Source organism: Flavobacterium litorale (assembly GCF_019613795.1).
Taxonomy (GTDB): domain Bacteria; phylum Bacteroidota; class Bacteroidia; order Flavobacteriales; family Flavobacteriaceae; genus Flavobacterium; species Flavobacterium litorale.
This window is the reverse complement of the sequence record NZ_CP080429.1, coordinates 1,777,844-2,008,529: the sequence shown is the minus strand read 5'-3', so window position 1 is coordinate 2,008,529 and position 230,686 is coordinate 1,777,844. Positions and strand designations below refer to the sequence as shown.

The following is a 230,686-nucleotide window of genomic DNA, read 5'->3' as shown; positions in this document are numbered from 1 at the left end:
ATAGCCCCAGCAAACCCCACCGCCGAGACACCTGGCATACTAATACTCCCAGCCTGGAGAGGCATTAATGCCCACTCCAAAAGAGTAGCAAAACAATTAAGCCAATTAGGGTACTATGCTTTTATTGCCGACATATATGGCGAAGGCAACTACCCTACTAATACTAAAGAAGCAGGCGAAAGAGCAGGTTACTACAAAAGCAACCCCAAACTGTACCAAAAACGTATTATGCTGGCTATGAACGAGCTTATTAAACAAGGTGCAAGCCCCGAAAATATTGTAGTAATAGGGTACTGTTTTGGTGGCACAGGAGCACTAGAAGTAGTAAGAGCAAAAATGGCTGTTAAAGGCGTGGTATCATTTCATGGTGGCTTGGGTAAAGATGCTAATAGAGAAAACAAAAAGATAAAATCGAAAGTATTAGTACTGCATGGTGCTGACGACCCATATGTATCGAGACAAGAAATAGAAGCCTTTGAGCAAGAAATGCGCGATGGTAATGCCGATTGGCAAATGATATACTATGGCAATGCAGTACATGCTTTTACCGAAGCGGAATTGGGAACAGACAACTCAAAAGGTGCTGCATATAACGATATTGCTAACAAAAGAAGTTGGGAACACTTAATGTTATTTTTAAACGAAACCCTTAACGAATAGGATTATATTTTTTTAACAATTATTTTTTGTTAATTATATTATTTATCATTTATATTTGTTTTGCTATAATTATCCGACAAGCAGAAACAGGGATATAAAATACTGAAAGTAAGCGCCATCCAATTAATTAATTCATCATGAAAAAAATTTCTTTGCTCATCTTTGGGCTACTTTTCTTTGTATCATGTTCTAATGATAACGAAGATGTAACAACTACTAACGGAAACAACAACACCACTGTTACTAACAATTACCAAGCAAAATCAGGCAACAACCTAAAACCCCTGTACCAAGCCATGACGGCATCAAAAAGGTATACTGATTATGATGCTGCTATTAAATTGTTTACCGCTAAAATGCGTTTTACAGGCAATACCGCTCAAATTAATACCGAAGCAAAACTACTGGGCTGGATAAATACCAATATAGCGCTTACAAGTTTTAACAACTATACAGAAGCCGAAACAGAGTGGAATAGTATTAAAAAATCGGGAGAACAGTTGATTACAGACAATCAATTATTTTTCCAGACTTTAGCAGGCTCTCAAACACAAGATTTTGTTGTTTTATTACCCGAACCAGACGTAGTACCCGCTTCAAACCCCTGCATGGAGGCTTGTGGAGATGTTCTCGACTTAACAGTTGAAAATGCACAAACAACCTTGACGAATTCAATGATAAACGGAGCTACCGAATACGTTGCCACAGGCAACGGTGCCGCTTTTTCGGCTACAATAGCTACGGCAACTACGTTATTTAAAATACAAACTGGAATAGCTGTGGAAACATACGCTGATTGCATTCTTGCGTGCCTGTAACTTCAAAAATTAACGTGCATGTACAAAAAAAATCTATTAATATATATTGCTTTGCTTTTTTGTGGTTGTGGTAACGGTTTCTCACAATCGTTAACAACTGAAAGTACAACTACAAAAACCGATAGCATTTATAACGCAAAGTATAAGGAGTTTTATGAGAAGTTTTTAAATTATTATTGTTCAGAGCCTAATTTAAAAATGCGAAGGCTGTCTTATGAGTTCAAAAAAAAAATGAACTATAATGGTAATGACTTTGATATAATGTTACGTGGTTTGACTTGGGTAAAAGAGAATATTGACCGAACAGAATTTTCGAGCATAGAGGAAGCAGAAAGTGAATGGCAAGCCTATATAGACGCAAAAATGATAGATTGGAAAGAAAATTATGAATATCATAAATATTACGGAGAGTTTATAATGAAACATATTGATGTGTTTAAAGATGTGGTAAAAGATGTAAGAGCAAACCACCAAAGAACCACCAATCCTTGGCTCTTTGAGTAATAAAAAGCCAGAGTTAATACTCTGGCTTTTCTATCTAAAAAATTAAAATATATCCAATGCTAAAAAAATCACATTTTATCTGCTTCTTTTTATTTTTAATATGTAGCAGCGTTGCTTTTTCTCAAGAAATTTCGCCTTATTACCATATTTTGAAAAAGCAAGACTCAACTTTGGAAAATATTGGTTCGTACGATGAAGTTTACAAAGAATTAAAATCGCTTTATCTGAATCAACTTGATACCGAATCGTATAAAAGAAAAGCAAGGTTAAGGAATAAATTTTTTAGGAAAATGAATTACAAAGGTGACATTTCTGAAATAGCATTAGACCCTATACCATGGATTGAAAAAAATTATTTTGTGACAACTTTTACCAATATTGAGGAGGCAAAATCAGAATGGGAGATATATCTAACTGCACAGAAGGAAGACCGTTTAGAAAATGAGAAATACTACAAACTTCAGGTTGCTGCACTTATGAAATTCGGACCTAAAATAATAGTCAGTCTTATGGAAGATATTGTACTTTATCATCCTGATAAACTAAAACCATAATCATCAAAAGATATAAAAATAAAATAAAAAGCTGGAGTTTATACTCTGGCTTTTTATTTTTTGCACAATTAAGATTAAGTAATATATTTACTAAAATAAATTTTCTATGAAAAAAATATTGTTGCTGCCACTATCACTATTTGTACTATCGTGTAGTACCACACAGCTTGCACAGCATAAAGATTATGCAAAAGCAGATGTTGCAAAATACATGAATACTATTACGCCTGCTGATTTAGAAAAGCATTTGTACATAGTAGCTTCTGATGAAATGGAAGGGCGCGACACGGGGCAACAAGGGCAAAAAAACGCTGGAAAATACCTAATAAGCCAATACGAGGCAAACGGCATCTCTTACCCTACAATTGCAGATGGTTTTTACCAAAAAGTACCTTCGGAATTTATGGTGCGTAATTTTAGCCCTCGTTTAAACGACTCCGAAAATATATGGGCTTTTATACAAGGTACCGAAAAACCAGATGAAATATTGGTAATATCGGCACATTACGACCATGTTGGTATGAAAAATGGCGAGGTATACAATGGTGCCGACGATGATGGCTCGGGTACAGTATCGTTACTAGAAATTGCTCAGGCATTTATGGAAGCCAAAAAAGAAGGCTACGGACCAAAACGCTCTATATTATTTTTGCATGTTACTGGAGAGGAGTATGGTTTGCACGGTTCGCGCTACTATAGCGAAAATCCACTATTCCCGCTAAAAAACACCATAGCTAACCTAAATATTGATATGATTGGTCGTAGGGATGTTGAGCATAAAAACAATGGGAACTATGTATATGTTATTGGTTCGGACAGATTGAGTACGGATTTGCACAATATTAATGAGGCTGCTAATGCTAAATATACCCATTTAGAACTGGATTATACGTTTAACGACAGAAACGACCCCAATCAGTTTTATTACCGCTCAGACCATTACAATTTCGCAAAAAAAGGTATTCCAATTATATTTTACTTTAATGGTGTACATGCCGACTACCACCAACCTACAGATACGCCCGATAAAATTGAATACGACTTATTAGCAAAACGTGCACAACTTGCTTTTGTAACTGCTTGGGAACTGGCTAATCGTGACGAACGCCCCGTAGTAGATAAAGATGGAAAATAATAGTGTTACTTGTAATTGGTTATAAAAAAAGTACCTTAAAATAAAAAGACTCCGTTATTGGAGTCTTTTTGTTTTTTTAGAGAAATTATTTGAAACAAACAACATGAGTTTGTTCTTTTTATTTTTTATTAAAATATCCCAGTTAATAATTATGCCTGTTATACATATTGTCATTAATATGCCTAATAACGATACATAAATAAAATCGTTCAGACTATAAATTTCTGATACTTTATCCGAGAAAAAATACAAGGATATAAAAAACACAATAATAGAGAGTACTAGCGAGAATAGTTTCATAACCTTTTACTTTTAAATGAACAAAGCCTTTTTTTGATTGACAAATAAGAAACTATAAACTGAAAAACGTGTATTTTATTATTAATTAGTCAGTTAAAGTATAAATATTACCAATACCTTACACTACAAATGTAAGTATTTTTTAATAACAAACTACAAAAAAGCACTTTTTTTATTAACTAATGTTTAAAGTTTTTAACAATTTGTTGCACAAAACTACTATTTATGCAATAAAAAAGCAGGGTAATATAACCCTGCTACAGTTTATAAATTTAACTAAGAAAATGGTTTTATTTTTGTAAAAGAGTATCTATTGTAACTTTCATAGCTGCAATAGTTTCCTTTTGCGCCTCTATAGTTTTTAGCAGAGCCTCTTTTTCTGCTTCGTAAACAGGAGTTTCAGGTTCCGCAACTTCTGCTGTTGTATTTCCGCTAGTATACCCTTTATATTTTAGGTATAAATCCTGCGTAATAAATTCGTCGAGTGTAAGCTTAAATTCTTCACAGATTCTTTGCATCACTTCTATCTTAGGGTACGAAATACCTCTAATGTAAGTTCCTACAACGCTTTTCTTCAATCCAAACTTAGCACCAAACTCATCTTGCGACAAAAAATTATTTTCGCACAAATATTTGATATTTAATCCAATAAAGTTTTTCATTTTTAATATTAATAATATATTTGTAGATAATTAATCGTTTAAACAATTTAATTTCTAATCCTTATCTTTATAAATATAAAGAAATTTATTGCAAAAATATAATTTATGACAGTAAGTGACTTGTTAAAAGAAAGAAACAGAATGATTTTAGAACGTTATCACCAACTAAAACAGCTAAAAATGAAAAGTAATGACGCTAAAAAAATTATCAGTACTGAGTTTAATAACCTATCTCTATCTACAATTGATCAGGTTATATATAACAAGAACTATTCTAATAGTCCATATTCTAAAAAATAGGTACTTATAAAAGCAAAACTATAAAATACTACTGCTAATCTATTTATTTTATTATAGTTAACTGGTTATTAAACAACAATACACCTTTACAATTTATGAGTTTAAAATACTTTTAAAAGATCTTTTAGCTTTCTCATATTGTAGTATACTAAAGTCATTATTGAAAGGTGCTGTAATCAAAATTTAACATTTGGTACGTAAACGTTTAGAGTATTAATTAAGAAAAGGTTAAATTATACCGACGTATATAAACTTTAAGATAACCTTAGTACTCAGAGCCTATAGTAATGCCTAATTTAGTGGTGTAACAAAGGAAAAACAATATAAGTTGTTACCTTGTTATAGTACTAAAATATTTTAATAACTTAAAAAGATAAATGATGAGCAATACGAAAGTAGTAGCGGGCGTTGCCGCAGGAATTGCAGCATTAGCAGTAGTAGGAATAGTATTAAAGAAAAAAGGACATCTTGACGGACTATCTGCGAAAGCAGATGAACTAGGTAGTGATATTAAAGAGCGCTTTGCTAGCGTAAAAGACTATGCCCGTAAAAGGTTTGATGAAATAACACAAAAGGGAAGAGAAACTACTGAGGTAGCCCCAAAAGTAATAGAAACAAATGTATAAACAAGTATTATAAACTTGTTAAAATACTAAGTAAGATGGTTTTTCTGTAACAGGGAAGCCATCTTTTTTTTTAAATTTATACAAAATAAATTCTATGAAAAAGTGCATTGGTATAGTTGTAATGGGCATACTGCTATTTTTTAGCTGTAAACCACAAAAAAGTATTCAGAATCAATCATCTATTGCAAAGAAGGAAAATCCTACACAACTGGGCGACACGGTACGCATAGCCAATGACGAACTGGAATATGAAGTTATAATTATAGATCCTGGATTTAACGGATGGTTGGCATCCAGAGCGCAACGCAGAGGCTACTATGAGCAACCTTACTTAGAAATAAAAAACCAACGTTGGGTTACCGAGTGGAATATACGTGCCCGCACGCCACAACGCTATGGAAATTTATATTTAATGGAGATAGATTACAGACCTCAAATAGACTATGGTTACGAGGTAAATTATCTGCTTTATAATTACTTGGTATACTTTCAGCAAACCAACAAACAAAGGCTTGGCGGGGTTGTACCTGAGTTTTAAAACTGGTATCTTTGCTAGGAGGTATTTATTATGGAAAAACTAAAAAAACGTTGGGGCATAACAAGTAATTTTCAGCTTGTAGTTATTTTTATAGTGTTTGCTATTACAGGTTCAACATCAGCATACTTATCAAAACCTGTATTAGGGTACATGAATATAACTAAAGATACCCTACCATTATATATTTACATTCCGTTGTACCTAATACTCATTTTTCCGATATACCAAGTACTGCTTGTATTTTTCGGATTTATATCAGGACAGTTCAAATTTTTCTGGAATTTTGAAAAACGAATGCTTAAAAGCATAGGACTAGGATTTCTATTTAAAAAATAAAAAAGCCCCACTTGTAAGTGGGGCTTTTAGTTTATTGCTTTTTAAGCTTCGACTTATAATTCTTTTTAAGTTTTTCCAACTTTGGAGTTATCACCGCTTGGCAATAAGGTTGGTTTTGGTTTTGTGCATAATAATCCTGGTGATAATCTTCGGCAGCATAAAACGTACTAGCTTCAGATACTTTAGTAACTATTATTTTACCAAATATGTTCTGTTCTGTAAGTAGTTTAATAAAATTCTCAGCAGCTACCTTTTGCTCTGGAGTAGTGTAAAATATTTCGCTTCGGTACTGGGTTCCTACATCTGCCCCTTGTCTGTTCAACGTAGTGGGGTCGTGTGTAGCAAAAAACACTTCAAGTAAATCCTCATAAGCTACCTCATCCGGATTAAATATTATTTTAATCGCTTCGGCATGCCCTGTAGAACCACTACACACTTCTTTATAGGTCGGATTCTCTACTGTTCCTCCTATGTAGCCCGAAACTACTTCGGTAACTCCTTTTAAATCGGTAAAAAAAGCTTCGGTACACCAAAAGCATCCGCCAGCAAAAATGGCGGTTTCAGTTTTTGTATTCTCCATTATATTTGTGTTTTCTTTTTGGTCATTTAGTATATCGTCTTCCGCTATCGAATTTTTAGTATTCGATTGGCATGAAAATGATATCATTGTTAGTAATATTACTGTTGCTCTATTCATAATTAAGTTCAAAATTAATGATTCGTATTTGTAATTAAAGTTTGGTTAACGAAACTTTACAACAATTACACACGAAATATTGTGCCAAAAAAGCTGTATTGTTTTTTAAATTGTTTGTTTCTTTGTGAAAACTGTATGCATGATACAAGCAAAAAATATACATAAACATTACGGCAACCTGCATGTTTTAAAAGGGGTAAGCCTACACATAAAAAAAGGTGAAATTGTAGCTATAGTGGGCGCATCGGGTGCTGGAAAAACAACACTATTACAATTGCTGGGTACGCTGGACAGACCTAGTAAAGAAGAAGATACATTGTTACTAATTAATAACGAGAATGTATTGGATATGAAGGATAAGGTGCTATCTCGTTTTCGGAACCTGCAACTGGGGTTTATATTTCAGTTTCATCAATTACTCCCTGAATTTTCTGCGCTCGAAAATGTTTGCATACCTGGTTACATTGCCAATAAATCTAAAAGTGAAATAGAAACCGAAGCAAAACGATTATTGGAATACCTGGGGCTCTCGCACCGTATTAACCACAAGCCTGGCGAATTATCGGGTGGAGAACAGCAACGTGTGGCTGTAGCTAGAGCGTTAATTAATAATCCTGCTGTAATTTTTGCCGATGAGCCTTCGGGTAATCTTGATACGGCATCGGCTGAAAACCTTCATAAACTATTTTTTAAACTTCGTGATGAAATGGGACAAACTTTTGTAATTGTTACCCACAACGAAGAATTAGCTAATATGGCAGACCGAAAACTGGTAATGAGTGATGGTAAAATAATACAACAGTAACCAAGTATTTATCAAGCAATACAACTAGCGTAAAATAATTATTTAAAAGCTTTAGCTTATTTCATGACAACAAAAATAGTAGCAAACGAGCTAAAAGAATTTTTAGACGAAAAGGTAATATTGTATAATAAACCTGATTTTATTGAATCGGATCCGATACAAATACCCCATTTATTTACCGAAAAAGAAGATATTGAAATAGCGGGATTTTTGGCTGCTACCATTGCATGGGGTAATCGTAAGATGATTATTAACAATGCGCATAAAATGATGAACCTGATGGGTAACAGTCCATATGATTTTATAATGAATCATAAAGAGCATCATTTAGAGTCGTTAGCCACTTTTGTACACCGTACATTTAACGGAACCGACTTTACTACATTTGTAAAAGCATTAAAAAACATTTATACTAAACATAACGGGCTCGAAGCAGTATTCGAGAAAAGCCTAACCAGTAATAGCCTACAAAAAAGCATACACGAGTTTAAAAAAGTATTTTTTGAAATTGAACATGCACAGCGTACTCAAAAACATGTATCAGATCCCTTAAAAGGCTCAGCAGCCAAGCGTATTAATATGTTTTTACGTTGGATGGTACGTAACGATACTACAGGGGTAGATTTGGGTATTTGGAAAAGCATACCGCCTGCAGCCCTCTCCTGCCCGCTGGATGTGCATAGTGGTAACGTAGCCCGAAAACTAGGCATACTTACCCGTAAACAAAACGATGCCAAAGCGTTAGCTGAATTAGATGTACAATTGCGCTTAATGGATGCTAATGATCCTGTTAAATACGATTTTGCACTATTTGGTTTGGGTGTATTTGAGAAGTTTTAAAAACTAAATTTCATTTTTGCTATTAAATGTGCCTATTAAATTAGCATTAGTATAATTTTATTAAATTGCATTCTTTAATACCTGCATATTTTACATGGACAATACTCCTACTAGCACTCCCGAAGCCAAAAAGCTAATTAGCCTATGGCAAGCACTTATTCCTATTATACTCCTTATTATAATATTAGCCTATAACGTTTATGTTTATGGCGATGATGCCCTTAGCGGCTCTAACCAATTTGTTTTGCTTATTGGTGGGGCAATTGCAGCTATTGTAGGGTTTGCCAACAAGATACCCTATACAAAAATGCTCGAAAAGGTATCTAAAAACATAAAATCAACCGCAGGAGCCATATTAATACTACTACTGGTAGGCGCGCTTTCGGGTACATGGTTACTTAGTGGTATTATCCCCGCCATGATATACTATGGCTTGCAAATACTCAATCCCGATGTTTTTTTACCTGCCTGCGTAGTAATATGCTCCATAATATCCATTGCAACAGGCAGCTCATGGACAACCTCGGCAACCGTAGGTATAGCCTTAATTGGTATTGGTAATGCTATGGGTATTAACTCGGGTATGGTAGCTGGTGCAGTAATATCAGGCGCTTACTTTGGCGACAAAATGTCGCCCCTATCCGATACTACCAACCTTGCCCCTGCTATGGCAGGCACCGATTTGTTTACGCACATCCGTTATATGGCATTTACCACCGTACCTACGTACATTATAACACTAATTATTTTTGTAGTTCTGGGCATTACACAAACTACATCGGGCACCGCCGATGCTCCAGAAACGCTAGCAGCAATAAAAGAAAGTTTTACCATAAGCGGATGGTTATTTATTGTTCCACTTATTGTTATACTACTCATCGTAAAAAAAACTGAACCCCTTATAGCCCTTATGTTGGGCACATTATTGGGTGGGTTATTTGCGCTTATATTCCAACCCGAACTCGTAGCCAAAATAGGAGGCTCAAACATACTAAACTTTACATCGGGGTATAAAGGTGTAATGAATGCTATTACGGTAGAAACCACTGTACCTACTGATAACGAAATGCTGCAAGGACTGTTTACATCGGGTGGTATGAAGAAGATGATGGGAACCATTTGGCTCATACTATGTGCTATGGTTTTTGGTGGTGTTATGGAAGCTATTGGTGCGTTACGTACCATTAGTAATGCATTACTAAAAGTAGCAAAAGGTATATTTGGGTTATTTGCGAGTACCGTTGCTAGTTGCGCCGTGCTAAATGTAACAGCATCCGACCAATATCTTGCTATTGTAGTACCTGGTAAAATGTTTGCTGATGCCTATAAGGAAAAAGGACTTGCTCCAGAAAACTTGAGCCGAACCATCGAAGATTCGGGTACCGTAACATCGGTACTAGTACCTTGGAATACCTGCGGTGCTTACCAATCGGGTGTATTGGGTGTTGGTACACTCGAATACGTACCGTATGCTTTCTTTAATATTATTAGCCCAATAATGACACTTATTTTTGCCGCTTTTGGTATTAAAATAAGAAAACTAATTAAAAAATAACACCACTATCGCAACAAAGTTGCAATTATTTAAATTCTATGCTTGCGTTACGATAATTATTAATAAATTTGCACCCACAAATTATTGCTAATGCAAAAAGAGAACTGTAACTGGTTTGCATCGTGGTTCGATACACCTTACTATCATATATTATATAAAGACAGAGACTGCACTGAGGCTCGTGTTTTTATGGACAATCTTACTAACTATCTTAACTTACCAGAAAACGCTAAAATACTAGATTTAGCATGTGGTAAAGGTAGGCACTCTATTTACTTAAACGAATTAGGATACGACGTTACGGGAGCCGATTTATCTGAAAATAGCATCGCAGCAGCCTCAAAATTCAGCAATGATACGTTGCACTTTAAGGTGCACGATATGCGTGAGCCTTTTGAGGAAAAATTTGATGCTATATTTAATCTGTTTACGAGCTTTGGCTATTTTAAGCACGACGAAGATAACCTTACCACACTAAAAGCAATGCGCAATAGCCTTACCGAATATGGTTTTGCGGTAATTGATTTTATGAATGTTGATTACGTATTAAACAACCTTGTACCCGAAGAAGTTAAAACAGTTGAAGGTATCGATTTTCATATAAAACGTTACTACGAAGACAATCATATTATTAAAGAAATAAATTTTTTGGATAAAGGTAAAGAACACCATTATACCGAGTGCGTTAGGGCACTAACCCGCAACGATTTTGAAACCATGATGGAAAAAGCAGGTATTTACCTGCTGGATGTTTTTGGTGACTATAAGCTACGCAAATTCCACAAAAATGAGTCGGGACGTTTAATTATGATTTTTAAGTAATGATGATATACATCCTTCCACTACTATCGGTAGTTTTGGGTTACGCAGTTGCTTTAATATTAAAGCCAAGCAACAAAAAGAGTATTAAACTACTATTGGCGTTTAGTGGTGCATTTTTACTTTCGCTTACCGTAATGCACCTGTTGCCCGAAGTGTATGAAAGCGTATTACGAGGGCATGAAGGGCACAATCATGGGCATAACCACAACCACAATAACCCAGTAGGGTTATTTATAATGATTGGGATAATATTCCAAATTATACTGGAGTATTTCTCTAAAGGTGCAGAGCATGGGCATGTACATGGGCAAGGGCATGAACACAGTAGCAGTATGCCATGGTTGTTATTTATTAGTTTGTGTATCCATGCATTGCTGGAGGGAATGCCAGTAAGCCATCATCACGATTTAGCTTGGGGTATTGCCATACACCACTTCCCTATTGCCATTATACTTACTGCTTTTTTTGTTAATTCGGGACTTAATAAAACAGCCATTTTATTGTTTATGGTGGCATTTGCTGTAATGACTCCTCTAGGTACTTTAATCTCAGATCAGTTATCGTTTATAAGCCGTTATTATACCGAAATATCTGCTATTGTAATTGGTATACTCTTTCATATATCATCTACAATAATATTTGAAAGTAGCGAAGGGCATAAATTTAATTTGGCGAAACTTTTAGTTATTATATTAGGCGTTATTATGGCATATTTTCTATAATTTTACGCTAAATGTAATTTAAGCATGTCTTTTACACGAACTACAGAGGAAAGCTCTAAATATGAACATCTAGAAAAAATGTCGGTAGCAAACCTGCTACACAACATTAACAACGAAGATAAAACCGTTCCGCTTGCTGTAGAAAAAGCATTACCACAAATAGAAAGCTTAGTAACCAAAATAATAACACAACTAAAAAAGGGTGGCAGGCTATTTTATATTGGTGCAGGTACTAGCGGACGTTTGGGTATTGTAGATGCCTCAGAGTGCCCTCCTACCTTTGGTGTTCCTTTTGATGTTGTTATTGGTATTATTGCTGGAGGCGATACCGCAATACGAAAAGCAGTAGAATTTGCCGAAGACGATAAAACCCAAGCTTGGCAAGATTTAAACGAGTACAGTATTACCAGTAATGATATTGTTGTAGGCATAGCAGCATCGGGTACTACCCCTTATGTAATTGGCGGATTGGAACAATGCAATGCTAATGGCATTGCTACAGGTTGCATTACCTGTAATGCAGGCAGCCCACTAGCAGCCGTAGCACAATACCCTATTGAGGTAGTAACAGGTGCTGAGTTTGTTACGGGAAGTTCCCGAATGAAAGCGGGTACAGCGCAAAAATTGGTACTCAACATGATATCTACAGCAGCAATGATTCAGTTAGGGCGCGTTAAAGGAAACAAAATGGTAGATATGCAACTTAGTAACCATAAGTTAGTTAATCGTGGTATACGTATGATAATGGACGAGCTAAACATTTCTGAAACCGAAGCCACTACCCTACTTAACAAACATAAAAATGTACGAACCGCAATAGAACATTATGCCAACAGATAGAAAAATATTGATGAAAGGACTTTCATTTATGGCGTGGGCAATACCCCTATTTTTTGTAGGTCCTACCATAATACACAGTTCCTTTAAAAATCAAGGGCACCCGCTTTACATACCCGTGCTAGGCTTGGGCATTATTTTTTGCCTGTTAGGCATGCTTATGTTTGCCAGAGGGATAAAAACCATAATGAAAAGTATGTTTGGATAAGGTAAACCGAAACTTTGCCGATGAAGCCTCAAAAAAATTAAATAATTCGAAATAATGAACCGATTATTATTATGTTTACCACTATTATTACTGTTGGCATCTTGTTACAACCAAGAAAGGGATTGTACCACGTTTAAAACAGGTAAATTTAAATTTGAATATGATATTGATGGCGAAAAAAAAGTAACTTACTTTGAGCGTAATGATAGTATAGAAATTGAAACGTTTGAAGGGAAAGTAGATACCTCATCAGTACGCTGGATAAATGATTGTGAGTATGTATTAAAAAAAATACACCCTAAAAATATGCAGGAGGAAAAAGCAGTACACATGAAAATTTTAACTACACAAGACGATTCGTACACGTTTGAATTTTCTATTGTGGGCGATACTAACAAACAAAAAGGAACTGTTACTAAAATAAATTAATATATAAACTATGGATTTTTTAGCCAATCCTGATACTTGGATATCACTACTAACACTAACATTTCTGGAAATTATACTCGGTATCGATAACATTATTTTTATATCTATTGTAACAGGAAAATTACCCGAAGAGAAAAGAAAACGCGCTACACGCATCGGTTTATTCCTCGCCATGTTTATGCGTATTGCCATGCTATTTGGTATTACCCTACTTATAGCCATGAAGGCATCGTTATTTGATATTAACTGGGGCTTTTTCAGCGCAAGTTTTACGGGGCAAGCACTCATACTGTTTTTAGGTGGACTATTCTTAATATACAAGAGTACCAAAGAAATTCGTGAAAAGGTAGACTATAAGGGTGAAGAAGAAAAATCGCTTGGCGAACAAGCCAAAAAGTCGTTCTCGAATGTAATTGTGCAAATATTACTTATCGACCTTATTTTCTCGGTAGATTCTATACTTACCGCTGTAGGTATGACTAACGGACTGGAAGGTGCGCTTTATATTATGATTACCGCAGTAGTAATATCGGTAGGTGTTATGATGTTATTTGCCGTACCTGTAGGCAAGTTTGTAAATGCCAACCCATCCATACAAATACTAGGGCTTGCCTTTTTAATTCTTATTGGGTTTATGCTAATTACAGAAAGTATGCACCTATCTAACGCTGAACTTGCAGGGCAACATGTTGGTGCGGTACCAAAAGGTTACTTATATTTTGCCATCGCTTTTTCGCTAGCAGTAGAATTTTTAAACATGAAAATGAGGAAGAAAAAACAATAAATAGTAAACTACAAATAGTAATAACCCCAGAAGCTGCCTAATATTAGGCGGCTTCTTTTTTTATCAATTTTACTATAAAATAACACTATTAACAATAAAACAATAATTAAAATCCTACATATCAGAATTATACTTAATTTTTAACATTTTAAAGCAAAAGTTAATTATTTCTTATAATTAGACTTCTAATGCATTTAAAACAGTTTTGTTTATCTAATTTTGATTAATGTTAAACAAAAAAATATAACTCATGAAAAATTTTACAAACGTATTTATGGTGTTACTTTCGCTTTTTAGTGTGGCGGCAGTAGCCCAAACAGCAAGGGTTCAAGTAATCCACAATTCTGCAGATCTTGCTGCAGAGGTGGTAGATGTATACTTAGATGATAACATCCTTATTGATAATTTCGAATTCCGTACTGCCTCAGGTTTTGTTGATATTGATGCTGGTGTGGAAATCTCGATTGATGTAGCACCTGCTAACAGTACATCATCTGCAGAAAGCCTTTACAACCTAACCACTACACTTATGGATGGCGAAACGTATATACTTGTTGCAAACGGTATTGTTAGCGATACAGGATATATGCCTGATCAACTATTTGAATTATCAGTATTTGCTGGAGCTAGAGAAACAGCAATGGGTGCTAATCAGGTAGATATGCTGATACACCATGGCTCAACAGATGCTCCTACGGTAGATGTTGTTGAAACAAGTGTACCTGTAGGTACTATACTTAATAATATATCGTACCCATCGTTTGATGACGCTTATTTAGAGTTAATAGAAGATGATTATATTATTGACATAACAGACGAATCTGGAGCTAATGTAGTAGCTTCGTACCAAGTACCATTAGCAGAGCTAGAGCTTGCTGGAAGTGCTATAACAGCTCTGGCAAGTGGTTTCCTAGACCCTTCTATGAATAGTAATGGTCCAGCATTTGGTATATGGGTAGCAACTGCTGCTGGTGGACCACTACTTGAACTACCATTAGCAACAGCTAAAGTACAGGTAATACATAACGCAGCAGACCTTGGTGCAACACCTGTTGATGTATATCTTGATGATGAGATGCTTATTGACAATTTTATGTTCCGTACGGCGAGTGCTTTTGTAAATGTACCTGCAGATACCCCAATATCAATAGATGTAGCGGGTGGCGGTAGTGCATCATCAGCAGACAGTATATACAACCTTACTACAACACTGGAGCCAGGAGGAACATATATAATTGTTGCTAACGGTATTGTAAGTGACTCTGGTTATAGCCCAGATAGTGCTTTTGAGTTATATGTTTATGATATGGGTAGAGAAATGGCAATGAACGGTGCAAATACTGATGTACTGGTATTCCATGGGGCTACAGACGCTCCTATAGTTGATGTAACAGCTAACGGAGTGGGAGTATTAGTAGATAATATTCAGTACGGCGAATTCGAAGAAAACTACCTTGAGTTGCCTACTGCAAACTATACGTTAAATGTTACCACACCAGACGATAACATAGTAATAGCAGCATACGAAGCTAATTTAGCCGACCTAAGTTTAGATGGAGCAGCAATTACAGTATTAGCCAGCGGTTTCCTTAACCCTGATGTTAATAGTAACGGTCCAGCTTTTGGGTTATGGGCTGCTACAGCTAATGGTGGAGCACTTGTTGAATTACCACAAATAACTACAGCAAGAGTACAAGTAATACACAATGCAGCAGATTTAGGTGCAGCAGTAGTAGATGTATACTTAGATGATAATATGCTGATTAATAATTTTGAATTCCGTACGGCAAGTGCATTTATTGATGCACCAGCTGGAGAGGCAATATCTATAGATGTAGCAGGTGCCGATAGTGCCTCTTCTGCAGAAAGTATTTATAACCTTACCACAACATTAACGCCAGGACAAACCTATGTACTTGTAGCTAATGGTATTGTAAGTGAAAATGGATACTCTCCTAGTACACCTTTTGAAATTTATGTATATGGCATGGGTAGAGAAACAGCTACAGATGGTGCAAATACAGATGTACTAGTATTCCATGGTGCTACTGATGCACCAATGGTAGATGTAACAGCAAACGGTGCAGGTATACTTGTGGATGATATAGAATATGGTGAATTTGAAGACATGTATCTTGAATTGCCTACAGCTAATTACGTACTTAACGTAACAACTGCAGATGGTGGTAGCACAGTAGCATCATACGAAGCAAATTTAGCTGACTTAAGTTTAAATGGAGCAGCAATTACAGTATTGGCAAGTGGTTTTCTTAGTCCTGGTGATAATAGTAATGGTCCTGGATTCGGATTATGGGCTGCTACAGCTACAGGCGGAGGTCTTGTAGAGTTAACAGCATTACCACTTAGTGTAACAGATTTTGAGAGTGATAATTTTGTAATATACCCTAACCCAGCATCGTCAACATTAACAATAAATGCACCATTTGCAGATACTGTTGATTATATTATTTACGATATGTCGGGTAGAAGTGTTATGAGTGCCAACACATCGGGCACTATAGATGTAAACGGATTGCAGAATGGTATGTATATGTTACAGCTAAATGCAAACGGTGTAACATCGCAACAAAAAATTGTAATTAGAAAGTAATAGTTTTTTTATATATGAGTGTTAAGAAGCTACCCTGTTAGCAATTGGTAGGGTAGTTTCTTTTAAAGAAGTTCCACTAAAAAAGGCGATAACTATAATGGTTATCGCCTTTTTATTATTGCAAACTATAATTTATTTAATCCAAACTCATGGTAATCTGTCCATCATCTTCCTCTTTCCCATCAGGGGTAGTATCGGCAGATAGTGTATCTTCATCTTTAACCTCCATCTCTTCAGGTATTTCTTCCTCTGGAGCTTCAAAAGGTAACGGTTCCAACAAGTTTATTTGCCGTACTTTATCCGTCGTAATTTGGTTACCCAGTGCCTTAATACCTTTTACAGCAATAAAATCTTCCAAACTAGTAACCAAAGCCTCTTTTTGTACCCCTCTAACTTTGGAGAATATAATCTCAGCAACAGGACGGTAATCCGTAGATACAATTTCGAGTTGCGAGTTAGGATGTTCGGTAATAAATACTTCCTCTTTGTTTTCGTTTTCTATTAAAAAGCGTTTTACGTAATAGCGCTCCTTCTCACCATCGTAATATATAGCAGAAATTGGTTTTTTGGGCACCCACTTTTCCAATACTATCATACCATCGTCAAAATGTGTAGTAAGTTCTGGTATAATTGTTTTTACTTTACCCGACTGATTTACAATTAACAACCTATCGTTAGCACGGAACTCTCCAAGTAGTTCTCCTCTACCCTCTACGTTAAGGCGTTGTACCGTATCGTCAAACCAAATACGTCGTGGTTTTAAGGTAGAAATCCCTTTTTCTTTCAGTTCTATCTTACGTATAGGGTATTTGGTAACCGTATTACCACGCGAAGCACGTCCTTTAATACCAATATCGGCAAAATCAATTTCAAATTTCAGTTTTTTAATGCTGCCTACCTGACGCAATAATACAGTTACTACTTCGGCCTCCCCATTAGGATTGCCTGAAAAATATAGTACCTGTGAGCCTTTTGTACCTGTAGTTAAATCGTACAGTTTATCACGGGTTATTGCAGTAACATTAAACCGTTTTACATAGGATGGTCCTGGTTTACCGTCACGATAAATCATATTATAGGTAGTACGCTTGTCGCTCTTATCAAAAATAGATATGTATATAATATCTTTCCCTACAAAGGTTTTTACGTCTACTTTGGTAACCATCATGCTACCATCGCGTAAAAAAACAATAACATCATCAATATCACTACAATCAGCTACGTATTCGTCTTTTTTTAAACCTGTACCTATAAAACCTTCGGCGCGGTTTACATACAGTTTTGTATTGCGCAGTACTACTTTAGTAGCCTCTATAGTATCAAAACTCCTTAATTCTGTTTTGCGCTCCCTACCCTTACCATATTTGGTTTTAAGGTTCTGGAAATAGGCGATAGCAAAATCGGTAAGGTTTTCCAAATCGTGTTTTACCTGTGCTATACTAGCTTCTAAAGCCTCTATTTTCTCTTGGGCTTTATCAATATCGAATTTAGAGATCCGCTTTATGCGTATTTCGGTAAGCCTAACAATATCTTCTTCGGTTACAGCGCGCTTTAAGTGTTTTGTAAATGGTTTTAAACCTTCATCAATCGCTTTAATAACACCCTCCCAAGTTTCTTCTTCCTCTATAAGGCGGTAAATTCTGTTTTCGATAAAAATACGCTCTAACGACTGGAAATGCCATTGCTCTTCGAGTTCGTCAAGCTGAATTTCTAATTCTCGTTTTAAAAGGTCAACCGTACGTTGGGTAGATATTTTAAGCATATCTCTTACCCCAATAAACAGTGGTTTATGGTTCTCGATAACGCAACCTAATGGTGCTACCGATGTTTCGCAGGCTGTAAAGGCATACAATGCATCTATCGTTTTATCGGGCGATACTCCTGTTGGCAAATGGATTACAATTTCCACTTCGGCAGCAGTATTATCCTCGATTTTCTTTATTTTGATTTTACCTTTATCATTCGCTTTTAAAATACTATCTATAAGCGAAGTAGTATTGGTACTAAAAGGTATTTGGGTAATAACAAGTGTACTTTTATCCAGTTGCGATATGCGTGCGCGCACCCGTACCCTACCACCACGCATACCATCGTTATAGCCAGAAACATCGACAATACCTGCCGTTGGAAAATCGGGGTATAGGGTAAACGGTTTATTTTTTAAGATTTTTATTGAGGCATCTATAAGCTCGTTAAAATTGTGTGGTAATACTTTGGTAGATAAACCTACAGCAATACCCTCTGCACCTTGTGCTAGTAGTAATGGGAATTTTACAGGTAGGTTTATCGGTTCGTTACGCCTACCATCATAGGATAGTTGCCATGGTGTAATTTTAGGGCTATATAAAACATCAAGCCCAAATTTAGAAAGGCGTGCCTCTATATAACGCGAGGCCGCAGCACCATCGCCTGTAAGGATGTTACCCCAGTTCCCTTGTGTATCTATCAATAAATCTTTCTGCCCTATTTGTACCATGGCATCGCCAATACTCGCATCGCCGTGTGGGTGATACTGCATGGTATGCCCTACTACATTGGCTACCTTATTATAACGCCCGTCGTCCAGCTCTTTAAGTGAGTGCATTATACGACGTTGTACGGGTTTAAAGCCATCCTCTATGGCAGGTACGGCACGCTCTAGTATAACATAGGAGGCATAATCCAGAAACCAGTCTTTATACATACCAGTTACTTTAGTAATGGTATCCTGCTGCTCGGGATGCTCCTGTTTATCGTAAAAGTGTTCTCCTTCTAAAGGTTCTAAATTATCTTCGCTCATTAATAAATCTATCTTAAATACCTAAAATTATTCTAGTTCCTTAAATCAAACGTAGTTATTGCGAATTTTTATCGCCACTATCTAAACCTTCAATTGATATACTAATGTTCAATCTTTTTCGATAGGTGGATTTATATAAGGATTTTTCAAAATTATCTCATCAAATTCTCCAATTACGATATCTAATTCTTGATCTTCCTTAATTTCTTCGATATTAACAACAATAGTTTTACGTAGGGTAATTGGGACAATATCTTCAATGAGATAATAATGTTTATTATGATCTGAACCACTAGGCAAATAATCATAAATCCAATAATCAGCTTTGAATACATAAAAATATATAGAAGCAATACCATCAATAGAAATTGGAACGTAAAATTTATCATCAATAAATTCTATCTCATCTTTCTCAATTTTCAATTTTGAGTCATCAATTGCAACTACAGTGACTTCGCCACCATCAGACGGAAAGTCGGTTTCATAAAGTTCAAGATAATTAACTCTACTAATATATTCATAAACTGCATCTTCAAAATTGTCTTCATAATCTAACATTAATTCTTTAGCATCTTCAATTTTCTTAAGTTCCAACAATTTATTATATTTCTGTTTCAATAATAGAAATTCGCTATTCTTTAAAAATGTTTCTATGCTTTCGTGAGTAATAATATTTGGTAAATTGCTATTACATATACATCTTAATTTTTTATCTCCTGAAATTAAATGTACAGGTCTGGTAGAAGCTATTTTTTTTATAGTTTGAAAAATAAAAGCATCAGGAATATCACCCCTGCTTTTTACTGATTTGAAAGGTATATCTCCATTAAAATATGCATTAAATACAATGATACTTTCTTTTTCATCAAACTGATACAATTTTGCTTTAGAAGTTTTGATAAATTCTAGCCAGAGATTTTTATTTGAATCTTCAGCTTTGTCAAAAAGTTTTTCAATTTCGTCAGCTAATTTCTTTGCTGTTTCGTAATCATAAGGAGATATACCTTTTCTATTAAAAGCTTCTAGTGAATTTTTGATTTTATTCAATTCGGTTTTTAATTCTTTGACGCTTGTAGTAGTAGATTCTTTATATACAAACCAAGGTATATGAAGATTTAATAAATTAAAATGCCCCATATCTTTTAGAAGAGCTAATTCGCTTTTATTTAATCCCCTATCTTTCCTAAATTCTGTACTATCAATAATTATATTCATATAGAGTCAGCTTACACGATTATTCTTCCAAAACATCCAATTCCACTTTCAAATTATTAATAATAAACTCCTGTCGGTCGGGTGTATTCTTACCCATATAAAACTCCAATAATTTTTGTATGGATGTAGCACTATCTAGCATTATAGGGTCTAAACGTATATCCTCACCTATAAAAAATTTAAATTCATCAGGCGATATTTCTCCTAGTCCTTTAAATCGTGTTATTTCTGGTTTTCCAGTTAATTTATTAATGGCTGCCCTACGCTCTTCTTCGCTGTAGCAATATATTGTTTCTTTTTTATTTCGTACTCTAAATAAAGGGGTTTGCAAAATGTACAGATGCCCCTCTTTAATTAACTCTGGAAAAAACTGTAAAAAGAAGGTAATTAACAACAGGCGTATGTGCATACCATCTACATCGGCATCGGTAGCAATAACAATGTTATTGTACCGCAGGTTTTCCATGTCCTCCTCTATGTTGAGTGCTGCTTGTAACAAATTGAACTCTTCATTTTCGTACACAATCTTTTTACTCATTCCATACGAGTTTAGCGGCTTACCACGCAAACTAAATACGGCTTGTGTATTTACATCTCTGGATTTTGTTATGGAGCCCGAAGCCGAATCTCCCTCGGTTATAAACAGGGTACTCTCTAAACTACGGGAATTTTTAGTATCGGTAAGGTGTACACGGCAATCGCGCAGTTTTTTGTTGTGTAAACTCGCTTTTTTGGCTCTTTCGCGGGCTATTTTACGAATGCCCGAAAGTTCTTTACGCTCGCGCTCTGCCTGTAATATTTTTTTAAGTAATGCTTCGGCTACCTCTGGGTTACGGTGCAAAAAGTTATCGAATCTTGTCTTAACAAAATCGTTTATAAAAGTACGTACCGTAGGCAAATTAGGTCCCATATCGGTAGAGCCCAATTTGGTTTTAGTCTGCGATTCAAATACGGGTTCTTCCACCTTTACACTAATAGCACTTACTATGGATTTACGAATGTCGGCAGCCTCAAAACTTTTACCGTAAAACTCTTTAACCGTTTTTACAATGGCTTCTCTAAAGGCACTAAGGTGTGTACCTCCTTGGGTAGTATTCTGTCCATTTACAAACGAATAATACTCCTCACTATACTGCGTTTTGCTGTGCGTTATAGCTAGTTCAATATCTTCGTCTTTTAAATGAATTATAGGGTATATTCTGTCCTCTTCATTTATATTTTCGCCCAGTAGGTCTTTTAAACCGTTGTCCGAGTGGTATTTTTCTCCGTTATAGATTATTGTAAGCCCCGTGTTGAGGTAACAATAATTTTTGAGCATTTTTATAATATACTCATTACGGTATTTGTAGTTTTTAAATATGGTTTCGTCAGCAATAAAACTAACTTTAGTTCCTTTGCGCTTAGTGGTATCAATAACATCTTCATCAAGGGTTATTTTACCTCCCGAAAATTCGGCTGCTTTTTGCTGGTTATCCCGAACGGATTCTACACGAAAATAGGTAGATAATGCATTTACTGCTTTTGTACCTACCCCGTTTAATCCAACAGACTTTTTGAATGCTTTAGAGTCGTACTTACCTCCTGTATTCATTTTAGATACTACATCGACAACTTTACCTAAAGGAATACCTCTACCGTAGTCGCGCACAGTAACGGTTTTATCTTTAACGGTAACCTCTATGGTTTTACCACTGCCCATTACAAATTCGTCAATGGAGTTATCTAATACTTCTTTTAGGAGTATATAAATACCATCGTCGGGCGATGAACCGTCGCCCAATTTACCGATATACATACCAGGACGCATACGGATATGTTCCTTCCAGTCGAGTGAACGGATATTATCTTCAGTGTACTGATTCTGCTCCAGCATAAAATTTAATGGATTTTATGCTAATGTAGTATATATGGGCAAAAAATGAAAGTATGTAGTAAGAAACTTATTAAGAGAACGCAGTTAATAACATTGGTTTGGTACTACGATTTATTGATTTTATACGATAGTACTGATTTTTCGTTAATGTAAATGGTTAAAATACCTAACGAAGTAGCTGTTAACGGTACCTCAAACTCAGCAATACCGTTATTAAAAGTAGGTTCAACTAATTTAAATTGTTTATTTTCTACAAATACGTAAGCTATTTCATCAGTAGGTTTTACGTTTTTAATTTTCACTTTTAATGTACCTTGTTTTGGGGTAAATATTCCTGTGGTTGGGGTAAGTAACTCGTAACCGCCCATGTGGTAATTACCGTAATATAACGGAAGTTGTGCAAACTGTTTTTTGGTGGTGTTGGCAAACAACCACGTATCGTTATCGGGGTAATGGTTTAAAACAAAAACTTCTGGGTCAGTAAGGAAATATTTATCGTTAAACCTAAACTCAAATTTTTGTGTATTACCTATTACTGCGCCTGCGCCCCAAGTGACATCTACTAATTTCCACTCGTTGTTTATTTTAACGGCATTCCAAGCATGGTCGGTAATATCTGGAAATCTGCCAATGTGGCTTGGGTGCGATTTGGCTGTGCCCGATATTAAAACAGCTTCTAACCCTACCTTTTCGGCAAGTATCATAAAAAGGGTAGAATATCCTTGACAAACGCCTTTTTTAGAGTGTAAGGTTGTATTGGCTAGGTCGTCTTTCATTTTTTGCTGCTTGGCAATACGCTCTTCTTCTGACGAATAGGAAAACCCTACACGTTTTTGCGCCTTGCCTACCGATGCTAAATCGTAACGTATGTTAAGTGCTATCCAAGTAAATATAGCACGTGCCTTTTCATCTTCGCGAGTAAAATCGTTATTAATGCGTTCGGCAAGCCTATTGGCATTGGTAAATGAACGTGGGTATTTTTTTACCGTTGCATCAACTTTTTGGTAGTCTTGTGCAAAAGTGTTTGATATAAATAATAACAGCAGAAGTGTAAATAGTAATTTTTTCATGATTTTTTACTACCAATAATCCTGCCAAGTAAACAAAAATGCTATTCCTTATAATGATAAAAAATTCCTTTATCGTTAAGCGTCCATAAAGCAGCTTTTTGATTTGCTGCTTTAAGCAGTTTCCTTACCATAATCGAAGTTACGAATAACATCTTTTAACGCAGCATCAAGCACATTATTGGATATTTTGCCTGCTTCGATGTCAAAATTCTCATGAAACGACGGTAACGAAAACGTAGCTCGGATATTAGCGTTATAACGTGGTAATACTGTTTTTGCCATTTCCAGTATGCTACTACCTCCTCTTTTACCTGGCGAAGTAGCCAATAGTAGCATCGGTTTATCATTAAAAACAGCTTTACGTTGGCGCGATGCCCAATCATATATATTCTTAAAAGCTGCCGAAAAACTGCCGTTATGTTCTGCTAAGGAGAGTACTATAAGGTCGGAAGCCGATATTTTATCTAAAAAAGTTGTGGCAAGGGCAGGCTTACCCAAAACAGCCTCTTTATCTACGCTAAAAAGAGGGAGTTCATAATCGTTAAGGTCCAGTACCTCCACTTCCCCGCCCTCAAATAAGCTAGCGGCATAGGTTGCTAAGTGTTTATTTATGGATTGTGTACTACTACTCCCTGCAAATGCTAGTATTTTCATTTTTGGTGTATTTAAAATATTGTTTGATAAAGCTAAAGAAAACAAAATTGAGAAATGTTAAAGGATTTAAAATTGGTTATATTTGATAATAAATAGATACAATATAAACATGTAATGGATAGAATTTTAAATAAGTGGTATTTTGGTTTAATAATAATGCCAATACTTGTAAATCTATTAACTAATTCAATTGGACTACCAGAGTTATTTAATAATTGGATATATACAACTATTGCTATTTTAATAATATCTACATCTATATTAATGATAGAATTATATCAATTAAATCAGAAATATAAAGTATTAAAGTTTACTCCAAAAGAAAGCGATAAAAAAATTGTTGTAGAATTACTTGAAACACTCGATGTAGATTTATTCCATGAAAAAATAGAGGAGCAAGATAGTTGGTATGGATATAACCAAGAAGCCATCGAAAAAGCTATTGATTTTGCCAAAAAGGCGGGGCTTATTAGTTATAGAACAAGTGATGCAAAAGCTAATAAACTTACACAATTATATACTTTAATGTACCAAAGCACTAGTATACAATGCTTTATAAACTTAACCTAAATTTAATATAGCTTAAAACATGAACTATAGCCAGTAAAAGGCTATAGTTCAGTTCTTTAACTAGAAAATGACCATTTAAAACCTTCGAGTGAAAATGTATTACTGGACTTAACAATAAAATAGTTCAGTTATGAAACTACAAAAAACACCTAGGCAGAAATTTATTAAAACAGTTAAGTACCTCAGTAAAGAATTAGTAAAATTGTTAATTAAAACAATAGTGTCAAAATTGCTTTGGGAACTTATTTGTCATTTTCTCAACTTATAAACATAAGAAGGATTCCTATGGCACAGGAATCCTTTTGGTTTATTTGTTATTAAATAATACAAATCTTAGAAACTAATAAGAGTGACAATCGCCACTCTTTGTGTTACATATCAATTGCTGCCTTCGAGAACTTTGTTTGTAAATCAATATATCGTTTCAATTGTGCCTTAGACATTTGACCCTCATTAGATTCAAGCTGTTTGCTAAACTCGTCAGCCTTATCCATTAGCTCAGTATATTCCGTTAAAATTGACATATCATCAGGTTCTGCTTTCTTCATTTTCTTCATAACAATTATGAATTTGTCAATATATGCTTCATAAGCATCTAACATATCATCATAATTAGTAACATCTTCTGAGGGAATTGGTTCTGATACTATTTTATTTGAACTAGTGTCAATTTCTTGTTCTGAAACTTCATAATTAGTATCAGTAGTATCTACCTTATCAGTAGATTTGTCATTTTTACAGCTTATTGTTAATAAGCTAAACATTAGTACAGGAATGAAAATTCGTTTCATTTTAAAAATTAATTAGCCTTCCCAGACCCAAAGAAGAGTTATAGAATGAAGAAAGCGTGGGTACTGCTAACAAACTTCATCCCGCGGGCTCTGGTAAGCCTTGAACTAAAATAAGTAACAGCCCACGCTAAAATATAGCGTAGGCATGCTAACCTATTCTCGTTCTTATAAATTTACCAGATTTGCGGAAGAGAAAAGTTAAACACCTTCTGTATGTCTTAATTTGACAAATTAATGTCGCATACAAAATTAACCAACTACTCTTTAATATCCTACTGCAATCAAGTAATTTACATTCCTATTATTTGCCTATATGTTATTTTGTTATTAGACTCTGACACAAACTTAGTAAATCGTTCACCATCAGACATTTCTCTTGTATTATATCGATACGTAAATTCTTCGCAATATTTATGTAAATGCTTACGACTTACAAGATGATATACACCTATAATACCACGTTTCAAATGACTCCAAAAGCCTTCTATAGAATTAGTATGATAGCCATCTTCTACATAAATTCCTTGATTATGCCTTATAACTTTATGATTGTAAGATTTATGCAACCCTTGATAACCTTTCCATCCATCTGTTACTATTGTTGAACCGAATTTAACTAAATGATAAATTACTGTTTTAAGTGTCCAAGCACTAGCATTCGGGATAACTATAGTCTTAACTTTACCATTTGACAACAAGCCCATAACAGGTGTTTTTATTAAGCTACGACCTTGTGCTCTTTTTCCACGAGCTTTACCGCCTACATAAGTTTCATCAATTTGTGTTTCAGTATCAAAGTTTACTTCTATTTTATCTTCGCAATTACATCTAATCCTATGTAACATAAACCACGCTGTTTTCTGAGTAACACCTATATCTTTATGCAATTGGATACTGCTAATACCTTTCTTATGACTTAAGAATAGGTATATCGCTAAAAACCATTTACGTAATGGTATATGAGAACCTTCGAACATTGTACCTGTTCTTATATTGAACCTTATTTTACAAGAACGACATTTGTATGTTCCTGTAAATGTTCCACCAAATTTTAATTTGTAATGTCTGTCATCGATAAGCCCACAATGTGGACAAATTGGAGAATCACCCCATATTGCATTCTCTAAGAATGTTCTACAATCTTCATCTGTACGTAAAGTATCGATGAGTTGTAACAAAGATTTAAAGAACTTCATGTTTAAACTATTTGAAATTCCCTCATCTATCAATAAGATTTAGAGTTTGAATTTCAAGGGGTACTATTACATTTGTCTATGGTTTATTTTGTTTTTATAATTAAATATAATACTAAAGAAATTATCTATAAAACTGAATATTAATTAGTTAACAATAATTTCAAAAATTAAACATGATAATCTAGATTTTCAAAGCAAGGTTGTTATGCGTGGATACATCTTCGCATGTCTAAACATAAAAAGAGGGCCCAAACTTCTAGGAAGTCTAAGCCCAACAATGCAAAAATAAAATTACCTAAGCAGGTGAAAGCTGCTAAGGTCAATTGGAAACAAATAATCTCAGTAATAGCAATTATCATAGAGATTATTAAACTGCTAATTTGCAGTTAACAAAAGAACAGCATCATTGGTACTGATGCTGTTCTTTATTTTGGTACATTAAAGTATATAATTGTGTAAACTTATTAATGACTTAAAAAAAGCTATTGATGATTTCAATAGATATTCTGGAACTCATCTATACCCTATTGGGAGAAGTTATTCTCCAGCAAAGGACACAGAACACAATATTAAAAGAGCAGAGCAAGCAAGACCTATAATGAATGAAAAAGCTAGTATCGCTTTTTCTAAATTATCTAAACTATTAGAGTACCTAAAAGATAAAAACTATTTTGACTAAAAAATCCCGCCAATTAGCGGGATTTATCTTTATACTTAGTTCTAAAATCTCAATACTTATTTACACATTAAACCTAAAGTGCATTACATCGCCGTCTTTAACAATGTATTCTTTACCTTCTACACGTAATTTACCAGCTTCTTTTACTTTTGCTTCGGAGCCGTACGATTCGTAATCGTCGTAGGCTATTACCTCAGCACGAATAAAGCCTTTTTCGAAATCGGTATGGATAACGCCTGCGGCTTGCGGTGCGGTATCACCTACTTTAATAGTCCATGCACGTACCTCTTTTACACCTGCGGTGAAATAGGTTTGTAAATCGAGTAGTTTGTATGCCGAACGTATTAATACTGATGCTCCAGGCTCTTTAAGTCCTAAATCCTCTAAAAACATTTGGCGTTCTTCGTAGGTTTCCAGTTCCGTAATATCCGCCTCAGTACCTACTGCTAGTACAATAACCTGTGCATTTTCATCTTTTACCAGCTCGCGTACTTTATCTACGTAGGCATTGCCTGTTGCAGCAGCACCTTCATCTACGTTACAAACATACAGTACTGGTTTGGTAGTAATTAACTGGAAAGCCTCCATTAATTCCTCCTCATCTTGGTTTTGGGGTTGTACTACCCTAGCCGATTTACCTTCTAATAAAACAGCTCGTAACCTGTTAAGTAACGCTTCTTCGGCTTGTGCTTCTTTATTACCCGTTTTAGCAGCTCTTTTTACCTTTTCAAGGCGTTTTTCAACAGTTTCAAGGTCTTTAAGCTGTAGTTCTATATCAATGGTTTCTTTATCACGTATAGGGTCTACGCTACCATCTACGTGTACAATATTATCGTTATCAAAACAACGTAATACGTGTATAATAGCATTACACTCCCTAATGTTACCTAAAAACTGGTTACCTAGTCCTTCGCCCTTACTTGCACCTTTTACCAAACCTGCAATGTCTACAATTTCTACCGTAGCAGGAATTACACGTTCTGGCGTTACTAATTCTTCTAATTTTTCCAATCGTGGGTCGGGTACATTTACCACACCCACATTAGGCTCTATGGTACAAAACGGAAAGTTAGCGCTTTGCGCCTTGGCGTTAGACAAACAATTAAAAAGGGTTGATTTACCTACATTTGGCAATCCTACTATTCCTGCTTTCATTAGTAACGGTTTTTAAGGCTGCAAATATAAGTTTTTGTAATGAAATAAACTCATCTTAACTTATGTGATGCTATTAGCGATTTTATAAATACTTTATCATTTTGTTATTAAGCATTTTAACACCTGAAATGTAGCTTTGTACTGTAACTAATTTAAAAGAACTTATAATTATGAAGAAAATAGCTGCAATTGCTTTTTTAGCATTAGGAATTAGCCTGAATGCTCAGGTAAATAAAAATGTAACAAAGGAAACGAAAACAACTACTATTACAGTAGATAATGGTAAGGAAGAACAACAATTTGTAAAAACCGAAAAAGTAAAGACAGAGCAGGATATTAAGTTTAAAGATGCTGAATCGGACAAATTAAATAAGAAGATAGCCGAAACGCCTGTAAAAGTTAATAAATCTACTACCTACTCGGGTGACAAGCTGGTTACTACCAACGTAAATACAACGTATTATATGCTTAACGGTAAACGTTATACGTTAAAAGGTAATAATGGGAATGGTTATACGATGGCTTCGCCCGAAAATTCAAACTATGGTGTATTAAAAACTAATGGCGACAACCGCTATTCGTGTAAGATTGATGGAAAGACTTCTGTTGGGTACTTTGACCAAAAGGGTAACTTAGTGATAGAAACCCGCAATAACGATGGTAGAGGCAAAATGGTAGAAACCTATACTTTGCTAAAAAAGTAAGAACAACATAATTTCATATTAAAAAGCCCGAAGCAATGCTTCGGGCTTTTTAATTGTTTACAGCAAATAGTTTACTCATTATGTAAAAAAGACTGTCTGTTTAGCAATGTTTCTTCGCTCTCCACATGGTTATCATCAGGAACACAACAATCTACAGGGCATACTGCCGCACATTGTGGTTCTTCATGAAAACCTTTACACTCGGTACACTTACTCGGTACTATATAATACAAATCGTCTGATATTGGTGTTTGGGCAGCATCAGCATCTACTTCCTCACCCGATGGTAATACTACCTTACCCTGTAAACTTGTTCCGTCTTTATATCTCCAATCATCCGCACCTTCGTATATCGCTGTGTTAGGGCATTCTGGTTCGCATGCCCCACAATTTATACATTCGTCTGTTATAATAATAGCCATAGCTTATTTTATTTTAATAACGTAAATTTGTGCAAAATTACGTCCAAATCCATTCATAAACAAACATAATGACGTTAACAGAATCAAAAAAAGCGTTTATAACACTAGGTAAATTTTTAAGTCAATTCTCCGATGAGGGTGCTGCGCATAACGATACTATACCGCACAACGATGTATTTTTTAACGACTTTAAATCGTTGATAGATGTATCGCAATCTCATAACCGTTGGTTTACGCCAGATAATGTGCGTTTTGCAATACAATCGTGGGCAAAAGCACTTACAGCAACTAATTTAGATAGATGGTTAACTAATTACACCATGAACTATACTAGCCCTAAAACGGTTGGGCTGGTTTTAGCGGGTAACATACCCTTGGTTGGATTTCACGATTTTTTATCGGTACTTATAACAGGTAATAAAGTGTTGGTAAAAACATCGTCTAACGACAAACATTTGCTGCCTTTTTTAGCCCAATACCTTATAGTTATTCAACCAAAACTGCAAAACTACATTACTTTTACCGAAAATAAACTAGAAAATTTTGATGCTGTTATTGCCACAGGCAGTAATAATACAGCACGTTACTTTGAATATTATTTTGAAGATAAACCTGCTATTATTCGTAAAAACAGAAATTCGGTAGCCATACTAACGGGTAACGAAACCAAAGCAGATTTGGAAGCTTTAGGCGAAGATATATTCCGATATTTTGGCTTGGGTTGCCGAAATGTATCCAAGCTATTTGTACCGACAGACTACAATTTTAAAACTTTTTTTGAAGCTGTATATAAATATGGCGATATTATTCATTACGATAAATATGCTAATAATTACGACTATAATAAAGCCGTATTTTTAATGAGCGAGTTTAAAATATTGGATAATGAATTCCTGACGTTGAAAGAGGACGAAAGTTATACCTCGCCTATCGCATCATTATTTTACGAATATTATGATGATATTGAGCAATTAAAAACAAAACTAGATACAGAAGCCCACCAATTACAATGTATTGTAAGCAATAAAGTAACAGTTAACAGTATTCCGTTTGGGCAAACACAACAGCCTGAACTATGGGACTATGCTGATAATGTAGATACCATTGCATTTTTAACGCGCTTAAAATAAAAATCTAAATTGTAACCATCATGAAAAAACATAATTTTAGCGCAGGTCCTTCTATTTTACCTCAAGAAGTATTTGAAGAAGCATCAAAAGCGGTGCTCAACTTTAATAATTCAGGACTTTCTATACTCGAAATATCACACCGTAGTAAGGATTTTGTAGCAGTTATGGAGGAGGCACGTTCCTTAGCACTATCATTATTAGGGTTGGAAGAGAAAGGTTACAAAGCATTGTTTCTGTCAGGCGGTGCAAGTATGGAGTTTGTACGGGTTGCCTACAATTTACTACATCAAAATGGCAAAGCAGCCTATTTGGATACAGGTACCTGGGCAGCAGGAGCCATAAAAGCAGCAAATAATTTTGGCGAAACTATCGTTGTAGCATCCTCTAAACAAGATAATTATACTTTTATTCCTAAAGAATACACCATTCCTACCAATGCCAATTACTTTCATTGTACCAGTAACAATACCATATTTGGTACACAAATGCACCACTTTCCTGACACTAACATACCCATGGTGTGCGATATGAGTTCGGATATTTTTTCGAGACAATTAGACTTTAGTAAGTTTGGGCTTATTTATGCAGGTGCACAAAAAAATATAGGTCCTGCGGGTACAACGCTAGTAATTGTTAAAGAGGATATACTAAACCAAACAGGAAGGGTAATACCAGGAATATTAGATTATTCGGCACATATTGCTAAAGAGAGTATGTACAATACGCCATCGGTATTTGCTATATACTGCACCATGCTAACCTTGCGCTGGCTTAAAGCAAATGGCGGAATTGCAGCTATGGAAAAACGAAATAATGAAAAAGCAACAGTACTATACAACGAAATAGACAGGAACACGTTATTTACTGGAATAGCAAAAAAAGAAGATCGGTCTACAATGAATGTTACATTCAGGCTGAATGACGAAAACCATAAGGAGCAGTTCAATGCAATGTGGGAAGCTGCTAATATTAACGGGCTTAACGGTCATAGGTCGGTAGGCGGTTACAGAGCCTCTATTTACAATGCCATGCCGTTAAAAAGTGTACAGGTATTAGTTAATACCATGCAAGAATTTGAAAAAAGCATTAAATAAAAATAGTTAAAGAATGAAAATATTAGCTAACGACGGTATTTCGGCAGGTGGTAAAAAAACCCTTGAAGATAATGGGTTTGAAGTGATAACTACAAAAGTAGCCCAAGAGCAAGTAGCCAATTATATTAATAATAACAGCATTACAGCTTTATTGGTTAGGAGTGCCACTAAAGTACGTAAGGATATTATAGACAACTGCCCTAACCTTAAAATAATTGGTCGTGGTGGCGTAGGCATGGACAATATAGATGTAGAATATGCCCGTAAAAAAGGCATTGAGGTAATTAATACCCCCGCAGCATCGTCCGATTCGGTTGCTGAGCTTGTATTTGCGCACCTGTTTAGCGGTGTTCGTTTTTTATACGATGCCAACCGCCTTATGCCATTAGAGGGGGATACCAACTTTGCAGAACTTAAAAAAGCGTATGCCAGCGGTAGCGAGCTACGTGGTAAAACATTAGGTATTATTGGTTTTGGGCGTATTGGTCGTGCCGTAGCCCGTATGGCACTTGGTTTGGGTATGCACGTTATTGTTTCGGGAGAGGAAAGCGGTACAGAAGATGTTAGAATTGACTTTTATAACGGTCAGTTTATAAATATAAAATTTCCCTCCGCTTCCAACGAAACCATCCTAAAAACATCCGATTTTATCTCCGTTCATGTTCCTGCGCAAAAAGGATATTTAATTAGTACCAACGAATTTAAATTAATGAAAGACGGTTTAGGTATTATTAATACAGCACGTGGTGGCGTTATAGAGGAAGTAGCCCTTATAGAAGCACTGGATTCTGGAAAAGTAGCTTTTGCGGGATTGGATGTTTTTGAAGAAGAACCTAAACCAGCCATACAGGTATTAATGCACCCTAAAATATCGCTTACGCCGCATATTGGTGCAGCCACACTGGAGGCACAGGACCGTATTGGTACAGAGCTTGCCGAACAAATAATAAAGCATCTGAAAAAAAGCTAATAAATAGTATGTAATATAAATAGTATAAGGATAACCAATATTAAAAACAATGTAGGTACGCTTGTTTTTAATATTAGTGCCTTTGTTTATTTTGTTATTTTCAGAATATTTGTATAAAAAGTATAGTGCTCCTAAAAAAATGGCATTTTAAAAAATATTGGGGTCACCCTTGCCCTCTCTTACTACAACAGGCTCATCACCCGATAAATCTATAATAGTAGAAGCTATATTATCACCATACCCCCCATCAATTACAGCATCAACCACACCCTGCCATTTTTCAAATATCAATTCAGGGTCGGTAGAGTATTCCAAAACCGCATCATCATCATGTATGGACGACGAAACTATGGGGTTACCCAATTGCCTAACAATTTCGAGTGCAATATTATTTTCGGGTACCCTAATACCAACCGTTTTTTTCTTTTTAAACTCCTTTGGTAAATTATTATTCCCTGGTAATATAAACGTGTAGGGGCCAGGTAACGAACGCTTTAGTATTTTAAAAGTACTTGTATCTATTTGCTTTACGTAATCGGATATATTACTTAGGTCGTGGCAAACAAACGAGAAGTTAGCCTTATCCAGTTTTATCCCCTTAATTCGTGCTATACGCTCTAGTGCTTTTGTATTGGTAATATCACAACCAAAACCATAAACCGTATCGGTAGGGTAAATTATTAAGCCACCATTACGTAATATCTTTATTACTTTGGCTATTTCCTTTTCATTAGGATTTTCAGGATATATTTTTATAAATTGTGCCATAGTAAGATACAGTTTTATTAAGAAACAAAGTTAAATTTTTGAAAACATAATGCCAAAACATTAATAGTGTTTTATTTTTTACTATTTAAAATTAAAAATTAGATAAAAAATAAAATAATTACGATTTATAATTCTTTTTTTTTATAGCTTTGATTATCGGTATTTCGTTTAAAGATTAACATTGCCTGATAATCCGATTAATCCAACAAAAAATTATTTCTTCACCCCAACTATTTTACAATAGTTTCTAAAGTTTTAATCATTGAAATATGACGGAATGGTTAGTAATAACACTATCTGAAAATTATGTACTGAGGTCGGAAAAGTTGAAACAGCGACCTAAAAGCTCTGAAAGTAAACGTTTATTGTTTAATTTAAATACAAATGAAAAAATTATTTTTAATGCTTACGCTAACAGTATTTTCCCTAATTTCGTTAACAAGTTGTGAGCAAGATAGTGTAACTGTACAAGATGAATCGGCAAACGAAATGATGCTGAAATCTGAACCCGAACCCGATGTAACTTTCTATTTATTTTTTACTACTTGGGATGGAAGATGGGGAAGAGAAATACACGATTGTGATAGAGGGTGGGGATTTTGTGAAGCTGAATCGTGTTTTTTCTGTTGCGTTAATAGCAACGAAGAAATAGTTGACTGCGATACTGGAGAAGTTGTAGCTGATGGATACATACCAGTGATTATTAATCCCGTTACTGGTAATGGGTATCTAAATGTAGAGTTAAATCCTTCTAAGCAAGAAGAAGCCGATGCTATAAATAACAAAACAGTGTTTCATATAGATAACGATATAAATGCAAGTAATTTATTGATTTTGCACAAAGGTCAATATCAATTTGATACTTCAATAGGAAGCCATGGTGGTTATAAAATTTTAGCATCAAAAATTTAATTCAACTAAAGGGCGTAATATTAATTACGCCTTTTGTTGTCACTTTAGAAAAACAACCTACTATACTGATTATTATGATGAAATTTACAATTTCGGGTTTATTGCTACTTTTATTTAGTTCATGCCAACTCATAAAAATAAAACCTCCAAGCGAACCGTTAAAAGGTTTTTATAGCTATTATGATAAAACGAAAAAAGATTACCCTAATTTGTTGATAAATACAGATAGTATTTCGAATATTTGCGTGCTAGAATATAGTGTTGAACCCAAAGTGTATATTATAAACGCACTACAATTAAAAGAATGCCTAAATAGTTGTAACGATGCAATAGTTTATATTTGGGATCCTCATTGTCCTTCTGACCAATGTGTGCCGCCAAACTTATTACAAGCTTTTTGCAATGAAAATAAAGCTGATTTATTTGTAGTAGCAGAATATTACGATGGTAAAGAGCTAGTACAATATTACGATATTGAAAAACCTATATTCGGCATAGATACCAAATATTATAAAAGTGACCTTATAAAAAAATATACAACACTATTTGAAAATGATTTAGGTGTCTATGATAATGAAAGTGGTAGGATACTACTTTTTGAAAATGGAAACTATCTAGGGAGAATACGAATATGATTGAATGCTAATTACCCTACAACATCCAATTTGGCAAAGCGCAATAGTAATTTTTTAATACCACCTACTTCAAATTTAATTTCAGCTTTTTTATCGCCTCCTACCCCTTCTAGGTTAAGTACTTGTCCTTTACCAAAACGCTCGTGCATTACTACATTACCCACAGCCAATTTTGTATCGGTTGCATTGTTGCCTTGCGGTGCAGGTCGTGACATGGGTTTTAATTTACGAATATTCGAATCGGGTTTTGGCTCGTTACCTGTAACCCATTTGGGTGGTGTACCATTAGTAGGTTTATTCTGCCTTAGTTTGGATTTATCTATATCGCCAAAAATATCGGTATTAATTCTTGGTTTGTATTTGTAACCCGTTTCAATAGGGGTAATATACTCTAGGTATTTATCTGTAATCTCCTCAATAAAACGCGATGGTTCGCTATCTACCAGTTTGCCCCAACGGTAACGCGATTGCGCATAGGTAAGGTATGCCTGATGTTCGGCACGGGTAAGTGCTACATAAAACAAGCGGCGCTCCTCCTCCAGTTCGCTACGCGTATTCATACTCATGGCGCTCGGAAATAAATCTTCCTCCATACCTACTATAAAAACATAGGGAAATTCAAGTCCTTTAGCAAGATGAATAGTCATAAGGGCTACCCTATCATCATCGCCCGTATCTTTATCAAGGTCGGTAGCTAAGGCTACATCCTCCAAAAATTCAGCTAACGAGCCACGTGCGCCATCTACCTCTTTTTGCCCTTCAATAAAATCACGAATACCATTTAATAACTCCTCAATGTTTTCAATACGCGCAATACCCTCTGGCGTAGCATCTTTTTTAAGTTCCTGTATTAATCCTGTTTTCTTGGTAATGTGTTCGGCTAAAAAAAACGCATCTTGCGACTGATCGATTACCTGAAAACTTTTTATCATCGTTACAAAGTCTTGCAACTTGTTTTTTGTACCCGAATTTAATTTTAAATCAATTCGGTCTAAATTTTCCATCACATCAAATACAGTACGCCCGTAATGGTTAGCAGCTACCGTAAGTTTTTCTAGCGTTGTGTTGCCTATACCCCTTGCAGGGTAGTTTATAACACGCATTAGTGCCTCCTCATCTTTAGGGTTAATTACCAAACGGAGGTAGGCTAATACATCTTTAATTTCTTTACGTTGGTAAAACGAAAGCCCTCCGTAAATACGATAGGGTATATCGCGCTTACGCAGTGCATCCTCCATGGCGCGGGACTGTGCATTGGTACGATACAATATGGCAAAGCTTCCATTTTTAAGTTGCTCACGCATTTTAAGCTCAAATATGCTACTGGCAACAAAACGTCCCTCTTCGCCATCGGTAAGGCTACGGTGTACTTTTATTCGTGGTCCTTCATCATTCGCCGTCCAAACTATTTTATCCAGTTTGGTTTGGTTTTTATCTATTATGGAGTTCGCAGCTTCTACTATGTTTTTGGTAGAACGGTAATTCTGTTCCAGCCTGTACATTTGTACATTATCGTAATCTTTCTGGAAATTTAAAATGTTATTAATATTTGCCCCCCTAAAGGCATAAATACTCTGTGCATCATCGCCCACCACACAAATATTCTGGAAACGGTCGCTTAAGGCACGTACTATTAAATATTGTGAATGGTTGGTATCTTGGTACTCATCTACCAGTATGTATTTAAAACGATTTTGGTATTTCATGAGCACCTCTGGAAAACGATTTAAAAGCTCGTTGGTACGCAGTAATAAATCATCAAAATCCATAGCGCCTGCTTTAAAACAACGCTCTACATACTGCTCATAAATTTCGCCAAGGCGTGGTTTTTTCGCCATCGCGTCGGCTTCTTGCAGTTCAGGGTCATTATAATACGCTTTAACCGTAATAAGGCTATTTTTATACGATGAGATACGATTTAATACCTGCTTAGGCTTATATACATCTTTATCCAGTTGCATTTCCTTAATAATAGCACTAATAAGGCGCACACTATCTTGGGTATCGTATATGGTAAAATTAGACGGAAATCCTAATTTATCGGCTTCAAAACGCAATATCTTTGCAAATACAGAGTGGAATGTTCCCATCCATAAATTTTTAGCTTCGGATGAACCTACAATATCAGCAATACGGTTTTTCATTTCGCGCGCTGCTTTATTGGTAAACGTAAGTGCCAGTATATTAAACGCATCTACGCCTTGGCTCATTAGGTAGGCAATGCGCATGGTTAGTACACGCGTTTTGCCCGAACCCGCCCCTGCTATCACGATCATAGGACCATCTTTTTGGAGCGTAGGTGCTTGCTGTGCTTCGTTTAACTGGCTTATATATTTTTGGATTTCCATAGGTATTGCAAAAACACAAAAATAGCTATTTTAACCGAGAAACGTTGTGCGATTTTGGATTGGAAATAAATAAGTAATCAACACCTACTGCAACTACAATTCCTAAAAAGTACGCTAGTAAATCGCTATATAAAAAACCCGAACCTAACACTAAGCGCCCTGGCAATGTTTTACGTATTGTATTAATCCAATCGGCTTGGTACAACTGGCTGCATTCAATAGCGTAACAAATTATTAAAGCTATAATTGCTTTGTACAATATGGGTTTCCTTACTATAAAGGCTACAATATAATACATCATTACAGCATAAAGTGCATCGCCTGCGTACAGGTTAACAACATCGGGTAATATTGTTTTTATACTGCGTATTAATAAGCCCAAAACAATGGTAATTGGTATGGCTATTAAATAAGTAATTTTTGTATTGCTCATACTTTTTTAGGCGTATAACAAATGTAATTCTTAATTATATTACAACTATAACTATAGCGTATTAAAGTTTATTACTATTTTAGCTCCTTACAATTTTAAACAGCGTAAAAAACGTTGTACAATAAAACAAATACCTAAACATTACTTGAATGGATACTGACAAAATTTTAGAACTCTTATTTTATACTTTACCTGCTATTATAACAGGATTAATTGCGTACTATTTTTTTAAGATGCATACAAGCAACGAGGAAGGGCGGCGTCGTTACCTCATCCATAAAGAGGCGCAAAAAACTGCCATGCCATTACGATTACAAGCGTACGAAAGACTGGTATTGCTTTTAGAGCGTATTAGTCCCTCTAAACTACTTATAAGGATAGCACCGCAATCGTCTAACAAAAAAGATTACGAAGAATACCTTATATCGCAAATAGAGCAGGAATACGAGCACAATTTAACGCAACAAATTTATGTTTCGGCCGAAAGTTGGGATATTATTACCACTGCAAAAAATGCTACCATACAGCTAATCAGAAAATCGAACATGAGTGATGCCGTAGATACTTCTGATAAACTACGCGAAGTAATGCTTAGTGATTTATTTGATAAACAAAGCCCCAGTAGTGTTGCAGTAGCTTACCTAAAAAATGAAGTAGCCGAAATGTGGCAAGAATAACAGCATTATTTTAATATACTTATAAAAAAGGCATCTGTAATAGATGTCTTTTTTTGTTTATGTTTGTAAAACAATCGGGGGAAAATGATGAAAAAAATTATTATTGCATTAGTGTTATTAGGTACTATAACTACGTTTGGGCAAAGGCGTTTTGAGAATAAAACGTTTGGTTTTTCGATGGAAGAGCCTATGGGCTGGATATGGGGAAATAACGACGATTTGGCGCGTAATTTGGAGCAACTGGATATTGATGAAGAAAAGTTGCTTAAAATTATTAAGGAGCATGAAGGCTCGGTACTTATACTATCGTTATACAAATACGACCCGTTAACATACAGAGGTTTAGTCCCTGCCATACAGATAAACGTGCGTGAGAGAAACAACGAAGACTTTAATACGTTTAAATCGGATATTATTAAAAGTGCACGAAGTTTTAATGGACTATACGATGATTTTGAATTTATAGAGGAACCTAAAAACGTTAAAATATCGCATATTAAAAGCATCTTTTTCGCAACAAAATTTACAATGCGTACCGATAACGGCTTAACCCACCGCGTACGCAGCAGAATATACGTTATCCCTTGGAAACACTATTATTTCCAGATTAACATGACGGATGATTTAATGGGCGAAGATTGTAGCAGGGAGTTTTTAAAACTCATAAAAACCATAAAAATAAAGCGTAAATAACCGTTATTCCGCTAAAAGGCTTTGTAATTTATTTTGCTCGGCTTCGGGTAACCCTGACATTATACCCTCAAAAAAGGCACGATACCCCTCACGCTTTAATAAACCCCGAATGCTTTCGCGCCCAAACTTGGCAAATTGCCATTTATGGTGCAATGTGGCATTTACTAAATTTGCCCATACTACAGGATCGGGCTTATTAATATATAGTAAATTGGCTAGTGCATTTTGCCTTACACTACTTTGGTAACGTGGCGAAGCATACTGCTGTAACTCGGCATAAATATCAGATTTTTGTGCTTCCCTATAGTCAGGTGTTGCGTAAGCTAAAGTTAACCAAAGTATACGCAAACTTTTATCGTTAAAACCAACCCATTTATCCGAAGCATCTAATAACTCAGCACGCTTATCAGGAAAATTAGTATATAGCACATTTAGTGCTATTTCGCGGTTAATGTACGACTCGTCTTGTAGTAAGGTTTTGTATTCTTCATAAAAATCATCAGGAAAAGTAGTAACCGTTCGTGCTACTGCCTGCCTCACTTTTATGTTATTAGTTGCCATAGCAAGCCGAATTAATTCGGCTTTATCAGTAAAGGGTAATTCAGCCATTTGCAATAAAACTTCTTCCTTTGCAGGGTAAAACATATCCGATTGTACTATTTGTTTAAATATGGGCTTCTTCTCCTCAAAGCGTTTATCCTGCAACTCCCCTAGTTTGAAATACAACTGTATAAACTGGTTTTTACTTAACAAGGTTATCGCCTCCTGTACCTCAAAACCTCCTTTTTGCAGCCAACGTTTTTTAAATGAAGCTGTATCATAATCTGATACTTTATTTATTTCTGATAAAAAATCATCCGTAACTACATTTTTAAAAGCATATTTTTCAAGATAATTTTCTACCGCTGTTTGGAAAGCCTCGTACCCTACTCCTTCGCGCAATACATGCAATGCCCATGCTCCTTTTTGGTAAAAGGTTAACGAACTGGCTTTTTCGTTTAGTATAGGTATCGTGTCGGTTTTAGCAACACGCTGCAAACGTTCTGCCATTTGGTATAACTCATAATTAAAATAGTCGTCGCCAAAAATTTCCTTTTCGGCTAATAAAGCATAGTAGGTTGCAAACCCCTCTTGTAACCAATGGTGCTTGCCCGACTGCGCCGTAACCAAATCGCCAAACCATTGGTGTGCCAATTCGTGGGCATTTACATTTATGTACGTTCTGTCGTTAAAGCCAATGTTATCAACCACAAAATCTTGCGAAAAAATAGTCGATGTTGTGTTTTCCATACCTGCATACAAAAAATCAAAAACAGGTATTTGCCTGTACACCCCCCACGGATACGATACTCCTATTTCTTCTTCAAAAAAATCGAACATTTGCTTGCTGTATCGGTAGGTAGCGGCTACCTTAGCACTATCTTCTGGACGGTAATAAAATTCCATAGGCGTACCCGAAGCTGTTACAGCAGTTTGCTTTTTAAATTTACCTATGGCAAGCATTACCAAATAACTACTCATGGGTTTATCCATTGAGTAGCTCACCGTTTTAGAGCCGTTTTTGTGTAATTCAACCGTATGTTGGTGTTCTCCATTGGCGAGTATTGTGTACTCGTTATCAAAATTTACTGACAGATTAAAAATTACCTTTTCGTTCATATCATCAAAACTTGGTAACCAATGGCTGGTATATTTCCCTTGCCCCTGCGTCCAAATTTGCAGTTCTTTATTGCTCGTATCTTCATTATTTTCTGCAGCTGTAGAGAAACTATTCGCTGTACCCAATTCTATAAAATAAAGTGCTTTTCTGGGCTGAGCCGTATATTTAAAAGTAACGGTATTAGTCCCTTTTTTGTAGCCTTTATAAAGTTTTAATGCTGAAGCAGAGTTTGTCCAGCCTGCCTTTTTACCATTAATTTTTACTTCGGTAAATTGCATATTGCGAGCATCTATGTAAATGGTATCCGTTTTTCTGTCGAGCACATCAAAACTATACGTTACCTCACCCATTACTTTTTTCTGCGGAACATCAAAACGTATAGTAGCATTACACGTTTTAAAATCAACCTTTTGGGTTTGCTGCGCAAAAGAAAAAATGGTTGCAAAGAGAGAGAAGAGAAATATATAGAGTTTCATTACAGTTTCGCTTTTACAAATATACTTAAGTAATTTATTAAATAAAAGAGGGGTATAATTATACCCCTCTTTTATTTAATAAATTTAAAAATATTTTACTTTACTCAACATCACTAAGTTTAAGAGTTTTATCTAACATAGAAACTGCGGTAACAGTCTTAGTGCAATCATTAAGAGTACACCCCGTACAAGATTTTTTATCGGCTTTAGGTATGCAGCCATTTGTGGTAGAGCAAGTTTGACTGGTACAGCTAATACCATCAGCAATAAAAGAACCACCAGAGGATAATGACATAGATATGGTTGATTTATAGTTTGATGTACCAGAGGCTTGAATAAAAACCGTCCCATTATCTTTATATACATCAAGTTTAGTATACGAAGAATTTATTCTATGTATCAAATCTAGATTATAGTTCAAATTATTAATTAAATTCGTTTGATTAGTAATAAATATAAAATCATCATTATCATCAAAATAACCTATGAGTAATTTGCCATCAACATCATGTGTTGATTTTGATGGAATACTGTTGATCATAACAGATTCTTCACTAGATTCAGTAGTCGATGAATCAGTTTCACAAGCTACAAACACTGTTGATAAGATTGCTAATAGAGTTATAAAAACTCCTAAAATTCTTTTTTCCATAATTAAATTTTTAATTGGATTAATAATTCCATAAACCTACAATAAAATTCGTATAATAGTAGACTAAATTGTATTTTTTTATGTGAAAACTTGAAATATAACGTTGGTTAAAAATAATTAAACTAAATTTACTCAACTAAAAAATTTCGTATGAAGAATATACTTGTTAATATATTATTTGCATCAATATGCATAAGCTGTCATTCACAGAAGAGTGGTTCAACCGATGATAGTTGGAGCTTACAAGATGAGGTTAAAATAGCTGATATAATTAAAAATGATATACATTGTATAGTTGATTTAAAAAATATTTTAGATAGAATAAATTTAACATTATCAGAAGATACTCCGCTTTTTGACACAATTAAGTTGAGAAAAGGGACATCTGTCGGTTCAAAAAAAATTCCATTTTATTATTTACATTTAAGCAGTAATGATGTGAATAAACAGATGGTAAGATATGTCGTAAAAAAGGATAATGCATTATATCTGAAAAATGCTAAAGATGATGACAACATATACATGCAATTTTATGTTACTTGTGAAGGTGTCGAGAACTGTTTTCCAAGATTATATTATGAATCAGAAAACCCTGCCTGGATATGTAGGGAAAACCCTACTTGTATTGTAAATACAGATGAAACTAATATTTGCTCTACTTCTGTTACACTTTTCTAATTTATAATTATCTTCGTGTTTCAAACTGACTCGCATGGAAACTCCTATAGAATACCTTAAGGGTGTAGGACCTGCACGTGGCGATTTGTTACGCAAGGAGTTGGGTATTCATAAATACGCCGATTTACTCCATTTATTTCCGAATAGGTACATCGACCGTACGCGCTACTATAAAATTAACGAACTGCAACAAAGCAGTGCCGAGGTACAAATTGTAGGTAAGGTAATTAACATTAAAACGGTTGAGCAAAAGCGTGGCAAGCGTATGGTTGCTAAGTTTGTAGACGATACAGGCGAAATGGAGTTGGTATGGTTTCAGGGGCAAAAATGGATACGGGAAAACCTAAAAATAAACATACCGTATGTGGTATTTGGCAAATGCAATGCATTTAATGGTATGTTTAGTATGGTGCACCCCGAAATGGAACTGCTAACCGAACACGAAAGTAGCCTACGTAGTGCCATGCAACCCCTATACCCCAGTACCGAAAAGCTAACGCAACGTGGTATTACCAATAAGGTAATGAATAAAATGGTACAGCAGCTATTTGTAGAAACGCAGGCAAGGTTTGGCGAAACATTACCACCAAACCTACTAGATGAGCTACAGCTTATACCCAAAAATGCAGCACTATTTAATATTCATTTCCCTAAGAGCAACGATGTATTGGCAAAAGCGCAGTTTAGGCTAAAGTTTGAGGAACTGTTTTTTATACAGCTGCAACTTATCTCTAAAAACCTCATCCGTAAGCATAAAATAAAGGGGCATCCGTTTACCAGTGTAGGCAACTATTTTAACGATTTTTACGAGAATCATTTACCGTTTGCACTTACTAATGCCCAAAAAAGAGTAATTAAAGAGATAAGGAATGATATGGGCAACCCTGCCCAAATGAATCGTTTGCTACAAGGCGATGTAGGCTCGGGTAAAACAATAGTTGGCTTTATGAGCATGCTTTTAGCGTTAGATAATGGTTTCCAGGCCTGCTTAATGGCACCTACCGAAATACTGGCAAACCAACACTACACAGGGCTACAAGAGCTTGCCGAACCCATGGGTATTACCATACAACTATTAACAGGTTCAACTAAAACTTCTGAGCGGAATGTAATACACGAAGCCCTGCTAGATGGCAGCCTTAACATAATTATTGGCACACACGCATTACTAGAAGACAAAGTGCAGTTTAACAACTTAGGGCTTGCTATTATAGACGAGCAACATCGTTTTGGTGTAGAACAACGCAGTAAACTATGGCGTAAAAACGAAATACCTCCACACGTATTGGTAATGACGGCAACACCAATACCCCGTACATTGGCTATGAGCTTGTATGGCGACTTGGATATTTCGATTATTGATGAATTACCTCCAGGACGTAAACCCATAAAAACCGTACATCGTTATGATAGTAATAGGCTAAAAGTTTGGGCTTTTTTACGTGAAGAAATTGCAAAAGGCAGGCAGGTATATATTGTGTACCCACTAATTGAGGAAAGCGATAAAATGGACTATAAAGATTTGATGGATGGGTACGAAAGCATTTCGCGCGACTTTCCGTTGCCACAGTATAGCGTAAGCATTGTACACGGACGAATGAAACCTGCAGAAAAGGATAGTGAGATGGAACGTTTTGCCAAAGGTAAAACCAATATTATGGTAGCTACTACGGTAATAGAGGTAGGTGTTAACGTACCCAATGCCAGCGTTATGGTTGTAGAAAGTGCCGAGCGTTTCGGGTTGAGCCAACTACACCAACTACGTGGGCGTGTGGGGCGTGGTGCTGAACAAAGCTATTGTATATTAATGACAAGCCACAAACTGAGTAACGACAGTAAAACCCGTATGGAAACAATGGTACGCACTAACGATGGTTTTGAAATTGCCGAAGTAGATTTAAAACTACGTGGCCCTGGCGATATTATGGGCAAGCAACAAAGCGGGGTACTTAACCTACAAATAGCCGATTTAGTTAAGGATAAGGAAATTCTTGGGTTGGCACGCCACCATGCTATCAAATTATTGAAAGAAGATGCCGCCCTAGCCAAACTAGAGCATGCTGCCACACGACGCACTTTTATAGCGATTAGTAAGAAAAAAAGCATCTGGAATTATATATCCTAGCATAAAAGTACACCTATAGAACAAGGTTAAAACTATTATAATGTTGTAGCGATTTTCCGTAACATTTTCTAGCTTAGCCGTAAAATAGAGCAAATTTAATTTTTTTTACATGGAATTTAACGTTACTGATATTTCAGAACTCATTACCGAGAAACTAAGCAACTGGGCAGAAACACTAATTGGTATTCTACCCAATTTGGTTTTAGCAGTAATAATAGTAGTTATTGGCTTTTTTGTAGCAAAATGGATTAAAAAATGGTCGTTACGCTTCATCAGAAAAGTGTCCCATAACATTACGCTAAACAACCTATTTGCTTCTATAATTTATTTCATTTTTATAGGTATAGTTATATTTACAGCACTTACCATACTCAACCTCGATAAAGCAGTTTCTACTGCACTTGCAGGAGCTGGTATACTTGGTTTGGCATTAGCGTTTGCCTTTCAGGATATTGCAGCCAACTTTATGTCGGGTATTTTTATATCATTCAGAAAACCTGTAAAAGTAGGCGATGTTGTAGAAGTAAAAGATTATATGGGTAAAGTAATAGAAGTTAACCTACGCGATACTGTTATACGTACGTTTGAGGGACAGACTGTTATAATACCCAACAAAGATGTATTCCAAAACCCTATAGAGAATTATTCGCATTTGGGTAAACGTCGTTTCGATTTAAGCGTAGGCGTATCATACGGAGATGATTTAGAAAAAGTGAAAGAAGTTACACTTAACGCAGTAAAAAACATTAAAGAGTTATCCAAAAGTAAAGGGGACGAAACAACAATGTTTTTTGAGGAGTTTGGCGATAGTTCTATCAACTTTACCATACGAATGTGGATAAGCGATCCTGAGCAAATTACCTATAAAAAAGTAGGTAGTCAGGCGATTATGAACATTAAGAAAGCCTACGACGATAATGATATTATGATACCTTTCCCAATACGTACATTGGACTTTGGCATTAAAGGTGGCGAGAAACTAAGCGAAATGCAAGTAAATATTGCTGACGGTAAAAATTTAGATAGTTAGATTAAAATTTTATGATTTAAGTAAAAAAGCAACAAATAGTTATTTTTTTTACTTTTATTTACAAAATAAATCAATACATCTAAATACTTATGAAAAAAATAGTATGCGTAATTGCAATTATCTTAATTAGTATAACAGCTACTGCTCAAAAGAAAAAAGTGGCCGTTGTTACGTTTTATGCCGATAAACAGATAGACATGAAAGATGTTGGCATGGACGGTGCTGCCTTAATAGCAGAACTATTGGACGACCCAACATTTAACTTACAACCATTGGTTGATAAATTTCATGACAAGTTTTTTAACGATTATGCCAAGAAATTTCCGTTTGAACTGGTATCAGAAGCAACTGTAACTGGAAATACTGAGTACCAAAGTTTTAAACCTGAGCATGCTCCAGGACATGAAGCAGGGAGCTATGTAGTAGCAGAAGGATATACCGCTATTAATCACAATTATGGCAAAAATAACGAAACAGAGCTACTTAAGATATTTAATGATGTAGATGGAATAATGTTTGTATTCATAACCTTCGAAATGAATAAAGGTTTTGGTATAGGTGGCACCGCAACTACCAAAATGAGAGCATACACCAATATAGTACTCTACAACAAAGCGGGTAAAAAAGTATTCACCATTAACGAAAATGCAAACTCCAAAAAAACAGGTGTAATGGTTGGAGGTGTACCCGTAATGAAACCCGAAAAACTACTGCCGATGTGCGAAAGTGCACTGGATAAGCTAATGAAAGACCTTGATAAAAGGATAGCAAAAATTACTAAAAAGAGTGACAAAAAACTATAAATAAAAAAGGCTGTGTAATACAGCCTTTTTTATTGCATTTAATTATTTTAACTTTATATGGGATATTGAGATTAATACTTTGATGCCATACCCAAAATAATTGCTTCCAATTTATACTACCTTAATTTTTACCCAAGCGTACTATATAAGTTCCTATCAGTATCCACATAAATACATTATAGTATATAACTTATAAATATTGGCTTTATTTTTGCAAGATAAGAAACTAGTAACATAACCTAATAAATTTAGTAAACCATAAAACACCTAAATGTATAGCAAAAAGTAATACATTTTTTGTTATTTTGCTTATTATTCAGCGCATTATGAAAAAAGTTTTTCTTTTTATATTCTTGGTTTTTGCAACCATTAACGTTGAAGCCCAGTTTGATAGCAACACGGGTAGCATATCTGTACCCAAAGGCGAAACTACTACCCCAAATACACCGTCTGTAACTACAGCGAGCCCTTTTAAGGATAACGAACCCAACCTACCATCGTATATAAAACCTTATGTGGTGGGTGCAAACAATAACGATGATAATTTTAGTATGTACCAGAAAGACGAGTTTGTAAACCGTAGTAGTGAGTACATGGATAGAGTGAAAATAAAACGCAGAGGAGAATCGAACGAGGCATATAAAGGCAACCAGTTTTTTGGTGAACACAGGAGTAATGCCGTATTTGTGCGGGTAATGGCGCGGGATTTTGAATATGAGGATGGCGATAGGATTAAAGTTATGGTAAACGACCGCGTTGTAGTACCCGAAATTGTATTAACTAATAATTTTAGGGGCGTACAGATAACATTAGAGCCTGGTTTTAATAAAATAGATTTTGTGGCACTTAACCAAGGAACATCGGGTCCTAATACTGCCGAGTTTAGGGTACACGATGATAAAGATCAATTGGTATCATCAAACCAATGGAATCTTGCTACGGGTTTTAAAGCAACCGTAATTATAGTAAAAGAATAATATAAATATTACTTCCAAAAAAAGCCCACTCTACAGAGTGGGCTTTTTTTATATACAATTAGTCGTTTTAATTAACCATCATTCATAGATAGTAAAAACTCCTCGTTGTTTCTTGTTTTCTTAAAGCGCTCGTTAATAAAGTCCATAGCCTCAACAGGATTCATATCGGCAAGGTACTTACGCATTATCCACATGCGTTGTATTGTTTTATCATCAAGCAGTATATCATCTCTACGGGTACTCGACGATGTAAGGTCGATAGCAGGGAAAATACGTCGGTTGGATATTTTTCTATCCAACTGTAACTCCATATTACCTGTACCTTTAAACTCTTCAAAAATAACCTCATCCATTTTAGAGCCTGTATCAGTAAGTGCGGTAGCAATAATACTTAACGAACCGCCCCCCTCTATATTACGGGCTGCACCAAAAAAGCGTTTTGGTTTTTGTAAGGCATTTGCATCTACACCACCACTTAGTACTTTGCCCGATGCAGGTTGTACCGTATTATAAGCTCTGGCAAGGCGCGTAATAGAATCTAACAAAATTACTACATCATGCCCGCACTCTACAAGGCGTTTTGCTTTTTCCAGAACAATGTTAGCCACCTTTACATGGCGGTCGGCAGGTTCATCAAAAGTAGAGGCAATAACCTCTCCCCTAACACTACGCTGCATATCGGTAACCTCCTCTGGGCGTTCATCAATCAGTAAAACAATAAGGTATACTTCTGGATGGTTTGCCGCTATAGAGTTAGCTATATCCTTAAGTAACATGGTTTTACCTGTTTTAGGTTGTGCTACTATCATACCACGCTGCCCTTTACCTATAGGCGAAAACAAATCGATAATGCGTGTAGATATGGTACTTTGCCTTTCGGCAAGATTAAATTTTTCTTCTGGGAAAAGTGGCGTAAGGTGCTCAAACGAAACCCTATCACGCACTACTTGTGGGTCGTGTCCATTTATTTTTAGTACACGTACAAGTGGAAAGTATTTCTCGCCCTCTTTTGGCGGACGTACTACTCCTTTAACGGTATCGCCAGTTTTAAGACCAAAAAGGCGTATTTGCGAATTGGATAAATAAATATCATCGGGAGATGCTAAATAATTATAATCTGACGAACGTAAAAAACCATACCCATCAGGCATCATTTCCAATACACCTTCACTCTCTATAATACCATCAAACTCATAATCAGGTTCACGAAAATTCTGTTTCTTATTTTGCACACCTTGATTGTTCTGGTTGTTTTGGTTATTCTGGTTGTTTTGGTTGTTTTGGTTTTTCTTGTAACTCGGATGGTTAGGATTGTTTGCATTAGCACGTTCTATTTGTGCTTGGCGCTCCTCCTCCGTAAGTCTTGGTTTTTTATTAGTATCAGAAGCATCAGGCTTATTATCCTTTACAGGCGTTGTTTTGCGTCTGCTATCCTTTTTATCTGCATTATCAACATCCTTAACAGGTACAGTTTCATTTTTTGCAGGTGTTGCTTGCTTAGCTGTAACCTCTTCTTTATTATCCGTAGTAGCTTCGGCTGCTTTACTGTCTGCTTTTGCTACTCTAGGTCTGCGAGCAGGTGTTGCTTTTTCTTCGGTAGCTGGTTTTACCTCTTCGGTAACTGCATCTTCTTTTACAACCACAGGCTTTTTATCAGCAGTTTTCTCTGTCTGTTTCTTTGCAACAGGAGTAGCTTTAACCGTTTTAGTTGTTCGTGTTCTTTTTGGTTTTACAGGCTCAGCATCAGTAGCTGGTTTGGTTTCAGCATCCGTTTCATCAAAAAGTGGTTTTATCACTTCTGGGTCGGCAGCCTGTTGGTCTAAAATCTGGTAAATTAAATCATCTTTTTTTAAACCTCTGTACTTGCTTATTTTTGCTTTTTTAGCAATTTCCTGAAGCTCAGGAAGCTTCATTTCTTTTAGTTCAGAAATATCAAACATTTATATTTTTGGTTAAATTTAGTGTAGTGTGTTCAAAATGTGGTAGGGTTCTTTTTTTGAAGGTATAACTATTCTTAGAATGAAGTAGTTGCGAATAGCTTTTGCAATAATACAAAATTTATTTATAGTTGCAATAGTATTTTTTAAAAAGAAAGCATATTTTTGTGGAGCAAATTTGCAAGAATGTTACAGAGAATACAAACCGTATATTTACTAATCGCTTTTATTGCATCAGGGGTACTTCCCTTTCTATTTCCGCTATGGATAGATGAAACTGGTGCAGATTATTATTTTTTGAATAATGTTGCTTTTATAGCCTTGTTTGGAGGTAGCACAACATTAAGCGCAGTAAGTATACTGATGTACAAAAATAGAAAAAATCAGTTTGTGATGGGCAGGCTGAACATAATATTAAATTTAATTTTATTAGGATTATTCGTTTACAAGTCGCTAAGCTTATCCGGAGAAACAGCATCTGAAAGTGGTGTTTCTGAGAAGGGTATTGGGTTGATTCTCCCTATTGTTTCTATCGTTTTTATAAGCCTTGCCAATAGGGCTATCAAGAAGGACGAAGAACTCGTAAAATCAGTAGACCGATTACGATAAACCTTTTAACTTAGTTTATTAGTGCGAAAAAAACCAGACTTTATAAGTCTGGTTTTTTATTTTACTACAATTGGTAAATTTATTTCTGTGTACTAAATCCGTCTTGAATGTACATAACAGCCACTTTCTCCGTTTTTGGTATAATAGCTACACAATACGGTGATGTTAGTGCCATGGTAACCGCTTGGTCTTTTTTAGGCTCAGTTGCTTTGGCTAATACTATTACTTTACTAGTATCGTCGCCATCAAATACTACTTTTTTAATAGTTACGCTATAACCACCATTACGCTTTTGTCCTAAAAATACTGCTATTACATTATTCTTAGTAAAATCAACTTCTGGCACATCGGCTACGTTAAGTTGTTTATAAAGCTGTTCCAGTTCTTGTTGGTTTCTTGCGGTTTGGTTGGCTGGTATTTCTCTACCGCCATGGGCTTCTTCTTTCAGAATTGTAAAGGGTAAACTGCCATTAGCATCTTTCTTGCTTTTGCAGCTTACTAACATACCTATTAATACCGTTAAAATTAATGCTTTTTTCATATTAGTTGTTTTAGTGCTTTTCTGTATAATCGTTCGTACAATGGCATCACGTTTTTAATATCAAATTCTTCTGCCACTTTTATAGCATTCGATTTAAATTTGTACAATACGTCATCATCAGAGAGTATTTCTATCGCTTTTTTCGCCATATATTCCGTATCGCCTACGTTGCCCAAATAACCTGAGTAACCTTCTCGGTTTACCTCGGGTAACCCTCCGCTATTGGTAGATATTACAGGAACGCCGCATGCCATAGCCTCGAGTGCTGCAAGACCAAAACTCTCGGTTTCCGAAGGTAGTAAGAACAAATCAGTATAACATAATATTTTATCTACCTCATCGCTATTTCCAAAAAAGATAACTTTATCGGTAATACCAAGCTCATCGCATAATGCCTCAGCAGGTTCTTTTTCGGGACCATCGCCTACCATCATGAGTTTTACAGACATGGTTTTCTGTATTTCGTAAAATATCTTAATAACATCTGGAATACGTTTAACTTTCCTGAAGTTACTAATGTGGGTTACTATTTTTTGTGCCTCGGTAGCCATAATGTGGCGGTGGCACTCTGTAGTAGTATCTACCCGCTTTCTATCTATTTCTATAAAATTAGGTATTACGGTAATATCACGTTTTATATCAAAAAGACGGTAGGTCTCATCTTTTAAATCTTGCGATACGGACGTTACCACATCCGAATGGTTAATACTAAAACTTACGGCTGGCTTATAGGTGGGGTGATTACCTACCAACGTAATATCGGTACCGTGCAGCGTGGTTACCATAGGGATATGTATGCCTTGCTCTTTTAGCATTTTTTTAGCCATATAACCTGCATAGGCATGCGGAATGGCATAGTGTACGTGCAACAGCTCTATACCATATAGTTTAACCATATCTACCAATTTACTGGATAGTGCTAGCTCATACGGTTGGTAATGGAATAATGGATATTCGGGCACGTGTACTTCGTGGAAAAATATATTAGGGTTTAATAACGCTAAGCGTACGGGTTGCCTATAGGTTATAAAGTGTATTTCGTGTCCTCGGCGTGCTAACTCCAAACCAAGTTCGGTAGCTACTACGCCACTACCACCAAAGGTAGGATAACATACTATTGCAATTTTCATAAATGGTATAATGAGGTAACGAATTTAATTAAAAAAAACAGGCTAACATTGTTTTTAGCTTTAATTAACGGATATAAAGCTATAGCAGTTTACGATTTTATATTAGCCTCGTAAGTAGCAATCCATTGTTGTGGTGTTACTTTGCGTATCAATTCGGCTATCAGCTCAAAAGGTATAGCCTCTGGTTTTTTAAATCGGATGCAACTCTTACCCATATCCAACTTGTACTTACTATGTTTAGGAAATTCTGCCACAAACCAATCCAACAACTCTTTATTGGCATAAATACCCATATGGTATAATGCAATAAAGTTTTTTTGTGAGGCTATATTTAAAAATGGTAATGGCATTTCGGGCTTGCAATGATATCCTGCGGGGTATAACGAATGCGGTACTACATAACCCAACATACCATAATTCATTTCCTCTTTAAAACCTTTAGGCAAATTTTCAAGAATGGTGGCACGCAATTTTTCCATAGCAGGTTTTCTGTCTTCTGGCAGTGCTTCCATATAAGCATCGGGTGTGGTAGCTGTAGATTGCATATTGTGTATGTTTTGGGTTTATTGCAGTATGCAAATTAATCTATAATCGACTCTTGTATTACTTTTTGTATGTCTTCTCTAATATCATTTTTAGAAAGCTTATTTACACCTGATTCTGGATAGGTTCTGTTGGACAGAAAAACATATATTATTTCTGTTTCAGGGTCTGCCCATGTCATCGTACCTGTAAAGCCTGTATGCCCAAAACTATCGAGCGATACACAACCGCAGGTGGGTCCTACATCATCAATTTGAGGCTTATCTAACCCCAGCCCCCTCCTATTACCTTCCTTACAGGCATAGCATACATTAAAGGCATTAAAAGTTTTCTCAGAAAAATAACGCTTACCGCCATAAGTACCTTTGTTGAGGTAGAGCTGCATTATTTTGGCAACATCCATAGTATTTGAGAATATGCCTGCATGACCGCCAACTCCATCTTGCATGGCTGCTGCCATATCGTGTACATACCCTTGTATGGTTTGATGGCGAAAATAAGTATCTATCTCCGTAGGCGGAATAATACACATATCGAACTTTCGTAACGGATTGTAAGTAGTGTACGACGCGCCTATTGGTTTGTAAAAATTGGTTTCGCTTAATTTGTCTAGCCTTTTACCTGTAACCTGCTCCAAATATTTTTTTAAGATGATAAACGTAAAATCGCTGTACTTGTACTTCTTTTTAGGAAGTAACTTGCTGTTGGCAATACGCGCAATAATGGTATCGGGGTAGTCCTTACGGATGTATAGATTTTCGGCTACTTGGTACGGAAAGTCGTGACTGTATGTTTTTCTGTAATACAATTCGTCTGGACGATTTAAACTATCCAGTGTTTTTTTGTAAAACGGTAACCAAGGCTTAAAACGCGCTTGGTGCAGTAGCATATCTTCTAACGTGATGTTCTTTTTATTGGTATTCGAAAATACTTTTAACATTTTGCCCAACTTGGTATTTAAGGTTAGGTTTCCTTTATCGTAAACCTGCATAAGACTGGGCAATGTAGCCAGTATTTTAGTGAGCGAGGCTACATCGTAAATATCGGAGTTTTTTACAGGCATGTCATTATCATAGGTATGGTAACCGAATGATTTTTGATAGAATACTTTTCCTTTACGTGCAACCAATACCTGAATTCCAGGCGTCATTTTTTCGTTAATAGCTCTGCTAGCAATTAAATCAATATTGGTTAGCATTGCAGCATCTACCCCTACATTATTTGGGGTAGTAAAACCCAAGCGTCCTAAACTTTTAGTAGCCAATCCGTCGTTAACCGTAAAGGCATCTCCTACAGATACAGGTATTTTACCTTTAGCACCTAATGCGCCAAAAACAATTTGCGCAGCCACCGTTTGGGCAATGGTGTTGTTTTGGTATGCTAGTACTAAACCATCTATAGCACTAAAATCTTTAATATCAAGTAAGCTATATGGTTTTGCAAATACGGTAAGTATAACCCGCTTTTGTTGGGCTATTGTATTTAGCCACATTAATTCTTCTTGAGTAAAATCGTGATTTTTCCATGCGCCATCAGGTTTATGATAGCCTATAATTACGGTGCTATAGGGCTGTAAATGTTCCATAAGGTGTTGGATATTCTCCTCATTTACCTCAGTAACTTCGGTATATTTTTGCAATGTAGTTAAATAATCCGAACCATCATCGTCACCCATTTTTACATAGGCTATCTTTTCGTTCTCTAAATGCTGAATGGGAATAAGTTGCTGCTGGTTTTTTAGTACTGTAACAGCTTCTTCATACAAGTTGTAACTTAAATCATCGAAATGATGTGCATTTAAATCATTATATAAATTATCGAGTATAATGGGTTTATAATTAGTAAGCCCTGCCCTGTATTTATAGGCTAATATTTTTTTTACCGAATAAGCCAACCGAGCTTCGGTTAAAATACCATTATCATAATAGGCTTCACGAAGACGCTCTATCGCTACAGGCACATTTTCCGAAAAAAGTAACACATCGTTACCTGCCAAAAAGGCTTCAAGGTCTATGTCGCCTGGCTCCATATAACTGCTAGCCCCTTTCATGTTTAAGGCATCTGTAAAAATAAGCCCTTCAAAACCAAGTTCTTTTTGTACAATATTGGTAACTACGTTGTATGATAACGATGTTGGGTAGTTGGGTTTTGGCTCTATACTAGGTACATTTAAATGTGCTACCATAATACTAGCTAGCCCTTCTTTAAAAAGCTCTCTGTACGGATAAAACTCTATACTTTGTAACCGTTCTTTAGTAAAAGGCAAATGGGGTAACGAGTGGTGAGAGTCGGTAGCGGTATCGCCATGCCCCGGGAAGTGTTTTCCTGTTGCGTATACACCTTGGCTTTGCAAGCCACGCATCATAGCCAGTGCACGCTTGGTAACATTAAATTTATCTTCGCCAAACGAGCGGTTACCAATAATTGGGTTTAGTGGGTTGGTATTAACATCTAACACAGGTGCAAAATTAAAATGAATGCCCATTCGGTTGGACTGTATGCCCATTTGCTGCCCCATAGTTTCTATTAAATCGAGATTTTGCACTGCACCCAACGTCATATTCCAAGGGTAACGGTACGTAGAGTCCAAACGCATGCTTAACCCCCACTCGGCATCAATACCTATAAATAGTGGTGTTTCTGATTGAGATTGGTAACGATTGGTTAGTTTTGCTTGGCGTATGGGTCCGCCCTGAAAAAAGATGAGTCCGCCTACTTTATATTTAGTTATTAGCGTATCTATACTATTTATGTGTGCCGAATCTTTATTGGAGTAGGCTGCAACCATAAACAACTGTCCTACTCGTTCCTCAAACGAAAAAGAATTGTATAAACTGTCTACCCATTGTTTTTCTGCTGGTGTTTTGTAATTGTTAAAAACCTTATCCTGCTGTGCAAAAATGAGCTGAATACTTAAGAGAAAAAATAATAGGATTAACCGCATATATAGTTGTTTTTATAAATAACAAAACACCACTACGGTAAAGCCATAATGATGATTTTAAATTGTGAGAGGTACTAAATGTACTACTTTTAAAAGAAACGGCTGTGCCAACTTTCACCAGCAGGAACTTCCCAAAAATCTTGCCATTCGCCTACTGTATTTACAAGATTATTAAATACAATTGTATCTGCGGTAACAGCTTTGTTTTTAGCCATCTTTTTAAAATCGAGAAGTGACTTGTGGGCAATGTGCTCACCCGATTTAAAGGTTACATTCATTTTATCCAGCAACGATATATCGTATTGCTTTTCTAGCTCTTGTATAAAATGTACCGATGCATCTATGGAGCAACCTGTAGCTTGCTGACCGTCCTGATTTACGGCAAGTATAATAAAACGGTTGTGTTTTGTAATAAAAGAGGCTTCTAGCCCTGTGCCGTGTGCAGCCCAATTATCTACAAAGGTTTTTAATGCCTCTTCAATAGCTGTTACTTCTGTATCCGAGAGCTTGCGATTGGATTGGTATATCCAAATTCGTGCATGCTCGGGTAATGTTTCAAATGGAACGTACATACGTTATTTTTTATAAATCTTGTGCATTGGCAATTAACTCAGCAACATCCATAACAGCAACATCTGCTTCGCGGTTTTTAGCCTTAACGCCATCGGTTAGCATGGTATTGCAAAACGGGCATCCCGCAGCAATTATTTCTGGCTGGGTTTCTAGTGCTTCCTCTGTTCGTTCTACGTTTACGTCTTTACTTCCTGGCTCTGGCTCTTTAAACATTTGTGCGCCTCCTGCACCACAACAAAGTCCGTTTCGGCGTGAGCGTTTCATCTCTACCAATTCGGCGTCTAATTTTTGTATCAAATCGCGTGGAGCTTCGTATATATCGTTGGCACGCCCTAGGTAACAAGGGTCGTGAAATGTAATTTTCTTTCCTTTAAATTGCCCGCCTTGTATGCTTAGTCTACCATCGTCTAATAACGATTTTAAAAATTCAGTATGGTGCACTACTTCGTATTTTCCGCCTAAGCCTGGATATTCGTTTTTTATGGTATTAAAACAGTGTGGGCAAGCCGTTACTATTTTTTTTACTTCGTATCCGTCCAGTACTTGTATGTTCATCATTGCCTGCATCTGGAATAAAAATTCGTTTCCAGCTCGTTTTGCAGGGTCGCCTGTACAGCCTTCTTCAGTACCTAATACGGCAAAGGGTACATTAGCACGATTTAATAGGCGTACAAATGCTTTTGTTATTCTTTTGGCTCTATCATCAAAGCTACCCGAGCAACCTACCCAAAATAATACTTCTGGGGTTTGTCCTTGTGCTAGCATTTCTGCCATTGTAGGAACTTTCAATTCTTCTTGACTCATATCCTTAAATCATTCATACCACAATTATTATTACTAATAATTATGCCGTTTTATTATTGTTCGTCTTTCCAGTTTAACCTATCCATTTGGTTGTACTGCCATGGTGCACCGTTGTTTTCTATATTCGTCATCATACCGTTTAGCTCGGCAGGTGCTGCACTTTGCTCCATTACTAGGTATTTACGCATATCCATGATAATAGAAAGCGGGTCGATATTAACGGGGCAAGCCTCTACACAACCGTTGCACGATGTGCATGCCCATAGCTCTTCTGGTGTTATATAGTCGTTTAGTAACGATTTACCATCGTCTACAAACGTACCTTTATTTTTATCGATATTCTTACCTACCTCCTCTAGCCTATCGCGCGTATCCATCATAATTTTACGTGGCGATAGTTTTTTACCTGTAGTATTTGCAGGACATTCCGATGTACAACGTCCGCACTCTGTACAGGTATAGGCATTCATAAGTTGTACCCAATTCAAATCCTGTACATCGCTTGCTCCAAACTTTTCAGGTACTGCTCCTTCTTCAGCAGGTGGGGCAGCAGCAAAGGGGTCAGCATTCGGATCCATCATCAATTTAACCTCTTTAGTAACGGCTGCTGAATTTTCAAACTGTCCTTTAGGTTTTAGGTTAGCGTAATATGTATTTGGGAACGCTAATAGTATGTGTAAGTGTTTTGAATAGTATAGGTAATTCATGAAAATTAAAATACCTATAATATGCAACCACCAAGTAATACGCTCCACCATAACTACGGTTTCTACCGACATTCCTTCAAATAGTGGTGCTATAAAGCTCGAAATCGGGAAAGCTCCTGCTTGTATGTAATGGTTGGCTCCTGCCATTTGTAAATGATAATCGGCAGCATTCATCGTTAGGAATAGTACCATCAATACAACCTCAAAATAAAGGATGTAGTTACCGTCGTTTTTAGGCCATCCTTTAAGGTCGTTATGTGCAAAACGCCATAGTTTTATTGCGTTTCGGCGTAACCAGAAAATTATTACAGATACTAGTACGGCAAAAGCCAATATCTCGAAAAAACCTATTAAAAAGCTGTAGCCTCCGCCTAAAAAGGCGAATACTCTGTGTGTACCAAACACACCATCAATTATAATTTCTAGTAATTCGATGTTTATGATAACAAAACCAACGTATACTATTATGTGCAGGAAGCCCGATACGGGTCGGCGTACCATTTTAGATTGCCCTAAGGCAATCATAGCCATGTTTTTCCAACGTTCGCTTGGGTTATCAGTTCGGTTTACATCCTTACCTAACTTTATATTACGCATTAACTTTTTTACATTCAATGCAAAATAGCCAAAACCTGCTGCGAGGATTAAAACAAATAAAATATTATCAATATAACTCATATTTACTATAAAGGTGACTGAATAATGCTAAATACAAATTTATTATTCCTTTTCAACATACGGTCTGTTTTTTCTGCCAAAAACGGAGAAATGCACATATCTTTTCGGATTATTCTTCATATCTGCCAATAATTCCTTCAATTCTTTCGATGCTCCATTTAAATTATCGTACATCTCTTCATCCTTAAGTAATTTACCCATAGTGCCTTTACCCGATTGTAAATCGGCAAGTAAATTATCTACGTTACCCATGGTATTTTCTAACTGGCGTACTGCTCTGGATAAATCTTCTGCATTGATAGAATCGGTTATTTGTGCAATATTGGTTGCCGCTTTATTCATGCTTTCAAACGTACCATCTATATTCTTTTCGTTTTTAGCTAACATTTTGTTTACAGAACGTGTGGTAGCACTAATATCGCGCATTGTATTACTTAGATTTTTAATAGCATCACGCAGGCTTGCTTTAGAATCAGAATCAAGCACTTCGTTTACATTTCTTAAAAGGCTATCTGCCGATACTACTGTAGCTTCTACTTTATTTTGTAATGGCACTAGCTTATCGCTCATTATCGAAAGCATGCCTGGCTCTACACCACTAGTAAAATAGTCGCCATCCTCAGCAGGTGTCGGGTTTTTAAAATCAGGATGTATTGCAATTTGCTTTCCACCTACCAAACTTGGGTCGTATAAAACAGCACTACTTGTTTTAGAGATAGAAAAATCGTTATTTTCTATTTGCATCGTTACTAACAAATGCCCTTTTTTCTCTGGAGCTATAGCAGTTACTTTGCCTATTACCAATCCATTTAATGTTACTGGTGCAGATGGCGAAAGCCCCTCTACGTTATCGTATACTACATAATACGTTTTATAGGAGTTAAATAAGTCTTTCCCTTTAAGAAAACTATACCCCCAAATAAATACTAGTACTGCGCCTATTACTAATATTGCCGTTTTTACTTCTCTAGATACTTTCAAAATATGATTATTTTTTTAACAAATGTAGGACAATAAAATTATTAATATGTGAATATTATTTTAAAGCTTCATTTATAGATATCTTTTTTCCGTCGCGAAAAGCCACTACAAATGCAGAAGGGAAACCCTTTAGTATGGCTTCTTCTTTTAGTTTTTTAGCTTTTTCGTAATTCATGGTTTCACCATAAAAGTATTTTATGAGGCTACCGCTAGGTATTTTAGATACCGATTCGAGCCCTTTAAAGTTAGATGGTTTGGTTTCTAAATCCCTACTACTTGCAGCAATTTGCACCCTAAAAGTTGTAGTAGTACTCGGTATAGCCATTTCAGGTGCTGGTATCTCATCAATTATTTCTGTCTTGTTTTCTTGTGGCTTTGCAACAATTGGTTTTGCTTCTGGTTTTGGTTCTTTTACAGGTATAGGGTCTATGGTTTGCTGAATTATAGGTATATGGTATTCCTTTTTATACTCCTTTATGGCTTTAGCAATAGCATCTGATAATTTATTTTGTCCTGTTTCTGATTTTAAGTATTTTCCTTCTGGCATATGCGATAAAAACCCAAGCTCTATTAATATTCTAGGCATGTATACATTTCTAAGCACTAGGAAACCTGCTTGTTTTACCCCTCTGTTTTTTCTTTTGAGTGTATTGGTAAAACCGTCTTGTACTTTACTGGCAAGGTGTATACTTTGGTCTAGGTATTGCCCTTGCATTATCTCTAACCCAATAAGCGATTCTGGCTTATTAGGGTCGTAATCTTTATATTTTATTTGATAATCTTCCTCCAGCGTAATAACAGCATTCTCTTTTTTAGCTACCTCAAGGTTAGAGGCATTACGAGTAAGTCCCATTACAAAAGTTTCTGTTCCGTAGGCTGATTGGTTTACAGCACCATTACAGTGAATGGATACAAATATGGTTGCATTAGCATCATTAGCAATAGTAGCCCTATCGTTAAGCGGAATAAACACATCGGTTTTTCGGGTATATACAAGTTCTATCTCAGGGTCTTGTGCAAGCAATTTCCCTACTTTTAATACTACTGCAAGGGCAACATCTTTCTCTTTTACACCGTGGTACATTGCCCCAGAGTCTTTACCACCGTGCCCAGCATCGAGCACCACAATAAATTTGCTGCTGCTCTGACCGAAAGCCAGACCGCAAAACATAATAAAAACTAAGAACACAAGTTTTAATTTCTGGTGCATCATCATTGTACTATCTATTATTATTTCGTGTAAGTGTTAAATTGCAATATGTGATTTATTTTGCTAAAAATATTGTAAGTTTGACACTCCAAAAATTAAGCCATATTTTTACAAAAATAGTATTAAAACCGTTGCGTACAAACTTATTTCATATCGTTTTATCAGCAATTTTCCTGACAATGGCAGCTTCGGAAATAACGGCTCAAGAAATACCTGGAAAATCGATAGCAGTACCTGCTGAAAAAGAAGATGATACACCTGAGGAAGCTATCCCTGAAATTGTTACGGAATTGGAGGCGTTACCTACCGAAACAGCAGAGCAAGAGAATGATACGAATAAAAAAGCAAAATCGGGACTTGATGCTATAGTAAAACGAGCTGCAAAGGATTATGAGGAGCTTGACCAAGAAACAAAAGAACTTACATTATACAACGAAGCGGAGCTATATTATAAAGATATAGAGCTAAAGGCGGGTATAATTAGAATGAATTACGAAACGAATGAGGTTTTTGCGGGACGTATAAAAGACTCGTTAGGGAATTACACCCAACTCCCCTATTTTAAACAAGGGCAAAATGTTGTAGAGGCAGACTCGATACATTTTAATACAAAAACTAAGAAAGCACGTATTTGGAATTCGCGCTCCGACCAAGGGGAATTTAGGGTTAAAGGGGAAATTACAAAAAAAGTTAACGACTCCGTATACTATATTAAAGGAGCTCGTTTTACAACCTCTAAAAATATAGACGACCCCGAATATTACTTTTTAGCACGCAAAATAAAACTTGTACCAGGTAAAAAGGTTGTTATTGGATTTACCAATATGTACGTTGCCGATGTACCTACCCCATTAGCACTACCCTTTGCTTTTTTCCCGATGACGGACGAGGCAGAATCGGGTTTTATAGTACCTACTTTTGGCGAAAACAACAACCAAGGATACTTTTTACAAAACGGAGGGTATTATTTTGCTTTAAGCGATTATTACGACCTTGCTGTATTGGGCGATTATTTTACCAATGGTAGTTATGGGCTACGCTTTCAGTCCTCCTACGCCAAACGGTATAAGTTTACAGGTAATCTAAACATACGTTACGAAAATAATGTACAGAGTGAAAGGGGTTTCCCCGATTATGTACGCTCTACGCAATACAACATACAATGGTCGCACAACCAAGATGCTAAGGCAAACCCAAATTCACGGTTCTCGGCAAGTGTTAACTTAGGTTCCAGCCAATACTTTAGGCAATCGCAAAACCTAAGCAACGTGGGTGCAAGCCTTAATAATACACTACAATCGTCAGTATCATATTCCAAAACGTTCCAAACAGTACCACAGGTCAACTTTTCGTTAAGTGCTACACACAGCCAAAATACAAACACTGAGGTTATTAACATGACACTACCAACACTACAGGCTAGTGTAGACAGGATATTTCCTTTTGCAGCAGACGATGCTCCTAAAAAAGGATTAATAAAAAACGTTAACTTACAATATAACTTACGTGGTGAGAACAGGATTACTACTACTGACTCGTTATTTTTTAAACCGCAAATGTTTCGCGATGCACGCTCAGGGTTCCAACATAGCATCCCGATAAATACCAACTTTAAAATTTTTAAACACTTTAGTGTTTCGGCAGGTACAAACTTTCAGGAAACATGGGTATTTAATACTATAGATCGTTTTTATAACCCCAATACCAACGAGGTACAAACAGACGATTTAAATGGTTTTGATGCTTATCGTACCTATAACTTCTCGTCTAGCATTGGTACAACGGTATATGGTACATTTAATTTTGGAGAGGATAAAAAGCTGCAAGCCATTCGGCACGTAATACGTCCTTCACTATCGTACACCTATACACCCAGTTTTGAGCGTTATTACGATACCTACCAAATAGATGCTACAGGTACTGCCTATGAGGATTATACCCGTTTTGAAGGCGGTTTGTTTGGTGCTCCTGGTAAAAACTTTTCCAACAACATTGGTATTGCTGTAAATAATACTTTTGAGGCAAAAGTGAGAAATGATGATGAAACAGATGAAGAACCTAAAAAAATAATGCTATTAAACAACCTGAATCTTACTACGAGTTACAATATAGCTGCCGACTCTTTAGCATGGTCGCCATTACGGGTAACAGCAGGTACGGCACTGTTTAAGCAGAAAATGAATATTAACTTTGGTACAACGTTAGACCCTTATGCTATTGATAATGCTGGGCAACGAATAGATACCTACAATATTAATAATGGGGGTAGCCTGTTTAGAATGACGAGTGCTAACATTAATATTAACTATTCTTTCTCTAATAAAAATAACAAAGGTTCGGGGAAAGATAAAGATATAGACCAAACAGCAAGAAATGGTGGTCGTGAAGACGACCTTTTTGGTACTGCTACCGACCTTAGTGACAGGCGTACGAGTATGTTTGATGACGAAGAGGACGATGATGAAAAAGGCGATAAAACAGGTGGCACTTTTTACAATGCCAAAATACCTTGGGATTTACGGGTTGCCTACGCCATAACGTATTCCAACAACAATAGGCAGCGTAAAATAGTAGGTAACTCCATAATGCTATCGGGTAATATAGATTTAACCCCGCGTTGGAAAATGGGCTTCTCGTCAGGGTACGATTTTGTACAAAACGGAGTAACCTTTACGCAACTTCGTTTTGAGCGCGATTTATTAAGTTGGCGTATGGACTTTAACTGGGTACCCTTTGGCGATAACACGTATTGGGGCTTTTTTATAGGAATAAAATCGTCTGTACTTAGTGATATTAAATACGATAAGCGCCAAGTACCCGACCGCGTTTTAGGCAATTAATTTATTACAACACAATATGAAAAAAATTATTTTTACCGATAAAGCTCCTGCTCCTATCGGACCTTATAGCCAAGCTGTACTTACAGGTAACACCCTATATACATCGGGACAAATAGCACTACACCCTGAAACTGGGGTACTTATAATGAGTGATATTGAAACTGAAACTAAGCAGGTTATGGAAAACATGAAAGCAGTATTGGATGCTGCTGGAATGGATTTTAACAATGTTATAAAGGCTACTATTTTTATTAGCGACATGAACGATTTTGCACGAATAAATAGTGTGTACAGTACTTACTTTAACGAAGAAACCGCTCCTGCTAGAGAAACGGTTCAGGTGGCTTGCTTGCCTAAAAATGTAAACGTAGAAATTTCTATGATTGCTGTGCTATAGCCTGCAATAACAACTCGGCAGTAGCTGGATTGGTTGCTAGCGGAATATTATGTACATCGCACACCCGTATTAACATAGTAATATCAGCCTCGTGTGGGTGGCTTGCTAACGGATCTTTAAAAAAGAAAACCATTTGCGTTTTACCTTCGGCAACGCGGGCTGCAATTTGGGCATCGCCCCCTATGGGTCCCGATAGCATTTTTTTTACCTTGAAACCTGCTTTTTCAGCTTTACCGCCCGTAGTACCTGTAGCAATAAGGTTAATATTCTCTTTAACCAGAATTTCTTTGTTCTTGTTTAAAAATTGCACCATTTCGGCTTTCATACCGTCGTGGGCTATAATAGCAACTTCCATAGGTTTATTAATTGAGTTCATGATACTCTATAAGCCCATCAATAGGTCGGCGTAAAACATTCCCTAATGTAAGGTTATTTTTAGCCAACACTTCTGTTAATTCAGCCTTTAAATAAAACGCTATAGAGCCTACAAAGTGTACTGGTACTTCGTGCGCATTTTCGTACTGTGTAATATAATTATCTACAAATACCTGCATTGCGGTTGTTATAATGCCTTGTATAAAAGCATCATCTTTATGTTGTATTAAAAACTTGGCAAAAGTAGCTAAGTAAGCATTAGGGTTAGGCTCTTTATATAAGTTGTTTTTAATAACGTCTGGCTCCAAATTGTATTCTTGCTCAAACTTGGTAGCAAGGTGCTGGGGCATTTTATTAAAGTAATAAGCGCGTATTAAATCCCTGCCAAAGCGGTTACCGCTACAGTCGTCCATAGCGATATAGCCTAACGATTGTACTTTTTGATGCAGCAACTCGCCATCAAAATAACTACAGTTAGAGCCTGTACCTAGTATGCAAATAATAGCTTTACCATTGGTTGGGTTGGTGGCATAGGCTGCTGCATACGTATCTTCGTTTACTGAAACGGATGCATTGGGAAAAAATTCCTGAAAAATACCCGTCATAAATTTTTTCATCCTATCGGTACCGCAACCTGCGCCATAAAAAAACAGGCTCGAAACATCGTTACGGTTATTATAAATATCAAAACGGTCTTTAAGGCGTTCAATAGCTTCCTCTTTATTAATTACTTCGGGGCTAAGCCCAAGTGTTTGCGTGGTAAAAAGCCTATCGCCATTTTCATCTAGTGCAATCCAATCGGCTTTAGTAGCACCACTATCAACTAATAATTTCATAATTAAGTAAGGTTAGTTTTTAGTTATGTTTTATGAGGTATTTTAAGGGTTAAACAGGTTAACATTAACCTTGCATTAAGCAACGTATAGTAGGGAAAAATAAAATCCCGTAGTTCTCAATGAGAAAAGACGGGACTTAAGTGCAGTGTTTTATAACGATGCAACGTGTAACGAAAGGTCTACTAATTTGCTTGAGTAACCATACTCGTTATCATACCACGATACTATTTTAAAGAAGGTTGAGTTTAAACCGATACCTGCTTTAGCATCTATAATACTCGTGCGTTTATCCGAAACGAAATCTTGAGATACTACATCTTCTGTAGTAAAACCAAGAATACCTTTCATGTTTGTTTCTGACTCTTTTTTAAGTACAGCCATAATTTCATCGTAAGTAGTTTCTTTGCTTACTTTAACAGTAAGGTCTACTACCGATACATTAATGGTTGGTACACGCATTGCCATACCTGTAAGTTTTCCGTTTAATTCTGGTATTACTTTACCTACTGCTTTGGCAGCACCTGTACTGGCTGGTATTATGTTTACCGATGCGGCTCTGCCCGCTCTGTAATCTTTTTTAGAGGGTCCGTCAACTGTTAACTGTGTTGCCGTTGTAGCGTGTATAGTAGTCATTAATGCTTCGGCTATACCAAAGTTATCGTTAATTACTTTTGCCAATGGTGCAAGGCAGTTGGTGGTACATGATGCGTTCGATACTATAGTATCTGTAGCTTTTACACTATTGTGGTTAACGCCCATAACAAACATAGGAGCATCAGCAGATGGTGCCGATATTACTACTTTTTTAGCACCGCCATCTATATGCAATTGTGCTTTTTCTAGTGTTGTAAATATTCCTGTACAATCGGCAACTATTTCCGCGCCTGCTTCGTCCCATTTTAAACCAGATGGGTCTTTTTCGGCAGTTACTCTTATGCGTCTGCCATTTACGTATAAGTCGCCCTCTTTTACTTCAACATCACCATCAAAACGTCCGTGAACAGAATCGTATTTTAATAAGTAGGCTAAATGTTCTACATCAAGTAAATCGTTAATTGCTACTACTTCTACATTATCTCTTTTTATAGTTTCGCGGAATACAATACGACCAATTCTTCCAAAGCCGTTTATTCCTAATTTTAATTTTCCCATTTTCTAATTTTTGGTTTTTTATTGTTGTTATTTAAATGGATACAATATCCGAAACGCGTATAAGTTTTTTATCTATTTGCGATTTTCCTTTTACGGCGTGTTCTAGTGGAGTTAGTAGTATTTCATCTTTAAGTAAACCTACCATGTAGTTTGATTTTCCTTCGAGCAAGGTTTCTACTGCTTTTACACCGAGTCTGCTAGCAAGCACCCTATCAAAACACGATGGTGTTCCGCCACGCTGCATGTGCCCAAGGATAGATACGCGTACATCGTACTCTGGCATGTTTTCGTCTACGTAATCTTTAAGTTCAAATACGTTTTTACCTATTTTATCGCCTTCGGCAATTACCACAATACTGGATGATTTTCCTGATGCTTTACTTTTTCGTAATGAATCCAGTAATCTATCCAGTCCCATATCTTCCTCTGGGATTAATATTTCTTCTGCTCCTGCGCCTATACCTGCGTTTAGGGCTATGTGCCCTGCATCGCGCCCCATTACTTCTACAAAAAATAATCGGTTGTGGGAGCTGGCTGTATCGCGTATTTTATCTATAACTTCTACTACGGTATTAAGCGCAGTATCGTAACCTAATGTAAAGCTGGTGCCGTAAATATCGTTATCTATGGTGCCTGGTATACCTATTACGGGAAAGTTGTACTCTTGATTAAAAACGAGCCCACCAGTAAAACTACCGTTACCGCCTATTACCACAAGGGCATCTATGTTGCTATTGCGTAAATTATTATAGGCCTGCTCGCGTCCTTCTTTCGTCATGAAATCTTTAGAACGAGCCGATTTTAGTATTGTACCTCCTTTATTTATAATGTTGTTTACACTTCGGGCACCCATCTCTTTAAAGTCGCCTTCTATCATTCCCTGATAGCCTCTATAAATCCCGATGCAACTTACGTTATGAAAAGCACATGTACGCACTACTGCCCTAATAGCGGCGTTCATTCCTGGCGAATCGCCTCCAGAAGTTAGCACCCCTATCCTCTTAATATTCATAGCCATTTTTTACTATTTTATTGTAAAGCTAATAATTAAATGCCATTAATTTATTTATAAACCCCATGTATTAATAATACACTAACATTTCAAACGTTTTCGTTAATAAGTTTTTTCTGAGTTTAGTATTTTTAAGTAAAAAAGCAAGCTGTTTTTGGTAAAAACAACCTGCTTTTTTTGAGAGATATTTAATTTATATATTCTTAGTCTGTTTCGGGTATGCGTTCTGTTTCAGGAATGTTATCGTTAGTAGTGGTACTTCTTTTATTTCTGGTATGGGCAAATTGAATAAATTCTGGCGAAAGTTCCGAATCTGGTATTTGGTCGCCATTATTGTTATCACCATCTTTCTCCTTCTCGTTTTTACCAAACATTTTTTGCATAAACTCACGTAATGTATTAAAGTTAACCTCGTAGGTAAGACCAATACCTTGTGTATAACCAATACCCTCGCCTAAAAAGTTTACGTTATTTTCTCGGTTAAACACACGCCCTTTAAATGTATTCTGTTCATTTAATCGGATTTGTGCTTCGATGTTTCCTACTACTGTAGACTGATTTACACCGCCCACAGGTACACCTACCTGCCCGTTTATACTTATCCTATCGTTAATTTCGGTAGATAGTGTTACTCCCAATTGCGAGTTGGTTTCTACATAGGGGTTTTGCTCGCCCTGCACATAGTTTACTCCAATATCTAGTTTACTATCATCATCAGTAAACAAATCGTTAACTAGCCCACCCGCAGTTTCCAATAAAGGTGCCAACGCCATATTGTTGGTACTGTTAGGGCTTAAAAACCTACGTTGGTATAATAATGATAGTGCCTGACGCTGACGGGTATCGTCGTCGCTAAGGCGGTATTCTAAATCTGATTTTAATACTGAATTTGTTCTTGGGAAATTTATCTGGAAATCATTTTGGGGCTGCATTAGGTTACCGTTAATCTTTATAACCACCTCTACAGGTATATTACGGTTAAATGCAGGATTCTCCAAAAGCACCGATGGGTTTGCTTGTAGAGTATACACAGCATCTACGTTTAAGATGGCACGCGTAGGGTCGCCATTCCAACTTATGTATCCACCAGGGCGTGTGGTAAGCTGTTTATCAAAAAGTCCCGCATATTTAAAGTTATACACTCCTTTTTGTATGGTATAATCGCCCCACATGTTAAACTTACCCAGTGTATTAATGTTGAGCACTAAATTACCCTCGCCAGTTGCCGATATACCATGCCCCGTGTTTTTATCGATAATTATTTCGAGTTTGGCATCTGGGGTTACCTGTAGGTTAAACTCCATTTCGAGCCCCTTGTAATCTCGATTGTTCATATACGATGCATTAGTACCTTTGTTTAATTTTTCTTTAGGACTTAAAAAATGGATATACGGGTTTGCACCTGCGGCACCTGTATTGTTAATGGGTATTTTTATATCTGTCCCTTCTTCAGATTTTGCATTTACCTGTATTAATAATGCAGTGGTGGGGCCACTTATGTAAGCACTACCGTTTATAAAGGCATTGCCGTAAAAAAGGGCATCGTCCGAGTCTTCCGTATGTAGTGCTAATAACTTATCCGACTCTAATTTAAGGTCAAGCGCCCAATCTTTAAACATATTGTGGGTTACTTTACCTTTTAAATAGCCCGATGTACCAAACTCCGTATCGGTAAGTTTCGGGTTCCTAAATACTATAGTATTTTCAGTAAGGTCAAGTATGGCATCTTGTTCAAAATTATAATCGGTATTAAGATAACCTACTTTTAATCCTGCATCCTTAAGATAGAAGATAGCATCTATTTCTGGTTTTTTTACATTGCCCACAATTGCAGCACGCCCTGTAGCGGTACCTCTTATTTCTGGGAATATGGTACCCAAAAATATTTCGAGAAAACTAATGTCGAACGATGTAAAATCGGCATCTAATGAGAGTTGGGTTTGCTTGTCTACAATATCTATAGTACCCGCAGCATACAATCGTTCCTCATCATCTTTAAATATGGTGGAGCTTAAGTTAAAGCGTTGCAATTTTTTATCGCCGTATATCTGTAAATCCAAATCGCCCAGTTCATGGTCGTTCATCCTAAGGCTACTTATGGTTAGCATGGATTGTGGCTCGTATACGTCGTGGTCTTGCTTTAAGGTAATATCACCGTTTATGTTACCGCCAAACTCCAAACTATCTAACGATGGGGTAATTTTCTCTAGGGCTACATCGTTAAACGATAGTTTAATATCTTTATACGTAGAATCGCGTATAACGCCTGCAAGTTCAACTTTTTGGTCTTTGTGCGACATTACTATGTTATCAATAGTAAAATCAGTTAGTTTTTTATTGAATACTACCTTGTTATCTTTGGCTTGGTCTTCGTTAATGTACCATAAATAATCTTTAACGTTTACTTCCGATTTTTTAAACCCTACTACCGATTTATTGGTTTCGTCTATAGTATGGTAAAGGTTAATATTAAAATAATCTTCTGCTTTACTACCGCCTTTAAATTCCGAGCGTAGGTATAACGTATCGTTTTCAGTGACATTTACAAGACTAAAATCGGATATTTTGTATTTGTTGGTACGAAGGCTATCCATACTAACATAGGCATTATATAACGGGTTTTTGTTATTGATGTCTACTGATATGTTGTTGAAATAATTATCCTGGACAAATATGTTAGGAGAATCAAAGTTCAATATAAAATCACCTTTATCTGGATTAATTTTACCGCGTACTTTGGTATTGGCACCTACTATAACATCGGGTAACACAATACCTACAATTTTGTTGTATATGGTAAAGTCGAAATTAATAAACTGTCCCTCCTTTACTTTGTAAGGCGAGTAGTTGGTGTAGAGGCTACCTAAAGCATTTTCGACTACTTTTGGTACTTGGTTAACATCAAACTTACCTACTACTTTACCTTCTATAATATCGGTAGAGTTAAGGGTAATGGTACGTACATTATCTTTATCGAAAGTAGATTCTATAAAGAAGTTTTCAAAATAATAGCTATCACGATCGTTTTGGTACGATAAGCGCGACATTTGTAATGTACCTGCTACATTGTTAAGTGTACTACCTTTAGCGCGTAATCGTAAATCGCCTTTAAAAATAGATAGGCTATCGTTTTTAATAACATTTAATGCTACTAGGTTGGCATAGTCTACCTGAGCGTGGAAATCGAACCTATTGACTTTCTTACTCATATCCACCAAACCATCAAACGACATCATTAAATTGGGGTCGTTACTATCAATATCGCCTTCAAAATAAGGCCATTTCATAGTACCATCTACACTAACATTAGTATAGTTATAATTATTAAATACTAAACTTTGTACTTTACCTTTTAAGCTTGTATTTAACGATTCTTTATTAAAACCAACGCCATCTACAGCAAGGTGCAGCGTAGTGTTACTAACGGATTTGCTACCTACCATAGCACCTACATTAAAGCCTTTTAAATCTACAACACCCTTATAAGTAGCAATATCGGCTTGATTGAAGTTTTTTATGGATAAATCTGTCTTGGCTTCGCCAAGTTCAGAGATTATATATAAATCAGTATCTAAATCTTGTTTGGTAAGCGTTACATCGCCAATAAGGCTTACCTGCCCTAACCTGCCTAAGGGCTCAGGCAAAACTTTACCCAATACTCTTGGCATTATATGGGTTAGGTTGGTGTAGTTGGCTGTTACACGATCGAAATTACCATGCATATAAAAACCTGGTCCGTTTTTCTCGAAAAGGTGTCTAAAATTAACTTTACCAATAATTTCGCTGTCTTCAGTATTTAATAATTTTAAATCGTTTAGCACAAAATTATTTAAAGGTCCTGTAAATCGGGTAGCGAGGTAAAATTTCTGGTTTTCGCCAAACTCGTTGTAAAAATAATTAAGTTCGTTAGCAGCAACCGTAGCTTTATCGATATTAAAATCAAAATCGACTTTGTTTACAAAGTCTTTCATATCTTCGATAGTATAGCTTAACTTAAGATTACCTTTTAATGCCGACTGGGCAGTTTTTAGGTTCAAGTTATCCAGAATGATGTTTGATTTGGTATAGGTAAAGTCCCCTTGCAAATTTTCAATTACCAACCCCCTGTGGTCATTCATTGCCAAACGCTCTATCTCTGCCGTAATTTCAGATCCTTTGATATAAAAATCGTTTAGCGCACCATTTAATTTTGTAAAATCGAGTACAGTAGGGTTCTCGGAATTTTCATTAGTAAGTCTGTAGCGTCCGTTACTAACGTATAACGCATCACTCACCAAACGAAAAGTGCCATCGCTGGGTTTTCCAGTATCAAACGATTTTACAAAAATATCGAGGTTACTTTTATCTTCCCCTTTGTACGTTTTCATATGGAAATTAAGTGCTTCCGCACGAATAGTTCCAAACTGAAAGTTGTTTTTGGTAAGCTGCCTAAAGCTAATTACATTGGTTTGAATACGCTTGGCAGATATAAGTGTATCCTTATGGTGGTCGAGTACGAGTATGCCTTTTAATTTTACAGTACCAAAAAGTGATATTGCCACTTTATCAACCTCAATGTGTGTACCTAACTCCTCGTTGATACTATTGGTAGCTAAACGAGCAAGCTTGGTTTGCACAAAAGGTAACGACAGTGCAATGGCAAGCAATAACAATAACAGTAGTAGTATTACTACTGTACGTATAAATATTTTTTTAAATTTTTTGATACTGCTATTTGTTTTAAATTTGTACGATGGCAGTTGCTACAATTTTTAAGCAAATGTAGGCAATTTTACTGTTTATGAGGGTTGCCAAGCCTTTTTTTAGATTTCAAATACCATGCCTAATGATGACAGAAAAACCTTTATATATTTTAGCCATCGAAAGTTCGTGCGATGATACTGCTGCTGCTGTACTACAAAACGCTAAAGTACTTAGTAATGTTGTAGCACGGCAAGCCATACACGAAGAGTATGGCGGTGTAGTACCCGAATTAGCATCGCGAGCGCACCAGCAAAACATTGTACCTGTTGTAAATGTTGCGCTGAAAAAAGCAGGCATAACCCGATCGGAACTTAGTGCTATAGCCTTTACACAAGGACCTGGATTAATGGGGTCGTTATTAGTAGGGAGTTCATTTGCCAAATCGTTAGCATTGGCGTTAAACGTTCCACTTATAGCTGTAAACCACATGCAGGCGCACATATTAGCCCATTATATTGATGAAGATGGGTATAAAAAACCTACATTTCCGTTTTTAGGAATGACCATTAGTGGAGGACATACACAAATTGTAAGAGTAAACGATTATTTTGATATGGAAGTAATTGGCGAAACTACCGATGATGCTGTAGGCGAAGCCTTTGATAAAAGTGCAAAAATACTAGGTTTACCCTACCCTGGCGGACCATTAATTGATAAATACGCCAAAGAGGGCAACCCAAAAGCATTCCTGTTTACCAAACCAAAAGTAGCAGGGTTAAACTTTAGCTTTAGCGGATTAAAAACACAAATACTTTATTTTGTACAAAAAAATGTAGCTGAAAATCCTGACTTCATTGCTGAGAATCGTAACGATATTTGTGCCTCCATACAACATACCATTATTAACATCCTGATGGATAAGTTGAAATTAGCTGTAAAAGAAACAGGCATTACACAAATTGCCATTGGCGGAGGCGTATCGGCAAACAGTGGCATTCGTAACACGCTTACAGAAGCACAAACCAAATACGGTTGGACGTGTTACATTCCGAAATTTGAATATACTACTGATAATGCTGCCATGATTGGTATAGTGGGCTACCACAAATACCGTGAGCAACTTTTTAACGATTCGGCTGTAGTATCTAAAGCCCGAATAGCATTTTAATAGTATGCAGTTATTTTACAACCCCGATATTAGCAATGCCGATGCTTTTTTTACGTTTGACAGAGAGGAAAGCCGACACATTATAAAAGTACTCCGTAAAAAAGAGGGCGATACCATATACCTTACCAACGGAAGGGGAAGCCTGTTTGCTGCCGAGATAACTTTTGCAGCCGATAAAAAATGTACAGTTGCCATTACTACCGAGCAAACATCGGAGCCACTACCCTATTACCTGCACTTGGCCGTAGCTCCTACCAAAATGAACGACCGTTACGAATGGTTTTTAGAAAAAGCTACCGAAATAGGTATTAGCGAGATTACCCCTATTATTTGCGACCATAGCGAACGTACCGTTTTTAAAGCCGACCGTTTCGAGAAAATAATACAAAGTGCCATGAAGCAATCGTTACAGTATTATTTACCCAAACTAAATGCACCTATTGCCTTTAAAGATTTTATAGATAAAGAGCAGAATGGCTTGCAATTTATAGCCCATTGTGAGGAAACCAGTAAAAAACTCCTTAAAAAGGAGTTGCAACCTCAGCAAAAAACCACAATACTGATAGGACCTGAAGGCGATTTTTCTGCTAAGGAAATAGAAATAGCATTAAAACGTAACTATATACCCGTATCGTTAGGGAATACACGCCTACGCACCGAAACTGCCGCCATTGTAGCAGCACATAGTGTAGCGTTTGTTAATGAAGATTAATAGTTTGTTGTAACAGATTGCTACGTCGTTCCTCCTCGCAATAGCAATAATCTTATAGTATAGTCATCGCGAGGCACGAAGCGATCCAAATACCAATACAGCAATTATAAATAGCTTTCCTTATATTTACAATCATAATTTAACTCAGTAAATGAAAAAACTAGTATACATACTATTGCTAAGCCCTGCCCTACTCATGGCGCAAGAAATAGCGGTGCTAAAATACTCGGGCGGTGGCGACTGGTATGGTAACCCAACCTCGTTACCTAATTTAGCTAAATTTTGTAACCAGAATATCAATACCAAACTCAATTCAAAAACGGCAACGGTTGAAGTAGGTAGCCCCGACCTTTTTTCGTACCCCTTTGTACACATGACGGGGCACGGAAATGTTGTATTTAGCGATAACGATGTTACTAACCTGCGTAATTACCTTACATCGGGTGGTTTTTTACATATTGATGATAATTACGGTATGGATAAATACGTACGTAAGGAAATACAAAAAGTTTTTCCTGATAACAAATTAGTACAAATACCTACCAACCACGAGATATTTAAAGCGCCTTATGCTTTTCCGAAAGGAATGCCTAAAATACACGAGCACGACAATAAACCAGCAGAAGCTTGGGGTATTTTTATTGAGGGCAGACTGGTGCTTTTATACACTATAGAGAGCGACCTTGGCGATGGCTGGGAAGACCAAGAGGTACACAACGACCCTATTGAGGTGCGCGAAAAAGCACTAAAAATGGGTGCAAACATTATTAACTACGCTTTTACATATTAATGGGGCAGCAACTTAGCCACAACCAAACACCTTTTAGTAAACATACGTTTCCAATAACGTTAGTTTGCGATGGTATTACTTACCAACCCAATATAGGTTCGTTATTCCGTATTTGTGACGCTTTTGGTATACAGAAAATTATTTTTATAGGTAAAGATTTGGCACTTACCCCTCGTAAAATAAACCGAACATCGCGAAGCACACATTTACACATTCCGCATACGGTAGTGCAAACTACAGATGAAGCAGTAGCATACCTACAAGAAAACCATTACGAGTGTATTGGTTTGGAGATTACTAATAATAGTAAGCCATTGCACCAAGTAACTGTAAACCCTAAAAAGCCCATAGCCCTTATTGCAGGTAGCGAGGTTAACGGCATTAGCAATACTATTTTACAAACCGTACAGCAAACCGTACACATAACAATGTATGGCGAAAATAGTAGTATGAATGTGGTAAATGCTGTAGCTTTGGCACTTTACGAAATTACACGTAAAATGCAACAATAATAAATCACGTTAATTCAATTAGCGATATTTTTCATACATTCGATACTGAAACAAACACACCATGATTACATCTAAAACTATAGCAAACGGAATATTACGGGCACTTGCAATTGTTGTTGCATTATACCTATTACTCATGTTTGTATATAAAATACAATCGGTAATAACCTACATTTTCATAGCTATTTTACTTAGCATGATGTCTAACCCTATTATAGCATTTTTAAAAAATAAACTAAAGTTTCCGCATATAGCTGCGGTAATTACCGCCTTAGTACTGTTTGTATGTATAATGGCTGGCTTTATAATGCTTTTTGTACCTTTAATAATAACACAAAGTGAAAACCTATCGCTTTTAGATACTGTGAAATTAGAACAGGATGTTACTAACCTAATTAATCAGGTAAACACCTACTTTTCTAACCACGATATTGATACAGAGCAACTTGTTAAAGAAGCAGATCTTACCTCTAAATTAAATTTCAATTTTATTCCCGAATTTATAGATTCATTGGTTGGAATTCTTAGCGGATTTGGTATTGGCTTTGCATCGGTCTTATTCATTACATTCTTCTTTCTGAAAGATCAAAAACAAATGGATACAGCATTTAGAAAACTACTTCCTGATGCACATGAGGAGAAAATACTAATCTCCATTCGTAAAATAGACAATCTGTTAAGTAGGTACTTTATAGGGTTATTTCTGCAAATAACAGTGCTATTCATATTGTATCTCATTGTATTACTCATATTTGGTGTACAAAATGCCCTAATTATAGCCTTTATAACCGCTTTACTCAATATAATCCCCTACATAGGTCCGTTAATTGCAACCGTGTTAGTAATAGTACTTACTATGCTTGGGCTTATGGGGCCTGAAACACAAGGCGAAATGCTATCTACAACGCTATACGTTGTTATTGGGTACAGCATTGCACAGGTAATCGATAATAACGTGAGTGCGCCTATCATTTTCTCCAATAGCGTAAAATCGCACCCACTAGAAATTTTCTTGGTAATACTTATTAGCGGATTGGTATTTGGAATATTAGGTATGATTGTAGCCGTGCCTATTTACACCGCCATAAAAGTAGTAGCAAAAGAGTTTTTACCTAAAAATGCTTTTGTAAAAATGCTGACAAAAGATTTATAGTTTGAATCCTGATTTATTAGCACCCGAAATACAGCAGTATATTATTGAGCATACGGGCGAACCTATACAGCAACTCGCACTAAAAAAAAATCCATTTACTACGGTAGCATGGCGCGAAATAGTTAGCCAAATAGCATCTCGGCAAAAAGCAAAAGATAAACTCCCAACATGGTACAATACCAATGGCATTATATACCCCGAAAAAATATCGGTAGAGCAAACTTCATCCGAAATAGCAGCACAATATAAAGCAGAATTGATTTCGGGCGAAAGCCTCATCGACCTAACGGGTGGTTTTGGTATAGACGATTACTACTTTGCAAAACGCATAAAAAAGGTTACGCATTGCGAAATGAACACAGCGCTATCTGCTATAGTAGCTCACAATTTTAAAGTATTACCTGTTACCAATATTAAATGCATAGCAGGCGATAGTACAGCAACCTTAAAAGATTTAGGACAGCAACACGATTGGATTTACGTAGACCCATCGCGCAGGAGTGATAGTAAAGGGAAAGTATTTTTATTAGAAGACTGCCTACCCAATGTACCCCAATTACTCAATTTTTATTTTGAGTATACCAATAAAATAATGATAAAAACGGCACCCTTGCTGGATATTTCGGCAGGGTTATCAGAATTATCAGCAGTAAAAGCCATACATATTGTAGCAATACATAACGAGGTTAAAGAGCTGCTCTGGATTTTAGAAAAAGGTTTTAAAGGCACAACAACTATAAATGCAGTAGCAATAACAAAAGAAGAAACCAAAACGTTTAAAACAACCATTAATAACAATGCAGTAGCTACCTATGCCCTACCCAAACACTATTTATACGAACCCAATAGTGCCGTAATGAAATCGGGGGCGTTTACTGCTGTAAGTGCACAATTTGGTATTGATAAGTTACACCAGCATTCGCAACTATATACATCTGATAAATTAGTAGCATTTGCAGGACGACGCTTTATCATTCAAAATACCATACCCTACCAAAAAGCAGCAATGAAAGAGTACGTTTGGGGTAAGAAAATGAATGTAACTGTAAGAAACTTTCCGCTAACGGTTACCGATATAAAAAAGAAGTGGAAAATTAAAGATGGTGGCACAGTATACGCCTTTTTTACTACCAATATGCAGAACGATAAAATTGTATTACTTTGCGCCAAAATTTAAACAAATGAAACAGCTTTTTATATTATTCCTCATAGCTTTTAGTATAACTGCTACTGCACAAATGGATTGCGATTATAGTATCGAGAATACAGAAGAAGGCTCGGAACTTAAAACAACTACTGATTATTTGATGTACGAGAAGGTGTTTGGTGGTACTTCGCAATTTATCTTCTTTTCGCTTAGCAACAGTAATGGTACACCTGTTCTCAACTTTCAGTTATTGGCAAAAAGCAAAGGATTTCCGCAACTGTATTGCCTCGATAAAGCATCCCGAATATACCTACAGCTTACTAACGGTAAAGTATTAACACTTATAAATGCGTTTGACAAAAAATGTGGTGATTTGATGTATGATGAAACTGAGAAAAATAACATTAGAGTATTATCCAGTAGTTTTTTATTTACAAAGGGCTCGTTAGAGGAACTCGAAAAATCGACAATAACATTTATTAGAGTGAAATATACTACCGAGATGGTGGACTACCCCATACGTGCAAAATTGGATAGCGAAACCATGCAAAAGCAATATTTCCCCGAAAAATATTTTATGTATTACTTAAAATGCATCAAACAACAATAATTGTAGCATATTGAGTATTAAATACTTTAAATAAAGGTTATAAAAAAAATCAAAAAACCTTTAAAAATAGTTGCAGTTATTAGAATAAATAAGTTACATTTGCAACCGCAAAAAGGGTAAGCCTTTGCGCAAAAAGGAGAGGTGCCGGAGTGGTAACGGAGCAGATTGCTAATCTGTCGACGGGCAACCGTCGCCAGGGTTCGAATCCCTGTCTCTCCGCTTCTTTTCGGGGTGTAGCGTAGCCCGGTCATCGCGCCTGCTTTGGGAGCAGGAGGTCGCAGGTTCGAATCCTGCCACCCCGACTAAAAAGAACTATTTAAATCTTAACGATTTAGGGTCGCATAGCTCAGCTGGATAGAGCACCTGCCTTCTAAGCAGGCGGTCGCAGGTTCGAATCCTGCTGCGATCACGATTTAAAAGCCTTGAAAAATCAAGGCTTTTTTATTTTCAATACTTCCCTAAAATTTATTTCAATACATTTACTTTAATAAAATGGATTCTCCTATAGTTAAAATCTCAATGTAAACAGACTTCAATTGCTGTAAATGATGAAAACAAATAAAATTATCTATTGGATTGCTACTAGCCTAATGTGCTTACTTTTTTTGTATAGTGCATCCATGTATCTTTTAAAGTACGAAATGGTAAGTGGCTTTTTCGTAAATCTTGGCTTCCCAACGTGGCTAATATACCCATTAGCGCTATTAAAAATTGCTGGAGTAATTACCGTATTAACCAAATGGTCGCACTTTTTAAAAGAGCTAGCTTATGCAGGCTTTCTGTTCGATGCTATTTTAGCATTAGCTGCACACCTAATGGTTAAGGATGGCGCACACATAACAGCAGCCATAGGCATTATACTTATAGCTGTTTCGTGGTATTTTGATAGGAAAGTATATCCAAAACAATAAATAGCACCAAACATTTCAAAACATAAAAAATACAATACATGAAAAAAATTTACTTTACACTTTTAATTGGACTAACTGTATTTTCGGGTATTGCCCAAAACACAAGCAATAAAAACGAAAAACACCTAAAGGAGTTATTAACCATAATGCAAGGTAATTATACATCAGAGAAACAATCTGTTGCCGATACTACCTATTATAATATCTCATTACGTATGGTTCCTATCTGGGAGAATCGAGAAGGGAATTACATTTATGTAGAACAAGCATTATATACAAAACAAGATAAGCCTTATAGGGTTCGTATTTACAAAGTATCGCATTATGGTAATGATGCCTTTATTAGCGATATATATACCATTAAAAACGAAAAAGAATGGATTGGTAAATGGGGTACTCCCGAAGCTTTTGATGCACTACCATTAACCAACATTACTTTAAAAGAAGGTTGTGGCGTAGTATTAAAACGCGTTGCAAAAAATAAATTTGTAGGTGCTACAGGAGAAAAAACTTGTAAAAGCGAGTTATATGGTGCTAGCTATGCAACATCGGAGGTAACGGTACTACCCAACCAGATTATATCATGGGACAGAGGTTTTGATGATGACGACGAACATGTATGGGGTGCAGAAAAGGCAGGTTATATTTTCGATAAATTATAATCGTTCTCTCCCTCACAGCAAAACACACCTAGTTTCAAAATTAGGTGTGTTTTGTGTTTTAATACTGTTGACATCCGTTTTCTAAAGAGCACAAAATATTCGTCATTCTCAAAAAGTTGCGGTGTTTAATCATTATTTTTGAATACTTTATTTCAATACGAAATAAAAATCATTAATTTCGCAATATCAACAAACAAAAGCAGATAAAAATGAGTAATAAAAAAGTAGTAATCGTTTCGGCTGTACGTACGCCAATAGGTAGTTTTATGGGTGCATTATCAACAGTACCTGCTCCAATACTAGGTGCAGCAGCCATAAAAGGTGCATTAGAAAAAATAAACCTTGATGGTGCTATGGTAAACGAAGTTTTGATGGGTAATGTAGTACAGGCTGGCGTGGGTCAGGCTCCTGCAAGACAAGCGGCAAAACATGCTGGGCTTCCAGACCATGTGAGTGCCACTACCGTAAATAAAGTATGTGCATCGGGTATGAAAACCGTTATGCAAGCAGCCCAAAGCATTATGTGCGGCGATGCTGATATTATTGTAGCAGGTGGTATGGAAAACATGAGTCTTATCCCGCATTACACACACATGAGAAACGGTAGCAAATTTGGTCCTGTTTCGATGATAGATGGTATGCAGAAGGATGGACTTAGCGATGCTTACGATAATAACGCTATGGGTGTTTGTGCAGACCTTTGTGCTACAGAATATAATGTTACAAGAGAAGAGCAAGATGCCTTTGCAGTACAATCGTACGAGCGTTCTGCTAAAGCTTGGGATGCTGGTAAGTTTGATAACGAGGTTGTTCCTGTAGCAGTACCACAACGTCGTGGCGAACCTGTTATGGTTACTAAAGATGAAGAATATACTAATGTAAAATTAGAGAAAATACCTGCACTACGCCCTGCGTTTACAAAAGAGGGTACAGTAACGGCAGCCAACGCATCTACTATAAACGATGGTGCAGCCGCATTGGTATTGATGAGCGAAGAAAAAGCAAACGAACTTGGCATGAAGCCATTAGCCTACATAAAATCGTATGCTGATGCAGAACAAGAGCCAAAATGGTTTACCACATCGCCCGCCAAAGCATTACCAAAAGCATTAGATAAAGCAGGTATTACTAAAGATGATGTTGACTTTTTTGAATTTAACGAGGCATTCTCTGTAGTAGGTATTGCAAACACCAAAATATTAGGTTTAGATGCCGATAAAGTAAACGTAAATGGTGGAGCGGTATCGTTAGGGCACCCATTAGGATGTTCTGGTGCCAGAATTATCGTTACATTACTTAATGTATTAGAACAAAACAATGCCAAAATTGGTGCAGCAGCTATCTGTAATGGTGGTGGTGGTGCATCGGCAATTGTTATTGAAAGAGCATAAACTTGTTATTAACTTAGGTTAAAACAGCAATAGTATTTGGCGTTGCTTCAGAATTAACTACTATATTTGTGGTTTTACGATGAGGCAACGCCAATTTTTTTGTTGCGCACCAATACAAAAACAAAAAATAAACAGTTAATTATAATGATGTTTGGTATTTGTAACCTTGCTATTGTACCCCTTCGGTTGGAGCATTCTGACCAAAGTGAAATGACATCGCAAGTATTATTTGGAGAACATTTTAAAGTTTTAAAGCAAAACAAAAAATGGTCGTATATTCAGCTAGCATTTGATAGCTATACTGGATGGATAGATAACAAACAATACAAAGCAATATCCGAAGCAGATTATAATCAACTGGAAAAAGTTCCTGCCGTATTAAATGCTGATTTAATAGAGTATATAACAGCACCTAACAATCAGTTGCTTGCTGTACCCATAGGCACATCATTATCATTTTTAGATAACTCCAATATAAATACCGAAAATTATAGTTTTGAAGGCTTAAAAACTACAGGGGTAACCAGTAAACAACATTTGTTGCGTACCGCCTTTATGTACCTTAACGCACCCTACCTTTGGGGTGGTAAAACCCCTTTCGGGATAGATTGTTCGGGCTTTACACAAATGGTATATAAACTAAACGGTTATAAACTGCTACGCGATGCATCGGAACAGGCAACACAGGGTGAGGCATTAAGTTTTATTGAGGAAAGTGAACCTGGCGATTTAGCTTTTTTTGATAACGAGGACGGTGCAATTATACATGTAGGCATTATAATGGAAGATAACTACATTATACATGCGCATGGTAAAGTTCGTATTGACAGGCTAGACCATTTGGGCATTTACAATGTTGATACACAAAGGCATACGCATAAACTGCGCGTTATTAAAAAAGTAATCTGATTGATGTAAGGCAACTTATTTTTAAGATGTACAACTTATACCTAAAATGGCTATAGCATAATCAAGGTAAGATAATTGTGGGAATTTAATTCAATAGTTTAAATTATTTTTTGCTGATGAATAACGCAATTGAATCTCCATCCTTGCTATTATTCAGCTTATCAGCCTTCATCTTATAATCTGATATATCATTTTTAGAGAAAATCGATTTTTTGGGGTTTATAGCATACGATTTATCATCCATCAATGGAATATCTCTACTATATTGCTCACTTCCCCAAAACTGAAAATCCGATGAGTCATAGATTATATTATCAACTTTTAAATTTGCATTTTCAGTAAGTATATCGATACTTTTTAAAGAGTGCAGAAAAAAATGTCTAGGAGCATCTAATTGTACCCAATTTTCACGATAATGTTGCCAAGCATACGAAGAAGAAGTAGGAATCCGTATAAGGCAAACCCCTTTTTCTGTAAGCAAATTAGCTATAGATTTTAAGGTATCTAAAGGGTCAGACATATGCTCAAAAGAATGGTGAAGCATAATTAAATCCCATTTACCCTCTGTTTCGTGAATTGTCTGCTTAACAACCCGAACACCATTAGGATACTCTATACTATTTTTTATAAAAGGATCTACACCTAAAACTTTTTCAATGCCAATATCTTTTAAATCACATAAAAAACGTCCGTCTCCACATCCCAAATCTATTATTGATGTTTTTTTTGTGATTGGTAAGTGTGAAAGAATACGAAAAACGTTATTAGGAAAATAATTGTATACTATTTTACCTAGATAGCTATTATTAAAAACAGCAAATTTATTTCGTTCTTTCTTAATTAGGTTTTTAATGAAACCTCCAGAGTCTTGATTAGATGAAAAACTATAGTAATCTGTTGGATAATGTGGCGACATATCATTTGGAATTGTTGCTATCTGCAAACATTCGCATTGATTGCATTGAAAGTATTTGAACTTCTCCCTTGATCCAAACATCATCTCTCTTGCCTCGTATGTTTTATTATTATCCGTATTTTCACAAACCCTACAGGTCATACATAAAATGTTTTATTGTTATAATTTAATTTTCAGAATATTTTATATACCTAACTTTAAGTTTACAAACATAGCCATATAATTCTGAAAAGTGGGTATAGTTGATTTCAATATTAAGTATTATATTTAATTAAATGATGTACTCCTATACAGTATTTAATACTTATATATTGAACTCATTTTTTTTGTGAGTTTATTAATTAGAAAAAAGCATATCTTCAATATTTAACTATATTTGGTTTATGCCAATACAAATAACAATACCCAAACCTTGCCACGAAAACTGGGAAAAAATGACACCTAAAAAGGGGCGTTTTTGTGCTTCCTGTCAGAAACAGGTACATGATCTTACTAATTCATCTGATAGGGAAATTGCCAGAATACTGAATAAAGAAAAATTAGTATGTGGACACATTAAACTTGAACAATTAAATCGTGACCTAATTATACCCAAAGAAAAAAAGAGTTTATGGTTAGCGGCAGGCGCAACAATAGTATCTTTTATCGGGATTGGTACAAATGATGTTTGGTCACAAGAAACGATACAAACAGAAGTACACGAAACTAATGGCAAAACAAAAATAAAAAATGTAGAAATTGTTCCTGAAAAAGACAATATTATTACTGGTATAGTTTCAGATCAAGTAGGAATGATTCCAGGAGCTACAGTAATAAATAGAACAACTCATCAAGAAACTCAAACAAATATCGATGGTAAATTTACAATTAAAGCGGTAAAAGGAGATATGATTGAAATAAGCTATGTTTCATTTTCAACAGAGCAAATAGTTATAACCGAAAAGACAAATTATAACATATCTCTTGGAGTTATTTTGATAGGAGAAGTAATTATAGAAAGAACATTTTTTGGACGTATTTTCTACTGGATGGGTAACATATTTAGATAGAGGTTAAAATAGGTAAAAACAAAAAACGCTCCGCAAATTGCGGAGCGTTTTTCTATTATCTATAATCTCTTATCTAAAAATCTAGAAGATTATTTTACTTCTTCAAAGTCAACATCTTGTACTTCATCGTCAGCAGCACCTTGCTCTCCTTGAGGCTGTGCTTGTTCTGCACCACCTTGAGCACCACTTTCTGCTTGTGCTTTATACATTTCTTCCGATGCGTTTTTCCAAGCTTCGTTTATCTTGTCAAGTGCAGGCTGTATGGTAGCTACATCTTTAGTTTCGTAAGCCTTTTTAAGCGCTTCCAATGCTTCTTGTATGGGTTGCTTATTAGCATCTGATAATTTATCACCAAACTCAGCAAGTTGCTTTTCGGTTTGGAAAATCATACCATCAGCCTCGTTTAGCTTATCAACTTTCTCTTTTGCTTCTTTATCTGCTTCAGCATTAGCCTCCGCTTCGCTACGCATTCTGTCAATTTCTTCCTGCGTTAATCCTGAAGAAGCCTCGATACGGATATCATGCGATTTACCTGTTCCTTTATCGGTAGCTGATACCTTAATGATACCGTTGGCATCAATATCAAACGTTACCTCAATTTGTGGTACACCTCTTTGTGCTGGCGGAATACCATCTAGGTGGAAACGCCCGATAGTTTTGTTATCTGTAGCCATTGGTCGTTCACCCTGTAGTACATGTATCTCTACTGATGGCTGATTGTCTGCTGCTGTAGAGAATACCTGCGATTTTTTGGTAGGTATGGTTGTATTGGCTTCTATAAGTTTCGTCATTACACCCCCCATAGTTTCAATACCTAATGATAGTGGCGTAACATCTAAAAGTAATACATCTTTTACATCGCCAGTAAGTACACCACCTTGTATTGCTGCTCCAATAGCAACAACCTCGTCTGGGTTAACTCCTTTTGATGGTTTTTTACCAAAGAATTTTTCTACTTCATCCTGTATTCTTGGCATACGTGTAGAACCTCCTACTAATATTACCTCATCAATATCTGATTTTGATATTCCTGCATCTTTAAGTGCTTTCTCGCATGGTAACATTGATCGTTTTACAAGCTCGTCTGCTAGTTGCTCAAATTTAGCTCTTGTTAATGTTTTTACTAAGTGCTTAGGTCCAGATGCTGTAGCAGTAACGTATGGCAGGTTAATTTCGGTTTGTGTAGAAGACGAAAGCTCAATTTTTGCTTTCTCAGCAGCTTCTTTCAAACGTTGTAAAGCCATAGGGTCTTTACGTAAGTCAATACCCTCTTCACTGTTAAATTCGTTAGCAAGCCAGTCAATAATTACTTGGTCAAAATCATCACCACCAAGGTGCGTATCACCATTTGTAGATAGTACTTCAAACACACCATCGCCTAACTCTAGTATAGAGATATCAAATGTACCACCACCAAGGTCATATACAGCAATTTTTTGGTCTTTACCAGCCTTATCAAGCCCGTATGCTAGTGCAGCAGCAGTAGGCTCGTTAATAATTCTTCTTACTTTAAGTCCTGCAATTTCTCCAGCCTCTTTAGTAGCCTGGCGCTGTGCATCGTTAAAGTAAGCTGGTACAGTAATTACTGCTTCTGTTACAGTTTGCCCAAGATAATCTTCGGCAGTTTTTTTCATTTTCTGGAGGGTCATTGCACTTAACTCCTGTGGTGTGTATAAACGACCATCGATATCTACACGAGGCGTATCATTATCTCCTTTTATAACTTTATAAGGTACGTTGCTTACTTCTTTACTGCTTTCTGAGAATTTATTTCCCATAAAACGTTTTATAGAAGATATTGTTTTTGTAGGATTGGTCACCGCCTGTCTTTTTGCAGGATCACCAACCTTGATTTCTCCGCCTTCAACAAAAGCAATTACTGACGGGGTAGTTCTTTTTCCTTCAGCATTAGAAATTACCACTGGCTCTCCACCTTCCATAACGGATACACACGAGTTGGTTGTTCCTAAGTCAATTCCGATTATTTTACTCATTTGTCTAAAAGTTTTATTTCTGAATTTGTTATGTTTCTATTTAAACTCGCTTACTAATAGTCAATCACTATGCCAACCAACTAAAACATTATGAAATGACAGTTTTATATGACAAGCTGTCATTTTTACATAAAAGGACACCTTAAATTTTAATAAATCGTTAAATTATTACTATATTTATGTGCGGTTTAACTTATATAATACCATATTATTTGAAAATTAATACAGAAATGATTATTTTATTAAAATATTGATTTTTAACGATGTTTTTTAATTATATTTTAAATACAACATGGTGCTTTTATAAATTTTAAGCTGTTGGGCTTTTGTAGCTTATTTTCGAATTCGGGGAATTCTCTATTTATTATTGTTTAATGTAATACATATTCTAATTAGGTATATCAAACCTTAGCAATAGGAATGATACGCGTACGTACAACCGATAGTAATTTGTTGTAGCATGAAAAAGCAAATTAGTTACATAATGTTAGTTGATGATAACAAAATTGATAACTTTTTTCATGAAAGAGTTATTAATAAATACTATACGAGCATAAAAGTTATTGTTAAAGAGTGTGGTGCAGAGGCATTACAGTACCTCTCGGATACTACTAATAGAAAACCTGACTTTATATTTTTAGATATTAATATGCCCGAAATGAATGGTTGGGAATTTTTACAACATTATCAAAAACTAAACATACCAACGTCTAACAGTTTAATTGTTATTATGACCAATCCCTATAGCCAGTACTATCAAAAATCGAGAATGTTACCTAAAGGAATAAAATTTCAGTTTGGAGAAAAACCTATAACCAAAGAGTTACTGGATGTGTTTTTTGATGATACGTAAAGCAAAGATTGAAGCCCTATTTTTTTCCATTCATCGATAAATATAAACAACTTAACTATACTAAAGCTCGCTTCAGCGACTTTTAATTATTTACTCCACTATATAATAGTACATTAAAGCTATTTTATATTGTTATACAACACCTCCCTTACACCAACTAATTTATTTATGAAAAAACTATTATCAGGCGAAAGAATAAAACTCTCCAACTTTCTTTCTTTAATTGTACTACTAGTTACCAGCTTAGTAATTTTAGGATGGTTTTTACATGTTCCTTTATTAAAAAGCGTAAAGCCCGATTACATTTCGATGAAATTTAATACGGCATTATGTTTTATACTAACAACCATATCAATACTAATATCACTTAATAAACCTCGATACTTTAAAGATTTTGCAGTACTACTACATATTATTGTTTTTACAATTGCAGCAGTATCCTACTCGCAAGAATTGTTTTCGTTTAACGCTGGCTTAGACGAATTTTTTATATTGGATAGAGAAGCTACCGCCGCCAGAGAAAAATATCCTGGTAGAATGTCGCCCATTACAGCCATACTGTTTTGTATAATGGCTGTAGCATTAAGTATAGAGCGGTATGCTAAAAAATATAAACTAATAGCCCAATACCTTTTCCACTTTGTAACACTAGTTGCCTTTATAGGTGTTATAGGCTACATATTTAATGCACCTCAATTTTATACTTTTTCGTTTGTTACCTCTATGGCAATACATACTGCAAGTAGCTTTCTCATTATTTCGCTCGCAGCATCATTAATCAATCCAAACTTAGGTATTAATGGTATTTTTCATGGTAAAAGTACCAGCAAAAAAGTAGCAAAACGCCTTTTTGTACAAATCTCGGCATCTATTATATTTTTTACCTACATACGCTATTTACTATCTTATAAATATAAATATATTGATAACGAGTTTAGTATTGTGGCACTAGTTATCTGTTTTGTATTAATTAGCTTGTTTATTATTAGGCAGGCAACCACTATTATTGAAAATGAAGACAAGGAACGAAGAATTGCTGAGGAGTACTTTAAACTGGTAGTAGAGTCGGCACCTAATGCACTTTTAATGTATGATAATACAGGCACAATAAAACTAGTAAACGTGCAAGCAGAAAAAATGTTTGGTTATAACAGAGAAATTTTTGAGGACAAAAAAATACAATTATTTTTACCAGAATTACTAACCAATGCCGAGATGTTAATAATTTTAAAAGATAAAGGTTCCTTAAAAAATATTAATATTCGAAGTGACAGTTTTGGTATAAAAAAAGATGGTACAAAATTCCCTGTAGAATTTGCACTAAACCCGATAAGACAAGGAGATGGTGTAATGATGATTTTAGCATCGGTTATGGATATTACCGAGCGCAAAAAACAAGAAACCATTATTAGCCAACAAGTTATAGAGCTACAACTTAAAAATCAGGAAATGGAGCAATTTAATTATATTGCTTCTCACGATTTACAAGAACCCCTACGAACAGTAGCTAATTATATAATGCTATTGGAAGAGGACTATAATGATGAACTTAGCGATGATGTTAAAGTACACCTAAAAACAATGAATTCTGCTATAACACGAATGAATCTTTTAGTACGTTCGTTACTTGACTTTGCCCGATTGGGGAGAGATAAAAAATTGATTCTTGTTAATACTGGCACCATTGTTAACGAAGTTATTACCGACTTGGGGAATCTAATAAAAAATGCAAACGCCACTATAACTATGGATAATGAACTGCCTATGTTTTCGGGTTACGAAACGGAGCTAAGGCAACTATTTCAGAATCTTATAAATAATGCCATAAAGTTCAGAAAAAAAGATTGCCCTGTAAAAATTAATATAGGGCACAATCAATACGGCGAATTACATGAATTTTATGTAAAGGATAACGGAATAGGTATAGAAAGTAGATATAATAAAAGAATTTTTGATATTTTTAAAACATTAAATAAAAATACTGATTTCGAGGGGCACGGCATAGGACTTGCAAATTGCAGAAAAATAGTAGAAATGCATGGCGGAAAAATATGGGTAGAATCTATAGTGGGCGAAGGAAGTACTTTTAAGTTTACAATAAGAAATAATTTTTACAATAGCAAAATCAAACAAAAATGAGACAAGTAAAATGCATCATGTTAGTTGATGACAATAAAAGTGATAATTTTTTTCATGAAAGAGTAATTCTAAAGTGCGGAGCTGCAGAAACTGTAATAGCAAAGGAGTGTGCCGAAGAAGCATTGAGTTACCTAAAAAATAAGGCTAATAATGATGCTGATCATCCTGATATTATACTATTAGATATTAATATGCCGGGTATGAATGGGTGGGAGTTTATTGAAGAATATGAAAAATTGGATAAAGATTTACAGTCTAAAATGATTGTTGTAATGCTAACTACATCAGAAAATCCTGATGATTATGCTATGGCTAAAAAACACGATATTCTTGCAGATTTTAAAACCAAACCGTTAACAACTGAAATGCTTGAAGATATTATGAAAAAATACTACGAGGCGATAAGCTAAAGCATTTTAGGTAATACTTGCCCATAAATATTATTTTTGCATGGGGATTAGGGATGATTAAAAGCCTAATCTACCAAAAATAATGCGTTACTAAATAGTAGATTTCCGTTTTCCCAAAATCCGCGGAATAACGGATTATCTACCATGTAAATTACCTGCCCGCTACCCTTTTGCTCTACGGCAAAGGTTACGGTTTGTGCTAACTTCTTTTTAAGCTTGTGTCCTATAAAACCATAACTTTTATAGTTTGTAGGAACATAAATTACATTTTGTATCCCTTTTACTAATTGGTAGTGTGAGGCACTTGTTTTTAGGCTGTAGTAACTAGTACCCAACCCGTAGGATAATGGATGGCTTGCATCGATAACATTTTCTACAATGGCACCAGATACAGCGTTAGAAATAGCCCTACGTTCAGAATTTCGATAATCTAAAAATCGTTCATTTAGCATTTCAGATTCTATTTCGGTTGTTACTTGGGTTTTATCATCGCCATCAGCAAATTTTGTTAGGCTATACCCTTCGGCATCCTCAAACAAACGGAGCGCACCACCTATGGCAATAACCTTTCCGCCATCGGCAATAAAAGTGGCAATAGTTGCTTGCTGAGGTTGCGTTAAATTATACCTGCCGTCTGGTAGTATAAGGGTATTATATGATTTGAAATCGATACGATTAAAATTTTGTATAGTAACAATACTCAGCGGATAATTAATAAGTTGCTCCATATAAAACCATGCTTGTCCAAAATCGGTGGGGCTAATGCCATTACCTGCAAGTAGCATTACCTTAGGGGCTTGCAATAATGTATAATATTCGCCACCCAAATCAGCTCCTTCAACAGAAAAACCACTTTCAACAACTTCAAAATCAGGTTTATCTGCTAAAAATACGTCCATTACACTTTCAAAGCTAGCAACATGCTTATTATCACTCTTAAGTACAATTAAATCGCCAGCAGCAACACGAATACCACTAAAAAGTGATGCCTTGCGAGCAGAGCGAACTTTAATTTTATTTTTATGCAATAAGGCTAGCACTTTTACCGATGCTCTGCCATTCCAAGGCACATAATAGGCATATACATTGTCATATTCCAATTTACCTTTATAGGTTACTTCTTGCTTTGTTTTTATATTAATAGTATTCTTTAAAGCATAGCTCTCTATACCATAGGCGTGTGGTAATGTCCAAGCCGTAATATCATACGATAAACTATCAGAAAGTCGCTGGTAAGGCTCAAAGAACACTTGTGCAAGTACCGATTTTGGCTGATTGGCTTTTATAATTAAATCGTTAGGTAGTATGGTAAAATCTTTATTACTATCGGACTGGTAATGGTAGCCTGACGCTTTTTTGGTAGCATCGGCGTAGGCATACTCTATTTTATTTACATCTAATAAATTGGTAAGCGCTGTTGTTTTTCCACTATGTTTTACCACATAACTTTTATACGCTCCTTTCGGATTTTTGGTACTTTCTTTAAAATAATTTCTAAAATTATTAATTAGTTTTTCTTCCTGCAAAAAAGCTGTTTCTACAGCAGTAAGTACTGCTTTTGTGTGGTGGTCAATTCTGTCTTGCAACGTTAATACATCACCATTACGCATCTCCACGGCACGACCAGCATTAATACCACCTTGCTCATACGTCATCCCTACTGCACCGTTAAAACAGGGGTACGTATCGCCGTAACTCGGGTAAAACAAATCAAAACGTTCACGAGTATAATAACTCCAGCCCTCGTTATCAAATTTTTTAGCCGTATTCTCTCCTATACTATTATGGAATTCCTTTTGGTATTGCGCAACAAAATCGTGTATTGGCTCAGCAGCAGGCGGAAAAAAGTACGGTTCGTTATAACCCATTTCGTGCACATCTACATGTACCATAGGCATCCATTGGTTATACAACGTTATACGTTGTTGCGTTTCGGGTTGTGTTTGCCAAGCCCAATCACGATTCAAATCGTAATTGTAATGGTTTTGCCTACCCCCTGGCCATGGCTCCATATGTTCTCTATCGCTTAAACCTGTATGCACGTCTGTACCTGCAACAGTACGTAACCAATTGCCATAACGTGCATAGCCATCGGGATTTAAACAAGGGTCTAAAATTACTATAGTATTTTTAAGCCATTGTTTCGTGGTTGTATTTTCTGGGTTAATCAACTCATAAGCCACCTGCATTGCACTTTCGGCAGCAGCCATTTCGTTACCGTGCACATTAAAGCTGAGCCACACAATAGCTTTATCGGTACTAATTTTAGGGGCATTTGCTAGCATTCCTATTTTATAAAGATGATTTTGCTGTATGGCTTCCAGTTGTTTTAAATTTTCTGGAGCAGAAATAAAGTAGGCATTCAAACTGCGCCCCTCTGGTGTTTCGCCGTAAGGTTTATGTATTATATGGTCTGATTGCGATGTTAGGTTTTCAAAATAGTCTTCTAATTGGTGGTAATAGGTTACATGTTCGCCGTAATTGGGTAAAAACGATGCTGGACTGGTTACTTGGCTGTAGGCAATACAAGTAAAAAGTACTATACTTGCTAGAAAAAGTTTTTTCATGAAAAGGTATTAAGGTTCCAAATGTAAGAATTTTGAAACTGCAATAAAAAACAAACTACAGTACACTATATTAGGTGTTTGGTTAAAGTAATTAACCAAAGCATAAAAGCGTATTGTAACAGGTGTGTTAATGTGGGGTGTATTTCATCTAAATAGTGCCGAATAGCACACTATTTTATCGGTAATTATTATCTTTGCTTGCTCTAAAAAAACAATATTACGAAATGCGTATATCTTACAACTGGTTAAAACAATTTATTAAATTAGACTGGACACCTGATGAAACTGCTGACTTACTGACTGACCTTGGACTTGAGGTTGAGGGAGTAGATACTTTTGAATCGTTAAAAGGTGGACTTAAAGGTATTGTTGTGGGGCACGTGCTTACGTGCGAACAGCACCCAAATGCCGACAGATTACGCATTACTACCGTAGATATTGGTACCGATGCTCCTGTGCAAATTGTATGTGGTGCGCCAAACGTTGCAGCAGGACAAAAAGTTCCTGTAGCTACTATAGGCACTACACTTTACGATAAGGAAGGAAAAGCATTCCAAATTAAAAAAGGTAAAATTCGTGGCGAAGAAAGCTTTGGGATGATTTGTGCCGAAGATGAGCTTGGACTTGGCGAAAGCCATGATGGTATTATGGTACTATCGGAAGATTTAAAAGTTGGAGCATTAGCATCGGAGTTGTTTGATATTGAAACGGATAATATTTTTGAAATTGGGCTTACACCCAACCGTGCCGATGCCATGAGCCATTGGGGTGTAGCGCGCGACTTGCGTGCTGGGTTAAATCAAAAAAATGTAAATACCGAACTTATAACACCATCGGTAAGTAATTTTAGGGTAGATAAACGTACTTTAAAAATGGATATTGATGTGGTAGATAGCAAACTTGTACCAAGATATTGTGGTGTTACCATATCGGGGATTACTGTTAAACCATCGCCAAAATGGTTACAAAACAGACTTAAGGCTATTGGGATAACCCCTAAAAACAATGTAGTAGATGTTACCAATTACGTTTTGCACGAATTAGGACAGCCGCTACATGCTTTTGATGCTGGAAAAATTAGAGGCAATAAAGTAAGTGTAAAAACACTAAAAGCAGGGACTAAGTTTGTAACCCTAGATGAGGTAGAACGCACGTTACATGAGGAGGATCTTATGATATGCGACGAGAATGGACCTATGTGTATAGCAGGCGTACTTGGAGGTAAAAACTCTGGTGTAAACGAAGATACAGCATCTATATTTTTAGAGAGTGCTTATTTTAACCCTGTATCCATACGAAAAACGGCTAAAAGACACGGTTTAAATACTGATGCATCATTCCGATTTGAAAGAGGTATTGACCAAACCATAACACCGTACGCCCTTAAAAGAGCCGCTTTATTGATACAGGAAACAGCAGGTGGCGAAATAACATCGGATATTATTGATTTTTACCCTAAAAAGGTAGAAGATCATACCGTATTCTTAAATTTTGAAAACGTAAAGAAAATAATAGGACAAGAAATTCCTGTTGATACCATAAAGAAAATACTCGTATCGTTGGACATTAAAATTAACTCAATGTCCGAAATTGGTATTGGGCTAGTAATTCCGTCCTACCGTGTAGATGTAGTTAGAGAAATTGATGTTATTGAGGAGATATTACGCGTTTATGGTTACAATAATATAAGCTTTACCAAGAAGTTAAATGCCTCAATGTCTAACGCTAAACGAACCGAAGATTATAAGCTGCAAAACATTATAGCCAACCAGTTAGTAGCTTTAGGCTTTAATGAAATGATGGCAAACTCGCTTACTACACCTGATTATAGTAAACTGTCGGATAATTTAAAAGAAGAGTTTAATGTTACGATGCTAAACCCGTTAAGTAACGATCTTTCGGCAATGCGCCAATCGTTACTATTTAGTGCACTAGAGGCAGTATCGTTTAATATTAACAGAAGGCGAGCTGATCTTAAGTTATTCGAATTTGGTAAAAGCTACCATAAGCTACCATCGGGGTACGATGAAAATAAGCACCTAACGCTAACGGTAACGGGTAACCGATTATCGGAAACATGGACACAGCCTCAAAAGGCTTCAGACTTTTTTATGTTTAAAGGTGTAACCGCTACAATATTGGAAAGGCTTGGTATTACCAAAATGAAAACGCAACCATTGGCTAATGATGTATTTGCAGAAGGGTTTGCTTACACCATTGGTAAGGAAACTATTGCTGAAATAGGCACAATTAAAAAATCAATATTAAAGGAGTTTGATATTAAGCAGGAGGTTTTCTTTGCCGATTTTAATTGGGGAGCAATTACTAAGCTTGTTTCCACCAAAATAAAATATGCCGAAATATCTAAATTCCCAGAGGTACGCCGTGATTTGGCTTTGTTGGTAGATACTGCTACTTCATTTGAGGATATTTATGCTATAGCAAGACAAACAGAAAAGTCGTTATTAAAAGATATTAATTTGTTTGATGTATACGAGGGTAAAAATTTACCCGAAGGTAAAAAATCGTATGCTATAAGTTTTGTGTTGCGCGATAATAACAAAACACTTACAGATAAGCAGGTTGATACAGTAATGAACAAAATAAAAACCAATCTAGAGAAAAATGTAAGTGCACAATTACGATAATTGTTTGCCACTTATAACAAACAAAAAAGCCTCGTAAATTACGAGGCTTTTTTGTTTAGAATATGTTTTTATTCTGCTTTTATTGCTTTGTATTTATCCATCATTTCCAAACCTTGATATAATGTAGCTAATATACTTCTAATATCCTTATTATCAGGCTTAATTTCATGTGCTTTTTCAAGATAAACTACTGCTTCTTTATACATGTTATCTCTTTCTTTTTTAAGCTCATCATAACGCTTCATTTCTTTAGATGAATTACCAAGGCTGTTCATCTCCTTAACCAGAGCATCCTCACCATCAAGCTGTAGTATACCCAAGTTTTGGTAGGCTTGCCAAAAATCAGGCTTAAGCTCAATTGCTTTCTTATAATACAGCATAGCATCTTTAGCCTGACCTGATTTTGAGGTAGTAACCCCTAAGTTAAAATATAGGTTAGGATCTTTAGAGCCTAAGTTTAATACTGCTGTAACTGCTTTTTTGTAATTCTCGTAATCTCCAGCTTCAAGGTAAATTTGCGATTCTGCTAAAAGCAAAGCCGTATCGTTAGGGTTTTCCTTTTTAGCTTCGGCAAGAGCAGCCATTGCTTTTTCTTTCTCGCCTTGGTTAATATATATTAAGGCTATATTCTTAACAATGTCACCTTTTTTAGATTCCTCACGATATACACCAGGTTGATCGTGTGTTTTATTCGCTACATAAAGGTCTCTTACTTTCTTGTCACCAAAATATTGCACTTCATCCTTTTCAATATCTCTGGCAGTATAGTTTATTGAAATTCCTGTAAAACCAAGTTCCTGCAATTCTTCATAGTACTTTAGGGCATCAGCATATTGCTGACTGTTTACTGCATAGGCAGCCGCGTTGTACAACTGTACCGTATCTTTAGGGCTTAGTCTGTATATCTGCTCATACAAAGGATAGGCCTCTTTATATTTTTGCTGTTGCCCGAGCAATTTAGCTTGATTTGCTACTATTGATTTAAGCATCGGAAACATTTCATTTTGTATTTCGTCAGTATACTTTTCATTATTCGAAGCTTTTTCAATTTCTATTACTTTATTGAGGCTCTCGATTGATTTACCAATATTCATGGTCAATATTTCGAATCCACCTTTGTAATAGTAGTATTCTGCTTCTTGTTTTTCCGTAGCATTGGGTAATGTAGCTTCGGCTGCTGCTAATAATTGTTTTGCCTCTTGGTAAATCTCTGGACTTGGGTTTTGCCTTTTATCCATCATATTTTCTACCTTTTTTGATAACTTTTTCAAGGCTTTCAATTCATCCTTTTGCGCAAAGGTGCTTATTGAAAGTAATAAAGAGGCTGCTATTGCAAATTTCTTCATTATAACGGGGTTTTAATAGTTTATTTCTGTTTTGTTAGTTCTCGCTAGTAGTATTTTCTTCAGTATCTGTAGAAGTAGTATTCGTTGTTCCTTCTGCTGGGGTTGCCTCATCAGTAACATCCTCTACCACATCTTCTTCACGCATCACTTTAGTTACTGCAGCAATAGAGTCGTTACCCTTAATATTAATAAGTCGTACTCCTTGTGTGGCACGCCCCATAACCCTAAGGTCGGCTACCTCCATGCGTATGGTAAGCCCCGATTTATTTATAATCATCAAATCATCGGCATCAGTTACATTTTTTACAGCAACCAGTGCTCCTGTTTTATCAGTAATATTAAGTGTTTTTACCCCCTTACCACCACGGTTGGTTATTCTGTAATCTTCAAGGCTAGAGCGTTTACCGTAACCATTTTCTGAAACCACGAGTATTTCACTACTCATGTCGTCTACAGAAACCATACCAATAACCTCATCATTATCGTCCTGTAACGTAATACCACGAACACCCGATGCATTACGCCCCATAGGTCGTGTTTTACCTTCTTCAAACCGAACCAATTTACCCGATTTTACGGCTAATACCACTTGGCTCTCGCCTGTAGTTAGCTTTGCTTCTAGCAACTCATCATCTTCACGAATGGTTATAGCATTAATACCGTTTAGCCTTGGGCGTGAATACTGCTCCAACAATGTTTTTTTAACTACTCCTTTTTTGGTAGCCATAATAACATAGTGGTTGTTAATATATTCTTCGTCTTTAAGGTCCTGAGTACAAATAAATGCTTTTACCTTATCGTCACTTTCAATATTAATCAGGTTTTGTATCGCGCGTCCTTTACTTGTTTTAGTACCCTCGGGTATTTCGTAAACACGCATCCAGAAACATTTTCCTTTTTGGGTAAAAAATAACATGTACTGGTGGTTGGTTGCTACAAATAAATGCTCCAAGAAATCTTGATCGCGTGTAGTCACACCTTTTTGCCCTACGCCTCCCCTATTCTGGGTTTTGTATTCTGATAATGGAGTACGCTTAACATATCCTGCGTGCGAAATTGTAATCACTACGCTTTCATCTGCAATAAGGTCTTCAATACTAACATCACCGCCTGCATATTCTATTTCCGAACGACGCTCATCGCCATACTTATTACGTATTTCAACAAGCTCTTCCTTAATAAGGTTCATTCGTAATTCCTTATTCTCCAACAAGGCTTTCAACTCAGCAATCAATTTCATAATATCCTCATACTCCGCTCTTAGCTTATCTTGTTCCAGTCCAGTAAGCTGTCGTAATCGCATTTCTACAATAGCACGTGCCTGAATTTCAGATAATTTAAAACGCTCAATTAAGTTAGCACGCGCTTCTTCGCCATCTTTAGAGCCTCGTATTATACGGATAACCTCATCAATATTATCAGATGCTATAATTAACCCTTCTAATATGTGTGCTCTCTCTTCTGCCTTGCGGAGGTCGTACTTCGTTCTGCGTACTACTACATCGTGTCTGTGTTCTACAAAGTAGTGTATTAAATCTTTAAGGTTAAGTAGTTGCGGTCTGCCATCTACCAATGCAATGTTGTTTACACTAAAGGACGATTGTAATTGCGTGTATTTGTACAATGTGTTAAGTACTACATTGGGTACAGCATCACGTTTTAGTATGTACACAATACGCATTCCTTTTCTGTCCGATTCATCACGAATATTGGCAATGCCATCTATTTTTTTATCGTTAACCATATCGGCAGTTTTCTTAATCATTTCTGCCTTGTTAACCTGGTAAGGTATCTCGGTAACTATTATAGCCTCCCTACCTTCTACTTCTTCAAAATTCACTTTGGCACGCATTACTACACGCCCACGTCCTGTTTTAAAAGCCTCACGAACACCATCGTAACCGTATATTACACCCCCTGTAGGAAAATCGGGTGCTTTTACATGGTTCATTAATTCATCTATATTAATGGTATCATCATCTATATAAGCAAGCGTACCATCTATAACCTCAGTAAGGTTATGCGGTGGCATGTTGGTAGCCATACCTACTGCAATACCCGATGCTCCGTTAATAAGCAAGTTGGGCACGCGTGTTGGCATTACGGTAGGTTCGTGTAACGTATCGTCAAAGTTCAGTTGAAAATCTACTGTTTCCTTATCAATGTCAGCCATAATATCTTCCGACATCTTTTGCATACGCGCCTCAGTATAACGCATTGCAGCAGGGCTATCGCCATCTATCGAGCCAAAGTTACCCTGCCCATCTATCAACATATAACGTAAGCTCCACTCTTGTGCCATACGCACCATTGCATCATAAACAGAGGTATCGCCATGCGGGTGGTATTTACCTAATACCTCTCCCACTATCCTGGCAGATTTTTTATGGGCACGATTCGCAAATACACCCAGTTCATTCATTCCGTAAAGTACTCTTCTGTGTACGGGTTTCAAGCCATCTCTAACATCGGGAAGCGCTCTTGAAACAATTACCGACATTGAATAATCAATGTAGGCTGACTTCATTTCGTCTTCAATGTTAATTGGGATTAACTTTTCTCCTTCAGCCATAAGTATTTATATTAAGTTTTTATAGTATTACAAAACGTGCCAATATACACAATTTTATTAGCATTTATAAGGCTTAGTTTAATATTTTTTTGCGTTTTATTAACATTATAAACACACCAAACAGTTAATAAAGTAATCCTAAAAACCTTTTATTTTTAGTGTTTTTTTTGTCACTTAGCATGACAGTACCATTACACGGGTACAGTTTTTGTAAAATCTTATAGTAAATACTTATATTTACATTACACAAGTGCATATTATGGATGACAATTTTTCGCCAAGAGTTAAAGATGTGATTACCTATAGTAAGGAGGAGGCCTTACGACTGGGGCACGACTTTATTGGTACAGAACACTTAATGCTGGGTATCCTTAGAGATGGCAACGGAAAAGCTATCTCCATATTAAATAGTATTACAATTGATTTGGATCATTTACGTAGAAAAGTAGAGATATTAAGCCCTGCAAACCCTAATGCAGAGCGCAACGAAAAGAAAAACCTACATTTAACAAGGCAGGCAGAGCGCGCCCTGCGTACAACGTTTTTAGAGGCTAAGGTTTTCCAGAGCACCTCTATAAGTACCGCACACCTTTTGCTTTGTATATTACGTAATGAAAACGACCCAACAACAAAATTATTGAACAAGCTAAAAATTGATTACGAAACTGTTAAAGAAGAATTTATCAATATGACATCAAACGAAGAAGATTATCTCGAAAATCTGCCCAAAGCAGAATCGTTTAACGACGATGCAGGACAGGATGACAGTATGCGCGAAAGTTCGTTTAACAACCCTTCTTCTGGCGCAAAAACAAATAAAAAGTCTAAAACGCCAGTACTCGATAATTTTGGTCGTGATTTGACTGAACTTGCTGAGGAAGGAAAACTTGACCCTGTAGTAGGTCGTGAAAAAGAAATTGAGCGCGTATCGCAAATACTTAGTAGAAGAAAGAAAAACAACCCCCTACTTATAGGTGAGCCTGGCGTAGGTAAGTCGGCAATTGCCGAAGGGCTTGCATTGCGCATTGTTCAGAAAAAAGTATCACGAATACTATTCAACAAACGTGTGGTAACGTTAGATCTTGCTAGCCTTGTAGCAGGCACCAAATATCGTGGTCAGTTCGAGGAGCGTATGAAAGCCGTGATGAATGAGTTGGAAAAGAATGACGATATTATACTGTTTATAGATGAGATACATACTATTGTAGGCGCAGGGGGTGCTACAGGCTCATTAGATGCCAGTAATATGTTTAAACCCGCACTAGCACGGGGCGAAATACAATGTATTGGTGCTACAACACTAGATGAGTACCGACAGTATATTGAGAAAGATGGCGCGTTAGAAAGACGTTTCCAAAAAGTTATTGTAGAGCCTACATCGGTAGAGGAAACGATAGCAATACTAAATAACATAAAGAGTAAGTACGAAGACCACCATAGTGTAATTTATACAGACGAGGCTATTGATGCTTGTGTAAAATTAACGAACAGATATATGTCTGACCGTTTTTTACCAGACAAAGCTATTGATGCATTGGATGAGGCAGGCTCGCGCGTACATATTACCAATATTAATGTACCCAAGCAAATACTTGATTTGGAAAGACAACTTGAGGAGGTTCGCGAAAGCAAAAACTCAGTCGTTAAAAAACAAAAGTATGAGGAGGCGGCACGATTACGCGATGACGAGAAACGTATTGAGAAAGACCTTGCCATAGCCCAAGAGCAATGGGAAGAAGACTCTAAAAACAACCGTGTAACGGTTACCGACGAAAATGTTGCCGATGTGGTTAGTATGATGACGGGAATACCTGTAAACCGTATTGCACAAACCGAGAGTAATAAACTAGCCAAATTGCCCGAGCTTATAAAAGGAAAAGTTATTGGTCAGGACGATGCGGTAAGCAAAATTGCCAAATCTATACAGCGTAACCGCGCAGGGCTTAAAGACCCTAATAAACCTATTGGTTCGTTCATCTTTTTGGGGCAAACAGGCGTAGGTAAAACACAATTGGCTAAAGTATTGGCTAAAGAACTTTTTGACTCTGAAGATGCACTTATACGTATTGATATGAGTGAATATATGGAGAAATTTGCTATATCCCGATTAGTGGGTGCACCTCCAGGATATGTTGGATACGAAGAAGGCGGACAGCTTACCGAAAAGGTACGCAGAAAACCTTATAGTGTAGTACTGTTAGATGAGATAGAAAAAGCACACCCCGATGTATTTAACATGCTATTGCAGGTGCTAGATGACGGTTACCTTACAGATAGTTTGGGTAGAAAAATAGACTTTAGAAATTCTATTATTGTAATGACCTCCAACGTTGGGGCGCGCCAATTAAAAGATTTCGGACAAGGTGTAGGTTTTGGTACATCTGCCAAAAAAGCACAAGCTAGTGATTATGCTAAAGGTGTTATTGAGGCAGCACTTAAAAAAACATTTGCACCTGAGTTTATTAACAGGATAGATGACATAATTGTATTTAATCCGTTAGAAAAAGAGGATATTAATGCCATTATTGAAATTGAACTCGAAAAACTATACGAAAGGATAAGAGGATTAGGTTACACCATAACACTATCGGAAAAAGCAACCAGCTTTATTGCCGATAAAGGTTTTGATAAACAATATGGTGCAAGACCACTTAAAAGAGCCATCCAAAAATATGTAGAAGATGCCTTAGCAGAAGAGATTATTACCTCTAAAATTGCAACTGGCGACGAGATATTTATGGATCTTGACGAAGATGAAAAAGAATTGGTTGTAACAATTAAGAAAGCAGAAAATTCTGCCGAATAAGTTAGTAACCATATAAATATAAAAAATCCCTATAGTTAAATTAGCTATAGGGATTTTTTGTTTGTGTTACCCAATCAACACTTTTTACAGAATTAAAAATAAGATTACGCTTTACAATAGAAAAAAGTAGTACTTTAGTTTTTGTAATATATATATAATGTTAGACAAAGTAATTGTAGGAAGTGAAGAGTGGTGTGCTTTTCCAGAACTTGGAATACCAACTATTAAAGCACGAGTAGATTCGGGTGCAAAAACATCTGCACTACACGCTATTAATATCGTACCGTTTGAAAAAGAGGGTAAAAACTGGGTAAAGTTCGATGTAAACCCAATACAGAATAACACCCGAACCATTATACATTGCGAAGCAATTTTAGTAGATAAACGTACCGTAAAAAGTTCTAGCGGATATCGGGAACAACGCTACGTAATACAATCGGAAATGCAAGTTGGCGACTCTCGTTGGCAAATTGAGCTTACCCTTACCAACCGCGATTCTATGGGATTTAGGATGCTATTGGGGCGTGAGGCAATGAGTGGCAGAGTAATAGTAGATCCCGAAGAACGTTTTTTGCTAGGCGAACCTACCACCGAAAAATTAAAAGAATATTATCAAAAAAATCAGGAGGAGAAAAAAGGGCTCCGAATAGGACTTCTTGCGAGTAACCCCGAACTGTATAGCAATAAGCGTATCATGGAAGCAGGTGAGATATTAGGGCACGAAATGCACTTTTTGAACCTGAAATACTGCTACATGAAATTGGATGCCGACACCCCGCAAATACATTATAGAGGTGGTAGGATATTAGACGATTTTGATGCTATTATACCCCGTATACGCCCTAGCATGACGTTTTATGGTTGTGCCATTACGCGGCACTTTGAGGCTCTAAAGGTATATTCGCTTAACTCATCGGCAGCCATAACACAATCACGAGATAAGCTGTACTCGTTACAATTGCTGCTTAACCATGGTATTGATATTCCTACAACAGGCTTTGCCAACTCACCACTAGATACTAACGACCTTATAAAAATGGTTGGCGGTTCGCCACTCATCATAAAACTACTCGAAGGAACACAGGGTAAAGGTGTGGTATTGGCAGAAACCAAAAAGGCAGCAGAAAGTGTTATTAATGCATTTAAAAGCCTTAATGCCAACATACTGGTACAAGAATTTATAAAAGAAGCCAATGGTAAAGACATACGTTGCTTTGTGATAGACGGTAAAGTAGTGGCTGCCATACAACGAGAAGCACTGCCTGGTGAGTTTAGAGCTAACATTCATTTAGGTGGTACAGCCACTATTATAAAAGCTACCCCCGATGAGAAAAAGATTGCCATTAAAGCGGCAAAAGCCATGAATTTAAAAGTAGCAGGAGTAGATATTATACGCTCGTCCAAAGGACCATTACTGCTGGAGGTAAACTCATCTCCAGGTTTAGAGGGTATTGAGGGTGCTACAGGAAAAGATATTGCAGGCGATATGATACGTGCCATAGAAAAGAATTTAAAAATTAGTAAGTAATACTGCTTATAAACAGCCAAAACAATACACTTTTAAACAAGTAATATATGACCTTTAAAAAGTTGTACCTCCTTTTTTTATTAATAAGTTCTTGCTATGGGTATGCCCAAACAGATTGCGCTGCCTTTAAAAACGGAACTTTTACGTTTACCGATAAAAACAACCGTAACTATACTATAATACGCGATGGTGATAAACAAACTGAAAAAATAGAGGACGAACAGGAAGTGTACGAGTTTACCATAAAATGGACAGATAGTTGTACCTATACCGTTACCCCAACAGCTACTACTATTAAAAAAAATAAAGCAATTTTAAAACTCGGCACGATGACGGTGAAAATAACACCGAAAACTGATACATCGTACGTGCAATTGGTACGTGTTGCCAATAGCCCCAAGTTTAAACGTAGGGATGAAGTTTTTGTAGTAAAAGAGGATAAGTAATAGTAAACGTTACAAAAATGACTTTTACTACATTACATACTTCACGACTTACACTTCGTGTTATTACACCCGAAGCCTATAACCACATTTATACAACGTATAGCGATGAGGCTATAATGTACACCTTAGGCATACCAAATGCAGCTGCATTAAAACAAGAAAAAGAGAAGTTTTACAAAGGGGTTACTACATACAACAGGGCTTTTGTACATTTTTATTTGGTAGATGCCACTACTGATAAGGTAATTGGTTGGTGCGGTTACCATACGTGGTACACCGACCATAACAGAGCGGAAATAGGATACTCGTTATTTGATGAAGATTATAAATGTAAAGGACACATGAGCGAAGTGTTACCTATGGCATTACAGTATGGTTTTGAGGTTATGAACCTTTACCGCATTGAAGCATTGGTAAGTCCTGAAAATGTGCCATCGTTAAAATTATTAAATGCAACGGGGTTTGTAAAAGAAGGACATTTGCGAGAACATTATAACCATAATGGTGTTATGGAAGATTCTTTAATTTACGCGTTACTACAACATGAATATAAACCATAAAAAAAGGGACTTAACAGTCCCTTTTTTTTATCTATTCAAAAACGCTATTGTCAATTTGTAAATTACTCAAAAACGCTATTGTATTTTCTATATCATAGTGTAATATTCTGTCCTCGCCTACTAACGGCACTTCTTCACGATACGATTTCAAGAACATCTCTATAAACTCACTTGATTTAAGTGGTCGTCTAAATTCTATCGCCTGCGAAGCATTCATAAGTTCTATGGCGAGAATGCGCTCTACATTTTCTATTATTCTAAGTGCTTTTGTTGCAGCATTAGCTCCCATACTCACATGGTCTTCTTGCCCGTTGGACGATACTATACTATCTACACTAGCAGGTGTCGCCAATTGCTTGTTCTGGCTCACAATACTAGCAGCAGTATATTGTGGTATCATAAAACCAGAGTTTAATCCAGGGTTAGAAACTAAAAATGGTGGCAAATCGCGCAAGCCTGATATGAGTTGGTACGTACGTCGTTCGGATATACTGCCCAACTCCGATAATGCTATTCCTAGAAAATCTAACGTTAACGCCAAAGGTTGTCCGTGGAAGTTGCCTCCCGATATAATTTCATCACTATCAATAAATATATTCGGATTATCGGTAACGGAATTAATCTCGGTACGGAATACTTTCTTTACATAGTCGATTGTATCCTTTGTGGCACCGTGTACCTGTGGTATGCATCTAAACGAATAAGGGTCTTGTACGTGTTTTTTAGGCTGCGCAATAATCTCACTATTTTCAAGGAGTTCTTTCATACGCTTAGCGGTAACTACCTGTCCTTTATGTGGGCGCACCATATGTATTAACGCATTAAAAGGCTCAATTCTGCCATCAAACCCTTCTAACGATATGGCACCAATAACATCCGCCAAATAGCAGTATTTAATCGATTTTAATAGTATATATACACCATACGCTGCCATAAATTGCGTACCGTTAAGCAAGGCTAACCCTTCTTTCGATTGTAATGTTATGGGCTTCCACCCCATTTTGTCCATTACTTTATGAGTGGGTTGGCGAAATCCGTTGGCGTATACCTCACCTTCACCCAATAATGGTAACGATAAGTGTGCTAGCGGAGCAAGGTCGCCCGATGCCCCTAACGAGCCTAATGTATATACCACGGGTAGTATATCGTTATTATAAAACTCAATCAATCGTTCTACGGTTTGTAACTGTACACCCGAATGCCCATAGCTTAACGATTGTATTTTAAGCAACAGCATTATTTTTATAATAGCCTCAGGCACCTCATCACCTGTACCACAAGCGTGCGATTTTACTAGGTTTTCTTGTAGTTTAGATAAATCTGAGTTTGATATTTTTACATTACATAACGACCCAAACCCAGTATTAATACCATAAATGGGTTCGTCGTGTTCTTTCATTTTATTATCGAGGTAAGTACGGCACTTTTCAATATTTATGATTGCCTCTTCTGATAGGGCTAATTTTTTATCGTGCACCAGTATATCTTGTACAATTTCAATCGATAACGTATCAGAACTTATATAGTGTATGGTATCCATTTCTTTAAGAATTGTTTAAAAGCCCAAAATTCACGATTCCACAATTAAAAAACAACATTTTTATGAATTTTTCATTCATTTAGCCCTGTACAGTAAGATTTTTATATGCTTTACCAAGATATTCAATAATATCGGATGCCGTAAATGATTGAGCACTAATCTCCTGAACAGCAATATCGGCTGTTAATCCGTGCAAGTATACACCAAAAATAGAGGCATGGTTAGAGGTGTAGCCTTGTGCTAAAAGTGAGGTAATAACCCCTACGAGCACATCGCCACTACCACCTGTTGCCAAAGCAGCATTTCCTGTACTGTTTATGTGTATGTTGTTTCCTTGTACCACAAGGGTACGGGCATCTTTAGCTACTATAACAATGTTGTGTTTTTTGGATAGCGTTTGGAGTTTTTGGAGCTTGTCAAAATCATCATCCCAACTCCCCATAAGTCTTTCCAACTCTTTAGGGTGTGGTGTAATTACAGATTGTTCGGGTAATAAAGTAAGCCATTCTTTATTGGCAGCTAGTATGTTTAATGCATCGGCATCAATAACAACAGGTTGTGTTTGTGCTTTTAAAAAGTTAAACAAAGCTTGTTGTGTTTCTTCCTCCTGCCCTATTCCCATACCTATACCAACAGCATTTGTTTTTATTGTATGCTCTATAGTTGTTATGTATTTGTTTCCATTTGTAATAACCATAGCTTCGGGAATGTATGTTTGTACAATTTCGTACCCACATTTGGGTATGTAAGCGGTAACCAACCCGCAACCTGTTTTTAATGCTGCTTTTACCGATAGGCAGGCAGCTCCTATTTTACCGTAACTACCACCTATTAGTAATGCATGCCCTTGCGTGCCTTTGTGTGCATAAGGCAGCAACGGTTTAAACCGTTTTAGAGCCTCTTTCCTATCTGTTAAGTGGTAGTTAGATGGTGTTTCTTTTAAAAACTGTTTATTCAAACCAATATCTAGGATTTCAATATGGTTACAATATTTATAGTTATCTGGTAAATAAAAGGCTAGTTTCGGAAACTGAAAGGTTAACAAATAATCAGCTTGTACTGCTATTGTGGTTTTCCTGTCCAAAAACATCCCCGAAGGAACATCTATCGCTACTCTAATCGCTGCACTATTATTAATATATCTTATAATAGCTGCAACGGCTTCGTCTGGCTCACGGGTAAGCCCAATACCAAAAATAGCATCGATAATAACTCTTTTTGAGTTGGTATTGGGATGATATTCCGTATTGACAATTGAAACGCCTAGTTGTTTTACCCTTTCGAGGTTTATCAAAAAATCCGTAGTGGGTTTGCCTGCCCCCTCTACTATGGTAATTACTACATCAAACCCGTCTTTAAATAACAATCGGGCAACTACAAGTCCGTCACCTCCGTTATTACCCTGTCCACAAAAAACATAAAAGGCTGTATCTTTATCTAAAAAGTGCTGCTTTACCCACAAATATACTTGGGTAGCCGCACGCTCCATTAAATCGGTAGCGGTTATTTGTTGTTTTTGTATTGTTACTGCATCTGCTTTACGCACTATAGCTGCATCAAAAATTTTCATCTTAGTTAGGATTATTTACTCTTATAAAATTATTACATAAATACAGGATAACAAGATTTTAAAAGCTAATTTATACCTCGATTGCTAAATACAGAATGTTAAAAAGTGTTAAAAAAATAATTCTCGATATTAAAAAAATTAGATTTAGTCAGTTATAAACCAATTAACTTTTTACTAATGAAAATGATTTTATTAATCAAATCAGTTACAATTCTAACATTGGGATTCTTAAGTCAAGAATCGTCAAAAGAGCAATTGAAAGATCTATCGCCTCAGATTGATAACAGTATTCTACTACAGGAACCAGTTTACACTACAGAGGTTTTATTATTTGAAGAAGTCAAACCTGGCTGTTACACTATGCAAGTAAGCATCTATGCTACTTATCCAAATGGTCAACGCCTATTAAAGCATTCTGCCGTGGTACAATCAGGGTTTGGATGTGACGGTGACGATGCTGTTTTAAACAGTCAAACCTATAGCAAGAAAAGTGGTCCTGAATACGTTATTCAGGATGACAATCTGAATGGTCCAATACAAAATTTTGTGAAAGACCACGATGATGTGTATCAAGGCTTGGTATTACAGAAAGAAAGGGTAATGGGTATTAACCAATAATTCAACTAAGAAAATATTAAAATGAAGAAAATATTAAAATACGCTACAGTTATGTCATTTGCCGTATTAGCTCTATCTTGCTCAAATGATGACAGTATTACCGATAGTAATGCTAATAATGCTGATGAATTAGTGTTTAAAACAAAAAGTACAGAGCCTACAATTAGTTATACTGTTAGGGCAGATCTTATTAGTATGGATAATGATTGCTATGTATATAGAATTAATCATTTATTTATTGATGAAAACGGCACCACCCTTGCTTTCTCCGTAATTATGCACTCTGGAAGCGGTTGTGACGATGAAGGTGTAGGGGATGCTAACAAATCAATCGACGGAACAGGTCTCTACAAGGGAGATATAATAGAGAAAGATTTTTTAATTAATGGGAAAACCACAGTATCTCTTTGGGAGTCTGATCCTAAAGCATATTTGGATTATATTATAGCGAGAGATGAGATGATTTCCAATAATTAATATTAGGTAAGTATATACCAGATTACACCTATAAATAACCAAGGAGGGTTAAGACCATCTTAACTTACTGGGAGTTGGGAGTATCATTCTTAACTTTAACTCCCAACCCTATTTATGCTACATAAATGCAGCAACCAGAAGGCTCACTATTTTACAAGTGGCTGCACAAACAACTATCAATCTAATAGTGTTTGTAATATGTTTTAACGTGTCATCTTCACGGGTGGATACCTCCAACTTAAATTTCATGTTAATTAGAAGTGAGTTAAAAATACCTCCTTGGTATTTAGTACAATAAGTTGTATCAAATGTAGCTTATTCTTTGTAAAGCATCAAAGAAAAGACCTCCGACTTAGTCAAATAGTCTTTAACTTCATACAAGTTCTGAGCATTGATATGGTACGTGTAGGTGTAGTACTTATGGTCATCTGATTTATAGATTACATTGAAAACATAAGTGTTAAACTCGCATAAGTCATTGCTTTTAATAATACTGGGCATAGCTCCTTTTACAATCGAATAAATTGTGTTTTTAGCGTTGTCCTTCATGGAAGCCACAGTTCTACTGTTAACAAGCTCAGAGCTACAGTTGGTATTGAAGTCAATCTCCATAAAAAGATTATCTTTTTTGAGATATGCTTTGAAGTCATGGTCGTACATGAAATTGAGAGATTCAATACTCATGCTTCGACAGTTGTCTCTGTGCTTAGTTTCATAACTTTCCTGAGAATACAGGAATAATGGGAACAGGAATAATAAAAGGACGGTTTTCATATTAGTGGTAATTTACAGTTACATGATAAAATAAAAGGCGTGACGTATATCACGCAACTGAAGGTTTACCACAACCTGTAGAGCAATGATATAGCCACGCCAGTATTGGCGCACTACATACACTGATTTTGCTCTACTTGAAAAGTGGTAATTTACAGTTGCAAAGGTGTATAGTACGTTATGTCCTAATATGTAAGAGGCAATAGTGCCTTAACACAAAGGTAAAACATTTTACCTCACTTGATTGAAGTAATTTTCGTATATTAGAATTGATTATTAATCCGTTCTATTTCATTATGTTAACTACTATCAAGTCAATGTTACACTTGATGCAAACGTTTCCAACAGAGGAGTCGTGCATCAAGTACATGGAGTTGATGTTGTGGGGAGGTGAAACACCTGTTTCTCCTTTTGACAGCTCTTCAGTAGTCTACAAATGCAACGGTATCAACTATAAGTGTAAAAACACTGGTAAGTACTTTAATGTAAAGACGGGAACCATGTACGAAAATACAAAACTGCCCCTCCAGAAATGGTTCATGGCAGTATGGTTAGTCACGTGTCACAAGAAAGGGATTGCTTCGACTCAACTCGCAAGAGATATAGAAGTAACCCAAAAGACAGCGTGGTTTATGCTACAACGAATCCGAGCTTGCTTCGGAGTGGAGAATTATAACGAATTGGGAGACATTGTCGAAGCCGATGAGTCTTTCTATGGAGGTAAGAACCGTAACAGACACCGCAACAAAAGAGTTAAGAACTCACAAGGGAGGTCATGTAAAGATAAGACCCCTGTTTTAGGGTTGGTTCAGAGAGGTGGTAAGCTTACAGCCATAGTTACTAAAGACACATCCCCAGAATCCTTAAAACCTGAAATAAAGAAGTATGTTAAACCAGAAACAATATTCATTTCAGACGATTGGAGAGGATACAGGGGACTTGATGACAGTTATCTCCACTTCACTGTAAAGCACTCGGATAAGGGGTATAAGAATGATTATGACAGTGCTGTGCATACGAATAATATTGAGGGAGCTTGGAAAATCATGAAGAACTCTGTCAGGGATATGTATAACAGTGTTTCAAGGAAGCATCTTCAATTTTATGTAGACGAATTTGTTTACAGGTATAATATGAGGAAGGTTCCTGATTCGGAGAAGTTTAATCACTTACTTCGAAATTCAAATGTGAGAACAACATATCAAGCTTTAGTAGCTTGATAATATATAAGGCTAAGTCTTACGCAAAGAATATTCTAAACATCATCAAAGTCTTATGTAGCACTGCTTACATAAGCGTACAAATCCCGATGCAGTCCCGTAAGACCATCTCATCATACAGATGCAAAGAACAGCTTTGTTTATCAACTTAGCCTTACATTATCAAATATAAAGAAATTATTAACAACTTGTACCAGTGTAGACTGGTATATAATTACCTAATATTAAATAAAATTTAATCAAAGGGTAGCTTATTCAGCTACCCTTTTTTAATTTAATATCCTATTTCCTCCCTATCACGTGATTTTGTTGTATGTAATTAAATATTATCAGCCATTCATTATTTTTAAAGTAAGTTTTTCAATATTTTAGCATCATTAAACACTATTACAACATTAATTACATGAAAAATACTGCGCTTACGCACATTCACGAAGCATTAGGGGCTAAAATGGTTCCGTTTGCTGGCTATAATATGCCTGTACAATACGAGGGAGTAACTACAGAACACGAAACTGTGAGAAACGGTGTTGGTGTTTTTGATGTATCGCATATGGGCGAATTTTTAATTGAAGGTCCTAAAGCACTGGATTTAATACAGAAGGTTTGCAGTAACGATGCATCTGTACTTACCGTAGGTCGTGCGCAATATTCGTGCATGCCCAACGATACGGGTGGAATTGTGGACGATCTTATTATTTATCGTATTAAAGAGGAGCAATATTTACTGGTAGTAAATGCATCGAACATAGAAAAAGACTGGACGTGGATTTCGAGTAAAAATGATATGGGTGCTACAATGCGTGATATCTCAGACGATTACTCGCTATTGGCAATACAAGGTCCTATGGCTATGGAGGCAATGCAGTCGCTTACCTCGATAGATTTAGCAGCAATTAAATACTACCATTTTGAGGTTGCCGATTTTGCAGGTGCAGAAAACGTTATTATTTCGGCTACGGGCTATACAGGTAGCGGTGGTTTTGAAATTTACGCTAAAAATAGTGAGATTGAAAAAATATGGAATACTGTTTTTGAAGCAGGTAAACCATACAACATAAAACCTATAGGGCTTGCTGCACGCGATACCTTACGCCTGGAAATGGGCTTTTGCCTTTATGGTAATGATATTGACGATACTACATCGCCTTTAGAGGCTGGTTTGGGTTGGATTACTAAATTTACGAAAGATTTTAATAATAGCGATTTTTTAAAACAACAAAAAGAAGCTGGCGTTATACGAAAATTAGTAGGTTTTGAGCTCACTGAGCGTGGCATACCAAGACATGGTTATGATATTACCGATGGAAACGATGTAATTATAGGTAACGTAACATCAGGTACTATGTCGCCCTCACTAAGTAAAGGTATTGGCTTGGGTTATGTACCTGTAGATTATAGTAAGGAAGGTAGCGAAATATATATTAAAATCCGTAAAAACGAAGTTCCTTCCAAAGTAGTTAAACTACCGTTTTACAAAAAATAACGCCTATGAAAAAATGTATCGCACTTGTAGTATTGTTTTCGGTTTTTGCGAGAGCACAAGATACTGAAAGAGCGTGCGATGTTTTTTCTAAAATAAATAACGTGTTGCAATCGCAACACTTTAAGCCTAAACCGATAGACGACAGCCTATCGGTTTATGTTTTTAATACAATAATAGAAGAGCTAGACGATAACCATACCTTGTTTTTGCAACACGAATACGATACGCTTGCAAAACACAAGTACAGGTTGGACGACCATTTAAAAAACAGGGATTGCTCTTTTTTTGAAGATTTTATAACTGTATACAAAACAGCACTCAATCGTAATAAAAGCATCGTTGAGGCATTAACCGACACCAACCTACCGCACACTATTACCGATACCATGCGGTACGCCAAAAAAGCATTCCCGTACAATAAAAAGACTGAAACAAATAAAAAATTCATTCGTAAAAAAATGATTTTTGATATTCTGGAAGATGTTGCCAAGCAGAGTAAAAATAAAGATTCATTAAAGGCACTATTACCAAAGTTATTTGCAGCATCTAAAACAAAAATTACAAACAATTATTTGTGCCGTATTACTACGCTACTAAATCCTGCCGAAGGTTTTGAGCATCGTATGTACAACAAATTTTACTCTACGTTTTGTAATTATTTCGATCCACACTCAACCTATTTCAACTATAGCGAACACAATAGCTTTGTAGCTACTATCGCATCAGAAAAATACTCTTTAGGATTGTATGTGAGCCAAAACGAAGACGAAGAAATTATTGTAGAGGAGGTAGTACCTGGTGGTCCCGCTTATAAAAGCTATAAAATAGATAAAGGCGACCAGATTTTAAAACTCGCTGCTAACGATACTGAATATACAGTATCGTGCGCATCTATGGACGCCATAACCGATATTGTTTTTTCTGACGCCTATCGTAACGTAGTACTCACACTACGTAAAAAAGATGGTACCATTTATTCGGTAGTACTCGAAAAAACAATAATGAAATCAGACGACCATAGCGTATATAGTTATATATTAGGTAATGAGCACCCTGTAGGATATATTAAAATACCTAGTTTTTATACCGCCTTTGATTATAAAAGCCTAAAAGGTTGCGCAGATGATGTTGCTAAAGAAGTAATTAAATTAAAAAAACAAGGCATTGAGGGGCTTATTATCGACCTACAATACAACGGCGGTGGTGCTATGGACGAGGTTATAAATATGGCAGGAATGTTTATAAACTTTGGTCCGTTAAGTATTATAACCAACAAAAAAAGGCAAAATAACGTTATAAAAGATTATAACCGAGGTATGCTGTACGATGGTCCTATGGTAGTTGTAGTAAACAGTTTTTCGGCATCGGCAAGCGAATTTTTTGCAGGCGTAATGCAAGATTATAACCGTGCCGTAATAGTAGGCAATACCACCTTAGGTAAAGCCAGTATGCAAAGCATATTACCTTTAAATGACGGAGAAGATAATGAAGATTTTATAAAAGTTACCATTGATAAGTTTTACAGGGTTACAGGGCAAAGCAGCCAATACACAGGTATAATACCCGATGTGGCCTTACCTGAGTTTTTCGAGGAATTATTACCCCGAGAAAGCAGTATGCCTACAGCCATGAAAAATGATACCCTTAAAAAACGACTACGATTTAAAAAAATGCCCGATGTAGCACTAAAAAAGGCAATTGCACTAAGTAACCAACGTATAGCTACCGATAGTTTGTTTACCACTATTAAAACAATTAACAAGCGTATTAATAAACTATACAATGAAGACAAACCACCACTACCCATAACCTTTGATGCTGTTTTTAACGACGTACACAGCATTGATACACTGTGGGGCGATATTAATAAAATACGAGAGCACGAAAACAAGTTAATAGTACATAGCATACCACATGCCATAAATACAACTGTAACAGACGATGATTTTTACAACAGCATTAACGAGTACAAACAAAAACTACTTAAAAGTGACTTATTTGTGTACGAAGGATTACATGTTATAAACAACATTATAGCAATAAAAATGCAGTAAGCATACTAGAAATGAGCTTTATTTGTTTTTGAAAAAACGATGAATAAGCCTATTTTTGTGCTGCAAACAAATAAATTATGGGAAGAGCGTTCGAATTTAGAAAAGCGAGAAAAATGAAACGTTGGTCGGCTATGGCTAAAACGTTTACACGAATAGGAAAAGATATTGTAATTGCCGTTAAAGAAGGTGGACCAAACCCCGAAAGTAATGCAAAACTAAGAGCCGTAATACAAAATGCTAAGGCAGCTAATATGCCTAAGGATAATGTAGAGCGTGCTATAAAAAAAGCATCTGATAAAGATACAGCCAATTATAAAGAAGTATTATTTGAAGGCTATGCACCCCACGGCATAGCCATACTTATAGAAACAGCTACCGATAATAATAACCGTACCGTAGCCAACATTAGGAGTTATTTTAATAAATGTAACGGCACATTGGGCACACAAGGCTCGGTAGAATTTATGTTCGACCATACGTGTAACTTCCGTATCCCTGCCGAGGGGCAAGATATTGAGGAGCTAGAGTTGGAAATGATAGACTTTGGTGTAGAAGAAATTTTTGCTGATGAAGATGGCATTATAATGTACGCGCCTTTTGAAAGTTTTGGAGCAATACAAAAGGAACTCGAAAACAGAGAACTCGAAATACTATCGTCAGGGTTTGAAAGAATACCACAAGTTACCAAAGAACTTAACGAAGAACAGGTAGCCGATGTAGAAAAACTACTAGAAAAAATAGAAGAAGATGACGATGTTATGAATGTGTACCACACCATGAAAGAATAACATTTATAATAAAAAACAATATTAAAAAAGCTGCTCCTAACCGAACAGCTTTTTTTATTGCATAACACAGTATATTTAGCAGATAGATAAAAGCTAAAAATTTTATTATTTATTTTTTACGTAAAACTGTAACAATTTAAAAACCGAACTGTCATTATAATAAATCCAAAGTTTTAAAGTTGACGACCACAACCAGTAACATAAACGAATTAATTATTCTTTGTAAAAAAGGAAACCAAAAGGCGCAATACGACGTGTATAATTTATACTACAAGGCGATGTATAATATCTCGTTACGTATTGTTAAAGATAGCCATTGGGCAGAGGATATTATGCAAGAAGCATTTTTAAAAGCGTTTACAAAACTGGACAGTTTTAAAGGCGAAGTAACCTTTGGGGCATGGTTAAAACGTATTGTAATTAACCACAGTTTAGATAACTATAAAAAGCTAAATAAAGAAGATGTTTCCCCTTTGGATCAGGTACTGTATAAAGTGGAAGAAGATACAGAGACCGAAAGTAATAGCATCGATTTCTCTTTAATGCAAATAGGGCAAGTAAAAGAAGCTATTAATAATTTAAAGGAGAATTACAGAATAATACTTACCCTACTTTATATAGAAGGATATGACCAAGAAGAAATATGTGACATATTGAATATAAACCCTGGAAACTGCAGAACAACAATAAGCAGAGCTAAAAGCAGCTTGCTAAAAAAACTAAGTGCATAATGGAAAAAGAGAAAGATGAATTAGATACATTCTTCAATCAATTGCAAAACGATTGGAATACTGAAGAGCCTGCACAGAACCATGAAAGACGTTTTATGGATAAACTGAAAAATCAGGAGCATAAAAATACTAAACCTACACCAAAACGAATTTGGCTCAGGATAGCTATGCCCGTTGCAGCATCTGTTGCCATATTGTTAGGCATATTTATTACTAACAACAGTAATAACAACGATACCATTGAGGCAAATACAACAGAAAGTGTTGCTACTACTTTATCGCCAGAAGCAGAAGAAACACAACTTTACTTTGCCTCTATAATTAAAAAGGAATTGGCTAAAATAGAACGCGAAAGTACTCCCGAAACTAAAAAAATAGTAGAAGATGCTATGGTGCAAATGGAAGTATTGGAAAAGGACTATGAAAAGCTAACCGAAGAGCTTAAAGAAAACGGCGAAAACAAAAAAATTATCCATGCCATGATTACCAACCTGCAAACAAGAATATCTTTTTTGGAAAAAGTAATGATGCAAATAGAAAACACCAAAACCACAAACAAAAAATATTATGAAAGCAATCAATCTTAAAATTGTACTACTACTACTTGTGGCGCCTCTTGCCCTAATGGCAGGAGAACATAAAGGAAAATATAAAAAGGAAAAGAAAATAAACAAGTCGTTTAATGTAGCATCAGATGCAGCACTAAATGTGCAAAATAAGTATGGTAACATTTATGTTACTACTTGGGACAAAAACCAAACTACTATTGATGTAACCATAAAAGTAAGTGGTAACAACGAAAAAAAAGTAGAAAAAACGATAAACGGTATTGATGTTGATTTTTACAATAGCCCAGAAAGTGTAACCGCACGAACTAAAATTGATAAGCTAATGAATGGTACAATTAGCATTGATATTAATTATACCATTAAAATACCTAAAAACGGTAGTATAGACCTCGACAATATGTATGGAGGGATACAACTTAGCAAAATTAATGGTAAATCGAGAATTCGATGTAAATATGGTGACTTGGATATAGAGGAATTAAGGCATACAACGAATAACATTGATATACAATACTGTGATAACTCTACTATCGGATTTATAAAATCAGGTACTGTAAACGTACAATACTCCGAATTAAAAATTGGTAAAATGGAGAATGCCGAAGTTAATTCTCAATATACCGACGTAAGTATTGGAATGGCTGAAGACTTGAGATATCGTTCTGATTACGGCGATGTTAAAATTGGCTCTACATCCAGTATTAACGGAACATCAACCTACTCTTCTTTAAAAGTAGAACGTGTTAAAAAAGCATTTGATGTTGAGGTACAGTACGGCGATATAAAAGCTGGTTTAGAAAAAACCATTAAAAGTGTAGCCGTAAACTCTATGTATTCAGATGTTGTACTCAACCATGCCCGAGGCACTAATTTCGATTTTGAATTTGCAACACAATACGGAGATGTGTCGGGTATTAAAGGGTTTACAATTTTAAGCAAAGAAGAGAAAGACTTTAGAAACAGGTATAAAGGATATCACGGTAGTAGTGGTAATGCAAGAATATACATAAAAAACTCCTATGGTGATATAAAATTAATTGAAAAATAAAACCTTCAATACAACCAAATTCAAATTAATATCGTCTTTTAAATATAGCCATCAATTGTTTAAATAGTATACTACAACAATAAAAAATACAATCATTAAGCTGTTTCATCAACAGTAATCAATCATCAATCAAAAAACAATCATCATGAAAAAAGCAGTTTTTTTAATTGCCCTAGGCTTCTATGCCTTAATGGCAACAGCGCAACAGGAAACCCAAACCATAACGGGTAACGATAAAAAACTAGAAAAAACCCATACCGTAACCAGCTTTAATGAAATAGCCGTGCACGGACCTTTTAACGTAATATTAAAAGAGAGTAATACTGTAGGGAGTATAACCCTAAAGGGAGCTGAGAACATTGTAAACCTTATAACCGTTACTACAAATAATGGAGTGCTTAGCATTAAATTACCTAAACACATAACACTAAAAGGGCATAAAAATAATGCTGTTAAGATTATTGTGCCCTACACTACACTAAACAAAATTAGCCTTGATGGTAGCGGGAAAATTACTTCCCGAAATACTTTTACCAACGATGTGATAACCTATATAAATGGTGCAGGTATTATAGACATTAGAGTTTGGGCAAATACTACAAATGCTATAGTACTAGGCTCAGGTAGTATTATGCTAAATGGTAAGGTTAGCAACCTTACTTGTAAGGTAGTTGGCGCAGGTAGTGTAAATGCCGAAATGCTACAGGCAAACACCGTAGAGGCTATTGTATGTGGTACAGGAAATATTGTTACAGATAGCCACACCTCAATAATAGGACGAATAAGTGGTACGGGTACACTTGCTTTTAGCGGTAATCCTAGAGTACAAGATTTTAAAAAAATAGGATCGGGCGAGTTTAAAACGTTTTGATTTTATGTTTCACTTCGCTAAGAGTCACTTTTTAAGTGGCTCTTTTTTTATGCCATAAATTTGATATTATTCTAACAAAAAACCACTCTGTATAAAGAGTGGTTTTCGTGATATTTAAAAGTCTATGTATTATTTTATAAATTCAATTTTTTGTGCTTCTTCAATGTTTACACTATCAAAAAAGCCTTGTTCGCTCATCCAATCATCGCTAAACACTTTACTCATGTAGCGCGATCCATGATCTGGAAATATTAGTATTACATTACTGTTTTCGTCAAACTCACCTTCTTCAGCATATTGTCTTACCGCCTGTAAAACAGCACCACTTGTATAACCAACAAATAAGCCTTCAGTTTTTACAATGTAACGTGCAGCGTGTGCACTATCCTCGTCAGATACTTTTATAAACTTATCAATAACATCAAAATCTGTAGCCGTAGGTATCAGGTTCTTCCCTAAACCTTCTATCCTATAAGGGTAAATTTCTTTGTTGTCAAACTCTTTCGTTTCATGGTATTTTTTAAGTACCGAGCCATAAGCATCAACACCTAATATTTTAATATCGGGGTTTTTCTCTTTTAAATAACGTGCTGTACCCGATATTGTACCTCCTGTACCACTACAGGCAACAAGGTGCGTTATTTTACCGTTAGTTTGCTCCCATATTTCTGGGCCAGTAGTGTTATAATGAGCATCGATGTTTAAATCGTTAAAATACTGATTTATGTATACAGAGCCCTTAGTTTCTTCGTGAATTCTTTTGGCAACATTATAATACGAGCGAGGGTCATCTGCCGATACGTGTGCTGGGCAGACATACACTTTTGCCCCCATAGCCCGTAGCATATCTATCTTATCTTTCGATGATTTAGAGCTTACTGCCAATACGCAGTCATATCCTTTTATAATGCTAACCATTGCTACACTAAAACCAGTATTACCCGAAGTAGTTTCTATAATGGTATCTCCTGGTTTGATAATGCCTCTTCTTTCGGCTTCTTCAATAATGTATAATGCAATTCTATCTTTAGTGGAATGACCCGGATTAAAAGCTTCTACTTTAGCAAAAAAACGGCCTTCTAATCCTTCTGTAATCTTATCGACTTTAATCAGTGGGGTGTTACCAATTAATTCCAACACATTATTATAGGCTTTTATTTCTTCTTTCATAAAAAATAAGTTAATCAAGGTAAACTATGCACAAAGTTTATTAACCTCAAAACCATGCAAAGCTAACAAAAAAAATTTAATTACTTTTTAATTCCTTCCAAATCTAACAAAAAACTGTACTCTTTAGCTACTTCCTTTAAAGCCTCAAATCTGCCCGATGCACCACCGTGTCCAGCTTCCATATTTGTATCAAGATATAAAACATTATTATCTGTTTTATGCGTTCGTAATTTTGCTACCCATTTTGCTGGTTCCCAATACTGTACTTGCGAGTCGTGCAGCCCCGTAGTAACAAGCATGTTGGGATAATCTTGCTCAGTTACATTATCATAAGGCGAATACGATTTCATGTACTCGTAATATTCTTTCTCATTTGGGTTACCCCACTCGTCGTACTCACCCGTAGTAAGGGGTATACTATCGTCTAGCATGGTAGTAACGACATCTACAAAAGGTACCGATGCTATAACACCATTATACAATTGCGGCGCCATGTTTACTACTGCTCCCATAAGCAATCCACCCGCAGAGCCTCCTTCGGCATACAAATGGTCTTTAGAGGTATAGCCTTCGGCAATTACAAATTCAGAACAATCAATAAAATCAGTAAAGGTGTTTTTCTTTTTTAGTAGCTTCCCGTCTTCGTACCATTCACGCCCTAAATCTTCGCCTCCACGTATATGAGCTATAGCGTAAATAAATCCTCTGTCGAGCAAACTTAATCGTACCGAAGAGAAATACGGATCCATTGATGCACCGTACGAACCATAAGCGTATAGTAGTAGCGGGTTATTACCATCTTTTTCAATTCCTTTACGGTATACCATAGATATTGGCACTTTAGTACCATCATTGGCAGTAGCCCAAACACGTTCTTCTACATAATTGTCTTTATCAAACTTACCACCCAATACCTCCTGTTCTTTTCTAACTATTTTCTCTTGGGTTTCCATATTAAAATCGATAACTGAAGAGGGTGTAGCTAACGATTGGTACCCATAACGTAATATATTGGTATCGAAATCAGGGTTTCGGGAAACGTTTGCCGTATAGGTTTCGCTATCAAACGGCAAATAATACTCCTCGCCTTCCCATGGGCGAATACGTATTTTATTTAAACCATTGGAGCGTTCTGAGATTACTAAATAATCTTTAAAAATTTCAATATCCTCAAGCAATACGTCTTTACGGTGTGGTATAACTTCCTTCCAATTGTCCATGCCTGTTTTGTTTTCGGGCGTTTCCATTAGTTTAAAGTTGGTAGCTCCATCTTTATTGGTAACTATATAAAACGTATTACCGTAGTGCGATATGCTATATTCCAAACCACGTGTGCGGGGCTGAAATACTTTAAACTTATCATTAGGTTTTTTAGCATCAACAGTTCTGTACTCCGTTGTTAATGTACTTGATGAACCTATTACAATGTATTTTTTGGATTTTTCTTTGTATACGAATGTCGAGAAGGTTTCGTCATCCTCATTATATACTACCGTATCATTATCGGCAGATGTACCTAATTCGTGCTTGTAAATTGTTGCCGAGCGTAGTGTTACAGGATCTTTACGGGTATAGAATAACGTTTTATTATCTCCAGCCCATGTAGACCCTCCTGTGGCATTTTCTATCTTAACAGGTTGTATTTCGTTGGTTTCTAGGTTTTTTACCTGTATGGTATATTGCCTACGCGAAACGGTATCTACACCAAAAGCTACCCATTTATTATCTTCGCTAACATTAATACCACCCAACTGGAAGTACGAATGCCCTTCTGCCATTTGGTTGCAATCGAACATTATTTCCTCTTTAGCGTCAATGCTACCTTTTTTACGAGAGTAAATTGGGTAATTTTTTCCTTTCTCAAATCGGGTAATATAATAATAACCGTTGTAGTAGTACGGTACCGATGAATCGTCCTCTTTAATACGGCTCTTCATTTCCTCAAAAAGATCTTCTCTAAACGCCTTGGTGTGTTCAGTCATCTTTTCGTAATACTCATTCTCTTGGTTTAAGTAATCTATTACTTCTGGATTTTCCCTTTCATTAAGCCAATAGTAATTATCAATACGCACGTCGCCGTGTTTTTCAAGTTCTTTAGCTTTAATGGTAGCCGTAGGAGGCGTTAGGTTTTCGGTCATTTGGGTTTGTTTATTTTCCTGATTGCAGGCAAAAATAAGACAAACAGAACTCAAAAGTAATAGTTTTTTCATTGTTTTATTGGATTAGCATATAACCATGCAATTTAATATTTTTGTGCTATAAATAATTAATAAAACTTATAAAATGTTTGGAGATGTAATGGGTATGATGGGTAAAATAAAAGAAACTCAACAAAAAATAGAAGAAACGAAACAACGACTTGATACTGTATTGATTGACGAACAAAGTAATGATGGCTTACTAAAGGTAACGTTAACAGCTAACAGAACCATTAAAAACGTTAGTGTTGATGATAGTTTACTGGAAGATAAAGAGCAACTGGAAGATTACCTTGTACTTGTACTGAACAAGGCTATAGAAAAAGCAACAGCGGTAAGCGAAGCAGAACTTAGTGCTGTAGCTAAAGATGGTATGCCTAATATACCTGGGCTTGATATGTTTTCTTAGGCAGGAATTATAAACCATTAGCCGTTAGTAATTTGTAGTGGTGTTGCCAAGCTAGTACTAGCGGCTATTTTATTTTGTTTACAAACTAAGTTTACTCAACGTTTCTAAAACATATTGATGCATTACCTCTTTATAATCCAAATGGGTTACAATACGTAACTTACCTTTCCCTAACGAGCTAATGTGTATATTCTTCTGCTTTAATTTATCAATAAGCTGCATTTCGTTATACTCAGGCTTTATTGAAAATATTAAAATATTTGTTTCTACAGGTGCTACGCTCTCAACCCAACTACAGTTTTGCAACACAGCTCCTATTTCTTTAGCCCTTTTGTGGTCGTTTTCTAACCTACCTACATTATGTTGTAGGGCGTACAACCCTGCTGCTGCCAAATAGCCCACTTGGCGCATACCGCCACCCAATATTTTACGGATGCGTAACGCCCTATCTATTGTTTTTTTGTCACCTATAAGTACCGAGCCTACAGGTGCCCCCAAACCTTTAGAGAGGCAAACCGATATCGTATCGAATAATTGTCCAAACTGTTTTGGGTGTTGTTTTTTGGCTACCAAAGCATTCCATAAACGTGCACCATCCAAATGGTAAGCCAAATTATGTTTTACACATACCTCTTTTATAGCGGCAAGTGTAGCTATATCATAACAAGCACCGCCACCCTTATTAGTGGTATTCTCTACGCAAACTAAACTGGTTAGCGGACTGTGGTAAAAATCGGGAGGATTTATGGCAGCTTCTACTTGTTTGGCAGTAACCATACCCCTATCGCCATCCAAAAGGCAGCACGATACACCACTGTTAAACGATGCACCTCCGCCCTCGTACAAATAAACATGTGCCCACTTGTCGCATATCAATTGGTCGCCTGGGTTAGTATGTAGTTTTATAGCGGCTTGGTTTGCCATAGTACCCGACGGAAAAAATAAAGCAGCCTCCATACCAAACAAATCGGCAACAGCCTCTTCAAGCTCATTCACAGTAGGGTCTTGTTTATAAACATCATCCCCTACCTTAGCACGAAACATGTGTTGCAACATTTCGTGGCTTGGTTTTGTTACAGTATCACTTACCAAATTTATTTCCATAGTATCGAAAGTATAGCTTACTTTTGTAGCACAAAACTACATTATTTATGACAAATACCGAACAAATTAAAGGTATTATGGAGCGCCTCGGAGCGCTGAGGAGGTATCTTTGACATCGACAGGAAGTTAATAGAAATTACCAATGAAGAAGAAAAAACTTTTGCTCCCGATTTTTGGAATAATACTAAGGAGGCAGAGCGTATAGTGCGCGAACTCCGTAGTAAGAAAAAATGGGTAGAGGATTACGAAAAGGCAAACGCACTCGGCGAAGAACTACAGGTAATGTATGAGTTTTTTAAAGAGGGCGACGCTACCGAAACGGAATTGGATAGCCAATATGAGGAAACAATTTCGCATTTAGAAAATCTGGAGTTTAAAAACATGCTATCCGATGAGGGTGATAGCCTGAGTGCCGTACTACAAATAACGGCTGGTGCTGGTGGCACGGAAAGTTGTGATTGGGCTGCAATGCTTATGCGAATGTACATGATGTGGGGTGAAAAAGAAGGCTATAAAATAAAAGAACTCAACTACCAAGAAGGTGAAGTTGCGGGTATAAAAACCGTAACGTTAGAGTTTGAGGGCGAATACTCTTTTGGTTACCTAAAAGGTGAAAACGGTGTACACCGCTTGGTACGTATTTCTCCTTTTGATAGTAATGCCAAACGCCACACCTCATTTGCATCAGTATATGTATATCCGCTAGCGGACGATAGTATTGAGATAGAAGTTAGTCCTGCTGATATTACTTGGGAAACCATGCGATCCAGCGGTGCAGGTGGGCAAAACGTAAATAAGGTAGAAACTGCTGTTAGGCTGCGCCACCACCCTACTGGGATTATTATTGAAAACTCCGAAACACGTTCGCAATTGGATAATAAAACCAAAGCCATGCAGCTTTTAAAATCGCAACTTTACGAAATTGAGTTGAAGAAGCGGCAAGCAATGCGTGACGAAATTGAAGCGGGCAAGATGAAAATTGAATGGGGATCGCAAATTCGTAACTACGTAATGCATCCTTATAAATTGGTTAAAGATGTACGCACACAACACGAAACAGGTGATGTGGATAGCGTTATGAATGGAAACATAGATAAATTTTTGAAAGCCTATTTAATGATGATGGGGCAAAAACAAGAGGATTAATAGTATAATTTTCGTATTCTAAAAAAATAGGCAGTATGGTTACACATACTGTCCATTTTAATATGTAATTATTTGGTTATCAAAACACAATATTGGTTATCTACCATTTAACAGTTAATAGTAAGTAATGTATTACAGTTATAAAAAGTTGGTATACAAACTATTTTTTGTTATAAAACTACAACATTGGTGTTTTGTGTTGAAATTTATCGTATTTTCGATACGAGGATTTGAGCATACTAACGTAAAAACATCCTCCTAGAAGTGTGATGATTTCAGGTACAATAAATCTAATCCCAGACACTGAAAAGCAACGCCTTGAAAAGTTGCGAGATTATCAAATATTGGATACACATTCTGAAGATACTTTTGATAACATCGCCCTAATGGCATCGCAAGTATTCGGAACATCTAATGCTTTTATAACATTTGTAGATGAAGATCGGGTATTTTTGAAATCAAACCTTAGTAGCATTCCCGTTAACGAAGTGCATCGTAAAGAAAGCCTTTGTAGTTTTGCTATACTCCATGATAAAGTTACCGTATTTAATGACACCTTAGATCATCATAGCCTATCGCACTTACCTTATGTAAGTGAAGAGGACGGCATACGTTTTTATGCTGGTGCGCCACTAAAATCTCCAGAAGGGCATAATATGGGTACTATATGTGTAGTAGATTCTGTACCTAAAGAAACTAACGACGAGCAGTTAGGAATGCTAAAAACATTATCGCGCATTATTATAGATAAGCTAGAGAATAGGTTACGTTACAACAAAGCAATAAAATCGCAGATTGATTTAATGAATATTGCACTTCACGAAATTAAAAATCCGCTTGCTTCTATAAATCTTGCTAACGATATACTTCGTAAAGATAGCAGCAAGAGCGGAAAGATGACTACGATGATAAAATCATCAGTTAATATGATACAGAGTAAGCTAAATGATCTTTTAAAACAATCCGAGCAAGAAGATAAAAAACTCGTCCTTGCTATAGAGGAAGTAAACTTGGTAGACGTATTTAAAAAGATACTTGCAAATTTTGAATTGCTCGCTAGTCGAAAAGCACAGGTGATATTATTGGAATGTGATGAGAATTTGCCAAGCATTTATGCAGATAAAGCCAAAATATCTGATGTACTACACAATCTTGTTAGCAATGCATTAAAATACTCGTATCATGGTGCTACCGTTAGTATAATAGCCCGAAGTACCAATAACGTAATACGAATAGAGGTTCATGATGAAGGGCAGGGTCTTGACGAAGATGATATGAAAAAACTATTTAGAAAGTTTGCCAAACTAAGCTCTAAACCTACAGGTAAAGAAACCTCTAGCGGTTTAGGTTTAGCAATATCAAAATCGTTTATAGAACTCCATAAAGGTACTATAGAAGCTATTAGCGAAGGTAAAAACAAAGGTACTTGCTTTGTAATATCATTACCTATAAATTATAAAGAAGAAGCTATTCCCGAACTTCAAGAATATTAATAGCTCCCTTACAAATCAACTTACTATATCTATGCCTATTAAATAGCTATATCTATATTGGTTATTTACAAAATCTTGTTAGGTATCTTTTACGCTATAGGTAGTGTTAGCGTTTACAGTATAAACTATTAACTAGCAATTAATTTTACTAATGGTAAAGTAGTGTCTATCTTAAAAAACACTGATTATATAGTAAAGTAATGCTGCTATAAGTGCCGATATGGGTATAGTTAATACCCAAGCCCAAAGTAAACTAATAGTTACGCCCCACCGTACCGCCGATATTCTTTTGGATATACCTACCCCAATTATAGAGCCTGTAATGGTATGTGTAGTAGATACTGGAATACCAAAATGCTCGGCAGTATACAACGTAATAGCTCCTGCAGTTTCGGCAGCAACCCCTTCTAACGATGTTACTTTGGTAATTTTAGTACCCATAGTCTTTACAATTTTCCAACCACCACTCATAGTACCCAAAGCAATCATAACAAAACTGGCAAGGGGTACCCAACTCCAATGGTCTACAAAATACTTAAACGGATTGGCAGCCGTTTGGTAGGCTTCCATAGGTTCAATTTGCGTATGGTAATATATTACAGCAGCACCAATAATACCCATTACCTTTTGTGCATCGTTTGCACCATGCCCAAGGCTAAATAATGCCGACGATACTAATTGAAATCTTTTAAACCATTTATCGGCTTTAGATGGGTTTGCCTTTCGGCAAACATTAAGTATTATTACCGTTATAAAATAGGCTACCAGCATACCAATAATAGGTGCCATAAATATAAATAGTATAATAGGTAGTACCTTAGCGTAATTTACTACGGTACTAATATCTGCTCCGTCAACAGTAAAAGAATGTGCTAATGCAGCCCCCATAAAGCCTCCTATAAGGGTATGCGATGATGATGATGGAATACCCAGCTTCCAAGTAAATAAGTTCCAAGTAATAGCAGCAATTATCCCCGCTAAAATAACCTCGAGTGTTATAAAATCTTCACTAACTGTTTTAGCAATAGTATTACCAATTTTAAACTCCCCTATCCAGTACCGTGAAATAAAGTAAGCTAAAAAATTAAAAAAAGCTGCCCATAATACTGCCTGAAAGGGTGTAAGCACCTTTGTAGCCACTATAGTAGCAATAGAGTTAGCCGCATCATGAAAACCATTAATGTAATCGAAAATGAGGGCTAAAACTATAATTATAATAAGTAACGTCATAAATGAGCGGATTGAAAGGTAAGGTTTATGAATGTTTTACGGCTATAGACTCTAAAACATTGGCTACACCTTTACATTTATCTGTTGCCGTTTCTAACGCCGAGAGTACTTCTTTGTACTTAATAACGTTAAGCGGGTCTTTCTCTTTCTCAAAAATATCAGCAACAGCCCTTTCAAAAACATTATCCGATTTACTTTCCAGCTTATAAATACGTTGGCTACAGTCTGTAATACCCTTTAAGTTTTTCATATCCTTTAAATCGGCAACCGCAACTTGTATTAACTGGCACGCCTCCAAATTTATCTCGGTTAACTTTCGTATCGATTTGGTAATGTTCTCTACTTGGTACAGGCGCATTCTGTTACCAGCACCGTACATATAATCGGCAACATTATCTATAGCCGACATTAGGGCATAAATATCTTCCCTATCAAAAGGGGTAATAAAGTTACGACTTAACTCAAGGTTGGTTTGGTGCGCAATGCCTTCTATAACGCTTTCAATACGCTCTATTTCCATCAAAAACTCATCCCTATCTTCTTTAGGTGTATTTACAGCCTCATGCATTTTTTCTGCCAAAAGCACTAAATTTTGGGTAGCCTGTTCAAATAATGGAAAGAACTTCTTGTCTTTCGGTACAAGAAATTGAAAGATGTTATTTATAGACATTAAAATAGATTTAAATTCGGCAAATGTAGGAATATAATGTTGCTAAAATGTTAACTAATAGCAAACTAAAAGTTATTCCAACACTACTGTTTTTAACAAAGTAGCATATAGCAATAACCAACTTACAAAACATAATACAATATTATATAATAACTTACGATTTATTTTGAAAAAATGCAGGATTAACAAGATTTTTCGACGGCTTAACAATTACTTAAAGTATAATTTTAAATAATAGTAGGCATTGTAGCATATTTTTGCGGTGGTACAAACCCCTATTAACCAAATATGAAACATAAAAGAAAATCATCCAAATCTGAACAAATACTTGGTAGGATTTCTAACGAAAAATATTTCTTTCTTTTAATACTCGCTGTTTTTACACTTAGTGCCCTATTTTACAATCAACCGCAAATAGCCATGTGGATTGGTTTTTTTACAGCAGCCTATGCAACAGTATCTAACGATAGTATACAATCCTTAGGTACTTTTATCGAAAGTAATCAGGACAAAAAATGGTACATCCTCTGGCTCTATGTTGGTACATTATTTTTAGCTACCGTTACGGTAAGCTGGATTGTTTTTGATGGCGATGTTACTTATCAACGTTTATTAAAACCCGATGGTACAAGTAACTACCCCCACCCCGAAGAGTTTTCGTTTTTTATACTAATGGCGCCTTTGGTACTGCTAATACTAACACGATTACGTATGCCAGTATCAACCACCTTTTTAATGCTGAGTGTATTTAGCTCATCATCTAAAGGGATTACTACAATGGTATCTAAAAGTGTATCGGGTTATTTTATAGCCTTTGTAGTATCGGCATTAATATGGTATTTTGGGTATAACTACATTAGGAAAAAGTTTAAGAGCAGAAAAGTACACCCCATGTGGATGGTAGTACAATGGCTGGTTAGTGGTATATTATGGTCGGTTTGGGTAATGCAGGATGGTGCTAATATTGCCGTATTCCTACCCCGAAAATTAGATACCTTCCAATTCATAATTTTCTGTTCGACTATATTTATAGGCTTAGGATTGCTATTCTTCTTAAGAGGGGATAAAATACAAAAAGTAGTCAGTGAAAAAGTACGTATATCGGACATTAGGGCAGCAACGCTTATTGATTTTACCTATGCACTTATCCTAATCTACAAGCTGTTTATTAGCACCGTACCTATGAGTACCACCTGGATTTTCTTGGGGCTTATTGGCGGTAGAGAAATAGCCATAAATCTTGCACGACTCAAAAAAGGTAAAAAGCATAAAAAGAAAGCATTACGCATTATAGGAAAAGACTTTTTATACGCCTCTATAGGTTTAATAATATCGTTAAGTTTGGCCGCAACCGTAAATGAAGCCATTAGGCAAGACCTGATGATATTTTTAGGATTGGACTAAAATTAGCACATTATTATACAACCCAAAAGGAGCAACCTAGCGTTGTTCCTTTTTTGTTAAGCCACAGTTGTAAAATATATTTTTGTAACAACTAAATGGTAACACTATCAAATTTCAAACGATTTCGTATTTTAGCCTTCGAAAATTACAACATCAATAAAACTTAGCATAATACCATGGATATTAACTTCAACAAAAACGAAGACCATAATAAACTTTTACTCTCTGAGATGAAACGCAAACTAGCACAGGTAAAACTGGGCGGTGGCGAAAAGAGAATTGCAAAATTGCATTCGCAAGGTAAAATGACTGCTCGTGAGCGTATTGAATTTTTACTAGATAAAGGCAGTAAAAGTGTAGAGATAGGTGCTTTTGTTGGCGAGGGTATGTACAAGGAACATGGCGGATGCCCATCGGGCGGTGTAGTGGTAAAAATAGGCTACGTTAGCGGCAAGCAATGCATTGTTGTAGCTAACGACGCTACTGTAAAAGCAGGAGCATGGTTCCCGATAACAGGTAAAAAGAATTTACGGGCACAGGAAATTGCTATAGAAAACAGATTACCTATAATTTACTTAGTGGATAGTGCTGGAGTGTATTTACCGATGCAGGATGAAATATTCCCCGATAAAGAACACTTTGGTCGCATATTTCGTAACAATGCTGTAATGAGCAGTATGGGCATTACACAAATAGCAGCCGTAATGGGTAGCTGTGTTGCTGGTGGTGCTTACTTACCTATTATGAGCGATGAAGCGCTTATTGTAGATAAAACAGGGAGCATCTTCTTGGCGGGTAGTTATCTGGTAAAAGCAGCTATTGGCGAAAGTATAGACAACGAAACATTAGGCGGTGCAACTACACATTGCGAAATATCGGGCGTTACCGATTACAAAGCAAAAGATGATAAAGATGCTCTAACCACTATTAAAAACATAGTAGATAAAATTGGCGATTACGATAAAGCAGGCTACAGCCGTATTAAACCCGTAAAACCTGAATTAGAGGAAAAAGACATTTACGGTATACTACCAAAAGCCCGTAACGAGCAGTACGATATGATGGAAATCATCAATCGCTTGGTAGACGGTAGTGAGTTTGAAGAATATAAAGCAGGCTACGGGCAAACCATTATTACAGGCTATGCACGTATAGATGGCTGGGCTGTAGGTATAGTAGCCAACCAACGTAAAGTAGTAAAAACCAAAAAGGGAGAAATGCAATTTGGGGGCGTTATCTATTCGGATAGTGCCGATAAAGCCACACGCTTTATAGCCAACTGCAATCAAAAGAAAATTCCGTTGGTGTTTTTACAGGATGTTACAGGCTTTATGGTAGGCTCAAAATCAGAACATGGTGGTATTATTAAAGACGGTGCCAAAATGGTAAATGCCGTAAGTAACTCGGTAGTACCTAAATTTACTATTGTAATAGGCAACTCTTACGGTGCAGGTAACTACGCAATGTGCGGTAAGGCGTACGACCCTCGTTTTATGCTGGCATGGCCAAGTGCCGAGCTTGCCGTAATGGGAGGTACACAAGCTGCCAAAGTATTAATGCAGATAGAGGCATCATCGTTAAAAGCAAAAGGCGAAAAAGTGGATGAAAAGAAAGAGCAAGAACTTTTTGATAAAATAAAAGCACGTTACGATGCGCAAGTATCGCCATATTATGCAGCATCGCGTTTGTGGACAGATGCTATTATCGACCCGTTGGATACCCGAAAGTGGATTTCGATGGGTATAGAGGCTGCCGACCACGCTCCTATCGAAAAACCTTTTAACTTGGGTGTAATACAAGTATAAACACATTATCATTTTTATAGTATCTTAGCTTCGTACACTATTATGTACGAAGCTAATTTTTTTAAAAACAGGTTATGAAAAAAGCATTCCTAGTAACTTTATTTGCTTTTATAACAATAACAACTATTGCACAACCTACCACACGTCGTGATACGTTGCAAGGCGGGTTACGCCCCGAACGTACTTGTTTTGATGTGCTAAAATACAACCTCAACATTACCATTAATCCTAACAAAAAACACATTAGTGGGTATAATGCTATTGAATTTAAAATAGTTGAGAATACCGATACCATACAATTGGATTTATTCGAGAATATGACTGTAGATAGTATCGTATTAAACAAGCAACATCTTAACTATAAAAGAGAGTACGATGCTATTTTTATACGCTTTCCCACAATCTTAAAAAAAGATAGTAAGCAGAAATTACGCTTTTATTATAGTGGCAACCCTGTGGTGGCACGCAACGCCCCCTGGGATGGCGGTTTTGTTTTCCGTAAAGACAATCAAGGTAAGCCTTGGGTAGGTGTTGCCGTACAGGGCACAGGGGCTAGTTTGTGGTATCCTGTAAAGGACCATCAAACCGATGAGCCCGATAATGGTGCTACTATAAAAGTAGCTGTGCCTAACGGATTGATGAATGTGAGTAACGGACGTTTTACAGGTAGTACAGATGTAGGAAATGGTTATACCCGTTGGGACTGGGAGGTTACCAACCCCATTAACAACTACAACATAACCGTAAATATTGCCGATTACGCACACATACACGATACCGTAAACGGACTGGATTTGGATTATTATGTTTTAAAAGACAACGAAGAAAAAGCCCGTAAACACTTTGAAGAAGTAAAACCTATGATTGCATGTTTTGAGGAAAAATTTGGTAAATATCCTTTTTACGAAGATGGTTATAAGCTTGTAGAAACACCGTATTTGGGTATGGAACACCAAAGTGCCGTAGCTTACGGGAATGGTTTTAAAAAAGGCTACAGAGGGTACGATTTATCATTTTCGGGTGTAGGGATGTTGTTTGATTATATTACGATACACGAAAGCGGGCATGAATGGTTTGGTAACAGTATTACCTCAAAAGATGTTGCCGATATGTGGATACACGAAGGATTTACAACCTACTCGGAAACTGTTTATGTAGAGTGCCGTTACGGTTACGAAAAAGCCATGAAATACGTTAACGGGCAACGTTTAAACGTACAAAATGATAAACCTATTATCGGAATTTTTGGGGTTAACCGAGAAGGCTCTGGCGATATGTATTTTAAAGGTGCTTTGTTTTTAAATACGCTGCGCCATGTTATTAATAATGATGATAAATGGTGGGCAATGCTTTTAAAATATGCTAAAACCTACCGTAAGCAAGTTATTGATACCGAAACAGTAATCAACTTCTTTAATACGGAAAGTGGTATAAATCTTACGCCTATTTTTAATCAGTACTTAAACTATACCAATATACCAGTATTGCAATTACAGCGCAAAAACGGTTCAGTGCAATATCGGTGGGAAACAAATGTACAGCATTTTGAGATGCCTATTGACATTGTTATAGAGGGTAAAGAGATACGGGTAACAGGGACTACTGCTTGGCAAATATTGCCCAATGCAGCCAAACGCCTTAAAAGCGTTGTACCACAGCAGGATAAATTTTATATAAAAGTGCAAAAACTTTAAGCCGTTGCCATACTAGCAGTACGCATTGCTTTGCCCGAAGCTGTTTCGGCAAATTTCTCTATAAACAATACTGCTTTTGGCTTCTCGAATTTATCAAGGTCGGAGAATATTTTCTTATCAATATCGTAAGGTTCGCCCTCTACAACCAAAACAAGTTTTTCGCCCAGTTGCTCATCAGGTACACCTTTTACAAAATAACGTCTGTCTAAATTTCCCGATAGCTTTTCTTCTATCTGTTCTGGAAATAGTTTTACCCCTCCGCTATTAATAACATTATCGTACCTGCCCAACCATATAAACTGGTTGTCGCCAATTATATCTACAATATCGTTAGTTACAACAGGTTCAGTACACAATTTGTACGGGTTAATAACAAGGCATTGTCTGTCATCTTGGCTTATGGCTACGTTGGGTAATACTGTAAATGCCGACTCCCCTATTTCTTTAGCAGCAATATGCGTAATCGTTTCAGTCATGCCATACGTTTCATATATTTTGCTAGGAATCGTAACTAACTGCTCTGCTAGTGCTTGGTTTACCTTAGCGCCGCCGAGTATAAGTTTTTTAATTCGGTACAATTTATCGATTGATGCTTCCGCCTGCATAGGCACCATAGCAGCAAAATCGTATTTTTCGTTACCGCGTGGTAAAGGTGTTGTGGTAGGTGCTACAAGTTCTAATTCCCAACCGAGTATAAAAGCCCTAACAAGCATCATTTTTCCTGCTACATAAGCAGTAGGTAAACAATGTAATGCTTTTATACCTGCCGATAAATCAAAAAAATCGCCTGTAGCTATGGCAGAGTTAACCATAGCCTGCTTGTCTACTTCTATCGTTTTGGGTAGCCCTGTTGTACCCGATGTTTGCATGGCTATATAAGGTTTGCTATCAAACCAATCGAGTATAAAATCGCCTACTGCACTTTCAAAAGGTTGCCCTTCTTTAATAAAGCTATACGCTATTCGGCATAAATCATTTTTAGTAAGGTGAAAACCATTTAGTTTAAAACTGTTGTGCACAAAATTATAGTCAAGTTCACGCATATATCAAAGTACTTTTTAGTTATTCTTGGGTCAGTTTAATACGCCCCGTCAGTCTGCTTTTCCAGCCCGACCAGCCATATTTTCTACTAAAGATAAACAAAAGAATTGGATATAGGATGAGTAGGGGTACAAAAATATCGAACCCTACCGATGGTTCGGAAACATCTTTTAGCACCGAATCGGTTTGAAAAGCAGTCCAATCGGATGTTACTAAAAGTGCCGAAATGAGGTTATTGGCTGCATGAAAACCAAGCGCTAACTCAATGCCATCGTCCATTAATGTTATAATACCCAAAAACAAACCTGTACCAATGTAATAGAACAACAATATGTAGCCAATTTTCTCAATTTCGGGGTTAGCAATGTGCATTACACCAAATAGTAATGATGTAGTAATTAGCGGAATTAACCTGCTTTTGGTAACAATACCAATACCTTGCATAAGATACCCTCGAAACAAATACTCTTCAAAACTGGTTTGCATTGGTACCATTATCATGGCAATAATAGCAAGCGTAGCAAAGGGTACCAAGTTAAAATTAAGCACAAAATTATCGGGGTTTGTAACATAGGCTAAACCTATAAAACCTGCTGTAATACCGCCCCAAACCGCAAACGAAAACCAAACTCTGCTCCAGTCTACTTTATCACGAGCAGTAGTAAGGCTCGTTATACTTTGCTTATTTACATACTTTACCCATACCAATAATGCTATAAGCAAAATTATCATGGGCATTAACGTTTCTATAAAAACCTGATTTGTTCCTTTTTTAGCAATTTCCTGCCGCAATACATCCTCTACATCTATATTCATTACAACAATAACAACGTAGTTTAACGCCATTAACCCTAGTAGCACCAATGGTATGGGTAGGTACTTTATAAAGTCAAAATTCTTAGTGTAAGCCTTTTCTATAAACATTAGTTAATTTAATCTTAGATTAGGGCAATATACTTCTATTTTGGGGTAATATTCATTTAATTTGCAAAAAAAAGAAACGATGATAACCATATACCACAACCCCAGATGCAGCAAATCGCGCGAGGGAATTCAACTATTAGAATCGAAAGGAAAATCATTTAAAGTTGTAAAATATTTAAAAGAACTTTTGGATAAAGAAGAGCTTAAAAACCTAATTGAAAAGTTAGGTATTGCCCCAATAGAATTGGTGCGAAAAAACGAAGCCATTTGGAAAAAGGATTATAAAAATACCAATTTAACAGATGATGCGCTTATTGAAATAATGGTACAATACCCGAATTTAATAGAACGCACTATAGTTGTAAATGGAGATAAGGCAATAGTTGGTCGTCCTGCGGATGCAATCGAGAAGATACTTTAACAAAATTTTAGTACCATCATCTTAAACTTACCATGATTTTTGCAGTCTTACACGCAAAAAAATTAGATTCATCTTTACCATACTTCATGAAAAAATTACAAACTTCACTCGTTTTACTCCTACTACTTTGCACCTCAATCATGTTTTCGCAAAGTAAGGCAAAGGTAAGCGGACAAGTGATAGAGCAAGATACCAAACAACCCCTAGAATTTGCAACAGTAACCATACAAACTACCGATAACCAAACAGTAAGCGGAGGACTTACTGATATTAACGGTAAGTATAGCATTGATGTTCCTCCGGGAACATACAATATAAAATTCGACTTTATATCGTTTAAATCTACAGCTATAAAAAGTAAGGCAATAACGGGTAATACTAATTTGGGCGTTACTTTAATGGCACCCGATGCTACACTATTAAATGAAATAGAAATTGTTGCCGACCGCTCTACCGTAGATATAAAACTGGATAAAAGAGTGTACAACGTAGGTAAAGATATGATTGTACGAGGCGGTAGTGTAAGCGATGTGCTGGATAATGTACCCTCCATATCTGTAGATCCTGATGGTAACGTAAGCCTTAGAGGCAATGATGGTGTTACCATATTGATTGACGGGCGCCCCTCTAACCTTGCGGGTAGTAACGTTGCCGAAGTATTGCGTTTGTTACCAGCTGAGTCGGTAGAGAAAGTAGAAGTAATAACCAACCCATCGGCACGGTACGACGCCGAAGGTGGTGGCGGTATTGTAAACATTATACTCCGTAAAGGTAAAGCAAATGGTTTCAATGGGTCTGTTGTAGCCTCTACAGGATACCCCGATAATCATGGGCTAAATGCCAACCTCAACTACAGGAGCGATAACTATAATCTTTTCTCCAATTTAGGGTATAGTTATAGGAGTAGCCCTGGAAATTTTTCAACGGACTCGGAATATTTTGATGAAGAGGGCAATACAACAAACTTTGTAAATGAAAGACGTGATTACGAAAGAGAACGTCAAGGCTATAATGCCAGTTTTGGAGCCGACATATTTTTAAATAAAACTACCACCTGGACCAATAGTATTAACGTACGTGATAATGATGGCGAAAACCCCACCGAAACGTACTACGATTATTTTTTTGCCGATGGCTCGTTTGACGAAACACGTTACCGTTATAACCTTGAGGAAGAAGAAAGCGATAACATTCAATTTTCGAGTAGCTTACTTAAAAAGTTTAATGATGAAGGGCATAAACTAGATGTAAACCTGTCGTTAGCCAAAAGCAACGATTACGAAAAAGCACAAATTGACGATATTGTAATTGGTACTACCACACCTGAAGTTGATAATATTTTCCAGCGAACACTTAGTGATGAAGAGGAAGATAGAGCACTCGCTCAGGTAGATTATGTACTACCCTTTGGAGAAGGAAGCCAGTTTGAAGCAGGGTATCGTGGAAGTTTTTTAGAACTTACTACCGATGCACAAACTGAAACGTTGGAAAATGATATTTGGATTATAGACCCTAACTTTTCGAGTTTACTAGAGTACAAAGAGAATGTAAATGCCTTTTATGCGCAATACGGCTCTAAAATAGGTAAATTCTCCTATTTACTAGGATTGCGTTGGGAAGACTCCGATATTGAAGTAAACTTACTTGATAGAGAAGATTTCAATACTAAAAAATACAACAACTTTTTCCCGAGTGCATTTTTATCGTATGAGTTTTCTGAGGGCACTAATGCAAGCATAAGCTATAGCCGCCGTATAAACCGACCCAGAGGATGGTTTATTAACCCCTTTTCTAGCCTAGTAAGTAACATTAATATATTTACGGGTAACCCAGACCTAGACCCGTCCATGACTGATGCTATGGAGGTAGGTTTTCTTAAAAAGTGGAATAAAGTTACACTAAGCAGTACCGCATACGTAAACATTACTAAAGACGTATATCAGTTTGTACGTAGGGAATCGGGAGAATTTTTTACCCAAGTAGTAGGTGGCGAAGACATTGTTAACGACAATAACGAGGTAATAGAGGTAATTGATGGCGAGGATGTACGAACTCCCATTATACTAACATCTCCCGTTAACTTAGCCAAACAATACCGTTATGGTTTTGAGTTTGATGTAAATTACAACCCTTACCGCTGGTGGAGAATAAACGGTAACTTTAACTTCTTTAAAAATCAAATAGATGGCGATTATACCTATACTAACTTTTTAGGCGAAACTATAGTACAGAACTTCGATAATTCTAATTATAGTTGGTTTACACGCGTAAATTCTAGAGTGAGCCTACCCCTAGATATTAACTGGCAACTTAACGCACGTTACACTGGACCCCGAGAAAACGCACAAAGCCGATATAAAGGCATATTCTCGGCAGATACGGCAATAAGTAAAGATATATTAAACGAGCGTGCTACAATAAGTTTAAACGTAAGAGATATTTTAAACTCTAGGAAAAGAAAACTCACTAACACACTACCACAAGTAGAGTCGTACACCGAGATGCAATGGAGGGAACGACAAATAACACTATCGTTTACGTACCGCTTTAACCCAAGTAAAGCCGATAAAAACCAAGAACAGCGCGGCAACCAGCAAGGTGATGGTGGCGATTTTATGGGTAAATAAAAAAAGAGGCAAATGCCTCTTTTTTTGTACTATATTATTTTCTAGAAAAAGCCCATACCAAAAACCTCTCCGCTAGGGCATCCGCCAATGGTAGCACCTGGTTGTGGCATATTTATGTGTAAAGGTCGGTGTTCATCGCCAAAATGAAACGTATCATACCCTACATACACATCACGCTCCTTATAATTTAAAATATCTGACGTTAGATTGTAGCGTCCAAAAGCCTTATTAAAATTTTTAGTATAATACGAAAAATCAAGTTCTGAAGATAGCTGATAGTTATTGGTATTTTTAACAGCTAACGAAAGTGTTTTAGGCAATTCCTGTGCGTAAGTTAACGTACAAGCAAATAACAATAAAGGTAAAAGTAGCTTTTTCATAGTCTAAAATATTAAAGTGATGCCTTATAAATATAGCAAAAAAATATGAGTAAAACACGCTCCTATCAATCGTAACATACAAATTAACAGCAATTTAAGATCTGTAAGTATTATTACTCTAAATTTTAAGTTAAAAACAAATTTAGCATTAGCAATTAATACGCTGCCTGCACGGATTTTAATATATTTGTAGTACTACAATTAATTATAGAGCAATGAAATTAGAACAAATTTATACAGGCTGTATAGCACAAGCAGCCTACTACTTAGAGAGTAATGGCGAGGTTGCCATATTTGACCCACTTAGAGAAGTACAGCCTTACATTGACCGAGCTGAAAAGGACGGTGCTACCATAAAATATATATTCGAAACCCATTTTCATGCCGATTTTGTATCGGGTCATATTGATTTGGCACAAAAAACAGGAGCAAAAATTGTTTATGGTCCTACAGCAAAGCCAAATTTTGAAGCTACAATAGCTACCGATGGTCAGGAATTTAAAGTAGGAGCATATACTGTACAAGCCATACATACACCAGGGCACACGTTAGAAAGTACTTGCTATTTGTTAATGGACGAGAATAAGGAGCTACATGGTATTATAACAGGTGATACTTTGTTTATAGGCGATGTTGGACGCCCCGATTTGGCGCAAGCACTTACCAAAGAATTAACACAAGAAGTTTTGGCATCGCACCTGTACGATTCGCTTCGTAACAAAATTATGCCATTACCCGATAGTACTATAGTATACCCTAGCCATGGCGCAGGTAGTGCATGTGGTAAAAACATGAGTAAAGAAACTACTGATACGTTGGGCAACCAAAAGAAAACCAACTACGCACTACGTGCAGATATGACTAAAGAGGAATTTATAGAAGAACTTTTGGATGGGCTTACTACCCCCCCAGCCTATTTTCCGCAAAATGTAATGCTAAACATACAAGGTTATGATAGTTTGGATACTATAATGACAAAAGGACTTACAGCACTAAATCCTGAAGAATTTAAAGGCATGGCAGAAACAACAGGTGCTATTATACTGGATGTACGAACCGAAGCCGATTTTATAACACAACACATACCTGGCTCCATATTTATTGGTTTAAACGGTGGTTTTGCCCCTTGGGTTGGCGCGCTAATACGCGATGTAAAACAACCATTGCTACTAGTTATACCTGAAGGAAAAGAACAAGAGGCTATAACACGTTTGGCACGTGTAGGCTTTGATAATACCTTGGGCTACTTAAAAGGTGGTTTACAAGCTTGGAAAGCAGCAGGGAACGAAACGGATAGTATACGCTCAGTAAGTCCAGATGCATTTGAAGAAAGCTACAACAAAAACAAACAGCCAATAGTAGATTCGCGAAAGCCAAGCGAGTACAATAACGGTCATGTATTAGATGCTATTAATATACCTTTAGATTTTGTTAATGAAGAATTAGCATCGGTACCCAAAGAAGGCGATTTCTTTTTGCACTGTGCAGGCGGATACCGTTCTGTAATTATGGCATCAATACTAAAATCCAGAGGGTATCATAACATGATTAATATCGAAAAAGGGTTTGGTGGCATAAAAAACACAACCGTAAAAACAACACTAAATACAGCAGAGCCTGCATAACCGAATAAGGCTAAAAATAAATTTTAGGACGAAGCTGCAACGACCTAAATACAATTACTTTTGCAGCACTAAAACAACATCATAATTATGAAAAAAATTCTTTTATTTCTTGCTGTTTCAGCAGCTTTTGTATCCTGTGAAAAAAAACTAGCAGATAATGAATACGAAATTACTGGTAAAATTGCAGACGAGGCAATGAACGGTAAAAATGTAATACTAGAAAAACAGGGGGGCTATACGGGTTATGTACCTGTGGATACAGCAACTGTAGAAAAAGGAAAATTTATATTTAAAGGTACTGTTACAGAGCCTTCGTTGCATTTTATTTCTTTTCAAGATAATACAGGCGAAAAAGCAAATTTTATATTAGAAAGTGGAAGAATTACATTGGATGTAGATAAAGATACCATTTACAACTCTGTACAAGGTGGTACGTTTAACAACGAAAAACTTAGCGAGTACACCAAGGCTATGAAAGCCAATAATGATAAAATGACGAAATTCCAGAAAGACAATACACCTGTAATGATGGAAGCACGTGAAAAGCAAGATACTGCAACAATGGAGCGACTTAATGATGAGTACGAAATCATTGCAAAAGAATCGGAGGCAGCAAACGTAGCTTTTATAAAGGAAAACCCTAAGGCTTACATCAATGTATTTATACTACAACAGCTAATGGGATCTAGAACATTAGAGAGTACAGAGCTGAAAGAATTATACAATACTATTGATCCTGAGGTAAAGGAAACAGAAGAAGGTAAAAAACTTAGCGAAACGTTTACCGCAATGGAAGAGAAAGAAAAAAACAGAGCATCTGTAAGTAATGGTAACATGGCACCCGATTTTGCTGCACCAAACCCTGAGGGTAAAACAATATCACTTAAAGAGGCTATGGGTAAAGTAACCATTATAGATTTTTGGGCATCGTGGTGTAAACCATGCCGTATGGAAAACCCAAATGTTGTAGCCATGTATGAGGAACTGCATAAAGATGGACTTAACATTATTGGTGTATCGTTAGATAGAGATGAAGATGCTTGGAAAAAAGCTATTGCAGATGATAACTTAACATGGAGCCAAATATCCAACCTAAAATTTTGGGAAGAGCCTATTGCCAAAAAATATGGCGTAGAGTCAATTCCTGCAACGTTTATACTAGATGCTGATGGTAAAATAGCAGCACAAAACCTAAGAGGTGAAGAATTAAAAGCCAAAGTAAAAGAGCTTTTAGCACAATAATATTGCAAACTATTTCGGTCAAATAAAAAATCTCCCAATTGGGAGATTTTTTATTTATTTAACCTACAACAGGTTATAAAATACTTACCAAAATAGCCCTGTTTATGTTTGTTTAGTAAAAAAACAATCCTATATTTGCAACCGCAATTAGCAAAAGCTATAACACATTGCTAGCCGTAAAACGGGGAGATACTCAAGCGGCCAACGAGGGCAGACTGTAAATCTGCTGACTATGTCTTCGCAGGTTCGAATCCTGCTCTCCCCACAAAAAAGGAAATTATTATTATGGTAATTTCCTTTTCTATTACACCTTAATGTACAGTATTTATTTTACGTTACTATAGGTTCAGGTGCTTTCCTGATAGTAACCCCTTTTTCTTACGATATTGGTGCAACACTATTAGTATAAAAATACCAACACGTTTTATAACTTCAAATAATTATAAACAAATGCTATATGCATTTTAGTTAGCATAGAAAATTATGATTTTGAGAGAAAATAATATAGCTTGCGCCAATTATACTATCACCTAGATAGCTCAAATAATCAATCTTTTTGTTAGCTGTAGTGCTATTAAAAATGAATAAACTACTATTTTTCTACATCGCATTAATCTTAGTAACTACCCCTAGTTCACTAACTGCACAAAATCAGAATAAATTTATTGTTCCCGACCGCTCTAATAAAAACATGTGGCAAAACTTTACTTACGATATAGGTAATGTTTTTTTAGGAGCAGGATATGCTTACAGCAGACCATTATACTGGCAAGGCAACGATTTTTTAAAGCTAGGTAGTGTGGCCGTTAGCACCTATGGGTTATACCTTATTGATGATAATATTCGTAACGAGTTTTTAAGCCATAAGGATGATGTACCACAAGTGTTGTTAGATTACGGTTGGTATGCCGGTAGTCCGCAAAACAATTACGGTTTTACAGGAGCTGTATATTTAACAGGTTTATTTACTAAAAACCCAAAGCTAAGGCGTACGGGAGTACTTTTAATATCATCGGCAACGGCAACAGGTTTTTTACAACAGGTAACAAAGTCGGCAACAGGCAGGGCTCGCCCAGGAAGTGGGTATGGCAAAAACCATTTTCGCCCATTTGGTGCCGATAAAGCCTATCGCTCGTTTCCTTCGGGACATGCTGTACTAACATTTACCAATGCTCACGTTATAGCAAAACAATTTAAAAATATTTGGGTAAAGGCAGGTATTTATGCCGTAGGTATAATACCAGGAGCTTCCAGAATTTACGCTGATGCACACTGGGCTAGCGACGTGTTTTTAAGTTGGGCAATGAGCTATTTTATTGTAGAAGCTATAGATGTATATTTGGACAAAAAATATAACGAGAAATATAACGACAAACCAAGATCGGTAGGTACGTTTTCATTAAGTTTTGGAGGTAACCTATTAGGTGTTAGGTATACTTTTTAAAGCATAACAAAGGTTATACAAATAAAAAATCGGGACTAAATAGTCCCGATTTTTCTTTATAATTATTTAATCTTCTTTCTTTCTCATTTTATCAATTCTACTCTTTTCATCAGTAATATTCATTTCATAAGTTACCGCTACATTACATTTTATGGTTATTTCGCCTATTGCTAATGTTTCTCGTGAACCTGCATCAGACATTGATTCCATTTCTATTTTTGCATACATAGGGCTTGGGTAGTAATTATTACTTGTATTATCGTTAACAAGTAACGGATAGCCTATATACATACCTAACGCATCAGCATAATCCTTAGCCTTTTTCTGAGCATCTTGTATCGCCTTTACACGCGCTTTGCTCTCATATTGCTCTTGTTTTGATGTTTTAAACTGAATGCCTTGTATGTTGTTAATACCTGCATCAGTAAGCCCAATAATTAAATCGTCGTATTTGGATAAATCTTTTAAATAAATGGTTATTGTTTGCGATGCTGTGTAAGTATATTTCTTTTTATCATATTGATAGGAACGATTAAGATATACATTCTTTGTTTGGTAATCCTCTTCTGGTAATTTAGCACGCTTTAGGTACTTCATTACTCTATCAACAATAACATCGTTTTCGTTTTTAACCTCTTTGGCATCTGCACCCATATTGGTTACACCAATAGTAATAATAGCTTCATCAGGGGTTACTTTTATTTCTCCTTCACCCGATACACTTATTTGCCTTGGTGCATTTTGGATTATCGTTTGTGCTCCTACCATAGTGCTGGTTAAAACCAATATGGCTAATACAAGTTTTTTCATAATGTGTATTTTTAAGTTAGTCTGTTTTTATAATTCCAAAAGGTATGCCAGTTTTACCTTACAATTTACCCGAACGGTTTAAAATAAATAGTAATACTATAGGTATTGCTAGTAAAATAACCATTAATGTATTATCATAAATCATCTCTGGTTTACCAGCTAGTGTAATTAAGTACCCCGCTATAGCGCCACCAAAGTGAGCGGTATGCCCAATATTATCAGATTTTGCCCTCATACCATATATAGAGTAGAGTAAATAACCAATACCAAATATATAAGCAGGAATAGGCAGCGCAAAAAACAAGTAAAGTGTCATATCGGGCTCAAGTAATATAGCAGCATATAAAACTCCTATAACAGCCCCCGATGCACCAATGGCTCGATAGGAGTAATCGTTTTTATGAAAATATAGTGTTAGTAGGCTCCCTGCTATAAGGCTCCCAAAATAAATAAGTAAAAATGAGAGTATACCCAAATAAGCAACCACCACAGGTCCAAAAAAATAAAGGGTTAGCATGTTAAATACCAAATGCGTCATATCGCCATGCAAAAAAGCACTACTAATCATGCGGTACTGCTCCCCTGCCCTTATACTCCCTATATGGAATTCGTATTTCCTGAAAAAGAGTATATCGTTAAAACCTTTGTAACTAATAAGCGCGTTGGCAATAATTATTAGTATAGGCAAGTAGGTATTGGTATCCATGTATTGATTTTTGTGTAAAATTAATCAATGTTATGATATTACAACAACGAAAAATCATAACAAAAGATTAATTAATAATAAAAACTATATTTGTAAAAAATTGCAATGCAGCTACTCGCCTATATACTTTTATACCCAATATTCTACGTTGTATCCATACTTCCTTTTAGGATACTATATGCTTTATCCGATTTTCTTTATTTACTTGTTTATCGCATAGTGGGGTATCGTAAAAGTGTAGTACGAAAAAATCTTGAGCTTACATTACCACACCTTAGCGTTGCCGAACGCAGAAAAATAGAAAAGAAATTTTACAGTCATTTTTGCGATACACTTGTAGAAATGGTAAAAACCATGACGATTTCTGAAAAGGAAATGAAGAAACGTTTTGTATTTGAGAATATAGAATTGGTTGAAGAATTTGAGAAAAAGGGTAAAAGCATTGCCTTAATTTGTGGGCATTATGCTAGTTATGAGTGGTTATTGGTAATGAATAAATCGTTAACAACGCACAAGGGCTTTGGCATTTATAAAACCATCCGTAATAAGTATTTTGATAAATTGGTACGAAAAATACGTGGTAGGTTTGATGGTGTACTTATAGATACAAAAAGTACTATACCTACTATGTTAAGAAACAAACGGGATGGTGTACTTGGCTATTACGGCTTTTTGAGCGACCAATCGCCAAAGTTACAAAGTACAGTCCATTGGACTAACTTTTTTGGTATGGAAGTACCTGTGCATGTGGGTGCAGAGTTGCTATCTAAAAAATTAGATATGAACATTATGTTTGTAAAGGGTAGCAAAATAAAAAGGGGCTATTATAAGGCTAAATTTATACCTTATAATAAAACCCCCAAAGATGTACCGAATTACGAAATAACGGATACGTTTATTGATTTGCTTGAAAAACAAATATTGGAAGCTCCTGAATATTACTTATGGACGCACAAACGTTTTAAACATCGTAAAAACGATCCTGCTCCTATAACGTAAACCACTGCTTTACTGTATTATTTACAGCTTTTGAGGATTCACTTTTATGTACAAACTCGTTAGTGCTTCTGTTATATACATAATCTTCGCCCCACTGTTCGTGGTTTGCTGCTAGCTCTTTTATACTATTGCAAACGTAAATAATTTCGTCTGTTGTTGTTGTTGGATGTATGGACATACGGATCCAACCTGGTTTTTGTATTAAGTCGCCCTCTGTAATTTTATTGGTAAGGTAGTTCGATTTTTCTTCATCTACATGCAGTAAGTAATGCCCATACGTACCTGCACAACTGCAACCACCACGTGTTTGTATACCAAACTTATCATTCAGTAATTTTACGCCAAGGTTAAAGTGTAAACTATCTATAAAAAATGATATTACGCCTAACCTATTTTGGTGTTGTGGTGCTAGTATATTAATGTTATCAACATTGCCTAGCTCATCAAAAATATAATCGGTAAGTTCTTTTTCACGCTTTAAAATGTTATCTATACCCATCTGTTCTTTTAGTTTAACAGCAAGTGCTGTTTTTATAACTTGTAAAAAACCTGGTGTACCGCCATCTTCGCGTTCCTCAATATCATCAAAATATTTGTGTTGTCCCCAAGGGTTTGTCCAACTCACTGTTCCGCCCCCTGGATGGTCTGGAACCATATTTTTATATAGTTTTTTGTTAAAAACCATTACTCCTGATGTACCCGGACCTCCTAAAAATTTATGTGGCGAAAAAAAGATAGCATCTAATACCTCTTCTTCATCCTCTGGGTGCATATCTATAGCAACATAAGGTGCAGAACAAGCAAAATCTACAAAACAAATACCATTGTTCTGGTGCATTATTTTAGCTATTTCGTGGTACGGTGTTTTAATCCCTGTTACGTTGGAGCACGATGTAACTGAGGCTATTTTTAACGGGTGGTTTTTATGTTCCTCCAAAAGAGCCTTAAAGCTATCCAAACATATAAGCCCCTCAGGGCAAGCAGGTATTACTACTACTTTTGCAATAGTTTCCAACCACGAGGTTTGGTTGGAGTGGTGCTCCATATGGCTTATAAAAACAATAGGTTTTTTATCTTCGGGCACATTAGTATGTGCTCTTAAGTTTTCGGGTACTTTTAGCCCTAGTATACGCTGAAATTTATTAATAACGCCCGTCATGCCCGTACCATCTGTAATTAGTACATCATCTTCGTTGGCGTTAACGTGTTGTTTTATAATATGGCGTGCTTCGTAGTAGGCATTCGTCATTGCCGTACCCGATACCGTTGTTTCGGTATGTGTATTGGCTACAAACGGACCAAATTCGTTTGTTATTTTCTCTTCAATAGGGCGGTATAATCGTCCACTAGCAGTCCAGTCAGTATATACCATTTTCTGATTTCCGTACGGCGAATCAAATTCCTGATTTATTCCAATTATATGCTTTCTAAACTTACTAAAATACTGCTCTAATGCTGTTGTTGTTGTTTCCGCTATCATAAGTGTATTAGTGTTAAAACATTACAAATTTAAGAAATTTATAACGATATGTTGTGGGTTTATATCCCTATTTCTATCTGAAAGCGGATATACCAGTTTTGTTTTGTAGCATTATCAATGTACGTCAAGTCGTCCAATGTAAATTCTGCCTGTGCTTTAAACGCATGTTCCCAAATATAACGGGTAACACCAATACTGTATTGGTTGGTATTGGGTGTATATTGGTATATTTCGTCGATTACTTTTTGGGTTGAAAATCTGCCTACTATTTCGTAACCCGACAGGAATAAATAACTCAATTGATAATCAAAACCATGCCCTGCATATATAAATTCAATATTCTCGGCATCAGTAGGGTCTACCGTTATGGCATCATCAGCAAAACGCTGCATATAAGCTGCTTGGAACGAAAAGCCTTGGTACTTTAACATGGCATCTAATAATAACGATTGCATATCGCGCTTCTGGAAAAGGTCGTTACCCAATTGCCCTTGCGTTCGCCTTGCCCTGTTATTAAAACTGTATGCGCCTGCTAATAATAGTTTTGGTTTGGGTTCGCGCATCAAATCGCCTTCAAAATAAGCCCCTTCGCGTGTAAACGCTCCTAGTGGGAAAAGCTCAATATTACCTGTATACGCGAGCCCATTATCAGGCGCATCAGTAGCATTCCTACCCTCGCCCATACTTATAGCCGTTTTAAAATTATACGAAAACTTGTCTTTATACTCGTTAAGGTGGTGTAGCTGAACCCCAAAATCCCTATCAATATTAAAACGGGCATTATTAATGGTTCTGTCCGTAAGCTGTAGCGCACCAGAAGAATTTATACGTTGGCGGTTACCTGGCAATTTAGTCTGTCCAAAAACAACATTCCAATGGGTATCGGGGCGGTAATAAAAAACCGCATCTCTAATTACGTTAATATTTTCGCCTTCGCGGAGTTCGCCAACATCGCCTGGTGCAAACGATAGTTGTATGGCATACAAAAAGCGAGGGTCGCCAACATAACCGTCAAAACGAAGCCTAAGCCTGCGTATTTGCCCATCCACAGCACTCTCTTCATCTTCATTTTGCAAGTAGGTAACCCTATTTTGCATCCTAAAACGAATATTAAACTGAAAAAGGCTGTCTGGTGAGGTTAACCCTACCCCTTTACCGTAACTATAATAAGGTAAAGCCGATAGTTTAAGATCGTTATTGTTTTTATTGCGTTCTATTATTACCTGTGCTGTAGTACCAAAGTAACAGATTAGAAGGAACGCAACGAACAGTTTCTTCATGCTGTATTTACTTTTGTCACAAACTTAATACTAATTTTGTAACGATAGAGTACCTTTGCAAAAATTAAGAACTATGGCTACCACCTATATAGCATACCATTTTACTGTAAATCCTACCGAAGCTGGCACTGAGATACTGATTGCACAACTTGGCGAAACTGCTTTTGAAAGTTTTATAGAAACCGATGGCGGTTTCTCGGCTTACGTACAAAAAGAATTATGGAGTGAGAATATTTTAGAGGATATACAGTTGCTACAATCGGACATGTTTGCTATTACCTATACGATTGAAGAAATTGAGCAGGTAAACTGGAATGCTGAGTGGGAAAAGAATTTTGAACCTATTGTGGTAAATGATAGTTGCTACGTACGTGCGCCTTTTCACGAAAAGAAAGAAGTACAGTATGATATTATAATTGAGCCTAAGATGAGTTTTGGCACAGGGCACCACGAAACTACGCACATGATGATACAACACATATTGGATACCGATATGAAAGGTAAAAAAGTGCTTGATATGGGTTGTGGTACAGCTATACTTGCCATACTTGCCGAAATGAAAGGTGCGCAGCCTATAGATGCTATCGATATTGATAATTGGTGCTATTTAAACTCTGTTGAAAATGCAGCACGCAATAACTGCAAACATATAAGCGTTTACGAGGGTGATGTTGCTTTGCTGAGCGGAAAGCAGTACGATATTATTATTGCCAATATAAACCGCAACATTCTACTAAATGATATGGAGCAGTACGTAAAAGCCCTTAACCCCAACGGAATGTTATTTTTGAGTGGTTTTTATGAAGAGGATATTCCCGTTATAGATGCATCGTGTACTGATAAGGGCTTATCGTTAATAAAAAAATATAAACGCAACAATTGGGTTGCGCTAAAATATGTAAATTAGCAACTACAGATAGAATTAGTTATGAGTACAAAAGAAAAGATTTTAGAGGAAGTAATGCTCGAAGAAAGTACCTCTTTAAACAATGAAATTGTGTTGTATAATGATGAGGTTAATACATTTGACCATGTAATCGATACACTTGTACGTGTGTGCGACCATACTGCCGAACAAGCAGAACAATGTTCGCTTATTGTTCATTATAAAGGAAAATGCACCGTTAAAACAGGACTGTATGACGATTTGAAACCGCAATGCACCCAATTGCTGGAAGCAGGGCTTAGCGCAGAAATTGTTTAAAATATAAAGGTACTTTCCCTCAGGAGTTTATAATTGACTACATGAGGGTTTACGAAAATTAATTTTTTTTAAGTTAGTTAAATTTAAAGGATACCAAATTCGGTATCCTTTTTTAATACCAAATGTATTAATGTGGTAACTTACTTTTAAAAACTCCATATAAGTACGTACCTACCAAAGCTCCTAGCAGTACTATACCTATCCCCCAAAAACCAGCACCTACCAAAATATACATAGGTCCTGGGCACGTACCAACAAGCCCCCAGCCTAAGCCAAATAGTATTCCACCAATAATATAGTTGGTAAAACCTTTTTCTTTATCGGCAATAGTAATTGGATTACCCGAAATATCTTTTGCCTTGCTTCTTTTAATAATTTGGATGCCTACTACACCAACCACAACTGCCGTTATGATAATACCAAACATGTGGAAGGATTGAAAGTGGAACATCTCGTATATACGGTACCACGATACGGCCTCCGATTTTGTGAGTACAATACCAAACACTACGCCTACCAGTAAAAATTTTATAAACTTCATAATCTTGTTTTCTTAATTAAAAATAATAGGTAATAATAACCACGACATAATGAGCCCTCCAATAAAAAAGCCTATTACCGCTATTAACGAGGGTAGCTGTAAGTTGCTCAACCCTGTAATAGCGTGCCCCGATGTGCATCCGCCTGCGTAACGCGTGCCAAAGCCAACCAATAAACCACCAAGTAATAATATACCTAGCATTTTAGGCGATTGTAATGCCTCTGTGCCAACTAATGCATCGGGTAACAACTTGCCTTCGGGAGCATCAATACCCATAGCTTGCAATTCGGTTACCGTTTGTGGATTTATATTTACACCGCTACCGTCGGTTAAATACGTAGTGGCAATAAATCCGCCCAGCATAGCACCAAGTACCACAACTAAGTTCCAGCGTTGTTTTTTCCAATCGAACCTAAAAAACGCTACATTTTTACCCGCTCCGAAAGCAGAGCATACAGTACGTAGGTTGGACGACATACCAAACGATTTACCGAAATAAATAAGCAAAAGCATTATTCCGCCTATTAATAGTCCCGAAGCGTACCAAGACCAAGTGCCATAAAAACTATACATAATTGTGAATTTGTACAAAAATAGAAAATATACATTGCGAACAATATCAATTTTCCAGATATTCATAAACGGATTGCTATATAACCCGTATTAATTTTTTATAACTTTGGTATCTATTTACACAACTATGAAAAAGTATTTGTTTCTGAGCTTTGTTTGTTTCGCATTAATAATATCGTGCGTTAGCACAAGGCTTACCATTAAAAATATTGATGATAAAGCCAGGATGCCTGCATTATCTGAAGAAAAAACATTTGTACTTACCAAAATTAGTAGCAACAATAAATATGGGTACGACCCCGATTATCCTGTTAATTTGGGTTTTTTACCCGTGCAAAATGGCGGTGTTAACATCAAACGTTATTTTGGGGCACTATCAGGACCTCAAGGGCAAAAAATATCGTACGAACATGTAGATAGTTGCTGCCCTTTCCCATCTGAAAAAAATAATATGGGTGCTGGCATATTGGAGATTTATGAAGTGACTTGGGAAGGACTTGCTACACCAAAACGAATCCACATTAACTTATACGAACGGGGCGAGATAATTGCACCAGCAGGGTTTGGCATTAAACAAGTAAATTAATAGCGTTACTGCTCCATTTTATTTATACTTATCTTTGCACTTATTTTATAAAACACAACAATGGATATTACTACTATACCACAAATAAAACATACCCATAGCGGTAACTTTTTTTTACTTTCTGGTCCTTGTGCCATAGAAGGTGAGGATATGGCAATGCGTATTGCCGAAAAGCTAGTTACTGTTACCGATAAATTACAAATACCTTACGTTTTTAAAGGTTCGTTTAAAAAGGCCAATCGTTCGCGTATTGATAGCTTTACAGGCATTGGTGATGAAAAAGCACTTAAAATATTGGAGAAGGTAGCTAAAAATTTTGGTGTGCCTACAGTAACCGATATTCATACGAATGAAGATGCTGCTATGGCTGCTGAGTATGTAGACGTACTGCAAATACCCGCATTTTTGGTACGCCAAACCGACCTTGTTGTGGCTGCTGCCAAAACAGGTAAAACTGTAAACTTAAAAAAAGGACAATTTATGAGTCCTGAGAGTATGCAACACGCTGTACAAAAAGTATTGGACTGTGAGAACGAAAATGTAATGGTAACGGATAGAGGTACTATGTTTGGCTACCAAGACATGATTGTAGATTACAGAGGCATCCCTACCATGCAACAATTTGCTACTACAGTATTGGATGTTACCCACTCCTTACAACAGCCCAACCAAACCATTGGAGTTACTGGCGGACGACCTGATATGATAGAAACAGTTGCCAAAGCAGGTATTGCCGTAGGTGTAGATGGTATATTTATAGAAACACACTTTGACCCTGCTAATGCAAAAAGTGATGGTGCCAATATGTTGCACCTTGACTATTTTGAACCCCTTATGGAAAAGTTAGTAGCCATACGTAAAACTGTAAATAACTTTTAATACCATTTTTTAGTATCAATTTCAATAACAAAGGATAGCTATACGCTGTCCTTTCGTTATTATATATCCTACTCTCTACAAAAACAAGCTTAAAAAAATTCGAATTAGTGCATTGTTAATTCGAAAATTATATTTTACTTTGTATTTCAAAGTACTTTACTATGGATAAAGATTATTTACAAGACATACAGGATATTAAGCAGATGATGAACAAATCATCGCAATTCCTATCGTTAAGCGGGCTCTCGGGTATTATGGCAGGTATATATGCCCTTGCAGGTGCACTAGCCACAAAATACATCTACAATATTAACTACGGTAGGTACATTACATTAGAGAGTACCTCCTTTAAAGCTATTATTGGCATTGCGGTAATTGTACTTTTACTATCTGTAGTAACGGCATACATCCTTACCAGTATAAAAAGTAAAAAACGAGGAGAAACAATTTGGAACGCTACCTCCAAACGATTGATGGTAAACTTTCTAATCCCTTTGGTAACAGGTGGTATATTTTCTGTATTATTGCTACAAAACAAGTACTATGGGCTAATTGCTCCTATTACACTTATATTTTACGGACTTGCATGCGTAAATGCCAGTAAATATACCCTTAGGGATGTACGCTACTTAGGCATTACCATGATAATTATAGGTTTAGTAGCAAGCTATTTTATGGGTTACGGCTTGGAGTTTTGGGCTTTAGGCTTTGGTATATGCCACATACTGTACGGCAGTATAATGTACTTTAAATATGACCGAAAAGAGGTATAGTGAAAAACATACTACAACATATTAATAAGGCTTTCGACCATAGAATACGATTAGGTATTATGAGCATACTAGTGGTGAACGAGTATGCCGATTTTACCACATTAAAAGAGCTACTTGGCGTTACCGATGGTAATTTAGCTAGCCATGCCAAAGCACTAGAAGCAGAAGAATACATTACGATAGAAAAGCAGTTTGTTGGTAAAAAACCAAATACCCGTTATATTGCCACGAAAGTTGGTAAACAAGCGTTTAAAGACCACATTGATGCACTAGAAAAATTAATTAAAAAAGGATAATCCTTTTTTTTGAATTTAAACTTTGAATTTCAAAGTACTTTTAAAAACACAAATACATGAAAACACTTCAGGTCACATTCGTTAACACGTTTAAGCAGCATTACGCTCTACTCTACTTAGCATTATTCTCGGTAGCGCTACTATTGGTGCGAATACAAGTAACACAATTAATGTTTTACAGTTTTTTAGTCTGGAATCTCTTTCTAGCCTACTTACCCTTGGCGTTATCTGCTATTATGATGAATAGCATTAAACTTATAGAGCAAAAAATATACTTTTATCCACTACTACTTGTCTGGCTACTACTACTGCCTAACGCCCCCTATATAATTACCGACTTTGTCCATTTAAAAAAAGGGATAGGTGCAATACCCATCTGGTACGATGTACTATTGCTTGCATCGTTTGCCATTGGGGGTGTATTGGCAGGTTTAGTATCTATGAAACAAGTTTTTAATATCCTAAGTATTAAAACCAATCCGCTAATTGCATGGTTCAGTATTGCAGCAGCATGCTTTTTATCAGGGTTTGGCGTTTATCTAGGTCGATTTTTGCGCTATAATAGTTGGGATGTACTTAGTAAGCCTATAACACTACTTACCGATTTACTACACAATGTAGCAAATAGTACCGCTTTTGGTATGACGCTTGGTTTTGGGTGCTTCCTACTCCTACTCTTTCACTTGTATTATACATCCGAAAAATAAAAAAATTTACACCTACACTTTGAAATTCAAAGTATATAAACTTTAACCCATTATCGTTATGAATAAACTATTCCAACAAAAATCAGTAACTGTAGACATTACGGAACTTATAAGCTATCCCAGTAATAGCCTAGGGTTTCACTTAGGGCAATACCTGTTCAGAAAAGAATTTGAGCCTCAAACAACATTCAAAAAAGAAGATGTCTACAATCTCTTAATCACAAAGAATACTTCTGTAGAGGAGCAATTTGGTATGTACTTCTACCTGTTTGGCAACGGTAATAAAAGCTTTGCCACATTTTACCAAATGATGGTAGGGCTCCTAGACTATCCTTTCCATATAAAGCATTTTTATCAGCGCTATAAAGATGGAAGAAACGCACTCCGATTTTATGATTTAGACCATTATAAAATGTTGCATTTACCAATAGAGAAAATTAAAGACACTTTTTTAATACAATAATTTATGGAAATAAAAGAACAAAAATTACCACATCATATAACGTGGATTAAACAAATACCAACATGGTTGTTCGGAGCATCATTTGTAGGAGGTACAATAGTTTTCACACTCTATTTACTAAATCTAAAATCAGAAAACTATATAGAGATTGGCTTTACATATATATTAATAGCCGCTACAATAAACAGTGTTGTTTTTATAGGGCTTGCAATTGCCTCTTTTATACACAAACAATATCAAACAATCATTTTGGCAAGGGCTACGCTAATGCTACTTAATATACCAATAAGTATACTTTATATACTCATTGTAATTTATTCAAAACAACTAATTTTTTAATAATAACTATTATGGAGAATCAAGAACAACCAAAAAACTTTTTTCAATCGGCTACCGCAAAAATTATTATGGTAGGTTTGCTGACGTTAGTTTTACTAATACCGTTAGAGTACGTAAAGAGTCTTATAACAGAACGTGCCGAACGGCAAAAGGACGTAGTACGAGAAATTAATCAAAAATGGGGTAGTAACGTATACCTTTACGGACCTGTACTAAAAATTCCTTATACCATTAACGAGGAAACTAGTACTATTGATAAAGCCACCAGAAAAGTAACCATTACTACAACATCGCACACGAAATATGCTTACTTTTTTCCTGATGTATTAAATGGAAAAATTAATGTTGAAACTGAGAAGAAACATCGTAATAACTACGAATCAGTTTTGTTTACGTCTAAAATGAATTTTGACGGAAACTATAGCATTCCGAATTTTAGTGATAAAAATATTAAAGATGAGAATATTCAATGGGATAAAGCTACTGTAATAGTGGCTACCAATAATATTAAAGGCATTAAAGGAGAGGTTACCATGACTATAAACGGGGAGCGTTATGTTTTTGAACCCACAAATTTAGGCTTCGAATCTAATGAAATAGCTCCTCGATTTAAGTCGAAACAAACAGACAACGCTGCATTAACCACTAAAAATTTTAATGCTAAGAAAGTATTTAGTGGAAAGGCAATGGATTTTAATTTTGATATAAGCTATAAAGGAAGCCAACAAGTTAGCATTGTACCTATTGGTAAAAAAACAACTGCTACCATGACATCCAATTGGTATTCGCCAGGTTTTCAAGGTAATTTTATCCCCGAAAATAAAACCATTACTAAAGATAGCTTTACGGCGAAGTGGAAAATATCTGCATTGAACCGTCCGTTTGTGCAACACTATTTTGAAACGCTACCCAATTTAAACGAATATAGTTTTGATGTTGATTTTGTTATTCCCGTTAGTGAATATCAGCAAAGTGAGCGTGCTACTAAATATGGCTTTTTGGTTATTGGGTTAACCTTTTTGGTATTCTTTTTAATACAAAGTATAAGTAAAATAAACATTCATATTTTTCAGTATAGCATGATAGGCTTAGCACTCATTATGTTCTACACGCTACTAATTTCAATAACCGAACACAGTAGTTTTAAACTTGGCTATGGTAGCGCAGGAGCAGCCGTTGTGGTTATGATAGGGCTCTATTCTATATCTATACTAAAAAATAAAAAGTTCCCTATATTTATTACAATAGCATTAAGCGCATTATACACATTTATATATGTAATAATACAGTTGGAAAACTATGCCTTATTAGTAGGCAGTATAGGCTTGTTCTTGATATTAGGAGCAGTAATGTATGTTTCCCGAAAAATTGACTGGAGTACCACAAACGGTTAGTAAGCACTATAAAAATACTATGCCCCTGTATATACAGGGGCATACTTATAACATTTAATTTCGTAGGGTATTAATGTGCGCTACCAACCTCTATCTCGTTGGCAATACCTTGTTTTTTAAGTATTTTAACTACGTACCAACCGTAAAAAGCAATGTATGCAAAACAAAGCACGGGGATGAAGTATGAACGGTGTATGCCAATCATATCGGCAATTTTGCCTTGTAATGGCGGGATAATACCACCTCCTAATATCATCATTATTAAAAATGCTGAACCTTGAGAGGTATATTTACCGATACCTGCTATACCCAACGAGAATATGGAGGGCCACATAATGCTACAGAACAGCCCACCACTCATAAAGGCATAAATGGCTGTATTACCAGTAGTAAATAACCCTACAAGCATGGCTATCATACCCAGTAACCCAAAAATCATTAGTGTTTTGGCAGGATGATCTTGTCCCATAAAGAAACCTCCAATTTGTATTAGCACAATGGCAGCATAAGCATACAAAGGTGTAATATCTTGCCCCGATATATAATTGGCTAATAACACAACACCAAAAGCTATGTAGGGTACTACAATTAATAATATCTTTTTCATGGAGTTGGTTGGGTTAAATACCGTAATGGCTCCTGCCCAACGCCCTATCATTAAACTACCCCAATACATTGATATAAAAGGCGCAATAGCCGAACCTGTTCGGCTACCAAACTCTGGTGTGCCTAAAAGCTCGCCCAAGTTACTTTGTATGGTTACCTCTACCCCTACATAGGTAAATATACCCAGCATACCTAAAACCAGTTGCGGGTAACGCATAGCGCCCCAACCTTCGGGTTTGCGTTGCGCTGCATTATTGGCATACAATAAACCCAACACAATTACTAATAAGGTAGCTACAGTAAGCCATAACCCTAAATAGTCGTCCTCCCTATTTTCTATAAAACGTGTTATAAACTCAGGGTCTTCATATCTCGAGAAAATATAACCAAATATTGCTATTAACAGTACTGTAATAACAATAAGGGTTATCATTGCTTTATTGGCAGGCTCGAATACGGATTCCATTTTACCTGATGGTAATTTTTTAGAGAAGAAAAATAATCCAGCAGCAATTAAAAATAATGCTCCTACAAACATATAAAGTATCTCCATCATATCGAGCGACTCGGATCGTTGCGCAAATTCCTCAATATTGATACCTGATGCTACACCAAATAATGCCAATGAAACCACAATGGGACCAATAGTAGTACCAAATGAGTTTACACCCCCTGCAAGGTTTAACCTGTTACTAGCAGTATGCGGCTCGCCTAATGATGTAGTAAAGGGTTGTGCTGATGTTTGCTGTAATGAGAATCCGAGTGCTACTATAAATAAAGCCCCTAAAATAAGATAATAGTCGCCAGATTGTACTGCAAAAATCATGAGTACTGCACCTACAGTACTAATTAACAGTCCATTGATAATTCCTTTTTTAAAACCCCAAGCATTTAAAATATCTTTTTTTATGGCAGTACTAAATATAAATAATAGTAGTGCGCCCATATAATATGCGCCGTAAAAAGCAAAATCAATAAGTTGGCTCTGAAATTGATCTAAGCCAAATTTGGTTTTGCAAAAAGGAATAAAAACACCGTTTGATGCTGCTATAAAGCCCCAAAAGAAAAATACCGTGATTAGGGTATATAATGCAGGATAATTGGTTTTTGTTTCGTTTGTGCTCATAAGTGCAATTGAAAATTAATGTAATACTAGATTTTTAGAATAGAATTATGATGCTGTAATTTAAAAGATATGGAAGGGAATACGTTAGTTGTAAAAAAGTAAAAATTGTTAGCAAATAACCTCTCTAATACTTTTGAAAGTACTTACTGAATGATGGGCAAGGTATTAATTAGGTAACAAAATTTTACAATAACGAACAACTAATAGCAATTGTACTTTTGTGATGAGAGTGTATATAATAGATTTATTGGTATTAATTTTTGTTAGTATGTTTTTTAAGCTATTTAATTTGTACCAAAATTTCGTACAATTAAAAAATATCATAAATATACATATATCTACTATTACAATAATGTAGTAATTCAATAAAAAAAGAGTAATTCTAACTCCTATCAACCCATAAAATATAATTTTGAAGAGGTTATTTTAAACATATCGAAAAAACAATACTTCAAATAGGATATTGAACTATATAGTATATAAAAAAGCCTCTTAACAATTAAGAGGCTTTTATGTATTGTATGGATATCTTTAAAATTAAGATATTAAGTTTACATTTTATCGTTCTTCAACAAAATCACTTAGGTACTTAAAACGCTCGGTAAGTTTACCGTTTTCGGTAATTTTTGCACGCTCTAGTATGCCATCTTTATCACCATTAAAAAATGCTGGTATAACATTATCATAAAACATTTCTGCAAAGCCCATACTGGCATCGCGGGGTAATTCGCAAGGCAAATTATCTACTGCCATTACTACCACAGCCGAAGGATGATATATATCTACTTCCTCATGCGTTGCAGGGTTGTACCCATAAATAGGCTCTGCAATGGTAGAGGGGCGTAGTGTACATGCTATAGGGCCCGCAATATCGCAAGATACATCGCCTACAACTTTTATTTTATTGTTGTGCGATTTTAGCATATCCTGAGTTAGTATGTCTGGTGCATTATTACCAAAAAAATGACCTGTTATTAAAATATCCGATGTATTGGCAAACCGTTCAAAATTAGATTCGTATGCTAGCGGATTGTTGTAAAAATCTTGCTTTTCTATAGGTGTACCATCTTTGCGTTTGTTATAATCCAGTACATCTATTTGGGTATATACAGGTCTGTCGTAACTCTTAGTTAGGTAATCGTTTACCGCCACCTCTTTCATTTTCATACCATCCAGCATCTCCTTAGCACCCATAGCAACTTTACCTCTTCCTGTAAGTACAATTTTTACAGGCGGTAATACAATGCTTTTTAACTTATCAATTAAAGTGGTTCTATCGGGTAGTGTTTCTGCTTTTGGTAGCTTAAAAATTTCGTACTTTATTCCAAAAGCCCTTATGGTATTATAAGCGCCTACATTACCTGCATACCTGCCAAAACCAATAAGCCGTTTGTTATTAGCATCAACAATCGTTTCGTGGTCGTACAATTCTATATTATTATCTAGTATAGTTTGTAACAACTTCTGGTTGTAGTGCTGTTTTTTAATAGTGTGCGAAAAAAAGAAGTATTTTTTGTTAGGTATTAAAGCCTCGGCAGGCACCTCTTTAACTCCAATAAGCACATCGCAGTCCGTCATGTCAGTACCTACCTCTATGCCTGCTGCTACGTACTCTTCATCTTTAAATATTCGTATGTCAGATGCTTCCGCTTTTACCGTTATATCAGGGTAATTTTCTGCAATGGCTGCCAATTTTTCAGGGGTAAAAACTACTCTTCTGTCTGGCGGGGTTTTGCGCTCTTTAATAATACCTAATTTCATTGGCAATAGAGTTATTGTTTTTTGATTTTACAGGTTTTATAAAAGATGTTGTTTCCTTTTGATAATACTGTAATTCGGTTTTGATAACGACGGCAAATATAAGAAAAATCGACTGAAAATTAAAATCATTTTTATTACCTTTGCATTTTAGTAAAGTATGCATTTGTACTTAAATTTTAAATGCATTATTATTTCTGTTTTACTAGGGGTCGACTGGTTTTGACAGCAGGTCGAATTGGACGGTAAGCACGCCAGGAACGGAAACATATCCTGTAAATAATGTTTCACAATTTTAAACGGCGAAAATAACTACGCTCTAGCTGCATAATCCGAATTTATAGTACGATTAGCCTCGTTCCTACAAGGTAGGAAAGCGAGATTCTCCTAAAAAGCCTTGGTTTATGGCGTTTTGTTAAGGGGAACCGTAAAAGTAAACCTAGGGGCTTCTTTGCTTTGCAGAGGTCCTGAAACTAAAGAAGCTAAGTAGTATGTGGTTGTTTCTGACCTTGCACACTATCGAAAATTTAAGCGGAAACTAAGCGTGTAGAAAGCTCTTTAATTGCTTGTTTGGACCCGGGTTCGATTCCCGGCGACTCCACAAAAAAACCTTAACTATTATAAAGTAGTTAAGGTTTTTTTATATATGTAATTTAATTCAATTGTTTTGTAAATTTGTTTCCCTACTAAAAACTTCAATCATGGTAAGCGAGAACCTACTGCTTGACTTTGGTGCTTTTAAAGTTGAACTAAAAAAAGGAGAAACTATCTTTAAAGTTGGCGAAACACCTAAATACTTTTATCAAGTAGATTCGGGGAAAATAAAAATGTGCAATTTTAATGATGAAGGAAAAGAATTTATACAAGGTATGTTTTCGGGTGGAGAAAGTTTTGGAGAACCGCCGCTACTCATAAACGAGCAGTACCCTGCCAATGCCATGGCACTGTTGGATAGCGCAATATACTTGTTACCAAAAGAAGACTTCTTTAAGCTACTGTATGCCAACCCCGAAATTAACTTGCAATTTACCATCCGACTTGCTCACAGATTATTTTATAAATCACTTATGGCTTCCGAAATATCCTCTCAGGATGCAGCGCATCGTATTATAAAACTTCTGGATTACTTTAAAGATACGGTATATAAAGTGCCTACTGACCAAAAGTACAGAGTGGATCTTACCCGACAGGAAATAGCCGATTTAACAGGGCTACGGGTAGAAACTGTAATACGCACTATTAAGGAACTTGAAAAACAAGGAGAGCTTACTATAAAAAGCAGAAAAGTATACCGTTAAAAATTTTCCGATCATTTTTTTGATGACATACATCATAAACTAATGGTGCTTTCATGAAATACTTTTGGAGTATTATTTTAAAACAATACTTCAAAATGAAAATATACCAAAAATATCTAAAAATTTATTCTGAAGGTCTTATAGGGTATGCAACATTAAGTATACTTTTTCAAAGCTGTCTGGGCTCTGCCGCTGCAATGTACATTCTTATAAATGGGGTAAATCCCATGCAAATGGTACAGCTTTTTATTGTAGTAATCCTATGCATGATCTTCAACGGTGCCGTGCTTTCACAACAATCTGCCAAAACCATTTTTAATCTTCTGCTACTAAGTGTGTTTGCCAGTACCCTATTAATTATTATTAACGCTTTATTCTTATAAATATCATTTTTAAACTTATGAATACTCAACAAAAAGAACTAATTACAGCTACCGTACCCTTATTAAGAACTAGTGGCGAAGTACTTACAAATTATCTTTACAAAAGAATGTTTGAACACCATCCAGAGCTTAAGGAAATCTTTAATATGGGAAATCAGGCAAACGGGCGGCAAAAATCAGCCTTAGCTAGTACAGTACTTTCTTATGCTGAAAATATAGAAAACCCGAGCGTACTACTGAATATTTTAAAAGGTATAGGCAATAAGCATGTAAGCCTTAATGTATTACCCGAGCAGTACTCTATTGTAGGAACTCATCTATTGGCCTCTATTGATGAAGTTCTGGGCGATGCAGCTACACCCGAAATACTGGAGGCATGGAAAATTGCTTACTTTGAGTTAGCTGATATTATGACAGGACTGGAGACGGATATGTACAACGAAAATAAAAACAAAACTGGCGGTTGGATTGGCTGGAGAAAATTTAAAATAGGCAAAATTACAGAAGAATCGGCAGAAGTAAAATCATTTTACTTATATCCTGAAGACGGGAAAGCAATAGCTGATTTTGCACCAGGACAGTTTTTAAGCGTGCAGGTATTTGTAAATGATCTTGGGATTGTACAACCCAGACAATATAGCCTGTCGGATTCCTTTAATGGGGAGTATTACAGGATATCTGTTAAGCGGGAAGCAAATACTGAAACAAATCCTGAAGGAATGGTATCAAATCAGCTACACATGGCTAAGGCAGGCGACGTTATAAATGTATCTCCTCCAATGGGCTTATTTAAATTAAAAGAAAATACAGAGCATCCAGTAGTATTAATAAGCGGAGGAATAGGACTTACACCAATGCTATCTATGCTACACACGGTTAAAAATAATAATCGAAAAAATAAAACAGTTTGGGTGCATGGCTGCAGAAATGAAGCGGTACACGCATTTAAAGATGAAGTTGCCCAACTAAACAGTGATGCACATTGGCTTGAGAGCCTTGTTTTTTATGACCAAGATCATACCGTAGCAAAAAATGCTATTTCTGGACGGGTAGACCTTCATGCTCATAAAGACACTATATTACTGGAAAATGCCAGCTACTACATTTGTGGTCCTGAATTGTTTATTAAAGCACAATACCAATCGCTTATAGCGCTGAATGTAAATAAAGAGAATATTTTTTATGAGGAATTTGGTCCGCAACTAATTGGCTTAAACTAAATACTTCTGCCCCCCTATACCTTGCTAAAGGTAACTTTATTTCCTAAAACAGAAAACGCCTGGTTACCAGCCAGGCGTTCTCCAATCCAACTAAAAAAACTAATCATGAAAATATTATCTATAATGAAGGGCTATTTGCCCTATTTGTCCAACAATTTTTAATGAGTCTCTAAACGATAGTTTAGAGCCATCGGCATGTATCCAACGGTTTAATGGTTTTTCGCACAACATGTCTTGTGCTTCTTTTAAACCGTACAGGTTACGCATGCGCATAAATATCTCTACATCAAAAAGCCATTTGGTTAAAAACTTTCTTTGAAATGTGTGGTTTACCACCCTTCTTGTCATAATTTTTGCGCCACACTGTGTATCTCTAAAAGGCATACCCAATGTTTTTCTGATAATAAGGTTTATGGTTTGGCTTATTATTTTTCGGGCAGACTCTTTTGTTATATTTGCACCCACTCGGGCAATACGCGAACCACTAACTATTTGATAATCTGAGTTTGAAATTGTTTTTACTAATTCATGAAAATCAGCAAAATCAGTAGACAAGTCCGCATCTAAAAAACCAATGTAATCAAACTGGCTTTGTTCTGAAAGATGTAGCATTCCCAAACGTACCGCCTCAGCTTTTCCACCATTCTGCTCACAATCGTATATACTTATGTGGTCTTCGTTGCCTTTACGTAATTCTTTTAATACCTGGAGGGTGTTATCGGTACTACCATCGTTTACAAAACATAAATGGTAGCCTAAGTTTTTGTTTACAAAACGTTTAAAATCATCACTCAATAAACGTTCTTCCTCGTTATAGCACGGTATTACTACCCCAACACAAGTATCTTGTATAAATTTTTCTTTTGTTTCTGTATTTTTAGCTGTGCTACCACCGCCTATTAATCGTTTAACACGAATAACTATTTCGTTTAAACTTAAAGGCTTCTTCATATAGTCGTTAGCACCCAACTCAAAACCTCGTTCTATAATTTCCTCATCCAAATTACCCGATAATATCATCATCGGCGTATTGTCATTTCGTACGTTTCTCAAGTAGTGAATTAAATCCAGTCCTGGTGCTTTTTCATCAAAAGTAACATCGTCATACACGCATCTCCCTTCAGCTACAGCAGGCATATTAATATCTGCTATTATTAAGTCTGGAAGAAAAAAGTCAACTACTTCTATCGCACTAATCACATTTTTAGCACTTTGTACTTCATATCCTTGGTCGGTAAGTGCCTTTTCTAAAGACAAGAGTACTAACTCTTGGTCGTCTACAATTAATATTCTCATGATGTTGGTATTTTTTAGTTATGATTTCTGATACAAATATAGACTGGGTAACAGTAGTTTATGAGCATATTTAGATTACAACCTGTTTTGTATCGACGAATGGCAATATTCTTTAGACGTGACATTTCAGCTCCACATACTATATTTAGTATCTTTACTTTATCAGATTATTATAATGTGAAAGAAAAAACCAACAAATACTTACTAAGCGCAATTGTTATCGGGTTAGTATTTCATGGGGTATTAATACTCTTTACCTTAGAGAACACCTACGATGCCTTAATACACATGTTTTTTGGCAACCACTATGCCACAAGCTGGTGGGAACCTTGGAACTATAGTTGGTACACAGGCTTTACTGTTATGGGCTATCCGCCATTGGTACATCAGGCTATTGGGCTGTTCTCATACATAGGAGGCTTAAAATTCGGAATGTTTGCGGTAGCCATAATTGGTGTACTGTTATTTATAACAGGTGTTTTTAGGTTTACGGTTACTATAACAGGTAACAGAACTGTGGCGGGCTATGCTGCGTTGTTTGCAGTATTCTCCTCTTCCTTTATGGAAACCCTGCATTTGTTTGGGCAATTGCCCAGTATTATAGGCATATCGGTACTTATGCACGCCATACCCGAAATTTACCTTTGGTTACGCTCAGGCAAAAAAAAGTATTTGTTTACATCGCTTTCACTAATAGCGGTAACCGTAACCTCGCACCATGTTACGCCTATATTCGGGATGGTGTTTTTTATATTTCCGTTAATTGGTATGGCGGTGTTGGATACTGCCCGCGACAAGGTAAGTAGCTACAAAGAAGTTAAGCTAAAGCTGTTTATACAAACCCTACTTAGTTTATTAAAACGTATTATACTGTTTGGCGGAAGTTCATTATTTTTAATCATCTTTTGTATATTTCCGTACTGGGTAAACTCCAAACAAAACCCGATTACGCAAGTACCTATACCACACGGTAGCCGTGATAACTTTTTAGAGGTAACCTCATCGGGGCTCGTGTTTTTTATTATACCTTGGGGTATTATCTTATTTTTACTACCTTATATTTTTTATAGGTATTATAGTAAACGGTATTTATTTTTCGGATTATCGTTAACCCTGCTTACCATACTAGGCACTGGGGGTACTACGCCCATACCACGAGCCATATTGGGCGATACTGCTTTTAATATACTAACGTTAGACCGTTTTACCCTATGGGGATCTATAATGTGTTTGCCCATTATAGGCGAATTGGTTTATCGGCTTTTTGAGGGTGACCTTAAAGCAACACTACAACAACGTTACGGAACGTTATACAACCGTATTGTAGGGGCATTATTTATAGGAATGTTTTTGTTTATGGCATTTTTTACGGTAACCTTAGGCTATTTCCGTCCGTTGCAGCCTCAAAAAATTAATATGCTACCTGTTGTTAACTTTTTAAACCAAGACCAACACGATAAATGGCGATTTTTGCCACTTGGCTTTGGCGACCAGATGGCACTACTATCGGCACAAACCCGTGCCATGACGGTAGATGGTAATTACCACTCGGCACGCAGGTTACCCGAATTAACATCGCGTGCTGTAGAGCGGTTGGAAAATTCCAAGTTTAGAGGGTTAGAAGGTATTGGCTCGTTACAACAATTTTTAACCGTACCCGAAAAATACAATTTAAAGTATGTTTTCTCTAACGATAAATTTTACGACCCCATACTTTATTTCTGCGGTTGGCACAGGCTAAACCAACTGGAAAACGGGCTTATGGTTTGGGAAAAGTTAAACGTGCAACCCTTGCCCAAAACCCTACCTAAAGACGAAGTACCATTATACCTAAAATTAATGTGGGGTAGTATACCCATATTAACAGTAGTAATAGCCTTTATACTCAATATACAGTCTATTTGGTTGCAAGCATTAAAAACAAAGGCACTCCCCCAGCCTGCTTTTTTTAAGTATAACGTTGTATATCGCAATTTCAGAAAATCCATGCTATGGGTAAATAAAATCTGGGTTATTGCAATGGTTATCGTTACAGGTGTAAGTCTGTATTTTATTTATATGCACAACGCATCGCAGGTAAGTGCTAATAATGTAGTTAAAGCCTATTATGATGCGCTGGATTTTAAACAATTCAGCAAAGCACATTCGTATATTAAAACAGATGAAAATTATCCCGTATCGCAATTTTTGCTGGAAATGTCGGTTTCCGATGGTATTTTAAATTCGTATGGAAAAATAGACGGTATTGTGCTAGAAACACTTGAAAGCAGTAGTACCAAAGCCAAAATAAGAGCTACAATAAAATGGATAACCCCTTTAGAGATAATTGCTACCGAGCACTTACACCGTGTAGAAAAAATAAAAGGAAAGTGGTATTTGCTACGCGAAAATAAAGACCCTGATATTCCGCCCGATCAGTTTTTGAGCAACAACCGAACTTCGTATTACAAACAGGGACGCCGTAGGGTAACTACCCAACAAACGCACCATGAAGATGTAATGAAACAGCCTGAGCTCGAAATACTTTCGGCAAAACTGATACAGCACAATGATGAATATATGATTGTTGGCGAAGTGCAAAATATTGATAATGTACCTGCCGATGTAGTAGTAACCGCTACGTTATACGATAAGTACAATAACACCTTGGCTACATTTAACGCAAAGCACGTAATAAAACACAAACTACGCCCTAAAGAGGTTACAGGGTTTAAAGTAAACTTTGAGGCTATTGCATGGCTAGATAAACAATCGGCACGCCCCGAAACATTCAACCCCAACGAGTACACGCCTGCCACTATTACAAATATTCCCGAAACGTTTAGCATACAAAGCGCAGGAAATGTAGCCACTAAAGATTTATATACGGATGTAAGCATCTCCGATTTAAAAGTAAATAGTACCGAAATCACAGGCACACTGTACAATTTTGGTTTACAAGAGGTAACTGTACCCGAATTATTGGTATCGTATTATGACGAAAATAAAGAATTGATATATATAGACCATTATTACGTAAAGGAAGGCGTACGCATACAACGCAAGCAACGCTTTACCTATCCGTTATTGAATTTAACTGATAATCGTTTACTAAACTTGTCGTTAGATAAATGCTTTGTAAACGGTTTGGAGAATGAGGAGCTTGCCCGCCCAATTTTACAAACACGTATAAAGGCGCATCAAAAAACAGGGCTGCAACAAGTAAACGGCAAAGGCTTCTCGTATGTAAAAATGGAATTGAATAACTTTATTGGTAACCCACAGTAATGAAGAAAAAGCAACGTATAGTATTCGTTTTAGTAAGCTGCTCCGTGCTGCTCTTCTCTTTTATTGCGGTTAATAGAGAGAAGCAAAACACTGATTTCTCATTGCTTACAACACAAAATGTATTCGAAGCAGGTAGCGCTATACAACTATCATTTTTAGCTAAAAATAACACTACTGCATCATTATGGGTACAATCTTCTTACGGAAGTATAGTACTGGATGCAAACGTTAAGAATGATACTATAACTTTTGCCCTACCTCATTTTTATGCTAAAAAAGCAGGTAAAATATCTTGGGTATTAACTAATGATGCAACAACAATACAAAAGGGTACTTTTGAGATTATACCCAAAGACGATATTCGGCTGGAAAATTATTTGGGTCCGCGCAGTATGCCTGCAGGCGATGGGCATTATACCATGATGGTAACCATACCGACCGACCTTTACGATAACCCAAAACCCGATGGTACACCTGCCACTATTAAATGGCAATTTTTAGATGATATACGTACTGAAACCCTACCTACCAAAGATTTTATAAGCTGGAAACGTATTTACTCTCCCGAAAAAGCGGGTAAGGTACTAACATCGGTAGCCTGCTTAGGTATGGAAACCAAGGAAACCGAAACAGATGTATATCCTACCATACCTGTAAATTTTAAAATTGACTATAGTCGTAATCATGCCTTTGCTGATGGTAATCAAACTACTACGCTAACCTCATCCATTATAAAAGATAAATTCGGGAATACAGTAGGCGATGGTACTGCGGTTACGTACGTGGTTACAACATCTAAAAACACCATACTAAAAACCTTTGGATCAACAGTAGGTGGTATTGCTATGGCAGAAATTTTGAGTCCCGAACTAGCAGAAACATATACTGTAAAAGCCTACATAAACGGTATGGCAGAAAGCAATACCATAAACATTAGTTACAAAGCAATACAACCTGTAATTGAATACGAATTCTCAGAAGATAAACGAACCATTACCGTAGGTACTATAAAGAGTTTTATGAACCAAATTGCACCCGATGGTACTACGGTAACATTGCAAGTATATCATGATGATAAATTGGTAGATACTTTAAGCGAGTACACCCGCAAGGGAGTAGCAACCTTTAAACTGTCGGAAGAAGAATACAAAGCAGCAGCCTACTATTTTACGATAACGGCTTACGAAAGCACCATTACAACGGAAAAAATACATTATGCAAGTAAACAATAAAAATATATATAAAGTACTTTTAATTAGTTCGTTTGTTGGACTTAATATTGCGTTGCTTTTTGGGTTAAGTACTATTTTGGGCTACCTAAATACGGGTGCAGAACGAACATCGATGCTACACTTGGAGCGTGAAACACTCAACACCTACCTGCCAAAAGTAATATGGGGCAATTTAGAGAATCCCGGGCGGGTTATGGAGGAACAGACTTTAGCCGAAATACAAAACGATTATTTGTTTTCGTGGCACATTAAAAACAATGCTTTAAAAACAAACACCAAAGAGGGTATAGCCGATTTTTATACGGATAGCTCCAGAGTAGCATTATATAATATTATTGACTATAACAAAAAGCAAAAAACAAGTGTTGAGGGTACTACCCTTACACACCACCCCGAATTAGAGTTTTATAGTGCCGATGGGCAATTAGTAGTATTTACTGATAAAAATGTAGTGGAATACCAAAAGGTATTCAAAAACAAAAAACTAATTACTACCGTAAAAGATACTGCCACCTATAAAGTACTAATGCTACTGGAAGATGGTTTTTGGCGCATCCGCCACATAAAACGTATGGATAAAGCCGTGATGCACGATAGTATTGCGCAGCCTAAAAAAGTATACACCACACATGGCAAGCAATTACTAAAAAATGGCAACCCTTTTACCATAAAAGGTGTTAACTATTACCCTAAAAATTCGCCTTGGGATATGTATGGCGATAAATTTAATACCGATACCATTGCCAACGATTTTGATATTATTAGGAATGCGGGATTAAATACCATCAGGATATTTGTGCCTTACGAAGATTTTGGTAAAGCTGATGTTATTCCTGAAAAGGTAGAAAAACTAAAAAAAGTATTGGATTTAGCCGAAACAAAACAACTTGCTGTAGTAGTTACCTTGTTCGATTTTTACGGCGATTATTCTATTAACAACTGGACGCTTACGCACCGCCATGCCGAAAAAATTATAACTGCTTTTAAAGATTATCCTGCTATACTGGCTTGGGATATAAAAAACGAACCTGATTTGGATTTTGAAAGCCGAGGACAGGAACGTGTTACCGCATGGCTCGAAAATATAATTCCTTTAGTAAAACAATGGGATGCTAATCATTTGGTAACCATAGGATGGTCGAACACCGATGATGCAACGGAACTTAGCAATTTAGTCGATTTTGTTTCGTACCATTATTATCAGGATATTAAGCATTTTGCGGCTAAGCAAAATACATTGCAAAAAGCAACTAAAAAGCCCGTAGTATTGCAAGAGTTTGGAGTGTCATCCTATAATGGTTTTTGGAATTGGTTTGGCAATGATGAGGACGACCAAGCAGAATACCATAAGAAAATGCAAGCCATTTTTAAAGAAAAACAACTTGCATTCATATCCTGGACTTTATATGATTTTGCTACTGTACCCAGTAACGTAGTAGGAAAAAAACCATGGGTACGAAACAAACAAAAAGCCTTCGGATTTATAGATGTTGGGGGAAACAAAAAACCATCTTATTTACACATTACTTACTAATGTATCGTGTGTTTTACCGTTTTGTAAGGCTGTAAATTGTTGCAGGTACATACCTGCTATACTATCCATAGAGAGTGCTTGTGCAGCATTGTAGTTTGCCATAGCAATTTCCTGTCTGTAATCGTCGTCTTTAAGTAGGTTACCAATAGCCAAAGCTAACGATGCTGTACTATCAGGGCTAAAAAATTCACCTTTATAGCCTTCATCTCTAACCAAATGGGCAAGGTCACCAAGGTCGGGCATAACTACTGCTTTACCATAACTACCCGCTTGGTGTAACACACCCGAGCTTCCTGTGGTTGCCGTATAAGGGAATACTACTACAGTGCTTTCGGTAAAAATACGCGCTACATCATTTTCTTCTACATAACCTGTAAACGTAAGCCCTTCTACATCGCTGTATTTTTCTTTTACGCTGTCCAGATACCCTGGGGTGTTGGGGCTATCTGTACCAGCTATAACAATTTCAATGTTATTCATGCCTTGTGCGCGGAGTATTTTGGCAGCTTCAATCATTATCTCCACTTTTTTGTAAGTCCCAAATTTTCCGAATGCCATAATTTTTTTAGATCCTTCCAGCGTATCAAAATTAGGCTCGTTAACAGTTTCAAAAGAGCCGTGCGGAATTAGTACTACATTATCTGCTTTATACTTTTCGTTTAATATGGTTACGTATTTATTTATGGTAACCGCTACCGTATTGGCTTTAAGTATGCAACGTGTTAGTGACGAACCAATAAATGTATATATTTTTTGCATTACTCCACCTTTAGAGAAGCCTGCTTCCTGTAAATCTACCGTTTCCATTATGTTGTGTAATAATACTACGGTTTTAAAACCTGCAAGACGCAAAAGCATGGGTAATAAAAGCCCTAAAGATGCAGGTACTTTTTTATCGCCAAATTTCATAAACTGTAAATTGAATAGTACTGTGTCTGGCTTTTCGGATAATACTGCTCTGAAAATAGAGAATAGTATTTTATAACTGTTGAACGACCAGCATTCTCTTACTTTTACTTTATCGCTATTCTCAAAATCAAGTTGTTTTGGTGCTTTTGTTTTATCCGTCAACAATACAACCTCTTCAATATCCTCTTTATTTACAAAATTCTTTACTAAGTGGTAACCATATTCGTTTAACGTTACCTTACTTGGCGGGAATGCTGTTACTACTGCTACTTTCATAATTTTAGAATTTTTAGTTTGTTGAGTCAAATTTAGGGCGGTAACCCAATGATTTTAATGTATTTTCGATGAGTGGGGGTTTAGTTAAGACGAGCGTTCTTTTTGCCATGGTAAAAGAAGAAACACAACTGAACGAATAGTAATACAAGCATGGCAACAATTTGAGCTTGTACTACTTGTGCCAGACTATTATGAAAAAACACAATTAGTACAATTTGTGTGAGCCCTAATATACCTGATAGTATTACAGGAAAATACTGCCCAATAGAAAGAAAATAGTAGGCAAAAATATTGGCTATAGCAAATACTGACGTTGCTAGTGCATACTGCCATAATAATGGTGCTATAGCAATATAATCGTTCCCGAACATAAGCTGTACTACCAGTTTTGGGAATATAAAAGCACCTAGTACTATACATGCTGATAATACAGTTATGTAGCCTACATATTTTAGTAAAATGGGTTTGGTATCAAACCCCTCTTTTTTAAGTTTAATTACTTTGGGTAACAGTAGCATTACAAACATCCATGCTACAAAATATACTACCCTACCTATAAGTGCTAAAGAGGCATACAGTCCTGCTTGTTCACTCTCAAAATAATGCTTTACCAATAATATATCGCTATTGTTAATTATAATCTGCGTAAGCTCATAAAAAGCCGTTAAAGCAAAAAAAGTAACAATAGGTTTGGTATCTAATTGCTGCGGTTTCGCTGTAGCAATGGCACGAACTGATTTTAGTTTGATTGGGATTAATCCGAAAAATAATGAGATAAATATACCTATGGCAACCAATACGGAGGTATTTACAAAACGTAGAGCCAATAAAAGTCCTAACGTAATAAACAATCGGCTCATCATTTCGGACTGATAGGTAACCGAGAGTTGCTTTAAATTATTTTTACCCTGGTATCCTCCCCTATTAATACTCATAACAAAGTATATAGGCAATGCTGCACCAAATAGTACAAACATTAAACTGCTCTTAGTATTAAAAAGCTGCTGTAAGTAATTTGACGATAACGCGATAGCGCCACCCAATAAAACCCCAATGGCAATAGCTCTTTTTGATATCCACTGTAAAAAAGCAAAAAGCGTACGATTGGAGAAGAGCACGGCATACTTGGCGGTTACAATCTGGAACGTCATACCCGCAAACGATACTATTAGTAAAAAGGTAATTAGTACCGCTGCATCGGCAAACGCTGCCGGACCTAATAAACGCCCCAATAGTAAATTATACAGATAGTTACCCGCGTTTACAACAAGTATAGTAAGCATAAATGCCTGCTCTTTTGTAAGCTTGTTTAACATGGGTAAAAAAGTCTTGATTGCTTTCATGGTTAAGTGAATTTTAGTTTGGATGGTATAGTGCAAATATCCAATTAGTGTAGTATGTACCGTAAATTCTTCGTTAAAAGCCTCTTAACTGTAGATGAGTTGTTTTGTTCTGTAAGACGAAACGGAAAGTGTATAATTGTTACGTTTCTATTCAAAAGAAATCGAATTTCTTATTCATTACCCTCATAATACGAAGATTTTGAAAGCCAATTTCCGTCAGGCACTACTTACAATAGCCGAATGGTAGTTTGCTATAGATGAAATATTGTGTGTTTGTACCTAAATTGCAATAGTTAAAAACAACGAAGACATCCAACCAATTATGAAATACCTAAAACACACATGCCTATTAATAATCCTGTTTACATGTTGTATTGCAAACGCACAAAACATGCAAGAAGGTTTTGCCTATTTGGAGAATGGCGAATTTGCACAAGCAAAAGTGTTTTTTAGTGCTATACTAAAAGAGTATCCCAATAATAAAACGGCAAACCTGTGTTATGCACGCGCTTTAGGTTTGCATGATAACCCTGAAAAAGCAAATGAGCTTTTTAGTGTTATGCTGGAAGATTACCCAAACGATTTTGAGATTGAACTTAACTATGCAGAATCGTTACTTTGGAATAAAAGATATAAAGATGCTAAAGAATATTATACTACGTTAGTAACGGAACACCCAGAAAGTTTTCCTGCATTACTGGGGTACGCCAACACACTATCCAACCTAAAAGAATACCCTGAAGCCTTAAATTATGTAAACCGTGCGCTTACTGCTTCCCCCAATAATCCAAACGCATTGGTTTCCAGAAAATACATTCGGTTGGGTTATGCTTCACAATTAATGCAGGGGCGTAATTATAACGGTGCGCTTAGTATATTAGATGACAATCTTATTGACTTTCCTAAAGATAAAGATACCCTGCTTAACAAAGCGAATATTTATTTGATGCTAAAGAAGGGGGAAATGGCAAAAGCAGCCTACCGTGAAATGGCAATAACTACTGCCGACAGTATAGTAGCCTACAATGGTTTTGCGCTTGCCGAACATACCAATGGTAAGGATAAAAAAGCACTAAAGTACGCTATAGAGGCGGTAGCACTTGCAAAAGAACACAAAGATACAACACTTATTAAAAAAGCAAACGAGCGTTATATACAAGCCTTAATTTGGAATAGAGAATACAAAATGGCAGACGAAGCTATTGCTACAGAAACTCAAAAGTATCCGAATGACAATAGCGTATTGGCACTATCGGCAACGTTGGGTATGTACCGAAGTGATTTTAAAAAAAGTATTACCGACTATGAATACATACTTGTAAACGATTCACTTTCGTTTGATGGTAATTTGGGTATTGCCAATGCTTACTTTGCCGATGGTAAACCCAACAAAGCCTACAAAGCAGTAGATAAAACACTAAACATTTTCGAAAATCAAAAAGATGCTATAAACTTTTTAGGTAAACTCAATACCATATACTCCCCTAATGTAGAAGAGCAGTTGGGTTATTCTTACGATAATGGTGATAACAAAGCCTATTTTAGTACCACCACGCTCAACATTCCGTTAAGCACAAAATGGTCGGTAGGTGCTTATTATCGCTACAGAAAAACAGAAAACACAGTGACCGACCGAGAGGCAGAAGCCAACGACTTTAAAGCAATGGCAAGCTATCAGTTTCATCCAAAAGTTAGTTTTAATGCAGCACTGGGTGCTACAGCCGTAACCTCGTTTAAAAATGATTACAACCAACTGTTAGCCGAAGCCTTTTTTAAAGCAAAACCCTTTAAATTGCAAGATTTAGAAGTTGGATATAAAAGAGATGTACAAAACTTTAATGCCGACTTAACGGATAGCGAAATTACAGCCGATAACTTTTACATAAATTACAACATTAGTAGTAATTTTAAACTGGGTTGGTTTACGCAATACTTTTTTACAACACAGTCCGACGGTAACCAACGTAACCTATTGTTCACATCCCTATACTATAGCTTTTTATCAAAACCTGTTTTAAAAGGAGGTATTAATTACCAATACATTTCGTTTACCGATAGGAGACCCGAAGTATATTTTAGCCCGCAACGCTTTAATTTAGGAGAGGTATTTGTAGATTTTATTAAAAGTGAAGAAGCTATAGAAAATAAGGGCATGTACTACGGTTTAAATGCCGCAGCAGGGTATCAGTTTATAGAACAGGACAAAAAACAGGGTACGTACCGCTTGCAAGGTAAGCTGGGTTATAAATTCTCAAGCAGATTGGTTGCCAACATATACGGCTTGCACAGTAACATAGCATCGGCAACCGCAGCAGGTTTTACCTATACTGAGCTTGGTTTTAGGTTAAAATGGACTATTACCAAACGCCCCTTATTTAGAACAAAAAAGAATAAATAAAAATTAAATAATTATTCAAAAAACTATTCAACGTAAGTAAACAACCATTCGTCTATAGCAAAAGTGCTATCATCGATAAGTGGTCTTAATAGCAGTAGTTGTGTTGTACTTTTGAAAATGATTAAATCCATCATTATATGCCGTTGTCATTAAATATATTGTTAATTGAAGATGATGCTATTGAAGTAATGAAGTTCAATAGAGTCTTAAAAAACCTAGAGATAAAGCACAAAGTAATAGAAGCCAATAACGGCGAGGAAGCATTGGTTCTACTAAAAGAGAAAGCCATTGTACCTGATATTATTGTGTTGGACCTAAACATGCCTAAAATTAATGGTATTGAATTTTTAGAAATACTTAAAGATGATGAGAAGTTAAGATACATCCCTGCAATTATACTATCAACATCCGATAATCATAAAGATTTATTAGAGTGTTATAAAATAGGTATTGCAGGATACATAATAAAGCCACTAAAGTATGAGGATTACGTTAGTAGTATTACAAAACTAGTGGACTATTGGAGTAATAACGAGTTAATTTCACAATAACACCTAATAACAACCAGTATGTACGGAATTATATATAAGGCTATAGAGCAATATGTTGTTAACAGTTTTGGTAACACAAGGTGGGAAACTATTAAAAGCGATAGCAATATACCTATAGATACGTCTATTATGGAACAACCCTATAATGACGATGCTAACTATAAAATTGCAGTAACTACCGCCAAACATACAAACAAACCTTTAGACGAGGTACTTTTCGATTTCGGAGAGCATATTATTAAAACGACCAGCGAAAATTATAGTATATTTATGGAGTCGAGAGGAAATACTATGAGAGATTACTTAATAAATTTACCTAACTTTCATAACAGGATGATGCTTATATATCCTGAACTTACCCCTCCCGAATTTAGAGTTAGTAACGTAGAGGGTAATGCACTCGTACTGCATTACATATCTACTACCAAAGGTATGTTATCCTTCGTTAAAGGATACTTAAACGGTTTAATGAAGATATTTAAAGAAATGCCAGAGGTAAAAGTTATTAATTCAGAAAATGAGATAAATAAAGAGTATACGTTCAAAATAAGTTGGTAGTATGCAATCGTACAATTTTACCTTTAACGAAGAAAATTTTAATAAGATATTTCCATTCTACATATTATTAGACAGTAACCTAACAATATGCGCACACGGAAAAAGTCTTTTAAACCCCTACCCGTATTTAAAAAAAGGTAAAAATTTATCCGATTACTTCCGTTCAAAACGCCCTTTTTCAGAAAGTATAACTATAAACACTATTGCCGATAACTTAAATCAATTGGTAATACTAGAGTGTACATCTAACCCTGATTCATTATTGCGAGGTCAGTTTGAAGGTATGGGCAATAATATGTATGTTTTTGTAGGCTCGCCGTGGTTAACCTCTATAGAAGACGTTAAAAAACGAAACCTTACTATATTCGATTTTGCCAGTTACGACCCACAACTGGATTTACTACAAATATTAAAAAAGCAAGAAATAACTACCCAAGAGCTAGAAAAGCTTTTGGTTGTGAATACACAGCAAAAAGAAGCATTAAAAAAAGATCGTGAGGAGTTAAACAGACTATCACTTGTAGCCAGTGCCAATAAAAACGCCATTGTATTTACCAACCCCGATGCCGCCATATTTTGGTGCAACGATGCCTACTTAGCCGTAACAGGGTTTACCCGAGAAGAAGTAGTTGGTAAAACCCCAATAGAAGTTGGTAAAACAGAAGCCATAGATAAAGATGCCCTACGCGAAATGGCTGATTTATTTTATAAAGGCGAAGCGTTTGATGTAGAAATTGCACACGGGCGCAAAGATGGTTCTTATTTTTGGTCGCGCACCAAAGGGCAACCTGTATATGACGAAAATGGAAAATTACTGCAATATTTTGCAGTAATTGAGGATATGACGCAGGAAAAAGAGCGTGAAGAACAACTTGTACTCCTGTCGCTCATTGCCGAAAAAAATATTAATGCCGTTGTAATATGCGATAAAAATGGTAGAGTAGAATGGGTTAATACCAGCTTTACCGAAATATCGGGCTACAGCAAGGACGAACTTATAGGCAAAAAGCCAGGCTATTTACTGCAAGGAGAGGATACTGACCCTGAAACAATAAAATACTTGGCAACGCAAATAAAAAATGGAGAGCCGTTTAACTGCGAAATTGTTAATTACACCAAAAACAGGAAAAAATACTGGGTTAAAATACAAGGGCAAGCACTTTATAATAAGTTCGGGGAAGTGTCTTGCTATTTTGCTATAGAGGAAGACATTACTGAGAAAAAAATAATGGAAACCCAGAAAGAAGAGCTTATGGCTCGACTTGAAAAAAGTAATAATGAGTTAGAAGATTATGCTCAAATCGTGTCGCACGACCTTAAATCTCCATTGCGTAGTATTAACTCACTAATAGCATGGATAAAAGAGGATAGCGATAACCTTTCGGAAGAAACAGAGCAATACTTAAGCCTGATAGAAGGTAAAATCGAAAAGATGGATCACCTTATACAAGGTATACTTACCTACTCAAAAATTGATAAAGGTAAAATCCAATCTGATGCTGTAAATACGCACGAAATTGTAAGCAACATCATAAATATTATAGATATACCTAGTAACATAAAAATAGAAATACAAAACAAGCTCCCTGTAATAAAAGCTGATAGGTTTAGAATACAACAACTTTTCCAGAACCTTATTGGTAATGCAGTAAGCTATATTGATAAACCTAAAGGACTTGTAGAAATTGGTGTAGAAGAAGCTAAAGATTGTAATACCTTTTTTGTAAAAGATAACGGACCGGGTATAGCAAAGGAAAATCAGCAGAAAATATTTCAGATATTCCAATCGCTAACCAATAACGAAAGGTCTACAGGATTAGGGCTATCTATCGTAAAAAAAATTACCGAGAATTATAATGGTACTATCTGGCTGGAAAGCGAAGTAGGTACGGGTACCATTTTTTATATTAAACTCCCAAAATAATATCACTATGAAAATTGTACAAGCATACAAACTGAAAGATAACAATTGGAATTATTATGGCGAAAAACAAACCCTAAACAATCCGCTTGTTTTAGCATTTGGTAACCGTTATTTACTGGAAAACAAAGATGTACTTGCTGATATACGAAACGAATTTCCGTACGAGCATATTGTATTTGGCTCATCGGCTGGAGAGATTATTAATATTGATGTTGTAGAAGAATCAATCACAGTACTTGCCATAGAATTTGAAAAAAGTAGTTTTGTTATTAAAAGAGATAACATACTGGACCATAATAAAGATACACTATCGTTAGGTACTGCATTAAGTGCTAAAATGCCTAAAGAAAACCTCAAGCATTTGTTTATCGTTTCGGAAGGAAGTTTTATGAGCGGTACATCGCTAATAAAAGGCTTTGAACATGGTTTTGATAAAGATATACCAATGACGGGTGGATTATGTGGGGATGATACTAGGTTTGAAAGAACACTAGCATCGTATAAAGAAGATCCAAAAGAAGGCGAAATAATATTAATTGGTTTTTATGGCGACTCACTAGAAATTAGTTTTGCCAGCCATGGCGGATGGCTAGGTTTTGGTCCTGAAAGAATTATAACAAAATCGGACGGTAACGTATTATATGAAATTGACGACCAACCTGCTTTGGAACTATATAAAAAATACTTGGGCGATAAAGTTGAAAAACTTGCCGAGTCTACCCTATTTTACCCATTAAACGTTATAGCACCAGGCAGAAAAGATGCGGTAGTACGTACCATACTCTCTATAGATACCGAAAAACAAGCCATGATATTTGCGGATAATGTACCCGAAAACTCGCGTGTACAACTCATGATGGCCTCTGCCGATGGCATCTCGCAAGGGGCCTACAATGCTGCCAAGCTAGCCATGCAAAACCGCGAAAAAAAGCCACAACTAGCTATACCCGTAAGTTGCATTGGTCGTAAACTAGTACTAAGCCAGCGCATGGAGGAGGAAGCAGAATTAATAAAGCAACTTGTTGGCGAGAATACAGCTATTGCAGGGTTTTACTCGTACGGCGAAATTGCCCCGTTTTATGGCAACACATCATGCGAATTTCACAACCAAACAATGACACTAACACTAATTAGTGAGTAAATGAATTCTTTACTAAAAAGACAGATTAGAAAGTATCTTGATAAAGAAGAGCACCACTTTAACGATGTTTTTTTAGCAGCCGTAAACGATTCGTATGCAAATTACGAAGAGCAGATAAGCATGTTGCAACGAGCCATGAAAATTAGCTCGGATGAACTTTTTGAGGCAAATAAAAAACTGCGCGAAGAAGCCAAAACACTTAAAGACATAAATAAAAACTTAGAGTTTATACTAAACTCTATGAGCCCAGAGAGTAATGATAAAAATAATAAAGGATTTAATGCTGCCGAGTATATAAAGAAACAATCGGCAGAAATTATAGAAATAAACAACCAACGGGAAGCATTACTTAAAAGTTTAGAAAAGCAAAATCAGGAACTTAACGAGTATGCACACGTAGTATCGCACGATTTAAAATCGCCGTTACGCAACATAAATACGCTTATAAACTGGATGCTCGAGGATGACGACTCTACGCTTACCGATGAAAGTAAAAAATCGTTAGGCTTAGTATTGTTCAATATCGAAAAGATGGATTTAATCATTAAAGGAATACTCGATTATTCGTCCATAGATAAGTTAGAGTCCGAAAATCGTATTGTAGACCTTAATGCAATAATACCCGAAATATTACGTGCCATTACATTACCTGAACATTTTAATTTGCATATTGATAACGATTTGCCCAGACTACATGGTAACTACTACCGTTTTAAACAACTGTTTCAAAATCTTATAGAAAATGCTATTAAGTATAACGACAAAGAAAAAGGCGTAATTAGGATTGGATGCAAACAGCGTAAAAACGAAATAGAGTTTTATGTAAAAGATAACGGAATGGGTATGAAAGAGGCATACTTTGAGAAAATATTCAATGTATTTACCAAACTAAGTAGCGATAACCAGTCCTCTGGGATGGGGCTATCAATAGCCAAAAAAATAGTTACATTTTATGGGGGTACAATATGGGTAGAAAGTGAGCCTAAAAAAGGAACAACGATTTACTTTACACTACAAAAAAATGGAACAACCTAACCTAAGTTACATTAACGATTTGGCTGGCGATGATGCTGCTTTTAAAGCAAAGCTATGCAGTACCATAAAAGATGAGTTACCGCGCGAAATAGACGAATACAAAAAGAGCATACAAAACAATAATTATACAGAGGCTGCAAACCACGTACACAAACTGAAACACAAAATAAGTGTTATGGGAATGGAAAAAAGTTACTATCTTGCTGAAGAGTTTGAGCGTAACCTTAAAAACCAATCGGTAACACTACAATCGGAATTTGAAAATATACTTCTGAAAATGCAACAGTTTGCCGATGGTTTGTAAACAGTATACTGTATATGAACTGCATAATTATTGATGACGAAGGTATGGCAAGGGCAATAATTGCCCAAATGATAGCCAAAGATCCGTCGCTTACCTTAATAGAAGAATTTTCTAGTGCTATAGATGCCATTAAATACCTTAATGGCAATAGCGAAAACATCGACCTCATATTTTTAGATATTCATATGCCCGGATTTACAGGGTTTGATTTTATACAAACCATAAAAAATCCGCCTGCCGTAATACTAATAACATCCGATAAAAACTTTGCTATAGAAGCGTTTGAATACGATTGTATTGTGGATTATTTGGTAAAACCACTTACTGAGGAGCGTTTTTTAAAAGCAGTGCGAAAAGCACATAATAAAAAACAAGAAGCAGCTACTGCAACCTCTACAACTGCAGCTACAACTGTGCAAAATGAGCCACCCTCTGATACTGCTAACGAATTTTATGTAAATATTGACCGCAGACTTATTAAAATAGATATACCCTCTATAAACCTTGTACAGGCAAAAGGCGATTATATACAAATTAAAACAGAAACAAAAAACTATACAGTACACTCTACATTAAAAAAAATAGAAGATAAACTCCCTACGTCACTATTTTTAAAAGTACACCGTACTTATATCATCAATATTAAAAAAATTATTGATATTGAGGACAATAGCGTTTTAATTGATAAAGATGTTATACCTGTTAGCAGAGCAAATCGACCTGAATTAATGAAAAGATTAAACATGCTTTAAATCGATAAACGGTTTAACGATACATAACTGCATTTCGTAAGTACTTAAAATGAGATAATCGAAAACAAGCAATTATAGGCGTAATTGATAGATATATTTGAATCATAATTCTAAACGGAATGATTATGAAAAAATTACTATTACTTACAGCCTTACTAACTAATACACTAATTGTTGCACAAGAATACCAGTATTTAGGAACTTACAACAACCAAGGAGTACCTGATTATTTAGAAGCAGAGGGAGATGTAGTTACACAAGCTACGTTGGACCTTGTTAGCAACTCCCTGCCAGAAGGGTACCCCGTACCACAATACAACCCACAATACATCTCGGCAGGATATGATACTGATGTTATACTTAATGACGATGCAGCCGTATGGGTAACCTTTGTAAAAGAAGGAGCAGGTTATAAAAACATACTTGGTTTTTATACCTACGATGTAAACAACCCACCTACAAGTGCACCAACAACAGAAGATATTACTATTGTATTCCCAAATGTATCTGCATTATATTCAGGTGGTGGGCTATTAGCTGGCGACAAGGTTAAAATTGGCGATTTTGAAGCTGGAACAGGTATTGGATGGGTACTATTAGCCAACGGATGGAACGGTAGTGTTACCGACGGATTATGGAGAGTATTCTCTAACCCAAACTACAACCCAGAAGCTGACCCTGAGTTAAGACACCACAATGTATTACTTGCTGACCCTGATAATGAAAGATTAATACTTGGTTTTGAAGATATTAGAAGAGATTATGGCTCTTGCGATAACGATTTTAACGATGCCGTATTCTACGTTACTGCAAACCCTTACGAGGCAATACAAGTAGCTAACTATGCTGATGTAAGTACTGCTGCCGATGTATCTTCAGGTAACGATGGTGGACTTGAGAGTAATGGCAACCTTGCAGGGCTTATAGCAAAACGTAACTTTGAGCGTACAAAAACAAACTCTTTTTTAAATAAAAAAGCATTACAAATACCCTTTGCAATGAGCAACGTACAAATGAAGAGTAGTGTTGCAACTATGGAAAGCTTATTTCCAGATACAGGAATGTTTGGTAACGAAACCGCCTACATCTCCAGTCCAGAAGATTTAATAGGAATTACCAATGCAGATGAAATCTTTGCTATAGATTATTACGTAAATACTGAAAGAGTTGCAGCAGCATTAGCTACAAAAACAACAGGTAATGTTTATGACCACTCTAAAGTAATATGCGACAGGCTTAACGGATCATCTTTAGAGGATGTTAGAACCATAAAACTGCAAGGACACGAAATAATAATGGTAAAACTAAAAAGAGCCAACGGTGTTATAGAGTATGCACTTAGCTTCTCCATAGAGGAAACAGCTACCGAGAATGTTTTACACAGCTACTGGAACATTGCACAATACCCTACCGCCAACTATACTAACTTCCAGTTTTGGGGCGCCAACATGGGGCAGGTATGTAGCGTAGCAAACCATGTATTAAACGAGCTAGAAGCAGATAAAACAGTAACCGATACTGCAATGGAAAACAGAATACCATCGGTATTTGTAAAAAACGGAACCTACAAAAATGGTGTACTTAACCTAGCGATTGTAAACAAATCAATGGCATCATCATTAAGTTTTGAAGGAAACAAAAAAGTTACAGAACTGGATGATGAAGAAAACTTTACACAAGAAATTGCACTTAATGGTAATTTAAACCAAACGGTACAAGTAGTAACAGGCGGTATATTCGATATCGGTTTCTCCATTAACGCAAACACTTCGGTAAGAGCAGACGGATTGTACATGGCGGATGGTCCTTGGGGTGTAGATTACAATGAAGCCGAAGCATCGTTAACTACATTTAACATTACAGGGTACAACATGGAAACAGAAGTTGAAGCTGGCACGTATACCATAGAGCGCGATGCTACAGTAGCAGGAACACTATACGGTACCGTAAACCTTTTTAGAAACATTTTGGCAGGTGAGCTTACACTAGATGCTACAGAGTACGAAGCAATTAACTTTAACTACCAAAGTACACACGCTATAGAGGTAGTAATGGTAACCGAAGGATTAAGCGACTGGAACAACCGTTTACGATTCCAAATCCCTGCAACCGAAAATATAATGGAGTACAGCATTGCATTAAGCGACTTTACAAATGGTACAGAAAGCTACGAAGGCGGAAACATTAAAGAGTTTGTATTCTCGGTAATCGGAAACTACACCTCGTTTGACCCCTTCCAAATAAGTGTATCAGCACTTCGATTAGGAGCACAGGCAGCATTAAGTACAGATACATTCGAGGCATTATCAGCAACTAAAATGTACAACTACCCTAACCCATTCTCAGGACATACAACAGTAGTATTACCAGAGCAAACAAGCAAAGCTGATGTACAGTTAGTAGATATGATGGGAAGAGTTGTAATGAGCAACAGCTACAATGTAACAAACAACGAGATAGCAGTAACAGCAGACGGTTTACCAAAAGGAATTTACATTATGATGGTAACAACAACAGAAAATAAAACCTACCAATTACGATGTATGGTACAATAATATAAGGCTTAGTAGTAATTACAACTTAGGGAAAACACAACTACTAAATCGGAACTGGGAAAGAGTAACTTCTTTCTCAGTTTTTTATTTACATAAAAGTGTAAAAGCCCAGTTTTCTTTTTATGATAATAACAAACACTGTATTTACAAATATGTTGGTTATTAAGCTGGCAGTAGCCGCCCCCTCTATGCCATAGGCAGGAATTAAAAATAAGTTAAGTATAACATTTACTATAAAACCACAAAGCATAATAACACTAACACTCTTTTGGTTATTCGTCATGTTTAGTATTTGGTCTACATTACCCGTCATGGCGTTATACAATCCCCCTAAGGTAACCAAAATTAAAGTAACACCACCTAGTGCCGTAGTATCGTTAAATAAATCCAGTAATAGCTCTCTAAAAAATATTAGTCCAAAAACCAGTGGTAACGTTAACACTATTACCAATTGTGTGGCGCGATTTACCACCTTTTTCATTTCTGAAATATTTTTCTGATGATACAGCTCCGATACTCTGGGCTGTACCACAGCATTCATCGATAAAATAAAAAATAACGACAAATACCCCACTTTAAAAGCAGTGTTATAAATACCAATCTGTTCGGCTGTTTCAAAACGTCCCAACATTAGCATATCCGTCCAGTTAAGTAGTACCAAAAAAATACCACTCATCATCATCGGGAACGATTTTTTAAAAATATCACGCTTAGCAATATCAGGGTAAATAATTTTCTGATTTTTCCCAAAAATATAAACCAGCATAATAATAACAGTAAGCAAATAAGCCACTACATAGCCCCAAAAGGTATAATAATCGCCTAAATTGTTATTGTATAAAAGTAGTAAGGCAGTAATTAAAAAAACATTCGGTAAAATAAATATCGACAGTCCGTAAACTACAAACCGCTTCATGGCAACAAAATAGTAGCAGATAATTTCGTGCAGTATCATACAAGGCGTGCCCAAAGCAACAATAAGCAGATAACCGTATAAATTTTCTTTTTCAAAAATGTAAGTTGCTATTAATCCCGCTCCTGCCGAAAACAATAGCACAGGTACTATTGATGAGAGCAATGCTATTTTTGCCGATTTTATTAATAATCCTTTGGATAACGCTTTATTAGTAAAACCACCCGAAAAACTTACAAAGGCACTAGGCAGCCCCAAAGCAAAAAACATAGCTGTTATTTGCATAACGGTAAGTGCCAGCGAATACAAACCCCATACGGATTTACCGTAGTAATTCGTCATAATCCACATAATAGCAAAGCTAAGCAGCATTGCTATCATACGAAATAAAAAAGATATGCCTCCAGTAGAAAGTATATACTTTACTGCCTCTTTATCTGCAAAAAGTTTTTTTATCATTGGTAAGTAAAACCCAAAATAGGATGAGTGTGTAAAATTACGCTTAAAAAAATCAATCTAAAAATTATAGTACTCCCAAGCCTTAAAAGCAACATTAAAAATCTTATATTTATAATCGTCATCCTCAAATCAAAATATACATGTCGAATATTAATTTGATTATAAAAGAACGCCCAAGCGATATTGGTAACTTTTTAGTGGGAAGATTACTCCCTTTTAGAGAAAAACGAATGGTAGGACCTTTTTCGTTTATCGACCATATGGGACCCGCAGCACTAAACGATCACGAAAATTTAGATGTCGGACCGCACCCGCACATCGGGCTATCTACCCTAACCTATTTGTTTGAGGGTAGTATTATGCACCGCGATAGTTTGGGCACGGTTATCGAAATTAAACCAGGGCAGGTAAACTGGATGACGGCGGGTAAAGGCATTGTACACTCGGAAAGAACACCCGATTACCTGAGGAATTCTGAAAAAAAACTGCATGGGTTGCAAATATGGGTAGCATTGCCCAAACACTTGGAAACCATGGAACCTACCTTTGCACACATAACCGAAGATGAAATGCCTGTTTGGGATAATAACGGTGTGCAAATAAAACTTATTGCAGGGGAAGCTTTTGGTAAAAAATCGGCAGTACCTGTGTATAGTCCACTGTATTTTATCGAGCTAAAAAGTAAAGAAAAAACAACGCTAAACATTGGTAACGATTTGTATGGCGAAAGTGCTATGTACATACTAAAAGGGAGTGTAACTATAGAAGGAAACACTTATAACCCTAAGCAGTTATTGGTAGCTAAAGAAGCATCGCTTTGCGAATTTACAATAAACGAAAATACCACAATATACATTTTTGGTGGCGAACCTTTTGATGAACCTCGCCATATTTACTGGAACTTTGTAGCCTCTACCCGTGAAGCAATAGAAGATGCCAAACAAAGGTGGGAAGCTAAAGAATTCCCGAGTATTCCTAACGAAACGGGCTATGTACCCCTACCCAAGCAAAGCAATAATTTTAAACCAAAAAAATAAACTGAATGGAGATTTTACATACTGACGATGGTAAAAAAGGTGAATTTAGAGCTGTAGAAGGTAAAACCGAAGCAGGACTAATGACTTACGTATGGGCAGGCGAAGATAAATTTATTATAGACCATACCATTGGCAACCCCGCATTTAAAGGAATAGGTACACAATTATTGGAAAAAGCGGTAGGCTTTGCGCGCAAAAAAGGTGTAAAAATACTGCCGTTATGCCCTTTTGCTAAAAAAATGATGGAACGAAACGAAAGTATGCACGATGTAATGGCGTAAGTTATAACTACTGCTCAATAGGTTTTTTAGCATCCAACCAAGCATCCATACCGCCATCAAGCTCTACAATATTAGTAAAGCCATTGGCTTTCATTATTTCTACTGCCGATGCGCTCCTACCCCCTACTTTACAGTACACATACACACGTTCGTCCTTGTCCAATTGTGTTAAACGGTCTTTAAAGTCTTTATCATATAAATGAATGTTCATAGCATTTTTAATATGCCCCTCTTTATACTCTTCAGGTGTACGCACATCAACAATTTGCCCTTTGTGCTCAATCATTTTCTCATGAAAAAGCGTTGGCTTAACAAGCACTATATTCTCTTTCTTCTCTTCTGTTTTACAAGAGGCTATTAGTATAAGCACTGCAAAAAGTTGTACTATTTTTTTCATAATTATAATTTGTGAGGAATAAAGATAAAAACATTCCATAAACGGTGGCATGACAATTATCATTTTTTTGCGATATATATACTATTATTTTTGAACATTGAAAATAGTGTCGCTATGAAAAATTCGATAATACAAAAATACAACGTGCCAGGACCCCGATATACTAGTTATCCTACCGTTCCGTACTGGAATGAGGAAGCGTTTACGGGCTTACATTGGAAAGATACACTACTCCATGCTTTTGATGAAAGTAATAGTAGAGAGGGCATTAGCCTGTATATACACTTACCTTTTTGCGAGAGTATGTGCACTTTTTGTGGTTGTAATAAACGTATTACAAAACGACATGATGTAGAGGAAGTATACATTAAAGCCGTATTAAAGGAATGGATGTTATACTGCGAATTATTGCCACAAAAACCGCGAATTAAAGAATTGCATCTTGGTGGTGGTACACCTACTTTTTTTAGTCCTAAAAATTTAGAGATACTAATAACGGGTATTTTAAAAGATGCTGATAAAGCTCCAGAGTATGAATTTAGTTTTGAAGGGCATCCGAATAATACCACCAGAAGTCATTTACAAACTTTATACAATTTAGGTTTCCGTAGGGTTAGTTTTGGTGTACAGGACTACGACCCAACGGTACAAAAAGCTATAAACAGGCAACAATCTTTCCATAACGTAGCTAAGGTTACCTTATGGGCTAAAGAAATAGGATATACCTCTATAAGCCACGATTTGGTTTTTGGATTGCCTTTTCAGACGATTGAGAATATTACGGATACAATTGAGAAAACAAAATCGTTAGATCCTGATAGAATTTCGTTTTACAGCTATGCACACGTGCCCTGGATAAAAGGCAACGGACAACGTGGCTTTGATGAGAGCAACTTGCCCAAAGATAACGAAAAGCGTATGCTGTACGAAAAAGGCAAACAACTTTTATCTGAAAAAGGATTCCATGAAATTGGTATGGATCACTTTGCCTTAAAATCAGATAGTATGTACACTGCTTTTACATCGGGTAAACTACACCGCAATTTTATGGGTTATAGTGCCAGTAAAACGCAACTAATGGTTGGTTTGGGTGTATCGTCTATTAGCGATAGCTGGTACAGTTTTGCGCAAAACGAAAAAACGTTAGAAGATTATTATAAACGATTAGATAGTAATGAACTGCCTGTATTTAGAGGGCATTTGCTCACTGATGAGGATTTGCTTATTAGAAAACATATACTCAACCTTATGTGCCAATTTAAAACATCGTGGGAGGAGGAAACTGATTATTTTGACGAATTGCCTGATGTATTACTAAATCTTACCGAAATGGAAAGGGACGAATTATTAGTACTAGGAAAAAATAATATTATTGTTACCGAAAAAGGAAAACCGTTTGTGCGCAATATATGCATGGCTTTCGATTTGAGATTGAAACGTAAAGCGCCACAAACAAAATTATTTTCGATGACTGTTTAGATTAACTAACCCTAACGCAAGAAAAAGCCGCTAAATTTTAGGTTTAGCGGCTTTTTTATTATGGATTTATTACAACACAATCGGGATTATTCTGAACGAAAAGGCTAGCATCAGAAGGTGATATGTAGGGTATGCCCAAACCTAGCCCACGCATTATAAAAAGCATTCCTATAAAAACAGCTACATAAGGTACATAACTTGCTAATTTGTTACGCCAATGCCCCGACATAAAGCCCGATACGTATACCACGGCACTCATCATGGGTATGGTACCTACACCATACAATACCATATAACCAAAGCCTAGCGTTGTATTTTGCATGGCTATAGCACCAAATAGGGCTGCATATACCATACCGCATGGCAAATAACCGTTTAAAAGCCCTGTTATAAATAAGGCTTTATAACTTCGTTTTTTAAACTGATTTCCTAAGCCTGTTTTTACTTTAGCTATTAGTTTATATACTGGTTTTGAGAAATTGTAGCGTGCAAATATCTTTTCGGGAGTCATAGCAACAACAATCATTAAAACACCTGCTATAATAGCCATTTGTTGCTGCATTCCTGCCAAATAAAGCCCTTTGCCTAATGTGCCAAAAATAAGCCCTAAACTACCGTAGGCAGTAAGCCTGCCTGTATGGTATAGCATTATCTGGATTGCTTTTTTGGCGGGATTATGCCTATCTACAGGCAGCATCATGGCTATAGGTCCGCACATGCCTATGCAATGCAGGCTAGAGAGTAAACCTAATATGAGTGCTGAGTAGAGCATGGTTAATGCTATTGGGTTATTGTTTTAATTATAGTGTTAGCATTCTATTATTAAGATATGCTGTATCATCGTACTCCCAATCTACAGTAATGCCCCAACGACCGCCTGCCAAATCACTTTTAGGTATGAGCAGATAAGGAACCGAAATTGAAATCGGAATTTCAAAATCGAGTCTTTGGTTAGACGGTCGGTATAAGGACACTTTTCCTTTTATTTTAGTAGCATCAAAACCACTTGGAAAAACTATTTTAATGGCTTCACTTTCATTTAGTATAGCCACTTTATCTTTTAAACTGGCTGCATTTTGCTGCTTATCTATTTTTGCCTGCAATACACGCTCTTTTTTATAATAATCGTCTACTACAAGCTCGTTATCGTATTTAGCATCGGATTGTACCTTGATTACAAAAAAGAGTATAAAGGCTATAAAAAATGCAAATGCAATAACAATTCCAGTACCCCAATTCAATTTAATATTCATAATACTATTTGTATTTAGTTAAAAGTACGCGGTGCTAAAAAGGTTGTTGTTTCTGTTTCAATCACTTTATCGCCATCGTATACTTGTAGGGTTATTTTGGTTTTATCGCCATCCAAATAGGCTGGGTTAATTTCTATAAACAATGTTCCTTCGGCTAAACCTTCTCGTTCAATGGTAAAGGTATCGTTACCTACCATTTTTACTACACCTTGCGGTTTTACCAATTTAAAATAAACGTTGTTAAAAGGTTTGGCCGTTTTGTTTACAATTTTATAGGTAAATACATTGCTTATGTTTTCGCCTTTGTGTTCGTACAACTGCCCAGGTAAGCGTAAAACAGTAGCTTCAACATCATTTCGTAAAAACAGCATTCCTGTAAATATGCCTAGTAATATTAGCAGTACGGCACTGTACCCCTTCATCCTAGCTGTAAACTTAAATTTTTCTTTTTTAGTTATTTCGTCTTCACTGGTATAGCGTATTAAGCCTTTAGGTAAGCCTACTTTTTCCATTACGGTGTTACACTCGTCAATACAGGCAGTACAGTTGGTACATTCTAGCTGTGTACCATTCCTAATATCAATACCTGTTGGGCAAACATGTACACACAACTTACAGTCAATACAATCGCCTTTACCCGATGCAACTCTATCTTCGCCTTTAACAATTCTTCCGCGTCCTGCTTCTGCTTCTCCCCTAACATGGTCGTACGCTACAATTACTGATTTGTTATCGAGTAGTACGCCTTGTAACCTACCGTAAGGGCATGCTATAATACAAACTTGCTCTCTGAACCACGCAAATATAAAGTAGAATACCCCCGTAAATATTAGCAATGCTATAAGGTTACCCCAATGCTCCAACGGACCATCTTGCACCATGGCAATAAGTTTATCGCTACCTACAAGGTAAGCTAAAAACACATTGGCTATGGCAAACGAAATGATAAAGAATATAGTCCACTTGAGTGCTTTTTTTCTAATCTTTTCGGCATTCCACTCCATTCTATCCAGCTTCATTTGTGCGTTCCTGTCGCCTTCTATAGCATACTCGATACGCCTAAATACCATTTCGAGAAAGATGGTTTGCGGACACATCCAACCACAAAATATACGACCGAATGCTACTGTAAATAAGGCTACAAATACTACTCCTATTATCATGGAGATAACAAAGAGGTGGAAATCTTGCGGCCAAAACGGAAATCCGAAAATATTGAACCTGCGTTCTAGCACATTAAACATCAGGAATTGATTACCATTTATTTTAATAAAAGGCGATAAAAACAGTGCGGCTAGTAAAAAATAACTAACTAATTTTCTGTATTTGTAAAACTTTCCTGATGGCTTTTTAGGATAAAGCCACGACCGTTTCCCTTCTTCATCTATCGTGCCTATTGTATCACGAAATCCATCATCCATTTGTGCTGCCATTGTGCTTGTTGTTTTAGTTTTGAGCTACTTGTAACTCTTCTTCAGTGTCGGCTGCTGTTTCTTCTGTAGCATCTTTATCATCTGCATTTTCTGCTCCTTCTTCCGTTGTTGGTGCTTCTGTTTCGTCTTGCCATATTTCGCCTTCTGCTGCTTTAGCATCAGGAGGGTTAGTACCTTGCATTGAAAGAACGTAGCTTGATACTTGTTGTATTTCGGATGGTTTTAATGTACCGTTCCATGCCACCATACCTTTACCATCTCTACCACCTTCCATAATGGTTGTAAATACATTTTTAATACCACCACCAAGTATCCAGTACGCATCGGTTAAGTTGGGTCCAATACCGCCCCCACCATCAGCTCTGTGGCAGGCAGCACAATTGGTATTAAATATTTCTTTACCACTTGCCAAGTCGCCTGATTCGGTTAATAATGTAACCGTTTCGGCACTAACCAAATCTTTAGCTGTTTTTTTGTATTCTTCTACAGCAATTTTAGCCTCAGCCATTTCTTTCTGGAACTCTTCTTCTTGGGTGTAACCACCGTAAATATGAAAACGAACCAAATAAATAACCGAGAAAATAATAGTTATGTAAAAGAGGTATACCCACCATGGTGGCAATACATTATCAAGCTCTTTAATACCATCGTAATCATGGTCTAGTATTATCGTATCTTCTTCTTCAATAGGTTTGCTTTTGGTAAAGAATCCTTTTAGTTTTTTGTACCATGCCGTTTCTGTTATACCCATTGCTTCTGTTTCGGCAAGTTGTTTTTTCTGCTCTTCAGTAAGTATAGCATAGGTAATTTTATCCATAGCACTAATAACTATTTCTATAGCTATTTGTGTGAATAGGAATACAAACAGAAACACCGATACCATAGGGTACTCTATAAATGCGGGTTTCTCACCAGAGTCTATAAAGTACTCCATAGCCATAAATACTAGGGCGAATAAAACGGGTACGCGTACATATACAGGAATTATTTTTCTCATGATTCCAGTTTTTTATTGGTTAAAATTTTCGTTATGCTCTTCATCGTCAGAAAAAGGTAAATTGCTCAATTCGTCAATCTTTTCTGTTTTGTAGGTAAACACCCAAGTGTATAGCCCTACAAAAAAGATAAAGAATATAAGTAGTGATATTATCGGATACACCTCTATCCCAGCGATGGTATCCATATTATGTTTTATAAACTTTAGCATAGCTCTGGTTATTTAGAATTATCGTCAGTTGTATTTTTTATCTTGATGTCTGTACCTAAGCGTTGCAGGTAAGCAATAAGCGCTACAATCTCTCTTTCTTTCATGGGTACAAATTCTTCTCCTCGTGTAGCAGCCGCTTTTCGGCTATCCTCATAACTCTTCACAAAATCAGGATCGTTGTGTAAGTTGGCTTCTATTTCAGCAGATTGTTCTTCGATAGATTTATAGGCGTTAGCAATATCCTCCTCAGTATAGGGTACTCCTAATTGTACCATTACTTCCATTTTCTTTTGGATATAGGAGTAATCCATTTTTTCGTTATCGAATAGCCATTTGTAACCTGGCATAATAGAGCCGTCTGATGTACTTTGCGGATCCCACATGTGATTAAAGTGCCAGTTATCGCTATACTTACCTCCTATTCGCATTAAGTCGGGCCCTGTTCGTTTAGAGCCCCACAGGAATGGGTGGTCGTACACGTACTCTCCCGATTTAGAGTATTCACCGTAACGCTCTACCTCACTTCTAAACGGTCGTATCATTTGCGAGTGGCAACCTACACAACCTTCTCGTATGTATAAATCACGTCCTTCTAATTCTAGCGGTGTATATGGTTTAACGGTTGATATGGTTGGTATGTTGGATTTTACCATTATGGTAGGTACAATTTGTATAATACCTCCTATAAGTATGGCTATAGTAGCTAATATGGTAAGCTGAATTGGTCTTCTTTCCAACCATGGGTGGAATTTCTCTCCTTTAAGTCTTCGCTTACTTATTTTCTTTAATGCTGGTGCTTCGGCAAGTTCGTCCTCTATAGCCTGACCTTGTCTAACCGTCATTATAATGTTGTATACTAATACCAGTAATCCTATTACGAATAATGTTCCTCCTATAGCACGCATCCAATACATTGGCATAATAGCATGTACGGTTTCTAGGAAGTTACCATATACTAACGAACCATCGGGGTTAAACTGTTTCCACATACTGGCTTGTGCAAATCCTGCTACGTACATGGGTAGTGCATATAGTATAATACCTAGTGTACCTATCCAGAAATGGAAATTTGCCATTTTAATAGAGTATAACTTGGTTTTTGTCATACGGGGTATTAACCAGTAAATCATACCAAAGGTTAAGAAACCATTCCAAGCTAAGGCACCTACGTGTACGTGTGCTACAATCCAATCGGTAAAGTGTGCAATAGAGTTTACGTTTTTAAGTGAAAGCATTGGTCCTTCAAACGTTGCCATACCGTAACCTGTAACGGCTACTACAAAGAATTTTAAAACTGGGTCGGTTCGTACTTTATCCCATGCTCCTCTAAGGGTAAGCAGTCCGTTTATCATACCACCCCATGATGGCGCAATAAGCATTACAGAGAATACTACCCCTAAGTTTTGTGCCCAGTCTGGTAAGGCTGAGTATAACAAGTGGTGTGGTCCTGCCCAGATGTATATGAATATTAACGACCAGAAGTGAATAATAGATAGTTTATACGAGTAAACGGGTCTGTTAGCTGCTTTTGGCAGGTAATAATACATTAACCCTAAAAATGGTGTTGTTAAGAAGAATGCTACGGCATTGTGCCCGTACCACCATTGTACTAACGCATCTTGCACCCCCGCATATACGGAGTAACTTTTTAAACCGTTAACTGGTAACTCTAAACTATTAAAGATGTGAAGTACTGCAACGGTTATAAACGTAGCAAGGTAAAACCAAATGGCTACATACAAGTGGCGCTCTCTTCTTTTTAGTATTGTACCAATCATGTTTACACCAAAAGCAACCCAAACAAGCGCAATAGCTATATCTATAGGCCACTCTAATTCGGCATATTCTTTTGATGTGGTATAGCCTAACGGAAGCGATATGGCGGCGGCTACAATAATGAGCTGCCAACCCCAAAAGTTTACATTACTTAAAAAGTTACTGTACATACGTGCTTTTAGCAAACGTTGTAAGGAGTAATATACTCCTGCAAAAATAGCATTACCTACAAAGGCAAAAATTACTGCATTGGTATGCAATGGTCGTAGTCTGCCATAACTTAACCACGATATCCCATCGGTAAGGTTTGGGAACATGTACATTGAAGCTATTAACAGCCCTACAAGCATCCCTACTACACCAAACACAATGCAGGCATAGAGGAACTTTTTAACTATTTTATTATCGTAATAAAATTGTTGCACTTCCATAATTATTTGTTGTTATTGGGTTTCGAATTTTTTTTAGCTTTTTTCAACTCATCGTCAAAAAGCATCCTGACCGATGGTGTATAATCGTCGTCATACTGTCCGCTTTTTACCGCTTTTACAAAAGCAACAAAAAAGCCAACAGCCACTACGATACTGATGGAGATTAATAAATAGATTACGCTCATACCTTCCTAAATTTATGTTAACAAAACTACTTCAGGACAACTACTTAAAATATGATATTTGTCATACTTCAAATTTTTATACTGATTTTTTTATTGTTTTTGCATAGTAATTGCTGGTTATGGTTACAAAGCTTACAATGGTAATGGTACTAAGGGGCATTAATATAGCTGCTGCTAGTGGCGATAGCTTACCCGCTACAGCAAACGATAGCCCTATAACATTGTAAAGTAGTGATAAGCCAAAGCTCATTTTAATGGTTTTGGTTGCTTTTTTAGCATAGCTTAAAAAGTAATTGAGGTTGCTAAATTGGCTTGCATCCAATATTCCATCACAGGCAGGCGAAAAAACATTTACATTTTCGGATATGGCTATACCTACATTACTTTGTGCCAGCGCACCAGCATCGTTAAGCCCATCGCCTATCATCATCACATTACTGCCTTGTTTTTGTAATTGTTCTATAAAAGCAAGTTTTTGTTCGGGCTTTTGGTTAAAGCTAAGGGTAGTACCTTTGGGTAATAATTCTTGTAATGCCTCGCGTTCTCCCTCGTTATCACCAGATAGTATCTTAAGCTTATAGTTTTTGCTTAACGTTTTAAATAGTGATGCCAAGCCATTGCGGTACTGGTTGTTAAAAATATACTTCCCTTTATACTGCCCATTTATAGCAATGTGTACATTGGTTTGAAAAGATGGCGGCAAATCTTGTTCTACAAAGTAGGCAGAGCCAATTTTTACGGTATACTCCCCTATTTTACCCATTATGCCTTGCCCCGTTACCTCCTTAAAATCGGTAGTATTTACCACGTTACAAGCTGGCAAAAACTCGTACAAGCGTCGGCTTAGTGGGTGGTTAGAGCCTCTTAGCAAATTTTTTAGTACCCCTATTTCTTCTTCAGTAAGTACTACACCTTCATACGTTATATCCGATTTTTTATTGGTTGTTATTGTACCTGTTTTATCAAAAACTAACGTATCTATTTTAGCCATTTGCTCTATTACAGTAGCATTTTTAAGGTAAAATTTGCGTTTGCCCATTATGCGCAGTACGTTACCCAATGTAAATGGTGCACTTAATGCTAATGCACAGGGGCACGCTACTATAAGTATTGCGGTAAATACGGTAAAGGCAGTATTAACATCTATAAAAAGCCAGTACACAAAAGTGGCTATTGCCAGTGTTAGTATGGCGGGTGTAAAGTACTTGCTAATAGTATCGGTAAGTGTTTTGTAGTTTTCGGTATCCTTTTTGGTAAATACATCGTTACTCCATAATTGTGTGAGGTAACTTTGTGATACCGATGTTAACACCTCCATCTCTATTACCTTGCCTGTTTGCCTGCCACCAGCATATATTTTATCGCCCGATTTTTTACTAATGGGTATTGCCTCGCCCGTTACAAAACTATAATCAATGGCTGTTTCGGCACTTATTAGTATACCATCTACGGGTATTAATTCTTGGTTTCTAATTAATAACCTGTCCCCTGCCTTAACATCGTATACAGGGCACGATACTTCTTGTTTACTAGGCGTTATTTTGGTTACTGCTATTGGAAAATAGGATTTGAAATCCCTTTCGAATGATAGGAAATTATAGGTTTTTTGTTGGAACAATCGTCCTAATAACATAAAGAATACTAGCCCTGTTAAAGTATCGAAAAAACCTTGCCCAAAGCCAAAAACAATATCAACAGTACTCCGAATAAACATTACAATTAACCCAAGTGCAATGGGTACATCGATATTAAGCATACCCGAACGAATGCTTTTGTATGCCGAAACATAATACCCACTTGCTGCATACAAAAATGACGGTAACGACAAGGCAAATATTAACCATCTAAAAAAGCCTTTATATTTGTCCAACCAAAATTCATCAACATCAAAATACTCAGGGAACGATAACAGCATTACATTACCAAAGCAAAAAAAAGCAACACCCAGTTTATAGGTTAGCTCTCGGCTAATGCCTTTCTTCTTTACTTCGTAATTTTCAAGACTTATATAAGGCTCATATCCTATTGAACTTAGTAGGTGTACTAGGGTTTTTAGTGTAATTTGCTCGGGATTATATACAATACGTACGTTTTTTTTGGAGAAATTAACTTGTGAGCTACTTACACCTTCTTGAAGTTGATTTAAATTTTCGAGTATCCAAATGCAGGAGCTGCAATGAATGTGCGGAATGTATAACGTTACAATTTGCGTAGTGTCTTCTTCAAAATCAAGAAGCTTAGTTACAATTGTTTCATTATCTAAAAAATCATATTTACCTTTTATATCCTGTGGGGTTGCACCAGGTGCATTTTCAAAATCATAGTAGCACGAAAGTCCGTTTGCATTAAATATTTCGTAAACAGTTTTACAACCGTTACAGCAAAATGATTTTTCGTCGAAAATAATTTCTTCATTAACCTTTACGGTTAATCCACAATGGAAACAATTTTTAGTATCCATAGTATCTGCTCTTTTACCTAGTACAAAGGTGCGATAGTATGAAATAATAAAATATGACAATTGTCATGTTGACAATTATTGAATACCTTTGCAACAGAGTAACACTAGAATTGATTATTTATGAGCAAGTGTGAACAATGTATAGTTAGGCAATTTAGCTCTCTGAAAGCGTTAAAGAAAGATGAATTACTTAGTCTTTCCAACTGTAAAACGTTTTATACGGTTAAAAAAGGAGAACCTGTTTTTACAGAAGGTGAAAACCTGAAAGGTATTTTTTGTGTTAAGGATGGTATTTGTAAAATGACTAAGCTTAGTGCCAACGGCAATGAACAAATTGTAAAACTAATATCCAAGGGCGAGCTGTTAGGGCAACGATCGTTAATTAGCGAAGAGCCTGTTAATTTAAGTGCTGTTGCCATTGATGATATGGAGGTTTGTTTTATTCCGAAAGCAGAAATTATGGGTTTCTTTAATACGAATAACGAGTTTTCGATGAATGTGATGCGTAGTATTTGTGGTGACCTTAAGGATGCTGATGACCATGTGGTAACTATGGCACAAAAATCGGTAAAACAACGCCTTGCCGAAGTACTTTTGTATTTATACGATAATTTTGGTACCGATGAAGCTGATAATAGCCTCACCATAAAATTATCGCGCGAAGAATTGGCAGGGATGATTGGTACTGCTACTGAAAGTTGTATACGATTGTTATCTGACTTTAAAAAAAATGGACTTATAATTTTATCGGGCAAAAAAATTATTCTTACAGATATTGATGCGCTACGAAAAATGTAACAGAACATAAAAGCTATATAATATAAAAAGCAGCCCTAGGGCTGCTTTTTTATTTGCTATGCAACAAAGTTTATTTTGGTAATACAACAGGACCGTTCCATTGTGATATGCCTCCTAAAAGGTTATAGGCTGTACTAAACCCAAGCTGATTCATTACACTACAGGCTTGTGCGCTACGCCCTCCGGCAGCACAATACACATAGTAGTTTTTTGTTTTATCAAGCGTTTCAAGTTCATCTATAAATCCCTGCCCCTTATAAATATCAATATTTATAGCATTAGGAATTATACCATTATTCACTTCGTCTTCGGTGCGCACATCAAGTAGTACCGCATTGGTATCTGCTTGTGCCTTTTGCCACCATTCTTGTTCCGATAAATTCATTATTATAATTTTATTTCCTGCAAAGGTATTATGCTTTTATAGAACAACCAATAGCTTTGGTTTCTTCTACAGCAATTTCTTCGCCTCTTAGCAATGCATCAACTACGTTTTGTACATACGGTACTTTTACTGCAGCAGCATCTTCATAATTATCATCAATTGCTCCTATATAGCGTACTATATTCCCCTTATCTGTTTTTTCTAACACATAAACATGAGGTGTTTTTGTAGCACCATACTGCGGGTAAATTTTTTGTCCGTCATCAAATAAATACGGAAAAGTAAAGTCTTTAGCTTCGGCACGCTCCTGCATTTTCTCAAAGCTATCGTCTGGTGTTTTGTCAGGGTTGTTTGGGTTTATTGCTACTACAGGATACCCCTTAGCTTTATATTTTTTATTTAATGCTATAATTCTGTCTTCGTATTTTACAGCATATGGGCAGTGGTTACATGTAAATATTACAATATACCCTTTGGCATCTGCCATATCTTTTAAGGCTACATTGTTACCGTCAACATTTTTAAGGCTAAAATCAGTTGCCACATCACCTATACTGTACCCCGATTTCATGGCAGGTTTGTTTTCTGTATTGTCTGCTACTTCATTCGCTTCAGTAGTTTCTGCTGTTTCCTCAGCTTTGTCGTTTTCAGACTTGCACGATACGTTTAATACAAGTAATCCTGCTGTTATAAAAAGGGTTAAAAATTTAGTTATTTTCATCTTATTTATTATTTAAAAATTAAACTGTTTTGTACTTTTATTTTACAGCCATTAATTCGGCATTTAGCTCATCATACGTAAACGAACGCTCGTAAAACTTACGTTTGTTTTTGTTGTAAATAATAGTAGCTGGTATAGCACCACTCCACGTACTATCTATTTTCGGAATCCACGAATTAGAGTCAGGATCCGTCATTACAATAACCTCGCTTTCTAATTTTTTCTCTTCTAAAAAAGGAATTAGTTTACTATCTATCATCTTGCGCATATCAAGGCTAACCAAAAGTACTTTTACTTTCTCATCTTTATAATTAGTGTTTAGCTGCTCAAAATAAGGCAACTCCTTTACACAGGGTACACACCAAGTAGCCCAAAAATTAACTACATAAGTAGTATCGTTGTCTTTTCTGTTCAGGAAATATTCCAACCCATCATACTTGTATGCTTTAACACTAATGTCGTCTTTAGTATATACTTTTATAGGGTTGGGTGCAGGGGTAATTTCAGTTGCTTCTTGTGGTTTAACCTCTCCCTTACAAGCAACCAATACAAGTAGTAGTAAAACTACTGCTATTTTAGTTTTAATTAATTTCATTATTGCGTACGTATTCAAAAAGATTAAAAGTAATTGAAAAAATAAGACCTCGTACGTTTTAACACATTTTTAACCTAATATTTGTATATACAATAGTAAAAAGAATATACATTTGTACATACAAATTTTGTAGATACAATTATGAAGATAGAAGATGTGATAAAAGCAACAAACGAAATAGCGTTAGAGAAGAAAACGATATTAAATATAATGTACACGCAAAATGTATTGGCAGATAATTTTAATGATATTTTAAAACCTTACGAGCTTTCTCCTGAACAATTTAATGTGTTACGAATATTGAGAGGGCAAAAGGGTAAACCTGCCAATATGCATTTAATTCAGGAACGAATGATATCGCGTACTAGCAACACCACCCGACTGGTTGACAAGTTACTAGCCAAAGGCTTGGTTATGCGGAAGGTTTGTAGCGAAAACAGACGAAAAATGGATATTACCATTACCGAAAAAGGACTGGATTTACTGAATGAATTGGACCCAAAGGTTGAAGGACAAGAAACAGAATATTCTAAAAACCTGAGTGGTAACGAGCTAGAGCAATTAAACAGTTTGCTAGAAAAATACAGAGGATAAGTAACGTAATTACAAATACAATAGCATGAATAATTATATAGAGAGCCTTTACTGGCGCTATGCAACCAAAAAATACGACCCAAATAAAAAAATAACACCTACAGACCTTACAACATTAAAAGAAGCCGTAAGGCTAAGCGTATCATCATTAGGATTACAACCGTACAAAGTAATAATAGTTGAAGATGCCGAGATACGCAAACAGTTAAAACCTGTAGCGTTTAACCAAAATGGTATTACAGATGCATCGCACGTTTTTGTGTTTGCAAGCGAAATTAATGTAGGTAAAAAACATATAGATGCTTATGTTAACAACATTATAACTACCCGAGAAATTACCCGAGAAACAGTAACGCCCTTTATTAAAGCTATGGAAGGCTTTATTGGAGCGCAAGACGAAACTAGTAAAAGTTTTTGGGCAGCAAAACAAGCCTACTTGGCAATGAGTTCGCTTATTACAACCGCAGCCATTTTAAAAATAGATGCTACCCCTATGGAAGGCTTTAATAAAGTTGAATTTGACAAAATACTAGGGTTAGAGGCTATGGGCTTAACGGCATCGGTAGTGGCTACGGTAGGCTACAGGCATGAGGAGGACGAATTCCAGCACATGAAGAAAGTACGAAAATCGGAAGAAGAATTATTTATAACTATTTAATATATAACGCAATTTTTAATAAAAGAAAACAATGAAAAATCTAAAAACAATCGCATTTGCTTTAGTAATGGCATTAGGAACTACTATTGGTGCTACAGCACAAGACAAGAAAATAAACACCTCTAAAAGTAAAATAGAGTGGGTTGGTAAAAAAGTAACAGGACAACATAGTGGTAAAATTAGCTTTAAAGACGGTGTGCTTAAATTTAGCAATGGTAAGCTTGTAGGGGGTAACTTTACAGTAGACATGCGATCGATTACAGTAACTGACCTTAAAGCTGGAGAAGGAAAAGAAAAACTAGAAGGTCACCTTAAAGCAGACGACTTTTTTGGTGTACAAGAGTACGCTACCTCTACACTTGTTTTTACATCGGTAAAAGCAAAAGGGCGCGATACATATGCTGTTAAAGCCAACCTAACTATTAAGGGCATAACAGAGCCTGTAAGCTTTAATCTTACAGTACTTAAAAATAGTGCAACAACTATGTTTGAAATAGACAGAACGAAATACGGCATTGAGTACAGTTCGGGTAGCTTTTTTGATGGATTGGGCGACAAAATGATATACGACGATTTTGAGCTTACTGTAAAACTACAGTACTAATAATTATTAAGGTTTGGATTTTGTGTTAAGTGTAAACCCCTGTCAGTTACTGGCAGGGGTTTACTATTGTTTTACAATAAAAACTCCATGCCATTAAATGTTATTACATTTGCACTTATTTCCGTACAATGAAAAAAATTCTTGTTATAGATAACTACGATAGTTTTACCTACAACCTAGTACATTATTTAGAGGCTTTTGACTGCGATGTAACCATAATTCGGAATGACGAATTGGATATTGATGAAGTAGCTAATTATGATAAAATAGTACTATCGCCAGGTCCAGGTGTACCCAACGATGCGGGGCTGCTAAAAGCGGTGATACAAACCTATGCCAAAAGCAAAAGCATACTAGGCGTATGCTTGGGGCAACAAGCCATTGCCGAAGTTTTTGGAGGCAGTATTATAAACCTGCAAAAAGTATATCATGGCGTGGCTACTAATGTAAATATAGTAGTAGAAAACGAACCTTTATTCGATGGTTTAAAGAGTACGATACAAGTAGGGCGTTACCATTCGTGGAGTGTAAACCAAAAAAATTTACCTGCTATTTTAGAGGTAACAGCTACAGACGATGCAGGCAATATAATGGCGCTACGTCATACACATTTGGATGTTAAAGGAGTGCAGTTTCATCCCGAATCGGTGCTTACACCACATGGAAAGCAACTTATAAAAAACTGGATTTACAGCTAAACCTATACTTCATCAACCAAATTACAATTAATTGATTACTATAGTTTTAAAAAATCAGTATAGATTTTACTTATACCATTTTTCCGATGCGTTTTTAGCGTGTAAACACTAATTTATTTCCTTTAGATAGTTTTGCATCAAAACTATATCCATCATAATCAAACCCTTTCAAACCGTTTAACGATCGTATGTTTTTATCAATAATATAACGTACCATCATCCCCCTAGCCTTTTTGGCATAAAAACTTATCATGCGTAATTTGCCATCTTTATAATCTTTAAACTCTGGAGTAATAACAGGCACTTTTAATGCCTTAGTATCTACCGCATCAAAATACTCCTTACTCGCTAAATTCAAAAATAACTCATCATCCTTTAACTCATGGTTTAGAGTATTTGTAATTGTTTCTTTCCAAAAAGCATACAAATCCTTATGCTCCCCTACTGGCAATTTAGTACCCATTTCTAGGCGGTAAGGCTGCATTAAATCCAAGGGTTTTAGCAACCCATATAAACCCGAAAGTATACGCAAGGTGTCTTGTAATTTAGTAAGCTTGTTTGTGGGTATGGTGTAAGCATCTAAGCCCGTATAAACATCGCCATTAAAAGCATAAATAGCAGGGCGCGCATTTTTGGTTGTAAAAGGCGTTTCCCATTCTTGATTACGATTCCAATTCAAATCCGCCAACTTATCCGATATACTCATTAGCTCCATCAAATCGGCAGGCGATTTTTCTTTTAACGTTTCCTGTATCGTTGCTGCCTGTTTTAAAAAATCAGGCTCGCTACGTTTACGGGTAGGTAGTTTCGTTTCAAAATCCAACGATTTAGCAGGCGATATAACAATCTTCATGAGTATATAGTTTAATACTTTCAAAAATACAGTACCAAAACTACATCTACAACAGAATTTTTATCTTTGCTCAAAACAAGTTACTTATGCGTTTGGTAGTAATTAAATATAAATGGCTTATAGTATACGGTTGTGTACTGGCATTGCTATTATTTTTATTGCGCTGGCTAGAGCTTCGTTTTTTAATACTAAGCCATGCGCAAGAGATATACAGCGGAGCCATTGCAGTTGTATTTACTGCATTGGGCATTTGGTTAGCATTAAAACTTACCAAACCTAAAAAGGAAACAATAGTTGTTGAGAAAAAGGTATACTTAAAACCCGAAACAGCATTTGTGCGTAACGAAGCCGCACTAAAAGATTCCAACCTTAGCCCGCGCGAAATTGATGTACTGGAACTTATGGCAAAAGGCATGAGCAATGCCGAAATAGCCGAGCAATTATTTGTATCGCTTAATACCGTAAAAACACATAGCTCTAAACTTTATGAAAAGCTAGAGGTTAAACGGCGTACCCAAGCGGTAGAGAAAGCACGCCAACTACAACTCATTGCATAGTACCAAAGTAGTAAAACCGCTGCTTTTTAGTAGAATCACCCAAAAGTATGACTAATAAAACATGAGGTTTAGTCATTTTTGCCTCATAAACATAAAACAAAAACACCATGAAAAAACTTGTACTAACATTCGGACTCATTGCTGGTTTTATTAGCATTATTGGTTTTACATTAATGATGCTAAACCCAGATACTATTGATTTTGAGAATGGCATGATTTACGGCTACGCGTCCATGCTGTTGGCATTCTCGCTAATTTTTGTAGCCGTTAAAAGTTATAGGGACAAGCATAATGGCGGTGCAGTATCTTTTGGTAAAGCCTTTAAAATAGGCTTATACATTAGCCTAATCGCATCTACAGTATATGTAGTGGTATGGCTTGTTGATTATTACTTTTTTCTTGATGATTTTTGGGGTAGGTATACCGAAATATGTACTGATGGGTTGATTGCAAAAGGGGCATCGGAAAATGTTATAGCGGAAAAAGTAGCAGAGATAGAAGGGTGGAAAGAATTGTACAAAAACCCACTATTGGCAGGGCTAATAACGTATACCGAAATATTACCTGTAGGTTTACTAATCTCGTTAATAGCAGCAGCCATCTTAAAACGAAAACCACAAACGCCACAAGCTGCTCAATAATTCCTGTAAATAAGGTACAATTACTATAAAAGTATAACACATATAGCCTTTATAGTAACTGTACCTTTTAGTACATTTGCTATAAAGCCTCGTAGCAAATGGATATGTATTCGCAAATTAATAAGAGTATAAGTCGGTATGTTTCTTTTACCAAAGAAGAACTAGATATATTAAACTCATTACTAGAATACAAACAAGTACCTAAAAAAACCATTATGCTACGCGAAGGCGAACGCTGTAACTTTGAAGCCTTTGTTATAAAAGGATGCGTCCGTAAATACTATGTTGATGGTAATGGTGTGGAAGTTATACTACAATTTGCCATTGAAGATGCTTGGATTAGCGATATATCGTTTAGTATTGACGATTGCGAGCCGAGCAAAATTTTTATAGAAACGTTGGAAGACTGCGAGTTTCTGATCTTTACACCCGAAACCAAAGAAGAACTCCTTGCCAAAGCACCCCGCTTTGAGCGCGCTTTTCGTATATTATTACAGCGCCATTTGGTAGTTACACAAAATAGGCTGTTCGATACCATATCGAAATCGGCTACCGAAAAGTATTTACAGTTTTTAAAGGACTACCCTACCATACCCCAACGCGTGGCGCAGCATTACATAGCATCGTATTTGGGTATTTCTGCCGAATTTTTGAGTAAAATTCGTACCAAGCTAGCCAAAGGCTAAAAAATAGCGAACAGGCGATCGCCTACTAATTAATACTACTGTAATACTACTAAAAGTTCAAATAGTAAGTTTCTGTTTACTACTTACCCCCTACTTACTACTATATTTTCTTGTCCTAGTTCAATGCACAGGGCTTTTCTGTATGCTACATTTGTACTGTAATCTTAAAGCAACCAATACAATGGACAGAAAAGATTTTATACGAAAAGGGCTCATGGGTACGGGTATGTTTATAACTACTGCTGCCATAGGTAATCCGCTAAAAAACAATATTGACGAGATACAGCCACTCGAAACCATTGGCTTTAATCATTTACCAAATACTACATCTTTAATTATGGAAAATACAGTTTTACACAGAGCAGAAACACGTGGTCATGCCAACCATGGTTGGTTAGATTCGCATCATACATTCAGTTTTGCTAGTTACCACAATCCCGACAGGATGCACTTTGGTGTACTTAGGGTATTAAATGACGATCGTGTAGATGCGGGCATGGGCTTTGGCACGCACCCACATGATAATATGGAAATTATATCGATACCGCTGGAAGGTGATTTGGAGCATAAAGACAACATGGGTACACATACCGTAATAAAAAAAGGCGATATACAGGTTATGAGTGCGGGTACGGGTATTCAGCATAGCGAATATAACCGTAATACAGATAAGCTGACCAAATTTTTACAGATATGGATATTCCCGAATAAACGTAATGTAACGCCGCGTTACGATCAAATTACAATGAACGAAACCGACAGGCACAACAAGCTACAACAAGTGCTATCGCCCAACCCTGATGATGAAGGCGTTTGGATACACCAAGATGCGTGGTTCCATATGGGTAAATTTGATACGGACGTAGCTACTGACTACAAAATTAAAAAAGAAGGCAACGGCGTATATGCTTTTGTATTGGAGGGTAGTTTTACCATTGGCGACATACAATTAAACCGCCGTGATGGGCTTGGTGTATGGAATACTGATGCAATAAACCTAAAAGCAACATCAGACAATGCCGAAATACTACTTATGGAAGTACCTATGGCATTACGTTAATTATAAAGTTTAAAAACACTATTAATCTATTAAACAATAAAATTATGAACACTACAAAATGGGTAATAGACCCAACACACTCAGAAATTGGTTTTAAGGTAAAACACATGATGTTTACCAACGTATCGGGCAGTTTTACAGATTTTGAAGCAACTGCCGAAACTGATGGCGATAATTTTGAAAATGCTACTTTTAATTTTAGTGCCAATGTAGCTTCTGTCGATACAGGCAGCAAGGATAGAGACAAACACCTGAGAAGTGGCGACTTTTTTGATGCTGAGAAGTTCTCCAAAATGACCTTTACATCAACAGATTTTACTAAGAAGGGTAACGGTGATTACACACTGACAGGTGACCTAACGGTACGTGATGTAACACGACCTGTAACGCTTAATGTAGATTTTGGCGGTATTGCTAAGGACACTTGGGGAAATACAAAAGCAGGAATGTCGGCAACGGGTAAATTAAACCGTAAAGACTTCGGGCTTACATGGAACTCCGCATTAGAAACAGGCGGTGTATTGGTAGGCGAAGAGGTAAAACTACATATAGAACTACAGTTTGCAAAAGCATAAGTAATTAATTACGTAAAACCTGTTCTACTAAAGTGGAGCAGGTTTTTTATTTAGTTGATTTAGCAAATATAACAGATCTGCAATGCGAAAATTTTTCATCGGCAGTAGTTCCGAGTTTATACTCTTTTATATAATCGTTCAGAAACATTTTAAATCGTTCTTCTTTTTCAGGAGAAAGATTCTTAAAATCATATAAAAAATATTTTATTGTGCCGTCAGTCCCTACGTAAATACAGGTTGAGCAACGGGTATTCTCTGCCCAATAAAAATCATTATGGCTTAAAAAGGTAGTAAAACCAGATAAAAACGAGGTATACACACCATACTTTTTGTTAACAGCTTCGTTAACATTAGTGTTTCTTGTGCTTTTATACTCGTCATTAATAGCAGGGTATATTTCTTTTTCCCTAGCCTCATCAATACTCATAGCCTGCTGAGCTATTGCTAAAGAACCAGTCAAAACGAGAAAGAGTGTTACTATTGTTTTCATAAAGTACTTATAATTTACTGTTCGTCCCCTTCGGTAGTATTGGACTTGGAGTAATTATGCCATTTATTAATACAGTCTTTCATATCCTGTGGCAACTCGGTATTAAAACGCATAAATTCTTTTGTAGTAGGGTGCTCAAACCCTAGTGTTTTAGCGTGTAATGCTTGCCTTGGTAATACCTTAAAACAATTATCTATAAACTGCTTGTACTTGGTAAACGTTGTACCCTTTAATATTTTATCGCCACCATAACGGGCATCATTAAATAGTGTGTGCCCTATATACTTCATATGCACACGTATTTGGTGGGTACGCCCTGTTTCCAGCTTGCACGATACTACGGTAACATACCCCAAACGCTCTAATACTTTATAGTGGGTAACGGCAGGTTTACCCTCACTACCGTCGGCATATACGGTATTTTGCATTCTATCTTTGGGGTGGCGCCCAATATGACCCTCAATAGTACCTTCGTCTTCAGTTACGTTGCCCCAAACTATGGCTACATACTCTCTTTCGGAAGTCTTTTCGGCAAACTGTTTGGTTAAGTGCGCCATTGCCTGCTCGGTTTTGGCAACAACCAAAAGCCCCGATGTATCTTTATCAATACGATGTACCAATCCTGGGCGTTCGCTACTATTCATAGGTAAATTCTCAAAATGGTACGCTAAGGCGTTAACCAGTGTACCCGAGTAGTTGCCATGCCCTGGGTGTACTACCATACCAGCCTCTTTGTTTACAACAAGAAGTTGGTCGTCTTCGTACACTATAGTAATAGGGATATTTTCAGGCTCTAGTAAATGCTCGTACGGCGGGTGCGATAATAATACACGTACCACATCGTTAGCTTTTACTTTGTGATTGGATTTTACAGCAACATCGTTAACATAAATATTACCTGCTGTAGCAGCTTGCTGTATTTTATTTCGGGTAGCATTTTCTACCAAGTTCATCAGGAATTTATCTACGCGTAAAGGCGATTGCCCTTTACCTGCTTCAAAACGATGGTGTTCGTATAACTCGTCCTCTAATTCCTGCTCTGTATGGGGGTTACTCATTTATTTGCTTTATTTCCTTCTTCGTATGCTGCATTAACGCCTTCATCTTCTTCGTCTTCAAAATCATCCAAATCAGAATGATTGTAGGTTGCTTTTCCGTCACCAAGCACAAAATCTATTTCAGATGTTTTTTGTACCATATCGCCCGCTTTCAGCTTTTTACCATCTTGCCACATTTCTAAAACTACATCTTTAGCAAGGTAAGGCTTGTATGTTTTTCTACCTTCTTTTAAACCTGCTGCAAGTAGGTTCGGTAAGGCTTGCCTGTATGTTTTTTGTATAAGGTTGGGTAACTTAACATCGTTATACGTGCCAGCATTTACTTTAAGGTATATTTTACGGTTTTCTTTTACGTTTACGTTTGGTAATGGGTCTTGCTGTACAACGCTGTAGGGCGGATAGTCTTTGTTAAAATCCATAGTATCTAGCACCTCATACGTTAAATTAACTTCTTGTAGTGATTGCCCTGCTTTTGATACCGACATTTTTGTAAGGTCGGGTACGGGTATTTCCTGCCCATGGTTAGTGGTACTATCAAGCCATTTTAAACTTGCATATATTACTACTATTACAAGTACTACAGCAATAGCCAGCTGCATAAGAAAGGTTTTGCTCGTCACAAAATTTTTGAGGCTCATATATTGTCCGTTTTGGCAAAGATATAAATAATACCAAACTTATAACTTTGAATAAATAAATGATACTTTTGTGTTTATAAATTAATAATACTAACGAGGGTCAATGAAAAATGTTGCCATTATAATGGGTGGGTATTCTAGTGAATATCAGATATCATTACTTAGCGGAGATGTAGTGTACCGCAACTTAGATGAATTAAAATACAACGCATACCGTGTACACATTTTAAAGGAAAAATGGGTAATGGTAGATGAAGACTCTAATGAATACCCTATTAACAGGCACGACTTTTCGGTTGCTTATAAAGGTACTATAATACATTTTGATGCTGTTTTTAATGCCATACATGGCACACCTGGCGAAGATGGACTCATGCAAGCCTACTTGGAGTTAATTGGTATCCCGCAAACATCATGTAATTATTACCAGGCAGCGTTAACGTTTAATAAGCGTGATTTATTATCGGTATTAAAACCGTTTGGTATAAAAACAGCCATATCGCATTATATTAACCTTGGCGATGCTATAGATGAAGAAGCGATACTGAACAAAGTGGGGCTGCCCTGTTTTGTAAAACCCAATAAATCGGGCTCTAGTTTTGGTATCTCTAAAGTAAAAAACAAAGCCGATTTTATGGCTGCTGTTGAGGTAGCTTTTAAGGAGGATAACGAAATATTGGTAGAGAGTTTTTTAGATGGCACAGAAGTATCGGTAGGTGTTATTAACTACGGTGGTAAAGTAACTGTACTACCCATAACCGAATTGGTGACCGAAAATGAGTTTTTTGATTATGATGCGAAGTATTTAGGAAAATCGGAAGAAATTACACCTGCACGCATATCTGACGAAATGACGAATAAAATAGCAAGTACCGCAAAGCGTGTTTACGAATTACTAAAAATGGAAGGCTTCTCTAGAAGTGAGTTTATAATTGTAGATAATGAGCCTTATATGCTTGAATTAAACACAGTACCTGGGCTAACTACCGAGAGTATTGTACCCCAACAAGCCCGCAAAGCAGGTATAACACTACCCCAGCTTTTTGGCAATGCCATTGAGTTAGCTTTACAAAAAAAGACAACTAACCAGCATTATTAATTACATAATAAAAGGAGTATGAGAGTAGCTGTATTTCCCGGATCGTTTGACCCTATTACTTTGGGGCATTATGATATTATTAAAAGAGGCATTAGCCTGTTTGATAAAGTAATTGTAGCCATTGGCGTAAACTCCGAAAAAAAATATATGTTTCCGCTAGAGGAAAGAAAGCGTTTTATTGAAGAAGCTTTTAAAGATGAGCCACAAGTAGAGGTTATAACCTACAAAGGGCTTACTATAGACCTTTGCCGTAAAGTAAATGCTGGTTTTATATTGCGTGGATTGCGTAACCCTGCCGATTTTGAGTTTGAAAAAGCAATAGCCCATACCAACAGGGAATTATCTAAAATAGAAACAGTATTCTTATTAACAGCAGCCCGTACATCGTACATCAGTTCAAGTATTGTGCGCGATGTGTTACGCAATGGGGGCGATTATACCATACTCGTACCCAATTCAGTTAGAGTAAAAAAGAAATAACTATTTAGCCACCGAAGCAGTATCTTCTTCAAACAGGAGCTTTATATTCTCGTAGGAGTTTGTAAGTGCTTCTTTAATCTCTTTGGGTTTTAACCAAGCCACTTTTTCAATACCTTCGTCTGCTTGCCCAACAAGTTTACCACTGTATGAGGTTTTCATTTCGTACCAATACGTAATTTTTAGCTTATACTGCCCGTTGCGTTTAAATACGTGGTAGGTTTTGGGTAATTTTCTAACAATTTCAAGGTCTTTAACCCCTGTTTCCTCCTCAACTTCGCGCATGGCAGTATCTGGCATTTCTTCACCTCGTTCTGTACCACCTTTAGGCAAATCCCATTTACCGTTTCTAAAAATAAATAAAACCTTGCCTTTGTCGTTGTAAACCAATCCGCCACCTGCTTTGGCAACAGGCAGTTTTTCTTTCATCTTCTTCAATATTGCCTTTTCGTCGGGGTAGTATAAAAAAGCCTTGTTTACTTTATTATTAAACATCTTTATAATAAGTTGCTCTATATCTACACTTTCCAGCAAAAACATCTGAAAATCGGTTTCCTTTTCCACTTTATTTGTTAAAAAAAGCGGTTTATCGTTTACAAAAACTTTATACATTTGCAATATGATTTTTAACACAACTACAGCCGAAAAAACAGCCGAATTGCTTTTACAAATAAACGCAATTAAATTAAATCCGAAAAATCCATTTACATGGGCTTCAGGATGGAAATCGCCCATTTATTGTGATAACAGAATAACACTTTCATTTCCAGAAGTAAGAAACTACATTCGGGAAGCATTTGCCAAGAACATTACCGAAAATTATGGCAAACCCGACGTTATTGCAGGTGTTGCAACAGGCGCAATAGGTATAGGTATGCTCGTTGCCGATGTTATGGAACTCCCTTTTGTGTATGTACGCCCAGAGGCTAAAAAGCACGGACGCAAAAACCAAATTGAGGGGTATCTTGAAGAAGGACAAAACGTGGTAGTGGTGGAAGACTTAATAAGTACAGGTAATAGCAGCCTGCAAGCCGTAGAGGCATTAAAAGCTGCTGGTGCTAATGTACAGGGTATGGTAGCTATATTTACGTATGGTTTTGATGTATCTGAAGAGAACTTTAAAAAGGCTGCTATACAATTAAATACACTCGGCAATTACGATACTTTATTGCAACTTGCTGTGTCAAAAGAATATATTACCGAAGCGGAACATAAAACCTTAAAAAAGTGGCGACAAAACCCATCGGAATGGGGGCAAGAGTAAAAAAAACTTACATTAAAACCACTCATATACAAACAACTAACGCAACATAACTATGAATTTAAATAGCCCAAAAGTTACAGTACAAAAACCTGCACAATACATGTTCGAATCGTTATCTGACGTGAGGAACTTTGAAAAACTAATGCCCGAAAACATTGCAAAGTTTGAAGTAACAGGAGAAGATGCTTTTATTTTTGCACTAAAAGGGATGCCAGAAATAAAGCTGAAAATGAAAGAGAAAGTAGCACCAACTAAAGTAGTTTTGGGTGCCGCGAGTGATAAGTTACCTTTTACGCTAACAGCAGATATAAATGCAGTATCGGAAACAGCGAGCGAAGTACAACTTTTTTTTGAAGGCGAATTTAACGCAATGATGGCAATGATGGTTAAAGGGCCCATAAGTAAATTTATAGAGACGCTAGCAAACAACATGCATAAGCTATAAATTAACTATAAAAATTAAATTTTTAAATGCCTTTAAGTGTATGCTTAAAGGCATTTTTGTTACTTTTAAGCAATTATTAAAAATGCTATGAAAAAGATACTCTTATTATTAATCGTACTGCTTTCCGTACCAACTGTAAAAGCACAGTCTGGGAATGGAGCAATGGATGCTGTAATTTTGGAGCAAGCCAATAAAATGGGTAATGCATTTATCGCTGGCGAGTACGATACTTTTGGCGGCTACGCCCACCCTACCATTGTTACCATGATGGGCGGCAAGGAAAAAATGGTAGCCGAAATTATGCGTAGTTTCGAATTGATAAAATCCAAAGGTGTTGCCTTTACAGCAATAAACTATGGCAAGCCCACAGAGATAATACAATACGAAGGACAACTGCAATGTACCCTATCACAAACCATTAAAATGGATACCGATGGCGGAAAAGTTGATGCAGAAGCGATACTCATAGCCGTATCTATGGATAATGGCGAAAATTGGTATTTTATAGATCCTACAGGGAATAGCATAGATACTATGCGAAAAATAATACCCACACTAAGCCGATCGTTAAAAATACCCGAAGGTACACCTCCAGAAACTATAAGTGTTGGAACTAAAGAAAATTAAACAAGACTCAATTATTAAAACATTCTTACATATTGATTTCCAAATTAAAGAACTCAATTTGTAAAACAACATACACTATGAAAAATACAAAAGACCACGAAATTCCGTACGAGCTTAAAGACGATATGAACGCGCAAGAGCTTGTTGAAATTCATATAGGCGACATTAATTTACCTACAGGTAAAATTATTGTTACCGATCCGTTTTTTAGGGTAGAACAACAACCCTTTTTTCGTAAGGTAACCCCTGGCACCTATCCTGTGTATGTTTACATGTCGGAAATTGATGAACTACACCACAGAGTAGCTTATTCTAAAATAAAATTTAAGGCCGAAAATGCTTCGAAGTGGATTATGGCACTTACTGATGACATTACACCCGAAGAAATAGATGAGTTAGGCGAAAATGAATTTTATGGCTTTGCTGTAGAGTCAGGCTTGGCATGCTTTATCGATGAGAAAACAAATACTGCGTTAGCTGCAAGAATGGAAGCTTTGGAGCAAGAAAATCCTGAAGGTAATTATTACGATGATGTACTTGCCGGAGAATTTAAGAAGTATTCAGGGAGCAATAAATATTCCCGCAACCTAGGCGACTGGAACAACCACTTACCTAATAAAGATAGTGAGGACAATGCCATGATGTTTGCCGCAGGCTGGGGCGATGGCTACTACCCTGTGTATTGGGGATTAAATGAAGCTGGCGAAGCTGTAGAGCTTATTATAGACTTTTTAATTAACGAGTTTGAAGAGGAAGAAAGTAATGGTTTTAGGCTATAAATTACGACTAGTTTAGTAAGCTAGTATAAAAGTTGTACCTCTTTAACTTGGTAGTACGTAATACTATCATCTTCTAATTGTACCTCCAAGCTACCATTTTTGGCAACACCTTTTATAATGCCCATAAATTTTTCATCGTTTTTCTCAAACGTCATGGGTATATTTCTCTTATATAGTTTAGATAAGTACTGCTCCCAAAGCGCATCGGCATCCTTATTTAATAGCCTCGATACATTACGTTTTAAGTTTTTGGTAATTGCTAACATAAGTTCATGTTTATCAAACATATTACCAGTAACTAAGGTTAAGGATGTAGCTTTCGGCAAACCTCCAAAATTAGTCTGATTAATATTCAGCCCAACACCTACTATAGAGTGTATTTCGCCATTACTCCTAATATTATTTTCTATCAGTATACCACCTAGCTTTTTATTACCTGCCAAAATGTCGTTAGGCCACTTTATAGCAAGCCCAGGCACTTTAAATTTTTCTAGCGTAGTTATAATGCTAACCGCTACGGCTGCATTAAGATAAAATATTGCATTAATTTCCAGTAACAAATCCTTAACCAACATACTAAAAGTTAGGTTTTTACCCTGTTCGGACTCCCATTGCGTACCCATTTGCCCCCTACCCTGTGTTTGGTGCTCGGTTACTACAATAGTAAAATTGTCCAGATATTGTGCAGCAGATAACGATTTTAAGTAGTCGTTAGTAGAGTTAATGGCATTGAGTTTGATTATATTCATTAAAAAATAGGGTATAGCCTTTTAATCTTGCAATAAAGGTTCAAAAGTAAATACAAAAAGTGATAACTTTGCGATATATATAAATTTTTAAATGGCGAAAAAAAATGTAAGTAACGATGATTTGCTAGCAAACATCATCAAAGGGATAGAGGAAGTGAAAGGAAATGATATTGATATTCTGGATCTGAGAGCTATCGATAATACCGTTTGTGACTACTTTGTAATTTGTAACGGTACTTCTAATACACAAGTGAACGCAATAGTACAATCTGTTCAAAAAATCGTTTCTAAAGAATTAAAAGACAAACCTTGGCACGTTGAAGGTACCGACAATAGTGAGTGGGTGCTTATGGACTACGTGAATATTGTGGTACACGTTTTCCAGAAACATGTACGAGAATATTACAACATAGAAAGCCTATGGGGTGATGCCAAAATAACATCGATAGGAAACAACTACTAACAAGCTATATAACAATTCATGTCAAAAGATAATAAGCCCAATAAAACAAAAATAAGCCCTTGGTTAATTTATGGAGGAATATTACTAATATTCCTTGCCATAAACTTTTTTGGAGGAGGTAATACTTGGAATGACCCAAAACCTATATCGTTATCTAACTTTTATGAGTTTATGAATGATGATAAGGTAGATAAAGTAGTATTTAATCAATCTACTGCTAAGGTATACCTTAAAGACGAAGCGCTTACTAAGAAAGAACATAAAGACGTAAGTAAAGATATTTTTGATAAGCCGAATAAAGGACCACACTACACATTGGAGATAGGTAACTCTGAGCTTTTTCAAAAGAAGTTGGATGATGCGCTGGTAGAAGGAAAAATAAACGACTACAACCCCGAGTCCGAGAGTATGTGGGGCGATATTATACTATCCCTACTCCCCATACTTATATTAGTGGCTTTATGGATATTTATGATGCGCCGTATGGCTGGCGGTGGTGCTGGCGGCGGTGGCGGTCAGATTTTTAATATCGGTAAATCCAAAGCAAAACTGTTTGATGAAAAAAATGATATTAAAGTAACCTTTAAAGACGTTGCAGGGCTTGAAGGAGCTAAGGAAGAAGTACAGGAAATTGTAGAGTTCCTTAAAAATCCAGAAAAATATACCAGCATAGGGGGTAAAATACCAAAGGGCGCACTATTAGTAGGACCTCCTGGTACAGGTAAAACCCTGCTTGCAAAAGCGGTAGCTGGTGAGGCTAAAGTACCCTTCTTCTCACTATCAGGTTCTGATTTTGTAGAGATGTTTGTAGGTGTTGGTGCCTCTAGGGTGCGCGACTTGTTTAAACAAGCTAAAGAAAAATCGCCTGCTATTATATTTATAGATGAAATTGATGCCGTAGGGCGTGCAAGGGGTAAAAACAACTTTTCAGGCTCTAACGATGAGCGTGAAAATACGTTAAACCAGTTACTTACTGAGATGGATGGTTTTGGTACCAATACAAATGTTATTGTACTGGCAGCAACCAACCGTGCCGATGTACTGGATAAAGCTTTAATGCGTGCAGGACGTTTTGACAGACAGATTTACGTTGACTTACCCGATATTAGAGAGCGTAGAGAAATATTTGAGGTACATTTAACGCCACTTAAAAAATCGGAAAACCTTGATACTGAATTTTTAGCAAAACAAACACCTGGCTTCTCGGGTGCCGATATTGCCAACGTATGTAACGAGGCTGCACTTATAGCAGCCAGAAAAGATAAAACATCTGTAGATAAACAAGATTTTCTTGATGCTGTAGATAGAATTGTTGGTGGTTTAGAAAAGAAAAATAAAATCATCTCTAAAGAAGAAAAACGTGCCATTGCCATACACGAGGCAGGGCATGCAACCATTAGCTGGATGCTGGAGCATGCACACCCATTGGTTAAAGTAACCATTGTACCACGTGGGCAAAGTTTAGGTGCTGCTTGGTACTTACCAGAAGAACGCCTTATTGTACGCCCAGAGCAAATGCTCGATGAAATGTGTGCAACCATGGGAGGTCGTGCTGCCGAGAAAGTAATTTTCGATAAAATATCTACAGGAGCATTAAGCGATTTAGAGAAAGTAACCAAACAAGCACGCGCTATGGTTACCATATACGGGCTTAACGATAAACTTGGTAATATAACCTATTACGATTCGAGCGGGCAAAACGAATACAATTTCTCTAAGCCATATTCCGAAGAAACTGCAAGAACTATTGATGAGGAGATATCTACACTTATTGAGGCACAGTACGACAGAGCAATAGCTATACTCAAAGAAAATAAAGACAAGCTACTTAAACTTGCCGATATACTTATAGATAAGGAAGTAATATTTAAAGATGACCTTGAAGAAATATTTGGAAAACGTCCTTTTGGAGGAAACTCGGAAGCAGAAGTGATTACAGAAGCTTAACGATAGGTTTACAATAAAAAACAACAAAAATCTTAATTCGATTCCACAATTGAATTAAGATTTTTTTATCTTTGAGTCACTTGTGGATAAAAAAAGGGAATTTAATACTGTATGAGTTTTTTCAAGAAAATTTTTGGTGGTGGAGGTGATGTATCTAATAACGAAAAAAATGCGGAGTCTAGTCCTTTTCTCCCTGACGAACAACTACCTATCGACGAACTTTTTATTACAAACTTCAGGAAAAACGGTGGTAAATTCCTCTACTGCGATACCCTACCTGAAATATACGAGCAGTTTTTAAACATACTAGAGGAAAACGATTGGTTTGAGTGCGAAGCAATATGTTACGATAATAAGCTGTTTAGTCTTTTGGACGAAAATAAACTCAACTACAACAATCCGAAAAACCCCAATTTTATACTAGCAGGATGCGAAAACTTAATTGCTGATGAAGGCTCGGTACTTTTATCGTCCAATCAAATAAAGCAGCACAAGCCTAACGAGCTCCCTGCAAACATTGTTATATTTGCCACTACAAGTCAAATTGTAAAAAGTAAAAGTGATGGTCTTAGGTACATAAAAAATAAGTACAACAAAGAATATCCTACCAATATTACCACAATCAAATATTTTGAAAAAGCAAAAGAAGAAGATTTCTTGCATTACGGTAGTGCTGCAAAAAACCTGTACCTACTGCTACTAGAAGACCTATAACATGAACGAAAATATAGTTAGGGCGCTTTCGGGCATTATATACATTATACTGCTTCTCACAGCTACGCTCTACTCCCCTATTAGCTTCGAAATACTTTTCGGTATATTCTTAATCGTTGCTATTGCCGAGTTTTGCCGCTTAATTAAACTAACCACCGCTATCCCTTTTAGCATGGCAGTAATAGGGTTTTTATTTTTTGCCTACACCATTAATAATAACATTATAAATAATTTGCTACTAAATGCAGCTGCTTTATTTGTATCTATACCGCTATTAATTGGGTTATTTAAAAACGGTGCCCCTATACAGCGCGACAAAAGCAGTAAACTGGTATTAATTGCAGGCTATATCATTATTCCGTTTTTACTGCTTATAAAACTACCTTTTATAAACGGAAAATATAACCCTTACATAATAATAGGAATTTTTATTTTAATCTGGACAAATGATACCTTTGCTTATCTTGTAGGTAAAACATTAGGTAAACACAAGCTATACGAGCGCATATCGCCCAAAAAAACTATTGAAGGTTTTGTAGGCGGGTTAGTGTTTGCTATAATAGCTAGTTATATTATTAGCCAATATTACGTATTTTTATCACCACTAGCATGGGTGGGTACAGCTATACTACTTGTGCTTTTCGGAAGTATAGGCGATTTAGTCGAATCGAAATTTAAACGGAATGCTGGTGTAAAGGATAGTGGTACTATTATGCCTGGACACGGCGGAATATTAGATCGTTTGGATAGCATTATATTTGCTATACCTTTCTTATTTTTGTATTATCAAATTATAAATTATGTTTCATAAAGAAGGAGCCAAAATTATTATAATCGCATCAATACTAACCGTAGCGGTTATATTGCTTGCAGATATGTACATCGAAAACTTTTGGCTTTTAAAGGCTATAGAGGTTTTTGCACTGCTATTTTTAATACTAATATTACAGTTTTTCAGAAACCCAAAACGTACTGTAACTATAGCCGACCACCACATAATAGCACCTGTAGATGGCAAAGTGGTAGTGATAGAAGAAGTATACGAGCCTGAATATTTTAAAGAGAAAAGACTACAAGTATCTATATTCATGTCGCCTATAAATGTGCACGTTACACGCTACGCTATTAGCGGACTTATAAAGTTTAGCAAGTACCATGCAGGTAAGTATTTGGTAGCATGGCATCCAAAAGCAAGTGAGGAAAACGAGCGTACTACCGTAGTTATAGAAAATCATTTTTTTGGCGAAATTTTATACCGCCAAATTGCTGGTGCATTAGCCCGACGTATTGTAAACTATGCTAAAGAAGGCACCCAAGTAGTACAGGGTACAGATGCTGGATTTATAAAATTCGGGTCGCGCGTAGATTTATTTTTACCCATTGGTACCAATGTAAACGTAGCATTAAATGATAAGGCCGTAGGAGGAAAAACAATAATTGCAACAAAAAAGTAAATGCAAAAGGACGACGACTTAGACACTCGTTTTTGGGAAGCTTTTGATAAGGCTTCTAATATGACAGAATCATCATTACCACCAGATGTAATGTTGCGTATATATGCATACTACAAACAAGCCACAACTGGAGATGTTCAGCTACGGCAGTTCCAAACCTTTGGTGTTAGAGATGGATTTAAAATGAATGCATGGATGCAGGTAAAACACCTAACCCCTGACGAAGCAAAAGAACGATACATAGAACTGATCAATTCAGTAATTAAATAATTATAATTATGAAAAAAGTAAAAATTTTCCTATCAGCATTTGTAGTACTCGCAGCACTACAATCGTGCAAAGACAATAATAACCTTGAGGAAGTGGTTGAAGTTCCTGAAGAGCCGAGAGAAGAAGCTCCTGCAATGGGCGATCCCAACACCGTAAAAGCAGATGAAGGCACTTTTGATGTAGCAAAACTATCATATGCCTACGATGCGCTGGCACCACATATTGATGCCAAAACAATGGAGGTACACTACAGCAAGCACTACCTAGGGTATACCAATAAATTAAACAAAGCCATAAAAGGAACCAATTTAGAAGATCAAAGTATTGAAGAGATACTAATGGTAGTTGATACAAAAAACACTGATGTAAGAAACAATGCAGGTGGTTATTACAACCATAGCCTGTTTTGGGAAGTAATGAGCCCCAACGGCGGAGGCGAGCCAAAAGGCACACTGGCAGATGCCATTAATGCAGTATTTGGATCGTACGATAGTTTTAAAATGCAATTTTCTGCTGCTGCTGCAAAACAATTCGGTTCGGGTTGGGCATGGTTAGTAGTTAATAAAGATGGTAAACTTGCAATAGGCAATACACCTAACCAAGATAACCCCTTAATGCCAAACACAGGCATAGCAGGTACACCAATACTAACATTAGATGTTTGGGAGCACGCTTACTATTTAAATTACCAAAATAAAAGACCCGATTATATTGATGCTTTTTACAATGTAATAAACTGGGATGCTGTAAACCAAAAGTACGAAGCAGCTACAGCAAAATAACATTTAAGCACTACAAAAAGTAATAATCCGCCTTAGTGGCGGATTTTCTTTTTATAGTGTTGTCCGTTTCAAAAAAAAAGCGGATTTTTGGGATAATTAACTATAACTTACAATGAAGCATATATATACGTTTGCAGCAGTAACATTATTACTACTAACTGCCTGTAATGAGAAGGAAGAGAAACCTCTTGACAGAACTACGAGTGATTGGGCTTTTTATGAACTAGAAGGCGATGTAAAATCAATAACACTAAAGTCAAAAACAATTAGCGAAACGGGCGAGGTTGGTAATATGAAGCACGAAAACCCAACAACACACGATACCGAAATTGAGTTTAATGAAGAAGGTATGGTAATCCTTGAAAAGAAACTTAACTCAGATGGCGGTCCTTACGAACAAATTACATACAACGGCAGAGAACATAAACTAGAGCAAATACAGTACGTAAAAAATGTACCTGGTATAAAAACTGAATTTCAGTGGGACGAAACAGGGCAAAATAATACTGTTATAACACGACTAAATTCTGATAATACACAGATTGACCGTAAGGAAATGAAGTATGAGAAAGGCAGAATTGTAGAAAAGATAACCTACAACAAGCAGAATAATCCTGTAGATAGGATGACTTATGCGTATGATGAAGATGGAAATGTAATAGAGGAAAATCTCTTTTTAGGTTTAGAAAAAGTACAAGTAAAAAACAACTACAAGTACAACAACAACCAAAAAGTAGCCGAAATACGCTATGATAAGGATAACAACATTATATTTAGTACGAGCTTTGAGTACGATGGCGATAACCTTGTTTATAAAGAGGTTGAAAATGGTGAGGGCAAAACAGAGTATCTGGAAAAAATGACCTATACCGAAAATGGTGATTTAAAAACTAAAACTACTATAGACCATTTTGATAATGTTGAAACTGTAGAAAGCTACAGCTACGATGCTAATGGTAACAAAACAGGATGGAGCGTAACCAAAAACGGAACGCCTTATATTAAAGCAAGTTATAACTATAATGAAAAAGGCGATGTAATACATTCAGTTATTATAGATGGCGAAGGACAACCTATTGACGATAGGGAGTACACTTATAAGTATGACGAAAAAGGAAACTGGACGGAAAAAGTAATTACTGTTAATGGCGCATTAAGTTTTATTGAAAAAAGAGAAATTACTTACTATAACTAAAATAGTTAAGCCCTATTAAATAATAAAAAAGCTACCAAATGGTAGCTTTTTTATTATTTAATACACTTTTTATGCTGGTAAACATTTTTTTCCTATGTAGTAAGGCTTGCTAAACTTTGCTCTATAGTGGCAATTTTAGCTAAAGCATCGGCTTCTTTTTGTTTCTCTATAGCTACCACCTTTTCAGGAGCACCACTAACAAAACGCTCATTACTTAGTTTTTTCTGTACCGATTTTAAAAAGCCTTTATTGTACTCCAATTCTTCAGTTAACTTCGTAATTTCCTCTTCAACATTAACTGCTCCTGCTACAGGTATAAAGTACTCGTTGGATTTTACTCTAAACGTTAGGGCACCATTTACAGCTTCGTTTACATACTCAAGCGCATCTACATTACCCAGTTTGGTTATAATAGCATCAAAGTAATCGGTAGCATCATCATTATTAACCACTTTAAGCGAAATAGCATCTTTAAACGAAATATTTTTCTCTTTACGTATGGTTCGGATACCCGAAATAACTTCGGCTGCCATTTCAAACCCAGCAATAATGCTCATATCGGCGGGCTGCATTACTGGCCATTCCGATACTATTAACGCCTCCTCTGGGTTTCTATCTGCAATATACTGCCATATTTCCTCTGTAAGAAAAGGCATAAACGGATGGAGTAACTTTAAGTTATGCTCCAACATTTCAATTGCTTTAGCATATGTAACACTATCAATAGGCTGTTGGTAAGCTGGTTTAATCATCTCTAAGAACCACGAGCAGAAATCGTCCCAAACCAACTTATAAATTGCCATTAGCGCGTCAGATATTCTGTACTTCTCAAAATGGTCTTCAATTTCGGCAAGCGTTTTTTGTAGCTTTGCTTCGTACCACGCAATAGCTTTTTTACTATGGTCGGGCTGCTCAATATCGCTTACCTCCCACCCTTTTATAAGGCGGAATGCATTCCATATTTTATTAGAGAATCCTTTACCTTGGTTGCAAAGTTCCTCATCAAACATAATATCGTTACCTGCCGAGGCACTTAGTAACAATCCTACACGAACGCCATCAGCACCAAATTTTTCAATCAAATCCAACGGGTCGGGTGAGTTTCCTAGTGATTTGGACATTTTACGACGTTGCTTGTCGCGTACCAAACCTGTTAGGTATACATTACTAAATGGCTTTTCGCCAGTGTACTCATATCCTGCAACAATCATACGAGCTACCCAAAAGAAAAGAATATCAGGACCTGTAACCAAATCGTTAGTAGGGTAATAATATTTAAATTCCTCATTATCGGGGTTCATAATACCACCAAACACAGCCATAGGCCATAACCACGACGAGAACCAAGTATCTAGCGCATCAGGGTCTTGTTTTAAATCATTAACCGTTAGCGCTGTATTGCCCGTTTTAGTCTTGGCTAAACCTAATGCCTGTTCTTTAGTTTCTGCAACAACAAAATCTTCTTTACCATCGCCATAAAAATAGGCGGGTATTTGTTGCCCCCACCATAATTGGCGCGATATATTCCAATCACGAATATTTTCCATCCAGTGGCGGTAGGTATTATCAAAACGTTTCGGGTGTAATTTTACTTCTTCGCTTTCCAAAACGGCTTTAATAGCAGGTTTGGCAAGTTCTTCCATTTTTAAAAACCATTGGTCAGAAAGGCGTGGCTCAATTACCGCTTTAGTTCTTTCAGATGTACCTACTTTATTCGTATGGGTTTCTATCTTCTCCATAACCCCAGCAGCTTCAAGCTCTTTGGCTATTTCGTTTCGAACCACAAAACGGTCTTTACCTTCATAATGCAAACCGTAACTATTTAGTGTAGCATCTGCATTAAAAATATCTATAATCTCTAAATTGTGTTTTTCACCTAGTTCCTTATCGTTTACATCGTGTGCAGGTGTAACCTTTAGGCAGCCTGTACCAAATTCAACATCAACATAATCGTCAAATATTATAGGTATAACACGGTTGGCAATGGGCACTATTGCTTTTTTACCTTTCAGGTGGCTGTAACGTTCATCGTTAGGGTTTACGCAAATAGCGGTATCGCCCAATATCGTTTCAGGGCGGGTTGTAGCTATGGTTAAATGCTCATCGCTCCCCTCAATTTTATATCGTAAATAGTATAGTTTTCCTTGTTGCTCTTCGTAATGAACTTCTTCGTCAGATAAAGTAGTTTGCGCCTCAGGATCCCAGTTTACCATTCGGTAACCTCGGTATATTAATCCTTTGTTATACAAATCTACAAACGAACGAATTACAGATGCGCTCATATCATCGTCCATAGTAAACTTAGTACGCTCCCAATCGCACGATGCACCTAGCTTTTTAAGCTGCTCCAGTATTACACCACCATACTTATCTGTCCATTCCCAAGCATGCTTAAGGAACTCCTCACGGCTAAGGTCATTCTTATTAATCCCTTCCTCTTTTAACTTCGCAACAACTTTAGCCTCTGTGGCTATCGATGCATGGTCGGTACCCGGTACCCAACAAGCATTAAATCCTTTAAGGCGTGCACGGCGTATCAGTACATCCTGTATTGTATTGTTAAGCATGTGCCCCATGTGTAACACCCCTGTTACATTTGGTGGTGGTATTACTATGGTATAAGGCTTTCTATGGTCAGGCTCTGAATGAAAAAAGTTATTCTTCATCCAGTAATCATACCACTTTTGTTCTGCCGCTTTGGCATCAAATTGCGATGGAATTGTCATAAGCTATTATTCTATAAATGTGCTCCAAAATCATGGTCTGATTTTTGGATAGTTCCTTGCAAAAGTAACCATATAAGTACAATTTAAAAAAAAGCACAGCTACTATTTGTACTTTAAAGTAAACAGAGTATTTTTACCCAAACATTTAAAAACTTAGATTATGAAGAAGATTTTAGGTCTATTAGCAGCCATTATAATTAGCGCTGCATCGTACGCACAAACAGGTCCAAAAATTGAGTTTAAGACAGATGTTATTGACTATGGTACTGTTTACAAAGGAGAAGATAGCGGTATACGCGAATTTGAATTTACCAATACAGGGGATGAGCCTTTGATAATAGAAAAAGTAAAATCTACCTGTGGTTGTACTATACCCTCTAAACCAAAAGAACCTATTATGCCTGGTAAAACTGGCAAAATAGAAGTAAAATACAATATGAAGCCAGGACCAATTAGAAAAACTATTACTGTAATGTCCAACGCAGTAAATTATGAAAATGGTACTGTGGCAATTAAAATAAAAGGAGAAGTAAAATCGGCGGAAGACGTGAATATTTTACAGAAGAAAAAAACGATAACAAGCCAATAAAAACAGACGCTTCAAATAAAAAGCCCATGCTATTGCATGGGCTTTTTATATTTATAACAATATATATTGATTTATATGAAATTTGACAATGTAAAAATTATAAAATATGTAAAATTTATTGCAAATTTGCCCAACTCATTATAAAGTTTCATACTATGCCTAAAGTATCTATAAAAGGGCAACAGATGCCTGAATCGCCTATACGAAAATTAGTTCCTTTCTCTGAGGCAGCTAAAGATAAAGGACTAAAAGTGTACCACCTTAATATAGGGCAGCCCGATATAAAAACACCCGAAAGAGCACTAAATAGTGTAAAAGATAATATACCTGAAATATTAGAATATAGCCATTCGGCAGGTTTTGAAAGCTATAGAGAAAAGCTGGCCAATTACTATCAGCAACACGGAATACAAGTTGATAAAGCTGATATAATTATAACCACAGGAGGATCTGAGGCACTTTTATTTGCAATGGGTAGTACTATGGATTCAGGTGATGAGATAATTATACCTGAGCCTTTTTATGCCAACTACAATGGTTTTTCAGTAGCATCAGGTGTAAACGTAGTTCCTGTTATATCTACAATAGAAGATGGCTTTGCCCTACCCCCTATTGCCGATTTTGAAAAGCTAATAACACCAAAAACAAAAGCAATATTAATATGCAACCCTGGTAACCCAACAGGTTATTTGTATACCGAAGAAGAAATACTGCAATTAGCTGAGTTGGTAAAAGAACATGATCTTTTTCTTATTGCTGATGAAGTATACCGTGAATTTACATACGATGGCGACGAGCACTATTCTGTTATGAATGTATCAGGCATAGAAGAACATGCTATAATGATTGATTCCGTATCAAAACGCTATAGTATGTGTGGAGCAAGAGTAGGTTGCATAGTGTCTAAAAACAAAGCTGTAATGTCAGCAGCAATGAAATTTGCTCAAGCACGATTAAGCCCCCCTACACTAGCACAAATTGCCAGTGAAGCAGCACTAGATACTCCAAAAGAGTATTTTGATGAGGTAATTAAGGAGTATAAAGATAGACGTGATACACTTATAAAAGGACTTAAAGATATAGAAGGTGTAAAAGTTGCTGTACCCAAAGGAGCATTTTATTGCATTGCAAAACTACCCGTAGATGATGCTGATAAATTTGCGCAGTGGTTATTAGAAAGTTTTGAACTTAATGGCGAAACTATAATGGTAGCTCCAGCAGCAGGATTTTATTCTTCACCAAACGTAGGCACAACTGAAATACGTATTGCATACGTACTTAAAAAAGAAGACTTAATACAATCTATAGCTATATTAAAGGAAGCCATAAAACAATACAACGATAAAAAATAGAAGAAAAGAAGATATCTATATTTTAATATTAAGATAAAAAAGAGCCTTACAAATATTTGTAAGGCTCTTTTTTAATTACTAATAATTACACAAATCAAGAGTATATTAAACTAAAATAAGGCTACCCTTAAAGGGTAGCCTTATATTTTTGGTGTTTATATTCTATAACACTACTTATCGTTTCATAGAGAAGTGCGCTTTAAATTCTCTTGTCACGGGTTGTGCATCCCCTGTTATCTCAATCGGTAGCTGGTCTATCTGTTCTTGTGTAACTGGAATTTCTATGCTCGTGCCTGGTACGACATAGTATTTGATTTCTTCTCCTTCTTCTGTTGTTTTTGTTTTTATATCAGCGGCGGTAATCTCAAATGTTTGTACTTGGGTTTCTACAAAGGTTACGGTAAACCAGTAGTCGTCTGCGGGTAGTGGGTTACCGTTGTAGGTGCCGTCCCAGCCTTCTCCTTGTGAGCTGATTTGTTTGATGAGCTTGCCGTAACGGTCGAAGATGTAGATTTCGGCGCCACCTTGACTGGAGAGTCCGTAGATGTTCCAGGTGTCGTTGTATCCATCAGCGTTGGGTGTAAAGAATCGTGGGTAGTCGATGATGCTTACGTCTGTTAGGGTAACTATGTGTTCGGAGCATGCGCCTATATCTCTAATGCGTACTTCGTGTAGTCCTGGGGATACATCGGTAAATATGTTACTGGTTTGCCATGGTCCAAAATCTAATTGGTATTCGTATTCGCCATAACCTGTTGTTGTAATGGTTATTGTTTGTTCGTCGCTAAAGGCGTTGCTAACGGTATAGCTTGTTTGTATCTCACTGGCGGGCCCGCTTTGGTCTACGGTTACGGGGTCGATTGGGTCGCTGATACAGCCGCCTGCGCTGATGGCTTCTACGCTGTAGCTTCCTACGGCCTGGGCGATGTAGGTGCTTTCTGTGGCGCCTGTTATTTCTTCGCCGTTGAGGTACCAGATGAAGGTGTGGCTGTCATCGAGCCCGGTGTCCATTACTACGGGGTTGAGTACTTCTTGGGTGTCGTAGTCGACACAGAGGGTTCCGCCTTGTATTATGGGTTCTGGGATGGCTTCGATGGTGATATCGATGCTGGTGATGTCGTAGCAGCGGCTGATGGTGCTTTCGTTGGTGACGCGTACCCAGATGGTTTGTCCGCCAGCTATGGTGTTTATATAGGTGCTGGGGTCGGCTATGGGGTTGGTGTCGGTTATGGCGTCGTCTTGGTTTTCGTAGTAGTCTACGTCGTAGTCTAATGGGTCTTGTCCGCCTAGTACTTGGGTTTCTATTTGGGTGAGGTCAATGGTGGTTTGTCCGTCATTGGTGCCGTCGTAGTCGCAGGTGTCTAGTTGTCCTGGGGTGATTGGGAAGGCGGTGGCGGCTTCTTCTACGTATAGGGTTAATGGTGCGGTGTTGATGCATCCGGTGGTGTTGTTTTCTACCCATACGAGTATGGTTTGTGGGGTACTGATATTGGTGTACTGGTTGGGTAGTGCGGTGCCTGCGTCTAATGCGGCTTGGTCGAGGTAGAAGCGTATGGTGTAGTCTTCTGGGTCTTCGCCGATTAGGATGAAGGGCAGGTGTTCGTTGAGGATGAAGGTGTGCTGACCATCGGTGTTTTCTTCGCAATAGGCGTTGGGGGCGATGGTGCCGTTTTCGCCTAGGACTGGGAGTGGGTTTACGATGAGTGGGAGTTCTACTATTTGGTAGCAGACTTGGTCGTCGGGGTTACCGGTGTTGGCGGCTACGCGTACCCATACGCTGTTGGTGGCGCTTTGGTAGGCACTTGGGTCGGCTATGGGGTTTTCGGCGTTTTGGGCGTCTGCTTCTGTTTCGTAGTAGGTGATTATCGTGGTTGGGTCGTTGTTGCGGATGTCAGCTTCGGCGTCGAATAGGTTGAATTCTTCTTCGCCGTCGGGGGAGTTGTTGTCGTCGCATAGTACTAGCGCGTCTGGCTCCTGGTTTGGCGTGGGGAGGGGTAACACTTTTATGGTTAGTGTGGTGTAGCTTTCACAGCCGTCGGTACTGGTCACGGTTACGTACAGGGTTTGTGCGTTATCGGTGTTTTCGTACTGGGTTGGATCTGGTATGGCTGCTCCTGTTTCTTGGTCGGCTTCGCTTTCGTAGTAGGTTACGGTGTAGCCTTGTCCTATGCCGAATGGGCCTAAGATTTCTTCGTCTTTTACGGTTAGGTCGAAGGTTTCTGTGGCGTCATTGGGGAGTTCACTGTTGCATAGGGTTAGTATGCTTGGTGTGGTTAGGAGTAATGGCTGGTTTAGGAATAGTTGGAAGTTGCTGATACCAAAGCATTCGGTTACGGGGTCTTCTACGCGTACCCAGATGGTTTGCTCGTGGGTACCGGTGTAGTTGGCTGGGGTGGTTATGCGTGGTGCGCCATTACGTGCAGCAGCCTCTGACTCGAAGTAATGTATAATTACATCGGGTATGGCTGGGTCTAGTCCGTCTATGATGGTCTGATTTTGTTGGGTCAGGTCAAAGAGGGCTTGGTTGTCTTGTCCGTTGTCGTCTTCGTCGTCACACTGGGTTATGTCTTCTAGGTCGGGTACTTGTGGCGAGGGTACTACGGTTAATGGTAGTGCGTAGGCTTCGCTGTTGGTACAGCCGGTTAGTGTGTTGGCTACTCGGATGTATACTACGTCGGCAAATGGTGTTATGTTGGGGTAGTTATTGGTGTTGGTTATTGGGTTTAGGTTGTTTAGTGCGTCTTCTGGTGTGAGGTGGAAGCTTACTTCTAGGTTTTGCCCGTTGTTGATTAGGTCTCCTAGGGTGGCGTCTAGGTTGAAGAATGTGATTCCGTCGCCGTCTTCGTCACAAAGTACGGTGAGTTCTTCGTCTACGTTGTCTACATAGAGTACGGGTAGTGGTTCTACTCTGATGTCTAGTAATACGATTCTGTAGCAGCCTGTGTCTTCTATGGTTACGCGTGTAAAGAGGGTTTGTACGGTGGCTTGGTTTTGGTAGGCTTCTGGGTTTGGTATTGGGTTGTCGCCTAATTGTGCTTCTTCGAAGGTGTCGTGGAAGGTGATGGCGATGCCGTTTTGGTCGTCTACGATGAGTGGGTATTGTGTGGTTAGGTCGAAGGTTTCTTGTTCGTCGCCTGGGTTGTTTTCATCGCATAGGGTGTATGGTAGTGGGTTGTTTACTACGGGTAGTGGGTTTACGATGAGTTCTAGGGGTACGATGTCGTAGCAGCCTGTTGTGTTGTTGGTTACGCGTGCGTATACTGTTGTGGTTGTACTGGCGTAGTTGCTGGCGGTTGTTATTGGGTTGGTGCCGGCTTGGGCTGCTGTTTGGTTTTCGTAATAGGTTATGGTGAATGCTAGGGGATCGATGTCGCCTAGTATTTCTTCGTTTCTTGTGCTTAGGTCGAAGATGGCTATGCCGTCGGTGTCGTTGGTACCGTTGTCACAGATTTCGTAGTCTTCTGGGGTTGTGGCTTCGGGTACGGGGTGTACTATGAGTTGTAGGGGTACTATATCGAAGCATTCGGTTTGGGTGGATTGTACGCGTACGTACAGGGTTTGGGTGTCGTCTACTATATTGGTGTAGTTGTTTGTATTGGGTATTGCATTGGCTGCAAAGTTGGCATCGGCTTGGGTTTCGTGTATGGTTACGCTTACGTTGCCTAGTGTATTGGTTATGTTTTGTATTACTGGGTCGAGGTTGAATGGGGCTACGTTGTCGAGGTTGAAGTCGCATTCTTCTAGTGGGGCTAGTGCTGGGGCTATTGGGGCTGGTATTACTTCTAGTTCTACTGGGGTAATGATAATGCAACTGGTAAGGTCATCTTCTACGCGGGCGTAAATGGTTGTGGTGGGTGAGGTAAAGGGTGAGCTTAGGTTGTTGTTGCCGCCACCTTCTGCTCCGGCTAGGGTTTGGTAGTACCTGATGCTGTATCCTGCTGCGCCTTGGGTGATGGCGGCATCGATTTCGATGGTGTCGAATTGGCCTTCGCCTGGTATTTCTTCGCAAGAGAAGAAGGTGTCTAGTGCTGGATTGATTACGGGTAGTGGGTTTACGATGAGATCGAAACTGCTTACGCTACGGCATCCGAAGTCGCTTACTGCGGCTACCCAGATGGTTTCGGGGCTTTCAGTATTGGTGTAGCTTTCGGGGTTGGTTATGGGGTTGGTACCGGCTTGGGCATTGGCTTGGCTGGTGTAGTATTCGGCGCTTATGGTTGCTATGTCAAGGGTTACTTCGCTGTCTTTGGTGGTTAGGTCGAAGGTTTCTTGTCCGTCGGGCGAGTTGTTTACGTCGCATTGTACGTAGTCGGTTACATTGGGTATGGTGGGTCGTGGGTATACGGTTAGGGTTAGGGGTTGTATGCTACGACAGTTGGTGGTGTTGCCGACTGGGGTTACGCGTATGTAGATTTCTCCGGTGATGGCGGAGTAGTTGGCGGGGGTGTCGATGGGACTGGTGCCGAAGTCGGCTGCCTCGAAGGTTTCGTGGTAGCTGATCTCGAATCCTGGTTGTCCGTCGGTTACTTCGAGTCCTGCGGGGACTAGGTTGAAGGTGGTGAAGCTGTCAAAGTTGTCGTCACATTCTTCTAGGGCTGTGGCGGGCAATAGTGTGGGCGGGGTATCGATTTGGATGGTGTATTGGTGTTGGTCGGTACACGGGGTGTTGGTATCGCCACTGTCGGCATAGATGTAGATGTCTTGTGTGGTGGTGATTTCGTCGCCTGCATTGAGTAGGGTGCCGCTGCCATCGGCGCCGGTGTAGTAGTTTCCTACGGTTAGCACTGGAAGGGTGTAGCTCTCGCAGGCAAATACGTCGGCTGGCGTGTCTACTACGGGTTGATCGTAGATCGTGACTGTAAAGTTTTCTTCATCGGTACAGTTGTTGGGTGTGGTATTGCTTTCTGCGTATACAAAAATTGTTTGCGTGGTTGTTATTATTGTTCCTTCGGCTAGCAGTGTACCGCCGCCGTTGGTTTCTGTGTAATAGTTTCCTTGGGATAATACTGGTAGTGCATATCCTGTATCGCTACAGGCAAACTGGTCTGCTGGCGCATCTACTTCTGGTGTTGGGGTAACTATTATATCAAAACTTGTTATGTTGTAACAATCTTCATCTTCATTACTAGTAAGACGCACAAAAATAGTGGTTGATCCTGTAACATACGTTTCAGGATTCATTATTTCTGCTGTATTATCATCAGCATCCTCCTCAGTAGGATGGTATGTAATTGTAAATTCTGTAGGGTCTTGATCGCCAAAAACGGCAGCATCTTGCTCTGTTAAGTCAAATTCCTCATCACCACTATTATCTATATCACAGGCCTGCATATCTGATGGTTCTCCTGGCTCTGGTGCTGGATTGGCAAACAAGGTAAATGAACGAAATGTTGAACATCCCGATGTAAAATCCTCAATTCTTAACCACATTACAGTTCCGTCTTCTGCTGGATAGTTCTCTACAGTAGTAGCAGGAAATACAGGTGAAATCCCCTCAATAGCATCAAACTCTGAGGTATGGAATGTTATAGGGTAAAATAAAGGATTAAGTCCGTTTAATATATATTCATTGTTTTGCGATAAATTAAAAGTATACGGTGGTTCGCCTACAGCACATATGGTTATATCCAGAGGATCATTAATTGGTATAGGATCTGGTTCTGTAATAGTTACTGATGCAGTTGCATCGGCAACACAACCTGGCTTATTTACTACTACGCTGTATGTACCTGCTTCGGATACGGTAAGTGATTGCCCCGTTTCATCAGCAATAACATCGCCATCCATAAACCACTCATACGAGGTAGCATCTTCAATAGTGGCTACTATTATTGTAGATGAATTACCTGGACATAATGTAAAATCTTCTCCTAAAGATAACGGACATACAATATCACAATTGGTAGTACCAGCACCTGGCTCACCCGTATTGGTTTGTGTAAGGTTTATTTGTCCTGACTGGTTACTAAAGTTAGTTATTAATATTACATAGTACTCTCCTGCATTTGCACCATCTATATTTACAGTTTCTGTTGCTGATGCCGAATAACTACAGTCAACCTCAGTATCATCATTTAAATTCTCAGGTCCAAAAATTGGTGGTGGTCCTCCAAAAGGTCCCCAAAGTATAAAATCTACATCCAATCCTGTTCCTGCAGCATTTTCTTGCGAAAGGTTAAATTCTAAATCTCCACTCTCCCCTATCTGCATAAAAAACCATGCTGGGTTAGGTTCACTCCCTAAACAGCCGTAACTATCGGCAGCAGAATCTGGATCTGCAGGATCACTATTAGTTGTATTACTAAAAGTTAGTGTATCACCACCAGCACAAAAAGGCTCCATGCCATCAGCGGTGTTACTTTGTGCAAAAATAGTAACACTACTAAAAATAAATATTGATAAAAACAGGTACTTTATATTATTCATTTTCATATAATTTTTGAAACGCGAAATTTACATAAATTTGATATAATTAAAACATAATTACACCATTTTTTTTAATCTATAACAATTTACACTACCTTTTCCCTACTTAAAATTTGATAAAATTTCACTTTTTACATTTAATTGTGTGTTTTAGCTTCAAAATGAAAATTTAGTCCCACTATTACGATAATGTAAATTACTACTAATTAAACGTGTAAAATACTGTTAAAGTACATTTAGCCAAATGAACTTTTATAGTTATCTTTGCAAATTGATTTTTTATTTTAATAATTGACTTTTATATAAATGAACCTTACGGACGATATTAAAGATGAAATTGGCGAAAATCATATTGCTACAAGTGCTGAAACGCCATTAAGAGAAAATGCATTTGAACTTAGTGATGAGCAGAAGATAGAAGCTATAAAAAAAGATGTAGAAAATATATTGCATACCCTAGGGATGGATCTTAC

The 230,686-nt window shown here is 36.7% G+C and carries 211 protein-coding genes, 4 tRNA genes and 1 other RNA gene (2 of these 216 cut by a window edge); 137 read left to right on the top strand and 79 right to left on the bottom strand.

What is annotated here, in order from left to right:
* From K1I41_RS09115 to K1I41_RS09095, 5 genes are all read left to right on the top strand, one after another.
* Positions 1-660, top strand: partial view of a dienelactone hydrolase family protein gene (locus tag K1I41_RS09115; protein WP_220640047.1) — the 3' portion only. The gene continues 114 nt to the left of window position 1, outside the view; 660 of the gene's 774 nt are visible here — the last part of the coding sequence; its start codon lies off the left edge, out of view; its stop codon occupies positions 658-660.
* Positions 661-797: 137 nt separating this feature from the next.
* Complete coding sequence (locus K1I41_RS09110) at positions 798-1,478, top strand: hypothetical protein (protein WP_220640046.1); 681 nt, start codon at positions 798-800, stop codon at positions 1,476-1,478.
* A gap of 18 nt (positions 1,479-1,496) precedes the next feature.
* Positions 1,497-1,982, top strand: coding sequence for a hypothetical protein (locus tag K1I41_RS09105; protein WP_220640045.1), 486 nt, complete (start codon positions 1,497-1,499; stop codon positions 1,980-1,982).
* Between the two features lie 56 nt (positions 1,983-2,038).
* Positions 2,039-2,536: a hypothetical protein gene (locus K1I41_RS09100; protein WP_220640044.1), complete on the top strand. Its 498-nt coding sequence runs from the start codon at positions 2,039-2,041 to the stop codon at positions 2,534-2,536.
* 106 nt (positions 2,537-2,642) lie between these two features.
* Positions 2,643-3,671: a M28 family metallopeptidase gene (locus K1I41_RS09095; protein WP_220640043.1), complete on the top strand. Its 1,029-nt coding sequence runs from the start codon at positions 2,643-2,645 to the stop codon at positions 3,669-3,671.
* A gap of 54 nt (positions 3,672-3,725) precedes the next feature.
* Here K1I41_RS09095 and K1I41_RS09090 read toward each other — a convergent pair whose 3' ends face one another.
* On the bottom strand, positions 3,726-3,971 hold the full coding sequence (locus K1I41_RS09090; protein ID WP_220640042.1) for a hypothetical protein: 246 nt from the start codon (positions 3,969-3,971) through the stop codon (positions 3,726-3,728).
* Between the two features lie 290 nt (positions 3,972-4,261).
* Positions 4,262-4,633 carry a helix-turn-helix domain-containing protein gene (locus K1I41_RS09085; RefSeq protein ID WP_220640041.1) on the bottom strand — a complete coding sequence of 124 codons (372 nt, stop codon included), beginning with the start codon at positions 4,631-4,633 and terminating at the stop codon, positions 4,262-4,264.
* Positions 4,634-5,310: 677 nt separating this feature from the next.
* Between K1I41_RS09085 and K1I41_RS09080 the strand changes: the two genes are divergently transcribed.
* The 3 genes from K1I41_RS09080 (at position 5,311) to K1I41_RS09070 (ending at position 6,433) form a co-directional block, all read left to right on the top strand.
* Positions 5,311-5,559, top strand: coding sequence for a hypothetical protein (locus K1I41_RS09080; RefSeq protein ID WP_220640040.1), 249 nt, complete (start codon positions 5,311-5,313; stop codon positions 5,557-5,559).
* A 94-nt stretch (positions 5,560-5,653) separates the two neighbouring features.
* Positions 5,654-6,097, top strand: coding sequence for a DUF6146 family protein (locus K1I41_RS09075; protein WP_220640039.1), 444 nt, complete (start codon positions 5,654-5,656; stop codon positions 6,095-6,097).
* A 30-nt stretch (positions 6,098-6,127) separates the two neighbouring features.
* Positions 6,128-6,433 (top strand): DUF6787 family protein, encoded by a 306-nt coding sequence (locus K1I41_RS09070; protein ID WP_220640038.1) that lies wholly within the window; start codon positions 6,128-6,130, stop codon positions 6,431-6,433.
* Between the two features lie 31 nt (positions 6,434-6,464).
* Here K1I41_RS09070 and msrA read toward each other — a convergent pair whose 3' ends face one another.
* Complete coding sequence (gene msrA / locus K1I41_RS09065) at positions 6,465-7,013, bottom strand: peptide-methionine (S)-S-oxide reductase MsrA (protein ID WP_220641850.1); 549 nt, start codon at positions 7,011-7,013, stop codon at positions 6,465-6,467.
* 256 nt (positions 7,014-7,269) lie between these two features.
* On the opposite strand from msrA, the gene K1I41_RS09060 reads away from it, so the two are divergent.
* The 10 genes from K1I41_RS09060 to K1I41_RS09015 all read left to right on the top strand — a co-directional run bounded on the left by K1I41_RS09060 (position 7,270) and on the right by K1I41_RS09015 (position 16,743).
* Positions 7,270-7,935: an ABC transporter ATP-binding protein gene (locus K1I41_RS09060; protein WP_220640037.1), complete on the top strand. Its 666-nt coding sequence runs from the start codon at positions 7,270-7,272 to the stop codon at positions 7,933-7,935.
* A gap of 75 nt (positions 7,936-8,010) precedes the next feature.
* Positions 8,011-8,775, top strand: coding sequence for a TIGR02757 family protein (locus tag K1I41_RS09055; protein WP_220641849.1), 765 nt, complete (start codon positions 8,011-8,013; stop codon positions 8,773-8,775).
* 94 nt (positions 8,776-8,869) lie between these two features.
* On the top strand, positions 8,870-10,330 hold the full coding sequence (gene nhaC / locus K1I41_RS09050; protein WP_220640036.1) for a Na+/H+ antiporter NhaC: 1,461 nt from the start codon (positions 8,870-8,872) through the stop codon (positions 10,328-10,330).
* A 90-nt stretch (positions 10,331-10,420) separates the two neighbouring features.
* A complete protein-coding gene (locus tag K1I41_RS09045; RefSeq protein WP_220640035.1) occupies positions 10,421-11,152 on the top strand; it encodes a class I SAM-dependent methyltransferase in 732 nt (243 codons plus the stop codon).
* Between the two features lie 2 nt (positions 11,153-11,154).
* Positions 11,155-11,874 (top strand): ZIP family metal transporter, encoded by a 720-nt coding sequence (locus K1I41_RS09040; RefSeq protein ID WP_220641848.1) that lies wholly within the window; start codon positions 11,155-11,157, stop codon positions 11,872-11,874.
* 24 nt (positions 11,875-11,898) lie between these two features.
* The gene (gene murQ / locus K1I41_RS09035; RefSeq protein ID WP_220640034.1) at positions 11,899-12,714 is read left to right on the top strand and encodes an N-acetylmuramic acid 6-phosphate etherase; all 816 of its coding nucleotides are present in this window, start codon (positions 11,899-11,901) and stop codon (positions 12,712-12,714) included.
* Positions 12,715-12,724: 10 nt separating this feature from the next.
* A complete protein-coding gene (locus K1I41_RS09030) occupies positions 12,725-12,919 on the top strand; it encodes a DUF6095 family protein (protein WP_255566908.1) in 195 nt (64 codons plus the stop codon).
* Between the two features lie 54 nt (positions 12,920-12,973).
* On the top strand, positions 12,974-13,348 hold the full coding sequence (locus tag K1I41_RS09025; RefSeq protein ID WP_220640032.1) for a DNA topoisomerase IV: 375 nt from the start codon (positions 12,974-12,976) through the stop codon (positions 13,346-13,348).
* Between the two features lie 10 nt (positions 13,349-13,358).
* A complete protein-coding gene (locus K1I41_RS09020) occupies positions 13,359-14,132 on the top strand; it encodes a TerC family protein (RefSeq protein WP_220640031.1) in 774 nt (257 codons plus the stop codon).
* Between the two features lie 250 nt (positions 14,133-14,382).
* Entirely contained in the window at positions 14,383-16,743 is a 2,361-nt protein-coding gene (locus K1I41_RS09015; RefSeq protein WP_220640030.1) for a T9SS type A sorting domain-containing protein, read from the top strand.
* Positions 16,744-16,879: 136 nt separating this feature from the next.
* On the opposite strand, the gene K1I41_RS09010 is transcribed toward K1I41_RS09015, so the two are convergent.
* From K1I41_RS09010 to K1I41_RS08990, 5 genes are all read right to left on the bottom strand, one after another.
* Entirely contained in the window at positions 16,880-19,522 is a 2,643-nt protein-coding gene (locus tag K1I41_RS09010; RefSeq protein ID WP_220640029.1) for a DNA gyrase/topoisomerase IV subunit A, read from the bottom strand.
* Between the two features lie 108 nt (positions 19,523-19,630).
* Positions 19,631-20,737: a PIN domain-containing protein gene (locus K1I41_RS09005; RefSeq protein ID WP_220640028.1), complete on the bottom strand. Its 1,107-nt coding sequence runs from the start codon at positions 20,735-20,737 to the stop codon at positions 19,631-19,633.
* A gap of 19 nt (positions 20,738-20,756) precedes the next feature.
* On the bottom strand, positions 20,757-22,610 hold the full coding sequence (locus K1I41_RS09000) for a DNA topoisomerase IV subunit B (protein ID WP_220640027.1): 1,854 nt from the start codon (positions 22,608-22,610) through the stop codon (positions 20,757-20,759).
* Between the two features lie 104 nt (positions 22,611-22,714).
* Positions 22,715-23,680: a transglutaminase domain-containing protein gene (locus K1I41_RS08995; protein WP_220640026.1), complete on the bottom strand. Its 966-nt coding sequence runs from the start codon at positions 23,678-23,680 to the stop codon at positions 22,715-22,717.
* A 111-nt stretch (positions 23,681-23,791) separates the two neighbouring features.
* Positions 23,792-24,334, bottom strand: a complete 543-nt coding sequence (locus tag K1I41_RS08990; protein WP_220640025.1) for an NADPH-dependent FMN reductase — start codon at positions 24,332-24,334, stop codon at positions 23,792-23,794.
* 114 nt (positions 24,335-24,448) lie between these two features.
* Between K1I41_RS08990 and K1I41_RS08985 the strand changes: the two genes are divergently transcribed.
* Positions 24,449-24,904 (top strand): hypothetical protein, encoded by a 456-nt coding sequence (locus K1I41_RS08985; protein WP_220640024.1) that lies wholly within the window; start codon positions 24,449-24,451, stop codon positions 24,902-24,904.
* A gap of 371 nt (positions 24,905-25,275) precedes the next feature.
* Here K1I41_RS08985 and K1I41_RS08980 read toward each other — a convergent pair whose 3' ends face one another.
* From K1I41_RS08980 to ychF, 3 genes are all read right to left on the bottom strand, one after another.
* Complete coding sequence (locus tag K1I41_RS08980; protein WP_220640023.1) at positions 25,276-25,695, bottom strand: DUF6591 domain-containing protein; 420 nt, start codon at positions 25,693-25,695, stop codon at positions 25,276-25,278.
* 290 nt (positions 25,696-25,985) lie between these two features.
* Positions 25,986-26,891, bottom strand: a complete 906-nt coding sequence (locus K1I41_RS08975; protein WP_220640022.1) for an IS1595 family transposase — start codon at positions 26,889-26,891, stop codon at positions 25,986-25,988.
* Between the two features lie 739 nt (positions 26,892-27,630).
* Positions 27,631-28,725, bottom strand: coding sequence for a redox-regulated ATPase YchF (ychF, locus tag K1I41_RS08970; protein ID WP_220640021.1), 1,095 nt, complete (start codon positions 28,723-28,725; stop codon positions 27,631-27,633).
* Positions 28,726-28,895: 170 nt separating this feature from the next.
* On the opposite strand from ychF, the gene K1I41_RS08965 reads away from it, so the two are divergent.
* Positions 28,896-29,429 carry a hypothetical protein gene (locus K1I41_RS08965; protein ID WP_220640020.1) on the top strand — a complete coding sequence of 178 codons (534 nt, stop codon included), beginning with the start codon at positions 28,896-28,898 and terminating at the stop codon, positions 29,427-29,429.
* 71 nt (positions 29,430-29,500) lie between these two features.
* Here K1I41_RS08965 and K1I41_RS08960 read toward each other — a convergent pair whose 3' ends face one another.
* A complete protein-coding gene (locus K1I41_RS08960) occupies positions 29,501-29,851 on the bottom strand; it encodes a 4Fe-4S dicluster domain-containing protein (protein ID WP_220640019.1) in 351 nt (116 codons plus the stop codon).
* Positions 29,852-29,919: 68 nt separating this feature from the next.
* Between K1I41_RS08960 and K1I41_RS08955 the strand changes: the two genes are divergently transcribed.
* The 3 genes from K1I41_RS08955 to K1I41_RS08945 are packed head-to-tail and all read left to right on the top strand — an operon-like array spanning position 29,920 to position 33,045.
* A complete protein-coding gene (locus K1I41_RS08955) occupies positions 29,920-30,981 on the top strand; it encodes an acyl-CoA reductase (protein WP_220640018.1) in 1,062 nt (353 codons plus the stop codon).
* 20 nt (positions 30,982-31,001) lie between these two features.
* Positions 31,002-32,075 (top strand): 3-phosphoserine/phosphohydroxythreonine transaminase, encoded by a 1,074-nt coding sequence (serC, locus tag K1I41_RS08950; protein WP_220640017.1) that lies wholly within the window; start codon positions 31,002-31,004, stop codon positions 32,073-32,075.
* Between the two features lie 13 nt (positions 32,076-32,088).
* Entirely contained in the window at positions 32,089-33,045 is a 957-nt protein-coding gene (locus tag K1I41_RS08945; RefSeq protein WP_220640016.1) for a D-2-hydroxyacid dehydrogenase, read from the top strand.
* A 147-nt stretch (positions 33,046-33,192) separates the two neighbouring features.
* On the opposite strand, the gene K1I41_RS08940 is transcribed toward K1I41_RS08945, so the two are convergent.
* Positions 33,193-33,813 carry an L-threonylcarbamoyladenylate synthase gene (locus tag K1I41_RS08940; RefSeq protein ID WP_220640015.1) on the bottom strand — a complete coding sequence of 207 codons (621 nt, stop codon included), beginning with the start codon at positions 33,811-33,813 and terminating at the stop codon, positions 33,193-33,195.
* Between the two features lie 384 nt (positions 33,814-34,197).
* On the opposite strand from K1I41_RS08940, the gene K1I41_RS08935 reads away from it, so the two are divergent.
* Positions 34,198-34,725, top strand: a complete 528-nt coding sequence (locus K1I41_RS08935; RefSeq protein WP_220640014.1) for a hypothetical protein — start codon at positions 34,198-34,200, stop codon at positions 34,723-34,725.
* A gap of 74 nt (positions 34,726-34,799) precedes the next feature.
* A complete protein-coding gene (locus K1I41_RS08930; protein ID WP_220640013.1) occupies positions 34,800-35,360 on the top strand; it encodes a hypothetical protein in 561 nt (186 codons plus the stop codon).
* Positions 35,361-35,371: 11 nt separating this feature from the next.
* Here the strand turns inward: K1I41_RS08930 and K1I41_RS08925 are convergent, their stop codons facing one another.
* Together K1I41_RS08925 and K1I41_RS08920 are read right to left on the bottom strand one after the other, a co-directional pair.
* The gene (locus K1I41_RS08925; RefSeq protein WP_445156338.1) at positions 35,372-37,702 is read right to left on the bottom strand and encodes an ATP-dependent helicase; all 2,331 of its coding nucleotides are present in this window, start codon (positions 37,700-37,702) and stop codon (positions 35,372-35,374) included.
* Between the two features lie 31 nt (positions 37,703-37,733).
* Positions 37,734-38,141: a ribosomal maturation YjgA family protein gene (locus K1I41_RS08920; protein WP_220640011.1), complete on the bottom strand. Its 408-nt coding sequence runs from the start codon at positions 38,139-38,141 to the stop codon at positions 37,734-37,736.
* A 149-nt stretch (positions 38,142-38,290) separates the two neighbouring features.
* Between K1I41_RS08920 and K1I41_RS08915 the strand changes: the two genes are divergently transcribed.
* Both K1I41_RS08915 and K1I41_RS08910 read left to right on the top strand, forming a co-directional pair.
* Positions 38,291-38,818: a DUF7935 family protein gene (locus K1I41_RS08915; protein ID WP_220640010.1), complete on the top strand. Its 528-nt coding sequence runs from the start codon at positions 38,291-38,293 to the stop codon at positions 38,816-38,818.
* A gap of 84 nt (positions 38,819-38,902) precedes the next feature.
* Positions 38,903-39,511 carry a hypothetical protein gene (locus tag K1I41_RS08910; RefSeq protein WP_220640009.1) on the top strand — a complete coding sequence of 203 codons (609 nt, stop codon included), beginning with the start codon at positions 38,903-38,905 and terminating at the stop codon, positions 39,509-39,511.
* Positions 39,512-39,514: 3 nt separating this feature from the next.
* Here the strand turns inward: K1I41_RS08910 and K1I41_RS08905 are convergent, their stop codons facing one another.
* On the bottom strand, positions 39,515-41,647 hold the full coding sequence (locus K1I41_RS08905) for a M1 family metallopeptidase (RefSeq protein ID WP_220640008.1): 2,133 nt from the start codon (positions 41,645-41,647) through the stop codon (positions 39,515-39,517).
* Positions 41,648-41,747: 100 nt separating this feature from the next.
* Complete coding sequence (locus tag K1I41_RS08900) at positions 41,748-42,299, bottom strand: hypothetical protein (RefSeq protein ID WP_220640007.1); 552 nt, start codon at positions 42,297-42,299, stop codon at positions 41,748-41,750.
* A 150-nt stretch (positions 42,300-42,449) separates the two neighbouring features.
* Between K1I41_RS08900 and K1I41_RS08895 the strand changes: the two genes are divergently transcribed.
* The 5 genes from K1I41_RS08895 (at position 42,450) to K1I41_RS08875 (ending at position 47,912) form a co-directional block, all read left to right on the top strand.
* Positions 42,450-42,977, top strand: coding sequence for a hypothetical protein (locus tag K1I41_RS08895; protein ID WP_220640006.1), 528 nt, complete (start codon positions 42,450-42,452; stop codon positions 42,975-42,977).
* Positions 42,978-43,011: 34 nt separating this feature from the next.
* On the top strand, positions 43,012-45,102 hold the full coding sequence (gene recG / locus K1I41_RS08890; protein WP_220640005.1) for an ATP-dependent DNA helicase RecG: 2,091 nt from the start codon (positions 43,012-43,014) through the stop codon (positions 45,100-45,102).
* A gap of 109 nt (positions 45,103-45,211) precedes the next feature.
* Positions 45,212-46,132 (top strand): mechanosensitive ion channel family protein, encoded by a 921-nt coding sequence (locus tag K1I41_RS08885; RefSeq protein ID WP_220640004.1) that lies wholly within the window; start codon positions 45,212-45,214, stop codon positions 46,130-46,132.
* Between the two features lie 89 nt (positions 46,133-46,221).
* A complete protein-coding gene (locus K1I41_RS08880; RefSeq protein WP_220640003.1) occupies positions 46,222-46,935 on the top strand; it encodes a hypothetical protein in 714 nt (237 codons plus the stop codon).
* 326 nt (positions 46,936-47,261) lie between these two features.
* Positions 47,262-47,912 (top strand): hypothetical protein, encoded by a 651-nt coding sequence (locus K1I41_RS08875; RefSeq protein ID WP_220640002.1) that lies wholly within the window; start codon positions 47,262-47,264, stop codon positions 47,910-47,912.
* A 71-nt stretch (positions 47,913-47,983) separates the two neighbouring features.
* On the opposite strand, the gene rho is transcribed toward K1I41_RS08875, so the two are convergent.
* Complete coding sequence (rho, locus tag K1I41_RS08870) at positions 47,984-49,852, bottom strand: transcription termination factor Rho (RefSeq protein ID WP_220640001.1); 1,869 nt, start codon at positions 49,850-49,852, stop codon at positions 47,984-47,986.
* Between the two features lie 183 nt (positions 49,853-50,035).
* Between rho and K1I41_RS08865 the strand changes: the two genes are divergently transcribed.
* Positions 50,036-50,458 (top strand): DUF4293 domain-containing protein, encoded by a 423-nt coding sequence (locus K1I41_RS08865; protein WP_220640000.1) that lies wholly within the window; start codon positions 50,036-50,038, stop codon positions 50,456-50,458.
* A 79-nt stretch (positions 50,459-50,537) separates the two neighbouring features.
* On the opposite strand, the gene K1I41_RS08860 is transcribed toward K1I41_RS08865, so the two are convergent.
* The 9 genes from K1I41_RS08860 to K1I41_RS08820 form a co-directional block, all read right to left on the bottom strand.
* Entirely contained in the window at positions 50,538-50,999 is a 462-nt protein-coding gene (locus K1I41_RS08860) for a protease complex subunit PrcB family protein (RefSeq protein WP_220639999.1), read from the bottom strand.
* The gene (gene bshA / locus K1I41_RS08855; protein ID WP_220639998.1) at positions 50,996-52,129 is read right to left on the bottom strand and encodes an N-acetyl-alpha-D-glucosaminyl L-malate synthase BshA; all 1,134 of its coding nucleotides are present in this window, start codon (positions 52,127-52,129) and stop codon (positions 50,996-50,998) included. Before bshA ends, K1I41_RS08860 begins: the two co-directional genes overlap by 4 nt.
* Before the next feature lie 89 nt (positions 52,130-52,218).
* Positions 52,219-52,674, bottom strand: a complete 456-nt coding sequence (locus K1I41_RS08850) for a DUF1801 domain-containing protein (RefSeq protein ID WP_220639997.1) — start codon at positions 52,672-52,674, stop codon at positions 52,219-52,221.
* Between the two features lie 35 nt (positions 52,675-52,709).
* A complete protein-coding gene (locus K1I41_RS08845; RefSeq protein WP_220639996.1) occupies positions 52,710-55,616 on the bottom strand; it encodes a serine hydrolase domain-containing protein in 2,907 nt (968 codons plus the stop codon).
* A gap of 89 nt (positions 55,617-55,705) precedes the next feature.
* A complete protein-coding gene (locus K1I41_RS08840; protein ID WP_220639995.1) occupies positions 55,706-56,188 on the bottom strand; it encodes an ABC transporter ATPase in 483 nt (160 codons plus the stop codon).
* 10 nt (positions 56,189-56,198) lie between these two features.
* A complete protein-coding gene (locus K1I41_RS08835; protein WP_220639994.1) occupies positions 56,199-56,993 on the bottom strand; it encodes a (Fe-S)-binding protein in 795 nt (264 codons plus the stop codon).
* A 53-nt stretch (positions 56,994-57,046) separates the two neighbouring features.
* The gene (locus K1I41_RS08830) at positions 57,047-58,378 is read right to left on the bottom strand and encodes a 4Fe-4S dicluster domain-containing protein (RefSeq protein WP_220639993.1); all 1,332 of its coding nucleotides are present in this window, start codon (positions 58,376-58,378) and stop codon (positions 57,047-57,049) included.
* 42 nt (positions 58,379-58,420) lie between these two features.
* The gene (locus K1I41_RS08825; RefSeq protein ID WP_220639992.1) at positions 58,421-59,359 is read right to left on the bottom strand and encodes an MlaD family protein; all 939 of its coding nucleotides are present in this window, start codon (positions 59,357-59,359) and stop codon (positions 58,421-58,423) included.
* A 55-nt stretch (positions 59,360-59,414) separates the two neighbouring features.
* Positions 59,415-60,575: an N-acetylmuramoyl-L-alanine amidase family protein gene (locus tag K1I41_RS08820; protein ID WP_220639991.1), complete on the bottom strand. Its 1,161-nt coding sequence runs from the start codon at positions 60,573-60,575 to the stop codon at positions 59,415-59,417.
* A 173-nt stretch (positions 60,576-60,748) separates the two neighbouring features.
* Here K1I41_RS08820 and K1I41_RS08815 point away from each other — a divergent pair, with 173 nt between their 5' ends.
* Positions 60,749-63,409 (top strand): putative LPS assembly protein LptD, encoded by a 2,661-nt coding sequence (locus K1I41_RS08815; protein ID WP_255566906.1) that lies wholly within the window; start codon positions 60,749-60,751, stop codon positions 63,407-63,409.
* A gap of 16 nt (positions 63,410-63,425) precedes the next feature.
* Positions 63,426-63,806, top strand: a complete 381-nt coding sequence (locus tag K1I41_RS08810) for a RidA family protein (RefSeq protein ID WP_220639990.1) — start codon at positions 63,426-63,428, stop codon at positions 63,804-63,806.
* Here the strand turns inward: K1I41_RS08810 and K1I41_RS08805 are convergent.
* The 5 genes from K1I41_RS08805 to K1I41_RS08785 all read right to left on the bottom strand — a co-directional run bounded on the left by K1I41_RS08805 (position 63,787) and on the right by K1I41_RS08785 (position 71,827).
* Positions 63,787-64,161 (bottom strand): methylglyoxal synthase, encoded by a 375-nt coding sequence (locus K1I41_RS08805; RefSeq protein ID WP_220641846.1) that lies wholly within the window; start codon positions 64,159-64,161, stop codon positions 63,787-63,789. The genes K1I41_RS08810 and K1I41_RS08805 overlap by 20 nt on opposite strands.
* A 7-nt stretch (positions 64,162-64,168) precedes the next feature.
* Entirely contained in the window at positions 64,169-65,017 is an 849-nt protein-coding gene (locus K1I41_RS08800) for an N-acetylglucosamine kinase (RefSeq protein WP_220639989.1), read from the bottom strand.
* Between the two features lie 150 nt (positions 65,018-65,167).
* Positions 65,168-66,169 (bottom strand): type I glyceraldehyde-3-phosphate dehydrogenase, encoded by a 1,002-nt coding sequence (gap, locus tag K1I41_RS08795; RefSeq protein ID WP_220639988.1) that lies wholly within the window; start codon positions 66,167-66,169, stop codon positions 65,168-65,170.
* Positions 66,170-66,200: 31 nt separating this feature from the next.
* Complete coding sequence (gene pfkA, locus K1I41_RS08790; protein ID WP_220639987.1) at positions 66,201-67,187, bottom strand: 6-phosphofructokinase; 987 nt, start codon at positions 67,185-67,187, stop codon at positions 66,201-66,203.
* A 197-nt stretch (positions 67,188-67,384) separates the two neighbouring features.
* Positions 67,385-71,827 (bottom strand): translocation/assembly module TamB domain-containing protein, encoded by a 4,443-nt coding sequence (locus K1I41_RS08785; RefSeq protein WP_255566905.1) that lies wholly within the window; start codon positions 71,825-71,827, stop codon positions 67,385-67,387.
* A 182-nt stretch (positions 71,828-72,009) separates the two neighbouring features.
* Between K1I41_RS08785 and tsaD the strand changes: the two genes are divergently transcribed.
* From tsaD to K1I41_RS08715, 14 genes are all read left to right on the top strand, one after another.
* Positions 72,010-73,032 (top strand): tRNA (adenosine(37)-N6)-threonylcarbamoyltransferase complex transferase subunit TsaD, encoded by a 1,023-nt coding sequence (gene tsaD, locus K1I41_RS08780; RefSeq protein WP_220641844.1) that lies wholly within the window; start codon positions 72,010-72,012, stop codon positions 73,030-73,032.
* A gap of 4 nt (positions 73,033-73,036) precedes the next feature.
* Complete coding sequence (locus K1I41_RS08775) at positions 73,037-73,744, top strand: 16S rRNA (uracil(1498)-N(3))-methyltransferase (protein ID WP_220639986.1); 708 nt, start codon at positions 73,037-73,039, stop codon at positions 73,742-73,744.
* 151 nt (positions 73,745-73,895) lie between these two features.
* Positions 73,896-74,534, top strand: coding sequence for a DUF4159 domain-containing protein (locus tag K1I41_RS08770; protein WP_220639985.1), 639 nt, complete (start codon positions 73,896-73,898; stop codon positions 74,532-74,534).
* Positions 74,534-75,046 carry a TrmH family RNA methyltransferase gene (locus K1I41_RS08765; protein ID WP_220639984.1) on the top strand — a complete coding sequence of 171 codons (513 nt, stop codon included), beginning with the start codon at positions 74,534-74,536 and terminating at the stop codon, positions 75,044-75,046. Before K1I41_RS08770 ends, K1I41_RS08765 begins: the two co-directional genes overlap by 1 nt.
* A gap of 61 nt (positions 75,047-75,107) precedes the next feature.
* Positions 75,108-76,199 (top strand): AI-2E family transporter, encoded by a 1,092-nt coding sequence (locus K1I41_RS08760; protein WP_220639983.1) that lies wholly within the window; start codon positions 75,108-75,110, stop codon positions 76,197-76,199.
* Position 76,200: 1 nt separating this feature from the next.
* Complete coding sequence (locus K1I41_RS08755; protein ID WP_220639982.1) at positions 76,201-77,376, top strand: THUMP-like domain-containing protein; 1,176 nt, start codon at positions 76,201-76,203, stop codon at positions 77,374-77,376.
* Positions 77,377-77,380: 4 nt separating this feature from the next.
* Positions 77,381-77,956, top strand: coding sequence for a hypothetical protein (locus K1I41_RS08750; RefSeq protein ID WP_220639981.1), 576 nt, complete (start codon positions 77,381-77,383; stop codon positions 77,954-77,956).
* A gap of 135 nt (positions 77,957-78,091) precedes the next feature.
* A tRNA-Ser gene (locus K1I41_RS08745) sits at positions 78,092-78,175 on the top strand.
* A gap of 8 nt (positions 78,176-78,183) precedes the next feature.
* Positions 78,184-78,258: transfer RNA gene (locus tag K1I41_RS08740), tRNA-Pro, on the top strand.
* A gap of 33 nt (positions 78,259-78,291) precedes the next feature.
* A tRNA-Arg gene (locus K1I41_RS08735) sits at positions 78,292-78,365 on the top strand.
* 136 nt (positions 78,366-78,501) lie between these two features.
* Positions 78,502-78,867 carry a DoxX family protein gene (locus K1I41_RS08730; protein WP_255566904.1) on the top strand — a complete coding sequence of 122 codons (366 nt, stop codon included), beginning with the start codon at positions 78,502-78,504 and terminating at the stop codon, positions 78,865-78,867.
* Between the two features lie 38 nt (positions 78,868-78,905).
* Positions 78,906-79,529: a chromophore lyase CpcT/CpeT gene (locus K1I41_RS08725; RefSeq protein WP_220639980.1), complete on the top strand. Its 624-nt coding sequence runs from the start codon at positions 78,906-78,908 to the stop codon at positions 79,527-79,529.
* A gap of 209 nt (positions 79,530-79,738) precedes the next feature.
* A complete protein-coding gene (locus K1I41_RS08720; RefSeq protein WP_220639979.1) occupies positions 79,739-80,920 on the top strand; it encodes an acetyl-CoA C-acyltransferase in 1,182 nt (393 codons plus the stop codon).
* 147 nt (positions 80,921-81,067) lie between these two features.
* Positions 81,068-81,829 (top strand): C40 family peptidase, encoded by a 762-nt coding sequence (locus tag K1I41_RS08715; RefSeq protein WP_220641842.1) that lies wholly within the window; start codon positions 81,068-81,070, stop codon positions 81,827-81,829.
* Positions 81,830-81,932: 103 nt separating this feature from the next.
* On the opposite strand, the gene K1I41_RS08710 is transcribed toward K1I41_RS08715, so the two are convergent.
* On the bottom strand, positions 81,933-82,886 hold the full coding sequence (locus K1I41_RS08710; RefSeq protein WP_220639978.1) for a class I SAM-dependent methyltransferase: 954 nt from the start codon (positions 82,884-82,886) through the stop codon (positions 81,933-81,935).
* Positions 82,887-83,179: 293 nt separating this feature from the next.
* Between K1I41_RS08710 and K1I41_RS08705 the strand changes: the two genes are divergently transcribed.
* Complete coding sequence (locus tag K1I41_RS08705; RefSeq protein ID WP_220639977.1) at positions 83,180-83,794, top strand: carboxypeptidase-like regulatory domain-containing protein; 615 nt, start codon at positions 83,180-83,182, stop codon at positions 83,792-83,794.
* Positions 83,795-83,883: 89 nt separating this feature from the next.
* Here the strand turns inward: K1I41_RS08705 and dnaK are convergent, their stop codons facing one another.
* Positions 83,884-85,788, bottom strand: coding sequence for a molecular chaperone DnaK (gene dnaK, locus K1I41_RS08700; RefSeq protein WP_220639976.1), 1,905 nt, complete (start codon positions 85,786-85,788; stop codon positions 83,884-83,886).
* 460 nt (positions 85,789-86,248) lie between these two features.
* Here dnaK and K1I41_RS08695 point away from each other — a divergent pair, with 460 nt between their 5' ends.
* The 3 genes from K1I41_RS08695 to K1I41_RS08685 all read left to right on the top strand — a co-directional run bounded on the left by K1I41_RS08695 (position 86,249) and on the right by K1I41_RS08685 (position 89,190).
* Positions 86,249-86,641: a response regulator gene (locus tag K1I41_RS08695; protein ID WP_220639975.1), complete on the top strand. Its 393-nt coding sequence runs from the start codon at positions 86,249-86,251 to the stop codon at positions 86,639-86,641.
* Positions 86,642-86,809: 168 nt separating this feature from the next.
* Complete coding sequence (locus tag K1I41_RS08690) at positions 86,810-88,780, top strand: sensor histidine kinase (protein WP_220639974.1); 1,971 nt, start codon at positions 86,810-86,812, stop codon at positions 88,778-88,780.
* On the top strand, positions 88,777-89,190 hold the full coding sequence (locus tag K1I41_RS08685) for a response regulator (RefSeq protein WP_220639973.1): 414 nt from the start codon (positions 88,777-88,779) through the stop codon (positions 89,188-89,190). The genes K1I41_RS08690 and K1I41_RS08685 overlap by 4 nt, the downstream gene beginning before the upstream one ends.
* Before the next feature lie 65 nt (positions 89,191-89,255).
* Here K1I41_RS08685 and K1I41_RS08680 read toward each other — a convergent pair whose 3' ends face one another.
* On the bottom strand, positions 89,256-91,757 hold the full coding sequence (locus K1I41_RS08680; protein ID WP_220639972.1) for a M14 family zinc carboxypeptidase: 2,502 nt from the start codon (positions 91,755-91,757) through the stop codon (positions 89,256-89,258).
* A 224-nt stretch (positions 91,758-91,981) separates the two neighbouring features.
* Between K1I41_RS08680 and pheT the strand changes: the two genes are divergently transcribed.
* Entirely contained in the window at positions 91,982-94,405 is a 2,424-nt protein-coding gene (gene pheT, locus K1I41_RS08675) for a phenylalanine--tRNA ligase subunit beta (RefSeq protein WP_220639971.1), read from the top strand.
* 68 nt (positions 94,406-94,473) lie between these two features.
* Here pheT and K1I41_RS08670 read toward each other — a convergent pair whose 3' ends face one another.
* Entirely contained in the window at positions 94,474-95,751 is a 1,278-nt protein-coding gene (locus K1I41_RS08670; protein WP_220639970.1) for a tetratricopeptide repeat protein, read from the bottom strand.
* A 34-nt stretch (positions 95,752-95,785) separates the two neighbouring features.
* Positions 95,786-98,323, bottom strand: a complete 2,538-nt coding sequence (gene gyrA / locus K1I41_RS08665; RefSeq protein WP_220639969.1) for a DNA gyrase subunit A — start codon at positions 98,321-98,323, stop codon at positions 95,786-95,788.
* A 259-nt stretch (positions 98,324-98,582) separates the two neighbouring features.
* Between gyrA and K1I41_RS08660 the strand changes: the two genes are divergently transcribed.
* The 4 genes from K1I41_RS08660 to K1I41_RS08645 all read left to right on the top strand — a co-directional run bounded on the left by K1I41_RS08660 (position 98,583) and on the right by K1I41_RS08645 (position 103,663).
* Positions 98,583-101,129, top strand: coding sequence for an ATP-dependent Clp protease ATP-binding subunit (locus tag K1I41_RS08660; protein WP_220639968.1), 2,547 nt, complete (start codon positions 98,583-98,585; stop codon positions 101,127-101,129).
* A 157-nt stretch (positions 101,130-101,286) separates the two neighbouring features.
* Positions 101,287-102,657, top strand: a complete 1,371-nt coding sequence (gene rimK / locus K1I41_RS08655; RefSeq protein ID WP_220639967.1) for a 30S ribosomal protein S6--L-glutamate ligase — start codon at positions 101,287-101,289, stop codon at positions 102,655-102,657.
* Between the two features lie 47 nt (positions 102,658-102,704).
* On the top strand, positions 102,705-103,103 hold the full coding sequence (locus K1I41_RS08650; protein ID WP_220639966.1) for a hypothetical protein: 399 nt from the start codon (positions 102,705-102,707) through the stop codon (positions 103,101-103,103).
* A 17-nt stretch (positions 103,104-103,120) separates the two neighbouring features.
* The gene (locus K1I41_RS08645; protein WP_220639965.1) at positions 103,121-103,663 is read left to right on the top strand and encodes a GNAT family N-acetyltransferase; all 543 of its coding nucleotides are present in this window, start codon (positions 103,121-103,123) and stop codon (positions 103,661-103,663) included.
* 31 nt (positions 103,664-103,694) lie between these two features.
* On the opposite strand, the gene hutH is transcribed toward K1I41_RS08645, so the two are convergent.
* Together hutH and K1I41_RS08635 are read right to left on the bottom strand one after the other, a co-directional pair.
* On the bottom strand, positions 103,695-105,203 hold the full coding sequence (gene hutH / locus K1I41_RS08640; RefSeq protein ID WP_220639964.1) for a histidine ammonia-lyase: 1,509 nt from the start codon (positions 105,201-105,203) through the stop codon (positions 103,695-103,697).
* Between the two features lie 79 nt (positions 105,204-105,282).
* The gene (locus tag K1I41_RS08635) at positions 105,283-106,773 is read right to left on the bottom strand and encodes an NAD(P)H-hydrate dehydratase (RefSeq protein ID WP_220639963.1); all 1,491 of its coding nucleotides are present in this window, start codon (positions 106,771-106,773) and stop codon (positions 105,283-105,285) included.
* Positions 106,774-106,992: 219 nt separating this feature from the next.
* On the opposite strand from K1I41_RS08635, the gene K1I41_RS08630 reads away from it, so the two are divergent.
* From K1I41_RS08630 to K1I41_RS08585, 10 genes are all read left to right on the top strand, one after another.
* A complete protein-coding gene (locus tag K1I41_RS08630; RefSeq protein ID WP_220639962.1) occupies positions 106,993-107,391 on the top strand; it encodes a hypothetical protein in 399 nt (132 codons plus the stop codon).
* Between the two features lie 21 nt (positions 107,392-107,412).
* Entirely contained in the window at positions 107,413-107,868 is a 456-nt protein-coding gene (locus tag K1I41_RS08625) for a hypothetical protein (protein WP_220639961.1), read from the top strand.
* A gap of 1,070 nt (positions 107,869-108,938) precedes the next feature.
* Positions 108,939-109,862 (top strand): IS1595 family transposase, encoded by a 924-nt coding sequence (locus K1I41_RS08620; protein ID WP_220639960.1) that lies wholly within the window; start codon positions 108,939-108,941, stop codon positions 109,860-109,862.
* A gap of 403 nt (positions 109,863-110,265) precedes the next feature.
* Positions 110,266-111,348 carry a glycine cleavage system aminomethyltransferase GcvT gene (gcvT, locus tag K1I41_RS08615; RefSeq protein ID WP_220639959.1) on the top strand — a complete coding sequence of 361 codons (1,083 nt, stop codon included), beginning with the start codon at positions 110,266-110,268 and terminating at the stop codon, positions 111,346-111,348.
* A gap of 5 nt (positions 111,349-111,353) precedes the next feature.
* Positions 111,354-113,402, top strand: coding sequence for a S41 family peptidase (locus tag K1I41_RS08610; RefSeq protein ID WP_220639958.1), 2,049 nt, complete (start codon positions 111,354-111,356; stop codon positions 113,400-113,402).
* 77 nt (positions 113,403-113,479) lie between these two features.
* Positions 113,480-114,190: a YebC/PmpR family DNA-binding transcriptional regulator gene (locus K1I41_RS08605; protein WP_220639957.1), complete on the top strand. Its 711-nt coding sequence runs from the start codon at positions 113,480-113,482 to the stop codon at positions 114,188-114,190.
* A 179-nt stretch (positions 114,191-114,369) separates the two neighbouring features.
* Complete coding sequence (locus tag K1I41_RS08600; RefSeq protein WP_220639956.1) at positions 114,370-114,921, top strand: RNA polymerase sigma factor; 552 nt, start codon at positions 114,370-114,372, stop codon at positions 114,919-114,921.
* Positions 114,921-115,508: a hypothetical protein gene (locus K1I41_RS08595; RefSeq protein WP_220639955.1), complete on the top strand. Its 588-nt coding sequence runs from the start codon at positions 114,921-114,923 to the stop codon at positions 115,506-115,508. The genes K1I41_RS08600 and K1I41_RS08595 overlap by 1 nt, the downstream gene beginning before the upstream one ends.
* Positions 115,489-116,538, top strand: a complete 1,050-nt coding sequence (locus K1I41_RS08590) for a DUF4097 family beta strand repeat-containing protein (RefSeq protein ID WP_220639954.1) — start codon at positions 115,489-115,491, stop codon at positions 116,536-116,538. Before K1I41_RS08595 ends, K1I41_RS08590 begins: the two co-directional genes overlap by 20 nt.
* Before the next feature lie 145 nt (positions 116,539-116,683).
* The gene (locus K1I41_RS08585; protein WP_220639953.1) at positions 116,684-117,409 is read left to right on the top strand and encodes a head GIN domain-containing protein; all 726 of its coding nucleotides are present in this window, start codon (positions 116,684-116,686) and stop codon (positions 117,407-117,409) included.
* A 129-nt stretch (positions 117,410-117,538) separates the two neighbouring features.
* Here K1I41_RS08585 and capA read toward each other — a convergent pair whose 3' ends face one another.
* Complete coding sequence (gene capA, locus K1I41_RS08580) at positions 117,539-118,579, bottom strand: cysteate synthase (protein WP_220639952.1); 1,041 nt, start codon at positions 118,577-118,579, stop codon at positions 117,539-117,541.
* An 80-nt stretch (positions 118,580-118,659) separates the two neighbouring features.
* Positions 118,660-120,789 carry a S9 family peptidase gene (locus tag K1I41_RS08575; protein WP_220639951.1) on the bottom strand — a complete coding sequence of 710 codons (2,130 nt, stop codon included), beginning with the start codon at positions 120,787-120,789 and terminating at the stop codon, positions 118,660-118,662.
* Positions 120,790-120,862: 73 nt separating this feature from the next.
* On the opposite strand from K1I41_RS08575, the gene K1I41_RS08570 reads away from it, so the two are divergent.
* A complete protein-coding gene (locus tag K1I41_RS08570; RefSeq protein WP_220639950.1) occupies positions 120,863-121,186 on the top strand; it encodes a YbaB/EbfC family nucleoid-associated protein in 324 nt (107 codons plus the stop codon).
* 78 nt (positions 121,187-121,264) lie between these two features.
* On the opposite strand, the gene K1I41_RS08565 is transcribed toward K1I41_RS08570, so the two are convergent.
* Positions 121,265-122,290 (bottom strand): threonine aldolase family protein, encoded by a 1,026-nt coding sequence (locus K1I41_RS08565; RefSeq protein ID WP_220639949.1) that lies wholly within the window; start codon positions 122,288-122,290, stop codon positions 121,265-121,267.
* A 47-nt stretch (positions 122,291-122,337) separates the two neighbouring features.
* Between K1I41_RS08565 and prfB the strand changes: the two genes are divergently transcribed.
* A protein-coding gene (gene prfB, locus K1I41_RS08560) for a peptide chain release factor 2 (protein ID WP_220639948.1) occupies positions 122,338-123,436 on the top strand; the annotation gives its coding sequence in 2 pieces (ribosomal slippage) (positions 122,338-122,400 and positions 122,402-123,436; 1,098 coding nt in all).
* A gap of 269 nt (positions 123,437-123,705) precedes the next feature.
* A complete protein-coding gene (locus tag K1I41_RS08555) occupies positions 123,706-124,929 on the top strand; it encodes a GAF domain-containing sensor histidine kinase (RefSeq protein WP_255566977.1) in 1,224 nt (407 codons plus the stop codon).
* Positions 124,930-125,100: 171 nt separating this feature from the next.
* On the opposite strand, the gene K1I41_RS08550 is transcribed toward K1I41_RS08555, so the two are convergent.
* Both K1I41_RS08550 and K1I41_RS08545 read right to left on the bottom strand, forming a co-directional pair.
* Positions 125,101-126,159 carry an inorganic phosphate transporter gene (locus tag K1I41_RS08550; RefSeq protein WP_220639946.1) on the bottom strand — a complete coding sequence of 353 codons (1,059 nt, stop codon included), beginning with the start codon at positions 126,157-126,159 and terminating at the stop codon, positions 125,101-125,103.
* Between the two features lie 25 nt (positions 126,160-126,184).
* Positions 126,185-126,829, bottom strand: coding sequence for a DUF47 domain-containing protein (locus tag K1I41_RS08545; protein ID WP_220639945.1), 645 nt, complete (start codon positions 126,827-126,829; stop codon positions 126,185-126,187).
* 288 nt (positions 126,830-127,117) lie between these two features.
* Here K1I41_RS08545 and K1I41_RS08540 point away from each other — a divergent pair, with 288 nt between their 5' ends.
* The 3 genes from K1I41_RS08540 to K1I41_RS08530 all read left to right on the top strand — a co-directional run bounded on the left by K1I41_RS08540 (position 127,118) and on the right by K1I41_RS08530 (position 131,732).
* Positions 127,118-128,233 carry a hypothetical protein gene (locus K1I41_RS08540; RefSeq protein WP_220639944.1) on the top strand — a complete coding sequence of 372 codons (1,116 nt, stop codon included), beginning with the start codon at positions 127,118-127,120 and terminating at the stop codon, positions 128,231-128,233.
* A gap of 176 nt (positions 128,234-128,409) precedes the next feature.
* Complete coding sequence (locus tag K1I41_RS08535) at positions 128,410-130,038, top strand: acyl-CoA carboxylase subunit beta (RefSeq protein WP_220639943.1); 1,629 nt, start codon at positions 128,410-128,412, stop codon at positions 130,036-130,038.
* A 74-nt stretch (positions 130,039-130,112) separates the two neighbouring features.
* Positions 130,113-131,732: a M1 family metallopeptidase gene (locus K1I41_RS08530; RefSeq protein ID WP_220639942.1), complete on the top strand. Its 1,620-nt coding sequence runs from the start codon at positions 130,113-130,115 to the stop codon at positions 131,730-131,732.
* On the opposite strand, the gene K1I41_RS08525 is transcribed toward K1I41_RS08530, so the two are convergent.
* Together K1I41_RS08525 and K1I41_RS08520 are read right to left on the bottom strand one after the other, a co-directional pair.
* Positions 131,729-132,775, bottom strand: a complete 1,047-nt coding sequence (locus K1I41_RS08525; RefSeq protein WP_220639941.1) for an AMP-binding protein — start codon at positions 132,773-132,775, stop codon at positions 131,729-131,731. The genes K1I41_RS08530 and K1I41_RS08525 overlap by 4 nt on opposite strands.
* Positions 132,776-132,794: 19 nt before the next feature.
* A complete protein-coding gene (locus tag K1I41_RS08520) occupies positions 132,795-133,697 on the bottom strand; it encodes a CPBP family intramembrane glutamic endopeptidase (RefSeq protein WP_220639940.1) in 903 nt (300 codons plus the stop codon).
* 79 nt (positions 133,698-133,776) lie between these two features.
* On the opposite strand from K1I41_RS08520, the gene arsC reads away from it, so the two are divergent.
* The gene (gene arsC, locus K1I41_RS08515; protein WP_220639939.1) at positions 133,777-134,118 is read left to right on the top strand and encodes an arsenate reductase (glutaredoxin); all 342 of its coding nucleotides are present in this window, start codon (positions 133,777-133,779) and stop codon (positions 134,116-134,118) included.
* A gap of 86 nt (positions 134,119-134,204) precedes the next feature.
* Positions 134,205-136,745: a TonB-dependent receptor gene (locus K1I41_RS08510; protein ID WP_220639938.1), complete on the top strand. Its 2,541-nt coding sequence runs from the start codon at positions 134,205-134,207 to the stop codon at positions 136,743-136,745.
* A 41-nt stretch (positions 136,746-136,786) separates the two neighbouring features.
* Here K1I41_RS08510 and K1I41_RS08505 read toward each other — a convergent pair whose 3' ends face one another.
* The gene (locus K1I41_RS08505) at positions 136,787-137,125 is read right to left on the bottom strand and encodes a hypothetical protein (protein ID WP_220639937.1); all 339 of its coding nucleotides are present in this window, start codon (positions 137,123-137,125) and stop codon (positions 136,787-136,789) included.
* A 215-nt stretch (positions 137,126-137,340) separates the two neighbouring features.
* On the opposite strand from K1I41_RS08505, the gene K1I41_RS08500 reads away from it, so the two are divergent.
* The 4 genes from K1I41_RS08500 (at position 137,341) to K1I41_RS08485 (ending at position 141,436) form a co-directional block, all read left to right on the top strand.
* Complete coding sequence (locus tag K1I41_RS08500; RefSeq protein ID WP_220639936.1) at positions 137,341-138,750, top strand: MBL fold metallo-hydrolase; 1,410 nt, start codon at positions 137,341-137,343, stop codon at positions 138,748-138,750.
* Between the two features lie 87 nt (positions 138,751-138,837).
* Entirely contained in the window at positions 138,838-139,992 is a 1,155-nt protein-coding gene (locus tag K1I41_RS08495; protein WP_220639935.1) for a TlpA disulfide reductase family protein, read from the top strand.
* Between the two features lie 183 nt (positions 139,993-140,175).
* Positions 140,176-140,257 (top strand) — tRNA-Tyr (locus K1I41_RS08490).
* A 315-nt stretch (positions 140,258-140,572) separates the two neighbouring features.
* Positions 140,573-141,436 carry a phosphatase PAP2 family protein gene (locus tag K1I41_RS08485; protein WP_220639934.1) on the top strand — a complete coding sequence of 288 codons (864 nt, stop codon included), beginning with the start codon at positions 140,573-140,575 and terminating at the stop codon, positions 141,434-141,436.
* 66 nt (positions 141,437-141,502) lie between these two features.
* Here K1I41_RS08485 and K1I41_RS08480 read toward each other — a convergent pair whose 3' ends face one another.
* On the bottom strand, positions 141,503-142,246 hold the full coding sequence (locus K1I41_RS08480) for an SIMPL domain-containing protein (protein WP_220639933.1): 744 nt from the start codon (positions 142,244-142,246) through the stop codon (positions 141,503-141,505).
* A gap of 58 nt (positions 142,247-142,304) precedes the next feature.
* Positions 142,305-142,952: a rhomboid family intramembrane serine protease gene (locus K1I41_RS08475; RefSeq protein ID WP_220639932.1), complete on the bottom strand. Its 648-nt coding sequence runs from the start codon at positions 142,950-142,952 to the stop codon at positions 142,305-142,307.
* 105 nt (positions 142,953-143,057) lie between these two features.
* On the opposite strand from K1I41_RS08475, the gene K1I41_RS08470 reads away from it, so the two are divergent.
* Complete coding sequence (locus K1I41_RS08470) at positions 143,058-143,951, top strand: lysophospholipid acyltransferase family protein (protein WP_220639931.1); 894 nt, start codon at positions 143,058-143,060, stop codon at positions 143,949-143,951.
* Here the strand turns inward: K1I41_RS08470 and K1I41_RS08465 are convergent.
* Positions 143,941-145,431: an aminotransferase class V-fold PLP-dependent enzyme gene (locus tag K1I41_RS08465; RefSeq protein ID WP_220639930.1), complete on the bottom strand. Its 1,491-nt coding sequence runs from the start codon at positions 145,429-145,431 to the stop codon at positions 143,941-143,943. The genes K1I41_RS08470 and K1I41_RS08465 overlap by 11 nt on opposite strands.
* Positions 145,432-145,490: 59 nt before the next feature.
* A complete protein-coding gene (locus K1I41_RS08460) occupies positions 145,491-146,711 on the bottom strand; it encodes a porin (RefSeq protein ID WP_220639929.1) in 1,221 nt (406 codons plus the stop codon).
* A gap of 73 nt (positions 146,712-146,784) precedes the next feature.
* Between K1I41_RS08460 and prmA the strand changes: the two genes are divergently transcribed.
* Both prmA and K1I41_RS08450 read left to right on the top strand, forming a co-directional pair.
* Complete coding sequence (prmA, locus tag K1I41_RS08455; protein ID WP_220639928.1) at positions 146,785-147,618, top strand: 50S ribosomal protein L11 methyltransferase; 834 nt, start codon at positions 146,785-146,787, stop codon at positions 147,616-147,618.
* A gap of 21 nt (positions 147,619-147,639) precedes the next feature.
* Positions 147,640-147,915, top strand: coding sequence for an ATP-dependent Clp protease adaptor ClpS (locus K1I41_RS08450; RefSeq protein WP_220639927.1), 276 nt, complete (start codon positions 147,640-147,642; stop codon positions 147,913-147,915).
* Positions 147,916-148,042: 127 nt separating this feature from the next.
* Here K1I41_RS08450 and K1I41_RS08445 read toward each other — a convergent pair whose 3' ends face one another.
* The gene (locus tag K1I41_RS08445) at positions 148,043-148,456 is read right to left on the bottom strand and encodes a DUF6691 family protein (protein WP_220639926.1); all 414 of its coding nucleotides are present in this window, start codon (positions 148,454-148,456) and stop codon (positions 148,043-148,045) included.
* Between the two features lie 12 nt (positions 148,457-148,468).
* Positions 148,469-149,029, bottom strand: a complete 561-nt coding sequence (locus K1I41_RS08440; protein WP_220639925.1) for a YeeE/YedE family protein — start codon at positions 149,027-149,029, stop codon at positions 148,469-148,471.
* 127 nt (positions 149,030-149,156) lie between these two features.
* On the opposite strand from K1I41_RS08440, the gene K1I41_RS08435 reads away from it, so the two are divergent.
* The 8 genes from K1I41_RS08435 (at position 149,157) to creD (ending at position 154,466) form a co-directional block, all read left to right on the top strand.
* Positions 149,157-149,615, top strand: coding sequence for a 2-dehydro-3-deoxyphosphooctonate aldolase (locus tag K1I41_RS08435; protein WP_220639924.1), 459 nt, complete (start codon positions 149,157-149,159; stop codon positions 149,613-149,615).
* A 60-nt stretch (positions 149,616-149,675) separates the two neighbouring features.
* Positions 149,676-150,494, top strand: a complete 819-nt coding sequence (gene kdsA / locus K1I41_RS08430) for a 3-deoxy-8-phosphooctulonate synthase (RefSeq protein WP_220639923.1) — start codon at positions 149,676-149,678, stop codon at positions 150,492-150,494.
* Between the two features lie 161 nt (positions 150,495-150,655).
* Positions 150,656-151,267 carry a hypothetical protein gene (locus K1I41_RS08425; protein WP_220639922.1) on the top strand — a complete coding sequence of 204 codons (612 nt, stop codon included), beginning with the start codon at positions 150,656-150,658 and terminating at the stop codon, positions 151,265-151,267.
* Positions 151,267-151,563 (top strand): winged helix-turn-helix domain-containing protein, encoded by a 297-nt coding sequence (locus tag K1I41_RS08420; protein ID WP_220639921.1) that lies wholly within the window; start codon positions 151,267-151,269, stop codon positions 151,561-151,563. Before K1I41_RS08425 ends, K1I41_RS08420 begins: the two co-directional genes overlap by 1 nt.
* A 56-nt stretch (positions 151,564-151,619) precedes the next feature.
* Positions 151,620-152,270 (top strand): DUF1361 domain-containing protein, encoded by a 651-nt coding sequence (locus K1I41_RS08415; RefSeq protein ID WP_220639920.1) that lies wholly within the window; start codon positions 151,620-151,622, stop codon positions 152,268-152,270.
* A 58-nt stretch (positions 152,271-152,328) separates the two neighbouring features.
* Positions 152,329-152,733, top strand: a complete 405-nt coding sequence (locus K1I41_RS08410; protein ID WP_220639919.1) for a hypothetical protein — start codon at positions 152,329-152,331, stop codon at positions 152,731-152,733.
* A gap of 3 nt (positions 152,734-152,736) precedes the next feature.
* Positions 152,737-153,072 carry a hypothetical protein gene (locus K1I41_RS08405; RefSeq protein WP_220639918.1) on the top strand — a complete coding sequence of 112 codons (336 nt, stop codon included), beginning with the start codon at positions 152,737-152,739 and terminating at the stop codon, positions 153,070-153,072.
* A gap of 11 nt (positions 153,073-153,083) precedes the next feature.
* Complete coding sequence (gene creD / locus K1I41_RS08400; RefSeq protein ID WP_220639917.1) at positions 153,084-154,466, top strand: cell envelope integrity protein CreD; 1,383 nt, start codon at positions 153,084-153,086, stop codon at positions 154,464-154,466.
* A gap of 70 nt (positions 154,467-154,536) precedes the next feature.
* Here creD and K1I41_RS08395 read toward each other — a convergent pair whose 3' ends face one another.
* Both K1I41_RS08395 and K1I41_RS08390 read right to left on the bottom strand, forming a co-directional pair.
* Positions 154,537-156,198: an MFS transporter gene (locus tag K1I41_RS08395; protein WP_220639916.1), complete on the bottom strand. Its 1,662-nt coding sequence runs from the start codon at positions 156,196-156,198 to the stop codon at positions 154,537-154,539.
* 558 nt (positions 156,199-156,756) lie between these two features.
* Entirely contained in the window at positions 156,757-157,959 is a 1,203-nt protein-coding gene (locus tag K1I41_RS08390; RefSeq protein ID WP_220639915.1) for an NAD(P)-dependent oxidoreductase, read from the bottom strand.
* 205 nt (positions 157,960-158,164) lie between these two features.
* Between K1I41_RS08390 and ssrA the strand changes: the two genes are divergently transcribed.
* The 4 genes from ssrA to hmpA all read left to right on the top strand — a co-directional run bounded on the left by ssrA (position 158,165) and on the right by hmpA (position 160,857).
* Positions 158,165-158,560, top strand: a transfer-messenger RNA (tmRNA) gene (ssrA, locus tag K1I41_RS08385).
* Positions 158,561-158,657: 97 nt separating this feature from the next.
* Positions 158,658-159,254: a Crp/Fnr family transcriptional regulator gene (locus K1I41_RS08380; protein ID WP_220639914.1), complete on the top strand. Its 597-nt coding sequence runs from the start codon at positions 158,658-158,660 to the stop codon at positions 159,252-159,254.
* Positions 159,255-159,349: 95 nt separating this feature from the next.
* Entirely contained in the window at positions 159,350-159,637 is a 288-nt protein-coding gene (locus tag K1I41_RS08375) for a hypothetical protein (protein ID WP_220639913.1), read from the top strand.
* A gap of 17 nt (positions 159,638-159,654) precedes the next feature.
* The gene (gene hmpA, locus K1I41_RS08370) at positions 159,655-160,857 is read left to right on the top strand and encodes an NO-inducible flavohemoprotein (RefSeq protein ID WP_220639912.1); all 1,203 of its coding nucleotides are present in this window, start codon (positions 159,655-159,657) and stop codon (positions 160,855-160,857) included.
* A gap of 114 nt (positions 160,858-160,971) precedes the next feature.
* On the opposite strand, the gene K1I41_RS08365 is transcribed toward hmpA, so the two are convergent.
* Positions 160,972-162,153, bottom strand: a complete 1,182-nt coding sequence (locus K1I41_RS08365) for a glycosyltransferase (RefSeq protein ID WP_220639911.1) — start codon at positions 162,151-162,153, stop codon at positions 160,972-160,974.
* 177 nt (positions 162,154-162,330) lie between these two features.
* On the opposite strand from K1I41_RS08365, the gene K1I41_RS08360 reads away from it, so the two are divergent.
* The 3 genes from K1I41_RS08360 to K1I41_RS08350 are packed head-to-tail and all read left to right on the top strand — an operon-like array spanning position 162,331 to position 168,186.
* The gene (locus tag K1I41_RS08360; protein ID WP_220641841.1) at positions 162,331-165,420 is read left to right on the top strand and encodes a putative glycosyltransferase family protein; all 3,090 of its coding nucleotides are present in this window, start codon (positions 162,331-162,333) and stop codon (positions 165,418-165,420) included.
* The gene (locus K1I41_RS08355; protein ID WP_220639910.1) at positions 165,420-166,652 is read left to right on the top strand and encodes an Ig-like domain-containing protein; all 1,233 of its coding nucleotides are present in this window, start codon (positions 165,420-165,422) and stop codon (positions 166,650-166,652) included. The genes K1I41_RS08360 and K1I41_RS08355 overlap by 1 nt, the downstream gene beginning before the upstream one ends.
* Positions 166,636-168,186, top strand: coding sequence for a glycoside hydrolase family 2 TIM barrel-domain containing protein (locus tag K1I41_RS08350; protein WP_220639909.1), 1,551 nt, complete (start codon positions 166,636-166,638; stop codon positions 168,184-168,186). Before K1I41_RS08355 ends, K1I41_RS08350 begins: the two co-directional genes overlap by 17 nt.
* Here K1I41_RS08350 and K1I41_RS08345 read toward each other — a convergent pair.
* Positions 168,169-169,371 carry a glycosyltransferase gene (locus K1I41_RS08345; protein ID WP_220639908.1) on the bottom strand — a complete coding sequence of 401 codons (1,203 nt, stop codon included), beginning with the start codon at positions 169,369-169,371 and terminating at the stop codon, positions 168,169-168,171. The two genes, K1I41_RS08350 and K1I41_RS08345, sit on opposite strands and share 18 nt — an antisense overlap.
* 80 nt (positions 169,372-169,451) lie before the next feature.
* Positions 169,452-170,714, bottom strand: coding sequence for an oligosaccharide flippase family protein (locus K1I41_RS08340; RefSeq protein ID WP_255566903.1), 1,263 nt, complete (start codon positions 170,712-170,714; stop codon positions 169,452-169,454).
* A gap of 322 nt (positions 170,715-171,036) precedes the next feature.
* Between K1I41_RS08340 and K1I41_RS08335 the strand changes: the two genes are divergently transcribed.
* The 9 genes from K1I41_RS08335 (at position 171,037) to K1I41_RS08295 (ending at position 181,932) form a co-directional block, all read left to right on the top strand.
* On the top strand, positions 171,037-173,112 hold the full coding sequence (locus tag K1I41_RS08335) for a tetratricopeptide repeat protein (RefSeq protein ID WP_220639907.1): 2,076 nt from the start codon (positions 171,037-171,039) through the stop codon (positions 173,110-173,112).
* Positions 173,113-173,249: 137 nt separating this feature from the next.
* Positions 173,250-173,663 (top strand): response regulator, encoded by a 414-nt coding sequence (locus tag K1I41_RS08330; protein WP_220639906.1) that lies wholly within the window; start codon positions 173,250-173,252, stop codon positions 173,661-173,663.
* A gap of 18 nt (positions 173,664-173,681) precedes the next feature.
* Positions 173,682-174,221: a heme NO-binding domain-containing protein gene (locus tag K1I41_RS08325; RefSeq protein WP_220639905.1), complete on the top strand. Its 540-nt coding sequence runs from the start codon at positions 173,682-173,684 to the stop codon at positions 174,219-174,221.
* Between the two features lies 1 nt (position 174,222).
* Positions 174,223-176,145, top strand: coding sequence for a PAS domain-containing protein (locus K1I41_RS08320; protein WP_220639904.1), 1,923 nt, complete (start codon positions 174,223-174,225; stop codon positions 176,143-176,145).
* A gap of 7 nt (positions 176,146-176,152) precedes the next feature.
* Positions 176,153-177,286: an FIST signal transduction protein gene (locus K1I41_RS08315; RefSeq protein ID WP_220639903.1), complete on the top strand. Its 1,134-nt coding sequence runs from the start codon at positions 176,153-176,155 to the stop codon at positions 177,284-177,286.
* Positions 177,287-178,321 carry a sensor histidine kinase gene (locus K1I41_RS08310; protein WP_220639902.1) on the top strand — a complete coding sequence of 345 codons (1,035 nt, stop codon included), beginning with the start codon at positions 177,287-177,289 and terminating at the stop codon, positions 178,319-178,321. It begins immediately after the preceding gene.
* Positions 178,308-178,625: an Hpt domain-containing protein gene (locus K1I41_RS08305; protein ID WP_220639901.1), complete on the top strand. Its 318-nt coding sequence runs from the start codon at positions 178,308-178,310 to the stop codon at positions 178,623-178,625. Before K1I41_RS08310 ends, K1I41_RS08305 begins: the two co-directional genes overlap by 14 nt.
* A gap of 14 nt (positions 178,626-178,639) precedes the next feature.
* On the top strand, positions 178,640-179,377 hold the full coding sequence (locus K1I41_RS08300; protein ID WP_220639900.1) for a LytR/AlgR family response regulator transcription factor: 738 nt from the start codon (positions 178,640-178,642) through the stop codon (positions 179,375-179,377).
* A gap of 125 nt (positions 179,378-179,502) precedes the next feature.
* Positions 179,503-181,932, top strand: coding sequence for a DUF4114 domain-containing protein (locus K1I41_RS08295; protein WP_220639899.1), 2,430 nt, complete (start codon positions 179,503-179,505; stop codon positions 181,930-181,932).
* An 88-nt stretch (positions 181,933-182,020) separates the two neighbouring features.
* Here the strand turns inward: K1I41_RS08295 and K1I41_RS08290 are convergent, their stop codons facing one another.
* Positions 182,021-183,304: a flippase gene (locus K1I41_RS08290; protein ID WP_220639898.1), complete on the bottom strand. Its 1,284-nt coding sequence runs from the start codon at positions 183,302-183,304 to the stop codon at positions 182,021-182,023.
* Between the two features lie 140 nt (positions 183,305-183,444).
* Here K1I41_RS08290 and K1I41_RS08285 point away from each other — a divergent pair, with 140 nt between their 5' ends.
* Positions 183,445-184,341: a pirin family protein gene (locus K1I41_RS08285; protein ID WP_220639897.1), complete on the top strand. Its 897-nt coding sequence runs from the start codon at positions 183,445-183,447 to the stop codon at positions 184,339-184,341.
* Positions 184,342-184,346: 5 nt separating this feature from the next.
* A complete protein-coding gene (locus tag K1I41_RS08280) occupies positions 184,347-184,622 on the top strand; it encodes a GNAT family N-acetyltransferase (protein WP_220639896.1) in 276 nt (91 codons plus the stop codon).
* Positions 184,623-184,629: 7 nt separating this feature from the next.
* Here the strand turns inward: K1I41_RS08280 and K1I41_RS08275 are convergent, their stop codons facing one another.
* Positions 184,630-185,019, bottom strand: coding sequence for a rhodanese-like domain-containing protein (locus K1I41_RS08275; protein ID WP_220639895.1), 390 nt, complete (start codon positions 185,017-185,019; stop codon positions 184,630-184,632).
* Between the two features lie 114 nt (positions 185,020-185,133).
* Here K1I41_RS08275 and hemN point away from each other — a divergent pair, with 114 nt between their 5' ends.
* The gene (hemN, locus tag K1I41_RS08270; protein ID WP_220639894.1) at positions 185,134-186,498 is read left to right on the top strand and encodes an oxygen-independent coproporphyrinogen III oxidase; all 1,365 of its coding nucleotides are present in this window, start codon (positions 185,134-185,136) and stop codon (positions 186,496-186,498) included.
* 58 nt (positions 186,499-186,556) lie between these two features.
* Here hemN and K1I41_RS08265 read toward each other — a convergent pair whose 3' ends face one another.
* The 8 genes from K1I41_RS08265 to K1I41_RS08230 all read right to left on the bottom strand — a co-directional run bounded on the left by K1I41_RS08265 (position 186,557) and on the right by K1I41_RS08230 (position 195,244).
* The gene (locus K1I41_RS08265) at positions 186,557-187,270 is read right to left on the bottom strand and encodes a sulfite exporter TauE/SafE family protein (RefSeq protein WP_220639893.1); all 714 of its coding nucleotides are present in this window, start codon (positions 187,268-187,270) and stop codon (positions 186,557-186,559) included.
* Between the two features lie 28 nt (positions 187,271-187,298).
* Positions 187,299-187,751, bottom strand: a complete 453-nt coding sequence (locus tag K1I41_RS08260; RefSeq protein ID WP_309508834.1) for a FixH family protein — start codon at positions 187,749-187,751, stop codon at positions 187,299-187,301.
* 14 nt (positions 187,752-187,765) lie between these two features.
* On the bottom strand, positions 187,766-189,184 hold the full coding sequence (gene ccoG, locus K1I41_RS08255) for a cytochrome c oxidase accessory protein CcoG (protein ID WP_220639892.1): 1,419 nt from the start codon (positions 189,182-189,184) through the stop codon (positions 187,766-187,768).
* Positions 189,185-189,197: 13 nt separating this feature from the next.
* Complete coding sequence (locus K1I41_RS08250) at positions 189,198-190,181, bottom strand: cbb3-type cytochrome c oxidase N-terminal domain-containing protein (protein ID WP_220639891.1); 984 nt, start codon at positions 190,179-190,181, stop codon at positions 189,198-189,200.
* A gap of 12 nt (positions 190,182-190,193) precedes the next feature.
* A complete protein-coding gene (locus tag K1I41_RS08245) occupies positions 190,194-190,391 on the bottom strand; it encodes a cbb3-type cytochrome c oxidase subunit 3 (protein ID WP_220639890.1) in 198 nt (65 codons plus the stop codon).
* 8 nt (positions 190,392-190,399) lie between these two features.
* Positions 190,400-192,598, bottom strand: coding sequence for a cytochrome-c oxidase, cbb3-type subunit I (gene ccoN / locus K1I41_RS08240; RefSeq protein ID WP_220639889.1), 2,199 nt, complete (start codon positions 192,596-192,598; stop codon positions 190,400-190,402).
* A gap of 2 nt (positions 192,599-192,600) precedes the next feature.
* Positions 192,601-192,783, bottom strand: a complete 183-nt coding sequence (gene ccoS, locus K1I41_RS08235; protein WP_220639888.1) for a cbb3-type cytochrome oxidase assembly protein CcoS — start codon at positions 192,781-192,783, stop codon at positions 192,601-192,603.
* Positions 192,784-192,859: 76 nt separating this feature from the next.
* Positions 192,860-195,244 (bottom strand): heavy metal translocating P-type ATPase, encoded by a 2,385-nt coding sequence (locus K1I41_RS08230; RefSeq protein WP_220639887.1) that lies wholly within the window; start codon positions 195,242-195,244, stop codon positions 192,860-192,862.
* A gap of 120 nt (positions 195,245-195,364) precedes the next feature.
* Between K1I41_RS08230 and K1I41_RS08225 the strand changes: the two genes are divergently transcribed.
* On the top strand, positions 195,365-196,042 hold the full coding sequence (locus K1I41_RS08225) for a Crp/Fnr family transcriptional regulator (RefSeq protein ID WP_220639886.1): 678 nt from the start codon (positions 195,365-195,367) through the stop codon (positions 196,040-196,042).
* A 70-nt stretch (positions 196,043-196,112) separates the two neighbouring features.
* On the opposite strand, the gene K1I41_RS08220 is transcribed toward K1I41_RS08225, so the two are convergent.
* Genes K1I41_RS08220 through K1I41_RS08210 form a run of 3 tightly spaced genes read right to left on the bottom strand, consistent with a single transcriptional unit; the run spans position 196,113 to position 197,743 of the window.
* The gene (locus K1I41_RS08220; protein ID WP_220639885.1) at positions 196,113-196,427 is read right to left on the bottom strand and encodes a rhodanese-like domain-containing protein; all 315 of its coding nucleotides are present in this window, start codon (positions 196,425-196,427) and stop codon (positions 196,113-196,115) included.
* A 28-nt stretch (positions 196,428-196,455) separates the two neighbouring features.
* Positions 196,456-197,148: a thioredoxin family protein gene (locus K1I41_RS08215; protein ID WP_220639884.1), complete on the bottom strand. Its 693-nt coding sequence runs from the start codon at positions 197,146-197,148 to the stop codon at positions 196,456-196,458.
* A 37-nt stretch (positions 197,149-197,185) separates the two neighbouring features.
* Entirely contained in the window at positions 197,186-197,743 is a 558-nt protein-coding gene (locus K1I41_RS08210; protein ID WP_220639883.1) for a TlpA disulfide reductase family protein, read from the bottom strand.
* Positions 197,744-197,884: 141 nt separating this feature from the next.
* Between K1I41_RS08210 and K1I41_RS08205 the strand changes: the two genes are divergently transcribed.
* From K1I41_RS08205 to K1I41_RS08190, 4 genes are all read left to right on the top strand, one after another.
* Positions 197,885-198,337, top strand: coding sequence for a MarR family winged helix-turn-helix transcriptional regulator (locus tag K1I41_RS08205; RefSeq protein ID WP_220639882.1), 453 nt, complete (start codon positions 197,885-197,887; stop codon positions 198,335-198,337).
* Between the two features lie 25 nt (positions 198,338-198,362).
* On the top strand, positions 198,363-198,995 hold the full coding sequence (locus K1I41_RS08200; protein ID WP_220639881.1) for an NAD(P)H-dependent oxidoreductase: 633 nt from the start codon (positions 198,363-198,365) through the stop codon (positions 198,993-198,995).
* A 31-nt stretch (positions 198,996-199,026) separates the two neighbouring features.
* Positions 199,027-199,599: a YceI family protein gene (locus tag K1I41_RS08195; protein ID WP_220639880.1), complete on the top strand. Its 573-nt coding sequence runs from the start codon at positions 199,027-199,029 to the stop codon at positions 199,597-199,599.
* A 128-nt stretch (positions 199,600-199,727) separates the two neighbouring features.
* On the top strand, positions 199,728-200,297 hold the full coding sequence (locus tag K1I41_RS08190) for an anthranilate synthase component II (protein ID WP_220639879.1): 570 nt from the start codon (positions 199,728-199,730) through the stop codon (positions 200,295-200,297).
* A gap of 94 nt (positions 200,298-200,391) precedes the next feature.
* On the opposite strand, the gene yaaA is transcribed toward K1I41_RS08190, so the two are convergent.
* Positions 200,392-201,150 carry a peroxide stress protein YaaA gene (gene yaaA, locus K1I41_RS08185; protein ID WP_220639878.1) on the bottom strand — a complete coding sequence of 253 codons (759 nt, stop codon included), beginning with the start codon at positions 201,148-201,150 and terminating at the stop codon, positions 200,392-200,394.
* A gap of 86 nt (positions 201,151-201,236) precedes the next feature.
* Between yaaA and K1I41_RS08180 the strand changes: the two genes are divergently transcribed.
* The 5 genes from K1I41_RS08180 (at position 201,237) to K1I41_RS08160 (ending at position 204,669) form a co-directional block, all read left to right on the top strand.
* A complete protein-coding gene (locus K1I41_RS08180; RefSeq protein ID WP_220639877.1) occupies positions 201,237-201,707 on the top strand; it encodes a response regulator transcription factor in 471 nt (156 codons plus the stop codon).
* Positions 201,708-201,814: 107 nt separating this feature from the next.
* Positions 201,815-202,348, top strand: coding sequence for a DUF4199 domain-containing protein (locus K1I41_RS08175; RefSeq protein WP_220639876.1), 534 nt, complete (start codon positions 201,815-201,817; stop codon positions 202,346-202,348).
* Between the two features lie 98 nt (positions 202,349-202,446).
* On the top strand, positions 202,447-203,034 hold the full coding sequence (locus K1I41_RS08170) for a Crp/Fnr family transcriptional regulator (RefSeq protein WP_220639875.1): 588 nt from the start codon (positions 202,447-202,449) through the stop codon (positions 203,032-203,034).
* A 337-nt stretch (positions 203,035-203,371) separates the two neighbouring features.
* On the top strand, positions 203,372-204,094 hold the full coding sequence (locus tag K1I41_RS08165; protein WP_220641838.1) for a pirin family protein: 723 nt from the start codon (positions 203,372-203,374) through the stop codon (positions 204,092-204,094).
* A 44-nt stretch (positions 204,095-204,138) separates the two neighbouring features.
* Positions 204,139-204,669 (top strand): YceI family protein, encoded by a 531-nt coding sequence (locus K1I41_RS08160; protein WP_220639874.1) that lies wholly within the window; start codon positions 204,139-204,141, stop codon positions 204,667-204,669.
* A gap of 46 nt (positions 204,670-204,715) precedes the next feature.
* On the opposite strand, the gene K1I41_RS08155 is transcribed toward K1I41_RS08160, so the two are convergent.
* Genes K1I41_RS08155 through K1I41_RS08145 form a run of 3 tightly spaced genes read right to left on the bottom strand, consistent with a single transcriptional unit; the run spans position 204,716 to position 206,816 of the window.
* Positions 204,716-205,159: a hypothetical protein gene (locus K1I41_RS08155; protein ID WP_220639873.1), complete on the bottom strand. Its 444-nt coding sequence runs from the start codon at positions 205,157-205,159 to the stop codon at positions 204,716-204,718.
* A 14-nt stretch (positions 205,160-205,173) separates the two neighbouring features.
* The gene (locus tag K1I41_RS08150) at positions 205,174-206,217 is read right to left on the bottom strand and encodes an RluA family pseudouridine synthase (protein ID WP_220639872.1); all 1,044 of its coding nucleotides are present in this window, start codon (positions 206,215-206,217) and stop codon (positions 205,174-205,176) included.
* On the bottom strand, positions 206,214-206,816 hold the full coding sequence (locus K1I41_RS08145; protein WP_255566902.1) for a PASTA domain-containing protein: 603 nt from the start codon (positions 206,814-206,816) through the stop codon (positions 206,214-206,216). The genes K1I41_RS08150 and K1I41_RS08145 overlap by 4 nt, the downstream gene beginning before the upstream one ends.
* Before the next feature lie 142 nt (positions 206,817-206,958).
* Here K1I41_RS08145 and K1I41_RS08140 point away from each other — a divergent pair, with 142 nt between their 5' ends.
* Both K1I41_RS08140 and coaD read left to right on the top strand, forming a co-directional pair.
* The gene (locus K1I41_RS08140; protein WP_220639870.1) at positions 206,959-207,954 is read left to right on the top strand and encodes a D-alanine--D-alanine ligase; all 996 of its coding nucleotides are present in this window, start codon (positions 206,959-206,961) and stop codon (positions 207,952-207,954) included.
* 18 nt (positions 207,955-207,972) lie between these two features.
* Complete coding sequence (gene coaD / locus K1I41_RS08135; RefSeq protein WP_220639869.1) at positions 207,973-208,434, top strand: pantetheine-phosphate adenylyltransferase; 462 nt, start codon at positions 207,973-207,975, stop codon at positions 208,432-208,434.
* Here coaD and K1I41_RS08130 read toward each other — a convergent pair whose 3' ends face one another.
* A complete protein-coding gene (locus tag K1I41_RS08130) occupies positions 208,435-209,043 on the bottom strand; it encodes an NUDIX hydrolase (RefSeq protein ID WP_220639868.1) in 609 nt (202 codons plus the stop codon).
* Between the two features lie 7 nt (positions 209,044-209,050).
* Here K1I41_RS08130 and pyrE point away from each other — a divergent pair, with 7 nt between their 5' ends.
* From pyrE to K1I41_RS08110, 4 genes are all read left to right on the top strand, one after another.
* Positions 209,051-209,695, top strand: a complete 645-nt coding sequence (gene pyrE / locus K1I41_RS08125) for an orotate phosphoribosyltransferase (RefSeq protein WP_220639867.1) — start codon at positions 209,051-209,053, stop codon at positions 209,693-209,695.
* 52 nt (positions 209,696-209,747) lie between these two features.
* Positions 209,748-210,140: an SRPBCC family protein gene (locus tag K1I41_RS08120; protein WP_220639866.1), complete on the top strand. Its 393-nt coding sequence runs from the start codon at positions 209,748-209,750 to the stop codon at positions 210,138-210,140.
* 87 nt (positions 210,141-210,227) lie between these two features.
* Complete coding sequence (locus K1I41_RS08115; RefSeq protein ID WP_220639865.1) at positions 210,228-210,767, top strand: hypothetical protein; 540 nt, start codon at positions 210,228-210,230, stop codon at positions 210,765-210,767.
* A 77-nt stretch (positions 210,768-210,844) separates the two neighbouring features.
* Positions 210,845-211,546, top strand: a complete 702-nt coding sequence (locus K1I41_RS08110; protein WP_220639864.1) for a DUF4241 domain-containing protein — start codon at positions 210,845-210,847, stop codon at positions 211,544-211,546.
* Positions 211,547-211,566: 20 nt separating this feature from the next.
* Here the strand turns inward: K1I41_RS08110 and K1I41_RS08105 are convergent, their stop codons facing one another.
* Positions 211,567-212,295 carry a biotin--[acetyl-CoA-carboxylase] ligase gene (locus K1I41_RS08105; protein ID WP_220639863.1) on the bottom strand — a complete coding sequence of 243 codons (729 nt, stop codon included), beginning with the start codon at positions 212,293-212,295 and terminating at the stop codon, positions 211,567-211,569.
* A gap of 91 nt (positions 212,296-212,386) precedes the next feature.
* Here K1I41_RS08105 and rsfS point away from each other — a divergent pair, with 91 nt between their 5' ends.
* The 8 genes from rsfS to K1I41_RS08065 all read left to right on the top strand — a co-directional run bounded on the left by rsfS (position 212,387) and on the right by K1I41_RS08065 (position 219,120).
* A complete protein-coding gene (gene rsfS, locus K1I41_RS08100) occupies positions 212,387-212,758 on the top strand; it encodes a ribosome silencing factor (RefSeq protein WP_220639862.1) in 372 nt (123 codons plus the stop codon).
* An 18-nt stretch (positions 212,759-212,776) separates the two neighbouring features.
* Complete coding sequence (ftsH, locus tag K1I41_RS08095; RefSeq protein ID WP_220639861.1) at positions 212,777-214,705, top strand: ATP-dependent zinc metalloprotease FtsH; 1,929 nt, start codon at positions 212,777-212,779, stop codon at positions 214,703-214,705.
* 111 nt (positions 214,706-214,816) lie between these two features.
* A complete protein-coding gene (locus K1I41_RS08090) occupies positions 214,817-215,419 on the top strand; it encodes an LUD domain-containing protein (protein ID WP_220639860.1) in 603 nt (200 codons plus the stop codon).
* Between the two features lies 1 nt (position 215,420).
* Entirely contained in the window at positions 215,421-216,230 is an 810-nt protein-coding gene (locus tag K1I41_RS08085; protein WP_220639859.1) for a phosphatidate cytidylyltransferase, read from the top strand.
* Positions 216,220-216,873: a phosphatidylserine decarboxylase family protein gene (locus K1I41_RS08080; protein WP_220639858.1), complete on the top strand. Its 654-nt coding sequence runs from the start codon at positions 216,220-216,222 to the stop codon at positions 216,871-216,873. The genes K1I41_RS08085 and K1I41_RS08080 overlap by 11 nt, the downstream gene beginning before the upstream one ends.
* The gene (locus K1I41_RS08075; protein WP_220639857.1) at positions 216,874-217,143 is read left to right on the top strand and encodes an acyl-CoA-binding protein; all 270 of its coding nucleotides are present in this window, start codon (positions 216,874-216,876) and stop codon (positions 217,141-217,143) included. It abuts the gene before it with no gap.
* 8 nt (positions 217,144-217,151) lie between these two features.
* Positions 217,152-217,925: a superoxide dismutase gene (locus tag K1I41_RS08070; RefSeq protein ID WP_220639856.1), complete on the top strand. Its 774-nt coding sequence runs from the start codon at positions 217,152-217,154 to the stop codon at positions 217,923-217,925.
* Between the two features lie 112 nt (positions 217,926-218,037).
* A complete protein-coding gene (locus K1I41_RS08065; protein WP_220639855.1) occupies positions 218,038-219,120 on the top strand; it encodes a hypothetical protein in 1,083 nt (360 codons plus the stop codon).
* 92 nt (positions 219,121-219,212) lie between these two features.
* Here K1I41_RS08065 and K1I41_RS08060 read toward each other — a convergent pair whose 3' ends face one another.
* Positions 219,213-221,846, bottom strand: a complete 2,634-nt coding sequence (locus K1I41_RS08060) for a valine--tRNA ligase (protein WP_220639854.1) — start codon at positions 221,844-221,846, stop codon at positions 219,213-219,215.
* Between the two features lie 160 nt (positions 221,847-222,006).
* On the opposite strand from K1I41_RS08060, the gene K1I41_RS08055 reads away from it, so the two are divergent.
* Positions 222,007-222,435, top strand: a complete 429-nt coding sequence (locus tag K1I41_RS08055; protein ID WP_220639853.1) for a DUF1573 domain-containing protein — start codon at positions 222,007-222,009, stop codon at positions 222,433-222,435.
* 155 nt (positions 222,436-222,590) lie between these two features.
* Positions 222,591-223,787: a pyridoxal phosphate-dependent aminotransferase gene (locus K1I41_RS08050; RefSeq protein ID WP_220639852.1), complete on the top strand. Its 1,197-nt coding sequence runs from the start codon at positions 222,591-222,593 to the stop codon at positions 223,785-223,787.
* Positions 223,788-223,961: 174 nt separating this feature from the next.
* On the opposite strand, the gene K1I41_RS08045 is transcribed toward K1I41_RS08050, so the two are convergent.
* A complete protein-coding gene (locus tag K1I41_RS08045; protein WP_220639851.1) occupies positions 223,962-230,213 on the bottom strand; it encodes a T9SS type B sorting domain-containing protein in 6,252 nt (2,083 codons plus the stop codon).
* Positions 230,214-230,519: 306 nt separating this feature from the next.
* Between K1I41_RS08045 and folE the strand changes: the two genes are divergently transcribed.
* Positions 230,520-230,686: the beginning of a GTP cyclohydrolase I FolE gene (gene folE / locus K1I41_RS08040; RefSeq protein ID WP_220639850.1), read on the top strand. 505 nt of this gene lie beyond the right edge of the window; only the first 167 of its 672 coding nucleotides appear in the window; it begins with the start codon at positions 230,520-230,522; its stop codon lies beyond the right edge, outside the window.

What these genes read in the sequence shown, in the direction of transcription:
- K1I41_RS09110 (WP_220640046.1), top strand. Translation starts at nt 798, where the DNA reads ATGAAAAAAATTTCTTTGCTCATCTTTGGGCTACTTTTCTTTGTATCA.
- K1I41_RS09105 (WP_220640045.1), top strand. Translation starts at nt 1,497, where the DNA reads ATGTACAAAAAAAATCTATTAATATATATTGCTTTGCTTTTTTGTGGT.
- K1I41_RS09100 (WP_220640044.1), top strand. Translation starts at nt 2,039, where the DNA reads ATGCTAAAAAAATCACATTTTATCTGCTTCTTTTTATTTTTAATATGT.
- K1I41_RS09095 (WP_220640043.1), top strand. Translation starts at nt 2,643, where the DNA reads ATGAAAAAAATATTGTTGCTGCCACTATCACTATTTGTACTATCGTGT.
- K1I41_RS09090 (WP_220640042.1), bottom strand. Translation starts at nt 3,971, where the DNA reads ATGAAACTATTCTCGCTAGTACTCTCTATTATTGTGTTTTTTATATCC.
- K1I41_RS09085 (WP_220640041.1), bottom strand. Translation starts at nt 4,633, where the DNA reads ATGAAAAACTTTATTGGATTAAATATCAAATATTTGTGCGAAAATAAT.
- K1I41_RS09080 (WP_220640040.1), top strand. Translation starts at nt 5,311, where the DNA reads ATGATGAGCAATACGAAAGTAGTAGCGGGCGTTGCCGCAGGAATTGCA.
- K1I41_RS09075 (WP_220640039.1), top strand. Translation starts at nt 5,654, where the DNA reads ATGAAAAAGTGCATTGGTATAGTTGTAATGGGCATACTGCTATTTTTT.
- K1I41_RS09070 (WP_220640038.1), top strand. Translation starts at nt 6,128, where the DNA reads ATGGAAAAACTAAAAAAACGTTGGGGCATAACAAGTAATTTTCAGCTT.
- msrA (WP_220641850.1), bottom strand. Translation starts at nt 7,013, where the DNA reads ATGGAGAATACAAAAACTGAAACCGCCATTTTTGCTGGCGGATGCTTT.
- K1I41_RS09060 (WP_220640037.1), top strand. Translation starts at nt 7,270, where the DNA reads ATGATACAAGCAAAAAATATACATAAACATTACGGCAACCTGCATGTT.
- nhaC (WP_220640036.1), top strand. Translation starts at nt 8,870, where the DNA reads ATGGACAATACTCCTACTAGCACTCCCGAAGCCAAAAAGCTAATTAGC.
- K1I41_RS09045 (WP_220640035.1), top strand. Translation starts at nt 10,421, where the DNA reads ATGCAAAAAGAGAACTGTAACTGGTTTGCATCGTGGTTCGATACACCT.
- K1I41_RS09040 (WP_220641848.1), top strand. Translation starts at nt 11,155, where the DNA reads ATGATATACATCCTTCCACTACTATCGGTAGTTTTGGGTTACGCAGTT.
- murQ (WP_220640034.1), top strand. Translation starts at nt 11,899, where the DNA reads ATGTCTTTTACACGAACTACAGAGGAAAGCTCTAAATATGAACATCTA.
- K1I41_RS09030 (WP_255566908.1), top strand. Translation starts at nt 12,725, where the DNA reads ATGAAAGGACTTTCATTTATGGCGTGGGCAATACCCCTATTTTTTGTA.
- K1I41_RS09025 (WP_220640032.1), top strand. Translation starts at nt 12,974, where the DNA reads ATGAACCGATTATTATTATGTTTACCACTATTATTACTGTTGGCATCT.
- K1I41_RS09020 (WP_220640031.1), top strand. Translation starts at nt 13,359, where the DNA reads ATGGATTTTTTAGCCAATCCTGATACTTGGATATCACTACTAACACTA.
- K1I41_RS09015 (WP_220640030.1), top strand. Translation starts at nt 14,383, where the DNA reads ATGAAAAATTTTACAAACGTATTTATGGTGTTACTTTCGCTTTTTAGT.
- K1I41_RS09010 (WP_220640029.1), bottom strand. Translation starts at nt 19,522, where the DNA reads ATGAGCGAAGATAATTTAGAACCTTTAGAAGGAGAACACTTTTACGAT.
- K1I41_RS09005 (WP_220640028.1), bottom strand. Translation starts at nt 20,737, where the DNA reads ATGAATATAATTATTGATAGTACAGAATTTAGGAAAGATAGGGGATTA.
- K1I41_RS09000 (WP_220640027.1), bottom strand. Translation starts at nt 22,610, where the DNA reads ATGCTGGAGCAGAATCAGTACACTGAAGATAATATCCGTTCACTCGAC.
- K1I41_RS08995 (WP_220640026.1), bottom strand. Translation starts at nt 23,680, where the DNA reads ATGAAAAAATTACTATTTACACTTCTGCTGTTATTATTTATATCAAAC.
- K1I41_RS08990 (WP_220640025.1), bottom strand. Translation starts at nt 24,334, where the DNA reads ATGAAAATACTAGCATTTGCAGGGAGTAGTAGTACACAATCCATAAAT.
- K1I41_RS08985 (WP_220640024.1), top strand. Translation starts at nt 24,449, where the DNA reads ATGGATAGAATTTTAAATAAGTGGTATTTTGGTTTAATAATAATGCCA.
- K1I41_RS08980 (WP_220640023.1), bottom strand. Translation starts at nt 25,695, where the DNA reads ATGAAACGAATTTTCATTCCTGTACTAATGTTTAGCTTATTAACAATA.
- K1I41_RS08975 (WP_220640022.1), bottom strand. Translation starts at nt 26,891, where the DNA reads ATGAAGTTCTTTAAATCTTTGTTACAACTCATCGATACTTTACGTACA.
- ychF (WP_220640021.1), bottom strand. Translation starts at nt 28,725, where the DNA reads ATGAAAGCAGGAATAGTAGGATTGCCAAATGTAGGTAAATCAACCCTT.
- K1I41_RS08965 (WP_220640020.1), top strand. Translation starts at nt 28,896, where the DNA reads ATGAAGAAAATAGCTGCAATTGCTTTTTTAGCATTAGGAATTAGCCTG.
- K1I41_RS08960 (WP_220640019.1), bottom strand. Translation starts at nt 29,851, where the DNA reads ATGGCTATTATTATAACAGACGAATGTATAAATTGTGGGGCATGCGAA.
- K1I41_RS08955 (WP_220640018.1), top strand. Translation starts at nt 29,920, where the DNA reads ATGACGTTAACAGAATCAAAAAAAGCGTTTATAACACTAGGTAAATTT.
- serC (WP_220640017.1), top strand. Translation starts at nt 31,002, where the DNA reads ATGAAAAAACATAATTTTAGCGCAGGTCCTTCTATTTTACCTCAAGAA.
- K1I41_RS08945 (WP_220640016.1), top strand. Translation starts at nt 32,089, where the DNA reads ATGAAAATATTAGCTAACGACGGTATTTCGGCAGGTGGTAAAAAAACC.
- K1I41_RS08940 (WP_220640015.1), bottom strand. Translation starts at nt 33,813, where the DNA reads ATGGCACAATTTATAAAAATATATCCTGAAAATCCTAATGAAAAGGAA.
- K1I41_RS08935 (WP_220640014.1), top strand. Translation starts at nt 34,198, where the DNA reads ATGAAAAAATTATTTTTAATGCTTACGCTAACAGTATTTTCCCTAATT.
- K1I41_RS08930 (WP_220640013.1), top strand. Translation starts at nt 34,800, where the DNA reads ATGATGAAATTTACAATTTCGGGTTTATTGCTACTTTTATTTAGTTCA.
- K1I41_RS08920 (WP_220640011.1), bottom strand. Translation starts at nt 38,141, where the DNA reads ATGAGCAATACAAAAATTACTTATTTAATAGCCATACCAATTACCATT.
- K1I41_RS08915 (WP_220640010.1), top strand. Translation starts at nt 38,291, where the DNA reads ATGGATACTGACAAAATTTTAGAACTCTTATTTTATACTTTACCTGCT.
- K1I41_RS08910 (WP_220640009.1), top strand. Translation starts at nt 38,903, where the DNA reads ATGATGAAAAAAATTATTATTGCATTAGTGTTATTAGGTACTATAACT.
- K1I41_RS08905 (WP_220640008.1), bottom strand. Translation starts at nt 41,647, where the DNA reads ATGAAACTCTATATATTTCTCTTCTCTCTCTTTGCAACCATTTTTTCT.
- K1I41_RS08900 (WP_220640007.1), bottom strand. Translation starts at nt 42,299, where the DNA reads ATGGAAAAAAGAATTTTAGGAGTTTTTATAACTCTATTAGCAATCTTA.
- K1I41_RS08895 (WP_220640006.1), top strand. Translation starts at nt 42,450, where the DNA reads ATGAAGAATATACTTGTTAATATATTATTTGCATCAATATGCATAAGC.
- recG (WP_220640005.1), top strand. Translation starts at nt 43,012, where the DNA reads ATGGAAACTCCTATAGAATACCTTAAGGGTGTAGGACCTGCACGTGGC.
- K1I41_RS08885 (WP_220640004.1), top strand. Translation starts at nt 45,212, where the DNA reads ATGGAATTTAACGTTACTGATATTTCAGAACTCATTACCGAGAAACTA.
- K1I41_RS08880 (WP_220640003.1), top strand. Translation starts at nt 46,222, where the DNA reads ATGAAAAAAATAGTATGCGTAATTGCAATTATCTTAATTAGTATAACA.
- K1I41_RS08875 (WP_220640002.1), top strand. Translation starts at nt 47,262, where the DNA reads ATGAAAAAAGTTTTTCTTTTTATATTCTTGGTTTTTGCAACCATTAAC.
- rho (WP_220640001.1), bottom strand. Translation starts at nt 49,852, where the DNA reads ATGTTTGATATTTCTGAACTAAAAGAAATGAAGCTTCCTGAGCTTCAG.
- K1I41_RS08865 (WP_220640000.1), top strand. Translation starts at nt 50,036, where the DNA reads ATGTTACAGAGAATACAAACCGTATATTTACTAATCGCTTTTATTGCA.
- K1I41_RS08860 (WP_220639999.1), bottom strand. Translation starts at nt 50,999, where the DNA reads ATGAAAAAAGCATTAATTTTAACGGTATTAATAGGTATGTTAGTAAGC.
- bshA (WP_220639998.1), bottom strand. Translation starts at nt 52,129, where the DNA reads ATGAAAATTGCAATAGTATGTTATCCTACCTTTGGTGGTAGTGGCGTA.
- K1I41_RS08850 (WP_220639997.1), bottom strand. Translation starts at nt 52,674, where the DNA reads ATGCAATCTACAGCTACCACACCCGATGCTTATATGGAAGCACTGCCA.
- K1I41_RS08845 (WP_220639996.1), bottom strand. Translation starts at nt 55,616, where the DNA reads ATGCGGTTAATCCTATTATTTTTTCTCTTAAGTATTCAGCTCATTTTT.
- K1I41_RS08840 (WP_220639995.1), bottom strand. Translation starts at nt 56,188, where the DNA reads ATGTACGTTCCATTTGAAACATTACCCGAGCATGCACGAATTTGGATA.
- K1I41_RS08835 (WP_220639994.1), bottom strand. Translation starts at nt 56,993, where the DNA reads ATGAGTCAAGAAGAATTGAAAGTTCCTACAATGGCAGAAATGCTAGCA.
- K1I41_RS08830 (WP_220639993.1), bottom strand. Translation starts at nt 58,378, where the DNA reads ATGAGTTATATTGATAATATTTTATTTGTTTTAATCCTCGCAGCAGGT.
- K1I41_RS08820 (WP_220639991.1), bottom strand. Translation starts at nt 60,575, where the DNA reads ATGATGATGCACCAGAAATTAAAACTTGTGTTCTTAGTTTTTATTATG.
- K1I41_RS08815 (WP_255566906.1), top strand. Translation starts at nt 60,749, where the DNA reads ATGGCAGCTTCGGAAATAACGGCTCAAGAAATACCTGGAAAATCGATA.
- K1I41_RS08810 (WP_220639990.1), top strand. Translation starts at nt 63,426, where the DNA reads ATGAAAAAAATTATTTTTACCGATAAAGCTCCTGCTCCTATCGGACCT.
- K1I41_RS08805 (WP_220641846.1), bottom strand. Translation starts at nt 64,161, where the DNA reads ATGGAAGTTGCTATTATAGCCCACGACGGTATGAAAGCCGAAATGGTG.
- K1I41_RS08800 (WP_220639989.1), bottom strand. Translation starts at nt 65,017, where the DNA reads ATGAAATTATTAGTTGATAGTGGTGCTACTAAAGCCGATTGGATTGCA.
- gap (WP_220639988.1), bottom strand. Translation starts at nt 66,169, where the DNA reads ATGGGAAAATTAAAATTAGGAATAAACGGCTTTGGAAGAATTGGTCGT.
- pfkA (WP_220639987.1), bottom strand. Translation starts at nt 67,187, where the DNA reads ATGGCTATGAATATTAAGAGGATAGGGGTGCTAACTTCTGGAGGCGAT.
- tsaD (WP_220641844.1), top strand. Translation starts at nt 72,010, where the DNA reads ATGACAGAAAAACCTTTATATATTTTAGCCATCGAAAGTTCGTGCGAT.
- K1I41_RS08775 (WP_220639986.1), top strand. Translation starts at nt 73,037, where the DNA reads ATGCAGTTATTTTACAACCCCGATATTAGCAATGCCGATGCTTTTTTT.
- K1I41_RS08770 (WP_220639985.1), top strand. Translation starts at nt 73,896, where the DNA reads ATGAAAAAACTAGTATACATACTATTGCTAAGCCCTGCCCTACTCATG.
- K1I41_RS08765 (WP_220639984.1), top strand. Translation starts at nt 74,534, where the DNA reads ATGGGGCAGCAACTTAGCCACAACCAAACACCTTTTAGTAAACATACG.
- K1I41_RS08760 (WP_220639983.1), top strand. Translation starts at nt 75,108, where the DNA reads ATGATTACATCTAAAACTATAGCAAACGGAATATTACGGGCACTTGCA.
- K1I41_RS08750 (WP_220639981.1), top strand. Translation starts at nt 77,381, where the DNA reads ATGAAACAGCTTTTTATATTATTCCTCATAGCTTTTAGTATAACTGCT.
- K1I41_RS08730 (WP_255566904.1), top strand. Translation starts at nt 78,502, where the DNA reads ATGATGAAAACAAATAAAATTATCTATTGGATTGCTACTAGCCTAATG.
- K1I41_RS08725 (WP_220639980.1), top strand. Translation starts at nt 78,906, where the DNA reads ATGAAAAAAATTTACTTTACACTTTTAATTGGACTAACTGTATTTTCG.
- K1I41_RS08720 (WP_220639979.1), top strand. Translation starts at nt 79,739, where the DNA reads ATGAGTAATAAAAAAGTAGTAATCGTTTCGGCTGTACGTACGCCAATA.
- K1I41_RS08715 (WP_220641842.1), top strand. Translation starts at nt 81,068, where the DNA reads ATGTTTGGTATTTGTAACCTTGCTATTGTACCCCTTCGGTTGGAGCAT.
- K1I41_RS08710 (WP_220639978.1), bottom strand. Translation starts at nt 82,886, where the DNA reads ATGACCTGTAGGGTTTGTGAAAATACGGATAATAATAAAACATACGAG.
- K1I41_RS08705 (WP_220639977.1), top strand. Translation starts at nt 83,180, where the DNA reads ATGACACCTAAAAAGGGGCGTTTTTGTGCTTCCTGTCAGAAACAGGTA.
- dnaK (WP_220639976.1), bottom strand. Translation starts at nt 85,788, where the DNA reads ATGAGTAAAATAATCGGAATTGACTTAGGAACAACCAACTCGTGTGTA.
- K1I41_RS08695 (WP_220639975.1), top strand. Translation starts at nt 86,249, where the DNA reads ATGAAAAAGCAAATTAGTTACATAATGTTAGTTGATGATAACAAAATT.
- K1I41_RS08690 (WP_220639974.1), top strand. Translation starts at nt 86,810, where the DNA reads ATGAAAAAACTATTATCAGGCGAAAGAATAAAACTCTCCAACTTTCTT.
- K1I41_RS08685 (WP_220639973.1), top strand. Translation starts at nt 88,777, where the DNA reads ATGAGACAAGTAAAATGCATCATGTTAGTTGATGACAATAAAAGTGAT.
- K1I41_RS08680 (WP_220639972.1), bottom strand. Translation starts at nt 91,757, where the DNA reads ATGAAAAAACTTTTTCTAGCAAGTATAGTACTTTTTACTTGTATTGCC.
- pheT (WP_220639971.1), top strand. Translation starts at nt 91,982, where the DNA reads ATGCGTATATCTTACAACTGGTTAAAACAATTTATTAAATTAGACTGG.
- K1I41_RS08670 (WP_220639970.1), bottom strand. Translation starts at nt 95,751, where the DNA reads ATGAAGAAATTTGCAATAGCAGCCTCTTTATTACTTTCAATAAGCACC.
- gyrA (WP_220639969.1), bottom strand. Translation starts at nt 98,323, where the DNA reads ATGGCTGAAGGAGAAAAGTTAATCCCAATTAACATTGAAGACGAAATG.
- K1I41_RS08660 (WP_220639968.1), top strand. Translation starts at nt 98,583, where the DNA reads ATGGATGACAATTTTTCGCCAAGAGTTAAAGATGTGATTACCTATAGT.
- rimK (WP_220639967.1), top strand. Translation starts at nt 101,287, where the DNA reads ATGTTAGACAAAGTAATTGTAGGAAGTGAAGAGTGGTGTGCTTTTCCA.
- K1I41_RS08650 (WP_220639966.1), top strand. Translation starts at nt 102,705, where the DNA reads ATGACCTTTAAAAAGTTGTACCTCCTTTTTTTATTAATAAGTTCTTGC.
- K1I41_RS08645 (WP_220639965.1), top strand. Translation starts at nt 103,121, where the DNA reads ATGACTTTTACTACATTACATACTTCACGACTTACACTTCGTGTTATT.
- hutH (WP_220639964.1), bottom strand. Translation starts at nt 105,203, where the DNA reads ATGGATACCATACACTATATAAGTTCTGATACGTTATCGATTGAAATT.
- K1I41_RS08635 (WP_220639963.1), bottom strand. Translation starts at nt 106,773, where the DNA reads ATGAAAATTTTTGATGCAGCTATAGTGCGTAAAGCAGATGCAGTAACA.
- K1I41_RS08625 (WP_220639961.1), top strand. Translation starts at nt 107,413, where the DNA reads ATGAAGAAAATATTAAAATACGCTACAGTTATGTCATTTGCCGTATTA.
- K1I41_RS08620 (WP_220639960.1), top strand. Translation starts at nt 108,939, where the DNA reads ATGTTAACTACTATCAAGTCAATGTTACACTTGATGCAAACGTTTCCA.
- gcvT (WP_220639959.1), top strand. Translation starts at nt 110,266, where the DNA reads ATGAAAAATACTGCGCTTACGCACATTCACGAAGCATTAGGGGCTAAA.
- K1I41_RS08610 (WP_220639958.1), top strand. Translation starts at nt 111,354, where the DNA reads ATGAAAAAATGTATCGCACTTGTAGTATTGTTTTCGGTTTTTGCGAGA.
- K1I41_RS08605 (WP_220639957.1), top strand. Translation starts at nt 113,480, where the DNA reads ATGGGAAGAGCGTTCGAATTTAGAAAAGCGAGAAAAATGAAACGTTGG.
- K1I41_RS08595 (WP_220639955.1), top strand. Translation starts at nt 114,921, where the DNA reads ATGGAAAAAGAGAAAGATGAATTAGATACATTCTTCAATCAATTGCAA.
- K1I41_RS08590 (WP_220639954.1), top strand. Translation starts at nt 115,489, where the DNA reads ATGAAAGCAATCAATCTTAAAATTGTACTACTACTACTTGTGGCGCCT.
- K1I41_RS08585 (WP_220639953.1), top strand. Translation starts at nt 116,684, where the DNA reads ATGAAAAAAGCAGTTTTTTTAATTGCCCTAGGCTTCTATGCCTTAATG.
- capA (WP_220639952.1), bottom strand. Translation starts at nt 118,579, where the DNA reads ATGAAAGAAGAAATAAAAGCCTATAATAATGTGTTGGAATTAATTGGT.
- K1I41_RS08575 (WP_220639951.1), bottom strand. Translation starts at nt 120,789, where the DNA reads ATGAAAAAACTATTACTTTTGAGTTCTGTTTGTCTTATTTTTGCCTGC.
- K1I41_RS08570 (WP_220639950.1), top strand. Translation starts at nt 120,863, where the DNA reads ATGTTTGGAGATGTAATGGGTATGATGGGTAAAATAAAAGAAACTCAA.
- K1I41_RS08565 (WP_220639949.1), bottom strand. Translation starts at nt 122,290, where the DNA reads ATGGAAATAAATTTGGTAAGTGATACTGTAACAAAACCAAGCCACGAA.
- K1I41_RS08555 (WP_255566977.1), top strand. Translation starts at nt 123,706, where the DNA reads ATGATTTCAGGTACAATAAATCTAATCCCAGACACTGAAAAGCAACGC.
- K1I41_RS08550 (WP_220639946.1), bottom strand. Translation starts at nt 126,159, where the DNA reads ATGACGTTACTTATTATAATTATAGTTTTAGCCCTCATTTTCGATTAC.
- K1I41_RS08545 (WP_220639945.1), bottom strand. Translation starts at nt 126,829, where the DNA reads ATGTCTATAAATAACATCTTTCAATTTCTTGTACCGAAAGACAAGAAG.
- K1I41_RS08540 (WP_220639944.1), top strand. Translation starts at nt 127,118, where the DNA reads ATGAAACATAAAAGAAAATCATCCAAATCTGAACAAATACTTGGTAGG.
- K1I41_RS08535 (WP_220639943.1), top strand. Translation starts at nt 128,410, where the DNA reads ATGGATATTAACTTCAACAAAAACGAAGACCATAATAAACTTTTACTC.
- K1I41_RS08530 (WP_220639942.1), top strand. Translation starts at nt 130,113, where the DNA reads ATGAAAAAAGCATTCCTAGTAACTTTATTTGCTTTTATAACAATAACA.
- K1I41_RS08525 (WP_220639941.1), bottom strand. Translation starts at nt 132,775, where the DNA reads ATGCGTGAACTTGACTATAATTTTGTGCACAACAGTTTTAAACTAAAT.
- K1I41_RS08520 (WP_220639940.1), bottom strand. Translation starts at nt 133,697, where the DNA reads ATGTTTATAGAAAAGGCTTACACTAAGAATTTTGACTTTATAAAGTAC.
- arsC (WP_220639939.1), top strand. Translation starts at nt 133,777, where the DNA reads ATGATAACCATATACCACAACCCCAGATGCAGCAAATCGCGCGAGGGA.
- K1I41_RS08510 (WP_220639938.1), top strand. Translation starts at nt 134,205, where the DNA reads ATGAAAAAATTACAAACTTCACTCGTTTTACTCCTACTACTTTGCACC.
- K1I41_RS08505 (WP_220639937.1), bottom strand. Translation starts at nt 137,125, where the DNA reads ATGAAAAAGCTACTTTTACCTTTATTGTTATTTGCTTGTACGTTAACT.
- K1I41_RS08500 (WP_220639936.1), top strand. Translation starts at nt 137,341, where the DNA reads ATGAAATTAGAACAAATTTATACAGGCTGTATAGCACAAGCAGCCTAC.
- K1I41_RS08495 (WP_220639935.1), top strand. Translation starts at nt 138,838, where the DNA reads ATGAAAAAAATTCTTTTATTTCTTGCTGTTTCAGCAGCTTTTGTATCC.
- K1I41_RS08485 (WP_220639934.1), top strand. Translation starts at nt 140,573, where the DNA reads ATGAATAAACTACTATTTTTCTACATCGCATTAATCTTAGTAACTACC.
- K1I41_RS08480 (WP_220639933.1), bottom strand. Translation starts at nt 142,246, where the DNA reads ATGAAAAAACTTGTATTAGCCATATTGGTTTTAACCAGCACTATGGTA.
- K1I41_RS08475 (WP_220639932.1), bottom strand. Translation starts at nt 142,952, where the DNA reads ATGGATACCAATACCTACTTGCCTATACTAATAATTATTGCCAACGCG.
- K1I41_RS08470 (WP_220639931.1), top strand. Translation starts at nt 143,058, where the DNA reads ATGCAGCTACTCGCCTATATACTTTTATACCCAATATTCTACGTTGTA.
- K1I41_RS08465 (WP_220639930.1), bottom strand. Translation starts at nt 145,431, where the DNA reads ATGATAGCGGAAACAACAACAACAGCATTAGAGCAGTATTTTAGTAAG.
- K1I41_RS08460 (WP_220639929.1), bottom strand. Translation starts at nt 146,711, where the DNA reads ATGAAGAAACTGTTCGTTGCGTTCCTTCTAATCTGTTACTTTGGTACT.
- prmA (WP_220639928.1), top strand. Translation starts at nt 146,785, where the DNA reads ATGGCTACCACCTATATAGCATACCATTTTACTGTAAATCCTACCGAA.
- K1I41_RS08450 (WP_220639927.1), top strand. Translation starts at nt 147,640, where the DNA reads ATGAGTACAAAAGAAAAGATTTTAGAGGAAGTAATGCTCGAAGAAAGT.
- K1I41_RS08445 (WP_220639926.1), bottom strand. Translation starts at nt 148,456, where the DNA reads ATGAAGTTTATAAAATTTTTACTGGTAGGCGTAGTGTTTGGTATTGTA.
- K1I41_RS08440 (WP_220639925.1), bottom strand. Translation starts at nt 149,029, where the DNA reads ATGTATAGTTTTTATGGCACTTGGTCTTGGTACGCTTCGGGACTATTA.
- K1I41_RS08435 (WP_220639924.1), top strand. Translation starts at nt 149,157, where the DNA reads ATGAAAAAGTATTTGTTTCTGAGCTTTGTTTGTTTCGCATTAATAATA.
- kdsA (WP_220639923.1), top strand. Translation starts at nt 149,676, where the DNA reads ATGGATATTACTACTATACCACAAATAAAACATACCCATAGCGGTAAC.
- K1I41_RS08425 (WP_220639922.1), top strand. Translation starts at nt 150,656, where the DNA reads ATGGATAAAGATTATTTACAAGACATACAGGATATTAAGCAGATGATG.
- K1I41_RS08415 (WP_220639920.1), top strand. Translation starts at nt 151,620, where the DNA reads ATGAAAACACTTCAGGTCACATTCGTTAACACGTTTAAGCAGCATTAC.
- K1I41_RS08410 (WP_220639919.1), top strand. Translation starts at nt 152,329, where the DNA reads ATGAATAAACTATTCCAACAAAAATCAGTAACTGTAGACATTACGGAA.
- K1I41_RS08405 (WP_220639918.1), top strand. Translation starts at nt 152,737, where the DNA reads ATGGAAATAAAAGAACAAAAATTACCACATCATATAACGTGGATTAAA.
- creD (WP_220639917.1), top strand. Translation starts at nt 153,084, where the DNA reads ATGGAGAATCAAGAACAACCAAAAAACTTTTTTCAATCGGCTACCGCA.
- K1I41_RS08395 (WP_220639916.1), bottom strand. Translation starts at nt 156,198, where the DNA reads ATGAGCACAAACGAAACAAAAACCAATTATCCTGCATTATATACCCTA.
- K1I41_RS08390 (WP_220639915.1), bottom strand. Translation starts at nt 157,959, where the DNA reads ATGAAATTAGGTATTATTAAAGAGCGCAAAACCCCGCCAGACAGAAGA.
- K1I41_RS08380 (WP_220639914.1), top strand. Translation starts at nt 158,658, where the DNA reads ATGGTAAGCGAGAACCTACTGCTTGACTTTGGTGCTTTTAAAGTTGAA.
- K1I41_RS08375 (WP_220639913.1), top strand. Translation starts at nt 159,350, where the DNA reads ATGAAAATATACCAAAAATATCTAAAAATTTATTCTGAAGGTCTTATA.
- hmpA (WP_220639912.1), top strand. Translation starts at nt 159,655, where the DNA reads ATGAATACTCAACAAAAAGAACTAATTACAGCTACCGTACCCTTATTA.
- K1I41_RS08365 (WP_220639911.1), bottom strand. Translation starts at nt 162,153, where the DNA reads ATGAGAATATTAATTGTAGACGACCAAGAGTTAGTACTCTTGTCTTTA.
- K1I41_RS08355 (WP_220639910.1), top strand. Translation starts at nt 165,420, where the DNA reads ATGAAGAAAAAGCAACGTATAGTATTCGTTTTAGTAAGCTGCTCCGTG.
- K1I41_RS08350 (WP_220639909.1), top strand. Translation starts at nt 166,636, where the DNA reads ATGCAAGTAAACAATAAAAATATATATAAAGTACTTTTAATTAGTTCG.
- K1I41_RS08345 (WP_220639908.1), bottom strand. Translation starts at nt 169,371, where the DNA reads ATGAAAGTAGCAGTAGTAACAGCATTCCCGCCAAGTAAGGTAACGTTA.
- K1I41_RS08340 (WP_255566903.1), bottom strand. Translation starts at nt 170,714, where the DNA reads ATGAAAGCAATCAAGACTTTTTTACCCATGTTAAACAAGCTTACAAAA.
- K1I41_RS08335 (WP_220639907.1), top strand. Translation starts at nt 171,037, where the DNA reads ATGAAATACCTAAAACACACATGCCTATTAATAATCCTGTTTACATGT.
- K1I41_RS08330 (WP_220639906.1), top strand. Translation starts at nt 173,250, where the DNA reads ATGCCGTTGTCATTAAATATATTGTTAATTGAAGATGATGCTATTGAA.
- K1I41_RS08325 (WP_220639905.1), top strand. Translation starts at nt 173,682, where the DNA reads ATGTACGGAATTATATATAAGGCTATAGAGCAATATGTTGTTAACAGT.
- K1I41_RS08320 (WP_220639904.1), top strand. Translation starts at nt 174,223, where the DNA reads ATGCAATCGTACAATTTTACCTTTAACGAAGAAAATTTTAATAAGATA.
- K1I41_RS08315 (WP_220639903.1), top strand. Translation starts at nt 176,153, where the DNA reads ATGAAAATTGTACAAGCATACAAACTGAAAGATAACAATTGGAATTAT.
- K1I41_RS08310 (WP_220639902.1), top strand. Translation starts at nt 177,287, where the DNA reads ATGAATTCTTTACTAAAAAGACAGATTAGAAAGTATCTTGATAAAGAA.
- K1I41_RS08305 (WP_220639901.1), top strand. Translation starts at nt 178,308, where the DNA reads ATGGAACAACCTAACCTAAGTTACATTAACGATTTGGCTGGCGATGAT.
- K1I41_RS08300 (WP_220639900.1), top strand. Translation starts at nt 178,640, where the DNA reads ATGAACTGCATAATTATTGATGACGAAGGTATGGCAAGGGCAATAATT.
- K1I41_RS08295 (WP_220639899.1), top strand. Translation starts at nt 179,503, where the DNA reads ATGAAAAAATTACTATTACTTACAGCCTTACTAACTAATACACTAATT.
- K1I41_RS08290 (WP_220639898.1), bottom strand. Translation starts at nt 183,304, where the DNA reads ATGATAAAAAAACTTTTTGCAGATAAAGAGGCAGTAAAGTATATACTT.
- K1I41_RS08285 (WP_220639897.1), top strand. Translation starts at nt 183,445, where the DNA reads ATGTCGAATATTAATTTGATTATAAAAGAACGCCCAAGCGATATTGGT.
- K1I41_RS08280 (WP_220639896.1), top strand. Translation starts at nt 184,347, where the DNA reads ATGGAGATTTTACATACTGACGATGGTAAAAAAGGTGAATTTAGAGCT.
- K1I41_RS08275 (WP_220639895.1), bottom strand. Translation starts at nt 185,019, where the DNA reads ATGAAAAAAATAGTACAACTTTTTGCAGTGCTTATACTAATAGCCTCT.
- hemN (WP_220639894.1), top strand. Translation starts at nt 185,134, where the DNA reads ATGAAAAATTCGATAATACAAAAATACAACGTGCCAGGACCCCGATAT.
- K1I41_RS08265 (WP_220639893.1), bottom strand. Translation starts at nt 187,270, where the DNA reads ATGCTCTACTCAGCACTCATATTAGGTTTACTCTCTAGCCTGCATTGC.
- K1I41_RS08260 (WP_309508834.1), bottom strand. Translation starts at nt 187,751, where the DNA reads ATGAATATTAAATTGAATTGGGGTACTGGAATTGTTATTGCATTTGCA.
- ccoG (WP_220639892.1), bottom strand. Translation starts at nt 189,184, where the DNA reads ATGGCAGCACAAATGGATGATGGATTTCGTGATACAATAGGCACGATA.
- K1I41_RS08250 (WP_220639891.1), bottom strand. Translation starts at nt 190,181, where the DNA reads ATGAGAAAAATAATTCCTGTATATGTACGCGTACCCGTTTTATTCGCC.
- K1I41_RS08245 (WP_220639890.1), bottom strand. Translation starts at nt 190,391, where the DNA reads ATGCTAAAGTTTATAAAACATAATATGGATACCATCGCTGGGATAGAG.
- ccoN (WP_220639889.1), bottom strand. Translation starts at nt 192,598, where the DNA reads ATGGAAGTGCAACAATTTTATTACGATAATAAAATAGTTAAAAAGTTC.
- ccoS (WP_220639888.1), bottom strand. Translation starts at nt 192,783, where the DNA reads ATGAGCGTAATCTATTTATTAATCTCCATCAGTATCGTAGTGGCTGTT.
- K1I41_RS08230 (WP_220639887.1), bottom strand. Translation starts at nt 195,244, where the DNA reads ATGGATACTAAAAATTGTTTCCATTGTGGATTAACCGTAAAGGTTAAT.
- K1I41_RS08225 (WP_220639886.1), top strand. Translation starts at nt 195,365, where the DNA reads ATGAGCAAGTGTGAACAATGTATAGTTAGGCAATTTAGCTCTCTGAAA.
- K1I41_RS08220 (WP_220639885.1), bottom strand. Translation starts at nt 196,427, where the DNA reads ATGAATTTATCGGAACAAGAATGGTGGCAAAAGGCACAAGCAGATACC.
- K1I41_RS08215 (WP_220639884.1), bottom strand. Translation starts at nt 197,148, where the DNA reads ATGAAAATAACTAAATTTTTAACCCTTTTTATAACAGCAGGATTACTT.
- K1I41_RS08210 (WP_220639883.1), bottom strand. Translation starts at nt 197,743, where the DNA reads ATGAAATTAATTAAAACTAAAATAGCAGTAGTTTTACTACTACTTGTA.
- K1I41_RS08205 (WP_220639882.1), top strand. Translation starts at nt 197,885, where the DNA reads ATGAAGATAGAAGATGTGATAAAAGCAACAAACGAAATAGCGTTAGAG.
- K1I41_RS08200 (WP_220639881.1), top strand. Translation starts at nt 198,363, where the DNA reads ATGAATAATTATATAGAGAGCCTTTACTGGCGCTATGCAACCAAAAAA.
- K1I41_RS08195 (WP_220639880.1), top strand. Translation starts at nt 199,027, where the DNA reads ATGAAAAATCTAAAAACAATCGCATTTGCTTTAGTAATGGCATTAGGA.
- K1I41_RS08190 (WP_220639879.1), top strand. Translation starts at nt 199,728, where the DNA reads ATGAAAAAAATTCTTGTTATAGATAACTACGATAGTTTTACCTACAAC.
- yaaA (WP_220639878.1), bottom strand. Translation starts at nt 201,150, where the DNA reads ATGAAGATTGTTATATCGCCTGCTAAATCGTTGGATTTTGAAACGAAA.
- K1I41_RS08180 (WP_220639877.1), top strand. Translation starts at nt 201,237, where the DNA reads ATGCGTTTGGTAGTAATTAAATATAAATGGCTTATAGTATACGGTTGT.
- K1I41_RS08175 (WP_220639876.1), top strand. Translation starts at nt 201,815, where the DNA reads ATGAAAAAACTTGTACTAACATTCGGACTCATTGCTGGTTTTATTAGC.
- K1I41_RS08170 (WP_220639875.1), top strand. Translation starts at nt 202,447, where the DNA reads ATGGATATGTATTCGCAAATTAATAAGAGTATAAGTCGGTATGTTTCT.
- K1I41_RS08165 (WP_220641838.1), top strand. Translation starts at nt 203,372, where the DNA reads ATGGAAAATACAGTTTTACACAGAGCAGAAACACGTGGTCATGCCAAC.
- K1I41_RS08160 (WP_220639874.1), top strand. Translation starts at nt 204,139, where the DNA reads ATGAACACTACAAAATGGGTAATAGACCCAACACACTCAGAAATTGGT.
- K1I41_RS08155 (WP_220639873.1), bottom strand. Translation starts at nt 205,159, where the DNA reads ATGAAAACAATAGTAACACTCTTTCTCGTTTTGACTGGTTCTTTAGCA.
- K1I41_RS08150 (WP_220639872.1), bottom strand. Translation starts at nt 206,217, where the DNA reads ATGAGTAACCCCCATACAGAGCAGGAATTAGAGGACGAGTTATACGAA.
- K1I41_RS08145 (WP_255566902.1), bottom strand. Translation starts at nt 206,816, where the DNA reads ATGCAGCTGGCTATTGCTGTAGTACTTGTAATAGTAGTAATATATGCA.
- K1I41_RS08140 (WP_220639870.1), top strand. Translation starts at nt 206,959, where the DNA reads ATGAAAAATGTTGCCATTATAATGGGTGGGTATTCTAGTGAATATCAG.
- coaD (WP_220639869.1), top strand. Translation starts at nt 207,973, where the DNA reads ATGAGAGTAGCTGTATTTCCCGGATCGTTTGACCCTATTACTTTGGGG.
- K1I41_RS08130 (WP_220639868.1), bottom strand. Translation starts at nt 209,043, where the DNA reads ATGTATAAAGTTTTTGTAAACGATAAACCGCTTTTTTTAACAAATAAA.
- pyrE (WP_220639867.1), top strand. Translation starts at nt 209,051, where the DNA reads ATGATTTTTAACACAACTACAGCCGAAAAAACAGCCGAATTGCTTTTA.
- K1I41_RS08120 (WP_220639866.1), top strand. Translation starts at nt 209,748, where the DNA reads ATGAATTTAAATAGCCCAAAAGTTACAGTACAAAAACCTGCACAATAC.
- K1I41_RS08115 (WP_220639865.1), top strand. Translation starts at nt 210,228, where the DNA reads ATGAAAAAGATACTCTTATTATTAATCGTACTGCTTTCCGTACCAACT.
- K1I41_RS08110 (WP_220639864.1), top strand. Translation starts at nt 210,845, where the DNA reads ATGAAAAATACAAAAGACCACGAAATTCCGTACGAGCTTAAAGACGAT.
- K1I41_RS08105 (WP_220639863.1), bottom strand. Translation starts at nt 212,295, where the DNA reads ATGAATATAATCAAACTCAATGCCATTAACTCTACTAACGACTACTTA.
- rsfS (WP_220639862.1), top strand. Translation starts at nt 212,387, where the DNA reads ATGGCGAAAAAAAATGTAAGTAACGATGATTTGCTAGCAAACATCATC.
- ftsH (WP_220639861.1), top strand. Translation starts at nt 212,777, where the DNA reads ATGTCAAAAGATAATAAGCCCAATAAAACAAAAATAAGCCCTTGGTTA.
- K1I41_RS08090 (WP_220639860.1), top strand. Translation starts at nt 214,817, where the DNA reads ATGAGTTTTTTCAAGAAAATTTTTGGTGGTGGAGGTGATGTATCTAAT.
- K1I41_RS08085 (WP_220639859.1), top strand. Translation starts at nt 215,421, where the DNA reads ATGAACGAAAATATAGTTAGGGCGCTTTCGGGCATTATATACATTATA.
- K1I41_RS08080 (WP_220639858.1), top strand. Translation starts at nt 216,220, where the DNA reads ATGTTTCATAAAGAAGGAGCCAAAATTATTATAATCGCATCAATACTA.
- K1I41_RS08075 (WP_220639857.1), top strand. Translation starts at nt 216,874, where the DNA reads ATGCAAAAGGACGACGACTTAGACACTCGTTTTTGGGAAGCTTTTGAT.
- K1I41_RS08070 (WP_220639856.1), top strand. Translation starts at nt 217,152, where the DNA reads ATGAAAAAAGTAAAAATTTTCCTATCAGCATTTGTAGTACTCGCAGCA.
- K1I41_RS08065 (WP_220639855.1), top strand. Translation starts at nt 218,038, where the DNA reads ATGAAGCATATATATACGTTTGCAGCAGTAACATTATTACTACTAACT.
- K1I41_RS08060 (WP_220639854.1), bottom strand. Translation starts at nt 221,846, where the DNA reads ATGACAATTCCATCGCAATTTGATGCCAAAGCGGCAGAACAAAAGTGG.
- K1I41_RS08055 (WP_220639853.1), top strand. Translation starts at nt 222,007, where the DNA reads ATGAAGAAGATTTTAGGTCTATTAGCAGCCATTATAATTAGCGCTGCA.
- K1I41_RS08050 (WP_220639852.1), top strand. Translation starts at nt 222,591, where the DNA reads ATGCCTAAAGTATCTATAAAAGGGCAACAGATGCCTGAATCGCCTATA.
- K1I41_RS08045 (WP_220639851.1), bottom strand. Translation starts at nt 230,213, where the DNA reads ATGAATAATATAAAGTACCTGTTTTTATCAATATTTATTTTTAGTAGT.